General features: G+C 50.7%; 213 protein-coding genes, 1 other RNA gene and 1 riboswitch (2 of these 215 running past the window's edge). Of the genes, 151 read left to right on the top strand and 63 right to left on the bottom strand.

Going from position 1 to position 230,686, the window contains the following annotated elements:
- From BMY11_RS16550 to BMY11_RS16595, 10 genes are all read left to right on the top strand, one after another.
- On the top strand, positions 1-448 hold the 3' portion of the coding sequence (locus BMY11_RS16550; protein WP_090578330.1) for a Cof-type HAD-IIB family hydrolase. The gene continues 305 nt to the left of window position 1, outside the view; only the last 448 of its 753 coding nucleotides appear in the window; its start codon lies off the left edge, out of view; its stop codon occupies positions 446-448.
- 8 nt (positions 449-456) lie between these two features.
- Positions 457-942 carry a DUF456 domain-containing protein gene (locus BMY11_RS16555; protein WP_090578333.1) on the top strand — a complete coding sequence of 162 codons (486 nt, stop codon included), beginning with the start codon at positions 457-459 and terminating at the stop codon, positions 940-942.
- Between the two features lie 26 nt (positions 943-968).
- Positions 969-1,691, top strand: a complete 723-nt coding sequence (locus tag BMY11_RS16560) for a ThuA domain-containing protein (RefSeq protein ID WP_090578336.1) — start codon at positions 969-971, stop codon at positions 1,689-1,691.
- 27 nt (positions 1,692-1,718) lie between these two features.
- Entirely contained in the window at positions 1,719-3,362 is a 1,644-nt protein-coding gene (locus BMY11_RS16565; RefSeq protein ID WP_090578339.1) for a putative polysaccharide biosynthesis protein, read from the top strand.
- A 71-nt stretch (positions 3,363-3,433) separates the two neighbouring features.
- Positions 3,434-5,080: a copper amine oxidase N-terminal domain-containing protein gene (locus tag BMY11_RS16570; protein ID WP_090578342.1), complete on the top strand. Its 1,647-nt coding sequence runs from the start codon at positions 3,434-3,436 to the stop codon at positions 5,078-5,080.
- A gap of 31 nt (positions 5,081-5,111) precedes the next feature.
- The gene (locus BMY11_RS16575; RefSeq protein ID WP_090578345.1) at positions 5,112-5,456 is read left to right on the top strand and encodes a thioredoxin family protein; all 345 of its coding nucleotides are present in this window, start codon (positions 5,112-5,114) and stop codon (positions 5,454-5,456) included.
- A 164-nt stretch (positions 5,457-5,620) separates the two neighbouring features.
- Positions 5,621-6,562 (top strand): COX15/CtaA family protein, encoded by a 942-nt coding sequence (locus BMY11_RS16580; protein WP_090578348.1) that lies wholly within the window; start codon positions 5,621-5,623, stop codon positions 6,560-6,562.
- Entirely contained in the window at positions 6,559-8,325 is a 1,767-nt protein-coding gene (locus tag BMY11_RS16585; RefSeq protein WP_090578351.1) for a UbiD family decarboxylase, read from the top strand. The genes BMY11_RS16580 and BMY11_RS16585 overlap by 4 nt, the downstream gene beginning before the upstream one ends.
- A gap of 39 nt (positions 8,326-8,364) precedes the next feature.
- Positions 8,365-9,069 carry a Cthe_2314 family HEPN domain-containing protein gene (locus tag BMY11_RS16590; RefSeq protein WP_090578354.1) on the top strand — a complete coding sequence of 235 codons (705 nt, stop codon included), beginning with the start codon at positions 8,365-8,367 and terminating at the stop codon, positions 9,067-9,069.
- A 28-nt stretch (positions 9,070-9,097) separates the two neighbouring features.
- Positions 9,098-9,898, top strand: a complete 801-nt coding sequence (locus tag BMY11_RS16595) for an SDR family oxidoreductase (protein ID WP_090578959.1) — start codon at positions 9,098-9,100, stop codon at positions 9,896-9,898.
- A gap of 84 nt (positions 9,899-9,982) precedes the next feature.
- On the opposite strand, the gene BMY11_RS16600 is transcribed toward BMY11_RS16595, so the two are convergent.
- Complete coding sequence (locus tag BMY11_RS16600; protein WP_090578360.1) at positions 9,983-10,228, bottom strand: NifU family protein; 246 nt, start codon at positions 10,226-10,228, stop codon at positions 9,983-9,985.
- 90 nt (positions 10,229-10,318) lie between these two features.
- On the opposite strand from BMY11_RS16600, the gene BMY11_RS16605 reads away from it, so the two are divergent.
- The gene (locus tag BMY11_RS16605) at positions 10,319-10,591 is read left to right on the top strand and encodes a YuzB family protein (protein ID WP_090578962.1); all 273 of its coding nucleotides are present in this window, start codon (positions 10,319-10,321) and stop codon (positions 10,589-10,591) included.
- A gap of 61 nt (positions 10,592-10,652) precedes the next feature.
- Here BMY11_RS16605 and BMY11_RS16610 read toward each other — a convergent pair whose 3' ends face one another.
- Positions 10,653-11,720 (bottom strand): NAD(P)/FAD-dependent oxidoreductase, encoded by a 1,068-nt coding sequence (locus BMY11_RS16610; RefSeq protein ID WP_090578363.1) that lies wholly within the window; start codon positions 11,718-11,720, stop codon positions 10,653-10,655.
- Positions 11,721-11,848: 128 nt separating this feature from the next.
- Positions 11,849-12,952, bottom strand: coding sequence for an aminofutalosine synthase MqnE (gene mqnE / locus BMY11_RS16615; protein ID WP_090578366.1), 1,104 nt, complete (start codon positions 12,950-12,952; stop codon positions 11,849-11,851).
- A gap of 438 nt (positions 12,953-13,390) precedes the next feature.
- Here mqnE and BMY11_RS16620 point away from each other — a divergent pair, with 438 nt between their 5' ends.
- Positions 13,391-14,035: a PAQR family membrane homeostasis protein TrhA gene (locus BMY11_RS16620; protein ID WP_090578369.1), complete on the top strand. Its 645-nt coding sequence runs from the start codon at positions 13,391-13,393 to the stop codon at positions 14,033-14,035.
- Positions 14,036-14,161: 126 nt separating this feature from the next.
- A complete protein-coding gene (locus BMY11_RS16625) occupies positions 14,162-14,524 on the top strand; it encodes a HesB/IscA family protein (protein WP_090578373.1) in 363 nt (120 codons plus the stop codon).
- 73 nt (positions 14,525-14,597) lie between these two features.
- Here the strand turns inward: BMY11_RS16625 and BMY11_RS16630 are convergent, their stop codons facing one another.
- Positions 14,598-15,122 (bottom strand): ankyrin repeat domain-containing protein, encoded by a 525-nt coding sequence (locus BMY11_RS16630; protein WP_090578376.1) that lies wholly within the window; start codon positions 15,120-15,122, stop codon positions 14,598-14,600.
- A 192-nt stretch (positions 15,123-15,314) separates the two neighbouring features.
- On the opposite strand from BMY11_RS16630, the gene BMY11_RS16635 reads away from it, so the two are divergent.
- Positions 15,315-15,689 carry a Rid family detoxifying hydrolase gene (locus BMY11_RS16635; protein WP_090578379.1) on the top strand — a complete coding sequence of 125 codons (375 nt, stop codon included), beginning with the start codon at positions 15,315-15,317 and terminating at the stop codon, positions 15,687-15,689.
- A 65-nt stretch (positions 15,690-15,754) separates the two neighbouring features.
- Here BMY11_RS16635 and BMY11_RS16640 read toward each other — a convergent pair whose 3' ends face one another.
- Complete coding sequence (locus tag BMY11_RS16640) at positions 15,755-16,702, bottom strand: aldo/keto reductase (RefSeq protein ID WP_090578383.1); 948 nt, start codon at positions 16,700-16,702, stop codon at positions 15,755-15,757.
- A 146-nt stretch (positions 16,703-16,848) separates the two neighbouring features.
- Between BMY11_RS16640 and BMY11_RS16645 the strand changes: the two genes are divergently transcribed.
- The 3 genes from BMY11_RS16645 to BMY11_RS16655 all read left to right on the top strand — a co-directional run bounded on the left by BMY11_RS16645 (position 16,849) and on the right by BMY11_RS16655 (position 18,674).
- On the top strand, positions 16,849-17,376 hold the full coding sequence (locus BMY11_RS16645; protein ID WP_177182678.1) for an accessory gene regulator B family protein: 528 nt from the start codon (positions 16,849-16,851) through the stop codon (positions 17,374-17,376).
- A gap of 224 nt (positions 17,377-17,600) precedes the next feature.
- Positions 17,601-18,275, top strand: coding sequence for a YheC/YheD family protein (locus BMY11_RS16650; RefSeq protein WP_090578388.1), 675 nt, complete (start codon positions 17,601-17,603; stop codon positions 18,273-18,275).
- Between the two features lie 255 nt (positions 18,276-18,530).
- Complete coding sequence (locus BMY11_RS16655; protein ID WP_143069292.1) at positions 18,531-18,674, top strand: sporulation histidine kinase inhibitor Sda; 144 nt, start codon at positions 18,531-18,533, stop codon at positions 18,672-18,674.
- 379 nt (positions 18,675-19,053) lie between these two features.
- Here BMY11_RS16655 and BMY11_RS16660 read toward each other — a convergent pair whose 3' ends face one another.
- Positions 19,054-20,055 carry an NAD(P)/FAD-dependent oxidoreductase gene (locus BMY11_RS16660; protein ID WP_090578394.1) on the bottom strand — a complete coding sequence of 334 codons (1,002 nt, stop codon included), beginning with the start codon at positions 20,053-20,055 and terminating at the stop codon, positions 19,054-19,056.
- Positions 20,056-20,388: 333 nt separating this feature from the next.
- On the opposite strand from BMY11_RS16660, the gene BMY11_RS16665 reads away from it, so the two are divergent.
- The gene (locus BMY11_RS16665) at positions 20,389-21,582 is read left to right on the top strand and encodes an NAD(P)/FAD-dependent oxidoreductase (protein WP_090578397.1); all 1,194 of its coding nucleotides are present in this window, start codon (positions 20,389-20,391) and stop codon (positions 21,580-21,582) included.
- Entirely contained in the window at positions 21,582-21,836 is a 255-nt protein-coding gene (locus BMY11_RS16670; protein ID WP_090578400.1) for a hypothetical protein, read from the top strand. The genes BMY11_RS16665 and BMY11_RS16670 overlap by 1 nt, the downstream gene beginning before the upstream one ends.
- 54 nt (positions 21,837-21,890) lie before the next feature.
- Here BMY11_RS16670 and hemQ read toward each other — a convergent pair whose 3' ends face one another.
- Positions 21,891-22,637, bottom strand: coding sequence for a hydrogen peroxide-dependent heme synthase (gene hemQ, locus BMY11_RS16675; RefSeq protein ID WP_090578403.1), 747 nt, complete (start codon positions 22,635-22,637; stop codon positions 21,891-21,893).
- Positions 22,638-22,795: 158 nt separating this feature from the next.
- Between hemQ and BMY11_RS16680 the strand changes: the two genes are divergently transcribed.
- The 14 genes from BMY11_RS16680 to BMY11_RS16745 all read left to right on the top strand — a co-directional run bounded on the left by BMY11_RS16680 (position 22,796) and on the right by BMY11_RS16745 (position 40,932).
- On the top strand, positions 22,796-23,101 hold the full coding sequence (locus BMY11_RS16680; protein ID WP_090578965.1) for a YuiB family protein: 306 nt from the start codon (positions 22,796-22,798) through the stop codon (positions 23,099-23,101).
- 168 nt (positions 23,102-23,269) lie between these two features.
- Positions 23,270-24,079, top strand: coding sequence for an alpha/beta fold hydrolase (locus tag BMY11_RS16685; RefSeq protein ID WP_177182679.1), 810 nt, complete (start codon positions 23,270-23,272; stop codon positions 24,077-24,079).
- Positions 24,080-24,197: 118 nt separating this feature from the next.
- Positions 24,198-25,745 (top strand): replication initiation and membrane attachment family protein, encoded by a 1,548-nt coding sequence (locus tag BMY11_RS16690; protein WP_090578408.1) that lies wholly within the window; start codon positions 24,198-24,200, stop codon positions 25,743-25,745.
- Between the two features lie 24 nt (positions 25,746-25,769).
- Positions 25,770-26,723 carry an AFG1/ZapE family ATPase gene (gene zapE / locus BMY11_RS16695; RefSeq protein WP_090578968.1) on the top strand — a complete coding sequence of 318 codons (954 nt, stop codon included), beginning with the start codon at positions 25,770-25,772 and terminating at the stop codon, positions 26,721-26,723.
- A gap of 189 nt (positions 26,724-26,912) precedes the next feature.
- Positions 26,913-28,535, top strand: a complete 1,623-nt coding sequence (locus tag BMY11_RS16700; protein WP_090578411.1) for a response regulator transcription factor — start codon at positions 26,913-26,915, stop codon at positions 28,533-28,535.
- 27 nt (positions 28,536-28,562) lie between these two features.
- On the top strand, positions 28,563-30,356 hold the full coding sequence (locus tag BMY11_RS16705; RefSeq protein WP_090578415.1) for a sensor histidine kinase: 1,794 nt from the start codon (positions 28,563-28,565) through the stop codon (positions 30,354-30,356).
- 87 nt (positions 30,357-30,443) lie between these two features.
- Positions 30,444-31,793 (top strand): ABC transporter substrate-binding protein, encoded by a 1,350-nt coding sequence (locus BMY11_RS16710; RefSeq protein ID WP_177182680.1) that lies wholly within the window; start codon positions 30,444-30,446, stop codon positions 31,791-31,793.
- Between the two features lie 21 nt (positions 31,794-31,814).
- Positions 31,815-32,804, top strand: a complete 990-nt coding sequence (locus BMY11_RS16715) for a Gfo/Idh/MocA family protein (RefSeq protein WP_090578421.1) — start codon at positions 31,815-31,817, stop codon at positions 32,802-32,804.
- A gap of 338 nt (positions 32,805-33,142) precedes the next feature.
- The gene (locus BMY11_RS16720; protein WP_090578424.1) at positions 33,143-34,594 is read left to right on the top strand and encodes an ABC transporter substrate-binding protein; all 1,452 of its coding nucleotides are present in this window, start codon (positions 33,143-33,145) and stop codon (positions 34,592-34,594) included.
- Between the two features lie 99 nt (positions 34,595-34,693).
- Positions 34,694-35,644, top strand: a complete 951-nt coding sequence (locus BMY11_RS16725; RefSeq protein ID WP_256217563.1) for a carbohydrate ABC transporter permease — start codon at positions 34,694-34,696, stop codon at positions 35,642-35,644.
- 23 nt (positions 35,645-35,667) lie between these two features.
- A complete protein-coding gene (locus BMY11_RS16730) occupies positions 35,668-36,504 on the top strand; it encodes a carbohydrate ABC transporter permease (protein ID WP_090578427.1) in 837 nt (278 codons plus the stop codon).
- Positions 36,505-36,510: 6 nt separating this feature from the next.
- The gene (locus tag BMY11_RS16735) at positions 36,511-37,401 is read left to right on the top strand and encodes a sugar phosphate isomerase/epimerase family protein (protein WP_256217564.1); all 891 of its coding nucleotides are present in this window, start codon (positions 36,511-36,513) and stop codon (positions 37,399-37,401) included.
- A 28-nt stretch (positions 37,402-37,429) separates the two neighbouring features.
- A complete protein-coding gene (locus BMY11_RS16740) occupies positions 37,430-39,913 on the top strand; it encodes an alpha-mannosidase (protein WP_090578430.1) in 2,484 nt (827 codons plus the stop codon).
- A gap of 86 nt (positions 39,914-39,999) precedes the next feature.
- Entirely contained in the window at positions 40,000-40,932 is a 933-nt protein-coding gene (locus BMY11_RS16745; RefSeq protein ID WP_090578434.1) for a phosphotransferase enzyme family protein, read from the top strand.
- A 36-nt stretch (positions 40,933-40,968) separates the two neighbouring features.
- Here the strand turns inward: BMY11_RS16745 and BMY11_RS16750 are convergent, their stop codons facing one another.
- Positions 40,969-42,615 (bottom strand): bifunctional metallophosphatase/5'-nucleotidase, encoded by a 1,647-nt coding sequence (locus BMY11_RS16750; RefSeq protein WP_090578438.1) that lies wholly within the window; start codon positions 42,613-42,615, stop codon positions 40,969-40,971.
- 123 nt (positions 42,616-42,738) lie between these two features.
- Positions 42,739-43,755: a sulfate ABC transporter substrate-binding protein gene (locus BMY11_RS16755; protein WP_090578441.1), complete on the bottom strand. Its 1,017-nt coding sequence runs from the start codon at positions 43,753-43,755 to the stop codon at positions 42,739-42,741.
- 440 nt (positions 43,756-44,195) lie between these two features.
- Here BMY11_RS16755 and BMY11_RS16760 point away from each other — a divergent pair, with 440 nt between their 5' ends.
- From BMY11_RS16760 to BMY11_RS16780, 5 genes are all read left to right on the top strand, one after another.
- The gene (locus BMY11_RS16760) at positions 44,196-45,368 is read left to right on the top strand and encodes a sulfate ABC transporter substrate-binding protein (protein ID WP_371262864.1); all 1,173 of its coding nucleotides are present in this window, start codon (positions 44,196-44,198) and stop codon (positions 45,366-45,368) included.
- Between the two features lie 26 nt (positions 45,369-45,394).
- Positions 45,395-46,243, top strand: coding sequence for a sulfate ABC transporter permease subunit CysT (gene cysT, locus BMY11_RS16765; protein ID WP_090578442.1), 849 nt, complete (start codon positions 45,395-45,397; stop codon positions 46,241-46,243).
- Between the two features lie 16 nt (positions 46,244-46,259).
- A complete protein-coding gene (gene cysW / locus BMY11_RS16770; RefSeq protein ID WP_090578445.1) occupies positions 46,260-47,153 on the top strand; it encodes a sulfate ABC transporter permease subunit CysW in 894 nt (297 codons plus the stop codon).
- Positions 47,143-48,207 (top strand): ABC transporter ATP-binding protein, encoded by a 1,065-nt coding sequence (locus tag BMY11_RS16775; protein WP_090578448.1) that lies wholly within the window; start codon positions 47,143-47,145, stop codon positions 48,205-48,207. Before cysW ends, BMY11_RS16775 begins: the two co-directional genes overlap by 11 nt.
- 104 nt (positions 48,208-48,311) lie before the next feature.
- A complete protein-coding gene (locus BMY11_RS16780) occupies positions 48,312-48,545 on the top strand; it encodes a YezD family protein (RefSeq protein WP_090578451.1) in 234 nt (77 codons plus the stop codon).
- A 612-nt stretch (positions 48,546-49,157) separates the two neighbouring features.
- Here BMY11_RS16780 and rsgA read toward each other — a convergent pair.
- Both rsgA and BMY11_RS16790 read right to left on the bottom strand, forming a co-directional pair.
- The gene (gene rsgA, locus BMY11_RS16785) at positions 49,158-50,336 is read right to left on the bottom strand and encodes a ribosome small subunit-dependent GTPase A (protein ID WP_256217568.1); all 1,179 of its coding nucleotides are present in this window, start codon (positions 50,334-50,336) and stop codon (positions 49,158-49,160) included.
- A 499-nt stretch (positions 50,337-50,835) separates the two neighbouring features.
- Positions 50,836-50,982, bottom strand: a complete 147-nt coding sequence (locus BMY11_RS16790; RefSeq protein ID WP_090578454.1) for a YqzM family protein — start codon at positions 50,980-50,982, stop codon at positions 50,836-50,838.
- Positions 50,983-51,166: 184 nt separating this feature from the next.
- Here BMY11_RS16790 and uvrC point away from each other — a divergent pair, with 184 nt between their 5' ends.
- On the top strand, positions 51,167-53,170 hold the full coding sequence (uvrC, locus tag BMY11_RS16795) for an excinuclease ABC subunit UvrC (protein WP_090578458.1): 2,004 nt from the start codon (positions 51,167-51,169) through the stop codon (positions 53,168-53,170).
- Here uvrC and BMY11_RS16800 read toward each other — a convergent pair.
- Positions 53,142-54,773, bottom strand: coding sequence for a CPBP family glutamic-type intramembrane protease (locus BMY11_RS16800; RefSeq protein WP_090578461.1), 1,632 nt, complete (start codon positions 54,771-54,773; stop codon positions 53,142-53,144). The two genes, uvrC and BMY11_RS16800, sit on opposite strands and share 29 nt — an antisense overlap.
- Positions 54,774-55,395: 622 nt before the next feature.
- Complete coding sequence (locus BMY11_RS16805; RefSeq protein ID WP_090578464.1) at positions 55,396-56,289, bottom strand: LysR family transcriptional regulator; 894 nt, start codon at positions 56,287-56,289, stop codon at positions 55,396-55,398.
- A gap of 269 nt (positions 56,290-56,558) precedes the next feature.
- Here BMY11_RS16805 and BMY11_RS16810 point away from each other — a divergent pair, with 269 nt between their 5' ends.
- The 4 genes from BMY11_RS16810 to BMY11_RS16825 are packed head-to-tail and all read left to right on the top strand — an operon-like array spanning position 56,559 to position 60,276.
- A complete protein-coding gene (locus tag BMY11_RS16810) occupies positions 56,559-57,230 on the top strand; it encodes a succinate dehydrogenase cytochrome b558 subunit (protein WP_090578467.1) in 672 nt (223 codons plus the stop codon).
- A 24-nt stretch (positions 57,231-57,254) separates the two neighbouring features.
- Positions 57,255-59,000, top strand: a complete 1,746-nt coding sequence (gene sdhA / locus BMY11_RS16815) for a succinate dehydrogenase flavoprotein subunit (RefSeq protein WP_090578469.1) — start codon at positions 57,255-57,257, stop codon at positions 58,998-59,000.
- Positions 59,001-59,014: 14 nt separating this feature from the next.
- Positions 59,015-59,779, top strand: a complete 765-nt coding sequence (sdhB, locus tag BMY11_RS16820) for a succinate dehydrogenase iron-sulfur subunit (RefSeq protein ID WP_090578472.1) — start codon at positions 59,015-59,017, stop codon at positions 59,777-59,779.
- Positions 59,780-59,796: 17 nt separating this feature from the next.
- Positions 59,797-60,276, top strand: coding sequence for a hypothetical protein (locus tag BMY11_RS16825; protein WP_090578475.1), 480 nt, complete (start codon positions 59,797-59,799; stop codon positions 60,274-60,276).
- Here BMY11_RS16825 and BMY11_RS16830 read toward each other — a convergent pair.
- On the bottom strand, positions 60,273-60,581 hold the full coding sequence (locus tag BMY11_RS16830; protein ID WP_090578477.1) for a winged helix-turn-helix transcriptional regulator: 309 nt from the start codon (positions 60,579-60,581) through the stop codon (positions 60,273-60,275). The two genes, BMY11_RS16825 and BMY11_RS16830, sit on opposite strands and share 4 nt — an antisense overlap.
- Positions 60,582-60,845: 264 nt before the next feature.
- Between BMY11_RS16830 and BMY11_RS16835 the strand changes: the two genes are divergently transcribed.
- Entirely contained in the window at positions 60,846-61,682 is an 837-nt protein-coding gene (locus BMY11_RS16835) for a DUF695 domain-containing protein (protein ID WP_177182681.1), read from the top strand.
- A 15-nt stretch (positions 61,683-61,697) separates the two neighbouring features.
- On the opposite strand, the gene BMY11_RS16840 is transcribed toward BMY11_RS16835, so the two are convergent.
- From BMY11_RS16840 to BMY11_RS16850, 3 genes are all read right to left on the bottom strand, one after another.
- Positions 61,698-62,588, bottom strand: a complete 891-nt coding sequence (locus BMY11_RS16840; RefSeq protein ID WP_090578483.1) for an EamA family transporter — start codon at positions 62,586-62,588, stop codon at positions 61,698-61,700.
- 151 nt (positions 62,589-62,739) lie between these two features.
- On the bottom strand, positions 62,740-63,549 hold the full coding sequence (locus tag BMY11_RS16845; RefSeq protein ID WP_090578486.1) for a histidinol-phosphatase: 810 nt from the start codon (positions 63,547-63,549) through the stop codon (positions 62,740-62,742).
- A gap of 24 nt (positions 63,550-63,573) precedes the next feature.
- Positions 63,574-64,476, bottom strand: coding sequence for a LysR family transcriptional regulator (locus tag BMY11_RS16850; RefSeq protein ID WP_090578489.1), 903 nt, complete (start codon positions 64,474-64,476; stop codon positions 63,574-63,576).
- Positions 64,477-64,686: 210 nt separating this feature from the next.
- Here BMY11_RS16850 and BMY11_RS16855 point away from each other — a divergent pair, with 210 nt between their 5' ends.
- Complete coding sequence (locus tag BMY11_RS16855; protein ID WP_090578492.1) at positions 64,687-65,961, top strand: MFS transporter; 1,275 nt, start codon at positions 64,687-64,689, stop codon at positions 65,959-65,961.
- Between the two features lie 75 nt (positions 65,962-66,036).
- Complete coding sequence (locus BMY11_RS16860; RefSeq protein WP_090578495.1) at positions 66,037-66,684, top strand: metal-dependent hydrolase; 648 nt, start codon at positions 66,037-66,039, stop codon at positions 66,682-66,684.
- Between the two features lie 189 nt (positions 66,685-66,873).
- Here the strand turns inward: BMY11_RS16860 and corA are convergent, their stop codons facing one another.
- The gene (gene corA / locus BMY11_RS16865; RefSeq protein ID WP_090578498.1) at positions 66,874-67,815 is read right to left on the bottom strand and encodes a magnesium/cobalt transporter CorA; all 942 of its coding nucleotides are present in this window, start codon (positions 67,813-67,815) and stop codon (positions 66,874-66,876) included.
- Positions 67,816-68,345: 530 nt separating this feature from the next.
- A riboswitch (SAM riboswitch) is annotated at positions 68,346-68,454 on the top strand.
- Between the two features lie 103 nt (positions 68,455-68,557).
- Here corA and metA point away from each other — a divergent pair.
- From metA to mqnC, 4 genes are all read left to right on the top strand, one after another.
- Positions 68,558-69,475: a homoserine O-acetyltransferase MetA gene (gene metA / locus BMY11_RS16870; protein WP_090578501.1), complete on the top strand. Its 918-nt coding sequence runs from the start codon at positions 68,558-68,560 to the stop codon at positions 69,473-69,475.
- Between the two features lie 46 nt (positions 69,476-69,521).
- On the top strand, positions 69,522-70,682 hold the full coding sequence (locus tag BMY11_RS16875) for a PLP-dependent transferase (protein WP_090578503.1): 1,161 nt from the start codon (positions 69,522-69,524) through the stop codon (positions 70,680-70,682).
- Between the two features lie 7 nt (positions 70,683-70,689).
- The gene (locus tag BMY11_RS16880) at positions 70,690-71,847 is read left to right on the top strand and encodes an aminotransferase class V-fold PLP-dependent enzyme (protein WP_090578506.1); all 1,158 of its coding nucleotides are present in this window, start codon (positions 70,690-70,692) and stop codon (positions 71,845-71,847) included.
- 182 nt (positions 71,848-72,029) lie between these two features.
- Positions 72,030-73,166 carry a cyclic dehypoxanthinyl futalosine synthase gene (gene mqnC, locus BMY11_RS16885; protein WP_090578510.1) on the top strand — a complete coding sequence of 379 codons (1,137 nt, stop codon included), beginning with the start codon at positions 72,030-72,032 and terminating at the stop codon, positions 73,164-73,166.
- Positions 73,167-73,223: 57 nt separating this feature from the next.
- On the opposite strand, the gene BMY11_RS16890 is transcribed toward mqnC, so the two are convergent.
- A complete protein-coding gene (locus tag BMY11_RS16890) occupies positions 73,224-74,345 on the bottom strand; it encodes a GGDEF domain-containing protein (protein WP_090578513.1) in 1,122 nt (373 codons plus the stop codon).
- Between the two features lie 245 nt (positions 74,346-74,590).
- Between BMY11_RS16890 and BMY11_RS16895 the strand changes: the two genes are divergently transcribed.
- The 6 genes from BMY11_RS16895 to BMY11_RS16915 all read left to right on the top strand — a co-directional run bounded on the left by BMY11_RS16895 (position 74,591) and on the right by BMY11_RS16915 (position 80,826).
- Complete coding sequence (locus BMY11_RS16895; protein WP_177182682.1) at positions 74,591-75,583, top strand: putative sporulation protein YtxC; 993 nt, start codon at positions 74,591-74,593, stop codon at positions 75,581-75,583.
- A 441-nt stretch (positions 75,584-76,024) separates the two neighbouring features.
- Positions 76,025-77,962 carry a threonine--tRNA ligase gene (gene thrS, locus BMY11_RS16900; protein ID WP_090578519.1) on the top strand — a complete coding sequence of 646 codons (1,938 nt, stop codon included), beginning with the start codon at positions 76,025-76,027 and terminating at the stop codon, positions 77,960-77,962.
- Between the two features lie 96 nt (positions 77,963-78,058).
- Positions 78,059-78,604, top strand: a complete 546-nt coding sequence (locus BMY11_RS16905) for a 3D domain-containing protein (RefSeq protein ID WP_371262865.1) — start codon at positions 78,059-78,061, stop codon at positions 78,602-78,604.
- Between the two features lie 75 nt (positions 78,605-78,679).
- On the top strand, positions 78,680-78,808 hold the full coding sequence (locus BMY11_RS29330; RefSeq protein WP_256217572.1) for a hypothetical protein: 129 nt from the start codon (positions 78,680-78,682) through the stop codon (positions 78,806-78,808).
- Positions 78,809-78,958: 150 nt separating this feature from the next.
- Complete coding sequence (locus tag BMY11_RS16910) at positions 78,959-80,347, top strand: methyl-accepting chemotaxis protein (protein ID WP_090578524.1); 1,389 nt, start codon at positions 78,959-78,961, stop codon at positions 80,345-80,347.
- A gap of 101 nt (positions 80,348-80,448) precedes the next feature.
- Positions 80,449-80,826, top strand: a complete 378-nt coding sequence (locus tag BMY11_RS16915; RefSeq protein ID WP_177182683.1) for a hypothetical protein — start codon at positions 80,449-80,451, stop codon at positions 80,824-80,826.
- Positions 80,827-80,948: 122 nt separating this feature from the next.
- Here BMY11_RS16915 and BMY11_RS16920 read toward each other — a convergent pair whose 3' ends face one another.
- A complete protein-coding gene (locus BMY11_RS16920; protein WP_090578527.1) occupies positions 80,949-82,244 on the bottom strand; it encodes an ammonium transporter in 1,296 nt (431 codons plus the stop codon).
- A 288-nt stretch (positions 82,245-82,532) separates the two neighbouring features.
- Between BMY11_RS16920 and liaF the strand changes: the two genes are divergently transcribed.
- The 12 genes from liaF (at position 82,533) to serC (ending at position 95,745) form a co-directional block, all read left to right on the top strand.
- Positions 82,533-83,666 carry a cell wall-active antibiotics response protein LiaF gene (gene liaF, locus BMY11_RS29335; RefSeq protein ID WP_256217573.1) on the top strand — a complete coding sequence of 378 codons (1,134 nt, stop codon included), beginning with the start codon at positions 82,533-82,535 and terminating at the stop codon, positions 83,664-83,666.
- A 7-nt stretch (positions 83,667-83,673) separates the two neighbouring features.
- Positions 83,674-84,705 (top strand): sensor histidine kinase, encoded by a 1,032-nt coding sequence (locus BMY11_RS16930; protein ID WP_090578530.1) that lies wholly within the window; start codon positions 83,674-83,676, stop codon positions 84,703-84,705.
- On the top strand, positions 84,702-85,367 hold the full coding sequence (locus tag BMY11_RS16935; protein WP_090578533.1) for a response regulator transcription factor: 666 nt from the start codon (positions 84,702-84,704) through the stop codon (positions 85,365-85,367). Before BMY11_RS16930 ends, BMY11_RS16935 begins: the two co-directional genes overlap by 4 nt.
- A gap of 56 nt (positions 85,368-85,423) precedes the next feature.
- Positions 85,424-85,837, top strand: a complete 414-nt coding sequence (locus BMY11_RS16940) for a YugN family protein (RefSeq protein WP_090578537.1) — start codon at positions 85,424-85,426, stop codon at positions 85,835-85,837.
- Positions 85,838-86,031: 194 nt separating this feature from the next.
- Positions 86,032-87,648, top strand: coding sequence for a S1C family serine protease (locus BMY11_RS16945; protein WP_090578540.1), 1,617 nt, complete (start codon positions 86,032-86,034; stop codon positions 87,646-87,648).
- A gap of 172 nt (positions 87,649-87,820) precedes the next feature.
- Positions 87,821-88,513 (top strand): response regulator transcription factor, encoded by a 693-nt coding sequence (locus BMY11_RS16950; RefSeq protein ID WP_090578543.1) that lies wholly within the window; start codon positions 87,821-87,823, stop codon positions 88,511-88,513.
- Between the two features lie 7 nt (positions 88,514-88,520).
- Positions 88,521-90,014 carry a sensor histidine kinase gene (locus tag BMY11_RS16955; RefSeq protein ID WP_090578545.1) on the top strand — a complete coding sequence of 498 codons (1,494 nt, stop codon included), beginning with the start codon at positions 88,521-88,523 and terminating at the stop codon, positions 90,012-90,014.
- Between the two features lie 61 nt (positions 90,015-90,075).
- Positions 90,076-91,026: a 4-hydroxy-3-methylbut-2-enyl diphosphate reductase gene (locus BMY11_RS16960; protein WP_090578548.1), complete on the top strand. Its 951-nt coding sequence runs from the start codon at positions 90,076-90,078 to the stop codon at positions 91,024-91,026.
- 20 nt (positions 91,027-91,046) lie between these two features.
- Positions 91,047-91,556: a DUF2062 domain-containing protein gene (locus tag BMY11_RS16965; protein ID WP_256217574.1), complete on the top strand. Its 510-nt coding sequence runs from the start codon at positions 91,047-91,049 to the stop codon at positions 91,554-91,556.
- A gap of 149 nt (positions 91,557-91,705) precedes the next feature.
- Positions 91,706-92,767 (top strand): 3-deoxy-7-phosphoheptulonate synthase, encoded by a 1,062-nt coding sequence (gene aroF / locus BMY11_RS16970; RefSeq protein WP_090578551.1) that lies wholly within the window; start codon positions 91,706-91,708, stop codon positions 92,765-92,767.
- Positions 92,768-93,044: 277 nt separating this feature from the next.
- On the top strand, positions 93,045-94,469 hold the full coding sequence (glnA, locus tag BMY11_RS16975) for a type I glutamate--ammonia ligase (protein ID WP_090578553.1): 1,425 nt from the start codon (positions 93,045-93,047) through the stop codon (positions 94,467-94,469).
- A gap of 187 nt (positions 94,470-94,656) precedes the next feature.
- A complete protein-coding gene (gene serC, locus BMY11_RS16980; protein ID WP_090578556.1) occupies positions 94,657-95,745 on the top strand; it encodes a 3-phosphoserine/phosphohydroxythreonine transaminase in 1,089 nt (362 codons plus the stop codon).
- Positions 95,746-96,000: 255 nt separating this feature from the next.
- Here serC and BMY11_RS16985 read toward each other — a convergent pair whose 3' ends face one another.
- Positions 96,001-96,723, bottom strand: a complete 723-nt coding sequence (locus BMY11_RS16985) for a response regulator transcription factor (RefSeq protein ID WP_090578558.1) — start codon at positions 96,721-96,723, stop codon at positions 96,001-96,003.
- A gap of 111 nt (positions 96,724-96,834) precedes the next feature.
- Here BMY11_RS16985 and trmL point away from each other — a divergent pair, with 111 nt between their 5' ends.
- The 3 genes from trmL (at position 96,835) to BMY11_RS17000 (ending at position 99,358) form a co-directional block, all read left to right on the top strand.
- Positions 96,835-97,299 carry a tRNA (uridine(34)/cytosine(34)/5-carboxymethylaminomethyluridine(34)-2'-O)-methyltransferase TrmL gene (gene trmL, locus BMY11_RS16990; protein WP_090578561.1) on the top strand — a complete coding sequence of 155 codons (465 nt, stop codon included), beginning with the start codon at positions 96,835-96,837 and terminating at the stop codon, positions 97,297-97,299.
- Positions 97,300-97,462: 163 nt separating this feature from the next.
- On the top strand, positions 97,463-97,714 hold the full coding sequence (locus tag BMY11_RS16995) for an AbrB/MazE/SpoVT family DNA-binding domain-containing protein (RefSeq protein WP_090578564.1): 252 nt from the start codon (positions 97,463-97,465) through the stop codon (positions 97,712-97,714).
- A 453-nt stretch (positions 97,715-98,167) separates the two neighbouring features.
- Positions 98,168-99,358, top strand: a complete 1,191-nt coding sequence (locus tag BMY11_RS17000) for an aminotransferase-like domain-containing protein (protein WP_090578567.1) — start codon at positions 98,168-98,170, stop codon at positions 99,356-99,358.
- 294 nt (positions 99,359-99,652) lie between these two features.
- Here the strand turns inward: BMY11_RS17000 and BMY11_RS17005 are convergent, their stop codons facing one another.
- Both BMY11_RS17005 and BMY11_RS17010 read right to left on the bottom strand, forming a co-directional pair.
- Entirely contained in the window at positions 99,653-99,976 is a 324-nt protein-coding gene (locus BMY11_RS17005) for a Rieske 2Fe-2S domain-containing protein (protein WP_090578570.1), read from the bottom strand.
- A 33-nt stretch (positions 99,977-100,009) separates the two neighbouring features.
- On the bottom strand, positions 100,010-100,738 hold the full coding sequence (locus BMY11_RS17010) for a DUF2161 family putative PD-(D/E)XK-type phosphodiesterase (RefSeq protein WP_090578573.1): 729 nt from the start codon (positions 100,736-100,738) through the stop codon (positions 100,010-100,012).
- A 521-nt stretch (positions 100,739-101,259) separates the two neighbouring features.
- On the opposite strand from BMY11_RS17010, the gene BMY11_RS17015 reads away from it, so the two are divergent.
- From BMY11_RS17015 to BMY11_RS17040, 6 genes are all read left to right on the top strand, one after another.
- Positions 101,260-103,158 carry a PrkA family serine protein kinase gene (locus BMY11_RS17015; protein ID WP_090578576.1) on the top strand — a complete coding sequence of 633 codons (1,899 nt, stop codon included), beginning with the start codon at positions 101,260-101,262 and terminating at the stop codon, positions 103,156-103,158.
- 143 nt (positions 103,159-103,301) lie between these two features.
- Positions 103,302-103,679 (top strand): hypothetical protein, encoded by a 378-nt coding sequence (locus tag BMY11_RS17020; protein WP_090578579.1) that lies wholly within the window; start codon positions 103,302-103,304, stop codon positions 103,677-103,679.
- Positions 103,680-103,906: 227 nt separating this feature from the next.
- The gene (locus BMY11_RS17025; protein WP_090578581.1) at positions 103,907-105,364 is read left to right on the top strand and encodes a circularly permuted type 2 ATP-grasp protein; all 1,458 of its coding nucleotides are present in this window, start codon (positions 103,907-103,909) and stop codon (positions 105,362-105,364) included.
- 28 nt (positions 105,365-105,392) lie between these two features.
- Positions 105,393-106,397 carry an alpha-E domain-containing protein gene (locus BMY11_RS17030; protein ID WP_256217577.1) on the top strand — a complete coding sequence of 335 codons (1,005 nt, stop codon included), beginning with the start codon at positions 105,393-105,395 and terminating at the stop codon, positions 106,395-106,397.
- Positions 106,394-107,281 carry a transglutaminase family protein gene (locus BMY11_RS17035; RefSeq protein ID WP_090578587.1) on the top strand — a complete coding sequence of 296 codons (888 nt, stop codon included), beginning with the start codon at positions 106,394-106,396 and terminating at the stop codon, positions 107,279-107,281. Before BMY11_RS17030 ends, BMY11_RS17035 begins: the two co-directional genes overlap by 4 nt.
- A gap of 73 nt (positions 107,282-107,354) precedes the next feature.
- Positions 107,355-107,939 carry an NAD(P)H-dependent oxidoreductase gene (locus tag BMY11_RS17040; protein ID WP_090578590.1) on the top strand — a complete coding sequence of 195 codons (585 nt, stop codon included), beginning with the start codon at positions 107,355-107,357 and terminating at the stop codon, positions 107,937-107,939.
- Between the two features lie 428 nt (positions 107,940-108,367).
- Here the strand turns inward: BMY11_RS17040 and BMY11_RS17045 are convergent, their stop codons facing one another.
- Positions 108,368-109,813 (bottom strand): SpoVR family protein, encoded by a 1,446-nt coding sequence (locus BMY11_RS17045; RefSeq protein WP_090578595.1) that lies wholly within the window; start codon positions 109,811-109,813, stop codon positions 108,368-108,370.
- 161 nt (positions 109,814-109,974) lie between these two features.
- Here BMY11_RS17045 and BMY11_RS17050 point away from each other — a divergent pair, with 161 nt between their 5' ends.
- On the top strand, positions 109,975-110,370 hold the full coding sequence (locus BMY11_RS17050; protein ID WP_090578598.1) for a hypothetical protein: 396 nt from the start codon (positions 109,975-109,977) through the stop codon (positions 110,368-110,370).
- Here BMY11_RS17050 and BMY11_RS17055 read toward each other — a convergent pair.
- Positions 110,367-110,960: an ankyrin repeat domain-containing protein gene (locus BMY11_RS17055; RefSeq protein WP_090578601.1), complete on the bottom strand. Its 594-nt coding sequence runs from the start codon at positions 110,958-110,960 to the stop codon at positions 110,367-110,369. The genes BMY11_RS17050 and BMY11_RS17055 overlap by 4 nt on opposite strands.
- Before the next feature lie 161 nt (positions 110,961-111,121).
- On the opposite strand from BMY11_RS17055, the gene BMY11_RS28905 reads away from it, so the two are divergent.
- The 3 genes from BMY11_RS28905 to BMY11_RS17065 all read left to right on the top strand — a co-directional run bounded on the left by BMY11_RS28905 (position 111,122) and on the right by BMY11_RS17065 (position 114,698).
- Entirely contained in the window at positions 111,122-111,265 is a 144-nt protein-coding gene (locus tag BMY11_RS28905) for a hypothetical protein (RefSeq protein ID WP_177182684.1), read from the top strand.
- 124 nt (positions 111,266-111,389) lie between these two features.
- Complete coding sequence (gene abc-f, locus BMY11_RS17060; protein ID WP_090578604.1) at positions 111,390-113,321, top strand: ribosomal protection-like ABC-F family protein; 1,932 nt, start codon at positions 111,390-111,392, stop codon at positions 113,319-113,321.
- A 123-nt stretch (positions 113,322-113,444) separates the two neighbouring features.
- Positions 113,445-114,698 (top strand): sensor histidine kinase, encoded by a 1,254-nt coding sequence (locus tag BMY11_RS17065; RefSeq protein WP_090578607.1) that lies wholly within the window; start codon positions 113,445-113,447, stop codon positions 114,696-114,698.
- A gap of 74 nt (positions 114,699-114,772) precedes the next feature.
- Here the strand turns inward: BMY11_RS17065 and BMY11_RS17070 are convergent, their stop codons facing one another.
- Positions 114,773-116,638 (bottom strand): LTA synthase family protein, encoded by a 1,866-nt coding sequence (locus tag BMY11_RS17070; RefSeq protein WP_090578613.1) that lies wholly within the window; start codon positions 116,636-116,638, stop codon positions 114,773-114,775.
- 168 nt (positions 116,639-116,806) lie between these two features.
- Here BMY11_RS17070 and BMY11_RS17075 point away from each other — a divergent pair, with 168 nt between their 5' ends.
- The gene (locus tag BMY11_RS17075) at positions 116,807-118,048 is read left to right on the top strand and encodes an MFS transporter (RefSeq protein ID WP_090578616.1); all 1,242 of its coding nucleotides are present in this window, start codon (positions 116,807-116,809) and stop codon (positions 118,046-118,048) included.
- 414 nt (positions 118,049-118,462) lie between these two features.
- On the opposite strand, the gene yhbH is transcribed toward BMY11_RS17075, so the two are convergent.
- The 3 genes from yhbH to BMY11_RS17090 form a co-directional block, all read right to left on the bottom strand.
- Positions 118,463-119,623, bottom strand: a complete 1,161-nt coding sequence (yhbH, locus tag BMY11_RS17080) for a sporulation protein YhbH (protein ID WP_090578619.1) — start codon at positions 119,621-119,623, stop codon at positions 118,463-118,465.
- Positions 119,624-119,742: 119 nt separating this feature from the next.
- Positions 119,743-120,282 carry a GDYXXLXY domain-containing protein gene (locus BMY11_RS17085; RefSeq protein WP_090578622.1) on the bottom strand — a complete coding sequence of 180 codons (540 nt, stop codon included), beginning with the start codon at positions 120,280-120,282 and terminating at the stop codon, positions 119,743-119,745.
- Positions 120,269-121,510 carry a DUF2157 domain-containing protein gene (locus BMY11_RS17090; RefSeq protein ID WP_090578625.1) on the bottom strand — a complete coding sequence of 414 codons (1,242 nt, stop codon included), beginning with the start codon at positions 121,508-121,510 and terminating at the stop codon, positions 120,269-120,271. The genes BMY11_RS17085 and BMY11_RS17090 overlap by 14 nt, the downstream gene beginning before the upstream one ends.
- 187 nt (positions 121,511-121,697) lie before the next feature.
- Here BMY11_RS17090 and BMY11_RS17095 point away from each other — a divergent pair, with 187 nt between their 5' ends.
- The 6 genes from BMY11_RS17095 to BMY11_RS17115 all read left to right on the top strand — a co-directional run bounded on the left by BMY11_RS17095 (position 121,698) and on the right by BMY11_RS17115 (position 127,465).
- Complete coding sequence (locus BMY11_RS17095) at positions 121,698-122,867, top strand: GntR family transcriptional regulator (protein ID WP_090578628.1); 1,170 nt, start codon at positions 121,698-121,700, stop codon at positions 122,865-122,867.
- A 280-nt stretch (positions 122,868-123,147) separates the two neighbouring features.
- Entirely contained in the window at positions 123,148-124,569 is a 1,422-nt protein-coding gene (locus BMY11_RS17100) for an ABC transporter substrate-binding protein (protein ID WP_090578631.1), read from the top strand.
- Positions 124,566-125,528 carry a carbohydrate ABC transporter permease gene (locus tag BMY11_RS17105; RefSeq protein ID WP_090578634.1) on the top strand — a complete coding sequence of 321 codons (963 nt, stop codon included), beginning with the start codon at positions 124,566-124,568 and terminating at the stop codon, positions 125,526-125,528. Before BMY11_RS17100 ends, BMY11_RS17105 begins: the two co-directional genes overlap by 4 nt.
- Before the next feature lie 26 nt (positions 125,529-125,554).
- Entirely contained in the window at positions 125,555-126,445 is an 891-nt protein-coding gene (locus BMY11_RS17110; protein ID WP_090578637.1) for a carbohydrate ABC transporter permease, read from the top strand.
- Positions 126,446-126,479: 34 nt separating this feature from the next.
- On the top strand, positions 126,480-126,602 hold the full coding sequence (locus BMY11_RS29340; RefSeq protein ID WP_256217578.1) for a hypothetical protein: 123 nt from the start codon (positions 126,480-126,482) through the stop codon (positions 126,600-126,602).
- Positions 126,603-126,670: 68 nt separating this feature from the next.
- Positions 126,671-127,465 (top strand): phytanoyl-CoA dioxygenase family protein, encoded by a 795-nt coding sequence (locus tag BMY11_RS17115; RefSeq protein ID WP_090578640.1) that lies wholly within the window; start codon positions 126,671-126,673, stop codon positions 127,463-127,465.
- A gap of 62 nt (positions 127,466-127,527) precedes the next feature.
- Here BMY11_RS17115 and BMY11_RS17120 read toward each other — a convergent pair whose 3' ends face one another.
- A complete protein-coding gene (locus tag BMY11_RS17120; protein WP_090578643.1) occupies positions 127,528-127,980 on the bottom strand; it encodes a hypothetical protein in 453 nt (150 codons plus the stop codon).
- 93 nt (positions 127,981-128,073) lie between these two features.
- Here BMY11_RS17120 and BMY11_RS17125 point away from each other — a divergent pair, with 93 nt between their 5' ends.
- Positions 128,074-128,460, top strand: a complete 387-nt coding sequence (locus BMY11_RS17125) for a DUF423 domain-containing protein (protein ID WP_090578646.1) — start codon at positions 128,074-128,076, stop codon at positions 128,458-128,460.
- Here BMY11_RS17125 and BMY11_RS17130 read toward each other — a convergent pair.
- On the bottom strand, positions 128,451-130,454 hold the full coding sequence (locus BMY11_RS17130) for a methyl-accepting chemotaxis protein (RefSeq protein ID WP_090578649.1): 2,004 nt from the start codon (positions 130,452-130,454) through the stop codon (positions 128,451-128,453). The genes BMY11_RS17125 and BMY11_RS17130 overlap by 10 nt on opposite strands.
- A gap of 175 nt (positions 130,455-130,629) precedes the next feature.
- A complete protein-coding gene (locus BMY11_RS17135) occupies positions 130,630-131,109 on the bottom strand; it encodes a hypothetical protein (protein WP_090578651.1) in 480 nt (159 codons plus the stop codon).
- A gap of 209 nt (positions 131,110-131,318) precedes the next feature.
- On the opposite strand from BMY11_RS17135, the gene BMY11_RS17140 reads away from it, so the two are divergent.
- Complete coding sequence (locus BMY11_RS17140) at positions 131,319-131,624, top strand: YunC family protein (protein WP_090578654.1); 306 nt, start codon at positions 131,319-131,321, stop codon at positions 131,622-131,624.
- 86 nt (positions 131,625-131,710) lie between these two features.
- Here the strand turns inward: BMY11_RS17140 and mtnA are convergent, their stop codons facing one another.
- Together mtnA and mtnK are read right to left on the bottom strand one after the other, a co-directional pair.
- Entirely contained in the window at positions 131,711-132,775 is a 1,065-nt protein-coding gene (gene mtnA / locus BMY11_RS17145) for an S-methyl-5-thioribose-1-phosphate isomerase (RefSeq protein ID WP_090578657.1), read from the bottom strand.
- A gap of 24 nt (positions 132,776-132,799) precedes the next feature.
- Positions 132,800-134,020 (bottom strand): S-methyl-5-thioribose kinase, encoded by a 1,221-nt coding sequence (mtnK, locus tag BMY11_RS17150; RefSeq protein ID WP_090578660.1) that lies wholly within the window; start codon positions 134,018-134,020, stop codon positions 132,800-132,802.
- A 153-nt stretch (positions 134,021-134,173) separates the two neighbouring features.
- On the opposite strand from mtnK, the gene BMY11_RS17155 reads away from it, so the two are divergent.
- From BMY11_RS17155 to sufB, 6 genes are all read left to right on the top strand, one after another.
- Positions 134,174-134,761, top strand: coding sequence for a DUF1802 family protein (locus tag BMY11_RS17155; protein WP_090578663.1), 588 nt, complete (start codon positions 134,174-134,176; stop codon positions 134,759-134,761).
- A 220-nt stretch (positions 134,762-134,981) separates the two neighbouring features.
- Positions 134,982-135,761 carry a Fe-S cluster assembly ATPase SufC gene (sufC, locus tag BMY11_RS17160; protein ID WP_090578666.1) on the top strand — a complete coding sequence of 260 codons (780 nt, stop codon included), beginning with the start codon at positions 134,982-134,984 and terminating at the stop codon, positions 135,759-135,761.
- A 20-nt stretch (positions 135,762-135,781) separates the two neighbouring features.
- Positions 135,782-137,089: a Fe-S cluster assembly protein SufD gene (sufD, locus tag BMY11_RS17165; protein WP_090578668.1), complete on the top strand. Its 1,308-nt coding sequence runs from the start codon at positions 135,782-135,784 to the stop codon at positions 137,087-137,089.
- On the top strand, positions 137,086-138,312 hold the full coding sequence (locus BMY11_RS17170) for a cysteine desulfurase (protein ID WP_090578671.1): 1,227 nt from the start codon (positions 137,086-137,088) through the stop codon (positions 138,310-138,312). Before sufD ends, BMY11_RS17170 begins: the two co-directional genes overlap by 4 nt.
- Positions 138,299-138,724, top strand: a complete 426-nt coding sequence (sufU, locus tag BMY11_RS17175; RefSeq protein WP_090578674.1) for a Fe-S cluster assembly sulfur transfer protein SufU — start codon at positions 138,299-138,301, stop codon at positions 138,722-138,724. Before BMY11_RS17170 ends, sufU begins: the two co-directional genes overlap by 14 nt.
- Before the next feature lie 38 nt (positions 138,725-138,762).
- Positions 138,763-140,160: a Fe-S cluster assembly protein SufB gene (gene sufB / locus BMY11_RS17180; RefSeq protein ID WP_090578677.1), complete on the top strand. Its 1,398-nt coding sequence runs from the start codon at positions 138,763-138,765 to the stop codon at positions 140,158-140,160.
- A gap of 402 nt (positions 140,161-140,562) precedes the next feature.
- Here sufB and BMY11_RS17185 read toward each other — a convergent pair whose 3' ends face one another.
- Both BMY11_RS17185 and BMY11_RS29600 read right to left on the bottom strand, forming a co-directional pair.
- Positions 140,563-141,618 carry an HD-GYP domain-containing protein gene (locus BMY11_RS17185; RefSeq protein WP_090578680.1) on the bottom strand — a complete coding sequence of 352 codons (1,056 nt, stop codon included), beginning with the start codon at positions 141,616-141,618 and terminating at the stop codon, positions 140,563-140,565.
- A gap of 141 nt (positions 141,619-141,759) precedes the next feature.
- The gene (locus BMY11_RS29600) at positions 141,760-142,497 is read right to left on the bottom strand and encodes a molybdenum cofactor biosynthesis protein (protein WP_090578683.1); all 738 of its coding nucleotides are present in this window, start codon (positions 142,495-142,497) and stop codon (positions 141,760-141,762) included.
- A gap of 122 nt (positions 142,498-142,619) precedes the next feature.
- Here BMY11_RS29600 and moaA point away from each other — a divergent pair, with 122 nt between their 5' ends.
- The 12 genes from moaA to BMY11_RS17250 all read left to right on the top strand — a co-directional run bounded on the left by moaA (position 142,620) and on the right by BMY11_RS17250 (position 154,087).
- A complete protein-coding gene (moaA, locus tag BMY11_RS17195; RefSeq protein ID WP_090578686.1) occupies positions 142,620-143,621 on the top strand; it encodes a GTP 3',8-cyclase MoaA in 1,002 nt (333 codons plus the stop codon).
- Between the two features lie 39 nt (positions 143,622-143,660).
- The gene (locus tag BMY11_RS17200; protein ID WP_090578688.1) at positions 143,661-144,143 is read left to right on the top strand and encodes a molybdopterin-binding protein; all 483 of its coding nucleotides are present in this window, start codon (positions 143,661-143,663) and stop codon (positions 144,141-144,143) included.
- A gap of 23 nt (positions 144,144-144,166) precedes the next feature.
- Positions 144,167-145,609: a bifunctional metallophosphatase/5'-nucleotidase gene (locus tag BMY11_RS17205; protein WP_090578691.1), complete on the top strand. Its 1,443-nt coding sequence runs from the start codon at positions 144,167-144,169 to the stop codon at positions 145,607-145,609.
- Positions 145,610-145,660: 51 nt separating this feature from the next.
- Positions 145,661-146,512, top strand: a complete 852-nt coding sequence (locus BMY11_RS17210; protein WP_090578694.1) for an undecaprenyl-diphosphate phosphatase — start codon at positions 145,661-145,663, stop codon at positions 146,510-146,512.
- 130 nt (positions 146,513-146,642) lie between these two features.
- Positions 146,643-147,758 carry an HD-GYP domain-containing protein gene (locus tag BMY11_RS17215; protein ID WP_090578697.1) on the top strand — a complete coding sequence of 372 codons (1,116 nt, stop codon included), beginning with the start codon at positions 146,643-146,645 and terminating at the stop codon, positions 147,756-147,758.
- A 173-nt stretch (positions 147,759-147,931) separates the two neighbouring features.
- Positions 147,932-149,062, top strand: coding sequence for a radical SAM/CxCxxxxC motif protein YfkAB (yfkAB, locus tag BMY11_RS17220; RefSeq protein WP_090578700.1), 1,131 nt, complete (start codon positions 147,932-147,934; stop codon positions 149,060-149,062).
- A 62-nt stretch (positions 149,063-149,124) separates the two neighbouring features.
- Positions 149,125-150,477, top strand: coding sequence for a hemolysin family protein (locus BMY11_RS17225; protein WP_090578704.1), 1,353 nt, complete (start codon positions 149,125-149,127; stop codon positions 150,475-150,477).
- A 179-nt stretch (positions 150,478-150,656) separates the two neighbouring features.
- Positions 150,657-150,878: a spore coat associated protein CotJA gene (locus BMY11_RS17230; RefSeq protein ID WP_090578990.1), complete on the top strand. Its 222-nt coding sequence runs from the start codon at positions 150,657-150,659 to the stop codon at positions 150,876-150,878.
- A gap of 3 nt (positions 150,879-150,881) precedes the next feature.
- A complete protein-coding gene (locus BMY11_RS17235) occupies positions 150,882-151,145 on the top strand; it encodes a spore coat protein CotJB (protein ID WP_090578709.1) in 264 nt (87 codons plus the stop codon).
- Between the two features lie 27 nt (positions 151,146-151,172).
- Positions 151,173-151,742 carry a manganese catalase family protein gene (locus BMY11_RS17240; protein ID WP_090578712.1) on the top strand — a complete coding sequence of 190 codons (570 nt, stop codon included), beginning with the start codon at positions 151,173-151,175 and terminating at the stop codon, positions 151,740-151,742.
- A 318-nt stretch (positions 151,743-152,060) separates the two neighbouring features.
- Positions 152,061-153,086, top strand: a complete 1,026-nt coding sequence (locus BMY11_RS17245; RefSeq protein WP_256217619.1) for a phosphodiester glycosidase family protein — start codon at positions 152,061-152,063, stop codon at positions 153,084-153,086.
- Between the two features lie 320 nt (positions 153,087-153,406).
- A complete protein-coding gene (locus BMY11_RS17250) occupies positions 153,407-154,087 on the top strand; it encodes an HAD family hydrolase (RefSeq protein ID WP_256217582.1) in 681 nt (226 codons plus the stop codon).
- Positions 154,088-154,387: 300 nt separating this feature from the next.
- Here the strand turns inward: BMY11_RS17250 and BMY11_RS17255 are convergent, their stop codons facing one another.
- The 6 genes from BMY11_RS17255 to BMY11_RS17280 all read right to left on the bottom strand — a co-directional run bounded on the left by BMY11_RS17255 (position 154,388) and on the right by BMY11_RS17280 (position 161,397).
- Entirely contained in the window at positions 154,388-155,518 is a 1,131-nt protein-coding gene (locus tag BMY11_RS17255) for a YheC/YheD family endospore coat-associated protein (protein ID WP_090578721.1), read from the bottom strand.
- 176 nt (positions 155,519-155,694) lie between these two features.
- Positions 155,695-156,204, bottom strand: coding sequence for a GNAT family N-acetyltransferase (locus BMY11_RS17260; RefSeq protein WP_177182685.1), 510 nt, complete (start codon positions 156,202-156,204; stop codon positions 155,695-155,697).
- Between the two features lie 102 nt (positions 156,205-156,306).
- Positions 156,307-157,449, bottom strand: a complete 1,143-nt coding sequence (locus BMY11_RS17265) for a YheC/YheD family endospore coat-associated protein (RefSeq protein WP_090578726.1) — start codon at positions 157,447-157,449, stop codon at positions 156,307-156,309.
- Complete coding sequence (locus BMY11_RS17270; protein WP_090578729.1) at positions 157,449-158,825, bottom strand: YheC/YheD family endospore coat-associated protein; 1,377 nt, start codon at positions 158,823-158,825, stop codon at positions 157,449-157,451. Before BMY11_RS17270 ends, BMY11_RS17265 begins: the two co-directional genes overlap by 1 nt.
- Complete coding sequence (locus BMY11_RS17275) at positions 158,822-160,015, bottom strand: YheC/YheD family endospore coat-associated protein (RefSeq protein ID WP_090578731.1); 1,194 nt, start codon at positions 160,013-160,015, stop codon at positions 158,822-158,824. Before BMY11_RS17275 ends, BMY11_RS17270 begins: the two co-directional genes overlap by 4 nt.
- A gap of 20 nt (positions 160,016-160,035) precedes the next feature.
- Positions 160,036-161,397 (bottom strand): YheC/YheD family endospore coat-associated protein, encoded by a 1,362-nt coding sequence (locus BMY11_RS17280; RefSeq protein WP_090578734.1) that lies wholly within the window; start codon positions 161,395-161,397, stop codon positions 160,036-160,038.
- Positions 161,398-161,671: 274 nt separating this feature from the next.
- On the opposite strand from BMY11_RS17280, the gene BMY11_RS17285 reads away from it, so the two are divergent.
- Complete coding sequence (locus BMY11_RS17285; RefSeq protein WP_090578993.1) at positions 161,672-162,964, top strand: DRTGG domain-containing protein; 1,293 nt, start codon at positions 161,672-161,674, stop codon at positions 162,962-162,964.
- On the opposite strand, the gene BMY11_RS17290 is transcribed toward BMY11_RS17285, so the two are convergent.
- From BMY11_RS17290 to BMY11_RS17300, 3 genes are all read right to left on the bottom strand, one after another.
- Positions 162,961-163,257: a YtpI family protein gene (locus BMY11_RS17290; protein ID WP_090578737.1), complete on the bottom strand. Its 297-nt coding sequence runs from the start codon at positions 163,255-163,257 to the stop codon at positions 162,961-162,963. The two genes, BMY11_RS17285 and BMY11_RS17290, sit on opposite strands and share 4 nt — an antisense overlap.
- A gap of 106 nt (positions 163,258-163,363) precedes the next feature.
- A complete protein-coding gene (locus tag BMY11_RS17295; protein ID WP_090578740.1) occupies positions 163,364-163,876 on the bottom strand; it encodes a sporulation membrane protein YtrI in 513 nt (170 codons plus the stop codon).
- Positions 163,877-163,879: 3 nt separating this feature from the next.
- On the bottom strand, positions 163,880-164,206 hold the full coding sequence (locus BMY11_RS17300) for a YtrH family sporulation protein (RefSeq protein WP_090578996.1): 327 nt from the start codon (positions 164,204-164,206) through the stop codon (positions 163,880-163,882).
- Between the two features lie 144 nt (positions 164,207-164,350).
- Here BMY11_RS17300 and BMY11_RS17305 point away from each other — a divergent pair, with 144 nt between their 5' ends.
- From BMY11_RS17305 to BMY11_RS17340, 8 genes are all read left to right on the top strand, one after another.
- Positions 164,351-168,118, top strand: a complete 3,768-nt coding sequence (locus BMY11_RS17305) for a DNA polymerase III subunit alpha (RefSeq protein WP_090578743.1) — start codon at positions 164,351-164,353, stop codon at positions 168,116-168,118.
- Positions 168,119-168,344: 226 nt separating this feature from the next.
- Positions 168,345-168,827 carry a phosphatidylglycerophosphatase A family protein gene (locus tag BMY11_RS17310; protein WP_371262866.1) on the top strand — a complete coding sequence of 161 codons (483 nt, stop codon included), beginning with the start codon at positions 168,345-168,347 and terminating at the stop codon, positions 168,825-168,827.
- Positions 168,828-169,010: 183 nt separating this feature from the next.
- Positions 169,011-169,205 (top strand): glutamate decarboxylase, encoded by a 195-nt coding sequence (locus BMY11_RS17315; protein WP_090578748.1) that lies wholly within the window; start codon positions 169,011-169,013, stop codon positions 169,203-169,205.
- A 42-nt stretch (positions 169,206-169,247) separates the two neighbouring features.
- On the top strand, positions 169,248-170,120 hold the full coding sequence (gene accD, locus BMY11_RS17320; RefSeq protein WP_090578751.1) for an acetyl-CoA carboxylase, carboxyltransferase subunit beta: 873 nt from the start codon (positions 169,248-169,250) through the stop codon (positions 170,118-170,120).
- On the top strand, positions 170,110-171,117 hold the full coding sequence (locus tag BMY11_RS17325) for an acetyl-CoA carboxylase carboxyltransferase subunit alpha (protein ID WP_090578754.1): 1,008 nt from the start codon (positions 170,110-170,112) through the stop codon (positions 171,115-171,117). Before accD ends, BMY11_RS17325 begins: the two co-directional genes overlap by 11 nt.
- A 56-nt stretch (positions 171,118-171,173) precedes the next feature.
- Positions 171,174-172,928: a pyruvate kinase gene (pyk, locus tag BMY11_RS17330; protein WP_090578757.1), complete on the top strand. Its 1,755-nt coding sequence runs from the start codon at positions 171,174-171,176 to the stop codon at positions 172,926-172,928.
- Positions 172,929-173,002: 74 nt separating this feature from the next.
- On the top strand, positions 173,003-173,524 hold the full coding sequence (locus tag BMY11_RS17335; RefSeq protein WP_090578761.1) for an acyl-CoA thioesterase: 522 nt from the start codon (positions 173,003-173,005) through the stop codon (positions 173,522-173,524).
- Between the two features lie 3 nt (positions 173,525-173,527).
- A complete protein-coding gene (locus BMY11_RS17340; protein WP_090578764.1) occupies positions 173,528-173,920 on the top strand; it encodes an FxsA family protein in 393 nt (130 codons plus the stop codon).
- A gap of 393 nt (positions 173,921-174,313) precedes the next feature.
- On the opposite strand, the gene ytvI is transcribed toward BMY11_RS17340, so the two are convergent.
- A complete protein-coding gene (gene ytvI, locus BMY11_RS17345) occupies positions 174,314-175,432 on the bottom strand; it encodes a sporulation integral membrane protein YtvI (protein ID WP_090578768.1) in 1,119 nt (372 codons plus the stop codon).
- A 190-nt stretch (positions 175,433-175,622) separates the two neighbouring features.
- On the opposite strand from ytvI, the gene ppk1 reads away from it, so the two are divergent.
- Positions 175,623-177,683 (top strand): polyphosphate kinase 1, encoded by a 2,061-nt coding sequence (ppk1, locus tag BMY11_RS17350; protein WP_090578771.1) that lies wholly within the window; start codon positions 175,623-175,625, stop codon positions 177,681-177,683.
- On the opposite strand, the gene BMY11_RS17355 is transcribed toward ppk1, so the two are convergent.
- Positions 177,674-179,203, bottom strand: a complete 1,530-nt coding sequence (locus tag BMY11_RS17355; RefSeq protein ID WP_090578773.1) for a Ppx/GppA family phosphatase — start codon at positions 179,201-179,203, stop codon at positions 177,674-177,676. The genes ppk1 and BMY11_RS17355 overlap by 10 nt on opposite strands.
- 302 nt (positions 179,204-179,505) lie before the next feature.
- Between BMY11_RS17355 and citZ the strand changes: the two genes are divergently transcribed.
- The 8 genes from citZ (at position 179,506) to BMY11_RS17395 (ending at position 189,089) form a co-directional block, all read left to right on the top strand.
- Positions 179,506-180,618 (top strand): citrate synthase, encoded by a 1,113-nt coding sequence (gene citZ / locus BMY11_RS17360; RefSeq protein WP_090578775.1) that lies wholly within the window; start codon positions 179,506-179,508, stop codon positions 180,616-180,618.
- 126 nt (positions 180,619-180,744) lie between these two features.
- Complete coding sequence (icd, locus tag BMY11_RS17365) at positions 180,745-182,037, top strand: NADP-dependent isocitrate dehydrogenase (RefSeq protein ID WP_090578778.1); 1,293 nt, start codon at positions 180,745-180,747, stop codon at positions 182,035-182,037.
- 349 nt (positions 182,038-182,386) lie between these two features.
- Positions 182,387-183,340 (top strand): malate dehydrogenase, encoded by a 954-nt coding sequence (gene mdh, locus BMY11_RS17370; protein ID WP_090578781.1) that lies wholly within the window; start codon positions 182,387-182,389, stop codon positions 183,338-183,340.
- Between the two features lie 97 nt (positions 183,341-183,437).
- Complete coding sequence (recQ, locus tag BMY11_RS17375) at positions 183,438-185,684, top strand: DNA helicase RecQ (protein ID WP_090578783.1); 2,247 nt, start codon at positions 183,438-183,440, stop codon at positions 185,682-185,684.
- Positions 185,685-185,792: 108 nt separating this feature from the next.
- The gene (locus BMY11_RS17380; protein WP_090578785.1) at positions 185,793-186,224 is read left to right on the top strand and encodes a hypothetical protein; all 432 of its coding nucleotides are present in this window, start codon (positions 185,793-185,795) and stop codon (positions 186,222-186,224) included.
- 31 nt (positions 186,225-186,255) lie between these two features.
- Positions 186,256-187,212 carry a sugar kinase gene (locus BMY11_RS17385; RefSeq protein ID WP_090578788.1) on the top strand — a complete coding sequence of 319 codons (957 nt, stop codon included), beginning with the start codon at positions 186,256-186,258 and terminating at the stop codon, positions 187,210-187,212.
- Positions 187,213-188,016, top strand: a complete 804-nt coding sequence (locus tag BMY11_RS17390; RefSeq protein ID WP_090578791.1) for a DeoR/GlpR family DNA-binding transcription regulator — start codon at positions 187,213-187,215, stop codon at positions 188,014-188,016.
- Between the two features lie 140 nt (positions 188,017-188,156).
- Complete coding sequence (locus BMY11_RS17395; RefSeq protein ID WP_090578794.1) at positions 188,157-189,089, top strand: NHL repeat-containing protein; 933 nt, start codon at positions 188,157-188,159, stop codon at positions 189,087-189,089.
- An 827-nt stretch (positions 189,090-189,916) separates the two neighbouring features.
- On the opposite strand, the gene nagA is transcribed toward BMY11_RS17395, so the two are convergent.
- Complete coding sequence (nagA, locus tag BMY11_RS17405; protein ID WP_090578998.1) at positions 189,917-191,098, bottom strand: N-acetylglucosamine-6-phosphate deacetylase; 1,182 nt, start codon at positions 191,096-191,098, stop codon at positions 189,917-189,919.
- A gap of 3 nt (positions 191,099-191,101) precedes the next feature.
- Positions 191,102-191,824, bottom strand: coding sequence for a glucosamine-6-phosphate deaminase (gene nagB, locus BMY11_RS17410; RefSeq protein ID WP_090578800.1), 723 nt, complete (start codon positions 191,822-191,824; stop codon positions 191,102-191,104).
- Positions 191,825-192,036: 212 nt separating this feature from the next.
- On the opposite strand from nagB, the gene fni reads away from it, so the two are divergent.
- Positions 192,037-193,110 carry a type 2 isopentenyl-diphosphate Delta-isomerase gene (gene fni / locus BMY11_RS17415; RefSeq protein ID WP_090578803.1) on the top strand — a complete coding sequence of 358 codons (1,074 nt, stop codon included), beginning with the start codon at positions 192,037-192,039 and terminating at the stop codon, positions 193,108-193,110.
- Positions 193,111-193,161: 51 nt separating this feature from the next.
- On the opposite strand, the gene BMY11_RS17420 is transcribed toward fni, so the two are convergent.
- Genes BMY11_RS17420 through BMY11_RS17430 form a run of 3 tightly spaced genes read right to left on the bottom strand, consistent with a single transcriptional unit; the run spans position 193,162 to position 196,693 of the window.
- Positions 193,162-194,262 (bottom strand): Ger(x)C family spore germination protein, encoded by a 1,101-nt coding sequence (locus BMY11_RS17420; protein ID WP_090578805.1) that lies wholly within the window; start codon positions 194,260-194,262, stop codon positions 193,162-193,164.
- Complete coding sequence (locus BMY11_RS17425) at positions 194,259-195,368, bottom strand: SLC5/6 family protein (protein ID WP_090578808.1); 1,110 nt, start codon at positions 195,366-195,368, stop codon at positions 194,259-194,261. Before BMY11_RS17425 ends, BMY11_RS17420 begins: the two co-directional genes overlap by 4 nt.
- Entirely contained in the window at positions 195,365-196,693 is a 1,329-nt protein-coding gene (locus tag BMY11_RS17430) for a spore germination protein (RefSeq protein WP_090578811.1), read from the bottom strand. The genes BMY11_RS17425 and BMY11_RS17430 overlap by 4 nt, the downstream gene beginning before the upstream one ends.
- Positions 196,694-196,838: 145 nt before the next feature.
- Between BMY11_RS17430 and BMY11_RS17435 the strand changes: the two genes are divergently transcribed.
- The 4 genes from BMY11_RS17435 to BMY11_RS17450 all read left to right on the top strand — a co-directional run bounded on the left by BMY11_RS17435 (position 196,839) and on the right by BMY11_RS17450 (position 200,833).
- Positions 196,839-197,594 (top strand): class I SAM-dependent methyltransferase, encoded by a 756-nt coding sequence (locus BMY11_RS17435; RefSeq protein WP_090578814.1) that lies wholly within the window; start codon positions 196,839-196,841, stop codon positions 197,592-197,594.
- The gene (locus BMY11_RS17440; protein WP_090578817.1) at positions 197,591-198,613 is read left to right on the top strand and encodes an MBL fold metallo-hydrolase; all 1,023 of its coding nucleotides are present in this window, start codon (positions 197,591-197,593) and stop codon (positions 198,611-198,613) included. Before BMY11_RS17435 ends, BMY11_RS17440 begins: the two co-directional genes overlap by 4 nt.
- Before the next feature lie 76 nt (positions 198,614-198,689).
- Complete coding sequence (locus BMY11_RS17445) at positions 198,690-200,084, top strand: CapA family protein (protein ID WP_090578820.1); 1,395 nt, start codon at positions 198,690-198,692, stop codon at positions 200,082-200,084.
- Positions 200,085-200,092: 8 nt separating this feature from the next.
- Positions 200,093-200,833: a glycerophosphodiester phosphodiesterase gene (locus tag BMY11_RS17450; RefSeq protein WP_090578822.1), complete on the top strand. Its 741-nt coding sequence runs from the start codon at positions 200,093-200,095 to the stop codon at positions 200,831-200,833.
- 49 nt (positions 200,834-200,882) lie between these two features.
- Here BMY11_RS17450 and BMY11_RS17455 read toward each other — a convergent pair whose 3' ends face one another.
- Positions 200,883-202,019 (bottom strand): GAF and HD-GYP domain-containing protein, encoded by a 1,137-nt coding sequence (locus BMY11_RS17455; protein WP_090578825.1) that lies wholly within the window; start codon positions 202,017-202,019, stop codon positions 200,883-200,885.
- 141 nt (positions 202,020-202,160) lie between these two features.
- On the opposite strand from BMY11_RS17455, the gene BMY11_RS17460 reads away from it, so the two are divergent.
- The 6 genes from BMY11_RS17460 (at position 202,161) to ssuE (ending at position 210,395) form a co-directional block, all read left to right on the top strand.
- Positions 202,161-203,009 carry a DUF92 domain-containing protein gene (locus BMY11_RS17460; RefSeq protein ID WP_090578827.1) on the top strand — a complete coding sequence of 283 codons (849 nt, stop codon included), beginning with the start codon at positions 202,161-202,163 and terminating at the stop codon, positions 203,007-203,009.
- Positions 203,010-204,147: 1,138 nt separating this feature from the next.
- Positions 204,148-204,867, top strand: coding sequence for an ABC transporter ATP-binding protein (locus BMY11_RS17475; protein ID WP_218150194.1), 720 nt, complete (start codon positions 204,148-204,150; stop codon positions 204,865-204,867).
- Positions 204,848-205,900 (top strand): efflux RND transporter periplasmic adaptor subunit, encoded by a 1,053-nt coding sequence (locus tag BMY11_RS17480; protein ID WP_177182686.1) that lies wholly within the window; start codon positions 204,848-204,850, stop codon positions 205,898-205,900. Before BMY11_RS17475 ends, BMY11_RS17480 begins: the two co-directional genes overlap by 20 nt.
- A 36-nt stretch (positions 205,901-205,936) precedes the next feature.
- Positions 205,937-208,804 carry an ABC transporter permease gene (locus BMY11_RS17485; protein ID WP_090578838.1) on the top strand — a complete coding sequence of 956 codons (2,868 nt, stop codon included), beginning with the start codon at positions 205,937-205,939 and terminating at the stop codon, positions 208,802-208,804.
- A 3-nt stretch (positions 208,805-208,807) separates the two neighbouring features.
- On the top strand, positions 208,808-209,704 hold the full coding sequence (locus BMY11_RS17490; RefSeq protein WP_090578841.1) for an ABC transporter ATP-binding protein: 897 nt from the start codon (positions 208,808-208,810) through the stop codon (positions 209,702-209,704).
- A gap of 130 nt (positions 209,705-209,834) precedes the next feature.
- Positions 209,835-210,395 carry an NADPH-dependent FMN reductase gene (gene ssuE / locus BMY11_RS17495; protein WP_090578844.1) on the top strand — a complete coding sequence of 187 codons (561 nt, stop codon included), beginning with the start codon at positions 209,835-209,837 and terminating at the stop codon, positions 210,393-210,395.
- 75 nt (positions 210,396-210,470) lie between these two features.
- On the opposite strand, the gene pepF is transcribed toward ssuE, so the two are convergent.
- The 3 genes from pepF to BMY11_RS17510 all read right to left on the bottom strand — a co-directional run bounded on the left by pepF (position 210,471) and on the right by BMY11_RS17510 (position 212,953).
- The gene (pepF, locus tag BMY11_RS17500) at positions 210,471-212,261 is read right to left on the bottom strand and encodes an oligoendopeptidase F (RefSeq protein ID WP_090578847.1); all 1,791 of its coding nucleotides are present in this window, start codon (positions 212,259-212,261) and stop codon (positions 210,471-210,473) included.
- Positions 212,262-212,438: 177 nt separating this feature from the next.
- Positions 212,439-212,618: a hypothetical protein gene (locus BMY11_RS17505; protein WP_090578850.1), complete on the bottom strand. Its 180-nt coding sequence runs from the start codon at positions 212,616-212,618 to the stop codon at positions 212,439-212,441.
- A 101-nt stretch (positions 212,619-212,719) separates the two neighbouring features.
- Entirely contained in the window at positions 212,720-212,953 is a 234-nt protein-coding gene (locus BMY11_RS17510) for a hypothetical protein (RefSeq protein WP_090578853.1), read from the bottom strand.
- Between the two features lie 204 nt (positions 212,954-213,157).
- Between BMY11_RS17510 and BMY11_RS17515 the strand changes: the two genes are divergently transcribed.
- Both BMY11_RS17515 and BMY11_RS17520 read left to right on the top strand, forming a co-directional pair.
- A complete protein-coding gene (locus tag BMY11_RS17515; protein WP_256217592.1) occupies positions 213,158-213,865 on the top strand; it encodes a class I SAM-dependent methyltransferase in 708 nt (235 codons plus the stop codon).
- Positions 213,866-213,944: 79 nt separating this feature from the next.
- Positions 213,945-214,142, top strand: coding sequence for a cold shock domain-containing protein (locus BMY11_RS17520; RefSeq protein WP_090578856.1), 198 nt, complete (start codon positions 213,945-213,947; stop codon positions 214,140-214,142).
- 93 nt (positions 214,143-214,235) lie between these two features.
- Here the strand turns inward: BMY11_RS17520 and BMY11_RS17525 are convergent, their stop codons facing one another.
- Complete coding sequence (locus BMY11_RS17525; RefSeq protein WP_090578858.1) at positions 214,236-215,459, bottom strand: MFS transporter; 1,224 nt, start codon at positions 215,457-215,459, stop codon at positions 214,236-214,238.
- Positions 215,460-215,477: 18 nt separating this feature from the next.
- Complete coding sequence (locus tag BMY11_RS17530; protein ID WP_090578861.1) at positions 215,478-216,794, bottom strand: multi antimicrobial extrusion protein MatE; 1,317 nt, start codon at positions 216,792-216,794, stop codon at positions 215,478-215,480.
- 113 nt (positions 216,795-216,907) lie between these two features.
- On the opposite strand from BMY11_RS17530, the gene BMY11_RS17535 reads away from it, so the two are divergent.
- The 5 genes from BMY11_RS17535 (at position 216,908) to BMY11_RS17555 (ending at position 220,308) form a co-directional block, all read left to right on the top strand.
- A complete protein-coding gene (locus tag BMY11_RS17535; protein WP_090578864.1) occupies positions 216,908-217,222 on the top strand; it encodes a hypothetical protein in 315 nt (104 codons plus the stop codon).
- Positions 217,223-217,261: 39 nt separating this feature from the next.
- Entirely contained in the window at positions 217,262-218,341 is a 1,080-nt protein-coding gene (locus BMY11_RS17540) for a tetraprenyl-beta-curcumene synthase family protein (RefSeq protein ID WP_090578867.1), read from the top strand.
- Positions 218,342-218,403: 62 nt separating this feature from the next.
- Positions 218,404-219,372, top strand: coding sequence for a 6-phosphofructokinase (pfkA, locus tag BMY11_RS17545; RefSeq protein ID WP_090578870.1), 969 nt, complete (start codon positions 218,404-218,406; stop codon positions 219,370-219,372).
- 109 nt (positions 219,373-219,481) lie between these two features.
- Positions 219,482-219,685: a DUF3906 family protein gene (locus BMY11_RS17550; RefSeq protein WP_090578873.1), complete on the top strand. Its 204-nt coding sequence runs from the start codon at positions 219,482-219,484 to the stop codon at positions 219,683-219,685.
- 74 nt (positions 219,686-219,759) lie between these two features.
- Positions 219,760-220,308 carry an NADPH-dependent FMN reductase gene (locus BMY11_RS17555; RefSeq protein WP_090578876.1) on the top strand — a complete coding sequence of 183 codons (549 nt, stop codon included), beginning with the start codon at positions 219,760-219,762 and terminating at the stop codon, positions 220,306-220,308.
- 110 nt (positions 220,309-220,418) lie between these two features.
- On the opposite strand, the gene BMY11_RS17560 is transcribed toward BMY11_RS17555, so the two are convergent.
- The 3 genes from BMY11_RS17560 to BMY11_RS17570 all read right to left on the bottom strand — a co-directional run bounded on the left by BMY11_RS17560 (position 220,419) and on the right by BMY11_RS17570 (position 223,039).
- Positions 220,419-221,681: a putative glycoside hydrolase gene (locus BMY11_RS17560; RefSeq protein ID WP_090578878.1), complete on the bottom strand. Its 1,263-nt coding sequence runs from the start codon at positions 221,679-221,681 to the stop codon at positions 220,419-220,421.
- Between the two features lie 146 nt (positions 221,682-221,827).
- On the bottom strand, positions 221,828-222,022 hold the full coding sequence (locus BMY11_RS17565) for a hypothetical protein (protein WP_090578880.1): 195 nt from the start codon (positions 222,020-222,022) through the stop codon (positions 221,828-221,830).
- A gap of 183 nt (positions 222,023-222,205) precedes the next feature.
- The gene (locus tag BMY11_RS17570; protein WP_256217597.1) at positions 222,206-223,039 is read right to left on the bottom strand and encodes a YitT family protein; all 834 of its coding nucleotides are present in this window, start codon (positions 223,037-223,039) and stop codon (positions 222,206-222,208) included.
- A gap of 191 nt (positions 223,040-223,230) precedes the next feature.
- On the opposite strand from BMY11_RS17570, the gene BMY11_RS17575 reads away from it, so the two are divergent.
- The gene (locus BMY11_RS17575; protein ID WP_090579010.1) at positions 223,231-224,820 is read left to right on the top strand and encodes a degradosome RNA helicase CshA; all 1,590 of its coding nucleotides are present in this window, start codon (positions 223,231-223,233) and stop codon (positions 224,818-224,820) included.
- A 64-nt stretch (positions 224,821-224,884) separates the two neighbouring features.
- Here the strand turns inward: BMY11_RS17575 and BMY11_RS28525 are convergent, their stop codons facing one another.
- Positions 224,885-224,980: a YjcZ family sporulation protein gene (locus BMY11_RS28525; RefSeq protein ID WP_177182687.1), complete on the bottom strand. Its 96-nt coding sequence runs from the start codon at positions 224,978-224,980 to the stop codon at positions 224,885-224,887.
- Positions 224,981-225,162: 182 nt separating this feature from the next.
- Here BMY11_RS28525 and BMY11_RS17580 point away from each other — a divergent pair, with 182 nt between their 5' ends.
- From BMY11_RS17580 to BMY11_RS17590, 3 genes are all read left to right on the top strand, one after another.
- The gene (locus BMY11_RS17580; RefSeq protein ID WP_090578883.1) at positions 225,163-225,957 is read left to right on the top strand and encodes a YesL family protein; all 795 of its coding nucleotides are present in this window, start codon (positions 225,163-225,165) and stop codon (positions 225,955-225,957) included.
- Between the two features lie 48 nt (positions 225,958-226,005).
- A non-coding RNA gene (ssrS, locus tag BMY11_RS17585) (6S RNA) lies at positions 226,006-226,187 on the top strand.
- Positions 226,188-226,283: 96 nt separating this feature from the next.
- Positions 226,284-226,676: a DUF1499 domain-containing protein gene (locus BMY11_RS17590; RefSeq protein WP_090578886.1), complete on the top strand. Its 393-nt coding sequence runs from the start codon at positions 226,284-226,286 to the stop codon at positions 226,674-226,676.
- 163 nt (positions 226,677-226,839) lie between these two features.
- On the opposite strand, the gene tpx is transcribed toward BMY11_RS17590, so the two are convergent.
- Positions 226,840-227,358 carry a thiol peroxidase gene (gene tpx, locus BMY11_RS17595; protein WP_090578888.1) on the bottom strand — a complete coding sequence of 173 codons (519 nt, stop codon included), beginning with the start codon at positions 227,356-227,358 and terminating at the stop codon, positions 226,840-226,842.
- Between the two features lie 93 nt (positions 227,359-227,451).
- Here tpx and BMY11_RS17600 point away from each other — a divergent pair, with 93 nt between their 5' ends.
- The 3 genes from BMY11_RS17600 to BMY11_RS17610 form a co-directional block, all read left to right on the top strand.
- On the top strand, positions 227,452-228,060 hold the full coding sequence (locus tag BMY11_RS17600) for a rhomboid family intramembrane serine protease (RefSeq protein ID WP_090578891.1): 609 nt from the start codon (positions 227,452-227,454) through the stop codon (positions 228,058-228,060).
- Between the two features lie 47 nt (positions 228,061-228,107).
- Positions 228,108-229,016, top strand: a complete 909-nt coding sequence (locus BMY11_RS17605) for a glutamate biosynthesis transcriptional regulator GltC (RefSeq protein WP_090578894.1) — start codon at positions 228,108-228,110, stop codon at positions 229,014-229,016.
- A 170-nt stretch (positions 229,017-229,186) separates the two neighbouring features.
- Positions 229,187-230,686: the 5' portion of a peptidoglycan D,D-transpeptidase FtsI family protein gene (locus BMY11_RS17610; protein ID WP_090578897.1), read on the top strand. 324 nt of this gene lie beyond the right edge of the window; 1,500 of the gene's 1,824 nt are visible here — the first part of the coding sequence; the start codon lies at positions 229,187-229,189; the stop codon falls past the right edge of the window.

Raw genomic sequence — 230,686 nt, forward strand, 5'->3', positions numbered from 1 at the left:
ATGCTGGTACTGGGCATACACAACGATGGATATTTACAACAAAGAGAAATGGATAGAGCCCGCTTCTGATTTCGACGCGCATCACTGGCTCAAATTCGGCTATCATGTCGATGACACCGCGATACGTGACGCAATTTTGAAGGAAACGGCTTCATGGGGCGGGCTCGAAATTACGAACTCATCGCCGTGGAATTTGGAGATGAATCCGGTTGGCGTGTCTAAAGCATCGGCAATTCGCGAGCTGTGTACGCTGCTGGATATCGACATGTCGCAGGTTGCTGCTATGGGTGACAGCTTGAATGACATTGCAATGATCCGCGAGGTAGGGCTTGGCGTTGCAATGGGCAATGCACAGGAGGAAGTGAAGGCAGCTGCAGATGTCGTGACCGTCACCAATGAAGAACACGCCGTCATGCATCTGATAAGGGACTACGTGCTGAAAGGATGAGTGCGTGAATGGAGATTGCAGGCTGGATTATCGTCGTCATCCTGTTTGTTGTAGGCATGGGGGGCGCTATTTTTCCAATATTACCGGGCGCGCTCGCCATTTATGCAGCTTTCTTCGTTTACGGATTTTTTATTTCGTTCGAACCTTTCGGCTTCTGGTTCTGGCTGATTCAGACGCTGATCGTCGCGGGACTTTTCATCGCCGATTATGCGGTGAACGCATGGGGCGTCAAGAAGTTCGGGGGCTCGCGCGCATCCATTATAGGCAGCACAATCGGTATTCTGATTGGGCCATTCGTCATCCCGGCTTTCGGGTTGTTGCTTGGACCGCTCCTTGGCGCAATTATTGGCGAGCTAATTGTTGGCTCTAAGTTGGACGAGGCACTCAAGGCAGGCTTCGGCGCAGTAGTAGGCTTGTTCACCAGCATGGTTGCGAAGATAGTGCTTCAAGCAGCTATGATTATTATTTTCTTTATTTGGATTATTTGGATTTAAACTAATTTTTGGGAGGCTGTGCAAAAATGGTAAAAGTAACAGTATGGAATGAGTTCCAGCATGAGAAAAGCAATGCGGAGGTTATCGCGGTTTATCCAAACGGTATCCACGAAGCGATCAAAGCGGGTATCGGTACGGACGGCTTCGAGGTTCGCACAGCTACGCTTGACGAGGCGGAGCATGGTTTGACTGAAGAAGTGCTTGAGAACACAGACGTTCTGATCTGGTGGGGCCACATGGCACATGACAGAGTTGAAGATGTGATTGTAGAGCGTGTACATAAGCGCGTTATGAACGGCATGGGTCTTATCGTCCTTCACTCCGGCCATTTCTCCAAAATCTTCAAGAAGCTCATGGGTACAGGCTGCGACCTGAAATGGCGTGAAGCGAATGAGAGAGAGCGGATTTGGACTGTAAACCCAGCTCACCCGATTGCAGCTGGCATTCCTGAATACTTCAACCTTGAGCGCGAAGAAATGTACGGCGAGCACTTCGACATTCCTGCACCGGACGAGCTTGTATTCGTAAGCTGGTTCGAAGGCGGCGAAGTATTCCGCAGCGGCTGCACATGGCACCGCGGCCAAGGCAAAGTGTTCTACTTCCGCCCAGGCCACGAGACATTCCCGACTTACTACAACCCAAATGTGCTTCAAGTTATCAAGAACGGCATCCGCTGGGCAACTCCATCGGGTGTAGCAGCACCAGTTCGCGGTAACCACAAGCCGCTTGAGGAAATTAAAGCGAAGTAATTACAGCAAGGAGATTAGATAGGCACCATGGTGAAAAAGGACTCCTTGATTAAAGGTACGATCATTCTAGCAGCGGCAGCGCTGGTTGCCCGGTTCCTCGGGATCTTCCAGCGTATTCCGCTGGATTATATGACGGACAGTCATGGCGGCGGTTATTTTACCGTCGCTAATAATATTTATTTAATGCTTCTTATTGTTGCAACAGGCGGTATCCCGAGTGCGATCAGCAAAATGGTGTCCGAGCGCTATGCGCAAGGCCGTCCAGATGAAGCGAAGCGGATTTACAAAGCGGCGCTGCTGTTCGGCTCGGTAACCGGCGTGCTCATTACGGTGCTTCTGCTCGTATTCGCGCCGTTCTATGCGACGCATATCGCAGAGAAGCCAGGCGCTGATCTTGCGGTGCGGGCAATTGCGCCGGCGCTGCTGTTCTTCCCGATCATTGCGATGATGAGAGGCTACTTCCAAGGGCGCCAGCTCATGGCGGCAGGTGGTGTCTCCCAGATAATCGAGCAGATCCTCCGCGTCATAACCGCGGTTGGGCTTGCTTACATGGTGCTGGCATGGGGCTGGGGCCAGCGCTGGATTGCAGCCGCTGCAACGTTCGGCAGCGTATTCGGCAGCGTTGGGGCGTTCATCGTCATGCTGTCGTACGCAAGGAAGCTGCGCCGGCAGGATGCGCTGGACAAGTCGGCAGCAGCTCTTGAGAAATCGGCAGTATCCGAGAAGCGTTCCACGCTATCGTTCAAGTCGATTTACAGAGAGCTGTTCAAAATTTCAGTTCCGATCGTTATTACGTCGATGACGGTGCAATTTATTTATTTTTTCGATACGTCGTTCTTTATTAAGCTGACCCACGGCTACTACAGCGTGCCGGATGCAGACCAGATGCTTGACTGGCTAGGCGTGAAAGCGCAGGCGCTTGCAGGCATTCCGCCGATTCTGGCAATTGCGCTCAGCCAATCGATGATTCCGGTTATTTCATCCGCTTATTCGGTTCGGAACATGAAGGAAGTCGAGCGCCAAGCTTCGCTTGTTATGCGCATCGTTGTATTTACAGGCGTGCCGGTCTCGCTGATCATGACCGTAGCGGCTACCTCGATCACCGGTCTATTGTTTGCTAACACAGGCGGTAGTCTTGCAGTGGCGGCTCTGACGGCGGGTACGATCTTTCAAATTACGATGATGACAAGCAATACGATACTGACGAGCATGAACAAGCCTAGGATGCCGATGCGACACGCGTTGATTGGTATCGTGGTGAAAGTCGTGACGAGTCTTGCGCTTGCGCCGCTATTTGGCGTTTACGGCTTGATTCTGTCGTCGACGATATGCTTCATGACGATTGCGTCGCTTAACTTCCGGATGATTCGTAAGGAAATTACGCTGTCGATTCTCGGCACACGCTGGATCGGTTATGCGCTGACGATTGCGATCTCATCAGGAGCAGGCTGGGCCGTCGATTATGCTTGCCGGCATTACATTACCGGCATTCCGGTCAAGCTGACCTATGCCTTGTCGTGTATCTTAACCGGCGGCGTTTCGTTCGGACTGTACGTCGCGCTGCTCATTCTGCTTCGCGTCATTACCGCTGCCGATGCGGCAAGTTTCCCAGGACCGCTTCGCAAGCTGCTGAATCCGCTTATGAGAATAGCAGCGCGTCAAGCTAACTAATCTACCAAATATATCCTCTTCATGTTAGAATAGTCCTCAGGTCTAATCTATCATGAAGGGGTGTTTTTATTTTGACAGCACGAAGATTAAGCACCAAATGGGTAGGGTTACTGCTATTATCTCTCGTTCTTATTATTACAGCAGGTTGTCAGGCGCTTGGTGGCGTAGACTTCAATGCGATGTTGAAGCAATCGCTGAAGGTGACGTCGTTTGAGAGCAAGGAGACGATTGAACTGAAGCTGTTGCTGAAAGACGAGGCGTTAAAGCAGCTGACGAAGGAAGATCAGGAACTGATCAATCTCATTTCTCATCTTACATTGCAGCTTGACAACGTTAGGACTTCGAAAAGTGGTGACGTGTCGGCGGCAGGGAAGCTGCTTCTCGGTGATAAGGAGATCGGGTTCAACATTGCTATAGATCAGAAGCTCGTCGCTCTTAATCTCGAAGGGGCGAAGGAACCAATCATCATTCATTTGCCGGAAGTCGAAGAAGAGGCAGTTGCGACTGGTCCAGTTGGTGCAGCTGGTGCAGCTCCAGAGAACTTGGCGGAGACAGGCATGAAGATGATGGATTCACTCAGCGGCTTCACTATCAATAATTTGCCGAATCCGACTCATCTCTCGGTAGATGCTGGGCAGGATAATGTTAACGGCGAGTCCGTAATCGGGATGAAGATTCATGCTGAGCTGACGGGCAAAGAGCTGTGGGATTGGATCAAGTCGTATATCGACGCGTTGTTGAAAGACCAGGAAGGTCTGAAAGCGATGTTGACAGGCGTATACGAGGCGTTAGCTAGCCAGGAGGATGCGCTGCAATCGATGGGGGCAGAGAGCATCTTCGGATCCTTGCCTGAGAAGGAAGACTCGGCGGACCAAATCAAGCAAGCTGTGGACGAAATCACACAGATGTTGACGGAGACAAGCGACGAACTGAAGAAGGCGGAGCAAGAGAATAAGGATCTAATTGACGGTATCTTCAATGACGGTACTTATGTGTTAGGCGATGTCTTCATCGACAGCAAGCTTGATATCCGCAAATCGGTCATCGAGGCATCTATTAAGCCGAACTTGACTGAACTCGCAGCTCGTCCGGATGCTGCAGCCGATGAAGAGGATGAGGACGTTCTCGCGGTTCAAGACGAGCTGGATGAAATGCCTTTTGAAGGCGTTTGGGTTAAAATAACGACAGAGCGTTGGAACGTCAATGGTGATGTAGTACCCGTGAAGCCGACAGCGACAGCGGAGTCGTTCGATGTGGAGCAGCTGAACAAGATGCAGGGCTACGATGTGCTCCGTCAATTCGAACCGAATTCAGTCGTTTATGGACTGCTTCATAACCAATTGCATGTTAGCAAACAAGCAGTGAGCTTGGATATGAAGTATAGCAATTTAACTCCGATTGTTACACCGGCAGGAATAACAATCGTTCCACTGCGCGTCGTTGCGGAATCACTTGGCGCTAGTGTAATGAAGGACGCAAGCGGCAAGCTGGTTGTCGTTGATCCGGCTACGCACACAACGATTGCCCTGAAGGTAGGCAGCAGCAATGCGGTTGTGAACGGGAAGACAGTGAAGTGGAGCTTCCCGCCGACAATCGTGAACGGGACAACGTATGTGCCTGCAAGACCATTCGTTGCTGCACTCCATGGCAGCCTAAGCTGGGAGGACAGCTACTACGGAGATTGGCACACGCTTGTCATCTCGCGTGAGCCAGTGTAAACGGGGGAAGTGAGAGGAGAAGTATTTAGCGATGAACATGATAACGACAGATGAAGCCTTTCGTGAAGCAGTCGCAGGTGATGGCGTAACGATTGCGATCTTCAAGACCACCTGGTGCAAAGACTGCCATTATATCGAGCCTTTAATGCCAGAGCTCGAAGTGAATTATGCGGGACGTATTCATTTCGTGCAAATCGACCGCGATGATTTGCCAGATCTGTGCAGCGAGCTGAACATTCTCGGCATTCCAAGCTTTATCGCCTTCAAGCAAGGCCGTGAGCTGATTAGGTTTGTCAGCAAGCTTCGCAAGACAAGAGAGGAAATCGAGCAGTTTCTGGATCGCGCGATACAAGTGGGAGAAGCGCTGCCAAGCTAAAAGATTGGAACTGAGGGGGAAGCCCGCAAACGGCTGTAATATAGCCGTTTGCGGGCTTTCCGCCGCTTCATGTAAGGTTCGCTTCCTGTTCACAAGTTGAACATGGTATTTGCAACATCAGTTCGTTATAATTGGAGTTGATTCTTCTCGGAAGTTAGGTGATTATGTTGAATTTTAGCCGATATCGCGCGCTTGTGATTGCAACTTGCATCGGCATGTTATGCGTTCTTCTGGCTGGCGCACTCGTGACGAAGACCGGTTCAGGAGATGGCTGCGGCACCGATTGGCCGCTTTGCAACGGCAAATTTGTACCCGCTCATACGCTTGAATCTTTAATCGAATATAGCCACCGGTTTATTACCGGCATCGTCGGCATGCTTGTACTGGCATCTTTCATTGCGACGCTGATGATGTACCGTTCTTACAAAGAGCCGATTATTTACGCTTCCGGCTCAGGCTTCTTCACGCTGTTACAAGCACTGCTCGGTGCACTGGCGGTGAAATTTCCGACTTCGCCTGCAATAATGGCGCTACACTTTGGCTTCTCGATTATGGCGTTCACGTTTACACTGCTGCTCGTCATGTGGACAAGAAGGCTGAAGAATGACCAGCAAGCAGTTGATAAAACGGTGCGAGTCATCCCGGTTTCGGTGTATGCCTTCTCGCTCTCCATTCTGGTATACAGCTATTTCGTCATTTATCTCGGAGCTTATGTTCGCCATACTGTTTCATCTGGCGGATGCGTCGGCTGGCCGCTTTGTAACGGGGATTTGATCCCGACGATGGAAGGGGCGACTCGCATCGTCTTCATTCACCGCGTGGCTGCTGCCGTACTATGGCTGCTGATCTTGCTGTTCTTGATTCATGTGAACCGTGTCTGCAAAGGCGTGCAACACGCGAGTATGCGGAATACCGCGACGCTCGTGTTCATTCTTGTGTGCTGCCAAGTGCTGAGCGGTGCGCTGCTAACTATTACAATTCGCAATAATGACTGGTTTATTTTTACGAGCATTTTGCACAACCTAATAATATCCGGCTTGTTCGGCATCCTATGTGATTTTATGATTCGAGCTTGGAAATGGCGCGAAGGGCGGTTTAATGCATGAGTTTTACAGATTTGCGCGGATTGATCGACACGCTTCGGCGTGAAGGCGATCTGGCGGTTATTGATACTCCGGTTGATCCCTACTTGGAATTAGCCGAGATACATAGACGGGTCATCGATCAGGAGGGTCCAGCGCTTCTATTCACGAACGTGATTGGAAGCCCCTTCCCTGTAGTGACGAACCTGTTTGGCACGATAAGAAGGGTTGACCTGGCATTCGGACCGCGTCCGGAAGCGTTCATGAAGCAGGTCGTCGGTGCGATGGATCGATTGCTCCCGCCGACACCGAAAGCGATTTGGGGAGAGCGTTCGCTTATTTGGGATGCGTTAAAAGTAGGCATTAAAGAAGTACCGGCATCCTCGGCACCGGTACTTGGCGCTCTCAAAGCAGAGCGACCGCTCGAAGGGCTCCCTGCGATTACGAGCTGGCAGCTTGACGGTGGACCGTTCATTACACTCCCACTCGTCTACACGGAGCATCCGGAGCACCGCAAGCAGCATAACCTAGGGATGTACCGGATGCAGGTTTTTGACCATTCGACGACTGGGATGCATTGGCAGATCCATAAGGGTGGCGGCTTCCATTACCATGAAGCCGAGAAGCGGAATGAGGCTCTGCCCGTGTCCGTTTTCTTAGGTGGTCCTCCTGCGCTCATCGCCTCGGCGATTGCTCCAGTGCCAGAGCATCTGCCAGAGCTGCTGCTGTCTTCGTTAATAACGGGCGGCAAGTTGCCGGTTGTACAAGATCCGCGTGGCAGCCACCGGATTCCGGCACATGCCGAATTTGTCATGAGCGGTAGAGTAGCGCCTCATGTGCGCCGACCGGAAGGGCCGTTCGGCGATCACTATGGCTATTATTCGTGGACGCATGACTTCCCGGTTTTCAACGTTAACCATATGTGGCACCGCAAGGATGCGATTTATCCGGCGACGATTGTGGGCAAGCCGCGCCAAGAGGACTACTACCTCGGCGATTTCCTGCAGCGTTTGCTGTCGCCGGCTTTCCCGCTTGCGATGCCTGGCGTGAAGGACTTGTGGACCTATGCAGAGACAGGCTTCCACGCACTGGCTGCTGCGGTCGTCCGCGAGAGTTACTCGCGTGAAGCGCTCGGCACTGCGTTCCGAATTCTTGGCGAAGGTCAGCTAACGCTGACAAAATATTTGATGATCACGGACCAACCGGTTGAGCTGGCGAACTTCCCGCAGCTGATGGAAACGGTGCTGGAGCGTTTCAGACCGGAAACCGATTTGTTTGTCTTTGATAAGACATCTCATGATACACTAGATTATACAGGCGGTAAGCTGAACCACGGCAGTAAAGCCGTTATGCTTGGCGTCGGTGAGCCGGTGCGCGAGCTGCCAGCCGTCTACGACGAAGGGCTGATCGACGAGATCACCGGCATCCAGCCATACTGCCGCGGCTGTCTGGTCGTATCCGGAGCAGCCTTCGCCGATGAGCCGGAGCTGCCGCAGCGCCTGCTGCAACGATTGCGCGAGAAGGGAACACGTTGGCCGCTCGTAATTTTGGCAGATGATGCCGAGATTGCCAGCGCACAGACTCCGTTCCTGTGGACAGTCTTTACCCGCTTTAACCCTGCAGATGATATCTATGCAGAGACAACGCTCAAGCGCCATCACGTCGGCTATGAGCTGCCGCTTGTCATTGATGCGCGGATGAAACCGGGCTACCCGGATGAGCTAATTCCGCGTGAGGACATTGTAGAGCTGGTCGACCGCAAGTGGAAGACGTATTTTCAGGCATAACCGTCTACGTCATCACGAGGACATCAGGAGGGATCGGACATGCTCAGAGCATTGTTTGGCGAACCGCCGCGTAAGTTAGAGGGAAAGCTGCTTGAAGCGATGCAGGCGATGGAACGGTATGCGGCTCTGCTGAATAAACAGATTGCAGGTGGACGTGACCAGGATCATAAGCTGCGCAAGTACGAGATTTATACGCTTGGACTGATCGCTTCGCTTGATGAACTGGAGCAAAGCCACTATGTTGCAGGCAAGTATGCGGCTAGGATCAAGGCGGCGACGATTGAAGCGCTGACGCCTGAGGAGCGGATGGTCTACAACCGATACGTCTATTTTGACAAAAATGCGTTCATTCGGCTGTTCTCCTTGCTTGATAAACTCGGTACGCTCATGAATGAATACTTGGGGCTGCAGACCGAGCGGGTGAAGCCGCATTTCTCGTACTTCACCGTGATCCGCAGCATGCTGCACCGCAATCAATATCCCGAACTGAACTTGCCGCTTCAGGAGCTGAAGGAGCATGGCAAACCGGCGATGAATCGGCTTCGCAAACGGCGCAATACGGAGATCCACTTCATGAATTCCGAAATGCAGGATGATCTGCGGCAAAGCCATGATGCCTATTCTGAGCAGCATCATCTTGAGAATATCGCACAGCAGGTCGATGACATGAACCAAATGATGGACCTCGTGCTGGACACACTTAAGCTGACCTTTCATCATGCTTATCGCCAGATGAGAAAGTGACAGGAACTTAGGGGGAAAGCCCATGGAGCTGAAAGGCAAGACTGCTTTAGTGACAGGCAGCGCGAAAGGGTTAGGCAAAATGACAGCGCAAACGCTCGCCCAGATGGGCTGCGACATTGTGCTGAACTATAAGTCGAGCGAGCAGGAGGCCCTGCAGCTCGCCGCTGAGATTGAACAGCAGTACGGCGTCAGGGCGATTGCAATCGGCGCCGATATTGCTGTGCAGAGTGACGTAAAGCAGCTTGCAGAGCAGGCGCTTGCTTGGTCGCTAACGGGCAGCATTGATATTCTGATCAACAATGCTGGACCTTTCATTCGCGAGCGGCGGCTGTTCGCCGACTATTCCGCGGATGATATTATTGGACTTGTAAACGGCAATTTACTTGGCGTTATGCTGTTAGACCACCATCTGCTTCCAGGCATGCGGAATCAGCAATGGGGGAGAATCATTCATTTCGGCTTCGGTCATGCCGGAGAAGGTAGGGCTTGGCCGCATCGGGCGGTCTATGCCAGCGCGAAGACGGGGCTCGTCTCATTCACGAAGACGCTCGCCGTCGAAGAAGCTGCGAGCGGCATTACGGTGCATATGGTATGCCCAGGTGACATTCGCGGCGTGAACAAAGAGCGGACGATTGCAGAGGTCGCTGGCGAGCAGGATGAGGAATCGCCTCGTGGGCGGCCAGGAAGCGGCGAAGACGTTGCGCGCGTTATCTCGTTCTTGTGCTTGCCGCAGTCGGACTACTTGACTGGAAATATTGTTGACGTCACAGGCGGGTTCGACCCGATCAAGACGTCCATCAAATCTTCTAATAGTACATCCCGTACGTGATAAACAACAACAAAAGAGTCTTGCCCTCCATGCTGCTTAGGAAGCAACCGGATGGCAAGACTCTTATTTGTAAATAATAGAAGACTAGAATACTTGCATAACTTCTTGTACGCCTTCGACTTCCTCAAGCAGAGCACGTTCAATACCTGCTTTAAGTGTAATCGTCGAGCTTGGGCAGCTACCGCAAGCACCAACCAAACGCAGCTTAACGATGCCGTCCTCAACATCTACGAGTTCAACGTCGCCGCCATCGCGTTGCAAGAACGGGCGAAGCTTATCCAGTACGTCGAGAACCTCATCGTACATTGTGCTTTGTGCATTTTCACTCATTGCAATCCACTCCTTTCTCCCCTATTATAGTACAAAGTGAATCAATTGAAAATGGATATCAACCAACTAGGGCTGGGTGAAACAAACAAGATGTTAAAACCAATGATAGAATTTTGCGCGAGCAACATGCATCACGGCACTGACCGGCTGATGAAGAAGCTCGAAGCGAATCCAGACTTCGATGTCATCGAGTATGGCTGTTTAGGCAATTGTGGTGAATGTTACATGGTACCTTTCGGGATGGTCGATGGTACGATCATCGCTGCAGAAACGGTAGATGAACTGGAACAAGAGATAATGAAGGCCATTGAGAAGCAGAAGGCAGAACGTGAAGCGCTCGATCGGCTCATTGATGATATGTAAGGCGCAAGCCGCCTAGACGGCAGGGAGCCAGCACTTCACGAAAGAACATATACCTTTTAGTTTAGCCAAAATGATGCTTCGACATCCAGAGCACGCCGCTCTTCATTACACGCGGGATGCGGCCCATCATCGGTGTTTTGCCCATAAGGCCGAAGCCGGATTTCTTACCTAGAGAGCCGAGAACGCCTTTGAGCTTAATCTTGCCGAGCTTAGGTGTCTTGCCGGCCCAGATGGCTTGCATGACTTCAGCAACTTGTGCGCCTTGACCTTCCGCCGCTTGTGCGCTTGGCGAGAATGGCAGAGAAGCACAGTCACCGACGATGAACACTTCGTTATAATCAGGCAGCTGATGAAGCTCGTTGATAATAAGACGGCCTTGATTGTCCTTCGGAAGGTTCATGCGCTGCACAAGCGCTACAGGCTGAATGCCAGCCGTCCATACCGTAACATCCGACAGAATTGGCGAAGTATTGTTAAGATCATACAGAGCGCCTTCCTCCAGCTTATGCAGCGAAACATGTCCACGCATTTCCACTTCATGCTCGATAAACCACGAAGAAACAAATTCCTGCAGCTTGCCAGGGAATGCGGATAGAATGCTTGGACCGCGATCGATGATTCGAATGTTAAGGTCCGGACGGCTTTCACGCAGTTCCGAAGCCACTTCAACGCCGCTAAGACCGCCGCCGACAATGTTGATCTGTCCATATGGCTTCACATCGTTCAGCGCTAAGTAGGTTCTGCGCGAAGCGGAGAAGGTTTGAATGCTATGCGAGTACAATTCCGCGCCATCAATGCCATGGAACTTATCTGTACAACCTAGCGCAACAACGAGCCACTCGTAATCAAGCGAGTCTTGTCCAGCCATCTGTATCTGTCTCGCATCCAAATCCACATCTGTTACTTCACCGTACATAATAATGAGCCTCGGATCGGACGGGAAGGCAACACGCAGCTCAACATCACAGCTCGTTCCGGCAACAAGTGCATAATATTCCGTTTTTAAACCTTGATAAGGCATACGGTCGATCAGCACGACGACTGTATCGTCCGGCAGTTCGCCCTCAAGCAATTTGTGCGCAACAGTCAATCCTCCATAACCGCCGCCAAGGATGACAAAACGTTTCATAAGATAAATCCCAACTTTCTCTGTGCAATAAGTTCTACGCTGCTTGTGGATGATTATCCGTAGTATATGCCTAACTGACCCGGACCATCAGTGCTTGTCCGGGCCGAGGCCGTGGCAATACCTGCTTTCTATTCGTAAACTTTAACTTCGTTGTAAAATGTATCGCGCTCAACCGGAATACGGCCTGCGCCTTTAATAAGCCAGATCAAGTCCTCGCGTGTGATGCCTTCTGGTGTAAGTGCGCCGGCAGCATGGCTGATCCGTTCTTTTACCATCGTACCATGAACGTCGGAAGCGCCCATCGTAAGCGCGACTTGCGTAAGCTGCGTACCGATGTTGATAAAGTAAGCCTTGATGTGCTTAATGTTATCGAGCATCAGGCGGCTAATCGCAATGGCCTTTAAATCATCGAACGCCGAGTTACGGCGGCGAATGCTTGCTTTTGGGCTAATTGGCTGCATGGACAGCGGGATGAATACTTGGAAGCCGTTCGTTTCATCCTGTAGCTCGCGGATTTGGAGCATATGGTCGATCCGATCTTCCTTCTTCTCAACGGAGCCGTACAGCATCGTCGTATGCGTACGCAGACCGAGGTCATGCGCCGTGCGGTGCACTTCGAGATACTGTGAAACGTCGGCTTTGTCGACCTTCATCTTCTTGCGGTACTCGTCGGACAGAATTTCTGCTCCACCGCCAGTGAGCGATACCAAGCCGACTTTCATCAGCTCTTGAATCACTTCGCGGTAATTTAAGCCGCTGATGCGGGAGAAGAAGTCAATCTCTGCTGCGGTATATGCTTTAAGTGCGACTTCTGGGAAACGTTCGTGCAACGCTTTGAGCGAATCTACGTAGTACTGGAATGGTACATGCGGATTATGTCCGCCAACGATATGGAATTCGCGCACGTCCGGATGGATGTGCTGCTCAACGTAAGCGATCATTTCTTCGCCGCTCAGCGTATATGAACCATCTTGGCCTTGATCCTTACGGAAGTTGCAGAATGCGCAATGAGCTTCACAGACGTTTGTGAAGTAAAGGCTCATGTTCTCGATAAAATACACTTTACGTCCGTTTTTCTGCAAATTCACTTCATTGGCAAGCTGTCCGATTGTGAGTAGATCATCTGTGTGGTACAGAAACACGCCATCTTCACGGTTCAGGCGCTCGCCTGCACGAACTTTCTCGACGATGGACTGCATTTGTTTCGCTTCTGTCGGTATTGCAATATTCATAACGGCTTCCTCCTAGTCCGCCGGGCACGTACTTGACCATGCATAAAGGGATGAGCAGCAACGTAAGCTGTTCATCCTAAAGCGATGGCCTTCGTACAACAACGAATCCGCCCGCATATGCATGGTTGGCGAAGACGTCCAGTTTGAGTCCGGAGTATGATGTGAAATAGTTTTAAAAAAAGAAAATAAACAACATTGTGAAAAAAATTACTTGCGCCGACTCTAAAAAACCAATTGACAATGACTTAACTTATTATAAACCTCATTATGGTGAGCGGCAACTATTAAGTCATACCAACGTAACATGACATTGGAAGGTACCGGACTTAAGTCGGTTGGCACAAAGTGAAATGACATGGTACGCTATTCCAAAATGATAGGACTGGTTGCTGCATCAGGCTGCTGTCCAGCGGAAGAAAAGAGGTTTAAATAATAGATATGGCAAACACACATACGTATTCACGCAGGGAAGAAGTGGCGAACGCCATTACGCATGGACTTGGCGCGGCACTCAGCATTGCTGCGCTCGTGCTTCTGATTGTTTTTGCAGCGCTTAAAGGGAATGCTGAACATGTCGTCAGCTTCACGATTTACGGTTCGATGATGCTTCTGCTGTATGTCTCTTCAACACTCGTACACAGCTTTCCAGAGGGGAAAGCGAAGAAGTTTTTTGAAATTATGGATCACTCCTGCATTTATCTCTTTATCGCTGGAACGTATACGCCTATCGTGCTTCATATGGTACAAGGCGCGGCAGGGTGGACGTTATTCGGCATCGTCTGGGGGCTCGCGCTATGCGGTGTCGTGTTTAAGGCATTCTACGCGTCCAAATTTCTGTTCACTTCAACGGTGCTATACGTGCTTATGGGTTGGATTATCGTCTTTGCTTGGGGGCCCTTAAGGGAGAATCTTGCTCCGGCCGGACTTCAATTACTTATTGCCGGCGGCGTGCTCTACACGATAGGGACCATCTTCTACGTATGGCGCAGCTTTAAATATCACCATGCGGTATGGCATATGTTCGTGCTCGGAGGCTCGGCGCTTCATTTCTTTGCGATCTTATTGTACGTCTTGCCGCGATGAAGGGTAAGGTTAAATGCAGGTTGTTCGTGTATTGAGTCCACCTGCAAAGTGGAGTATAATTAACTTACGAATATAAAGTGAGTTCCAGCATTTTAGATGAGTTAAACAAGCCCAAGGAGGGATAGCATGATTACAATTAGCGATTCAGCGAACGAGAAGATAAAAGAAATGCTTGCAGCGGAGGAATCTCCTGAGCTGTTCTTGCGCATCGGCGTGAAGGAAGGCGGCTGCAGCGGATTCTCTTATGGCATGGGCTTCGACGATGAGCTTGCCGATACAGATAAAGAGATGGCATTTAGCGGCTTGAAGGTTGTCGTAGATAACGACAGCATCAAGTATTTGAATGGACTCATTATCGACTACAAAGAGTCCGCCATAGGCGGCGGCTTCACCATTGAGAACCCGAACGCATCGGCAACATGTGGCTGCGGCTCAAGCTTCCGCACAGCTTCGGATGCAGGCAAGCCGGCTGCGGCTGGCGAGTGCTAATTATTGAATTAGCGGGTAGGCGATAACCCCGTACACGAAAGCCCTGACAGTTACTGTCAGGGCTTTTTGCTGTTTATTCGATTCTAGCTCCATTGCGGCGAAGGAGTTCCTCTACATGGTGGTTACCTTGCTTCACTGCAAGAGCCAGCGCCGTTTCTCCACCCTCGATTGCTGCATTCACTTCGGCTCCATGTTCAATCAACAAGCGGATCATCTCGATGTTATCGTCGTGGAAAGCAGCGGTGTGCAGACAAGTATGACCATTGTTGTCAAAAATCGTTGTCTGGGCTTGCCCCGCCAGAAGTAAACGAATGACATCGATGCTGCGCTCTCCTGCAATTGCTGCGTGCAAAGCGGTATTCGAAGGTATGTAAGAAAGCTTGGAATGAGATACCGTATTAACATTCGCGCCATGTTCCAGCAATACCCGCACAGCATCTTTGTTTCCGAAGTGTGCTGCATACCCAAGTGGTGTCAGTCCTTGTTCATTTTCTGTATTTGCAAGCTCCGAATGGGCTTCCAAAAACACTCTTAAACGTTCAGCATCACCGGACTGCGCCGCTTGAAATACATCCTCAATCTGTTGTTTGAGCTCCATTCTCAGCTAACCCCCATCTTGAATGTGGTCATACTTCCGTTTTCCATTTTATCTGAACTCTCCAATTCCGGAGATCCTACTATATTTTTTCTGAATGGAGGATCGATTCTCCTGCTTTATTTTGCAGGAAATGGAAGTGGTGGTGTCGAATGGAGTGTTGGGAATTCCGTGAAGTGGGGGGACTGATAAGCGATGAAGGAACCGATACAAACGGCTAATGCGCAGCAGCCTGGATCTATGCCGTATTCACAAGCCATTCGAGTAGGCGACGTTATCTATGTGGCAGGGCAAGGGCCGATTGACCCTGTAACGGATGAACTGGTGGGAGATACGCTTGAGCATCAGGCAAGAAGGGCACTGGACAATGTTGCAGCGATACTTGAAGCAGCTGGCGCGAAGCTGTCGGACGTCGTGAAAGTGACTGTTTTGCTCGGTGAAGGGGTAGACTTCGGTGCATTCAATGTAATCTACAAAGAGTATTTCACAGAGCCTTACCCTGCACGGACGATTTCGCCTTCTCCAATGGGATTCATGGTGCAGATCGATGCAATTGCACATCTTACTTAAATAATAAGGGCTGCGAAAAGCACGAACGACGTACCTGTCGTTCACTCTTCGCAGCCCTTTATTCATTATTCCGCCGCAGCGATGGCGCGGATTTCCGCAAGCGTTGCTTCATCTAGCGTAAAATCAATGGCTGGTAGTACGCTAAGAATATGGCTCGGTTTTCGCACGCCAACGATGGCGCTCGTAATTGCTGGATGCGCGAGATCGTATGCGATTGCAAGCTGTGGCAGTGTAATGTCATAACGCGCAGCGATCAGCTTCAGCTTCTCGGCTCTGTCGACATTGCTGCGCAGCCCTTCGCCCGTGTGAGCCTTGTTGCGGGAGCGCCAGTCGTCCGGTCCGAATGTCGTATCGTATGTATAGTTGCCAGATAGTAGGCCGGAAGTAAGCGGGCTGTACGCAACGACGCCAATGCCGTTTGCTTGGCAGAACGGAAGCAGCTCCTTCTCCGCGGCAGGTCTTAGAATCGAATATGGCGGCTGCAACGAGTCGACATGTCTGACGGTGAGCGATTGCTGAAGCTGCTCCACATTGTAATTACTCACGCCGACATAGCGGACTTTGCCGTCCTGTACGAGCTTATCCATCGCACGCATCGTCTCTTCAGCTGGTAGTTCCGCATCCGGCCAGTGCATCTGGTACAGGTCGATGTAATCTGTGCCGAGCCGTTTAAGTGAAGCTTCCGCTTCGCGAAGGACGGATTCATATGCGCCGGTACGTGTAATGGCGCCATTCTCATCCCACACGAGACCGCATTTGGTCGCGATGACGACACGGTCACGATCTTTGCTCAGCGCCTTGCCGAGCACTTCCTCTGAATGTCCGAGCCCATAAACAGCTGCCGTATCATAGAAGGTAATGCCTGCATCCAGTGCGGCGCGCACGCTCTCCGCTGACATGTCATCGTCCTGGCCGCCCCAGGCGCTTGCCCAGCCTGCACCACCGATCGCCCAAGAGCCGAAGCCGATCACGGAAATCTCAGGACCGTTCTTGCCTAATTTGCGGTATTTCATCGAAAGTATCACTCCCTAAACGTTATACGAACTGGCATTTCCTATTCATTATAATCACGATGTGGCAGTGTAAACAACTTTGGTATACTATGGAGAAAATGCTAGATTCTCAAAGTGAGGAATCAAGAATAGAGAGGGTCGTCGATATGCTTCAGAGAGCTGCCGCAGCATTGCATGCCAGAATCAAGGAAAGCGGGGCAGAGGCGCCTTCTGTTCCGGTCATTGTTTATGCACTCGAAATTGTGTTTAATACGGTTTCCATCGCATTACTTGTTCTGCTGGTAGGGCTTGCGACAGGCGAGCTGCTTCGAACCGCCGAGCTGCTCATTCTATTCGCCGTCGTCCGATTCATATCAGGTGGATATCACCTGCCTTCTAATTCATACTGCATTATCGTATCAACGATTGTGCTGGCAACATTGCCGCACATCAACTTGCCTGATGCATTCATGTTCGGTCTCACTTGCGCATCTCTGCTCATGATGATCATCTTTGCCCCAGCCAATTACGACACTTATGCGCGTATTGCTCCTAAGTATTATCCGCTAATGAAGCTGCTCGCCTGCCTCATCGTCGCGGCTAACTTACTCCTTCAATCGGACATGCTCGCGCTTGCTTTTGCTGTCCAAGCGGTCCTGCTGCCATTCAAGAACAAACCCGCGTCAGCGGCTTAACTTTATACGATAAAACTGCTAGAACCTTGCTGCATGGATGAGAGAGACGCATCTGTCAGCAAGGCTATTTTGTGCTGTGAATCGGCTTATTGCCCGGGCAATAGCGTTCTATCGTTCTATCAGCCTATTAATTCAGGCGACTTGCCCCTAACAATCATCCAAGAGACTCCTGTCTTTGAGGCATATGCTGTCTCATATAACGGTACGAAAGTGAGGCTTGGCGCATGGGCGATGATCAAGGAAGGCAGTTGGCCAGCAAATGGGCGAAGACGGAGGCACTGCTGTCCCACTCGGGTATTGCTCCGCATATCCCGCCAACACGGATGTTTACGAAAGCGAATTTGAGCAGTATGCTGCAGGCGCATGGGATGGTTGTAGTGAAGCCAGTACGCGGAGCAGGCGGCCACGGTGTCATCAAAGTAACGAGAGACAACGGGAGCTATGCGTATACGTATTACTCCAAGACGAACCGCTTTGGGAGCTTTGATGCGATGTACCAATCGCTGAGTGGCAAGAAAGGGGCACGCCGCTATTTGATTCAAAAAGGGATTCGGCTTGCAACCATCGGCGGCAGACCAATCGACTATCGGGTGAAATATGTCAAACAAGCGGACGGTCATTGGGCGATTACGGCAATTGTCGGCAGGCTGGCGAAACCTGGCTTATTCGTGACGAATATTTGCCGCGGAGGCACGCTCCTGAGTGGATCGGAAGGTATTCGCAGATCGTTCTCAAGTAGTAGCGTCGTGCCGAAGAAACGGCTGATGCGCCAGTTGACACAGATGTCGACAGGTGTGCTGGAAGGGCGGTTTCCGGGTATTGGACAGCTGGGTTTTGACTTCGGAATTGATCGGAACGGGAAGATTTGGATCTTCGAAGTGAACACAAGACCCCAATAATTGTTTTACTGATTTGATAGCTTATGTTAATAGATTAATAGAGTGTCATTAAAGTTTTTTATCAAACGTGTATATTGTCGGGCTGTGTATAACCGTATCCACAGTATCCTCCGTGAATTTCCTCACTATTCGACGATTACTCACAAGTTGCACACACGCTGTCCACAAAGGGATGTGGATAATCGGAACGCTTGTTCCATCCTATTTGGACATGCTAAGATGAATTTGGAATTAAGAGGAAAGGAGTTGAGCGATATGGACCAGCTGTCTGACGAGCTGTTGCTTGATGCGTTCCAAACGGCGAACAAGTATAACTTGGATCAAGAATTTATCCAGCTATTGAACGCTGAAATCAACCGCAGACAAATTAACGCTGAAGGCTACCTCCACACAGCTTAAACCTACTCCTCGTCCTCGAACGATTATGGCCATTCCGAAATTTGTACCTCATACGTAGCCGAACAGCTAGGACAATAGACAACATGACTACAATTATTCCCTATAAACGACAATGATGGAATCGTCTCGCTATTGGTAATCGTGTCAGGCTGATAAGGTGCATATGGGCCGGTGAAATCGTCAAGCCGTCCACAATCTTCAGTTTGTAAGGAGCATACGGGGCAAAGCGCATAGAGCTGCTCCAAACCGTTGCAAATGGGACATAACATATAGAAAAGGGTACCCTCCTTTGCCACCTGTGAATGGTACATCTCAAGATCGGCTAAAGTTTAGGATACCCTTTTTATTTTGAAAATCATCCGCTGTTACGCTGTAATGGTTAGAGCTTCATGCTGCTGCTATGACCTGGCGAGAGCTTCGCGGTCGGATCTACATACACCTTCGCATTGTTAATCGCAGTCGGCGCTTCGCCGAACCCAACGGCAATCAGCTTCAGCTTACCTGGATAAGTCGTAATATCACCTGCGGCGAATATACCCGGCACACTTGTTTCCATTCGGGAATCTACTATGATTGATCCGTTGTCGATCTCTAGTCCCCATTCCGCTATTGGGCCAAGCGAGGATACGAATCCGAAATTAACGATGACGGCATCAACGGCAAGTTCCTTCTTCTCAGCAGTCTTTCCGTGCTGCAAGGTGACAGATTCAATCGCGTCTGAACCGTTCAATGAGATCAGCTCATACGGGGTAAGCACGTTCACTTTGGAATTCATCAGGTTCTCCACGCTATGCTCATGAGCTCGGAATTTATCCCGCCTATGCACGAGGCTGACACTTGCTGCAATCGGCTCCAGCATCAGTGACCAATCTACAGCCGAATCACCACCACCGCTTACCATCACATGCTTGCCCTGAAAATGACTGAGGTCATTAATGAAGTAATACAAATTTTGCTTCTCGAATTTGGCTGCCTCAGCAAGCTCCAGACGACGAGGCTCGAAAGCGCCAACGCCTGCCGTAATGATGACTGCTTTGGCATAATGTACGGTCTTGTCTGTCACAATCTCGAAATCGCGTTCGTCCCGCTTGTTCACGGAAATAACCTTTTCCTCCAAACGAATTTCCGGCTTAAACATATCCATTTGCTTCTTCAACTGCTCAACTAATTCTCCAGCGGTCACTTTCGGAAACCCAGCAACATCATAGATGTACTTTTCAGGATAGAGAGCGGCAAGCTGTCCGCCCAGCTCAGGCATGCTTTCGATAATTTTAACGGAAGCTTGGCGCATGCCGCCATAGAAAGCAGCGAACATACCGGCAGGACCTCCGCCAATGATCACGATATCGACGACTTGTGCAGGAGCAACAGAACTAGACATGAGTAACACCTCCGTAAAGAAATTCAAGAACCCTATGTTTCAGCGCTATACGACTGGATAAATCTTCTTGTACATTATATCGTTTCGACAAGCCTCGGGGAAATAAGAAAATTGGATGTTATTCTAAATATTTTCGTATATTTTACCCTTGAACTTTATTGAAAAAGTTTGTAAACTGTGAGGTATTAGTATTCGGTTTATCGAACTGGACACAGACTTTTCATAAAAGCTCGACTCGGGTTACACACTAACATTATTCATCGTCTGTGTTTGTGTAATTTTTCACAATGTTATGAAAAAGACAAAGAAATCACGAATGGATGGGATTCTGCGATGAGCAACATACCGAAAATTGTTATACTAGGGGCCGGTTACGGCGGTGTTTTGACAGCACTTCGTCTTCAGAAAGAACTGAATTACAACGAAGCTGACGTAACGCTCGTGAACAAGCATGATTACCACTACTTCACGACACATCTTCACATGCCGGCTGCGGGCACAGACAAGACAGAAAACGCACGCGTTAGCATCTCCAAGCTGATTGACGAATTCAAAATCGACTTCGTTAAATCGACTGTCGTACAAATCCGTACGCAAGATAAGAAAGTTATTCTTGAAGACGGTACTCTCTCGTACGATTATCTCGTAATCGGCCTTGGCGGTGAGCCTGAAACATTCGGTATCCCAGGTATGCTTGAATACGCAATGAACATTCGCTCGATTAACTCTGTTCGCTTGATCCGCGAACACATTGAGTACCAATTCGCACGCTTCAAGCGTGAACCACACCGTACAGATTACCTTACTTTCGTTGTCGGCGGCGCTGGCTTCACAGGTATCGAATTTGTCGGTGAGCTGGCAGATCGTCTTCCAGAGCTTTGTAAGCAGAATGACGTTGATCCTTCGCTTATTAAGCTTTACAATATCGAAGCTGCTCCAACTGCGCTTCCTGGCTTTGACCCAGAGCTCGTTGAGTATGCCATGCAAGTACTGACGAAGAAAGGCGTAACATTCCGCATCGGCACTCCGATCAAAGAATGTACTCCTGACGGCGTTATCGTTGGCGACAACGAAGAAATCAAAGCAGCTACAGTTATCTGGGCAGCTGGCGTTCGCGGTAACCGCCTGATCGAAGAAGCGGGTATCGAAGTTATGCGCGGCCGTGTTAAGGTTGACGAGTCGCTTCGCGCTCCAGGCCACGAGAACATCTACATTGTTGGCGACAACTCCCTGATGTTCAATCCGGAAGGCCGTCCGTACCCACCAACAGCTCAAATCGCTATGCAACAAGGCGTAGTTTGCGCGCACAACCTGGTTGCTTCGATCCGTAACCAACCGCTGAAGAAATTCGAATTCAAGAACAAAGGTACCGTTGCATCCCTTGGTAAAGGCGAAGCAGTCGGTCTTGCATTCGGCAAGAAATATAAAGGCAGCGTAGCGGCAATGCTGAAGAAAGCAATCGACATCCGTTACCTGTACATCATCGGTGGTATTCCACTCGTTGTTAAAAAAGGTAAGTTCCTATAATGAGACACTGCAGCGTGCAGGTTCGAGGGTTACTGACGCGTGAGGAGCTAGATCGCTACAATGCGCTGATGGAAGTGGGCTCTTACTTAGAGTCGCAGAACCGTTACGACTTGGTATATACGGTGCAGAAAGAAGTGGATATCCTTATTCTTCCGGGCATTGAACGGTTGAAGGAGAAGGGCCGCGAGCGTGACCGGCAGACGGAAGCGTACTTGGAAATGAAACGTCTACTCGAAGAGGACGACGAGGACTAAAATAATAAAGCGGATGGAACGTCAGTAGTGACGTTTCATCCGCTTTTTTAAAAACTAGATGCTGAACAACTGCTGAAGCTTCTCGTCTGTGATGCGATTGCCGACGTAGAATTCACCGAATTCGCCGAAGCGCGCGCTTACTTCATCGAAGCGCATTTCATAGACAAGCTTCTTGAATTGAAGCGCATCTTCCGCGAACAGCGTAACGCCCCACTCCCAGTTGTCGAAGCCAACGGAGCCTGTAATGATTTGTTTCACTTTGCCCGCATACCCGCGGCCGATCATGCCATGGCTGCGCATCATGGTGCGGCGCTCTTCCATGCTGAGCATGTACCAGTTGTCGTTGCCTTCGCGGCGCTTGTTCATCGGGTAGAAGCAGATGTGGTTCCATTTTGGCAGAATCGGCTTCAATCTTGCGAGAATTTCCGGGCTTTGCATTGGGTCTGTGCCCGGAGGCGCCATGTAGTTGCTCAGTTCCACGATGCTCACGTACGAGTGCGCCGGAATGGTGAACTGAGCGAATGTCGTCTTATTGAACGCATTCTCGATGGCATTCAGTTCTTCGAGCGTTTCGCGGAGGTGCATCAGGACGAAATCCGCCTTCTGGCCTACGATGGAATAGAAAGCGGTGCTGCCTTGTTTATTATCTTCAACGGACTGCCAGTCAGACAGGAAGGATTGAAGCTCGTCCAGTGCAATAGCACGCTCTCCTTCGTCTGCTAATTTCCAAGCCGTCCAGTCAATTGTGCGGAAATCATGCAAGGCGTACCAGCCTTCCAGCGTTTGAGCTGCTTCACTCATCGGTATCTCTCCTCTATAGGTGTAATTGTCGTCTACATTGTAACGTAATGGAACAAAGGAGAGCAAATGACGGACTTGTGACAACAGCTGTGAATGAATTGACTTCCTCGAAGCCATCTACTACACTTATTCGTAGCGAAAGGGGAATCAAGCACGGCATGAACGGTGACGTTAATATTCTACAGCTTATTATTGCAACGGTATTGTTTTTTGTAATGGTGTTCGGTATCGGATTTATATTGAACATGCTGCTAAAAACAACCTTTTTTCCGATTTATCTATATGTTCTGGTAGGAATTCCAATCTTCATCTGGCAAACTTGGGATAAAACGAAGACGTTTACAGACAACTTCTCCGCCTTCACGTTCGTCGACATTGTTCCAGCAATCGGAGCGCTCATTGGCGCATACGTAAGTGGTGTGACGATTCGGGCATTACGTCGTGGCGGATACAAAATGTTCTAAGATGAAATTACAGACGGCAAGGCCATACTAAGGATCAAACGTAGAAAGCTGGCTGACTTAAAGCTCCACAGCGCAGCTTTCGAAGAGCCGAGGTGATGTGCATTGCCGTTTTTTCTATTGGGCTTGCATTATGAACGTACAGGAAAGGATAATGGGGGACCGCCAATTTTGACGGTTCATCCGCCCTGTCTGACAAGCCGCCTATTCGTCCCACTTGGAGAGAAGCTGGCAGGCGATAGCGAGCTAATTAGATTCGATATTCGTGGACATGGTGCGAGTAACGCAGGAAATGGGAAGCTTACACTCGGCTTAATTGCTGAAGATATGCGGCAGCTGCTCGACGAGCTTGGTGAGAAGACCGCCTATCTATGCTCGTATGGCGCAGGGTCGTTCCCACTGTTGACGGCGTTACTGGCGTACCCGGAGAGATTCATCGGTGGCATTCTCATTAACGGAACTGCTGGTTATACCGACATTGTAACCCGCTCGAAGCTGCAGGCTTCCTACATTACAAGTAGGCTTGCGCCAAAGGATCCGATTGCGTACAATTCTGCACTTGGCGAAGCGGGGAGCAAAGCGGAGGTTCAGGCGCTCTATGAGGAAGCGAAGCAGGGAGATGCTTCCGAATGGCGGGAGTATACAGCAGCATGCCTGGACAGCTCGGTGCAGAAGCGGATTGGCCAGCTCCGGCAGCCGATGCTTCTTATCTATGGAGCGGATGATCAGGTCAGTCAGCATTATGCAGGTGCGCTGCGAAAGGGACTGCCGAATTGTGAGCTGTACGGTATTAAAGGTGCGAGTAAGCAGCTGCTGATGAAACATCCTTCTACTACCGCTTTTATCATATCGCAATGGATTGATAAGCAGGAGCATCCGGAGCTTGCCGATACGTTCGAGGAACGGTCTGCGCTTTTGGAAGAGCTTATGAGCCATGGCGCTATGGAAGGATTGCATGACGAGAATCATCCACAGCACTAGAGCACAGTTAGGACATTATAATAAGTTCCCTCGAGAGGGGGAATTTTCTTTTTTTTCTACGGCTTATCCTATGGTAAACTAGTAGAAAGAATAAAAGGCGGATGGAGTCGGTAGTGAGATGCGGATCGGAAGCTTACATCATTTTACTGAACATCATCGTTATTATACCTTTCGCGATTTTTCGTTAAGTGCAGTCGACCGCAAAATGATCGCGCTCATCTATCAATCTATGATTGGCGCGTTCGCAGCAGGTTTGTACCAGCTGCTCTATCAGCAGGCAGCCGATGACAAGGTCGGGTATTCGCCGCTTGCACCGCAGCGTAAGCTGCTGCTTGGCCTTGGGCTAGAGATGAGCGAGCGCAGCAGGCAGGAGCTTGTTCTTCATGCTTCACGGCTAGAAGCGGTTGGGCTGCTGCAAGTCTCGAAGCTCGGTGTACTCGATAATGATGATGTTGTTTATGAATATGAACTAATGAAGCCTTTATCGCCGGATGAGTTCTTCGGAAGCCCGCATCTGACGATGCTGCTGCGTGATAAAGTTGGCAAGCATTCCGTTATTGCGCTGCGGGAATGCTTTTATGCGAAGGAAGATGATGAGCTCGCAAGCGCTGAGCTGCAGCGGGAGAATATTACGGTGCCGTTCTACGAGCTATTCCGCTTGAACACGCAAGGTATCGATCTTGAGCTGGAGCAGGCGCTCACCGAAGTAGCGCCGGCAAGGCAGCCAGCGCCTAAGCCGCAAACGCTGGAGACAGCAGGAATCCAGTATGGCGATATTATTATGCGGTTCCCGCGCAACTCGGCGAACCGTCAATATGTGGAGCGTCTGCGCGGAGATCAGGAAGCGATTGCGCAGCTCAATTACATCGCGTACAAATATAACTTGGACGCGGCTGATCTTAGCCGATTGCTCGATGAAGATAACATCTTCACGAGCAAAGGCGAGCTGCTCATTGATGAGCTGCAGCTGCGGGCGAATCAGATGTACCGCCAGGACCGCAAGCGAACGGACGAGCGCCAGCGGATGTACGGTAGAATGTCTGCAGCGAAGGCGGAGAATGAGCAAACGGATGATGGCAGTGACGATATGCCGGATGAAGTGGCCGTTCAAGCTGAATATTATATGGACGTGCCTGCACAGCTGGCAGGCCGGTGCGATATCCACCAGTACAACATGCTGATGCGGAACGAGCCGCATACACGATTTATTGCACGTTTCTTCCCAGGAGCAGTGCCGGAGTGGCTCATTCGTGTATTTGAAGTAATCGATCATAATTATCGTTTGCAAGGTGCAGTCATAAACGTCCTTATCCATTATGTTCTTGGTTTTAACGACGCGCAGCGCGTGACGAAAGCTTTTATTGATACAGTAGCTTCAAACATGCTGATGAAAGGCATTGATTCCTTCGAGAAGGCCGTCGGCTATGTGCGCGACCAGGGGAAAGTCGAAGCGGATAAAGAACGCCGCCGCGATGGTGGTATCGGTGCGGCGAATGCTTCTTCAGGAGCGCCGCGGAGTCAGCGTGGCGCTTCGCAGCGAGGCGGCGGGGCTCGTAAGCCATCAATTCCGATTATGCCTGAAGCGCCAAGTGGATCGCCGCTGTCGGCGGAGGAGATGGAAGAGATTCGGCTGATGGCACGTAGGTTAGATGGTAAAACAACGTAAACAAGAGGTGAGGCCCACATGGCGATGGAATCGCTAGGCGACCTGTTAAAGCGAATGCCAGGCGGCAGCAATGCGCTGCGCCAGGCCGACAAGCTAATGGAAGATCTGCTGGCTGACCCATTGGTCGGCCTGCTTCGCAATAAATATCCGGAGCTGGATGATGACACCATCCGGCTTAATATGAACAAAATTTATCAATGTACGAAAGAATACCGCAGCTGCTCGAATTGTCCGGGACTTGACGCATGTCCGAATGATTTTGAAGGGCATTATACGGAGCTGTCCTGTGAACGCATTGGTACGCTTATTCAATTGAATGACCGCAAAGTATCCTGCAAGAAGCTGCTTGCAAAACAAGGTGAGAATAAAATTCGCAGCCGAATTCGCAGCTTCTATGTCGATGACCGCGCGCTGTCTCAAGGCTATTCCGCAGATGAAATTGTGTCTAAGGATGTTGAGCGAATGAAAGCGGTCGGTCAATTGATGCGCTATATCAACATCACGAAGGAGAAGGGCTTGCAGCAGGAAGGGCTGTTCATGACAGGCTCATTCGGCACAGGCAAAACCTTCCTCATGTGCTATATGCTTCATGAACTTGCGAAGGCAGGATTCACGGGGGCGATTGTGTATATGCCTGAGTTCGTGGAAGACTTGAAGTCGCTTATGATGGAGCCGCTCAAGTTGAAGGAAACCGTCGATCTGATGAAAGAGACCGATCTCCTCATATTCGATGATATCGGTGCGGAGAATTTGAACCCATGGGTGCGCGATCATGTGCTCGGCTCGATTCTTAATTACCGAATGAATCGCAAACCGACGTTCTATACGTCCAACTACGGACTCGATGCGCTGGAGCAGCATTTCAGCTTTACGAACAAGGATGGCGATGAGCTTCATAAAGGACAACGGCTTATGGACCGTGTTCGTCCTTATGTTGAGCTTGTCCATGTTACAGGTCATAATAAACGCGGGCGTTAACTGTACATCGAGAGCCGGAAGCAGCAGCTTCCGGCTCTTCGTACAGGTTGATTCATTCTTTTAATAAAAGGAAATCGTTTGATTGAGTGGCATTTTTCGACAAATCATTTACGGGATAAATAATATAATATAATATATTCAATAGATTTAGCGATAGGTTCCTTTCATTGTTTAGAGGAGGCGCAATTCATGTATTCAATGCTTATCGTTGACGACGAGAAATGGGTTCGGCAAGGGCTGAAACAGACGATCGATTGGCAAGCTTACGGGATTGAGCTTTGGGGCGAAGCGCAGAATGGCGAGGAAGCGTTTACATGGCTTTCTAGAAGCAGACCCGATATTCTTATCACCGATATTAAGATGCCAGGTATGGACGGCTTAACCTTACTTGAACACATTAACAAACAGAAGATGCACACGAAAGTAATCATCATGAGTGGTTACAGTGATTTCTCATATGCACAGAAAGCAGTAAGATGCGGAGCTTACGGATATGTGCTGAAGCCGGTCGAGGAGCGCGAGCTGCTTGAGATTGTTCATAAATGCGTGGAAGACTTGGAGAATGATTCTAAGCAAGCCAGCATTCTTGAGGAAATGCAAGGACAAATTCGTGAAAGTATGCCTCTGGCAAGACAGAGATATCTTGAGCAGCTATTGCGAGGGGAAAGCACGCCGAACATTGGTGATGCGGAGAATATTTGGCGCGCACTGAAGATGTCCATGAATCCTGAAGAAATACAAGTCGCGGTTGTTCGTATACACGACTGGGGAATTAAAGGTGAAGCGAGGAGCAGCCGGAGTTCTATGCTTTACGCCATTGGGAACATCGCCGAAGAGTTGTTAAAGGGCAAAGGATATCGCTCGTTCTTCTGCAAGCTAAGCGACGAGGATGGAGATGCCGCGCTTGTATTTTCACCGGAACTGGGAGCAGGCCTTGATAAGAAGACGATTGTTCCTTCCGTATTGCTGGAAGTGCTTGAGGAGAGCAGTCGATTATTGCAAGTGACCGCCAGCATTGGTCTTAGCCGAAATGTTGGATGGGATAAACTTTCAAATGCTTATACCGAAGCTGTCTATGCTTGCAGCTATTCGTTCTTTAAGGGTAAAGGCAGGATTTATGACAGCGAGCAGCTTCCACCGCTTCGAGCCGATAATGAAATTCCATCGGTAGTTCCGAGTCCAGAATGGGAAAACCGAGTAACGCATGCGATTAAAGTTGGTGACAACGAATTAATCAAACAAACAGCGTTAGAACTGCAGCAGCATATCGAGGGGATTATTCCCAAGTATGCGCCACTGCATATTATTCAGGGCTTGCGAATATTGCTGGCCAATATGTTCTTCAAGCTGAAAGGCTGCCTCAATAAAGAGGAGGCTGTCGAACGAAGCACACTCAAGGAATTGCTTCCGAACAGCTTCCAATTAGAAAGTTTGAGCACCCAACTGGTCGAGGAATTATTAAAGTGGAGCTCGAGAATCCGTGAGACGGGAAGTCGCTCCAGAATTGTCGAGTTGGGGCTTGAGTACATAGGCAAGCATTTCTCCCGACAATTCACTTTGCAGGATGTTTCCAATCACCTTTATGTGAACGCTTCCTACTTCAGTAGGCTGTTTCATGAGGAAGTAGGAGAGACGTTCGTTCGTTATGTAGCGGGCATGCGCATTACGAAAGCAAAGCAGCTTTTGAAAGGCACGACGATGAAGATCTATGAAATCGCTGATGAGGTCGGATACAATGATTTCCGGCATTTTGTAAAAACATTCAAAGAAATTGTAGGGCTAACACCTACGCAGTACCGGGATAGTGTCTAGCCAGAACAACAATGGGGCTGAGCGAACATGAGGTTTTTGCAGCGCGAAGTTTTTTGGAATTCAATTGGTTTTAAAGTTTTTGTGCTCTACTTTGTTTCGATGTCACTCACTGTTTCCATAATGGGTTTTCTGTCCTTTACGAAATCGACATCCGTTATTCAATCGAATGCAGGGTCCATTGCCCTTCAGACGATCGAACAAGCGGAGAAACGGCTGCAAATGATCTTGGATGAATACGATAACCGTTCGCAGATGATACTCGGTTATCAAGACCTTCAAAAGGGAATAACAGGGGGCTTCACCGATTATTACGATCGAGTTAGAAATACGACTACGATCTCAAACTTCATCACGAATTTGGTCAATTCCAAGAACGATACGGTCAGCATGAACATCATCGGCAATTACGATACCTCATATCGTTATTCCATCATTACATCTACAGGGTTCACGGTGCTGCCTAAAGCAGATCCGTCGTTGTGCCAGCAGGAGTGGTGTCGCCGAATTGTTGAGGCTGAAGGGAAGGTTGTCAGGTTTGGAATCGGATACTCCTTCATGCCGATCGACAGCCCGAATTATGAGAATACGCCCGTATATTCTTTCGGAAGAGCGCTTAAGAACCTTCAAGGACGAGGAGAAGTTATCGGCGTTCTACTGTACGAAATCAATCCGGAAGAGATTGAGAAGATACTCCGTGAGATTGATTTCAGTACGTCCGGCAATACATTCATTATGAAACGGTCTGGTGATATCATCGCGCAAGATCCGGGAACGACTCTGCCTAGGGAGTTGTCGGAGCTGTCGTTACCTAAGAACGCTCAAGGCACTTATAGTGCGCGCATCCAGGGTGAGGATAAGCTGATCGTATACCGGGAGATGGAAGGAACGGACTGGTTATTGGTCGGTATGGTTCCGATGAAGAATCTAGTCAAAGATACGCGGCAGATCAAGACGTTTACCGTTTATCTTGCACTCGCATTTGTCGTCGTAGCTATCATCTTGTCCTTTGTCGCGGGACGCTTCGTTCACAGGCCTGTTTATACGCTGATGTATTACATGAAGAAGGCTCGGGAAGGGGACTTTGATGTAAAGATCCCCCGTAGTCGTAATGATGAATTCGGCATCTTATTTGAAAGTTTTAATGTCATGCTGTTTCGCATCAAGCAGCTGATTGATGAATTGTACGTCCAGCGGCTGTTGAAGAAGGAAACGCAATTAAAAATGCTTGCCTCGCAGATCAACGCGCATTTTATTTATAACACGCTTGATTCGATTCACTGGATTTCGCGCATTTACAAGATTGATACGATCAGCACGATGATTTTTGGCTTATCGAAGTATTTGCGATTAAGTTTAAGTGATGGCAGAGAGTTTGTTACGGTAGATGAAGCTGTTGAACTGGTAGAGAGCTACTTATCCATTCAGAAAGCGAGATATGAGGATAAGTTTACAGTGGAAGTTGTTGTAGACCGTACAGTCAAGTACAACAAAGTATTAAAGTTTCTGTTCCAACCAATTGTCGAGAATGCGATCTATCATGGAATTGAGAACTTGACAGGAACAGGCGAGCTTCATATTTCTTGGGTGAAACAAGATTCCGGACTATTGTTTACGGTACGGGATAACGGGGTAGGAATACCAGAAGATCAACTGGAACAGATTAGAAGCACACTCGAGCAAACCGATATCAGAGAGAATTTCGCATTACGAAATATTAACGCGCAAATTAAATTAACTTATGGGACGGAATACGGACTTACGCTCGAAAGTGAAGTTGGCGTAGGCACTTGTGTTAGTATGTTTATCCCCCTTGTTGACTAAAGAAACAAAAAAAGCTACTAAATCTCAAATCCCGCCACTTTTTTCGGAGTGTTGGAAACGTATACAATATTGAGGGAGGTCCATAGTGTGGAGGTGAAGTTAAGCTCTCGCTTTATTCTCGTTTTCCTGCTAGTTTGGCCTTTGATTGCCGGGTGTACGGATAATGTATTGCAATCTCCTGGTGGAACGAGCTCGGGTGTTGATGCAGGAAGCGGGGGGAAAAGCCCCGTGAAGCCTGTAACGATCGACTTCTGGTTCCCCTGGGGTGGAGAATACAAGAAAGAATTTAAAGCGAATGTAGTTGACGAGTTCGAGAAGAAGTACCCAAACATTAAAGTAAACATGACATTCGTTGAGACAACGGGAAATACGCAAGCTTCGGATAAGCTGCTTACGGCAATCGCAGCCTCTAACCCGCCCGACGTAGCATTGTTCGACCGGTTTCTAATCGCTTCATGGGCTTTCAAAGGAGCGTTAACAGACCTGACAGGGTATGTTGATGCGTCCGGGATTTCCTCTAGCGACTATTATGATGCGATATGGAAGGAAGCCCAATACGAGAACAAAGTATACGGCCTTCCATGGGGTACGGATAACCGGGAAATGTATTACAACAAGTCGTTAATGAAAGCTGCTGGTCTAAATCCCGAAGTTCCGCCTTCCTCGAGAGAAGAGCTTGACGTAATGGCGGCCAAGATGTTTAAGAGGGGATTAAACAACAGGTACGAGCAAGTCGGGTTTATCCCATGGCTGAATCAAGGCTTCCTGTACACGCAAGGCTGGAACTGGGGCGGCAGTTGGGAAAAGAATGGAGAGCTGGTTCCTAACGACCCGCAAATCGTGAAGGCCGTGGATTGGATGACTTGGTATGCAAAGACGTACGATATTGAATCTTTGGACAGCTTCACCCACGAAATCGGACAAACCGGCATGAATGCTTTCTTGACGGGCAAGATTGGTTTTGTCTACGACGGCAACTGGCTCTTGAACGATCTAAAGAAGTATTCAGCTCAGTTTGACTGGGGCGTTGCTCCGATGCCTGCTCCTAGCGGCAAGAAGCCTGCAACTTGGGCCGGCGGCTGGTCCTTCGTAATCCCGAAGGGCGCGGTGCATGAGAAAGAAGCATGGGAATTCATTAAATTCGTCGCAGGCAAGGAAGGCACACTGCTCTGGGCGAAGCGCCAAATGGATAACAATGATATAACTGCAATGCCAGCTGTGAATGAGGAGCTAAACCTGAAAGGGAACCCTAACCTCAAAGTGTTTTTGGATCAGATGCCCAAAGCATACACGAGGCCTGTTACTCCGGTCGGATCGTTCTTGTGGAACGAGACGTTCAGAATCCAGGACCTTGCGATTAACGGCAGAGGTACCCCGCAGGAGCTGCTCGCACAGTTAAAAAAGAACGTGAATGCCGAATTGGCTAAATTGAAGTAATAACCTTAGGAGGGAAATAAAATGGGAAAAGTTCGTTTCTTAATGATTGGCGTCGGCGGAATGGGTAGAGAGCACATCAGAAGACTTCTGGAAGTGCCTGAAGCTGAAATCGTGGCATTGGCAGATCCTTCTGAAGGGGCTGTTAACCAAGTGAAGGAACGTTTCCCTCAGCTGAACGATTTGCCGGTTTATACGGACTATCGCGAAGCTATTGCTCAAGCAGGCGCGGATGCTGCAATCATCGTCTCGCCGCATAGCATGCATTTCGAGCAAGGTATGGCTTGTTTGGACGGCGGCTTGCATGTGTTGATGGAGAAACCGTTTGTTGACGGATCTGAGAGCGCTGAGAAGATTATTGCACGTGCGGCAGAAGTGAACAAACATCTCGCGGTTGCTTACCAGCGTCACCTTATGGGCCAGTTCATCTATATCCGTAACTTGATCCAGAGTGGTGAACTCGGAACTATCAACTACATTAATGCCTATCAGGCGCAAGCGTGGCTGAATGGTGCGAGAGGGACTTGGAGACAGAATCCGGCGCTATCCTGCGGCGGGCAATTGAATGATTCCGGCAGCCACCTTCTCGACGTAGTGCTTTGGGTAAGCGGCTTGGAGCCAGAGACCGTAACGGCTACAATTGACAACCGTGGAACTGAGGTCGATATCGATTCGTCCGTAACGGTTCGTTTCCACGGGGGAGCAATCGCTTCTTTCAACGTGGTCGGAAGTGCAAGCATCGGCTGGCAAGAAGATCTTTCCATCCATGGAGACAAGGGATCGGTGCTGTATCGCAACGGTAAAATTCTAGTCGCCAAGGAAGGTCAAAGAGAGTTGACCGAAGTGAACGAAGAACTGCCTGATTCCAGTGATCCGAATCGCGACTTCGTCGATCTGGTCCTTGGCAAGGTTAGCGAAGCGGCAGCGCCATCAAGCTGTGGCTTGCGTATTGCTCGTTTAACTGAGGGAGCTTGGAAAAGCGCTGCTAACGGCAGCCAAGTCATTCACTTATAATTTTACGGGAATCATTCATCCAATAGGCTCATGAACAGGCTGCCGCAGTTTTCATTGCGGCAGCTTGTTTTATTAAAATCAAGGGCCCGATTTCATTCATTCTTTGTCAGACAAGCCCGACATTCAGGGATTAGAAATGTCATATAATTGGGGCTAAGAAATGATTCGAAGAGGAATCATTTCTTTTTTTGTAGAAGTGAGGCGAATAGTGTAACCAAACAGATAGAAACAGTAAAAAATAACACACTAAAAGCAAAAGTAAACACATTATGCGAATAAATGAAAACGCATACAATAAGGTTGTACTCGGGAACGAGTAAAAATAGGGAGGTTACCAGATGGAGAATGTAAAGGTGCAGGCAACGAACAAAAACAAAAAGTTTGTAGCATTGTCATTAACTGCAATTACAGCACTGTCTTTAACACTGGCAGGTTGTGGTAGCAGTAATAACAGCAACACAGCATCCACCGATGGGAACGCAAACAAAGCAGCTAACAACACGGCAGCTGCAAACAACACAGCTGACAACACAGCAGCTGCAAACAACAAAGCTGACAACACAGCAGCATCCGATGAAAAAGTTACAATTGATTTCTGGTTCCCGTGGGGCGGAGACTTCCAAAAGGACTTTAAAAAGACAGTAGTGGATCCTTTTGAAGCAGCACATCCAAACATTAAAGTAAAAATGACTTTCGTGGAAACGACAGGTCAAACGCAAGCGTCTGATAAATTGCTAACTGCTATCGCAGGCGGCAACCCACCTGACGTTGCATTGTTCGACCGCTTCCTGATCGGTTCATGGGCTGCGAAAGGCTCTTTGGCGGATTTGAAAGGGTACTTGGACGCTTCTGACGACCTTAAAGCTGAAGATTACTACCCAGGTCTGTGGGCAGAAGTAGTTTATAAGGAAGGCGTATACGGCCTCCCGTGGGGTACAGATAACCGCGCGATGTACTACAACAAGACTTTGATGAAACAAGCCGGACTTGATCCTGAGAAGCCACCAACAACGCTTGAAGAATTGGATGCAATGGCTGAGAAGATCTTCAAGAAGGGCAAAAACGGTAAGTATGACACAATCGGCTTCATTCCTTGGATGAACCAAGGCTTCTTCTATACACAAGCTTGGAACTGGGGCGGTAAGTGGGAAGACGCTGACCACAACCTGACTCCAAACGATCCGCAAAACGTTAAAGCTCTTCAATGGATGGCGGATTATGCGAAGAAATATGACATTTCCAACCTGACAAGCTTCTCCGACGCTATGGGTCAAACTGGTATGAACCCGATCTGGTCCGGTAAAGTCGGCTTCGCGTTCGACGGTAACTGGGTACTCAACGATTTGGCGAAATACAAACCAAACTTTGAGTGGGGCGTAGCTCCAATGCCAGCAGCAGAAGGTCACCCATCAGTTACATGGGCAGGCGGCTGGTCGTACGTTGTTCCTAAAGGCTCCAAGCATGAAGCACAAGCATGGGAGTTCCTCAAATATGTAGCAGGTAAAGAAGGCACGCTCGGCTATGCAAAACGTCCTAACGCAGGTAACGACATTACGGCTATGCCTGCTGTCAACGATGAGCTTAAACTCGCTGACAATCCGAACCTGAAAGTATTCCTTGACTTGATGCCAACAGCATTCACAAGACCAGTTACGCCAGTAGGCTCCTTCCTATGGAACGAAACAATGCGCGTACAGGATTTGGCGATCCATGGTAAAGGCGATGCACAAGCGCTTCTTGACGAAGTTAAGAAGAACGTTGATGGCGAACTCGCTAAACTTGGTGGCTAAACCTAAGCATGCATGAATAAGGAGTAAGAGGACTGGGCGGATACATTCCGCCCCTTCTCTCTTTATAGAGAATTGAACCGATAGAGGGAGGTAATGGGAGTGGCAACAGTCGGAACTACCGCCAAAGATAATACGGCTGCCCTTATGCAGACGAAAAACAAGAAATCTACTAAGTTCGAGACTAAACTCGCGCTGTTCGGATTGCTTTTTGCATCACCCTGGATCCTGGGCTTGCTATTTTTTAATATTTATCCATTACTAGCATCAGCTTACTATAGCTTTACCACTTACAGCATCCTAGAGCCTGGAAAGTTTGTAGGATTCGAGAACTATACGACTTTGTTCAAAGATGATGTCTTCTGGAAAAGTATCTCTAACACGTTGTACTACACATTTATTTTTGTGCCCTTGAGTATTGTGCAAGGTGTAGCGCTCGCTATGCTTCTGAACTTGAAAATCAAAGGACAAGGCATTTATAGAACGCTGTTCTTCATTCCTAGCTTAGTTCCAGAAATCGCGACAGTTATCATCTGGCTGTGGCTGCTCAACCCGCAATTCGGGCTTGTGAACTTCTGGTTAGATAAAATTGGAATTTCTGGACCGCCGTGGATCGGCAGTGAAGTCTGGTCCAAGCCATCGTTGATTCTCATGAGTTTGTGGGGCACGGGGCAAGCGGTCGTTATATATTTGGCTGGTTTACAAGATGTGCCGCAAGATTATTATGATGCTGCACAAGTGGACGGAGCCAATGCTTGGCAACGTATGCGGACGATCACTTTGCCGCTGCTCACGCCAGTTATCTTCTTTAACATGATTATGGGAATGATCGGCGCGTTGCAGAACTTCGTTCTGCCATACACGCTTACAAACGGACAAGGAACTCCAGCCAATTCCATGATGTTCTACGTCATGTATTTGTACACGAATGGCTTCGCTTACTTGAAGATGGGATACGCTTCAGCGATGGCATGGATTCTGTTCATCATCGTTGTCGCGCTTACGGCGATCATCTTCGCAACGCAAAAACGCTGGGTCCACTATCAAAGATAAGAATAGAGGGGGAGAAGTCTTTCATGGAAACTAGTAGCAGACTTTCGTTCTTTCAGAAGGGATTTGCTCATTTTGTTCTTATTGTAATGGGTGCGTTTTTCTTATCTCCCTTTCTATGGATGGTATCCACATCGCTCAAATCGAACGCTGAATTGTTCCTTTGGCCGCCGAAGTGGATTCCAAGCTCTATGGTATGGAGAAATTATCCGGATGCCATTGATTACATTCCGTTCTTCAAATATCTATCCAATTCATTACTAATTTCTGGCCTCGCGACTGTAGCGGTACTCATATCTTGTCCGCTCGTAGCGTACAGCTTAGCCCGTATTCCGTGGAAAGGCGCAAAGCCGTTATTTGGTGCTACTTTGATTGTCATGATGATGCCTTATCAAGTGACAATGATTCCAATCTTTATCACATTCAAAAATATCGGTTGGGTAGGAACGAACATTCCATTGTGGCTTCCAGCGTTATTCGGCGCTCCATTCTATATTTTCTTGCTTCGCCAGTTTTTCATGGGCTTGCCTAAGGAGCTAGAGGATGCTGCTCGGATTGATGGCGCCTCTGAGCTGCGTATTTACTCGCAAATCATGCTTCCGCTTTGTAAGCCTGCTTTGCTGACGATCGCATTGTTCCAATTCATGGGCAGCTGGAAGGACTATCAAGGTCCGCTCATCTACTTGTCGGACGAGAGCCAGTATACGCTTATGCTTGGTATGCAAGCGTTCAAGTCTCAGCATGGTGCTGAGTGGCAGTTGATGATGGCTACTCTCGTAATGATTACAATGCCAATTATGATTCTTTATTTCTTGGTTCAAAAAGCGTTTATCCGCGGTATCACATTTACAGGTATTAAATAATAGCATTTGCCAAGGGAGAGGAATGTCATTAAGCTGCAAATCGGAACACGCATTCCACCGAAGATCGGTGCGCAAGGGTTAGAGCAGACGGCCGCATGGGCTGCTTCTGTAGGACTGGATACACTGGATGTCCCACGGTTAAATCCAGAAGTTAAGCAAATTCTCGATGCTGCCGGACTCGGCATTGGATCTGTTGATGCCTCCGGAACCGGAGCATTGCTTGGTAAAGACGACGCTCGCCGGGAAGCGGCAGCAGAGTCTGTTAAGAAGCAGATAACTGAGATGGCTGCACTAGGTGGCAAGGCAATGTTCATGTGCCTTGTGCCAGAGGATCGTACAGCACCTCGTAGCGAGAGCTTCGCGATCTGGAAAGATAGCTTCCCTGAACTTGTCCGTCATGCGGAAAAAGAAGGCGTTTATATCGCTATTGAAGGTTGGCCAGGACCTGCTCCGCACTATCCGACCATCGGATGTACACCGGAGATGTGGCGCGCGATGTTTGAAGCGATCCCTTCCAAGCACTACGGGCTCAACTACGACCCATCACACATGGTGCGCCTTGGAATCGATTATTTAAGAGCGCTTACAGAATTCGGTGAGCGAATCAATCATGTTCACGGTAAAGATACAGAAATTCTGACCGATGAGCTGTATGAGTGCGGCGTTCTGGAAGCAACGTTTGGCGCGAAGTACGGATTCTCAGAAGGCTCTTGGCGTTATACAATTCCAGGCCACGGCGCAGTGGAATGGAGTAAAGTAGCTGTAAGGCTGGATCGCCTCGGCTATCAAGGCGCCATCGGTATTGAGCTTGAGGATCACCGTTTCTGGGGAACGATCGAGAAGGAACAAGAAGGCATTATTAAGGCGAAAGAGCATTTGGCTCTTTATTTCAAATAGGTATCTGTTCGAAGGTGGGAAATAGATAATGTCTGAACGGACTCGCATCCATTTGATCGGTAATGCGCATTTGGATCCAGTATGGCTATGGCAGTGGCAAGAAGGTTATGCGGAAATCAAGGCGACATTCCGATCTGCGCTTGACCGGATGAAGGAATTTCCCGATTTTATCTTCACTTGTGCCGGTGCTGCTTACTACGAATGGGTGGAAGAGAATGCTCCAGAGATGTTCGAGGAAATCCGGGAGCGTGTCAAGGAAGGAAGATGGGTTATCGTCGGGGGCTGGTGGATCCAGCCCGACTGTAATCTCCCATCAGGAGAATCCTTCGCAAGACATAGCCTGTATTCCCAGAGATATTTTATGGAGAAATTCGGAGTAACCGCCAATGTCGGCTATAATGTCGATTCGTTCGGGCACCATGGCATGCTGCCGCAAATTCTCAAGAAGAGCGGTATGGATTATTATGTGTTCATGCGTCCAGGACAGCATGAGAAGGAAATGGATAGCGATTTGTTCTGGTGGCAAAGCGCTGACGGCAGCCGTGTGATGACATTCCGGATTCCTTTCAGTTACGGTAACTGGTGGAAGACGGGGGATGCCGTCGTAGAAAAGACGCGTGCTGTAGCGGCATTAGCTGATGAGCATGGGCTTGGGTATATGAATTTCTATGGCGTAGGCAACCATGGTGGCGGACCGACGATTGCTAATTTGCATTCGGTTCACCAGCTTCAGGAAGAGCTAGGGGCGGATCGCATAGTCCTCAGTTCGCCTAACCAGTATTTTGCTGAGATGAGCGAATTGTATAGCGATTCTATCCCGGTACATCGCGATGATCTGCAGCATCATGCAAGCGGATGCTATTCGACTCACTCTGAATCGAAAGCTGATAACCGGCGTGCTGAACACCGATTGCTGACGTCAGAGAAATTCTCAAGCCTAGCCCATCATTTGCTCTCGCTGCCATATCCTGACCAGAAGCTGCAGCAAGGCTGGAAGAATGTCATGTTCAATCATTTTCACGATATTATGGGAGGCTGCAGCATTAAGGAAGCTTACCGAGATGCCAGGGAAGCCTACGGCGAGTCGCTTCAGATCGCTGCGGTTACTCTCAATGCAGCTGTTCAAAAAATATCGTGGTCTATTGATACGATGAAAGAAGGCATTACTCCGCTAAGCAAAGATAAGGACTGGGTGCTATGGGAGCAAGACGACAAAGGCATTCCGCTAGTCGTGTTCAACCCGCACTCTTGGGATATTAAAGCGCCTGTTCAAGTGAATAAGAATGTGGCTGGTGTCACAGACGACAAGGGAACTCCGATCCTCACGCAGAGAGTGCGAGGCTCGAGAACCAATGGCTCCGATGACAAGTATGATACTTTGTTCATGGGTGATATTCCTGCGCTAGGGTACCGCGTCTACTGGTTATACAGAGATAAGCAGCAGGAAGCGGAAGCTTCCAATCTTGTGCTGCATACGGAAGACAATGTGCTGGAGAACGATTATATCCGGTTGGAATTGGAATCTCATACCGGCTATATCAAGAAGCTGACTGACAAACGGTCTGGTCTTGATGTGCTTTCAGGTAGTGGAGCAGTTCCGGTTGTCATCGATGAACATGACAGTGATACATGGAGTCACGGAATCTTCCAATTCCGGAACGAAATCGCCAAATTCGCTGATGCCGAGATCCGGCTAATGGAACGAGGGCCTCTTCGTGCAAGACTTCGGGTGACGAGTCGTTATAATCGCTCCGTACTGCGGCAAGATTTTATCCTCTACCATGACCGGCCAGAGATTGAAGTTCAAGTCAAATTGGACTGGCGTGAAGAGCATAAGATGCTTAAGCTTTCATTCCCTGTGAACGTGGAGCAACCTAAGGCAACCTATGAAATTCCATATGGACATATCGAGCGCCCTGTCAACGGTGAAGAAGAACCGGGGCAGCAGTGGATTGACGTAACTGGATTGGCGGCAGGAACATCGAAGTTGTATGGTCTGTCAGTAGTAAATGACAGTAAGTACAGCTCGGATGTACTTGATAACGATCTCAGGATGACAGTCGTTCGCAGTCCGATATTCGCAGATCACTTCGGCGTAAGAGACGAGTGGTGCGAATTCATGGATCAAGGCGTTCAGGAGTTCAAATACGGCTTGGTGCCTCATGTAGGTGGCTGGCAGGATGCTCAGGTGGTCAAGAAAGCCAATGAGCTCAATGTGCCGCTTGTGTCGATTGTGGAGACATACCATGAAGGTACGCTGCCGCAAAGCTTCGCTGGCATTCACGTTTCATCGGATCAGCTTATCGTGACTGCGTTTAAGAAAGCAGAGGACGGAGAGGGATATATACTCCGTTGTTACGAAACTTCAGGCCAAGAAGCGACTACTTCGATCGAGATTCCGATGCTCGGACGGAAGTGGGATGTGGTATTTGGAGCATGTGAGATTAAGACGTTCCGTATACCGCTATCCGCGAATGAAGAGGTAGTTGAGAACAATCTGATAGAATACTAGCAGTCTGCATCGAGCCCTGTATGAAGTTGAGATATACAGGGCTCTTTGTGTTTTATATAAAGCAGCAAATAGGAGATGATCGTAGTTTGAGCGAAGAACAAAAAGATGCAGGACACATTACAGCCGAAATCGCAACCGGTCATTCGACAGGCGGAAGTTCGATTCCAATGGATGATCAAACGACTGAGGATGCGGTTCGAGCGGCACTACTGAATTTGTGGGAGATCAATGATGAGCTTCACCCGCTTGCGGCAGGTACTACATCACGAGTGTGGAGAATTAATGATGCAATCGTCAAATTAGCTCGCGATGAAAGCGAACATTTCAACGCTGGATTACGTGCTAGCTTGGCAGTAGAGGAATCAGGTATTACGGCCGGATCTCCGATTGTTACGGGATCGGGGGAAGTCAGTGCAAGAATATACGTCGGATCTGATGAGTGGATAATGGCTGTTCAACGTCATGTGAGTGGTACGCCTGCATCTATGCATGATTTCGAGCCACATGTATTAGGTGAGATATTAGCGAAGATACATGTGAGTTTGCAACATACCGATACTTCTGGTGGATGGGCAGCAGAAGACGTATTGGGTGGATATATGGAACAAGGGATCTTGCCTGAACAGCCTGAAAGTACAAGGCAGATGATCGCTTCAGCTATCCAAGCCGTACGGGAATGGTATGGAGAGTCAAATTCGCGCAAGCAGCTTATTCGCGGTGATGGACCGGAGCTATTAGTCGAAGATAATGTTGTCACAGGCATGATCGATTGGGGCGGTGTTCGATTCGGCAGTGTTGCTGATGATATCGGCTGCTGGACGCTGCATGGCAATACCAAGGATATTAAGGAATATACTCGGGAATTCGTACGAGGGTACTCATCTGTCAGCACGCTGACTCAGCAAGAAGAGCTTGCGATACCGCTCTTCCAACAGCTTCGCCTTGCATCGCGTGCCTGCTTTGTCACCGATCTTGCTGCTTTGCAGACCATTGGACAATGGATGTCGAACATTCAATAGGCATACAGATAGCAAGGACCTCCAGAGATGGAGGTCCTATTTGACGTTCGTTACATTCAGGTTTGTAATACGTCCTTTCACAGACGCGGTAATCGTGCCGTGCTTAAACGTCTTCAGTACGTAATTGTACAAAGCGTCGATATCCGTAACTCCCGCAACTGGGTTGGCGCCTTGCATGATTACGGTAAAGTTGTCACCACCAGATGCCATAAAGTTGTTCACGACAGCCGAGTATTCTTCCGAATCGGAGATTGTTATCCCGTCCTCCTTCGTTAGAGAAATGACACGCTTTGTAATAGGCTTGCTGAAGTCCGCTGTATATTTGAGGCCGGAGATTTGCAGTGTCTTTATTTTGTTTGGCGTATCTCCCCACTGCTGCTGAAGCAGAGTCCTGATCTGAGCGCCTGTCAGCGTCAACTTCACAAGCTGGTTGCCGAATGGCTGGATGCGGTACAGATCGGAATAGAGTACATTTCCCCGCGGTAAATCAGCACGAATACCGCCTGGATTCATGAACGCAAAATCAGCATGCATAGAATCCTTCATCGCGTCGGCGATTAAGCTGCCTAATGCGATCTCCTCAGTATGAGCGTTTATATTCGAATAGACCTGATCCGCTGTACCTACTGGCTGGGATAGCTCAGGATGCCTGTCCAGAGCAGCTTGAACGAATGCAGCAACCTCTGTATCAGGTTTTATATTCACCTGCTTCACATCAACGATTGTTGCTTCTTTCTTGACGATGTCATGTGTTGCCGGATCGATCTCAAGATCTACATCTGCAAAAGCGATACCGTAAGAGTAGGCCTCGAAAATAAGCTTGTTGTCTACGTAACCGTTCACTTTCACATGGTTGTCTCCTGCAAAGATAATATCCACCTCATCATCTACAGCGTTCGCGAGGTCAGCCGCTTCGCCAGTAATCGACTTGCCGCTCTGCGATGCAGGATCATGAGCAAGGACAACAATTGCTTTGACGCCTTGTGCTTTCAATGCTACAACGGCCTTATTAACTACCGTCGCTTGCTCCACCATATGGACCGGTTCAAGTGCCGAAGGTGATACTTTGCTTGGTGTCAACATCGTCACGACGCCGATAAATCCGATTTTCTCCCCGCCAACCTGTTCCACGACATAAGGCGCTATGATCGTCTTACCCGTAGCCTTCTCAATGACATTGGCATTGACATAGTCGATATTCGTGTGCGAATGCGTAATGTCAGGATTGATGGGGTCCATGCCGCCATTCAACTGTGCCATCATTGCCGGTACCCCTTGGTCAAACTCGTGATTGCCCAGTGTTCCTACCTTGAAGCCGAGCATGTTTAAAAAGTCGAGTGTAGGCTTATCCCGCTCAAGCGAAGATATAGGCGAGCTTGCGCCAACCGCATCACCGTTATGTATGAGCAAGGTATTGTCCGGGTTCGTCATTTTATATCGTTTGAGGTACGCAGCCAAGTATGCGGCTCCGCCTACAACTGTGTCTCCGGCTATCGCCCTGAAGTCCAATTGTCCGTGAAAGTCATTAATACCGAGCAGCTGCACTTTGACATGGCCTGTTGGCGGAGGAGGAGGCGTGACCCGTGCATGAACAGGTGATGGGGCGTACGAAGATGACAGAAGTCCGAGAAGAAGGGAAGCAGTGACCGCTGCTCGTAACAGTTTCATTCGAATGGGAGACATTTTATAGCAAAACTCCTTTCACCTTATAAAGTGAGGAAGAAGCGCAGCTCCTATTCGGTAAACAAGACAAAAAAACCCGCACATCGAATGTCGAATGATGTGCGGGTTCTTGTAACTTGCTTATTATGGTTGGTAAATCTTATCGAAGACGCCGTTGTCACTGAAGAACTTCGTTTGTGCTTTTTGCCAGCCACCGAAGTTTTTAATATTCGTCAGCTCGAGAGTCTTGAAGTTCTTCGAGAACTCAGCTGCGATCTTCGGATTCGTTGGACGGTAGAAATTTTTACCGATAATGCGCTGACCTTCTGTCGTGTACAGATAGTCAAGGTATGCTTTGGCAATATCGCGTGTACCATGCTTGTCGACATTCTTGTTCACGACTGCGACAGGCGGTTCTGCCAGGATGCTGTAGGAAGGAGTTACGATTTCAAAGTCTTTCGGATGCTCTTTCAGCGCCAGGTAAGCCTCGTTCTCCCAAGCGAGCAGAACGTCGCCGATACCGCGCTCTACGAAAGTAGTTGTGGAGCCGCGTGCGCCAGAGTCGAGTACAGGCACGTTCTTGAACAGTTGTTTAACGAAAGTTGTCGCTTTCGCTTCGCTGTGGCCGTTATGTTTCAAGGCATAAGCCCAAGCTGCGAGGAAGTTCCAACGCGCGCCGCCGCTTGTCTTCGGATTCGGTGTAATAACGGAGATGTTCTTCTTGACCAAATCGTTCCAGTCCTTGATTTTCTTCGGATTGCCCTTGCGAACCAGGAAGACGATGGTCGATGTATACGGCGAGCTGTTGTTAGCGAAACGAGCTTGCCAGCCGTCCTTGATGTAGCCTGCTTTCTGAATAGCATCAATATCGTAGCCGAGTGCAAGTGTAACGACGTCTGCTTCCAAACCGTCGATTACCGAACGCGATTGTGCGCCGGAGCCGCCATGGGACTGCTTAACCGTTACAGTCTGACCGGTTTTCTTCTTCCAGTATGCGGAGAATGCTTGGTTGTACTGCGCATACAGCTCGCGGGTCGGATCGTAAGAGACATTGAGCAGCTCAACATTCGGCTTGCTCGGCTTCGTTGCAGCGAAGCCCGGTTGGGCTAGAGTAAGGATAAGTGCCAGAATCGTGATCGTAAGCAGCAGTTTTTTCTTCATGTTTGTTACGCTCCCCTGATTAAAGTTTGTCGTTGTTCCACCTGGCCAACTTTATGTACAAATAAAAAGGAGGCCCCGGCAAATAACAGTGCATGCGTCGAATAAACGAAACATGCTGCATGTTGCCAAGGCCTCCGGTGGTCCGGTGGGCTCGATGGATTTATCATAATCTGACAATTCCAACCTGTCAACTATGAATTGAAATTTTATTTTCGAGGCGAATTTCAGAGGTAGACCACTCTTTATATAAGAAAGGCTTATACGTTTCATAAAATATGTTAAAAAACTGATTGACAACAAAGCTTATCCGTTGCTATGATTCAAATATAAACCAACTAAACAGGTAGGATTAATTCTAATTTTACTACCGTACAACACGGCGTAAAGCGAAGGTTAGTTATCTGTATAAAGATGATGAGAGGTGCTTTTACATGACAAACATGAAAAAGAGAAATGCCAACCCGCTTCACGCCCTGTTAATCTTCATCGTATTCTCACTTGCATTGACCGCTTGCGGCTGGGATCAAAACCCGCCAAACAATGCGAATGCAAACAGCAATTCGAGCAACAAATCGAACACCAATTCAAGCTCCGGGAATACGACAACGGCAACGAATGATGTGAATTCGGAAACTAACACCGATAATTCAGCGAATGCAGCACCAGAAGCGGCAGGTCCAGTGGAGTTGCTGAACGTCTCCTATGACCCGACACGCGAGCTGTATGCAGCTTACAATAAACTTTTTGCAGAGTATTGGAAGCAAGAGCATAACCAAGAAGTTACGATCAAGCAGTCGCATGCTGGTTCAGGTGCTCAATCAAGAGCGGTAATTGACGGACTGCAAGCCGATGTCGTGACACTCGCACTCGGATATGATATTGATGCGATTTCCGATAAAGGATTCATTAATAAAGACTGGCAGCAGAAGTTCGACAACAACAGCTCGCCATATACATCGACCATCGTATTCCTCGTACGCAAAGGTAACCCGAAAGGCATTAAAGATTGGAACGATCTTATCAAGCCTGGCGTTCAGGTCATTACGCCGAATCCGAAGACGAGTGGCGGCGCACGGTGGAACTATCTCGCAGCATGGGGCTACGCCCTGAAGCAGAACAATGACGATGAAGATAAAGCGAAGGAATTCGTCTCCGCACTCTTCAAGAATGTGCCGGTGCTGGATTCCGGAGCACGCGGTTCGACAACGACATTCGTAGAGAAAGGGATCGGCGACGTGTTGCTCGCTTGGGAGAACGAAGCGCTGCTATCCGTCAAGGAGCTTGGCGAAGATAAATTCGATATCGTTTATCCGTCGATCAGTATACTCGCAGAGCCGCCGGTAGCGGTTGTCGATAAGAATGTCGATAAGAAAGGCACTCGTACAGTAGCAGAAGCTTACCTTGACTACTTGTATACCGAAGAGGCTCAGAAGCTCGTCGCTCAGAACTACTACCGTCCGCAGCTTGCATCCGTAGCAGAGCAATTCGCTGATCAATTCCCGGAAATTCCGATGCTGAATATCGATGACGATTTCGGCGGCTGGGCAGCAGCACAGAAGAAACATTTTGCAGATGGCGGCGTATTTGATCAAATCTATGCGCCTGGCTCATAAGCGATCGACAGGAGCTGATTCTACCTATGAAAAGTTCCACTACAAAGCGTACGAAGCCTCGCAGTGTGCTGCCTGGCTTCGGCCTCTCGCTAGGATTCACGATTTTCTACTTGAGTGTGCTTGTCATCATTCCATTAGCCGGCATATTCATCAAGACATCAGGCCTCACCCCAGAGCAGTTCTGGCATACGGTGTCTAACCCGCGTGTCATTGCTTCCTACAAAATCAGCTTTCTGACATCCTTCTACGCAGCGCTCGTGAATCTCGTGTTCGGTCTCATCATTGCATGGGTGCTCGTGCGGTACCGTTTCCCAGGCAAGAAGCTCATTGATAGCTTAATCGACATGCCGTTTGCGCTGCCAACTGCGGTTGCAGGCATCTCGCTCACAGCAATCTATGCGCCTAACGGCTGGGTTGGCAAGCTAGTTGAACCACTTGGCCTCAAGATCGCGTTCACGCCGCTCGGCATCACGCTAGCGCTAATATTCATCGGATTGCCCTTCGTCGTAAGGACTGTGCAGCCTGTACTGCAGGATCTCGACAATGAAATTGAGGAAGCGGCAGTCATGCTTGGCGCGTTCCGCTGGCGGACGTTCCGCCGGGTCATTCTGCCGGAGCTCATTCCCGCGCTGCTGACAGGATTTGCACTTGCTTTTGCCCGCGGGATCGGGGAGTACGGTTCAGTCGTCTTTATATCCGGCAACATGCCGATGAAGACGGAAATTGCGCCGCTTCTCATCATGACCAAGCTGGAGCAGTACGATTACAAAGGTGCAACAGCGATTGCGATGGTCATGCTTATCGTATCGTTCATCCTGCTGCTTCTGATCAACTACTTGCAATGGCGGAGCAATCGCCGCGTTGTAACGGCATAGGGGGGCACAAACACATATGGCAGGAGCTGTAACGGTTTCATTGACGGAGAAGGCCGCACAAAGGCCTAAACATATTAACGAGTCGGTAGCTGTACGAATTGTACTTATTTCAATTGCACTTCTATTTCTTGTAGCTGTTGTGCTGCTTCCACTGCTGTCGGTCTTCATCGAAGCGTTCAAGAGAGGCACAGACGTGTACTTCGCAGCACTTCGGGATCCCGATGCATTGTCGGCGCTGAAGTTGACGCTAACAACCGCATTAATCGCTGTTCCGCTTAATACGGTGTTTGGTGTAGCAGCAGGTTGGGCCATCAGTAAGTTCCGGTTTCGGGGCAAAAATTTTCTCATTACGCTGATCGACCTGCCTGTTGCTGTATCGCCGGTCATCTCGGGTCTCGTATTCGTGCTTCTGTTCGGAGCGCAAGGTTTCTTCGGACCGTGGCTGTCCGATCATAATATTCATCTTCTCTTCGCACTGCCGGGCATCGTGCTTGCTACAACATTCGTGACATTTCCTTTCGTCGCGAGGGAGCTGATCCCGCTCATGCAGGCTCAGGGCGTACAGGAAGAAGAGGCAGCGGCAAGCCTCGGGGCGAAGGGTTGGCAAATCTTCTGGCGCGTGACGCTGCCAAACATTAAGTGGGGCTTGCTCTACGGCGTTATTCTTTGTAACGCTCGTGCGATGGGCGAGTTCGGCGCTGTGTCGGTCGTATCGGGACATATTCGTGGAGAGACGAACACGCTGCCGCTTCACATTGAAATTCTGTACAACGAATATCAGTTCTCAGCGTCATTCGCGGTCGCTTCGCTGCTCGTTATGCTAGCGGTGCTGACGTTGATCATCAAGAGCTTTATCGAGTGGAGAACGAATGCGAAAAGTCCGGAAAGGAGTGCTGACGATGCACATTGAGGTACGGAATTTGAATAAGTCATTCGGCAGCCATGCTGCGGTTCAGGATGTGAGCTTCCAGATTGAGCGCGGGAAGCTGATCGGCTTGCTCGGGCCAAGCGGCGGTGGCAAGTCTACGCTGCTGCGGATGCTTGCTGGGCTGGAGACGCCAGATTCGGGCGACATCTTCATAAACGGGAAGCGCGTCAACGATGTCCAGCCGCAGCTGCGCGGCATCGGGTTCGTGTTTCAGAACTATGCATTGTTCAAGCATATGACGGTGTTTGATAATATCGCTTTTGGCTTAACGATTCGCAAGACGAGCAAAGCTGAGATTAAAGCACGCGTCGGCGAGCTGCTCGATCTGACCGGGCTTCGAGGCTTCGAACACCGCTATCCGCATCAGCTGTCGGGCGGTCAGCGGCAACGGGTTGCTTTTGCCAGAGCGCTGGCCCCGAGGCCAGACCTACTGCTGCTCGATGAGCCGTTCGCGGCGATCGACGCCAAGGTACGCAAAGAACTGCGCACATGGCTGAAGCAGCTAATCAGCACGCTCGGCATTACGTCGATCTTCGTAACCCATGACCAAGATGAAGCGGTTGAAGTGGCAGATGAGATGCTTATTGTCCAGCAGGGTAGATTGGAGCAGCAAGGCTCGCCAGTTCATATTTATACGGACCCGCAGACGGCTTTCGTTGCCGGCTTCATCGGTCACTCGAGCGTGGTGGAGCAGCCTACAAGCTTGCGCGGCTTCGAAGGAACTTCGATTGCTGCAGGTGCCAGAGCGCTGGTCCGTCCGGAGTTTGTCGAGGTTGGGCGCGAGCAGGAAATTCAGTTCCCATCTGCTGCTGAGAAGGGCCAGGTACGGCATATTTTCTTCCGCGGTGCACACTTGGAGCTGGATATTCAGGTCGGTCATAACCGGTTATCCGCGCATCGCTCGTTAGATCAAGAGCCGCTGCAGCCAGGTGAGGAAGTGTCGGTGCTCATTCACCGGCTATACGTCATCTCGGATAAGACGGCAACAATGGTTGAAAACCCGTTGAAGGTGGATCCACTGCCTGTTCATATTTGAGGGCAGATCATAGCGGATGGAGATAGGAAGTCCATAGCGGTATGCATGGGAAGAGGAGTATCGGAGATTTAGTATATAGGAAGCGACCTTAGGAGGGATTCGAGATGGCGAAACCAATAGTGCTCGATCAAGAATGGATTGAACGGATTGCGACGCAGGTGAACGGACTAGAATACGGATCGGTGCTAATTACCGTTCATGACGGGCGTGTCGTCCAAATCGACCGAACCGAACGCAAACGGTTCGAAGCTTCCGCGAAGCCGAGCCAAAATCAAGCGAAAGAGCAAGCCCACGGGCAAGCATCCGCAGCTGGAGATAAATTGAAAGCCATTAATTAGTTAGGAGTCCCAATTGCCGCGTCAGGATGCGGTGATTGGGGCTTTTTTTGTTTGAGGGGGAAGATGAAGGGAGGATACAAGTGAAAAAGTAGATAGGACAAAGACAGTTCCGCAGATGTAGCTGGTTGGAGCTATTCCTGCTAATGTAGCTGGTTTGGTGGACCTCTACTGCTGATTTCGAGCTATTTTTGCTGATGTAGCTGGTTTGGTGGACCTCTTATGCTGATTTCGAGCTATTTCTGCTAATGTAGCTGGTTATGTGGACCTCTACTGCTGATTTCGAGCTATTTCTGCTAATGTAGCTGGTATGGTGGACCATGGGTTGGAAAGTGGTGGAAGGAGGGGAAGAAGCTAGTTGATGGACTTCATTGCTAAGAGGTAAGTCAATGTAGATCCTCCAGAGACCCACATTGGCTGAAATCTGGGCTAATGAGTGAAAGAGAGTCCTCCAGGGATCTACATTGGCTGAGATCTGGTCAAACGAGCGGATGAGTGTCCTCCAGGGATCTACATTGGGCGAATTCTCGTCCGATGAGCAAAGGAGAGTCCTCCAAGGATCTACATTGGTTGAAAACTCATTAAACTACAGGCTTAAGGTGTGCTGAAGATGACTCAATCCGCGTTGATCATCAGCTTCGAGAACGAAGTGCGAGCTTCGCGACGCTTGTCTGCGCTCTTCTGTTGGCGCTTGCTGACCGATTGCTCTTTGCGCATTTGGTGCGCGAGCTCGCGGCCGGTTTTCTTATAACTCGTGAAGCGGCGCTCTTCAAGTGCGCCGCTTTGCAGCGCTTCCCTCACGGCGCAACCGAGCTCCCGCTCGTGGTGGCAGTCACGGAAGCGACAGTTCGCAGCGATCGCTTCGATGTCTGCGAATGCTTCTTGCCAGCCGCCATCGGACTCCCACAGCTGCAGCTCGCGCATGCCCGGCGTATCCATCATGATGAAGCCCCCGGGAAGCGGGAACAGCTCGCGGTGCGTCGTCGTATGGCGTCCGCGCGCATCATCCTCGCGGATACCTTGCACGCGCTGGAGCTCACCGCCGGCCAGCCAGTTAAGCAGCGTCGACTTGCCTACGCCGGAGGAACCGGTCACGGCGATCGTGCTGCCCGGCTGCAGATAAGGCGCGAGCGCTTCGCGGCCAATTCCAGTAACTGCGCTGACCGCATGGACCGGCACACCGGGAGCGGAAGCTTCGACCTCAGCGATGCTCAGCTCGATGTTGTCGCACAGATCCGCTTTGGTTAGCAAGACGACAGGTGTCGCGCCGCTTTCCCAGGCTGTGACGAGATAACGCTCAATCCGGCTCACGTTATAGTCGCCATTAAGCGCGCCAACGATGAACAGTGTATCAATGTTTGTGCCGATGACCTGCTCTTCAGGCACGCTGCCCGATGCTCGGCGGATCATCGCGGAGCGACGAGGAAGCACGCTATGAATGATGGCACGCTTCTCGCCATCCATTGGCGCAGCGGCGACCCAGTCGCCAACAGCCGGATACTCGCTCCGGGTATTCGCCTGAAACTGAAACTTGCCGCTCACTTCAGCGGACAGCTCACCAGCAGTTGTCATGATGCGATATTGATTCGTGAATTGAGCGATAACCCGTGCAGGCATGCAACCCTTCGGAAGTGCAGCGCTCGCAGCAGAGAAGCTCGCCTCCCAACCCGCGTTCCAGCCGAATTGCTGCAACAGTTCAGCCGAACTGAACTGTTCTTGTTTTTGTTTCTGTTTTTGGACTAGCCCTTGCTCATTCACTAGTTCATTCAAATGTTCATTCACCTGCTCATTCATTTTCATTTGCTCTTCAACTTGTTCTTGCTCATGGTTTTGATTCAGGTTGGTAATCCCCTTTTAATTAAATTGGTGGTGCCAGAATTTCTTGCTATTCACATAGACGACGACAAAAAGACCGCAGGAAATTATCTCCTGCGGTCTGCTCCGATGCTGCTGCCCAGCTAGGGGGCGCAGCACTTAAACGGAAATACAAAAAAACCGCAAGAAACCAGATTGGTCTCCTGCGGTTCTAATGACGCGATACAGCTAACAAGCCTGGCGGGGCAGCTATATACTAAACGCTCCCTAAACCAACTCATCACTATAAGTCACGTACTCAGTTCCGTTCGAAGACCGATGCGAATGCGACAACAACAGCGTTAACAATTGATTTTCTCATTCTACATCAGCCTCCCTTGGGTATCGTTAGTTGTCATTCTATGCTCTATTGGTAGCACTTGTCAACTGCTTATAATTAAAATGGCCCTGCTATGACAAACGAAGCAAGGCCACCATATTACGAAATGACGAATTTAATGATCACCGCAGCGGCGAAAATAACGAACATAACTCCGAAGAACCCGCCAAAGCCGATTGCGACATCGAATAAATCATCACGCGGTTCCTCATTCAAATGCTCGCGTGGATCTCTAACATTTTCCATTGATTAACTTCCTCCTTAGACACGACGATTGCTTCTCCTAGTATACCCAACTTCCAGAATAATTGTAAAGTCGCCGATCGTGACAATTGTGAGGCGAATTTGCTGTTCCATGAGGAGACCAGCCGCAAACGGTGAGTCGTTGTGGTACAATAAAATTTAGCATTAGGCTGGGGGGAGGACAAGTATGACCGAGCAAATAAGTCACGAATCAGCGGCTAGCAGGCGTCTCGCGCAGGAGCGAATTCGTAATAAATTAGCGCTACTGCCGGACCAGCCGGGCTGTTACCTGATGAAGGACCATAGCGGAAAAATCATTTATGTCGGCAAAGCGAAGGTGCTTAAGAATCGTGTGCGTTCGTATTTCAACGGCAGTCATAACGGCAAAACATTGCGGCTTGTCTCGCACATCCGCGATTTCGAATACATCGTCACATCGAGCAACATGGAAGCACTTATTCTTGAATGCAATTTGATCAAGCAGTACATGCCGCAATACAACGTTCTGTTGAAGGACGATAAAACATTTCCCTATATCAAAATCACAAGCGAAGCGCATCCGAAGCTTGAGGTGACGAGGCGGATTGTGAAGGATAAGGGAAAATATTTTGGCCCGTATCCGAATGCGTATGCGGCACAGCAAACCAAGAAGCTATTGGATCGCTTGTATCCGCTGCGCAAGTGTGGCGTACTGCCGGACAAAGTATGCCTTTATTATCATTTGGGACAGTGCGTTGCGCCATGTGAGTACGATGTTGAGCCCGGCACATATGAGAATATGGTGCAGGAGATTACACGGTTTCTAAACGGCGGACACGAAGAAGTGAAGAAGACGCTGCAGGGCAAAATGGAAGCAGCGGCGGAAGAACTCGAGTTCGAGCGTGCCAAGGAATACCGCGATCAGTTGATTGCGATTGATGCCGTCATGGAGAAGCAAAAGATTACGCTGAACGATGCGATGGACCGCGACGTGTTCGGCTATGCGACGGACAAAGGCTGGATGTGCGTGCAAATCATGTACATGCGGCAGGGCAAGCTCATCGAGCGCAGGGCGACGACGTTCCCGTATTACGGCGAAGCATACGATGATTTCATGACATTCGTTACGCAGTATTATTCGGAGAACCCGGCGTTGCCGAAGGAGATTTTCTTGCCGACACCACCGCAAGAGTCAGCGGTAGAAGATGAGGATTCGACGGATTCGGTGGAGGCGGCTGGAGCTGCGACAGAGAGCGCTCAGCCAAACTCAGGTTCAGGCTCGGAAGCGGAGCTGGCGAATCCGGTGCTAACCGTAGAAGACACCGATCAGAGCGACTCCGAGCCAGAAGCGGGATCGGCCGAAGCCGAACTGCGTAATTCGCTGCAGAAGTGGCTGAAAGTGAAGGTGTTCATGCCGCTTCGAGGACGCAAGCGTGACGTTGTAACAATGGCGGTGAAGAATGCGAAGGTGACGCTTGATGAGAAGTTCAAGCTCATCGAACGCGATGAGGAGCGAACCTTTAAGGCGGCTGAAGGACTGGCGGAGGCGATTGGCCTGCCGCAAGTGCGCCGAATCGAGGCTTTTGATAACTCGAACATTCAAGGGACCGATCCGGTATCTGCGATGGTTGTGTTCATCGACGGCAAGCCGGATAAGAAAGAATACCGCAAATATAAAGTGAAGACGGTCAAAGGACCGGACGATTACGGAACGATGCGCGAAGTCATTCGCCGCCGTTATGAGCGTGTGCTGAAGGAGGAGCTAGAACTCCCCGACCTCATCATTGTTGACGGAGGCAGAGGTCAAATTTCGGCAGCTCTTGATATTCTTGAGAACGAGCTGGGCTTAGGCATTCCAGTGTGCGGACTCGTGAAGGATGCGAAGCATAAGACGGCGCAGCTTATGACAGGAGATCCGCCGGAAGTTGTGCCGCTAGGGCGTGACAGCCAGGAATTCTATCTGCTGCAGCGTATACAGGACGAGGTGCATCGGTTCGCGATTACTTTCCACCGGGAGCAGCGTGGCAAGTCGATGGTCGTGTCGAAGCTTGATTCGATTCCGGGCATTGGGGAGAAACGGCGGAAGGCGCTCTTGAAACATTTTGGCTCCATCAAAAAAATAAAAGAAGCCGGAATTGAAGATTTCCGGCCTCTGTCGATCGGCGAGAAGCTCGCCGCACAAATTATTGAAGCATTGAGGGAGGAACCATAGGGTTCGCCCTCTTTTTTTTATCGAAATTACGAATGAGCCATGCGATCGGAATCGGCAGTACGATATAGACGAGGCCAATAAGCACGTTGCCGACAGAGCCCATGAACATGAGCGAGATTGCCATCATGAGGCTGTCGAATACCGCATGTGCGAATAGGACGGTAATGAAGCCGAAACGGAGGAACAGGAAGCTGAAAATCAAGCCAAGAATCGTCAGCTCAAGCAATCTCGTCGTCGATGGGAAGATCGGATAAGTGACGTGTCCAAGTGCCCAGATGATGGTCGGGATTAGGGACGCAACGAACGAATTTTTGAACCAACGTTTCATGATACCGATGCCGAAGAGGCGGAACACCGCTTCCTCCGAGATGGCGGCACACCAAGCGAGCAGCGGGAACAACCACGGTGCAGCAAGATTATATGGAGATTGCGTGACGTCGGTCGTCGACCAAGCGCCGTTCATGTTCATTAGGATGATGAAAATAATCGTTTGCAGTCCTAGCAGCATGAAAGCTGCAAGATATCCAAGCCACATGCTGCGCCATACATGCTCACCATAGCCAGGCTGGCCGAACCTTGGCCACAAATTGCGTCCGAGTGCGCGCCACAAGCCGTCGCCTCCGACGAGCGAGAAGTAGACGGACAACGCCATAATTACAGTAACTAAGCAAGTAACAATGACGGCCGCATACGCCATTGTATCGACATGCAGCATTTCGCCGTAGCCGGCGGCAAGACCGTCCTTCATGTTGAAGTCATTGACGAGATACATGCCCATGAACAGCAATGTAAGCGCAATACCCCGCAGGAAGGAAGTATGCTTCCGGTAGAGAGATGCATAGATGATGGCGAGAATGAATAACACAAACGACAGGAACAAGCTACCGAGCGTGGATAGGTAGTTCGCAAGCCGCTTCTGTTTATCAACGTACACGGTATAGTCGCTCGGAACCTTGAAAGTTGGTTTATAAGCAGCAATGAGAATGGAGCCGTTCGGTTGCTTCTCTGCGCGTATGCCGATGGTGAGCTTTGCATTGCCAATTACTTTACCCGCGGTATACCAGAGTTGCCCGGTGTCTTCGGACATCCGGCTTACTTTCAAGTTAGATTTCTCGAAGCCCTTCGATATCGCAAACTTGAGCGCGGTGTCGGTCAGTTCAGTGCCTTTGGCGGGAGTGACATGATCGCCGTTCAGACGATTCCAGGCGACGACAGTAGCTTTTTGCATATGGACATAGATGAAGATTTCGCTGCGGTCGGGCATTTTCGCTGTCACTTGGAAGGTGTCGGTCGGGAACTGTTTATCATAGAGATTCTCGTAGCTCTTCGTCAGCTTGTTCTTTTCCAAGTAGCCATACAGCAGACTGTCTGATTGATGGACGGCGTGCAGGCTGATTGGCGTGACATGGAACTGCTTTCTCACGAATGCGGCGGCAGTATCCTCGGCTTTGCTCTTCGAAATGACCGGTTCACTGTTCGTGTCGAAGAACGATTCTGCTGTTGACGGAACAATCTGGATAAGTAAATAAATAATAATGCCAATACCGGCGAGCCAGGAGAACAGCTTCCAATTCGGCTCTTGATGGGGGAAATTCGAATTCACCTTAACACCTCAGTTTCGCGTGGACTAGCCTTGTGTACTCACTACCATATCATAATTGAAATAAAATTATCCATGCGGATAGGCACAGCTGCTTGTTCCATCTATATTCAGACATGTCCAAAAATAATACGCTCTTATGCGGACCATGGTATTGGATACGAAAAATGGCAAACAATAAAGGACAGGGCCTGTTGGCGCTGTCCTTTTGTTCTCGCAAGCTTCGCCCCACGATCGGTGCGGCACGCAGCCTGATGTTGATTGGGGCGAAGCAGGATCCTTGTCTTTGTCTTTGGTTGTTCTTGTCTTTGGTTGTTCTTGTCTTCGTTTGTCCTTGCCTTTGTTTGTCGAGCCGCAGAGCTGGGAACAGCGATTGCGGCTCATCCAATGCTGCCAGCGGAGCATATAAGTCGCGCTGGTACTAGCCTTTGCGAAGCAGAGGGGGGAGGAAGATGGAGAGGCGTGGGGAAAGTGAACGAGCTGTAGAGCGCAAGCGATCGCCTTTGAACTCGGGAATACTCCGCTAGGAGTAAAGTTCAATATTCCCGAGTTCAACAGCGACGTAAGCCGTTCACTTGGACCAAAGCTTCGACACCTCTTCATCCACCAAATGCGCAGCATATCGCTACCCCCGCTTATAATGCGTAGCGATCTCGTCGATCCACAGCCTCACCGCCGGACTCAAGCTCTCCGACTCCGCATGAATCAGCGACGTCGTCCGTTTCGTCGCCTCCAGCTCGCGGATCGGGATAACGATGAGATCGTTATCCTTCAGCATCTCGGGGCGCAAGTAAGACTTCGGCAGCAACGTCGCTGCCCGGCAGGTGTGCAGTAGCCGCAGAATCGCCTCAAAGGAGTCGATTTCCATGCGGACATCGGGAAGTAGGCGGTATTTTTCGAACAGCTCGTCGGTTAAGATTCGGTACCACGTGCCTTTGGAGAAGAGGATCATCGGCAGGCCATTTAAATCTGTGATGACAGGCAAGCCTTTATCCATTACAAAATGATTTCGCGGCAGCACAAGTACGAGATGATCGTCGAACAGCGGAATACATTTCAAGTGCGGATCATCTATGCCTGAAGCGACGATGCCAAGATCGGCTTTGCGCTCGCGGACGAGCGTGACGATCTCATGTGTTTTGCCAGTAATCGCTTTGATGTCGAGCTCGGGACTGTTCGCTGTGAGCGTCTGGATGAGGTCCGGCAAGGACGTTTGCAGTGTCGTTAAGCTCGCGCCAATCGTCAGTACCTTCCGGCCAGCGGTCTTGTATTCCGCTACAAGCTTCAAATATCGGAGATGCTGCTGGCGGGTCTCGACGGCGTAATCGTAGGTTAGCTGGCCGATGCGAGTGAGCTCTAGCCTTTTGCCGATCCGGTTGAACAGCAGTACGCCGAGCTCTTGCTCGAGCTTGGCGATTTTGCGCGAGAGTGCGGGCTGCGACAGGTTTAGCTCAGCAGATGCCTTGTTTAGGCTCGCCTGCTCTACCACGACGGTGAACATATACAACTCATCTAACATGGGGACTGCTCCTATATGCAAAATAGTTATAACTTTTAATGAATAATCGGCAATTCCATTATAAGCGTAAAAGGAGTATTATTTGTAATGGATAGAAGTTTTATTATTTGCCATTTTTAAACAAGCTTCTACTTCGTTCGCGAAACGTCAGCTTTTGGCAGTCTATTATTTATTGACGGCTCTTTAGGCCCAGAGTTACAATGGAGAATGGTTTTGGCGAATTATGGCGAAATGTAACCTCACAGTTTGGAAAGGAGAACGTACAAGTTATGAAAGGAAATTCGTATTTATCGCGTAAGATCCACTCCTTACTTGGAGTAATACCGCTCGGTTTGTTTCTTATCGAGCATATGGTGACGAACTTTTCCGCATATGAGCGCGGGCCGCAAGGATTCGAGGATAGTGTCAAGTTTTTGAATGATCTTCCGCTCGTTTTCTTCCTGGAGCTGTTCGGCATTTGGCTGCCGTTGTTGTTCCACGGCGTGTACGGACTATATGTCGCTTATCAGTCCAACCTGAACACCGGGCGGTTCCAATATGGCCGCAACTGGGCTTTCGCACTTCAGCGGATTTCAGGTGTCATCACATTCATCTTCATCTTCTGGCATCTCTACCAGACGCGCTACCAAGTTATGATCGGCGCGGTAACCCATGAAGAGCTGGGTAATTTGATGCATGACGTCACGACGAACGGCTTCTACTTCGTGCTCTATGTGATCGGTATTCTTGCCGCTACATTCCATTTCAGCAATGGTATGTGGGCATTCCTCGTGAGCTGGGGTATTACGGTCGGGCCGCGTGCACAACGCATCTCCTCGTTCATTTGGATCGGCGTATTCGTTATTGTGGCAGTGATTTTCCTGCTGTCGCTTGGATCGTTCAAGGGCGATGAGTTCAAAGAAGCGGCTTCTGCTGCTCTACAATTGACGAATCTCGTTTAAGTTTGAGACAAGGAGCGAAATGATATGGCTAAGAATAAAATTATTGTCGTAGGCGGCGGTTTGGCTGGCCTTATGGCTACAATAAAAGCGGCTGAAGCAGGCGTGCACGTTGACCTGTTCTCGGTTGTGCCTGTTAAACGCTCGCACTCCGTATGTGCGCAAGGCGGTATTAACGGCGCGGTTAATACGAAGGGTGAAGGCGACTCCACATGGGAGCACTTCGATGACACGGTTTACGGGGGCGACTTCCTTGCGAACCAACCACCTGTAAAAGCGATGTGCGATGCAGCTCCAGGCATCATCCACTTGATGGACCGGATGGGCGTTATGTTCAACCGTACTCCTGAGGGTTTACTTGACTTCCGTCGTTTCGGCGGTACACAATATCACCGTACGGCGTTCGCAGGCGCGACAACTGGCCAGCAGCTGCTGTACGCGCTGGACGAGCAAGTTCGCCGCTGGGAATCAGAAGGTCTCGTAACGAAGTACGAGCACTGGGAATTCCTTGGCTCCATTCTTGATGATGACGGCGTCTGCCGCGGTGTATCGGCGCAGGATCTGCGTTCGATGGAAGTGCATACGTTTGCTGCGGATGCGGTTATCTTGGCATCAGGCGGCCCTGGTATTATTTTCGGCAAAACGACGAACTCGGTAATTAATACTGGTACAGCAGCAAGCGCGGTGTACCAACAAGGCGTTCATTATGCAAACGGTGAATTCATTCAAATCCACCCGACAGCGATTCCTGGCGATGACAAGCTGCGTCTCATGAGCGAATCCGCTCGTGGTGAAGGCGGACGGATCTGGACGTACAAAGACGGTAAGCCTTGGTACTTCCTTGAAGAGAAATACCCTGCGTACGGTAACCTTGTACCTCGTGATATTGCGACTCGTGAGATTTTCTCCGTGTGCGTGGACGACAAGCTCGGCATCAACGGCGAGAACATGGTTTATCTCGATCTGTCTCATAAAGATCCGAAGGTGCTTGACGTTAAACTCGGCGGCATCATTGAAATCTATGAGAAATTCATGGGCGATGACCCTCGTAAAATCCCGATGAAAATCTTCCCTGCGGTTCACTATTCGATGGGCGGCATATGGGTCGATTACAATCAAATGACGAACATTCCAGGCTTGTTCGCTTGCGGCGAATGTGAATATCAATACCACGGTGCGAACCGTCTCGGCGCGAACTCGCTGCTCTCCGCTATCTACGGCGGTATGATCACGGGCCCTAAAGCGGTTGAGTACATTAAAGGCCTTAAGAAATCGGCTGAAGATATCTCTTCCTCGGTGTATGACCGTGCGAAGAAACAGCAAACCGATAAGTATGAAGGTATCCTCGCAATGAACGGTACTGAGAATGCATATGTGCTTCACAAAGAGCTTGGCGAATGGATGACCAACAACATGACGGTTGTTCGTTTCAACAATAAGCTTGAAGAGACAATTGGGAAGATCAAAGAGCTGAAGCAGCGTTATGCGAACATTAACATTAACGACACTGCGCGCTGGAACAATGCAGGTGTAGCGTTCACGCGTCAGCTGTGGAACATGATGGAGCTTTCAGAAGCTATGACGCTTGGCGCGCTTATGCGTAACGAGAGCCGCGGTGCTCACTATAAGCCGGATTTCCCGGATCGTAACGACGAAGACTTCTTGAAAACAACGATTGCTGCATGGACGCCAGACGGCCCGCAAATTTCGTACCAAGAAGTTGATGTCTCGCTCATTACACCGCGTAAACGCGACTACTCCAAGGATAAATAGAAAGGAGAATAACGATGGCGGAAACAGCAGTAGCAGCCAAAAAAGTGAAGCTGATCATTACGCGTCAAGACGCTCCGAACAGTGGAACGTATACGGAAGAATTTGAAGTTCCTTATCGCCCGAACATGAATGTCATTAGTGCGCTCATGGAAATTCAGCGTAACCCGAAGAAATCCGACGGCAACGACACAGCTCCGGTATGTTGGGAATCCAACTGCTTGGAGGAAGTGTGCGGCGCTTGCTCCATGGTTATTAACGGCAAGCCGCGCCAAGCGTGCAGCGCGCTCGTTGACAAGCTTGAGCAGCCGATTCGTCTTCAGCCGATGAGCACATTCCCTGTTGTACGTGACCTTGTCATCAACCGTGAGCGCATGTTCAACGCGTTGAAACGTGTAAAAGCATGGATTCCGATCGACGGTACGTACGATCTCGGTCCTGGACCGCGTATGGCAGAGACGAAGCGTCAATGGGCATACGAATTGTCCAAATGTATGACTTGTGGCGTCTGCCTCGAGTCCTGCCCGAACGTCAATGACCGCAACAGCTTCATCGGTCCTGCGGCGATCTCCCAAGTTCGTTTGTTCAACGCGCATCCAACAGGCGAAATGAACAAGGAAGAACGTCTCGAGACGCTAATGGAAGACGGCGGTATCGAAGGCTGCGGTAACTCGCAGAACTGCGTACGCTCGTGTCCGAAGGGGATTCCGTTGACGACTTCGATCGCAGCGATCAACAAGGATACAACGAAGCATTTGTTCAAGCAATGGTTGGGTATGTAAAGGAAGGCTAGGCTCCCGTGGTGGGGCACTTCGCACAGGTATTCCGATTTGCGCTCCCGTGGTACTTCGTACCAAAGTCGCTCAAATTCGGAATACCTGTTGCTGCGTTTACCACCAAAGTCGCCGGCGCTTCTGCGCAGCGCGAGGGACAAGAGCAGGGCAGCTTCGCTATGCTCACGAGGGGCGCTGCGGCCAGTCGATCTGAGGTTATCGTTCCCGTGGTGTTCCACCAAAGTCACTTAACCCCAGATCGGCTGGAGCTGCCGCTCCCTGGCGCTTGCATGCGCTATAAAACACAAAAAGCACAAAAAGCACAAAAAGCACAAAAAGCACAAAAAGCACAAAAAGCACAAAACACACAAACAACACAAACAACACAAACAACACAAACAACACAAAAAGCAGTGACCTATGGTCACTGCTTTTTTATATTTCTAACGAATCGTAGCAGCCCCCTAAACAGCAAAAAAGCTGCCGTCAGTAACGGCAGCTTCTAACACCAAGTTTCTCCCCAATCCTGAATCGACTGGATAACGGGTTCTAGTCCCCGCCCTTTTTCGGTTAACTCATATTCAATCCGAACTGGCATCTCCGGATAGACATTTCGCTTAATAATATCGCAATGCTCGAGCTCTTTCATCCGGTCGGTCAGCATCTTGTCGCTCATCTCCGGGATTTGTTCTTTCATCTCTTTAAAACGCTTCGGCCCACCAAGTAGAACGCGTACAATCATGCCGGTCCATTTCTTGCCAAGTAACTCAGTTGCACATTCGTACTTTGGGCACATTTTGGAATAATCCACGTTATCACCCCTCTTTCTCTTACATCCATTGTAACACATGACCTTTTAAAAGGGCAGTGGTTAAACGACACGCCGGTCAAAATACTTGTTATTAAATATTTACTATACTTTAGTGAGTTATACACTTTAGTCAAATTTTATCATAATTCTCATGATCGAGTCGTATAAAGTCGAAATATAACCTAGTATGTTGTGGAGTTACCCGTTATAATACAGGATGGATTAGCTGCTTGTATGCATTTACGAACCTACCTGAGGTGCAAGATGACAGACAACTGGGGTTTTTATGAACGCCGATCGGTTTCGGAGCATATGCGTGTTCTGGTCAATATTGGCTACAAAGATGCATATCCGCTCGCGGATTATGACGAATTATTATCCATCACTATTAATTTGTATCCGGTTCGTGCCAATAACCGCACGAATCGGAATTTTGTTAAGCAGCTGGAACAGCTGGAATCGATGCTGGAGTATTGGCTCAAGCTTAGAACAGATGCAATTTACATCGGGCGAGTCAATGCTGCAAGACGGCTCGAGTTCTATTATTACTTGGACAGCAGTCGGTTGAACCGGCAGGAGCTTGACGAATGGCTGGAACAGAATTGGACTTATCGCGCCCAGGTGTATCGTAAGGCGGATCCGGAATGGACATTCTATACATTTATGCTGCCTGATGCGCTTGAGGAACTATTTATTCATAATGCTCAGATGATCTATGCACTTATTCATAAAGGCGACGATATCGGACAGCCGCGCAATGTGTACCACTGGCTGCTGTTTCGGGAGGATTTCGACAGGCGGGAAATTACACTGATGCTGGAGAAGCGAGGCTATGTGATTGAGAAGGATAGGGAGGGAAAGCCGGATCAAGGCTATCCCTATCCGCTTGTCATTAGCCGTTTCGAGGATGTGCGCCTGGATACGGTCAATGAGCGGGTGCGCGAGCTGCACAGCTTGATTGAAGAGAGCGGAGGCCGATACGAAGGCTGGGGCTCTGTCATGAAGCTGTCGGCGATTAATCGGCTGCGCCGTTCCATGAAGCGCTATCTAGAAGCAGCAGAAGCGACTGTAAGAAGGATGTTCCCAGGGCGTAACGCATAACCAACCGGCATCAACCTACAATCGAATGAGTACAAGGCCGGCAATCGTCATGGCAAAAGCAATCCATTGGTTCGTGCTAAGCCGCTCGCGATAGAGCACAATTGCGCCAACGGCGACGACGAGACTGTTCGCTGAGAAGATGGGTCCGGCAATGCTAGCCTGACCCGTCTCGAGCGAGATTGCATACAGCTGCAGGCCGCCATAAGAGAACAGGCCGGCAAGGATACCCCAGCGCATACCGATTGCTGCTGTAGAAGCAGAAGCAACAGCAGGGCGACGCCATTCTCGTGGAACAACCGACAGCCGTTCTTTCCAGATTGCCCAAGCGAACCATACGATCGACAAGCTGTAAGCAACCAACAGAATCGGCGCACTCTCGAGCTCAAGCTCATCCGTTACTTTAAGCCCGCCGTTACGGATGGCGAACAGCACAATGCTGAGGCTGACGTAGAGATACCATCGCGATTGAATCTGAGCTTCCTGCTGTTTGCCTCTAATCGACACGAGCACGACTGCGATTAGCAGCAGCAGAACGCCGCTCATCTCAGTGCCGCTAAGCGGTTCATTGTAGACGAGCATGCCCAGTCCGATGACGAGTACGATGTTCATATTCGTCAATGGAGAGGTGAGGCTGGCTGGCCCGCATTCCAGCGCTTTCATGAATAAGGCATTGCCAAGCGCAGATCCTGCGCCAATGAGCAAACCACCGAGCCAGACGCGCGGATCGCCGAGCGACGGCAGCAAAGTATGCTCCAAGGCGGCATGTACGCCAAACCCGCAAGTGCCTGAAATATATAGCCCCAGCAGTAGATAGGCGGACGAACCGCTCTGCATTTGGGACACTTTCATCCACCAGCCCGCCAGTCCGAACAGGACGGCGCTGCCGATAGCTGCTGCAAACCACATCGCTCGCCACCAACTTCACGCTTAAATAATTTTGTTACACAATTGAAATATTCCTGTTACGCGCCCATTACAATTAGGGGGTACTATAATAAACAAGACCCCCTTTTTAATCATATAAATTCGGACCTGCTCTTGCAGGTCCACTTTTTTTTTATAATGGCACGATGACCGGTTGCTTCTTCTTGTAATACACCCACTCTTTAAAGCCGATTTCCTTGAGTCGCTTCGCAACAAGCTCCCATTCATCGCCGACCCGGCTAGGGCGGTGCGCATCAGAGCCGAACGTTACGGATACGCCATAATGCAGAGCACGCTCCAATATCGCGTCGGAAGGGTACCAGCCGCCGACATCTTTCGTTGAGCCGGAGGTGTTGATCTCAATAGATACGCTGCTCTCAGCGATTGCTTGCAACGTAGCATCAATCACATCATCCGCATTAATAGCTGAGAAAGCCGGATAGTAGCCCTTCATCGCATCAATGTGACCGAGAATTTGGAACATACCGCTGCGGGCAGATTGCGCGATGAGATCGTAATACTCGCGCTTTTGCTCCACTTGCTGTTCACTCGATTTGCCTTTCCAACGGTTGCGGTTAAAGATGCTCACCCCGCCTGAACGATGAACAGACCCGATAATGTAATCGAATGGATATCCGGCAAAGATATCGCTATACAGCTTCGCATGCTCAGGGAAAAAGTCCGACTCAACGCCAAGCAGCACGTCAATCTTCCCTTCATACTTCTCTTTTAGTCGCAGTACCTCGTCTACATATTGCGCGAACTCGCTCTTCGCCATTGTAATGCCGGGATTCTCATGATCCAACTTGCTGCCAAAATAAGGGGAATGATCGGATATCCCAATAACGCCAAGGCCTTCACGAATGCCGGCCTTTATGTAATCCTCAATATTGCCGTCCGCATGTCCACATCTGAAATGATGGGTATGTAGATCGAATTTCAAATGAAATCCCTCCTTGGATAACAATCATTCACTGCTAATGAACTGATCCTCAGGCATCCCTTTCAAATCGCTAAGAAATTGCTTCATGGCAGAGTTGATGTACCGCCCTGACTTATAGACAAGGCCGACCGGATGACTCATGTTGAACTCATTCACTTTAATACGATTCAGCGTGCCTAGTCGGACTTCGTTGTCAATCGACAGCTTGGAAACAACGGCTGCGCCGAGATTGATTTCTACCATCCGTTTTACTTCTTCGCTGCTCGAGAGCTCCATAACGATGTTCGGCTGCAGGTTGAATTTACGGAAGATTTGATCGAGAAATCTTCGTCCTAATGTATCCGGTGACAGCATAATCATGGGAATGTCCTTCAATGATTCTACTGTAGTATGCTTCAAATGGGCCATCGGATGCTCAGGCGCTACGACGAGCTCATACGTGTCATAGTACAGAATTGCGGACTCCAGATGCGGATTACGCTCCGACAGATAGGTGATGCCGATGTCTACAGTGCCGTTTTCTACGCTAGTCATAACGCCGGAAGAGGGCATGGAGTGAATCGTTGTTTTGATCATCGGGAACTGGTTCTGGAAATACGACAGTACGCGCGGCAAAATCTGAATGGCGATGGAAGATGTTGTTCCGAGCACGATATGACCCTGCGGTGTTTGGCTCAGATCGGACAGCTTCTGCTTCAGGTCCTCAACGATGGCTAATATTTTTTCGGCATGTTCGAGAAAGACCTGACCACGGTCGGTTAAGGTGACAGGCTGATTCCGATCAATTAGCACCGTTTTAAACTCATCCTCGAGGCTTTTGACTTGTGCGGATACAGCCGGCTGCGTTAAATTAAGCAGTTCACCCGCTTTACGAAAGCTCATCGTTCGTGAGATCGTTAGCAAGGTTTCGAGCTGGTTAATGTTCACGGAATCGAATCCCTCCTTAGTGATTAAAGATTTTTATCAGACTGATATAAGTATATCGGAAAAATAGGCGGACAGCAAAATAGAACCAAAATACCAGTGTGATTTGCAGCTTTAAAGGAATAAAGCAGGATATACCTCTCCACTTGTCGAAAGGTGTTGTTGTCCAGAAGAAGCCCCATTTACGAGCCCTTAAAAAGGAGCGAATTGACGATGAATACGAAGGCCGTACGCAGTTGGATTATGTACGATTGGGCCAATTCGGCTTTTGCCACGACTGTGATGGCTGCGGTAATGCCCGTCTTCTACAAAACGGTGGCTGGTGCGAATCTGGAAGGGAATACAGCTGAGAACTACTGGGGTTATACACAGACAATCGCGATGATCTTCGTAGCACTGCTATGTCCGGTTCTGGGCGCAATTGCAGATTTTGCTGGTTCCAAAGTAAGGTTTCTATCCGTCTTCATGGTTATCGGTGCACTTGCGACGGCTGCGATGGGGCTGGTCGGCGAGGATGATTGGCTGTTCGCGTCCATTCTCGTTGTTATTGGGACAATCGGATTCGCAGCGTCCAACACCTTCTATGATGGGCTCATTACTGAAGTGTCCACGCCGGAGACGCTCAACACGGTAAGCAATAAAGGGTATGCGATGGGATACTTAGGCGGCGGGCTGCTGCTGCTCATTAATCTCGTGATGATAGAAGGCTGGGAGAAGCTCGGCTTTCCGAGTAAAACGGTCGCCACACAAATTGTGTTCGTCACAGTTGGCATCTGGTGGATTGTGTTTTCGCTACCGATTATGAGGAATGTCAAGGAAACACCTCAAGGAACAGCTGCTGGTGTCGGAGATGCGATTCAAAGAGGCATGCAGCGCATTGGTGCGACGATACGTACACTTAAGTCCTATCCGGAGCTGCTCAAATATATGGCTTCGTTCTGGTTCTTCAATGACGGTATCAATACGGTCATCGTCATGGCGACGATTTATGGAGCCGGCATTGGCATTGAGACAAGCGATCTAATCGCTGCGCTGCTCATTACCCAGTTTGTCGGATACCCGTGTACGCTGCTCTTTATAAAAGTTGCCGCTCGTCTGGGCATTAAGAAATCGCTCTATAGCTCCTTGTTTGTCTATGTCATTATCGTTATACTTGGATTTTTCATGGAAAGCGCGCTTCACTTCTACTTGCTCGCGGTATTGGTCGGTGTCGTCCAAGGCGGAAGCCAAGCAACGGCTAGATCGCTTTATGCGTCGCTTGTACCGCCATCGAAAACTGCGGAGTTTTTCGGATTCCTAAGCTTATCGAGCAAATTTGCTGCGGTGGCAGGTCCAGCCGTGTTCTCGATCGTTGGCAGCATTACCGGTTCGAGCCGGCTCGGCATTCTCGCGTTACTTGCGTTCTTCATCATCGGTATCATCCTACTCGCTTATGTGAATATCGAGAAGGGGCGCGAAGAAGCCGTTGCGCTGGAGCCTATCAAGTAGGAAGCGTCAAGCGCTGCTCTGCCAAAAGCACGGCGACAGCCGTTTCACCTCAGTCATACGATTCAGGAGGCAAGTATGAAAGGAACAACACATCTGGCGATCGGAATCGCCATCGGGGTAGTAGGTGCTGCAACTCATCCGATAACTCCGAAGAATGCGGCAGTCTTTCTGGTCGTTGCAGCATTCTCCGCGCTCGCCGCAGATCTCGACGGCACGAGCATGTTGAGCGGGAAGCTGAGCAAAGCGGCGAAGCTCATTCGGGAGCTGCTGCTATGGGGCGGCTTACTGCTGGCCGGAAGCGTGGTGTATATGTACGCGGCGCGAGGGATCTTCTATCCGCTATTCACGGCGGGAGCAGCAGCAGTCCTACTGCTCGGATTATTGTCTCGAACTGGAGCAATCCGCAATGCGCTTGTTAGCGCAATTGGCGGTATTCTGCTGTACACGGGTTTCACAACCCAGATGAACTGGCTGATGGGACTGGGCTTATTCATTGCGTGGGTGCCTTGGCTGAATCATCGTGGACTTACTCATACAGTGTGGGCCGTTATAGCATGGGGAGCGATCGGATGGAGCCTGGAGCAGCAGCTCGGCATTCCAGGGGTTGCCTACACGGCGATATGCGGGTATGTCTCGCATCTTGTTGCGGATACATTAACGCCGAGCGGCGTCAAATGGCTGTATCCGCTGACTAAGAAAACGTTCAAGGTGCCTTTTCTGTAAGCAGGGCAAATCGAAGGGGCGGCTATTAGAGCAAGGAATGATAGCCGTCGATGAATACCTTTATTGCAAGAATTAAGAAGATCAGTGCGGCGAGCAGCGATACGGTGCGAACGAAGCCTTATGTATAAGCGAAGAGGCTCCCCCAGGTGGCAATTGCGACCCGGGTGAGCCTCTTTGTTGCAATAGGTGTTACAGCCAATCCTTCTTGCGGAAAATATAGAACATGCCGAACCCAAGGAATAGCATGAACGATAGAAGCAAATAGGAGCCGCCATGCAGATGTAGACCGGGGATATAGTCAAAGTTCATCCCGTAAATGCCTGTAATGAAGGTCAGAGGCATGAATATCGTCGTCAGCGCCGTAAACACGCGCATGATTTCGTTCGCACGGTTCGCAACGGAGGACTGATATGCCTCTCGTAAGTTGCCCATCAGATCGCGATACGTATCGAAAGTCTCGGCGATCTTCACGGCGTTCTCGTAGATGTCGCTGAAGTACTTCTGCAGCTCGTCATCAATGAGTTTCAAATCCTTCTTATTGAGCTTCGCGATCAATTCCTTCTGCGGGCCAAGTACTTTCTTCAGCCACAGAATTTCGCTTCGGAGACCGATGATTTCATTCAGATGCGACTTCTTCGTGTGCACCAGAATGTCTTCCTCCAAGCTCTCGATACGCGCTTCAATTCGATCGCCTACGAGGAAGTAGTTGTCGACGACAAGATCGACAAGGTGATACAGGAACCGGTCAGGACGGCTAACTTGCTCCTCAAGCAGAATCGGCTTCAACGCACGGAGCTCGTTAATCTTCTGCTTCGTAACGGTAATAATATAATGACGCCCCAAGAAAATATTCAAGGCACGCAGGAAGATTTCTTCATCATCAAATCGGATGCTATTAATAACGATAAAATAATGGCCTTCTTGTTCATGAATTTCTATCTTCGGCCGTTGCTCCTCCTCGCTCAAACAGTCCTCAACGGCCAGTTCATGCAAGGCGAAGATCGGCTGAAGCACGGCAAGATCATCCACATCCGCGTCGATCCAATAGAATCCTTCGTTCGGCGGGTAGACAGCTTGCTCAATGTCTTCGATCGGTGTAAACACACCTTGGTTTACGAGACGAATTTTCATCCGCGTTCCTCCTCTCATCACGATGTTACACATTCCCGGATACCGGCAAGAGGAAATAGAACGGGCGTAACGCCAAGCAAACCAAGATCGCCAAAAGCCTGCTAGGATTAATGTATCGTGAATAACGGCAGGGGTGCGGGTGCGAATATGGCAGGCTTATTGTTCGGTCCGATGCGCTTATGTCCTCTATGCTGGTTATCAATGCGGTTGTCCGCAGGCCACGGGTCGCCTTCCATAATCGTAAACACCCCTTTAAACACGTTTAGTTGGTAAATGAGAAAAATACACGCGAATCCAAGTGAGCGAAAGCTCCAAAAACCTTGGAAATCAGCGCAATTCTTGTCTAGTATACTCCGACAATGTCTTTCCATACAAGCACAAAGTAATGTAGGGCTCCACGTAATACCATATGCCGGGAAAAGCCTGTGGTTACGCGGGTTTAGCCCATGATTTCAGGTGTGCTTCTTGACGCGGAAACGCGAATCATTTAAAGTATGAGTTAAGAATGACCATAACCGAATAAGCAAGCTTTCTTATCAAGAGCAGGCGGAGGGACTAGCCCGATGAAGCCCGGCAACCGGCGTGAAAACGCACGGTGCTAATTCTTGCGGAAACGATTCAGTTTCTGAGAGATGAGAGGCGCATGAACTTTACCAATTTATGCCCCTCTCTGCCAGAGAGGGGCTTTTTTCGATTAGCGCTCCTTCTTCGAGAGATACGACAACAGACAGGAGAGTGTAATATGCCAATTAAAGTGCCAGACCAGCTGCCGGCGAAAGATATTTTAACGAATGAGAACATCTTCCTTATGGATGAGTCGGTCGCTTACCATCAAGATATTCGTCCACTGCGCATCGCGATACTAAACCTCATGCCGACGAAGGAAACGACTGAGACGCAGCTGCTTCGCCTCATCGGGAATACGCCGCTTCAGGTGGAGGTTGTGCTGCTGCATCCGAAGACACATACATCGAAGAACACATCAAGCGAGCATCTTGAGTCGTTCTACAAGACGTTTGAAGATATCAAGCATGAATACTACGATGGAATGATCATCACGGGGGCACCGGTCGAGACACTTTCTTTTGAAGAAGTGAACTACTGGGAAGAGCTGAAGGACATTATGGACTGGTCCGCTCGCAAAGTGACGTCGACTTTCCATATCTGTTGGGGCGCTCAAGCAGGGCTGTACCACCATTACGGCATTCAGAAATATGATCTCGATGAGAAAATGTTCGGCGTCTTCCCGCACACGGTTGAGAAGCGGAATGTGCCGCTTGTTCGCGGATTTGACGAGATGTTCCTCGTTCCGCAATCCCGCCATACAGGGGTTCGCTATGACGACGTCGCGGCTGTGAACGATCTGGAGATTCTATCGGTTTCCGAGGAAGCGGGCATCTACCTTGCAGCATCCAAGAACGGGAAGCAGATTTTCGTCACGGGCCATTCGGAATATGATCCGTCCTCGCTGAAGTACGAATATGACCGGGATGTTGCAAGAGGGATGGACATTGCCTTGCCGAGAAACTATTACCCTAATAATGATCCTTCGCGCCAACCGCTTTCCACGTGGAGAGCGCACGCGAACCTGTTGTTCTCGAACTGGCTGAATTATTATGTCTATCAGCAAACTCCGTATGATCTTGGGGCAGGCATTTAATCAAGCGAATATTTAACAATAATCGGTGAGAGGAAGTCATGATCAGATGAAAATTGAAAGCCGTTTAGCGCAAATTGGATCCATTAAAGAACCTGTTACCGGAGCAGTCAGCTTCCCGGTGTATCAAGCGACGGCCTTCCGTCACCCGCGGCTTGGCGAAAGCACTGGCTTTGATTATGCACGTACGAAGAGCCCGACACGGACGGTGCTGGAAGAAGCGGCGGCTGAGCTCGAATCCGGCGACGCGGGCTTTGCCTGCAGCAGCGGCATGGCTGCGCTGACTACAGTATTCTCGTTATTTAGCCAAGGTGACCATCTATTGGTTTCCCTTGATCTATACGGCGGTACATACCGTCTGCTTGAGAAAATTATGAGCCGTTTCGGCGTGACAGCTTCTTATGTAGACACGAATGACATTGATGGACTTAGCGAGCTGTGTACGCCTGCGACAAAAGCGATTCTGATCGAGACACCGACGAATCCACTTATGATGATTACGGACCTTGAGCGTGTATGCGCGTGGGCGAAGTCGAAGGGATTGCTGTCGATCGTTGACAACACGCTTCTTACGCCGTTCTTCCAACGCCCAATCGAGCTTGGCGCAGACATTATCGTGCATAGCGCGACCAAATATCTTGGCGGCCATAACGATGTGTTGGCTGGTTTGATCGTGACGAAAGGCAAGGAGCTATCGACTCAGATGGCTTTCCTTCATAACTCGCTCGGCGCGGTGCTTGGTCCGCAGGATTCCTGGCTCTTAATGCGCGGCATGAAGACGCTCGCGCTGCGGATGGAGCGCCATCAAGCGAATGCGACGGCAATTGCGAACTGGCTGCTGACGCATGAAGCGATTGATGATGTCTATTATCCGGCGCTGCCGCATCACCCTGGCCATGAAGTACAGAACCGTCAATCCTCCGGCAATACAGGCATTTTCTCGTTCCGCCTGAAGAATGCTGCTTACGTGGAGCCGATTCTTCGCCACATTAAGCTGATCGCATTCGCAGAAAGCCTTGGCGGCGTTGAGTCACTGATGACTTATCCGGCGGTTCAGACGCATGCGGATATTCCGATCGAAATTCGCCAGAAGATCGGCGTAGACGACCGGCTGCTTCGTTTTTCAGTGGGCATCGAACATGCCGATGACATCATTGCGGATTTGGCGCAAGCATTCGAAGCAGCAAAAAGCGAGCTTGGGGAGGCATAAGAACACGATGGCAGATAACAACCAAGAGAAGAAATTTGCGACGAAGCTGATTCATTTTGGCTCTGAAATTGACGAAACGACAGGTGCCTCGAGCGTGCCGATTTATCAGGCATCGACGTTCCATCATCATGATATTCATAACCCGCCGACGCATGATTACAGCCGTTCCGGCAACCCGACACGTCAAGCGCTTGAGGATTATATCACGCTGCTCGAAGGCGGCGTACGCGGCTTTGCGTTCGCATCCGGTATGGCGGCAATCTCGACAGCGTTCTTGCTCTTCTCCACAGGCGATCACGTCATCGTGACAGAAGACGTATACGGTGGCACGTATCGCTTGCTGACGACGGTGTTGAACCGTCTCGGCATTGAATCGACATTCGTAGACATGACGAATGTCGAAGCGGTGAAGGCTGCGCTGCAGCCGAATACGAAGGCGGTCTTCATTGAGACGCCGTCGAATCCGACGCTTAAGATTACCGATATCACTACAATTGCAGCATGGGCAAAAGAAAATGAGCTCATTTCGCTGCTCGATAATACGTTCATGACACCGTACCATCAGCGTCCGATCGAGCTTGGCGTAGACATCGTGCTGCACAGCGCGACGAAGTTCCTAGGCGGCCACAGCGACGTGCTTGCAGGACTTGCCGTTGTCGCAACAGAAAGCCTTGGCAAGCGGCTGAAGCAGCTCCAGAACGGGCTTGGCACCGTCCTTGGCGCACAGGAATCATGGCTCTTGATGCGCGGCATGAAGACGCTGCAAGCACGTATGGAGCATAGCGAGAAGAGCGCGCGCAAGCTGGCGGAGTGGCTCGATAGCCGCTCGGATATTACTAGCGTTTTCTACCCTGGGCTCAAGGATCATCCAGGACGCGAAATTCATGAGAAGCAGTCCAAAGGCTATGGCGCTGTCGTTTCCTTCGATGTTGGTGACGGGGACCGTGCGAAAGCGGTATTGAACCGTGTGACGCTGCCGCTCGTTGCGGTAAGTCTTGGTGCTGTTGAAAGTATTTTGTCATACCCAGCGATGATGTCGCATGCGGCAATGCCGCGTGAAGTGCGTCATGAGCGCGGAATTACGGATGGCTTGCTGCGTTATTCGGTCGGTCTCGAGGATATTGACGATCTCATTGCAGATCTCGACCAAGCGCTCAAAGGTTAATTTAAGCGCAAATAAAGCGATACGCGGCAGTCCAAGCGGACTAGCCGCGTTTTTCGCCGTTTTGGCTTGACTTTACGCGGGCAGTCGCGAAATGACGTAAGTGAATCGTTTGTGGTAGTATAAGTTGAAACCTTACTGGGTACGGAAAAAGTGAAAAGTGGATAGAGAAGGAGGTCTCCCTCGTGCAACAAGTAGATCGTATTTTGGACAAAGCACTGCAAGGAGAACGACTCGGGCTCGAAGACGTAGTAACGCTATTTGAATCCGAGGAAATTGAGAAAATGGGCCATGTGGCCAATCAGCTGATGCTAAGACATCATCCTGATCCGATCACGACATTCGTAGTAGGACGCAACATTAACTATACAAACGTATGTGATGTGTATTGCCGTTTCTGCGCTTTCTATCGCGCTCCGGGATCGGCGGAAGGCTACGTGCTGTCGGATGAGGTGATCTTGCAGAAGATCAAAGAAACGATGGACGTTGGCGGTACCGAGATTCTGATGCAAGGCGGCGTGAACCCGAACCTGCCGTTCACGTACTACACGGATCTGCTGCGCAAGATCAAGCAGCATTATCCAGGCATTACGATGCATTCCTTCTCCCCTGCGGAGATTCATAAGATGGTTGCTGTATCTGATGGTTTGACACTGGAACAGGTCATGCGCGAACTGAACCAAGCAGGCCTTGACTCGCTTCCAGGCGGCGGCGGTGAAATTCTCGACGACCGGACAAGACGGAAGATCAGCCGTCTGAAGGGTTCTTGGACCGACTGGATGGATGTCATGAAGACGGCTCACCGTGTCGGCATGAACACAACGGCGACGATGGTTATCGGCTTCGGCGAGGAGATGGAGGAGCGAGCGCTTCACCTGCTCCGCGTACGTGACGCGCAGGATGAGTGCATTTCGAATGGTTACAACTCCAAGGGCTTCCTCGCGTTCATTCCGTGGACGTTCCAGCCGGAGAATACGAATATGAAGCGGGAGAAAGCGACGCCTGAGGAGTACTTGAAGACGCTCGCGATCAGCCGTATTACGCTCGATAATATTGATAACTTCCAATCGTCGTGGGTAACGATGGGACCAGAGGTCGGTAAGTTGTCGTTGTCTTACGGCTGCAATGACTTCGGCAGCACGATGATTGAAGAGAACGTCGTTTCGGCAGCGGGTACAACGCATAAAGTAAACATCGAATCCATCCTTCGCCTTATTCGTGAAACAGGCAAAATCCCTGCTCAGCGCAATACGAAGTATGACATTCTTAAAGTGTACAGCGAGTCCGAGCATGCAGCGAACGACTTCGTGATGCAGAACTAATTGAATAAACAAACAAAAGCTTCCCAGCTGGGAAGCTTTTTTTATGTTTGTTAGCGATTAAGCGAGCTGACTCTCTCCGCTCTCATGCGGCGGGTCTGCCCAGATGACCGTACAATTCTTACCGTTGTTCTTCGCTTTATAGAGTGCGGTATCGACTCGATTGAAGAAGTGCTCTTTGCCTTCGCCAGTCGAATATTCAGCGAAGCCGATGCTGACTGTAATCGGCTCACCGCCTAGCGATTGCTGCGGCAGCTTGGATAACGCTTCACGGATTAGCTCGACGACAGTTAGTGATTCATTGCTCGATTGATCCGTAAACAGGACGGCAAACTCTTCGCCTCCGTAACGTGCGATGAAGTCGTTCACACGTGACTTGCTCCGAAGCAGCTCCGATACGTTCCTTAGAATGGCATCGCCGGCACGATGGCCGTATCTGTCATTCACAAGCTTGAAGTTGTCGATATCGATAATAGCCAGCTGCAGTGAGAGGCCGTAGCGTTCGTGCTGATCAATAAGCTTCTCGAAAAACTCATGAAAAGTCATATGGTTGTACAGCCCGGTTAGCGCATCGGTCTTGGCGAGCTTGTCCATCCAGACCGTCTTGACGAGCAGCTCCTGATTCCGTTCGAAATTTGATTTCAAATGGCTGAGCAGCTCCATGCCACGGCTTAGAATTCCCCATGCGATGAGGGTGAAGGCGCAGAACATAACTGTAATCGTGATGAGACCGACAATTGAAATGTCATTATTGGCAAAGTAACTAGTGCCATACATGATGTATAGCGAAGCTAATGTATTGCCAAGAGCGAAGAGCAGCTTCTTGGTCTGAAAGTAGAAGATGGACACCATAATGGGTAAAAACAACGCCAGTATCAAGTAATTGATGGAGTTGTGGATATAAACAATTGTGAAGGCGATCAACGTTGAAGTTAGGATGACGATATAATCCTGATATCGCCCGTTATATAAACGAAGCCCGAGCTCGGCCATGAGCAGAAACCCAAGCAGCAGCGCGGATGGTCTGACCATATATTCAATGATGAATTGCGTTCTTGGTAATTCTGAGACGGTGGAGTACAAACTTTCAAGAATGATTGTAATGATGAGAATGGACCAGAAGCCATTCAGCAGCATACGATTCCAGCGGTATCTATTGTAATTAATTGACTCGTAATCCATAGGTTTCACTCCGGCTAGACAGCTTCATTTGGAAATAAATATACCACGATTCCCCTTTCATTCCAATCCCATTCCAGTGCAGGTAGAGCCTACATCGTATATATGCTTTTGCTGAGCCATATACTGTTAAGGAAGCTCGCAAAAGCTTACTCGCAGCCCTTCAAGCTCCAATATTGCCGTCAGTATGAGCGGCTCAATAGATGCGCTTTCGTCCCTTGCCCACTAAAAAAGTTAGGAGTGTGCTTATGGAACTCTTTACTGTTACTTTGCTTTCTGCTTCAAATGAAGCGATTGATCTGTTGCATCAATGTATGAGTGAACAATTCGCCGGCTTACATAGCAATAGCAAGTTAGATGCTGTGCGCCTTACAAGGCCAGAATATGAATCCATGGAGATCCAATGTCATGCACAGCTGCCATTGTTCAATTTGGCTGTAGACGGTCCGATAGTTTATCGCGAAGCAGCAGTCGCCATCGGACATTTCATTATGCGTGAGCTTGAGCCAATGCTCCTTAAGGCGATTATTCGCAAGCAGTTCCATTATGAAGAGAGCAAGGAGATCGAACTGCTTGAGCGGTATTGTCAAAATATACTGTATGGCGTTCAAGTACCTGCCGTTCAAGCCGATGATACCGATACGGCAATGCTGCGGACGGATCGAGAGCGGCGTTTAAACAAAGTTTCCGATGAGGTGGAGCAGTTCCTCGTTAGTAATACCCGGATGCATCTTGACGGCTTCGTCACCTTCCGCTTGGCTCCGTATTGGCAGGAGCTCAAGGAAGTCGTCGCTTATGCCGTCGATGAGTATGTAATGGATAAGCAATATCAGGAGTTTATTTCGCTGCTGAAATATTTTGTCCGGATGCAGGAAGTGAAGCTGCCGATCGTCCATGTGCTGCATAAGGGCGGCAGTGACTTTGTTCTTTATGATCACGAGTTCCAGCTTCTCGATACCGTTCCGGCGGACCGAATCGTAGCGGAGATGCTTGAGTCCGAGATGAACATGGAAGATATGATCGTGAGCACGCTAATTACGGTGTCACCGCAGCAGATCGTGATTCACACTCGCCAGCCAGAGCTCCCGGTGATGCGCACGCTGGAGACGATATTTGAACATAGAGTGAGACTGTGCTGCACCTGCGGACATTGCAACCTCTATTTTGACGAGCAAGGTCAACCTATTATCGGAATGCCTGAGAATGCCAAGGAGATACGCGTTCGGAATGTAATCCCGTGAGTTAGTAACACTTGACTGGGCTTGACGAAGGCTTAAGCGACGCATTATAATAATTCACATGTAAAAGCATTGACAAAGACATGTATCGCTTGCCGGCTCGTCCCAGAGAGAGGAAATATTGGCTGAAATTTCCTTATGATGCAGTAGCGATTTACCCCTTTGTAGCTGTGCTGTTGAACCCGCTCTCTTGTTACAAGGATGATCGGTAGTAAGCTGCGCCGGGCTGTTCCCGTTACAGAACATCTACAAGGATCGGCGGCTTGAGGCAATAATTAAGCGCTGATTGAACTAGGGTGGAACCACGGGTCTATGACAAGCACTCGTCCCTTCGCGGGATGTGTGCTTTTTTTATTGGGCTGCAACCGCATTGATTGGTTTACGTGTAAGGACAACCATGCGGTTTATAAGCATGCCGCGCAAAACAAGGAGGACATGAGTAAGATGGCCATTCAAGTTAAACTGCCAGACGGCGCAATTCGCGAGTACGAACAAGGCACTACAATTGAAGAGGTTGCAGGCTCGATCAGCACTGGACTTAGAAAGAATGCGATCGCAGGTAAAGTGGACGGTAAAGTTGTGGATATCTATTCGCAGCTTGAGAGCGACGCTGCTCTCGAAATCGTTACACTCGATTCCGCTGACGGACTTGAGGTATACCGCCACAGTACAGCCCATTTGATGGCGCAAGCAATTAAACGCTTGTTTGGCGGAAACGACGTGAAGCTTGGTATCGGTCCGGTTATCGAAGACGGCTTCTACTACGATATCGATATGGAGCAATCGCTCACACCAGAAGATCTTGTGAAGATTGAGAAGGAAATGGAGCGTATTGTCCAAGCGGACTTGCCGATTCGCCGCCGTGTTGTCAGCCGTGAGGAAGCGATCGCAACTTTCACAGAGATCAATGATCCACTCAAGCTGGAGCTCATCCGCGACCTGCCTGCAGAGGCGCAAATTACAATGTACGACCAAGGTGAGTTCTTCGACCTTTGCCGTGGACCGCATTTGCCGTCGACTGGCCGTATCAAAGCGTTCAAGCTGCTGAGCGTAGCCGGCGCATACTGGAGAGGCGATTCCAAGAATAAAATGCTGCAGCGCATCTACGGAACAGCGTTCCCGAAGAAAGCGCAGCTTGACGAGCATTTGCACTTCCTTGAGGAAGCGAAGAAGCGCGATCACCGTAAACTCGGCCGCGAGCTGAAGATGTTTACGTTCTCCCGCGAAGTGGGTCAAGGCTTGCCGCTCTGGCTGCCGAACGGCGCGCGTCTGCGTAGAACGATGGAACGTTATATCGTAGACCTCGAGGAGCGTCTGGGCTACCAGCACGTGTATACGCCGGTTCTTGCGAACGTTGAGCTATACAAAACCAGCGGTCACTGGGAGCACTACAGCGAGGACATGTTCCCTAAGATGACGCTCGACAACGAGGAGCTCGTTCTTCGTCCAATGAACTGCCCTCACCATATGATGGTGTTCAAGAGCGATATGCGTTCTTACCGCGACCTGCCGGTTCGAGTAGCGGAGCTTGGCACGATGCACCGTTATGAAATGTCCGGCGCGCTCACTGGCTTGCACCGTGTGCGTGCGATGACGCTGAACGATGCGCATATTTTCTGCCGTCCGGATCAAATCAAGGATGAGTTCGCGCGCGTAGTCAACTTGATCCGTCAGGTGTACGATGATTTCGGCATCAAGGATTACCGTTTCCGCTTGTCGTACCGCGATCCGAAGGATACAGAGAAGTACTTCCAGAACGACGAGATGTGGGAAATGTCCCAGCGCATGCTGCGTGAAGTTGTTGAAGAGCTGGGCTTGCCATTCTTCGAAGCAGAAGGCGAAGCGGCGTTCTACGGACCGAAGCTCGACGTGCAGATCAAGACAGCGCTTGGCAAAGAAGAGACGCTCTCGACTGCACAGCTCGACTTCCTGCTTCCAGAGCGCTTCGAGCTTGAATACATCGGTGACGACGGCAAGAAGCACCGTCCTGTCGTTATCCACCGTGGCATTATCTCCACAATGGAGCGTATGACTGCGTTCTTGCTCGAGAACTTCGCAGGCGCATTCCCGCTCTGGCTGTCGCCAGTGCAAGCGAAGATCATTCCAGTATCGACAGCGTACGAAGCTTATGCGCGTGAGCTGGAAGAGAAGCTGCAGCTTGCAGGCATTCGCGTGGAGACAGACCTTCGCAACGAGAAGCTCGGCTACAAGATTCGTGAGGCTCAGCTTGAGAAGGCGCCTTACATGCTTGTTATCGGCGAGAACGAGATGCAGTCTGAATCCGTATCGGTTCGTAAGCGCGGCGAAGGCGACCTTGGCTCGAAGCCGGTTGCTGAGCTGATTGCGCTGCTGCAAGCTGAGATTGCCAACAAAACCATCTAATACAGCTTTACGGACGGTCTGCTGAGCAGCTGTCAGCGCATAAAGCTTGTCTCGCTGGGGCATCCTTCGTGAATAAGGAGGATAACAAACCAGATGATGACAAGCTTTTTGTCGTTTCAGCGCTTCGCTACAGCGGTGACGGCCATGATACTGATCATGACGCTGCTAATTGCAGAATGCACTGCAGCAGGCAGTCGCGGAGAAGCTCCCAAGCATAAATTAAAGCACAAGAATGAGCTTTCCGTACAAGTTGTAGCTACTGGCTATACAGCGGGTGTGGAATCCACGGGCAAGAAGCCGGGACATCCGCAATACGGCATTACGTATTCAGGTGTGCGGGTGCGGAGGGCTTTTGTATCTACGATTGCAGCTGATCCGAAGGTGTTTCCGATTGGAACGGTGCTTTATATACCCGGTTACGGATACGGCGTTGTAGCAGATACCGGTTCAGCGATTAAAGGAAAGAAGATCGATTTATATTTTGAAACGAGGAAGCAAGTATTCAAGCAATGGGGCAAGAAGAAGGTGACGGTACGCATCCTGAAGCGAGGAAACGGCAAGCTGACGACAGCTCGGCTGAACGCATTAAATCAGGCGGTTACGGTCGACAAAACGATCCCGCGAGAGTTGCTTGAATCGTAATATTATTCGTAAACGACTAGCATAAACTCTTCTCTGCATTGCCATAATAAGTGATGTACCGGGAGGTGAGCTGCGATGGCGAAAAATAAAAACAACAAAATGAATGCTGCCCAAACGAAATATAATGCTGAGTTTGCTTCTGAGAATGCTGCAGGTGCAACTAGCGTAACAACAAAAGGAGCTTCTCAGAAAGCGGAGAAATAGGATATAAGCTATTCCTTAACTGAAGAAGCAGAAAAGAGATAGAGGACCTGATAAGGGTCCTCTTTTCTTTTGAGCGTTTACACTTGGAAAGATGTGGACTATACTATGGTATAATTCCTGACATCATTCAGCAAAAAAGGTGGTTTTTCGATGAAAGCACTGCAGCGTATTTGGTCCAGGGGGTCTAAACCTACCCAGACGAGCATTGATGAAGTGGGCGTATTGTCCCAGCTAATCAATGAATCGTTAGTTATTTCGGATCAGCTCACCGCCGCAGTGGAGGAAGTGAATCAGTCGATTAGCCAGCTTACAGACATCACAGATCAATCAGCAATTCGAGAAGGCGAGCTGCGTGGGTGCAGCGAGCGGGCCATGGAACGAATCGGTGAAACTTTCTCTACACTGCAAGAGGTTGCCGCATCCGCTGAGCAAATTAGCGATACGGCGCAGCTTCTGGACACGGAGAGCAAGGAAACGAAGGAAGTTGTAGTAGAAGTATGCCGTTCGCTCATGAACACGGACAAAGTGATGAATGAGCTGCAGCGGCAAAATGGCGAGATGGATCTACATATTCACGCACTCATTGAACAGACGTCACGCATTAATGAAATCAACAGCTTTATTCAAGAGATCGTCTCCCAAACCTCGTTGCTTGCTCTTAACGCTTCCATTGAAGCGGCTCATGCCGGCGAATACGGGCGTGGTTTCTCGGTCGTTGCGCAGCAGATCAAGAAGCTCGCGGAACAGAGCCATGAGGCGGTCAGACGGTCTAGCTCGCTAGTCGAGGAGATTGAGAATGGCGTGAAGCAGGTGGTATCTTCTGTATCGCTTGAGAAGTCCGCAGTTGAGGACGGCATCCAAGAGATGGCGCAGACGAAAGAGCGGATGGATGTGATCTTGGGTAGGATCCAAGAGGTTGACCGGCTTGTCAGCAAGAGTAGTTCGGCGAGCAAGCAGCAAACGGCGAGCATGACAGGTGCGACGGATATGCTGAAGGATGTTGTCGACGCGGTTTCGCAGACGCTTGTAAGCGTAGATGTAACTTTGGCGGACACACATAAGCAACGTAGGCAGATTAAGAAGCTGGACCGGATCAGCACGAATTTACATAAGTCATCGGATGAGCTGACCAAGGCGATTAACAAGGTTGGCGTCAAGAATGAAGTGAAGGACGCCAACATTAACGTTAGCGGCTCGATGCAGCAGCTGACGAGGCTGGCAACAGAAACAGCGATCAGTTCGCTGGACGATGTGGTGCATCAAGCGCTGCTAGGTCAGCTGCTCAGCCAATTGCCGGAGATCGAAGCCATCTGGTCCAACAGAGATGACGGCTCGTTTATCTACTCGCAACCGGAAGCGGGCTTGCTGAATGCGAAGGGGCGTCAGTGGTGGAGACAAGCGATGGAGGGCAAGTCCTTTACATCGGAAGTATACATCTCCGCGATTACGAAGAAGCCATGCTTAACGATCTCGGTACCGATTCGTGGTGCGAGCGGTCAGCTAATTGGTGTGCTCGGAGCGGACATTCGGGTCAAATAATGGTCACATTTTCACGCAAAAAAGATGTTTTCAAACGGGAACTGATCGTGTAAAATAAGTTATGTAACAATTTATAACACGGTGAAGGTAGGGGAACTAACATGACTGATCCGATTGCAAACATACCGACTTCACGTTTGAGACATCGTAAAGCAGCTGAAGTGATCCCGTTCCTGAACAGCTACATTGCTAAGCGTGAGCAGGAGATTACTGAGATCGAACAAATGGTGGAGCGCTATGAGAAGCGCCGCCTGCAAGAAGAGCGCGCTTATCTGTCTATGTCCACACTGCGCCGTATGCTCTCTGGGAAGAAGCCAGATCACCACTTGGCTGTTGAATACATCCACTATGTTAAACGTCCGATGGAGAAGGTTCGCGCACTTAGGGCTGAAGTCGAACAAGCGCGTGCCATCCTGGTTACAAATAACGATTCTGACATTATCGCAGTAACTAGCGAAATGGATGATGAATTGCAATAATACTTAACCGTCCGAATGGGGGCGGTTTTTTTGTTTTTTGGCTGAAAAAAACGTCCTCTCTTATATGCGGGGCACAATCTGCTTCCACACAAGAGAGGACGGAGCCTCTATTTATATAATGATTATCTGCCAGTCTTCAGCTGCTCCAAATCAAGGAAGTCATGATCCTGATTGTAGGCTGGAACGCCATGAATACCGACATCAAGTCCAACGAGCTCCTCATCCTTGGATACGCGAACTGGCATGATACGCTTGATTAATAAGAGTGCTCCCCACGTGAGCGTGAAGCCCCATACGCTGACGACAACAAGTCCAAGTGCTTGAATGCCGAGCAAATGCAGGCCGCCACCGTAGAACAAGCCGTAGTGGTCTTTGCCGGCGCCCTTAGTCAGCTCTGGCATTGCGAACAGGCCGACAGCGAGTGTGCCGAGGCTGCCACTTACGCCGTGTACCGCGAATGCGCCGACGGGATCGTCAATCCCTTTGCTCTCCATAAACTCAGTGGCGAGAACCATCGCGATGCCGCACACGATGCCGATTGTAATAGCTGCCGCGTCGGAGACGAATGCGCAGCCGGCTGTAATGCCGACGAGTCCAGCGAGCGAGCCGTTGATGACCATCGGCGGATCTGCTTTCTTATAGCGGAACATCGTGAACAGGATACACGTTGCGCCGCCTGCAGCCGCAGAGAGCATGGTCGTTACCGCGATATGGCCGATGGAGCCGTTCGTTGCGCTAAGCGTGCTGCCGGAGTTGAAGCCGAACCAGCCGAACCAGAGGATGAACGCGCCAACAGATGCAAGTGGTAGGTTGGATGGCGGTACGATATTGCTTTTTCCTTCTGGTGTGAATTTGCCAATACGCGGGCCGATGAAGATTGCTGCTGCTAATGCAGCAAAGCCGCCGAGTGCGTGTATGACTGCGGAGCCGGCGAAGTCGATCATGCCGAGCTTACCAATCCAGCCTCCGACGCCCCAAACCCAGTGACCGGCAATCGGATAGATAAGACCAGTCATTGCAATCGCGTATAAGATGTATGCTCTGAAATGGATTCGTTCTGCGACCGCGCCAGACACGATCGAGATGACCGCGATAACGAAGGCACATTGGAAGAGCCAATAGGTTTCATGGGAGATATTGACGACGATGTGGGAGAGATCTCCATTTAATAGGAAACCGGATGTGCCGATAAGCCCGCCGGCATCTTTGCCGTACATAAGGCCAAAGCCGATGAAATAGAAGATTAATGCGCCGAAAGCGATATCAACAAACACTTTCATAATTATGCTCACTGCGTTCTTCTGTCTGACGAAGCCTGCCTCTAGCAGAGCAAAGCCGCCTTCCATGAGCAGAATCATCGCGGCCGTCAAGACGACCCAGATTGTATCTAGCCCTTGGGACAGTGTGTTTACATCCATACTTCCTCATCTCCTGTTAAGATCGTCATGTTAGGTTTTGTCTCTTCATCCAATCCGAAACCCATTATATAAGGCTCGCGTCAGTGATGTCAACGAAGAGAGTTATAAGACCTAACATGAGATAGAATAGATTTCCAGATTTATCGCAGCGAGCTATGTAAGCGCATTATCGCGCTCAGTCTGCAGACGTAGTCTCGTTCAATCGACAGACCCTTTTATGTCCATATCTCCTTCGGGTATACTTGGAGTACAAACCTTGCAAAAGCGATTGGGAGCTGGTGTTCGAGCATGCATAACTTTATTACACGATTATTTTGGGGCCTCTTTATAATAGTAGTAGGCGTAGGGCTCATGCTAAGACAGGCCGGCGTCATTGACTTCGACATTGGTATGGTCGCAGCGACGTATTGGCCAGCTCTACTGCTTGTACTTGGTGTGCTTAACGTGCTCAGTAAGTCATCGTTCTTCGGCTCAGCGGTGCTGATCATTGTCGGCGTCTTGTTTCTTGGTCGTAATTTAGATTGGTTCGCTTGGTCCGTTCATGACCTATTGCAGTTCGGCGGGCCGCTTATCCTTATCCTTATCGGCTTGCGTGTGATTTTTAAACCTAAGAAGAAGCTCGTGGCTGATCAAGCTGCTCCTGAAGAGGATTGGAAGGCTTACAATTACAGCCAGCCCGAAGTATCGATCCCACCTGCTCCGCCGCTTCATCCGGATCCGACAAAGCAGATGAATCCAGATGAAATGAATGTCATTCCGCCAGTGCCACCTGCACCATCAATTCCGTTTGGCCCGAGCGAGCCGCCTTCGGATCATACGGGAGATGAAGCTGTGCAGCCTCCTGCAGAGCCTGCTTATGGCTATGGGCCCGTCTTCGAGAAGATGGATAAGCATCAGCGGAAGATGCTGAAGCATCAATATCAAGTAGAACGTTGGAACGAACGCGCGAACCGAATGAGGGCGCGCATGGAGCAGAATGCGCATCACCGAATGAAGCATCACCACCGCAATGAACGCGTAGAATGGTGGAATCACGATCCAGGCGTGCAGACGCGCTCGGGCTTTATCGGAGATATCTATCTTGGCCAGGATTATTGGGAGCTGAAGCCGATGAACATTTCGCATTTTATCGGCGACACGGTGCTTGATTTGACGAAGGCACAGATTCCGCCTGGCGAGACGATCGTTAATATCTCTTCCTTTATAGGCGATGTGAAAGTGTACTTGCCGAATGACTACGAGATTGGCGTACATGTCGTATCTAGTGCATTCGTCGGCGATGTTGCCGTGCTGGAGCATCGGGAGGGCGGCATCTTCAAGAACATGGACATTCAAACGCCTTATTTCCCGGATACGGACAAAAAAATAAAGCTGCACGTCAGCACCTTTATCGGCGATGTGCGTGTCACGAAAGTAGGTTGATGCGCGCATGATGGTGAGACTGTTTCGGAACAGCAAATGGGATATGATTCTGCTGTTCCTTGCATCCTCTACGATTTCGGTGCTCGCTTGGCAGCTAGGAGCGGAATGGACGAACGAAGGGCACAGCAAGCTGCTGTGGATCGGCGTAGCCGTCGTATTCCTGCTCATTAGCGCCGTGTTTGGCTACTGGGCGGCCCAGCGCATACAGCGCCAGATCGATCTGCTTGTGCTCGGACTCAAGCAAACCGCTCACGGCAACTACAGTACAAGGCTGCCAGAGGTTGGCCTTCTAACCCCGGCGTATCGCGAATTCAATGATATGCTTGAATCGCTCGATGAGAAGATGCAGTGGATTCAGAGCTCTGGCGAGGATCAGGTGATGCGCGAGACGGCTTCCAATGAAGCGGCTGTGCTGGAAGAGCGACGTCGCTTGGCCCGTGACCTGCATGACACGGTCAGTCAGCAACTGTTCGCGATTCATATGTCGGCTTCCTCGCTGCCGAAGCTGCTCGAGCTGAATGCGGAGCGCGCCGGCGATGTAATGAGTCAATTGATCTCGATGTCATCGCTAGCTCAGAAGCAGATGCGCGGCTTCATTGCGCAGCTGCGGCCAATGGAGCTGGAAGGCAGATCGCTGCAGGAGGCGCTTGATAAGTGGTTCCCGGATTACTGTCGCCAGAATGGCTTGCAAGGCGTGCTCGAATGGCGCGTGAAGGAAAAGCTGTCCGAAGCGAAGGAGCATCAGCTGTTCCTGATCGTGCAGGAAGCAATGGCGAACATCGTGAAGCACGCCGGCGCACAGACTGCGCTGCTGACGGTTGCCGAGACTGAGCGGCAAATTGTGATGACGTTGCAAGATGACGGCGCAGGCTTCCGAGCGGATCAAGTGAAGCGGGGGTCTTATGGATTGTCTACCATGAGGGAGCGGGCGAATAAGCTCGGCGGAGATACCTCCATCATTAGTAAACCGGGGAGCGGCACACGCGTGCGCGTGACGCTGCCAAACTATATAAATAAAGGAGACGGTCTTACGCAATGAGTCAAACGAGCAGCTACAAAATAATGATTGTCGATGATCATGATATGGTGCGTGCGGGCTTGCGGACATACTTAATGCTAGAGCCTAAATTCGAAGTGGTAGCAGAAGCGGCTAACGGTCAAGAAGCGCTTGATATGCTGCGTTCCGGTATTGACGGAGGACCTCCGCAGCTTGTTCTGATGGATCTGATGATGCCGGTCATGGATGGTGTTGAAGCGACTCGCCATCTTATGAAGGAATTTCCGGCGCTGAAAATCGTGATGCTGACTAGCTTCCTTGAAGACGAGAAGGTAGTCGCCGCAGTAGAAGCAGGCGCGGTCAGCTATGTGTTGAAGACCGTCTCGGCGGAAGAACTCATCTATGCGCTGAGCGGCGCCGCGAAAGGCATGCCGGTGATGACGCATGATGTCTCGCAGGCGCTGACGCGAGGCTTGCGCCAGCGCAGCACGCAAGGCGCGGATGAAGGCTTGACCGACCGTGAGAAGGAAGTGCTGCTCTTGATCGCAGAAGGGATGTCCAATAAGGAAATCGCCGAAGAGCTGCATATCAGCATCAAGACCGTGAAGACGCATGTGAGCAACTTGCTGATGAAGTGCGAGCTCGAGGACCGGACGCAGCTAGCTGTTTTCGCCCATCGCAAAGGCTGGGTAAAGACAGGATAATGGACCGCAATGGCGGGCATTCTAACGGTAAATAAGGCCAGAGGAGTTGCCCTACCATGATCCCTATAGACACAAAGCTGGAATCAAGTGAGAAGGAATTTGCGGAAGTAAGAGATATGCTGGAGGAGCATCAGTTCTCCGTCGGCGGCAATTGGGACTACGACCATGGATTTTTTGACCGCTTCCTGGATGAGGAGCATAAAGTATGGCTGCGGATGCCTTTTGACGTCATCAATGGCAATATCGACAGTGAAACGCAAGATTTGGATGCGAAGATCCGGATTGGTAAGCCTTTCGTGTTGAAGCATATTTACAATGAAGGACTCGATAAAGAAGCACATCCGCGAACATTAGGCAGCTTGGTCGATCAGTTCCAGGAGCCGCTTGATCCCGATGCCGAAGTCGAGTCAAAATGGGTGACCATTGCTAAAAAAGTGCTTGACCAGGTCGAAGAGAGGCTGCTCCATTAAGAGAATACGAGATTTGGAACCGGGTTAGGCTAAATTTATTAGCCAAGCCCGGTTTTTTTATGTTGCTTTATAACAATTTTAAGTTTGATTTAAGGTAGATTGTGCATGATAGAAACATGAAGAACAGCAAATAACATCCACCACAACCATGGGAAACGCAATAATAAGCGATACGCTTTAGGAGGAGAAACAAAATGGACGATCAAAACAAGAAAAATGGTTATGATGAATTCTTTCAAGACCGCAGCAACGAAGAGAATCGCGATCAGGACCATTCGTTTAAAGAGCAAGAGGTGAAGCCGGATCAAACCGCACCTTCTTCGGAAACCGAGAAATCATCGTACTACTATTCGTATGGGCCTTTTAAATCAACTGGTGATAGTGTCGCTGAACCGCATGATGGAGCGCAAGCTGATCCTTATGCAGCTGGTAGGCAAGACGGCGAGCATAGCTCAGTAGAAGTAACGCCGCCGCAACAGATTCGCCAGTTCGCGCCTTCGCAATCCGCATCAAGAAGCGGTTGGCAAGTGAAAGAAGCGCGCCGTTCTACCTTTAAAGCGATGTTCGCTTCATTCTTAGCTGGTGTCGTCGTCGTAGGATCGCTCATGTTTGTCTCTGACAAACAGAACTGGTTCACATCCGATCAGGCGACAGTAACGCAATCTTCACCTGATCAAGCGAAGACTGCAGTAGGCAGCGCAGGCGACAATGGTTCGGTATCTACTGCGGCAGACGTCGTAAGACCAAACAATATCGCACAGCTGTTTGAGAAAGCGAGCCCGGCGGTCGTGAAGATCGAGACGTTCACGAAGCAGCGTGCCAGCAGTCAGAGCGGCAGCGGCATGGATTTCTTCAGCCAATTCTTCGGTGATGACCTCGGCGGTGAAGGAGGCAGCCAAGATCAAGGCAATGGATCGAATAGCAATCAGAATCAGGGCAGCACAGAGCTGACACCTGAGGGCATCGGTACAGGCTTCTTCTTCGACTCGTCAGGTTATATTCTAACGAACCAGCACGTTGTCGGCGATGCAGATGAAATTCAAGTTACGGTTCAAGGCTACAACAAGCCGCTCGTAGCGAAGAAGCTTGGCACGAGCTACAGCTTGGATCTTGCTGTACTAAAAGTAGAAGGAACTAATTTCCCAACTTTGCCAATCGGCAGCTCGGAGAAAATCAATATTGGTGACTGGGTCGTTGCAATCGGCAACCCATATGGTTTTGATCACACGGTTACGGTAGGCGTACTGAGCTCCAAGGAGCGTCCAATTACGATTCCGGATGAGCAAGGCACACGTCAATACGAGCACTTGCTGCAAACAGATGCTTCCATTAACCCTGGTAACTCAGGAGGTCCTTTGCTGAACATGGCGGGCGAAGTTATCGGTATTAACACAGCGGTAAGCTCGCAGGCGCAAGGTATAGGCTTCGCTATTCCGACAAGCACCATTCAGGAAGTACTTCAGGACCTGAAGGCGAATAAAGAAATTCCGAAGAAACCTGTACCGTTCATCGGCGCGAACCTCGCTGAAATTACCGATGATATCGCTAAGGAGCTTGGTCTTACAAGCAAAGAAGGCTCCATCGTATCGAGCGTATTGTACAAATCGCCTGCATATATGGCTGATTTGAGACAGTATGATGTTATCATGGGTCTTGATGGTACGAAATATAACAGTCGAGAGGATCTAATCGCTGCCATTCAGAAGAAGAATGTCGACGATACGGTGACACTGAACATTGTCCGCAATGGCGAGAAGATGGATTTGAAAGTGAAGGTCGGCAATAAGAACGAGTTTGAGCAGCAGCAGTAATATATGAGGTAGATTGGTTCAACGTGGCGCATGCAGTCTTAATGACTGTCTGCGCCACTTTTTTGGACGATAGGCTTGAAGATAGGCTTGTGGACAAGCTGTTTCATGGCAGCGAAATGTTGCGTTATAATAAAATCAACAATATTTGGTTAATTGATGATGGGGGAACGGTATGAGACAGCATATATTGGTAGTGGACGACGATGACAAGATTACTTCGCTTCTACGCAGAAGCCTTGCTTTTGAAGGATATGAGGTGACAACAGCAAGCAATGGCCTTGAGGGATTGAAGCAAATGCTCTCAAGCGACCCGGATTTGCTCATTGTAGACGTGATGATGCCGCAAGTGGATGGCTGGGAAGTGGTAAGGCGGGTGCGTGAAGGCGGCAGCTCTGTGCCGGTCTTAATGCTGACGGCTAAGGACGAAATTCAAGACCGCGTTCGGGGACTCGACCTAGGGGCAGACGATTACTTGGTGAAGCCGTTTGCGCTGGAGGAACTGCTCGCTCGTACCCGCGCTCTGCTGCGGCGCAAGTCTGAGAAGCTTGAAGATGGCGGGGCTCGCCTGCAGTTTGAAGACTTGAAGCTGGATCTCGATTCACGGGAAGCGATCCGCAGCGGTCGTCGCTTTGAACTGACGGCTAAGGAATTCGATCTCCTTCAGCTCTTCATGCAGAATCCGCGCCGCGTGCTAACCCGTGATTCGATTATGGACAAAATCTGGGGCTTTGACTACAGTGGCGAATCCAATGTGCTAGAGGTCTATATTGCGATGCTTCGGCAGAAGACAGAAGACGGCACCGGCTCAAGGCTGATTCAGACGGTTCGCGGAACAGGATATGTGCTGCGAGGCGAAGGAGGCTGAGGGCATCATGTCGATCAGGCTGCGGCTTACATTATGGTACTCGGTCATTCTGGCTGTTACGCTTATCGCATTCGGCGTAGCGATCTATTTCTTCGTCGGTTACAACACGTATAAGGAAATGAAGGCGAAGATCGAGACGCAGGTGAATGCCATTAACATTACATCAACGCTGGATATGTTTGACAATTTCAAGGTGTCGCCTTCCTCGATCTTTGCAGATGATGAGATTTACATTCAAGTCATCAATTATAAGAAAGGCGTTGTGCAGACAACGCAAAATTTGCGCCGCCTCGATATGCTGCTTCCTTACCCGGAACAGAAGAAAGTGACCGAAAGCGATGAAGGATTTCAGGAGCTGCATGTCGACAAATATCCGTTTCTGACATATCAGCATCTGTTGAAGCAGAACGGTGAAGTGTTCGGCATGCTTCAGGTTGCGGCGTATTCCGGCCGAGAAGATAAGTTTCTCAACGAGCTTCGAACAACGCTCATCTTCTCGCTTATTGTTGTCGTGCTTATCGCCTTTACGCTTGGCTTATTTCTGGCGCGCCAAGCGCTGCGTCCAATCGAGAATGTTATTCGAGCCAGCAATCAGATCGATAACGGCTCTGATTTAAGTATGCGGATTCCGCATTCCGGTCCGAAGGATGAACTGGGCCGATTAACGGATACGCTGAACGGTATGCTCGGCCGGATCGAGACGACTTACAATGAGCTCGATGATGCGTACAAGGCGCAGCGCCGGTTCGTTTCCGATGCGTCGCATGAGCTGCGTACGCCCTTGACGACGATCCGCGGCAACATCGAGCTGCTGGAGCGGATGTGGCTGCCTGCGCTTGAAGCGGGAACGGAGCAGCAGGAGCAAGAAGGCAGCTCGCTGCCGCAGCTGAGCGATAAGGAACGTCAGCGTGTCATGCTGACAAGGGAAGCGATGGGCGACATTGCCGGCGAGGCGAAGCGGATGTCGAGTCTTGTGAACGACTTGCTAGCGCTTGCCCGCGCAGATGCAGGCTATGAAATGGAGAAAAGCGTGCAGCCCCTGCTGCCGCTCGTCGAGGATGTTGCCCGGAAGGCGCAGCTGCTTCCAAGAAATGTTGAATGGAGAATTGGGAACCTAAGCGCTATTGCAAACGTAGAAGTAGATGCACACGCTGATTTTTTGCGTCAGCTATTCTTTATTTTCGTTGAGAATGCTTTCAAATACACGCCAAGCGGCTATGTTGAGCTGCGCGCCGTCCGTTCCGGCAACCAGGCAGGCATTATTATTAAAGACACTGGCATCGGAATGGCGAGCAAAGAAGTGCCTCATATCTTTGAACGGTTCTATCGTGCGGATGAATCGCGCGGTCAGACGAGCGGTACCGGACTCGGGTTATCCATTGCCAAGTGGATTATTGATGAGCATGGAGGTTCCGTCGAGGTGTCGACACGCGAGGGAGAAGGGACCACGTTTATCGTCTGGCTCCCAGTTGCTTTCCACGAGAAGATCAATGAAGTATAATAGCCTGAGGCTAGTTCTTTAGAATCGTATGGTTTTACGTAGAAAGCAGGGGACGCAAGGTATGGAAATTGTAAAAATTTCTCCGCGCGGTTATTGCTATGGCGTAGTGGATGCAATGGTGCTGGCGCTGCAAACCGCAAAAAATTTAGAATTACCGCGGCCGATCTATATTTTGGGCATGATCGTTCATAATAGTCATGTAACGGAAGCGTTTAAGGAAGCTGGCGTCATTACGCTGGACGGTGAGAACCGGCTTGAAATTCTTGATCAGATTACAAGCGGCACAGTCATCTTCACGGCACATGGCGTGTCGCCTGAAGTGCGAAAGCGTGCTAAGGATAAAGGCCTTACGCTAGTCGATGCGACTTGTCCGGATGTAACGAAGACTCATGACCTTATTCGCGAGAAGGTAGCGGAAGGTTACGAAGTGATTTATATCGGGAAGAAAGCCCATCCGGAGCCGGAAGGCGCGATCGGCATTGCACCGGAGCACGTCCATTTGATTGAGCGTGCAGAGGAGATCGACCAGCTTCAGCTTAGCGCTGACCGCATCATTATTACGAATCAAACGACGATGTCGCAATGGGATATTAAACATTTGATCAGCAAGCTGCTTACGGCATTCCCATCGGCAGAAATTCATAATGAAATATGTTTGGCGACACAGGTGCGGCAGGAAGCGGTAGCTGAGCAGGCTGGTCAAGCCGAGCTTACCATTGTCGTTGGAGATCCGAGAAGCAACAACTCCAACCGGCTCGCGCAAGTATCGGAAGAAATAGCTGGTGTACCGGCTTACCGGGTTTCGGATGTCTCAGAAATCGACTTGGAGTGGCTGAAAGGCAAGAAACGTGTAGCTGTAACCTCAGGTGCATCTACGCCAACTCCGCTTACAAAGGAAGTTATCGCTTACCTGGAGCAATTTGACGAGGCGAAGCCTGAAACTTGGGTGGCACAGCGTACGGTTAACATGAATAAATTGCTACCTACAGTTCGAGTGAAATCGTCCTTGTAAGTGAAAGGAGCGCATCTAAATTGAAGACTGCAAGAAAACCGCGCTCGATTAAACGTTGGCTGAAACTGAAGTATACACAGCTGATGCGGGCGCCTGGCGGCCCATCCATCGTTGCTCTTGGATTTGCGATTGGTATCTTCGTAGAGATGTTTACGCTGCCGACATACGGTCTTGCGTTTTTCTTGATTTTCCCGCTCATCTACATGTTTAATGCGAGCCTTGCCGGCGCGCTAATCGGATTTGTTTTTGGCAAAATTATCTTTATTCCAATCGCTTTCGTGAATAGTATGGTCGGCGGCTGGGTGCTGCCTAAGCATATGAAAGTTTCGCTGCCGTTCGCGCCGCACTGGCTCGACCATTTACTGTATATGAATTTGAAGCTGATCGTGGGCGGTATCATTGATGGAGTTATCCTTGGCGCGCTGTTCTACTTCCCTGTTAAGCTAACGCTGCAATATATGGCGAACAAGCGTAAAGAGAAGCGGAAACTTCGCCGAAGTGCTATCGAAGTGAAGCCTGTGGCGGAATAAAGTCGAATGATCATGGAAACCGATCTCTTGACGAGGTCGGTTTTTTCTTGTATATTTGCTTTAGTGATTAAAAGCCTAAAAGCATAAAAGCGTCGAAGCTTAAAAGCGTACACGCGTCTAAGTATAAAAGTCGAAAGGGAGTTATTATAATGATCGTCATAACGAAGCACAATGCGCCAGAAGAGAGAATTGCAGAGATCGTACATCAGATCGAGAAGTCCGGCGTTCAAGCGCATGTATCGCGCGGAACTGACCGTACCGTCATCGGCATTATCGGCAAAGCGGAGCCATCGCTCGCAGAGCATCTGCGTTCAATGAAGGATGTCGAGAATGTCATCAAGATTTCGAAGTCTTACAAGCTCGCGAGCCGTGACTTCCACCCGGATGATACCGTTATTGAAATTAAAGGCGTGAAGATCGGTGGCGAGCACCTCGCTATTATGGGCGGACCTTGTGCCGTTGAGACGCCAGAGCAGATTGATGAGATCGCTAGGCTCGTGAAGGCAGCAGGCGGACAAGTGCTTCGCGGGGGCGCGTTCAAGCCGCGTACCGGGCCTTACAGCTTCCAAGGGGTCGGCGTAGAAGGACTGAAGATGATGGCGGACGCAGGGCGCAAGCATGGCCTGCTGACGATAACAGAGGTTATGACGCCGGAGTACGTTGATATCTGTGCAGAATATGCGGATATTTTGCAGGTCGGCACGCGGAACATGCAGAACTTTGACCTGCTTCGCAAGCTGGGCACGATTCAGACGCCAGTACTTCTGAAGCGAGGTTTCAGCGCTACTTACGATGAATTCCTGAATGCAGCAGAATACATCCTTGCAGGCGGAAATCCGAACGTTATGCTCTGTGAACGTGGAATTCGTACGTTTGAAACATACACGCGCAACACGCTTGATTTGGCAGCGATTCCGGTACTTCAGGGGCTGAGCCATTTGCCGGTTATCTCGGATCCGAGTCATGGCACAGGCCGTCGGGAACTCGTAGAGCCAATGGCGAAAGCGTCGGTGGCAGCAGGAGCGAACGGCCTCATAATCGAGATGCACACCGATCCCGACAACTCGATGACTGGCGATGGGGTACAATCACTGTTCCCTGACCAATTCGCGAACCTTCTGAAACAACTGGAACAGCTTGGTAACCTCGTAGGAAAGCGTTTTGACACACCGAAAGAGCCAGCTGAGTTCTTCAATACGTGGAAAATATAAGGTTTCCGTAGACGTTAATTCGCGGATAATAACAAGCTGCAGCCTTTGATTCTTGAGGGCTGCAGCTTGTTATTTATAGGTAAATTGCGGGTTTTTAGCTATTGCGTCAATAATGTGAAGTTATCTAACAATAGGTTTTAAAAATACCTGACATGACTATTGACGGGATTAGAGCAGGTATCTATAATAACAATCATAGTTTCAGATCAGAAGTTGAACAATAACTGTCCTAAACATCTCAAATGTTCGGAAATTCGGAAATGGAGGAAATACCCAAATGTCAGTTCAAAACGTATTGAACACAATCCAAGAGAACAGCATCATGTTTGTCGATTTCCGCTTCGTGGATCTTTCTGGCCACGCGCACCACATCACGCTTCCTGCTACGGAAGTGGATGCCGAAACGTTTGTTAACGGCGTAGCTTTCGACGGTTCCTCGATCGCTGGTTTCCGCGGCATCGAAGAATCCGACATGGTTATGATGCCGGACACTGAGGCTAGCTTCATCGATCCGTTCACGGATCACCCGACATTGAACATTATGTGTAACATCCATACACCTGACGGCGAACGTTATGAGCGCGATCCGCGCAGCATCGCTCAAAAAGCAGAAGAATATCTGCAAACGACGGGCATCGGTACTACAGCATTCTTCGCTCCTGAGTCCGAGTTCTTCATTTTTGACGACGTTCGTTTCGAAAGCAAAATGAACACGTCCTACTACTCCGTCGATTCCGACGAAGCGGCTTGGAACACGGGTCGTAAAGAAGAAGGCGGCAACCTTGGTTATAAAATCGGTGTTAAAGGCGGCTATGTGCCAGTTGCTCCAGTCGACGCGCAACAAGACATCCGCAGTGAAATGGTTCGCATCATGCAAGAAACAGGTCTTCGCGTTGAGCGTCACCATCACGAAGTTGCTACAGCTGGTCAAGCGGAAATCAACTTCCGTTTCGATACGCTGACGAAAACAGCTGATAATCTTTTGAAATATAAATACATCATCAACAACGTTGCTCGTCAATGGGGCAAAGTGGCAACGTTCATGCCAAAACCACTCTTCGGCGACAACGGTAGCGGTATGCACGTTCACAGCTCGATCTTCAACGGTGATTCCCCGTTGTTCTACGAGAAAGGCGCTTATGCAAACCTGAGCCAATTGGCGCTGCACTACATCGGTGGTATTCTGCATCACGCACCAGCGCTGATTGCAATCACGAACCCATCGACAAACTCGTTCAAACGTCTGGTACCAGGCTACGAAGCACCGGTTAACCTTGTGTTCTCCAAAGGCAACCGTTCTGCAGCAATCCGTATTCCGGTTGCAGCTGTAACGCCTAAAGGCTGCCGTATCGAGTTCCGTACACCGGACTCCACAGCTAACCCTTACCTTGCATTCGCAGCAATGCTGCTTGCAGGTCTGGACGGCATCAAACGTCAATTGGATCCAGTTGCTCTTGGATATGGTCCATTCGACAAAAACATCTACGATCTGTCTGATGAAGACAAAAAAGAAATCCGTTCGGTTCCAGGTACGCTGGACGAAGCGCTTGACGCTCTGGAAGCGGATTGCGAGTTCTTGACTGAAGGCGGCGTATTCTCGCAAGACTTCATCGAGAATTTCATTGCACTGAAACGTTCCGAAGCTAAAGCAGTAGCGATCCGTGTTCATCCACACGAGTTTAGCCTGTACTTCGACTGCTAATTCCGGACTTATTATTTCCATTCAAACGAGCTCTCTACCCAGAGAGCTCGTTTTTATATCTTCATTGCAAGCTAAATCCGAATATTCTTAATAGAACTGTTGGAATATGTTCGACTTTTTGACTTGATGCAAGCCTTTAAACTTGCTATCATACACATAAGCAAATTAGAAGAGTGGAGTGAGCTACATGACGAATCGCGCTTATAACTTTAATGCTGGTCCAGCAGCGCTGCCGCTTGAAGTGCTGCAGCAGGCTCAGCAGGAATTCATTGATTATGCCGGTGCTGGCATGTCAATTATGGAGATGTCCCATCGCAGCAGCATCTTTGAAGAAGTCAATGACGGTGCTCAATCCCTTCTTCGTGAATTGTTCGGAATTCCGAGCAATTATAAGGTGCTCTTCCTGCAGGGCGGAGCAAGCACGCAGTTTGCTATGATTCCGATGAATCTGCTCACGCCAGGCAAAACAGCGGCATTCGTAAACACGGGCAGTTGGGCGGATAAGGCGATTAAAGAAGCAAAGCTTTTCGGTGAAACTGCAATTGCGGCATCCTCGGAAGCGTACAAGTTCAACCGCATACCTGAGCTTGGTGAAATCGAGATTCCTGAGAATACAGCCTACCTGCACATCACTTCGAATGAAACGATTGAAGGCACGCAGTATGCTAAATATCCAGAAACAGGTGATGTGACGCTGATCGGCGACTTGTCGAGCGATATACTGAGCCGTCCGGTTGATGTAAGTAAATTCGGCATGATCTATGCCGGAGCGCAGAAGAACCTTGGCCCATCCGGTGTAACGATCGTGATCGTGCGTGAGGATCTCGTTGCAGAAAGCCCGAAATCGATTCCGACGATGCTTCGTTACGATACGCATGTGAAGAACAATTCCCTTTACAACACACCGCCTTCCTTCTCGATTTACTTGGTCGGTCTGATGTTGAAATGGGTGAAAGATAGAGGCGGCGTTGCCGCGGTTGAGCAATACAATCGCGATAAGACGAAGCTGATCTATGACACAATCGATCAAAGTGGCGGCTTCTACCGCGGCTTCGCAGAGGCAGGTAGCCGTTCACTTATGAACATTACGTTCCGCCTCGGAACTGAAGAGCTCGAGAAGCAGTTCGCGAAGGAATCGGAGCAGCATGGCTTCGTCGGCTTGAAGGGACATCGCAGTGTTGGTGGCTTGCGCGCATCGACGTACAATGCTGTGCCGCTGGAGAGCTGCAAGGCACTCGCCGAATTCATGGCGGATTTCCAGAAACAGAACGGATAACGAAGGTAGGGAGATGGCTCGCATAGGCTCCGCGGCCTGCGGTCGGTATGGGTCTGCATCGCTGTTGTAGTTTGGATATCTCGGATTATATAAGACATTTATAGGTTGATATCCAACTTCAAAGGCGAACGCTATCGCTTTCCGACTCCATACCGATCTCCGGCCGCTCTCTGCGCCGCACAACTACTTTTTTTAAACAAAAGAAGACCGCCGGGCCTTTGGGGACGGCGGTCTTCTAGTTGTGAGAGCAAAGGATTATGCCAAGGATGAATCGGCTGCGCTGCTGCCTGGGCCAGCTAGTTTATAGCCGACGTTACGAACGGTCATAATATACTCTGGCGTACGTGCGTTTTTCTCGATTTTGTCGCGAAGATGGCTGATATGGACGTCGACGATTCGCGTATCGCCGAGGAAGTGATAGTCCCACACGCCATGCAGCAGCTGTTGTCTGCTAAGCACTTTGCCGCGGTGGCGGCAGAGGAAGAGGAGCAGTTCGAATTCCTTCGGCGTAAGCTCGACTTGCTTGCCATTCACTTGCACTTCACGCTGCTCGGTGATGACTGTCAAATGACCGATCTCATGAACGGCTTCGTCACTCTTGCCTAGCAGCGACTGCGTACGGCGGAAGATCGCTTGAATACGTGAAAGCAGCTCTTGCGGAGAGAATGGCTTCGTCATATAATCATCGGCGCCATTATCAAGTCCGGCGATTTTGTCAGTGACATCCTGCAAAGCCGTTAACATAATAATCGGCACCGCATTATTTTGCTTTCGCAGCTCTCTGCATACTTGAATACCGTCCATCTTCGGGAGCATGAGATCGAGAACGATGAGGTCGGGACGAAACGGCTTTAAGAAGTCGAATACGGCTTCACCATCAGCAGCGCAGCGCACCTCGTAGCCGGCAAGCTTCAAATTAAATTCAAGCAACATGGAGATGGAAGGCTCGTCATCGACGATTAATATTTTCTTCTTCATCGTTTATGATCTCCTTTTCGTGCAATTATAATTGTATTATGACAGTCATTTTTTTGCAGGAGATTAAACAAACGTAAAAGCTATGTAAAAACTAGAAGGGGAAGGTTAACAATGGCATTCCATATCGTACTCGTCGAACCGGAAATTCCGGCTAATACAGGCAATATTGCGCGTACCTGCGCGGCAACAGGCACGATTCTCCATCTTGTAAGACCGCTAGGCTTCAATACCGATGACAAAACACTTAAACGCGCTGGTCTGGATTACTGGTATGCGGTCGAGATTCATTACCATGACTCTTTTCAGGAGTTGAGGGACCAGTACCCGGAGGGGCGGTTCTTCTGCGCAAGCACACGCAGCTCGCAAGTGTACACGAAGCACAGCTACCGGGACGGAGACTTCTTTGTTTTCGGCAAAGAGACGAAAGGGCTGCCGCAGGAAATTCTTGATGCTCATCTGGATACGTGCATTCGCGTGCCGATGACGGATAAGGTGAGATCGCTGAATTTGTCGAATTCTGCGGCGATTGTCGTGTTCGAGGCGCTGCGCCAGCTGGATTTTGCCGGTTTAGAATAGAACATTTATAAAATGTTAACTTTTAAAACATTAAATGTTGCACAATACTAAGAAATTTTAAAAAGTTGAAGGAATTACAGTTTCATTATCGAATCCTTGTAGAAAGCGAAAATTGTCATAACATGTTAGCTTTCAAAATGTAACTTACAGGAGATGTGGAATTGTGAAACCGGCTGGTGTTGTGCGTAAAGTGGATCAATTGGGTCGAATTGTTTTGCCCAAATCGCTGCGCAAAAGATATTCAATGAACGAGGGGGATCCTGTAGAGATATTAGTTCAAGGGGATCAAATTATTTTGGAGCGCTACCGTCCTCGCTGCGTGTTCTGCAATACGCTGGACGATGTGCGTGAATTTAAAGAACGTTACCTGTGTGCAGTTTGCATGACCGAGATGACTGGACTACGCCGGGTTTAAGGCGTGTCGTTCTTGTGGTAAATGGAATAAGAGCAAACAAAAAGAAGCTTCCGGCGAATGTTGAAGAACAATCGCTGAAGCTTCTTTTTTAAGCACAGAACTTACGCTGCCATCACACAGGCGAGAGCGGTCGTTCTTGCTGATGTCCATCTTACAAGCCACTAGTCTTATCGTCGTTGTAAGACGCAGTCAGCATTGCAATTATGAACAAGGCTGAAACGGTGAGGACAATGAGAAAATTAATGGTCATTCATCTTACCTCCTATACTGCATGTTTCATACTAATTATTATAACCAACGGTGTTCAAAAAGAAAACGATCTAAGTTGTGAACAAGTTGTTACAGGACCAAGCTATTTCATATACAAGGTTGTCGAACTTTGTCGTGGTTTGGAGTTGCCCCCTTCCCGCTTTGAGCGTAAAATGTTTGATAAAGGAAAGGGAGTGGACGATAGTGGAATATCGGTTCTCAAACAATGTGCAGCGGCTACAATCCTCGGCCGTTCGCGATATACTTAAGCTAACGCAAGGTAAAGAAATCATTTCGTTCGCCGGCGGACTTCCGGCGGAGGAGCTATTCCCACTTGAGGCGATTCAGGATGCGGCGGAGCGTGTGTTCCGTACAGGCAAGAACTCGCTTCAATATGGCCTTACAGAAGGCTTCCTGCCACTGCGCGAGCAGCTATGCGCCCGGATGGCACAGAAAAATATGCATGTTGCGCCTGACGAAATGATTGTTACGACTGGCTCGCAGCAAGCGATTGACCTCGTTACGCGTATTCTTATGAATCCCGGCGATGTAGTGCTCGTCGAGAACCCGACCTATCTGGCAAGCCTGCAAGTATTTAACCTTAGCGGCCTTACCGTTGTGCCTGTCGAGAGTGATAAGGATGGTATGATCATCGAGGAGGCTGAGCGTCTGATGAAACTGCATAAGCCTAAGATGGTTTATGTTGTTCCAACCTTCGGCAATCCAACAGGGAGAGTATGGAGTTTGGAACGCCGCAAAGGGCTGCTTGAACTGAGCCATCGCTTTGGCGTTGCTATTCTTGAGGATGATCCATATGGCGAAATTAAGTTCGATCCGAATGCAAATTATCCGACTCTGTTCTCCCTTGATGGCAAAGCAGGTCATGTTATTTATACAAGCACGTTCTCGAAGACAGTTGCACCGGCGCTGCGTACCGGCTGGGCGATTGGTAATCGGGAAGTAATCAGCAATATGGCAAAGGCGAAGCAGGCGGCGGATCTGCACTCCAGCACATTGGACCAGCAGACGCTGGATCAGCTGCTGCAGCATTTCCCGCTGGACGATCACATCCGTACCATTAGCAAAGCTTATGGCGAGAGGTTGCAGCAGATGCAAAGCTTGCTTAAGAAGCAGGGCTGGAGCGATGTGAAATGGGTGGAGCCGAAGGGTGGCATGTTCCTGTGGCTTGAGCTGCCGGAAGCACTTGACTCGGAAGCGCTGCTGCGTGCTGCGGTGCAGAAGAACGTGGCGTTCGTACCAGGCGCGTCGTTCTACGCGGCGGATCCACAGCGCAATAAGGCGCGTTTGAACTTCACGTATACGACTGGCGAGCGCATGGCGACGGGAATCACGCGATTCGCGGAGACGCTTAATGAGTTTCTGGCACGCTGCTAAACCCGAGAGAGCGTGAAGGGTAATAGCTGCGCTGTTGAATGTTCTTTCGATCGCTGTTGTATTCGGATTCCTTTGAACAATTTGAATAAGGTTGGAACCCGAATACGGAGGCGCAAATGATTTAGCGTTGGTTAGACCACGCAAATCATTTCGCCTAGGCGAACGCTACCGCTTCTCCAGAATCATTCAACTGCTCCACTATTACTGACATGCTCATCGTGTATTTTATAAGAACAAAAAAACCTCTAGCGACTTCATCGCGCTAGAGGTTTTCGTGTTTCACAGATCAATTGCTTAGGCCTCGACGAGAACGAACTTGCCGTCGCGGATTTCGAGTGGTGCGCATTCGAGTGTTTCGCCAGGTACGTTCGTTGATTCGCCTGTCTGTGCGTCGAAGCACCAGTAGTGAAGAGGACAGACGAGCTCGTTCAGATGAGGGCGGACGATGCCGCCTGCATGCGGGCAAATTGCCGAGATCAGGCTGTAGCGCTGCTCTTCTCCTTCTTTGCGCTTAGCCTCTACAATATAGTGAGGCTGCATATCGACTTTTACATGCGCCGGGAAAGCTGTGAAATCCTCAACACTTCCAATTACTTTCACTGCATTTGACTCGCTCATTCGTAAATTCGCTCCTTTTATAATATGTACTTATTATGGCTGTTTGGCCCCTTGTTTCTTCCGCCACGCCTCCACGATTTCTTCGTGTGCAGCAAGCGCTGCAATCCCCTCGGGCTTAAGCCCGTATAAGCCGCGCTCGATGCGCGTGAACCACTTGTAATAGTCATCCCGCACAATCTGTCCCGTATTCGTCACATCTGTCAGTTTCTTAATCGCGCTTGGAGACAGATGCCCGTGCTCTCTGATTGCCCATGCGACGCGGATCGCTTTCTCCTTATACGCGGTCATAAGCTTGCGTCCTGTGCTGCCCCCGATATTGTAATCGCCGGTTCGCTCACGGAATTCAGTCAGCAGCTTCGCCTGCCTAGTTCGCCGCTGCTCACGGACAGGGGGATCTCCAGGCTCGCAGAGCATCTCGAGCAACGGCTCCTTCGTCTTGAAGAAGGTGACCGTCATCAGCCCGATCCCAAGCATCCGGCATAGCTCTGCAAGATCGCCGAAGCGTTGGTTGTGCGAACCGCCCTTTTTACGATTGCGTTCTACTGCGAGAATAACGTTGCCGCCGAGTCGAAGCCGCTCAACCCCTTGCAGAAGCAGGGCGAGATTGAAAGTTTTCTTCATCTCGACCAGAATCGTTTCTTCCGTTTGCGGATGAATGGCGACGAGGTCGCAATGCATGATTTCGCCCTTCACCTCATAGCCTTGTCTTTCAAAATACGACTTGATTGGCTTGTACAGCTCAGTTTCATGTGTGATTGCCATGTACGCGAACGCCCCTTTCCTTGCCTGCGGTAGCGAGGCGCCACTTTCGCGCAAGACGTAAGTCTTTGGAGATTATAACATATTCCTGTCCGCTCCTTCAGCCTCATTTTTGGGCTTACAACGGATGTAATAACTTTATTGTGTCGGGTTAGAGCGGCATTCGTCGTTTCCTGCTGTATTCGACATTTTTCATGCTGGTGCGCTGAGTCACAAACAGGGAGGTATTTCCCAGTGTTTGCAATCGCCTAGCTGAGGTGAATAAGCTATCTGTGCAACCAGATGAGTTGTCAATCCATCGGGGAGAGGCGCGGAAATTGACGGAATCTTGTTTAAAAAATAGGGCAACTTCCCTTAAGAAAGCGCATAGGAATGTAATACTTCAATAAAAAATGCCGGGCAGCTTTAGATGGCTGGATGGTCAACGACCCGCATTCGACGTCTTGTAATTGAGCACCGGATGAACTGCGTATATGCTAACGAAGTGAGTTTTGCCTCTAGCAAAACTTATAGGAGGTTACGGCATGGATATTTTGAAACGAATATCGGCGTACAAGGCGGAAAGTGAGAAGCTAACTTGGAATGGTTCATTCAAGGACTATCTCGAGCTGCTAAGGCAAGATCCTACTCCAGCCATGACTGCGCATGCTCGTGTCTACGAAATGATTGAGTCATTCGGGGTGGTAGAGGAAGGCAGCGGTACGAAGAAATACAAGTTTTTTGAGCAGGAGATATTTGGGCTCGATCGTGCTGTAGAAAAGCTGGTTGAGGAGTACTTCCACTCATCGGCACGCCGACTTGATGTCCGCAAACGGATTTTGCTCCTGATGGGTCCAGTCAGTGGGGGTAAATCAACCATCGTTACGATGCTCAAGCGTGGGCTCGAACAGTTCTCGCGAACAGAGCGAGGCTCTGTCTATGCGATTAAAGGCTGCCCGATGCATGAAGAACCGCTTCATCTCATCCCACATGAGCTGCGCGCGGAAGCGGAGCGCGAGCTCGGTGTCCGGATTGAGGGTAGTCTGTGCCCTTCCTGCCAGATGCGCGTAAGAACTGAATACGGCGGTGAGATTGAAAATGTTCAGGTTGAGCGCGTAGTTATCTCAGAGGAGAGCCGAATTGGTATCGGAACATTCAGTCCGTCAGATCCGAAGTCTCAGGACATCGCGGATTTGACTGGCAGCATCGACTTCTCGACGATTACCGAGTTCGGTTCGGAATCGGATCCCCGTGCCTACCGTTTCGACGGTGAGCTGAATAAAGCGAACCGCGGTCTGATGGAGTTTCAAGAGATGTTGAAATGTGATGAGAAGTTCCTCTGGAATTTGCTCTCGCTTACCCAGGAAGGCAACTTCAAGGCCGGCAGGTTCGCCTTGATTTCAGCTGATGAGCTCATCGTGGCGCATACGAACGAAACCGAGTATAAGTCGTTCATCGCCAATAAGAAGAACGAAGCGCTGCAGTCCCGGATGATCGTCATGCCGATTCCGTATAACCTCAAGGTGTCGGAGGAAGAGAAAATCTATAAGAAGCTGATCGGGCAAAGTGATATGAAGCATATTCATATTGCGCCGCATGCACTCCGTTCGGCAGCGATCTTCTCGATTCTGACGCGTCTGAAAGAAACGAAGAAGCAAGGTATGGACCTCGTCAAAAAAATGCGGATGTACGACGGTGAGGAAGTGGAAGGCTATAAAGAAGCCGACCTCAAAGAAATGCAGTCGGAGTATATTGAAGAGGGTATGTCTGGAATTGATCCGCGGTATGTCATCAACCGGATTTCCAGTGCTCTCATTAAGCAGGATTTGCAATGTATCAACGCCCTTGATGTGCTTCGTGCGCTGAAGGAAGGGCTTGATCAGCACCCTTCGATTACGAAGGAAGAGCGCGAGCGGTACTTAAACTTCATCTCAACGGCAAGAAAAGAATACGACGGACTCGCCAAGAAAGAGATTCAGAAGGCGTTCGTCTACTCCTTCGAAGAGTCTGCTAGAACGCTGTTCGAGAACTATCTCGACAACATTGAGTCCTACTGCAACTGGTCGAAGATCAAAGATCCGCTGACCGGCGAAGAGATGGATCCAGATGAGCGGCTTATGAGATCCATCGAGGAACAAATCGGCGTCTCTGAGAATGCGAAGAAGGCGTTCCGTGAAGAAATTCTGATTCGCATCTCCTCCTATTCGCGCAAAGGCAAGAAGTTTGATTATTTCAGCCACGAACGACTGCGCGAAGCGATTGAGAAGAAGCTGTTTACCGATCTGAAGGATATCGTCAAAATTACCACCTCGACGAAGACGCCGGACGAGAAGCAGCTCAAACGGATTAATGAAGTGACTAAACGGCTAATCGACGAGCATGGCTATTGCCCAGTTTGCTCGAATGAATTACTGCGCTACGTAGGCAGCCTGTTGAACCGGTAAGTAAAGATGCCGCAGTACGCTGTCACAAGCGTGCTGCGGCATTCCTGTGCTAAGGGATTTATGGCACATACGTAATGTTAAGCAGCAGCAATTATGATAGAATGGGAACATGAGTTCCTATTTATTATAAAGGAGTGTTGAACATGCAGCTGCTGCTTCTGAATGAATACGATCAGCCGGTATGGCTCGGGCTGGATGAGATTTGCATGATCACTGCGTCGCCGAAAGGACCCGTATTTATTGCCAAAGACGGGACAAGCTGTCGATATCCACTCACGATGGAACAGCTCGTAGCGGCTCTTTGCAATTACGGATATGAGCGAATCGACCGGAATGTGATTGGCAATATAGCGGCAGCTACAAGCTATGACCCGACCAACCGGAAGCTGGCATTCCAGCAAGATGACTCTGATACAGAAGAGCTGTTGTATGCGACTGTCTCCACGACGAACATTTCCAAAGTAAAGCATCTAATTGTTCGTGAAGATGATTGTTGGAAAAGCGCCTATCTCGCTGCTTGAGCATAGTATGGATTAATGGCAGATGGGCGTCAGATCGGACATGTGATTATTGTAAAGGGCAGAAGGATCATCGATTATCGCCTATTATACATGTCATGTAAGTTGACACCAATGTTCGGATTTGATATCATTTAAGCTAATAACAGGTAATTATTCGTTTGAAGCTTGGACAATTTCGGACAAAATATGACATGAGGTTGACACTGAAGGTGTTGGAGGCGGTAACGATGTCGATGGCGATGAAATCCGGGTTTAATCAGTACGATTCGCAATCATTCTACGACGAAATGTTTGATCACGAGTCAAAGGTGCGAGACCATTATGAAGGTGTTCATCGAACGTTTGCCCGTATGAAGCCGCCTGAGCTTGCAGCGCGCCACACGAAGATCCAGCAGCGTATGTTGGAAGAAGGAATTACGTTCACGTTATATGCCCAAAATCAAAATGAACCGCTTGAGCGGACCATTCCATTCGACTATATTCCTCGCATCATCCCGCGGCACGAGTGGGAAGGAATCGAACGGGGCATGAAGCAGCGAGTACTGGCGCTTAACGCCTTCATCCGTGACATCTATCATGAACAGCGGATTGTGAAGGATGGTATTATTCCAAGGCAAATGATCATCAGCAACAAGTACTTTCGCCCGGAGATGGCCGGGCTTCATGTGCCGCAGAACGTCTATATGACCACTTCTGGCATAGATTTAATAAGAGACGAGATGGGCCGGTACTACGTGCTTGAGGACAATCTTCGCACCCCGTCTGGATTCTCGTACTTGTACAAAGGAAGAAGCCTCATGAGTGAGCTTTTCTCCGACTTGTACTTATCGTGTGCGGTATCGGACATCGAACGAAGCCTCAATGTTTTCCTCGGTTCGCTGCGCAGCTTGGCGCCTTCAGGGAAGCGGGATCCGCTCATTGTGCTGCTTACGCCAGGCGCGTACAACTCCGCTTATTTCGAACATGCTTTCCTCGCACAGCAGATGGGCATCCATCTTGTTGAAGGACGTGACCTCGTGTACAAGGATCACAAAATCTATTTGCGCGATCTTCGTGGTTTGCGGCAAGTAGATGTCATCTACAGGCGGCTTGACGATGATTACTTGGACCCGCTCGCTTTTCAAGCGGATTCGTTGCTAGGTGTTCCGGGGCTCATGAACGCATACAGGGCGGGCAATGTTGCGATTGCGAATGCGCCGGGAACGGGAGTTGCAGACGACAAGGCCGTCTATGCGTATGTGCCGGATATGGTTCGGTATTACCTTGGCGAAGAGCCGATTCTGAACAATGTGCCGACCTATATTTTGTCGCGCAAGGAAGACAGGGAATACGCGCTTGAGAATTTGAATCAGCTCGTCGTTAAAGAGACGTCGCTATCCGGCGGCTATGGAATGCTGATTGGACCAGCGGCAAGCGCGAAGGAAATCGGCGCTTTCGCCGATGCGATTCAGCGTGAACCGAGCCGCTACATCGCTCAGACGACGATGAATCTCTCGCGTGCACCGGTCATGCTTGGCGGCGCGATGCAGCCGCGGCATATTGATTTACGCGTGTTCGTGCTGATGGGGACGCAGACGCATGTCATCCCTGGCGGGCTTACACGTGTCGCGCTGCAGGAAGGCTCGCTTGTCGTCAACTCCTCACAAGGCGGAGGCGTGAAGGACACCTGGGTGCTGAGTCGCTAATGTCGGAAAGTATGAAGCGGAGGGATCTATGATGCTGAATCGTAATGCAGAGGCGCTGTTCTGGATCGGGAGGTACATGGAACGAGCGGAGAACCATGCCCGGCTAATAGATATACATTATCATTTGCAAGCCGATGATATGTCAGTTATTCCAAGAGGTGAGCCTGGCGAGAAGGCGCAGACCCTCTGCAAATGGGGACGCATCGTGGATGCGCTCGGAAGTCGTGATGCCTATGAGCTACAATATGACACTTATACAGAGCAAGATGTGATCCATTACATCACGCTTGATCGTGACAATAGTAATTCACTTGTTACGTGCGTCAACTATGCGCGCGACAATGTGCGGACGATGCGTGAGAAGCTGCCAAGCGAGCTGTGGGATGTGACGAATGGGTTCTACCTATGGCTGCGCGAGAAGCAGGACGGCGACTTTACAAAGGAATCGCCGCATCAGTTTTTTGGCCGGATAAAAGAGTGGACAGCACTGTTCTATGGGGTTACGCAGTCGGTCATGCCTCGTGAGAATGAGTGGCATTTCATTGAGTGCGGTCGTTATTTGGAGCGGACGGAGAATACGCTGCGCATCTTGCAGTCTGCGATTATGTCTCGGACGATGATCTATCCGGATGTGGAAGGAAGTAATGACCTCTATCCGTTCCTTCAAGCGGTGCTTCGTTCCGTGAGTGGATACCAGCCTTTCCGCCGCTATTATGCCGATGCGCTCTCTCCTGAGGCGATCATGGAATTCCTGATCTTAAGCGAGGTGTTTCCGCGCTCGGTTCATTACTCGCTGGATGCGCTCGATGAGCATCTGCGCGGCATTCAGCTGCAGGAGAAGCAGCTGCGCGTCGCTCATGACCGGATTATCCGCCAAGTCATGAAGCTGAAGGCGGAGCTCGCTTGCCTCGAACGGGATGATTTGCACATCCAGACCGAAGGTCAAGTGACGGGTGAATTGCTGCAGGCGGCAGGACAACTTGGCGCGTCATTCGCTTCTACCTTTTTTCGAATGGGGGAGGTCAGCGCATGAAGCTGTTCATAACGCATACGACACAATATTCGTACGGAGATCCGGTGATGGACAGTGTCAATGAGCTACGGCTGACGCCATTCACAAACGAGCAGCAATCCTGCTACCAGCATTCAATCTCAGTGGAGCCGAATTCTCCGCTCTTCAGTTACTATGATTATTTTGGCAATCGGGTCCATGTGTTCTCGGTGAATAATTCGCATAAAAGCCTCAAGATTCAGACGCAAATGACCGTGGTGACCAAAGAGGCAATCAAGCCGGAGCAGGGCGAAGAGGCGATGATCCCTCAGGAGGCATGGGGGTATTTAGCTTCTGATGGGGCGGTCAACCAGTTTGCGGAGTATTTGCTCCCGACCGAATATACCGGCATTACGCCTGAGGTGGCTGCTTTTGCGGAAACGCCAGTGGAAGGCGGTACGAATGAGTTGGAGCGGCTAGGCGTGTTTGTTTGGTTGTCCTGCGTCTCGAATCGCATCCGCAATGAATTCGTGTACGATCCGGAAGCGACGAACGTGCACACGATTGCAAGTGATATGCTTCACAGGCGGCGCGGCGTATGCCAGGACTTTGCACATCTCATGATTGCAACATGTCGGGCCAAAGGAGTGCCAGCACGCTATGTGAGCGGGTATCATTTTGTCGGAGATTTGCAAGGTGGCAGTGCTGACTTTGAACAGGCTTCGCATGCATGGGTAGAAGCTTATGTTCCAGGGCTCGGATGGTGTGGGTTCGATCCGACCAATGACGTGCTAGTCGGCGAGCGGTATGTGAAGCTTGGGCATGGACGTGATTACAAGGATATTGTGCCGGTCAAAGGCGTCTATCGCGGAACGAGCGAAGCGCTGTTGAACGTCGCAGTTGATGTGAAACGAATAAATGAATAAAACGAGGCGGCCAAGGGTAATATGAACTGATTTCAAAAAAACAGATTCAGAGACTCTTGGAGGTTTGCCGCCAATGAAACATCTTGTCGTTATTGCTCATCCGAATTCAGAAAGCTTCAATCATGCGATTGCGAAGCGGTTTACTAGCGCGCTGCAAGAGAAAGGGCACGAGGTAACCATCCGCGATCTCTATGGGATCGGATTCGAAGCCGTATTGAGTATGAAGGACTTTGGAGCGTTGCGCGCAGGTGATATTCCGTCAGATGTTCGTGCAGAGCAGCAGCTTATTACCAATGCCGATGTTCTGACGTGGATTTATCCGATCTGGTGGACAGGCTTGCCAGCGATTCTCAAAGGCTACGTTGATCGCGTCTTCGCGTACGGCTATGCGTACGAGTACGGTGATGACGGTAATATTGAGAAGCTGCTGACCGGTAAGAAAGGCTTCATCATCAATACGCATGGAACACCAACCGATATTTACGAGTCAATCGGTATGTTAGGTGCGCTTCAGAAGACGTCGGATACCGGCATCTTCGAGTTCTGCGGGATCGAAACAGCGGGCCATCTGTTCTTCGGCGGCGTGCCACAGGTAGACGATGCTGCGCGGGAAGCGATGCTGAAGCGGGTTGAGGATGAGGTAGGGCGTTTGTTTTAGCGAAGCTAGAGGGGATGCCCGCGGTATCTCGAATCCGGCCATTTGCTGAAGTGAGAGTGCCCAATTAGCACTCTCAGCAGCGAAATTGCCGATTTTCAAGCGTGAGAGAGCATATATGATCTCTCAGCATCGAAAGGAGCTCGAATCCGGCCATTTGCTGAAGTGAGAGTGCCCAATTAGCATGCTCAGCAGCGAAATTGCCGATTTTCAATCGCGAGAGAGCGTATATGATCTCTCAGTATTGAAAGGAGCTCGAATCCGGCCATTTGCTGAAGTGAGAGTGCCCAATTAGCACTCTCAGCAGCGAAATTGCCGATTTTCAATCGCGAGAGAGCATATATGATCTCTCAGCTCCAAACAAGAAGATCGCATCCCCCGGAGCCATCACCATGGCTGGCTCCCGGAGGATGCGATCTTTTCTTTTACCCTTATATAAACTTCCGGCTCGTCTTCTTGCCGTCACAGCTGAACACGATGCGTTTGTCCTCGACGATTGTTTCCAGGTGGACCGACTTGCCCCACAGCTGAACGACATGCGGGAGTGTGCGCTCCACATATTTCAGATCAAGCTCGACGCCCTCGTAATTGTGGAACAGGAACATCTCGCCGACGCGGTTGAAATCGCCGTCTATGACGACGATGCTCGGGAATCCGCCGTTGACACGTGAGAACACGAGCTGTTGGCGCACGGATTCCCATGCTTTCTCAGTAATTTTCCACTCAGCGCCTTTCTTCTCGAAGATATAGAGGTCGAGGTCGTCGACGAGCTTCTTCGTTAAATAATTGCGCAGGAATGAGATGTCGGAGTCGAACTCGCGCACCTCGAATATTTTCTCACGGCCCATGCCGGGCTTTCGTCCTTGGCGTTCCTGTTCTTCGCGAGTTGGATGATCCCAGCGGCGCTCGATATCCTCGAATATCTTCAACCCGAGATAGTAGGGGTTCAGTGAGTGTCTTGATGGCTGTACGACCGCCGAATTGAGCTTCGCGAACTCGATCGTTTCCTCGCTCGTTAGGTCGAGCTCCCTGAGGATACGCTGATGCCAGTAGGAAGCCCAGCCTTCGTTCATAATCTTCGTCTCGATCTGCGGCCAGAAGTAGAGCATCTCATCACGCAGCATGGACATGATGTCGCGCTGCCAATCCTGTAAATTCGGCGAATACTCCTCGATGAACCAGATGAGATCCTTCTCAGGCTGCGGCGGGAACTTCTTCGCGTCGGAGCCGCTCTTGGCTGCGCTGCTCGCTTGTTCCTTCTCCTCTTGGTCGAGATTCCATAGATCGTCGTATTGCGAAATGCGCGGCGACTTAATTAATTGGTTTTCCTTATTCAGCAGCTCAATATACTGTGTTTTGTCCAGCTTATATGGCCGGATTATCGTCGAATCGACGTGCTCCTGAATCGCCAGAACAGCATCTATGAACTTCTCGACCTCATCGGTGCCGTATTCCATCTCATATTGGCTGACCCGCTCAGCAGTAGCCGACATGCTCTCGACCATATTCCGGTTCGTAGCGCTAAATCGCGCATTGTTCTTGAAGAAGTCGCAGTGAGCAAGCACGTGAGCGACGATCAGTTTGTTCTGGATGAGGGAATTCCCGTCTAGCAGAAAGGCGTAGCAAGGATTCGAGTTGATAACAAGCTCATAAATTTTGCTAAGGCCAAAATCATACTGCATCTTCATCTTATTGAAAGTTTTCCCAAATGACCAATGGCTGAACCTCGTTGGCATGCCGTAAGCGCCGAATGTATAGATGATATCGGCAGGGCATATTTCATACCGCATCGGGTAGAAATCGAGGCCGAATCCTTGAGCAATCTCCGTTATCTCATCAATAGCTCGTTCGAGCGCTTTGACCTCATCCTGGTGCAAATTCGTTTCCCCCTTGTCGTGCAATTGTGCTTCATAGCTATATGTATGGGGACGAAAGTGGCGATATGTGCTTTTTTTGGGTAAGGGAAATGGTAGATGAATTTTTAACCAAGCCGTGATATGATTAGTTCAATAGAACTAGTAGATGTGGGGGTTGAGCTATGTCCAGAGAGCTATCTGTCGCCCACTGCCCAGGCTGTGGTAACGTATTTCAGAAAAATTTGCGCAATCTGTGTTCGGGCTGTTCAGCAGCGGAGGATGCGGTGCTGAATGCACTTGAACAAACACTCAGACGCAGCCGCCACCTGACGAACGAGCAGCTCTCCGAAGCCACCTCGATTGATGTTTCCCGAATTCGTTCGCTGATTCGCCGCGGAAAGTTGAAGCTGTACGATTATCCGAACTTGGCCGATGCATGTGACCTGTGCGAATCGCCTGTCCGTCAAGGCAAGCTATGTACGAAGTGCATGAGCCGACTCAAAGGAGATATTGCCAAAGATTTGGAGCAGAAGGGCCAGAAGAAAGAGCATGTGTTCTTATCAAAGTTTAGACGCTAGAGATGGGCTCCAGCCTGCTCCAACAATGCCGCGATCTCGTTGAACCGTCTGCGCTTCGCATGCCGGAGAGGGGTAACGCCTTCCTTATCGGGGATATTCACATCCGCGCCATGCTCGATAAGCAGCTTCGCGACTTCGATATGATTCTGGCTGTTATTCCCGAGGACGATGACTTCCATGAGCGCCATCCAGCCGAGATTGTTAATATGATTGACGTTAATATCGCTATTGGTCAGCAGTTCGCGTACGACATCGACATAGCCGTGCTCCGAGGCTGGGATGAGCGCAACGCCGCCGTAACGATTCCTAATCCGCGTGTTCGCACCAGCAGCGAGCAGAAGCTTGACGATTTCTAAGTGACCTTGAGCGCCAGCATACAAGAATGGGTTATCCAGAATATGATCCTGTTTGTGAATGTCAGCGCCAGCATCGATCAATATTTTGGCGATAGTCGGATTGTTCGCGTGGGTAGCCGCAAGCAGCGGTGTACGACCGCGCTCATCCGTAGCGTTAATATCAGCACGAGTATCAATTAATGCTTGAACGGCATCAGCATCGCGGCGAGCAACCGCTTGGAATAGATTGTTCATAATGGATTACAGCCTCCTTGTATGGATAAACCTGGATTCCATTATACGATGCTCTCTACAATTGGAACAATAGGCTGCAGAAATAGGCGGAGCCGCAGTTGCGTAACGACCGCAGCATATGGTAATGTAATCGTAACTAATGAGAAGAAGGTGAAGGTAGGATGAATGCAGAGAAGGTGAACGACCGTGTTAGCCAGCTTCCAATTGCGATGGCTGGCATCGTACATGTTTTTGGACCTAACGGGATCAGTCTGTCCAAGAACACGAATACGGTTTCACCACTCATGCGAAGACGCCTACCTTAGACCTCGATCGGACAATGACCGAAGAGTCGCGGGCAATTTGCCTGCGGCTCTTTTTCTTGTACGTATAATAAGGGATCGGGCTAAGGGGAGGCGGTGCTTCCGACTTAATTAGGAGGATTCCATTATGATCATTGTAAATGGCGGGCATATAAAAAAATATTACGGGGCGAACCTCGTCCTCGAAGACGTGACTTTTGAAGTGCAAGAGAAGGAGCGCATCGGGCTCGTCGGACGCAATGGAAGCGGCAAGTCAACGCTCATCTCACTGATCGCCAAGCTGTCGAAGCCGGACGAAGGCATGCTCACGCTACGTAAGGAGCTGCGAATCGGCTATTTGGCACAAATACCAGCCCATTGGGATGACGGTTCGGTATACGACGTGCTGGCGTCAAGCTGTAAAGAGCTGCTTGCGTGCAAGGATCGCATGACGGAGCTGGAGCAGCAGATGTCTGATCCGAGTTCGGTGGCTGGCGATTCGCAGCGCCTTGAGCGGCTGCTTGCCGATTATGCGAAGCTGCAGGAGCGGTTCCAGATCGAGGGCGGCTACGAGCTTGATGCGAGGATTGATACGGTGGCTAATGGGCTGCAAATTACGAAGGCGATGTACGAGCGCAGCTATGCGTCGCTGTCAGGCGGGGAGAAGACGAAGATCGGGCTTGCCGCATTGCTGATTAGCAAGCCGGAGCTGCTGCTGCTCGATGAGCCGACGAATCATCTGGATCTGCAGAGCGTCGCTTGGCTGGAGTCGTATCTGAACGGCTACGATGGCGCATGTGTAGTCGTCTCGCATGACCGGGCTTTTCTAGATCATGTCGTCAGCAAAATCATTGAGCTGGAGGATGGCGAAGCGCAGAGCTATCATGCTAATTACAGCGGTTATGTGAAGGAGAAGGAAGAACGGCTGCTGCAGCAGTTCGCCCAATATCAAGAGCAGCAGAAGCAGATCAAGAAGATGAAAGAGTCGATTAGGCAGCTGACGGAGTGGGGACGTAATGGCGGCGGCGAGAAGTTCTTCCGCCGGGCGGCTTCGATGCAGAAGGCGCTGGACCGAATGGAGAAGGTGAAGCGGCCGGTGCTTGATCCGAGGAGCGCAGAGTTCCAGCTGAAGCCGGAGGATCGTTCGGGTAAGCGAGTTGTAACGATGACGAGCGTGAGCAAGCGTTACGGCTCTAAAGAGCTGCTGAACGAAGCGAATGGCTTGCTGCTGTACGGCGACAAGATTATGCTTCTCGGGAGTAATGGCACAGGGAAGTCAACGCTGTTCAAAATGATTACGGGGGAAGAGTCGCCCGATGACGGTACGATTGAAGTAGGCGCGCGGGTCGAGATCGGCTACTTGGCGCAGCAGGAGTATCCGGCGGACGATAAGAAGAGCATGCTCGTTTATTTCCGTGAGCAAGCAGCAATGGAGGAAGGCGAAGCGCGGTCGCACTTGGCACGGTATCTTTTCTATGGCGCTGATGTGTTTAAGAGCGTTAGTCAGCTCTCTGGCGGAGAGTGGACGCGGCTTAGGCTTGCGCTTCTCATTCTGAGGAAACCGAACCTGCTCCTACTCGATGAGCCTACGAACCATATGGACATTGCGGCGAGGGAAGCGCTCGAAGAGGCGCTGGAGGATTTTCCAGGTACGATTCTTGCCATTTCACATGACCGCTATTTCATTAATAAGCTTGCGAGTCAAATCTGGGAGCTGCGGAGCGGCCGCATTCATGTTTACCAAGGCAGCTATGACGATTATGCTGCGAAGCGGGATCAGCTGCTTGCAGCAGAGAGCGCTTCAGCGGCCGTTATTAGTACAAAGCCGGCTGCGACATCGCAATCAGTCACGCCGCAGGCTTGCAACAAGCAGCCAACCAAGTCAGCAGTTTCACCTGCGGACGAGGCGAAGCTGGAAGCTCGCATTGAACAGGCGGAGAAGGAGCTCTCCTTCCTGGATGCCGAGCTCATGGAGCAGGCGATGCTGCTCCATGCGGAGGAGCTAACGAAACGTTGGGCGCATAGAGAAGAACTGCAGCAGCAGTTAAACGAGCTGTATGAGAGCTGGGCCAAGCAGTAATTTGTCGAATTATGCGAAATTACTGGTAGTATATAGACAACAATGTGATATAGTTAAAGGGGAAAATAACTATATTTACCTAACAGGTAACGAGCTCTAATCAGAGGAGTCGATATTGCTGCTATGCTGTCCATTATGGCGCATGAATTTCATGGATTGCTTTACATTTTAACAGCATGTATGATGATCCTCATTGTAAAGCCGATTGCGATGGTTACGGTTAAGCAGAGAGGCCTGCTGTTCATCGCGATATTCGTATTTTTAAGCGTCTGTTACATGCTGATGGAGACGACCGAGCCTTATGTGTTCGCTTTGTATCTGATTCCGATTCTGACTGCGCTTGGCGCGATAGTTGAAGGATGGTTGGCAGGAGTGGTTGCCTGGGCTGCTTTCCTTGTATGCGGTTATTGGATTGTGGGGACGGAGCCCGTCGCGACTGCTCTAGCTACTTCCGTACTTCTGCTGCTCGGCATTCTGTTTCATCACAGATGGCTTCGCACGTGTGAGCTCAGACAGTTGATGTACATGGCGCTGCTGCTTATCTCCATCTACGAAGCTGTTTATATTGGTATCTACTATGAGCGCGGGCATGAGGTCGAACTCGGTTCGCTTGCTGTTATATTGGCGGGGACGTTCGTGTCGACTGTGCTTGTCTTCTTCGCATACTATCAAGTGAGGAATCACGAACGGATGCAGGAAGAGCTGTTCAATGCTGAGAAATACCATATGATCGGCCAACTCGCTGCTTCCATCTCACACGAAATCCGCAATCCGTTAACAACGACGCGAGGATTTCTGCAGATGATGGGCAAGCCGAATATTAACAACGAGGCGCTGGAGCGCTACCGAGCGCATGCGATTGATGGCATCGAACATGCGAATTCCATCATTACCGACTATTTGAACTATGCGAAGCCGACGATTGAGGATGCACGTCCGATTGATGTGAAAGCAGAGATTAATGCGCTTATCCCGTGGATTTCTCCGCTATCTGTTATGTCGAGCATTGAGATAAAGATCATCCATGAGCAAGAAGCGAACTGCTACATTATGGGGGAGCCGAAGAAGTTTCAGCAGTGTTTGCTCAACCTGCTTAAGAACGCCATTGAGGCGATGCCAGGCGGCGGCGTGCTCACCATTACGACCAGGGTTGACCAATCGAACGTATATATCCAGATTGCGGATACAGGCATCGGCATGAATAAGCTGCAGCTGAAGCGGATCGGCATGCCATTTTTCACGACGAAGGAGAAAGGGACTGGGCTCGGCCTTATGGTCGTCGTCAGTCTGGTGAAGGTGATGGGCGGTCAGATCGTATTCAGCAGCAAAACAGGAAAAGGCACTATTTGCGAAATTCGTTATGTTCTCTATGGATGACACAATAAAAGCACCGCTTCTCTATCGGCCTGAAATGGCTATTAGGGAAGCGGTGCTTTTGTATGCAGGTAAGGCTAAGGCTGATCGACCGGCGGCAGCTGGCTCACATAACTGTCCGAGAGCTGGAGCAGCTTGAGTGCGCGCTTGTACTGGTCCTCCGAGGTGCTGAAGTTTGTCTGTACAGTCCCTTTCAGCGGGTAATGCGTACCGTCCTTATAGGCTGTGCCTGGGATGAATAGCTCATGATCCGTAATAACGGAACCAGATGGCAAGTAATAACGTTCCGGCAGTATATTCGAAGTCTGATTAAGCAAGTCTTGTCCGAAGTGAATATGATCGGCTAATGAGAAGCCAAGCAGATTCGAGACGGTCGGCATAATATCGGATTGCGCTCCGAGCTGCGGGAGCACTTGATGCGGCTCCTGGATGCCTGGGCTTGAAATAATAAGCGGGATGTTAATCATATCCGTCACACCATAATCACGACCATAAATTTCGTGCATAAGCGACTTATCATCGTTATCAAGCGAGTAGATTGGCAGACCGAGGTGGTCGCCGTAGATGACGAAGACACTGTTATCCCACAGACCGCGCTTCTTCAAGTCATCAATAAACAATCCCAATGAATAATCGGCGTAGTTCTGCGCACGAATATAATCACCGACGAAAGTGCCATCATAACGATCAGGCAGCTCCAGCTTATATTTACCCTTTGGAATCGTGAAAGGGTGATGGGAAGACATTGTTATAAGCTGTGAATAGAACGGCTTGCCCGATTTCTGCATCGAGTCCAGCTTCTCCGCTGTCTTCTTATACAGCACTTCATCGGAAGGACCGAAGAATACCATATCGTCCGTGCCGAAGAAGGATTGATCGTAATAGTTGTCCCAGCCTAGCGCGTTGTACAACTCTTTGCGATTCCAGAAGTCAACGACATTCGTATGGAAGGTTGCGGTTTGATAACCGTTCTCCTCGGCTAGACGAGGCAGGCTCGGAAGCTTACGGTCGCTGTAGATCATCGAAGCGGCTCCGGTTGGCGGCGTGTAAAATGACGTATTAACGACGAATTCAGCGTCGGATGTATTGCCTTGTCCGACTTGCTGATAGAAGTTCGTGAAGTACAGGTGCTCATGCGCCAATTTGTTCATATTCGGCGTAATTTCTTGACCGTCGATCTTCAGGTCAACCAAGAAGTTCTGGAATGCCTCCATTTGAACAATAATCAGGTTTTTACCGGATGCACTTTTCCAATACTTCGGCGATTGCGGCTCCGTAATGCTTTTCGCTTGGTCGATCGCTTGCTGGTTAATATCGGCCATTGGAATTTCCGGCATTTTGGAATCGGCGAAGATCGTGTAGAGCTCATAGTTGAGAATGCCCATATCCTCGGCCTTTACCAATTCATTCATACTCGCACGATTTGGCAGGATGTTGAACAAGCACAGCGCAAGTGAACATATGAACACAAGTGATACGACAGCTTTGTTCAGCGGCACTTGGCTGAATTTCTTCCAATTCTGCAGCTTCGACTTGCGAAGGAGCAGGAAGATAAAGACGATGATATCGAGGAAAATAAACAAATAATAAGGGTCGAGAAGCGAGAAGACGCTGCTCTTGACCGCAGTTACCTGATTCGCTTGCTCAAGTGCATGATACGTTACGATAATGCCGAAATATTTATAATACATGATGACGGCGAAAAGTATGGCCGTCACGAATAAGTTGGCCGTTACGTACAGGGCGAGCTTGCGTTTCGTAGCGAACCATTCGATTAAACAGAACAAGAGCCAGAAGAAAGGAAGCTCTGTAATGAATAACGTCAAGGATGGGCCTCCGTCGAAGATCACGAGGTAGGCTAGCATGCTTTTGACAACGAGAATGAGTGTGAAAAAAAGAAACGGCCTCATCTGCAGCAGCCGTTTAAGTTGCCTTATCGGCATGATGAAATCCTCCTACGAATTAATGTGCATCGTTCCATTATAAACTCTCATCGTACATTATGCGCCTGTGCTAGATAGTTTGTCAAAATGGTAAATGCACACAAAGGCCCAGCTTAAGTGTATACTACTTATATTATATGAATTTCCATGAAGGGTAACGATTCTACTATGAATAGCATTCGAGCGATGGTCTCATCGCTTCGGTTACAGCTCGGACCAAGAGCCTGGCATAATTTCAGCTATGATGTAACCGCTTCCCTATTATTTAGCTTCTTCAACGTGGTCTTTAACCAGTTCTATATCCCGATGGCAATCCAGCAAGGTGCATCGAACATTCAAGTCGGTCTGTTGTCAGCTGCACCGGCAATCGGGCTGCTATTCTCCCCGATGTGGGCGGGCCTGATCGAACGTTCGCAGTCGCCGAAGCCGTTTATCATCGTGCCGAACTTTATCGCCAGAGCGCTCATTCTGCTGCCTGCATTCTTCGGCGTGCCGCTTGTCTATGTATGTGCAGCGCTTATGTTTCACATGCTAATGGGAATTCAAGCGCCGGCCTATGCTTCGCTTGTTGTGCGGATGTACCCGCCAGAGCATCGCGGGAAGCTGATGGGGAATACGAGGGTGGCGATGGGACTGATTATGATTCCGACGGCGTTCTTCATTGGCAAGTGGACGGATGTTTCCGGGCCGTCTGGTCCGCTGCTCTTCGCTTCCGTGACAGGTGTCATCTCGATTCTGGTCTTCAATCAGGTCAAAGCCCGCAAAGTTCCACCGGCGAGTGGAGGGCAGGCGAAGAAAAGTGCATCGTTCCGCGAGCAGCTGCAGCTAATCAAGCAGAATCCGGAGATCGGCATCTTCTTCCTTGCATGTATGTTCAGCGGCTTCGGCAATCTCGTTGCGAATCCACTGTATCAGATTTTTCAAGTTAACCGACTAGAGCTGACGAATACCGAGATCGGCTTCGCGCGGATTGCGTATTTCTCGTGCCTGCTCGTGTCCTATATGATCGTCGGCAGCGTTATTGATAAACTGTCCGCCAAGCATACGGTCGTGTACGGTTTTGCTGCTTTTGCAACGGTCCCTCTGCTCTACGCCATACTCGGTAATTATCCGGCGGTGCTGATCGGCAGTGGCATGCAAGGAATTGGCGATGCGATCTGGGACATCGGCTTCCTCTCTTATATGCTGCGCCTTGCACCAGGACGCGAAGTGATCGTGTTCGGGCTGCATCTCATGCTATTCGGCATCCGCGGCACGATCGGACCGCTGCTCAGCACGACGCTGTCGGAGGTAATCCCGATCGCAGATATACTGTATGCGTCGGCGATCTTTGGCATTGCAGGGGTGTTGACGTTTGTGTTGTTTAGTCGGGGCTCGTCCGGGCGAAGGCAGCAGGCGGAGCGGGTATAAGTGAATTAACTTTAATAAGATGAGCAAGGGCTTCTATTGTCACGATGAATTCGTGGTGATAGGAGTTTTTTTGTTCTGAGCTGTAGAAGTGCCGAGAGTATCTACATTCGCCGAATCTGCCTCATTTACGCTGTTTGTTTTAAACCTGCGGTGCCTGCTCGATCATTCTAACGAATCGTACAGCCCTTATTTGTCCCAAATTCGCTTGTTTGGAATTTTAACGAACCCCAGCGGTGTAATTTCGTGGTTTATGGGCAGAGTGGCGAAGAAAGGTCCGATATATAAGCTTCGAAGGAGCGGGGGCGGCGGGTTAGACAAGTCAGTGCCGCAGGCACGAAACAACGAAAAGACCTCCGAACCACTAATGTGGAACGGAGGTCTTCATACATGGGACGGCGTCCACGTTTGATTCAACTAAACAACCAACTCCCGCTTGCGGAAGAACGACTTCAGCGCGTTGTACACTTCGCCTTTCTCGCGGATGACGTAGTGCATGAAATTTGGCAGGTTGATGTGCTTGTAGGCTGACATCAGTGTACTGGAGCGGTTGTATTGGTTCACCTCGCCGTAGCCGAAGAGGTTCGCGCGCTTGAGCAGCTCGCCGATCAGCTTCACGCAGCGCTCGTTGTCGCTCGTCAGGTTGTCGCCGTCGGAGAAGTGGAACGGATAGATGTTGTACACCGATGGAGGGAACCGGCTGTCAATAATATCGATTGCCTTAATATACGCCGATGAACAGATCGTACCGCCACTCTCACCGCGGGTGAAGAATTCCTCCTCGGTCACTTCCTTCGCCTCTGTGTGGTGCGCGATAAACACAATCTCGACATTCTCATATTGATGCCGCAGGAAGCGGGTCATCCAGAAGAAGAAGCTGCGCGCCACGTACTTCTCGAAGGAGCCCATCGATCCGCTCGTGTCCATCATGGCCAGAATGACAGCATTGGACTGAGGCTTAATAATTTCCTCCCACGTCTTATACCGCAGATCATCCGGCGAAATGCCGTGGATGCCAGGATCGCCATGCGTCGCATTGCGCTTCAGGTTCTCGAGGATCGTCCGTTTCTTGTCGATGTTGGACATAATCCCTTTTTTCCGTATATCGTTAAAACGAATCTCTTTCGTCTCCAACTGATCGCGGTCCTTCTGCTTCAGAAACGGCAGCTCCAGCTCCTCGAAGAGCATCGACTCCAGCTCCGCTAAGCTGATCTCTGCTTCGACAATATCGTCTCCTGGCTGATCGCCGGCATTCTCGCCCTTGCCGCCTTTCTGGGCGGAAGCGGGGTCGACGCCGAGCACGTCGCCGACTTGGCTGTCGCCGTCGCCTTGGCCGACATGCTTATTTTTGTTGAAATTATAGACGAAGCGGTATTCATCGAGACTGCGAATCGGTACTTTAATGACATGCTTCCCGTCGGACATGACAATGTTCTCTTCCGATACAAGATCGGGCAAGTTCTGTTTGATCGCCTCGCGAACCTTTTGTTGATGTCTCGCCTGATCCTGATGCCCTTTGCGATGAAGCGACCAATCCTCACGCGACACGGTGTACAGCGTTCCCTCATTATCTGCCATGCCTCCAGCACCTCCTCATACCGTTTAAGCTTGTTGTTATTCATTCTATTCAAGACTCGGACGGTTATGTGAACGAAAAAGCGCGGAGCTTCTAGCAATCTGCCAATCGGGACGGTAAACTAGGGCTCGATTCTTTCAATGGCGGCGCTTCCCCAAGGAGCGGCTTTCACATCGACGACGAGATCGCCTGAACGCGCGCGCTCCTCAAGTGATTTTCCCGTATTCTCCGAGACGTAATACTGCTCAAACCCGTAATGGATACGAATCGTTTCGTCGGTGACGTATTGTACACGGCCTTTCAAAACCGCCTCGTCTGCGTCGTGCGAAGGCTTGCTGCGATATACGCCCTGCATCTCGTACAAACCACTAGCACCAGATTCCTGCAAAAGCACATACACGTTATCGCCACGCTCCGCCTTCCGCCCCTCGGCCTTCCACTTCGACCAATCTGCATTATTAATTTTGTAATTGAGCTGTACATAATCTCCGTAGAGCTGATCTCGGGGATCGACGGGAGCGGTCTCTAGCCGGATTTCTTTGCCTACCCAGAGCGCCGAGTAGTGGTAGAGCACAATGCCGGTGAGGAAGAGAAGCTGCATCGCAACGACCACAATAAGCCAGAAGCTGCGGCCACGCTTAGAGCGGTTATTTGTCGTCATGGCGATGTTCCTCCTCCTCCTGCAATTCGGTCAAAAACTGTTTCTTCCGCCGGTTTAAGAACCAGCTAAGCACAAGCAGCAGCACGCCGCCGATGATGAAGAAGATTGATTTGTCCATAAAATCCCATGCTAGCTTGCCGTAAGCCGCCATCGTGCTCGTCAGGAACAGCAGCGTACCGAGATTGATTTTGACCGCCCATTCTTCCGCATAGCCCCGCCATAGCAAGTAGAGGGAGAAGAGGAACAGCGTAATCAAGTAAGCGCCATCCGCACCATGAGCGAGGTAGAAGAAGGGCAGCGCCAGAATCCAGTCGACTCCCGAGGATAGTCGGCCGCTACGGTACTTGCCTGCAAGTGACAACCCGAAGAGCAGAACGAGTGCAAGCACGAACCAAACGGGCTGTGCGGCTAAGTCCTTCAAGAACGAGGAATCGTTCGAATCATTCCAGAACAGGACGATAAACAGGTTGTGCAAGAATGCAGCGACGAGTGGAATCGCTTGGAACGGATAAACCGACTTGCGTTCTTTCGTCCAATCCATCACGGTATACAGCAGCCAGACCGGAATGAAGAACCAGGAGAAGGCCCAGTCATGTACGGTCACAAGCAGTAGGCTTTGAATCGTGAAGCTTGCGGCGAGCAGCCACGCGAGCAGCGTATTTGGTCTTTTCAGCCAATAGTAGCCAAGCCCCATGATCATGATCGCAAAAGCAACGAAGCTGAACTGGCTGAATTCCGTCCCGTTATACCATTGTAAGCAGGTGAAAATGAGCAGCGTGATGATGAAGAGGTAGCGGCTCTTAATGAGCCATGTTAACAGAAGCCCTGCAGTACCCCATGCGATAAATGACGTTACATCATACGCTTGCAAATGGAACATTTGACCGATGAGCACAATGCCCGCGCCGAAGGTCAGCAAGCCGAGCCCGATTAGCGCGACGCCGAGCTTCTCATGGCTTCTTCTGCGGAAAGCTTCGCCGGATGTATAGAAGCCAATCATCGTCAACGCTATGATGAGAAGCCGGATGAGCTGCGGGATCTGCTGCCAGTTCGCAGCGACAAAGCTGAGTATTCCGAGCCCGACAAGTATGCTGCCTAGCAGCGGAATAATGCCGATCGCACGATTCTGCTGAGGGTAGAGCGCCAGGATGCGCTGATATTGCTCTGTTGTAATAATGCCTTTCTGCGTCCATGATTGTCCTTCTTGCTGCAGCCACTTTCTATCCATGTGCGGCACCTCTTTCTTGCTTCTTACCTTCAGTATAGTCATCGTCCATGCAAAACATAGTACTAACTTTCCCTAGTACCGGCGATCAGTCCAACCTGCGCTTGCACAAAATGCTATATTCGTTATAATACAACTATACAAATATGGGTGAGAATTGGTGTAAAGACAAAAGGATAGGAGGGTTCGTATGCAGGATGGACGAATACCAATCTACCAGGTCATTCAGGAATATATAAAGAATCAGATTACGACCGGTTTCTGGAAGATCGGGGACAAAATTCTCACAGAGAAGGAATTGATGGAGAAGTTCGATGTAAGCCGAATAACGGTTTCAAACGCGTTAACGGGACTAGCGAAAGAAGGCTGGCTGCACCGGATTCAAGGCAAAGGCAGCTATGTACAGGAGATGAAGAAACCGCTAGAGAACTCGGCAGTCGGCAGCGGTTCATCGGCGCTATCAGGCGCTCAGCAACCGGACTCTCGTCGCATAATCGGCTTAATTATTCCGAAATTAAGCGACTTTTTCTCCATTCGGCTTAATAGTAGCATCACGAAGGCGTTGTCGCAGACGGGCTACAACCTCGTCCTCATGTTCTCGGAGAATTCAACGGAACGTGAGGCAGTAGCGATTCGTGAATTGCTTGGTATGGGTGCCGCAGGCCTTATTATTTTCCCAGCTGATGCGGAAACGTACAACGAAGAAATTCTTCGCCTGAAGCTGGATCGGTTTCCATTCGTTATTATTGACCGGTATTTGTCCGGCATTGATACACATTTCATTGGCTCAGACGGTGTAGAGGCATCGCGCCTTGCGGTTAACCATCTCTACGAGCTCGGCCATCGTGATATTGCCATCTGCTCGGATGTGCCGCTCTCAACGACAACGATCGAGCAGCGGGTTTCCGGCTATATGAAGGCGCTTAAGGAACTTGGCGAGCTGATTAATCCAGCCCTCATGCTGACGGAATTTCACATCAATCATGATGAGACTGAAATTGACCAGCAGCATCCGCTGTTCCGATATGTCAAGAACGGGCTTGCCACTGCCTATATCGCCTTAAATGGCTATATGGCGATGCATCTGTACAAGATTGTTCGTTTCCTCGGTCTAGAAGTGCCTAAGGATCTATCGATCGTTACGTTTGATAGCCAGTCGCCGAGTAAGGAGTTTAACTTCTTCACCTACATTGACCAGCACGAGCACGAAGTTGGACGAACGGCAGTCGAGCAATTGCTTGATTTGCTGCAACATCACGGTCATTCATCGAGCGAAACAAAGTACCGTAAAATCATTATGCAGCCGCATCTCGTCCCGAGCCTGTCCACGGCGCCGCTGCCTCTGCACACAAACAAATAACGTGCCGTATTTACGATAAAGAACCTTGTGAAAGGTTCTTTTTTATTGCCTCCGCACACGACAAATTACTTATTGCAAAGTGAGCATATTGTTGTTATCACTTCGACAAAAGCAGTCATTGACAGCAATTCGGCATTCGAAGTATTATGACGACATATCATATAATACAATTATATAGGAGGTGCCTTGAGGCGATTGACCATCGTCATTTTGATCCAGCTGTGATTTATAATGTGCAAGCGATATTGTGTTATTTACAAGATGAGAGGGGAATGGGTCAATGAAGGGGAGAAAGTGGTTTTCATCGATCTTATCAATCATCGTAGTGCTGACACTCGTACTTACAGCTTGTTCTAGCAATGATAAAAATGACAGCGGTTCCAACACCTCAAAGGCGTCCAATACAACAAACAACAGTACCACCAAAGATACGAATTCAACGGCTGCAACGACGAACGACAGCACGGACGATGGCAGCAACGATACGGTGGCTAAACCGGCAAGCGAGCCGTTCGAGCTGACAGTATGGAGCCATAACGTGGCGAATGCGATGCCAGAAGCGAAGGATGCGACAGCGGACAAAATTTACGCCTACATCCAGAAGAAGATGGAAGAGAAGTTCCCGGGTATTACGATTAAATATATCGACAAAGGCTGGGCGGATACGCTGCGCCAAGCGATCATGGTTTCCGTCATGGGAGGCAATCCGCCGGATGTCGCGGATGGCGAAGACTTCATTCCGGAGTTCGCCCGAATCGGTGCTCTGCTGGAAGTGCCTGAGGACGTAGCCTCGCAGCTGGCGCCAGGACCGATGAAAGCAGCGATGCATGATGGCACGCCATATGCGGTTGCTCAGATGACGGGCGTATTCAGCCTTATCTACAACAAGGATGTCATGGCCAAAGTCGGTCTTGATCCGAACACGCCGCCGAAGACATGGGATGAATGGCTCGACATGTCCAAGATAGCGACAGCAAACGGAAAAGGAAAGTACTATGGCACAATCGTACAAAATATGGGCCTCGGCGGCGCTTTCCGCCTAGCTCCATTTATGCGTCAGGTTGGCGGTGACTTCACGAGTTCCGACTGGTCACAAGTTACGTTCGACTCGCCTGAAAATGTGAAAGCACTTACCTTCCTCCGCGATTTGTCGAAGACAGCGCCTCCAGGCTCGACTTCGATGACAGACGAAGGGCAATTCTTCAACCTGCTGAACAGCGGTAAAGTTGCTTTTGCCGTTAACGGTCCTTGGCATATTGCATGGGGCAAAGCGAACGGCTGCGTCAATTGCGGATTCGCGCCGCTGCCTGTGCCTGAAGCAGGCCAAACTGGTAACGTTATCGTAGGCAACACGCTGTTCTACGGCCTCAAGCAATCCAAGCATCCTGAGGCAGCGGTTGAATTCCTCAAGATTATGGCAAGCCAGGAGTATCAAGAGATGGAAGCGAACGCAACAGGCCGTCTGCCGGCGAATATGGAAGCAGGCAAGAATGCGGATTTGCTCAAGACGTATCCAGAGCTGCAAGTGTTCAATGATATCGTATCGAATGAGCAAAGCTCGCCGCTGCCGGTTTACGCCAAGAACGGCCCGCAAATTTGGGAAGCGTGGTATAAGGCGCAAGATATTACGCTGACGACAGATAAGTCGATTGAAGCTGCGCTGAAGGATGCTCAGAAAACAGCAGAGGAACAACTGAAATGAGTACGGTCGCAGATAAGAACGAGGCTCCCCGGGCACAGCTCGGGGAGGCTTCCCTCCAATTGTCCATGAGGCAGCGCCTCCTCCCGTTCTATAACCGTCACCGCGACGGTTTTGTCGGGTATTCGCTGCTCGCGCCGATGTTCATCTTTTTTGCTGTATTTTCGCTATTTCCGGTTCTCTTCGTCATTTATCTGTCCTTTACAGAATGGAATGGCGTACTCGGATGGCCGAAATGGGTCGGTTTCGATAACTTCAATCGCTTCTTCACGACGGGCGACTATTTGCTCACTCTTCTCCATGCAGGGATGTATGGTCTGCTCATACTTGCAGGCTGTATGATAATCGGTTTCTTCGTGGCAATTCTGCTCAATCAGAAAGTGTCAGGCGTTGGCATCTATCGTACGCTATGGTATTTGCCGGTGCTTGTCTCGTTCGCGGTTGTTGCTCAAATCGCCAATGCATTGCTCGACCCGGTTACCGGCCTAATACGCAAAATTATGGAGCGGTTCGGGATGGAGCCGATTATTTTTCAGCAAAGTGTCTTCTGGATGACCTTCTGGCTTATTATCATTTCCATCTGGAAGGGGATTGGCGGAACCGTCATTATTTATTTGGCAGGGCTACAGGGTATCGACACCACGCTCTATGAAGCGGCAAAGGTCGATGGCGCAACGCGATTCAAAATTCTCCTCTACATCACGCTTCCGTCGCTCCGCCCGATTACGATGTACATCGCCATTATGGGCATTATCGGCAGCTTCCAGATCTTCGAGCCTGTTCAGCTACTTACACACGGCGGGCCCCAGGGGCATACCAATATTATTTTACATCGTATTTATCAGGATGCGTTTCAGTCTTTCAACATGGGGATGGCGAGTGCATCGTCGGTTATGGTGCTGATCTTCACTTTCGTGCTCACGATGATCCAATATCGCATTTCACAGCGTAACCAAACTTAAGTAGCGAGGGAGGAACGCATAAGGAAATGGTTAACCATCGAAGCAAACTCGAATCATTGGCCATTTACTTTCTGCTGATTGCAGGAAGCGTCATCATGTTCTATCCGTTTCTATTCCAGGTGCTCGCTTCCTTCGGCTCTAACGTAGACTATTACAATACGGTCGTCATTCCGATCCCGACGGAGATACACCTCGACCGGTATTTGAATCTCATTCATAACTCGCTGATCTATCACTACTTAATCAACACGCTTATCCGTTGTGTCTATTACATTGCAGTCACTTGTTTCGTGTCGCTTATCGCTTCTTACGTGTTTACGAAGCTGCGCTTCAAGGGGCGCGACACGGTATTCATCATCTTTCTCACTTCAATGATGGTGCCTGGACAAGTGACGCTTATTCCAACTTACTTGCTGTTCGCGCGGTTTCCTTTTATCGGCGGCAATGACTGGATGGGGCAGGGCGGACACGGCATGATCGACACTTGGGGCGCGCTGCTTCTTGGCAGCGGTATCGTCAACGTAGCGGCGATCTTTCTTGTAAAACAAACGATGGAGTCTATTCCATTTGAATATGAAGAAGCGGCTCGTATTGACGGGGCAGGCGTATTCCGGACGATATTCGGCATCTACTTCCCAATGACACGCGCTGTACTTGCCGTTATCGTCATTACGACGTTCATTGCGATCTGGAACGACTACTTATGGCCACTAGTCGCGATTAACAGCCCGGGCATTCAGGTCATCAATACAGGCGTTACGAGTTTGCTCTCAACGATGATGTCCAGCGGCCAAGTGCCGATGTATCCAGATTTCTTCGCGCTCACCGCCATTGTTATGCTGCCACCAATCCTCGTCTACTTATTGCTGCAGCGTAATTTCATTCAAGGCTATGCAATGGCTGGCGTTAAAGGCTAGCACACTAAACCAGTGGAAGGGATGACCTGCTCCAATGACCACAACAATGCCGATTAAAAAAGTCTGCTCATACGGCGATTTCTATTTCTTCATCCGATGGCCATTCGTCGACGAAGGAGACGATCCGGCTGTCGTTTGCTCCTTGAGCAAGTGGTGAATACCTGCCGATTGTCAGTCGTGAGTCGGCAGGCCATATCATGAACTTGAGTTAGGAGAGATGCTTCAATGCTTAACCCAGTAGTTGCACCAGGAGAGCTTACGGACACAGACCGATTTATTTTTGAATCATGGGGATACATCATTATTCCTGACGTATTGAGTGCAGAAGAAGTGCAGGCATGTCTGGAAGCTTCCAAGCGCATTCACGATGCGGCTGGAACCGATGGGTTCGGACAAGTTGGCCGAGGTTATGAAACGGAGCTCGCTCTGGAGAAGTTGATGGATCATCCGGCTGTGATGCCGAAAGTAAGAGGTATCTACGGCGACCGCTTTATTATGCAGTCCGGCTGGAATACGAAGCAGCCTGCTTTTGGCCCGGTGGGCGGCTGGCATCAGGACGGCTCCGGTGCGTACGACTTCAAGAAGCTGAGCTTTCATATACCGCTTCTTCAGCTTCGGGCGTCGTTCCTGCTGACCGATCAGACGATGCCGAGAATGGGCAATATGGAGCTGATCCCGGGTAGCCATCGCGCGCAAGTGCCAATGCCGGATTCGATTCGCAAAGAGAAGGGCGATATCTCCATCGGCCATGTCATCTGTGCCAAAGCCGGCGACGTCCTGCTGTTCCACAACGCCGTATGGCACCGGACTTATGCGCATGACGGAGACTATGACCGCTACACGATGCACTATATTTATAGCCCGCCATGGGTGAAGCCGTCTGATCGGCTGCAGAACTCGCAGTCGTTCCTCGACCGCACGACGCCGGTGCGCCGTGCGCTGATGGGCGAATTCCATCGCCCTGATGCTCCGTTTGGCGCCGGCTACGAGCCGCCTCCGTTTGACGCGCCGGGCGAATAGAGAGTGGTAGTCAAACAATAAAAAGTGCCTAGAAGTTTCGTAACTTCTAGGCACTTTTACTATTATTGCGAACCTCCGAGAATGATGCCGATGAAGAACAAGCCGATCAGGCCAACTGGCAGGATTGCATTCAATATGATGCCAAGAATGGAGAACGCCTTCCGCTTGTTCTTTGAAGCGACACCGACAATGCCGAGTATAAGTCCCACGATGCCGACGATGCCCGACAAAATGACCATAAGTCCGCCCATAATAACTGGTGCATATTCCGCAAGATCTTCCTCTTGCGCTTCTATTCTATTCTTGAAGGTGTTGATGTCGGGAAAGTTGTGGTTCATAATAAATGATGTTATAACTAGGATGGCGACGATGAAGCCGATAATGCTGATGAGTCCAAGTATAAATGACGCTATGCCAAGCTTGGATTGGGTTCTGACTGGTACGGCCGTGATTTCTGACCTCTCCGGATCGAAATGATCTGGCGCGTAATGCTGTCCATTGTCATGTTCATTCATCGAAAGGTATCTCCTTTATCCACGTTATCAATCGTTTGCTATCGTTCCAATCATACTTAGACATCATAGGATTCAGAAAGGAAGGAGAAGGACATGTTTAATAAATATGGCGCTTATGGAGCCATCCATGCCCTTGTTGCTGTTGTGCTTGGCGCATTCGCAGCACATGGCTTGAAGGATCGGCTGACAGCCGAAATGCTGAACGTATTCGAAACGGGCGTTCGCTATCATATGTACCACGGTATCGGACTTCTACTTATCGCGCTTGCTTCTGACCGGATCGGTCAACAGCGCGGCATTCGCTGGGCTGCCCGGCTGATGCATACCGGCATCTTCTTATTCTCGGGCAGCTTGTATGCGCTTAGCTTGTCTGGCATCAAACCGTTGGGAATCATTACGCCTTTTGGAGGCCTTGCCTTTATTGTGGCGTGGGGAATGGCTGCTTATGCAATTTGGAAAGCGAAGAGCAATCAGGAATAACGGGTTACGCTACTACCCAGCTCCTGAATCTGTTCGTTCAATTCACTCATGACAGAGGTGATTCGGTTCACGGAGGCTGCTCTAGCTTCCGCGATGCGGGACACCTCTTTTGTTAATTGCGCTGCATTGCGCGATACGGTTTCAGTCTGTTCGACCATCGCGGCCATCTCTTGGCTGCCGGCAGTCATTTCCTCTGTAGCCGCCGCCACTTCCTGCAACATTACATTCATGGAAGTGATCGAATCGGCGATGCGAGAGAAGGAATGCTCGGCGGTCTGAACGAGCTGTGTGCCTTCGCTAACCTCGATATGCCCCTGCTCAATGTGAGCGACAGTAACCTCGATCTGCTCGCGAATCGTCGTCACTTGCTCCTGCACTTGACTAGCTGCTTCACCTGCCTGCATGGCTAGCTTCCGCACTTCATCCGCTACAACCGCAAAGCCCTTCCCATGCTCGCCTGCTCGCGAAGCCTCGATGTTCGCGTTCAAAGCAAGAATATTCGTCTGCGACGCGATCTTGCCAATCCATTCGGCAATTTCTACGATGGACTCCGAATGCTTCTCCAGCTTCTGCATATCATTCACGACCTGTTGCACAGAACCGCTTGCATGGTTCATCTGTACGACAGCATTATTGATGCTAGTGCGGCCATCCTCAGCGAATCCGGTCGACTCCGTCGCGCTATGCGTAACCGAAATCGTACGCTCAAAGATTTGTTGAATGCCGTCTGCGATGCCGGACATCGCTTTCGTACCGCTTGCCGCGCCCACGAGCTGGGCTTCAGCGCCTTCGGTCAGCATGTGCATATGATCCACGATCTGTCCGATGCCTGCCCTAGTTTCCTCGGTCTCGCCTGACAAGACAGCTGCAGTTCCAGAGGCGGAGGTAGACGTCGTTTCGATGCCTTTCACAATGCCGTGCAGATCGGATACTGTCGTTTGCAGTGTACCGGTAATAAATCCGATTTCATCGCGGCGCTTCAATTCGCCTGCCGGAGCTTGAGCCGACAAGCGGCCTTCTGCGACTTGCTTCAAATAGGCATGGATCCGTTTGAGCGGTGTAATGATCCGGCGTTCGATGAAGAAGCCGATAATCGCGATCAGAATGAGAGCGGCAGCACCTGCTTGTAGACTCAGCTTACTTAAGCCCGATGCAACTTCCGAGCTGACACGCAGCTCTCTGGCTACCGATAAAACGCCGATCGGTTTGCCTGCATAGTCGGTTACCGATAACATTTTGACGCTATAAGGATGGTCAGCTTGATTCAAGCTCGCAATGATCGGGTGTCCCGGCGAATTCGATTTCATCTGATCGTCATAGAGCTTTTCAGCGGCAGCAGCTTCTTTAACTCCAGTCTTGTCCGAATCAATCCAGCCTGTATCGCCAAGCTTCGAGTAGAACGATACATCGACGCCGACTGTACTGGCAATGCCCGACAATGCGTCTGCATTAAGGAGTCGGCCAAAGATGAGTACGCCGGGAGAGGAGAGCTTGTTCTCTTCGTCAGTTATTTTTGATGCGGCAATGAACGCAATGCCTTTGTTTGTTACAAGCAGTCCAGAGAAATCCCCGTCTGCCTTCGCTTTCTGCACAATGCCGAGCTTGCTGATGTTCGGAACCATGAAATCCGCTACGTCGCCGCTCTGAAGCACGACGTTGCCGTCATAGTCAGCCGAAACGGTAAAATCCAAATTCGGAATAATATCGACCGCGCCGGCCACGTTGTCTGTAATCCATTCGAGATCATGCGTGAGCATCGCGGTTCGGTAGTCTCCCCAGTGGGAATTGGTAACGGTTACATCCATAACATGAGAAGAGAGAATCGTGAGCATTCCTTCTACGGATGCGGCAGATTCGTCGGTAGCCCCGCGGTCCATGACCTCAAGCTTCGATGTGATGGAATGATAATAGTAGAGGCCTATACCGGTAATTGGCGCCAACAGGACTACTGCGATGAGTAGTATGATTTGAGAACGGACAGAAAAAGAACGCATAATAGATGAAGTCTCCTTTGATCGCCAAAATGGATAGAAATGGCTCCTAAACTCTTCCACTTATTTTGACAGCAGACGACATGATTATCAATACCTATGTCGAAAGTCCTTGCATTGTGGCAAAAGAAAAAGCCAAGTGCGCTTATTCGGCGCAGGCTCGGCTTCAAGGATCGTCTTATACAAACTCTTCAATTTCGAGAAGCGTAAACGCATAGACCTGCTTCTCATCGACATGGTAGACGGTTATCATCTGTGACGCTTCATCCAGGTTAATGATGCGGCAAGGCATGCTTAGCTTCTTCCCGAAGCCTTTGTTCGCCGTTAGCCGGATTAAACGGTTCTCAGCGATACAAGCCTTAATTCGTTCCGTACTAAAGGTCAAATTAGATTCAGGAGCCGCTGCGGCAGCTTCAGCTTTCTGGCCTGCTTTCGATGCTTTAGTGTCCTTCGGCTTATTCGCAGCGCTTGTTTCAAGCGTCTCGATCAGGCGGCCAAGCTCAATGCCGGATTGAATGCGAAAATCCGCAAATCCCGCTTGGTTCAGCGCATGAAGCAGCCTTTCCATCGCAATCGCGTTGCTGTCACCTTGCACGAGAATGTCAACATTGAATAAATGAGCGGATGTTTGCTTTTGAAGTTTATCTGATTGATTCATTGTGCCACTCCATGACGTCATAAAGTATTCTAACTATATCATTATCGCTACCAATATTATAGTGTCCCGAATTGATTTTTTGCAGTAAAAAGCAGGCGCGTTGGTCAGGCTGACGCCAACACTCACTAGCAAGCGCGAGCATATAGTGAAAAGGAAAATATAACGATGAGCAAAAGTGCGGCTGGCGGTTAGAAGGAGGTGGTTTTCGTTTGATGCGGATGGTTCCAATTGTGCTCGCAGACAATACAACTGTTCTTGGCGTAGAAGTGCTTCTGCCCAAAACAACTTTGCTTGCGGTGACGACGGATAAAGGCTACATTATGTGCGGAGCACTCGATGTCTCGCTTCTGAATGAACGGTTGAAAGATAGAGGCATTATTGCGGGGCGTGCAGTCGGTGTCAAAACGCTGGAAGAGCTGATGGCTGCGCCGCTTGAGTCAGTGACAAGCGCAGCGGAGGCGCTTGGCATAAAGCCCGGCATGAAAGGCGCGGACGCGCTGCTGTTAATGATATAGAACGATCAACATTAATAAAGGGCCGCCTCATGCAACAGCATTTGCTGTTAGCTGGGCGACCCTTATTTATTTGCTTGAAGCGTGAATTAGCTGTTAAACAAATTTTTGAGGTTCACGTTATACGGAGGCTTTACAATGCCTTTCTCCGTAATAATTGCTGTTACATATTCGCTTGGCGTTACGTCGAAAGCTGGATTGAACACTTTGACGCCAACTGGCGCTGTCCGTTTGCCGAAACCTTCTGTAATTTCTTCTGCGTGGCGCTCTTCAATTGGGATCTCCGCGCCGGAAGGCGTGTTCAGATCGATCGTCGAGAGCGGACTAGCGACATAGAACGGAATGCCATGTGCTTTGGCAAGAACAGCAACGCTGTAAGTGCCGATCTTGTTCGCAACATCGCCGTTTGCGGCAACGCGGTCTGTACCGACGATAACGGCATCGATCCAGCCTTTGCTCATGACCATGCCGGCCATGTTGTCGCAGATAAGCGTAACGTCAACGCCTGCTTGCTGCAGTTCGAACGCTGTCAGTCTAGCGCCTTGCAAGACCGGACGCGTCTCGTCCGCAAACACGCGCAGATGGATGCCTTGCTCCAATGCGAGATAGAAAGGTGCGAGCGCTGTGCCATATTTCGCTGTTGCGAGTCCGCCAGCGTTGCAATGTGTCAGGACGCCCATACCGTCTTGGAATAGCGTAAGTGCATGCTCGCCGATGAGGCGGTTCGTCTCTTCGTCTTCGCTCTGAATATTAATCGCTTCTTGCAGGAGTGCTTCCTTGCATGCAGCGAGATCACTGTCGCCTGCGGCAAGAGCATTCGCGCGTGCAGTCATCCGATCAAGCGCCCAGAACAGGTTCACGGCTGTCGGGCGGGAAGTGGCAAGGTGCGCAGCTGCTTCTTTCACAGCTGTCAGCCAGGCACCAGCCTCGCTAGCATCTCGGCTACCGAGCACAACGCCATATGCAGCGGCAATGCCGATTGCTGGAGCTCCGCGTACTTTCAGATGGCGAATGGCCTCCCATACATCTTGTGTCGTTACAAGTGGAAGATAGACAATCTCTTCCGGCAGAAGACGCTGATCGAGCAAATCCAATTTCACGCCAGCCCAAATGACGGATTGTAAACCTTTATAGCTCGTTGTTTCTGTAGTCATAGTTAGTGGATTCCTACCTTTCTTTTATGCCTTAACAGCAGTCGAAGCCGAGAGAGCCGTATCGATAAGCTCATCGATAGTAGCGGCTTTGCGACTCTGCTTAATGAGTGATTTGCCGATGCTGAGCGCTAGTCGCTGTGCGCGCTCGCGAGCAGCTGCATCTTCGATCTTATCAATGTCCGCCACATGGGCAAGACCTACGATACGGCGAACCATTTTGCAGCCTGCGAAACCGATCGTGTCCTGCAGCAGGCGCTGCATGTAGTTCGCTTTGTAGCCTGGAGCAGCCGCAGCTAGGCGGTCAACGCCATGCGCATCCCACAGAGCAAGGAACTTACTGTGGAACTGGTTCCATACGTTCTTGATCGTCTCTAGCAAGTAGGCGCGGTACTTTTCACGCTGCGCCTCGTCGCTGTCGCGTCCTTCGCGTGCCGCATAGTTCAGCAGCAGGTTGGCGATAACGGCGCCGATGTCAAAGCCCATTGGGCCATAGTAGGCGAACTCTGGATCGATAACCTTCGTCGATTCCGGTGTGATGAAGATGCTGCCTGTATGCAAGTCACCGTGGAGCAGCGCCTGCGATTGTGTCAGGAATTTCTCGCGGAGCAGAGCTACTTCAAGATGGAGCTCGCCGTCATTCCAGAGAGCTTCCGCTGCATCGCGAATCGAATCTTCAAAGCTGTTCGTATCGGCATTCGTATAAGGGTCGTCGAAGATAAGATCTTCGGTGATTTTGCAAAGCTCTGGATTGATGAAGCTTGCCATGCGCAGCTTCTTCTCCTGTTGATTATGTCCAAGATCCGAGGTATAAAATAGCGTCTGCGCCATGAAGCTCGAGATATGATCGGCAAACAGCGGATAACGTCCGCCATTAATCAGTCCCTGCCTCATGATGACATGGTCACTGAGGTCTTCCATTATCGTTAGCGCAAGGTCCTTGTCGTATAGATATACGGATGGAACAAGTCCTGGAGCAAGCTTGCCTTCGAGAATAAGAGCTTCACTCTCAATACGCGCGCGGTCGAGCGTGAGCGGCCATGATTCTCCGACTACTTTGGCATAAGGGAGTGCCTGCTTCATAATAATGCTGCTGCCCGTTGCTGGATCGGAAATATGGAACACCAAATTCAAGTTACCATCGCCGATTTCACGGCATTTCAGCTCAGCGCCTGGGGCAAAAACACCATCAAGCGTACGAGCGATTTCGATCGCTTCTGCTTCGTTTAACGGATGATACGTAGACATCTATAGCACACCTCCGGGTCGTAATAATGATTCGAGCTAGACTGCCATGTGTAGGCTGATCCGCAAATATGTATAGTATAGCGAATTTTTTCGCTTTCGAACACCTGGATTTGCTATAATGGATGTTATTGCGATGAAACGGAGGGGAAATAAGTGAATAATGGATTCGATCAAGAGCAGCCGGTCGCGCTTAAAGAGTGGGCGGTCGCGGTGAAAGCGTTGACCGAGGGGAAACAAATTATCGTCCTACGCAAAGGCGGCATCGCGGAGGAAACGCGAGATTTTCAGCTAAAGGCACCTCGTTTCTATCTAATGCCCGCTTACGAGCATCAGCGGCCTGAGCTGCTCAAGGAGCCGTATCGGGACGATGTGCGTGAGCTGATGGCGTCATGGCAGCCGAATGCGGCAACGGTTGAGATTAACGCAGTCGCGGAAGCCGTGGACGACATCGAGATTCTCGATCAGGACACACTTCGTCTGTTAGATGAGTATCATATTTGGACAGATACTTTCGCAGATGAGAGGCTCAAATGGAAGAAGACGAAACCGCTGCATTTGTTGCTGCTTCGGGTAAGCAAGCTGGAGCGGCCAGTTCTACTGCCGATGCAAGACCATTTTAACGGATGCAAATCATGGGTGGATCTTGGCCATACTTTCGAAGGCGTGAAAGCGCAACCTGTCTTGAGTGACAAGGAGTTTGAGGCGCAGGTGGAGCAGATACGCAGCAAGATTGTGCGGTAATCTGTACAAGCTGGGCGTGATTGAAGGTGCAGGCTCATTGATTTCGAACGAAAACTATACTAATATATAATTGAGAATCACTGAGAATCAATTTAGAATAATTATAAAAGAGGAATTGTTTCAATAAATGCATTTCAGAAATTACCGCCTTTACTGAGGCGGGTTTCGTTCGTGCAGGGCAGAGACATTCGTCGTAACCATCTGGAGGGAGCAGTTTACCATGGCAACACATTTTAAGATCGATGGTCTCAAAGCGGCCATTGACGGTAAAGAAATTTTGAAAGGCCTTAGCCTAGAAATTAAAGGTGGCGAAGTTCATGCAATCATGGGACCAAACGGTACTGGTAAAAGTACGCTCGCGTCTTCGCTTATGGGTCATCCTAAATATGAAGTAACGAGCGGGGAAGTTTCGCTGAACGGTGAAGATGTGCTGGAGATGGCTGTAGATGAGCGCGCTCGCGCAGGCCTGTTCCTGGCTATGCAATACCCAAGCGAAATTAGCGGCGTAACGAACTCCGACTTCCTTCGCAGTGCAATTAACGCACGCCGTGAAGAAGGCAAGGAAATCTCGCTGATCAAATTCATCCGCCTAATGGAAGGCAAGATGAAAGAGCTTGAGATGAACCCAGAGTTCATGCACCGTTACTTGAACGAAGGCTTCTCCGGCGGCGAGAAGAAACGTAACGAAATTCTTCAAATGATGATGCTTGATCCGTCTATCGTTATTCTTGACGAGATTGACTCGGGTCTTGATATCGATGCTTTGAAAATCGTTGCGAACGGCGTTAACGCTATGCGTTCCGAAGATCGCGGCTTCTTGATCATCACGCACTATCAACGGTTGCTCGACTACATTAAACCAGACTTCGTTCACGTTATGATGCAAGGTCGCATCGTGAAGTCCGGCGGACCAGAGCTCGCTGAGCGTCTGGAAAGCGAAGGCTACGATTGGGTGAAAGAAGAACTCGGCATCGTAGACGAAACAGTCGGACAGGTTTAATCGGAGGAGGAGCAAGTGAAATGAGTACACAACTATCAACTCCGGTTAACCGCCAGACAGTTTCTGCTTTATCGCAAAGCAAAGGCGAGCCGGCATGGCTTGAAGAAGTAAGAACGAAGGGCGCCGAGCTGGCTGAAACGCTGGAATGGCCGACCCCGGAGAAGGTCCGTATCAGCCGCTGGAACTTGACGGCGATTGGTAATCATAAGGCAGAAGCTGCGATTGCATCCGTAGATGAGCTTCCTGAAACAGTTCGCGAATTGGCGGCACAGGATCAGGCTGGACTTGTTGTACAGCGCAATTCCTCATGCGTGCTTCGCAAACTATCCGCTGAGCTTGCAGCGAAGGGCGTTATCTTCACTGACTTGGAGACAGCTGCTCGTGAACACAGCGACCTTGTGAAAAAGTATCTGTTCAGTGTGGTACCTCAGGATGAGAACAAATTGACGGCACTCCACTCCGCGATCTGGAATGGCGGGGTGTTCCTATACGTACCAAAGAACGTGGAAGTTGAATTGCCGCTACAAGCGCTGTTCATCAGCGACGATGCTTCGGCTGCTTTCGCTCCACGCGTTCTGCTCGTTGCAGACAGTCACAGCCGTGTCACTTACGTTGACAATGTTGTGAGCACATACAGCGATGCTGCAGCTGCGATCACGAAGCCGACGATTGTGGAAGTCATCGTGAAGCCTGGTGCAACTGTACGTTATGCAACGGTGCACCATATGGCAGATAATGTAGTAGATCTAACTATTCGCCGTGCTGTCGTTGAGAATGACGGCCGTGTCGAGTGGGTTATCGGCGATCTGCATGACGGCCACACTTTGTCCGATACGCAATCCCTTATGAAGGGCAATGGCTCGAGCTCTGATGCGAAAGTCATCAGTATCGGATCAGGTAATCAGCAGATGAGTCTGACAACAGGCGCGGTTCACTTCGGACGCAGCACAGAGAGCAACATGGTAACTCGTGCCGTCATGAAAGAGCAAGCGACTGCGATCATCAATGGCATTACGAAGATCGAGAAAGGCGCTACGAAGGCGGGTGGGTTCCAGACAGAGAAAGTTCTCATGCTGAGCCCGAAAGCGCGCGGCGACGCGAATCCGATTCTGCTCATCGACGAAGATGATGTTAAAGCCGGACACGCAGCAAGCGTCGGTCAAGTGAACCCGGAGCAAGTGTACTACCTCATGTCCCGCGGTATTTCAAAAGCGGAAGCGGAGCGTTTAATTATATATGGTTTCTTGGCCCCAGTCGTTTCGGAAATTCCGGTTGATGCGGTCAGAGAACAGCTCCAGCGTCTGCTGGAAAGGAAGCTGGAAGGATGAATGTACAAGCGATCAGGGAGCAATTTCCGATCCTTCATCAAACGATAAACGGGCATCCGCTCGTTTACTTGGACAGCGCGGCGACTTCACAGAAGCCGCGTTCCGTCATTGATGCCGTTAACCGCTATTATGAGCATGACAATGCAAATGTGCACCGCGGCGTTCATACGCTCGGTTCGCGAGCAACGGATGCTTACGAAGGCGCGCGTGAGAAAGTAGCGAAGTTTCTGAATGCGGCAAGTCCGCAGGAGATTATTTTCACACGCGGTACTACAACAGCGCTAAACATTGTCGCTTCGAGTTATGCGAGAGCGGTTTGCGGCGAGGGTGATGAGATCGTCATTACGCAGATGGAGCATCACTCCAATCTCATCCCTTGGCAGCAAGTTGCCAAAGCAACCGGCGCGACGCTTAAATATATTCCGCTTGAGCAAGATGGTTCTATCAAGCTTGAGAACGTGGAAGCGACAATTACAGAACGTACGAAGGTCGTATCTGTGATGTATGTTTCGAACGTGCTTGGCGTTGTAAATCCGATTAAAGAAATTACAGAGATTGCACACAAGAACGGCGCTGTTATGGTTGTCGACGGGGCACAAAGCACACCGCATATGAAGGTGGACGTTCGTGATCTCAATTGTGATTTCTACGTATTCTCCGGCCACAAGATGTGTGCTCCTACCGGAATCGGTGCACTGTATGGCAAGAAAGCGCTGCTTGAAGCGATGGAGCCGATTGAGTTCGGCGGCGAAATGATTGATTTCGTTGATCTGCACGATTCGACCTGGAAAGAGCTTCCTTGGAAGTTCGAGGGCGGCACACCGATCATTGCAGGCGCAGTCGGCCTCGGCGCAGCGATTGACTTCCTGAACGAAATTGGCCTTGATGCAATCGAACAGCATGAGCACAAGCTTGCGTCTTACGCTTATGACCGTTTGAGCACGATAGATGGCATTTCGATCTTTGGACCTAAGCAGAACCGCGCTGGTCTTGTAACGTTCAACCTGAATGATGTTCATCCGCATGACGTTGCGACTGTGCTTGATACGAAGGGCATTGCCGTTCGTGCCGGACATCACTGCTGCCAGCCTCTCATGCGCTATCTGAATGTTTCTTCTACGGCTAGAGCAAGCTTTTATTTATACAATACCGAAGAGGACGTTGACCGTCTGGTCGATGGCCTTACGCAAACAAAGGAGTTCTTCGGTCATGGAATTGGATGATTTATACCGCCGCGTGATCATGGATCATTACAAAAATCCACGCAACCGCGGAACGCTGGATGAGGAATCGGTAACGGTCAACCTCAATAACCCGACCTGCGGCGATCGCATCAGCCTACAGCTTCAAGTGGAAGGAGGCATCGTCAAGCAGGCCAAATTTACAGGTGAAGGATGCTCGATCAGCATGTCTTCGGCATCCATGATGACCGAAGCAGTAACTGGTAAGACGACGGAGGAAGCGCTTGAGCTTGCTGAACGTTTCTCCACCTTCATCAAAGGCGAACCTGCTGAGTTTGAAGAGCTTGAGGATATCGAAGCTCTCTCTGGCGTCAGCAAGTTCCCGGCTAGAATCAAATGTGCAACACTCTCCTGGAACGCACTGCGCAAAGGAATTGAACATCAGAATCAATAATCACGCGGGTGACCGCGTACGATAGGAGGCTTTTACTTATGGCAAAGGAAATGCCTGATTTAGAAGATTATAAATATGGCTTTCGCGACGAGCATAAGGCGATTTTCCAGTCTGGTAAAGGGCTGACGCCTGAGATTGTTCGTACAATCTCGGAAATTAAAGGCGAGCCGGAATGGATGCTTGAGTTCCGTTTGAAATCGTTGGAGCAATTCTACAAGATGCCGATGCCGAAGTGGGGCGGCAACATGGATGATCTGGATTTCGATGATATCCAGTACTATGTTCGTCCTTCCGAGAAGCAAGGCAAGACTTGGGAAGAGGTTCCAACTGAAATTAAAGAAACGTTCGACAAGCTCGGTATTCCTGAAGCGGAGCAGAAGTTCCTCGCAGGTGTATCCGCTCAATACGAATCTGAAGTTGTTTACCACAGCATGCAAGAGGATCTCGAGAAGCAAGGCGTTATCTTCACGGATACGGACTCTGCGCTTCGCGATTATCCAGAGCTGTTCAGAGAATACTTCGGAACAATCATCCCGCCAGCGGACAACAAGTTCGCAGCGCTTAACAGTGCGGTATGGTCCGGGGGCAGCTTCATCTACGTGCCAAAAGGCGTGAAGTGTGAAATTCCGCTGCAAGCTTACTTCCGAATCAACTCCGAGAACATGGGTCAATTCGAGCGTACACTGATTATTGCGGACGAAGACAGCTTCGTTCACTATGTAGAAGGCTGTACAGCTCCGATCTATAGCACGAACTCGCTTCACAGCGCAGTCGTTGAAATTCTCGTACTGAAGAACGCTCGTTGCCGCTATACAACGATCCAGAACTGGGCGCCGAACATCTACAACCTCGTTACAAAGCGTGCGGTTGCAGATGAGAACGCGACGATGGAATGGGTTGATGGCAACATCGGTTCGAAGTTGACGATGAAATATCCAGCAGTTGTGCTCAGAGGCCGCGGCGCGAAAGGTATGGTTCTGTCGATCGCAGTAGCGGGCAAAGGCCAGCACCAAGACGCAGGCGCGAAGATGACGCACCTTGCACCGGATACAACTTCGACAATCATATCGAAGTCGATCAGTAAGCACGGTGGTAAAGTAACTTACCGTGGTTTGGCGTCGTTCGGCCGAAATTCCGAAGGCTCCAAAGCGAACATCAAGTGCGATACGCTCATTCTTGATAATGAGTCGACTTCGGACACAATTCCGTACAACGAAATTATGAACGACAACATTACGCTTGAGCACGAAGCGACCGTATCCAAGGTATCCGAGGATCAGCTCTTCTACCTGATGAGCCGCGGTCTGAGTGAAGCGGAAGCGACACAAATGATCGTTATGGGCTTCATCGAGCCATTCACGAAAGAATTGCCGATGGAATATGCGGTTGAGATGAACCGTCTCATCAAGTTCGAAATGGAAGGCTCGATTGGTTAAACATTTCCGCTGCGCATGTTGGATGTTCTTACGATCGCTGTTGTACTCGGATTCCTTGAACAAGTTTATAAAGTTGGAAACCGAGTACAAAGGCGTACGCTGACGCTTCTTCAGAATCATTCGACCTGCTCCGCTCTTGTTTAACCGTAGTGGTAAAAGCAAAAACAAATAACTCCGAACCACGCTGCTCGATGCAGCTTACGGTTCGGAGTTTTGTTTTTTTTATAACAAGCAGTTGCGCCAAAATGTGTAGCGTGTCCCGACAGGGACGAGAAAGCGAGCACAAGCACGACGTTGAAAAGGAGCTGCAATAAGCAGCTCCTTCCGCCAAACCTTCCGGGTATCCAGAGGGTTGGTAACCCTTGGGGTCCCCTCCTAGGGGGATTTAGGGGGTAGTGACTTCTATATCGTAATATGTTTTACTTCCAGATCGCGCTCGATAGACAGGTCGATGAATTGATCCTCGACGCGTATAAGAGGGCGGAAGTAATCCGTTGGATGCGTCATAACAATCGTTCCGGTCTCACCGGAGACAAGCTCGACTTGTTTGCCGATGAAATTTGGGATCATATGCTTGATGAATGTGTGCGCCGTGTGTGGATCAAGTTCACTGAAGCTCATTCGATGCAGCTCTCTCAAGACGATCAATAAGTCGCGTTTCTTTTGGTATACACGTGAAGAGATCATGGCGCTATACACATCGGCTACGGCAACGATTTTGGCTACCGGATCCATCTGCTCGCCTGCTAATCGATTCGGATAACCGGTTCCGTCTATTCGTTCGTGATGCTGCAACGCAACCGTTGAGGCTATCGATTCGCCAAACGATTCGATAATGATTTTGTGTCCGTACACGGTATGCTTCTTAATCATTTCGAATTCGTCATTGGACAGCTTGGATGGCTTGTTCAGGATATCGTCGGTAATTTGACATTTGCCGATATCATGAAGGAACCCGGCTTGTCCAATCTTCACCGTTTCTTTCTCATCATATCCAAGCCAACCCGCTAAGTAGTAGGATAACATGCCAACCTGCACGGAGTGCTGATACGTATAATCGTCCTTTGTATTAAGCAATAGCAGCATCGATACAACATCGCGTTCGAGCTTGAACGTATCGACCAAGGGCTGGAACATTTGATCGACGTCGTCTTCATTGATTACGCCATTCTGATAGGCGTCGAGAAACAGCTGTTCACATCCGTTAACCGCATCCTGATAGATCGGCGTTACGGTCGGCAGCCACTTCGGACTGAGCCCGCTTTCAATAGTTCGAATGGAAACTTCCGTAAATAACCTCGTATCAATATCAACATAATCTATGTGATGCTGAATTAGCTTGGAAATTTCTTTCATTTGCAGGCTTGTGCCGCTAGAAAGCACGTGAAGCCCATAAGAGTTGAAAATGTCGGTGCTTAGGATGTCTCCCTCTTTAAGCTCGGTCACATGAATTCTCATAATCCACCTCGAATGGCACATCAAATATGAAGGAAATGATAAGACCATGGTAGCAATAAAATGGAAAAATGGCAATAAGAGTGTAAAAGAAGCAGTGCTCCAGACGCAAAATCGCGACCATAGCACTGCTTTTTGATAAGACTAAAGTTGCGGTGTTGTCGGGTTCCAGGGGCCCTGCTGATGGCCTTTCCATTCGGAACCGTCTTCCCATATTTCTTTCTTCCAGATGGGGACGATCTGTTTAAGTCTCTCGATCGCATAGCGGCTTGCTTCATAACAGGCGTCACGATGAGGCGCTGATACTGCTATGACGACGCTGATCTCGGCAATATCGACAAGTCCAATCCGGTGCGCAATGGCACATAATGCACCAGGCCAGCGCTCCGTAATCTCAGAGCCGATCTGTTCGAGTGTTTTCACCGCCATCGGGACATAGGCTTCGTATTCAAGGCGTACGGTGCGGGCACCGTGTGTCCATTCGCGTGTCGTGCCGGTAAACGTTAGCGCCGCTCCATTGTTAGGTACAATGACGAGCGCAGTGACCGCATCGACAGACAATGGCTCGGCTGTAACCACATATTTGGGTTGTTCAGCAGTAGAAGCGGCTAGGTCGATTATCTGCTCTTCGCCCCCCGATACTGGAGGAAGCAATGCAAGCTCATCTTCTACTTGAATCGTTTGGTCATCTACCGCATAGGCTTGATTACACGCCATAAACGAGACGGATAGAAGTGAAGCGTGAGCAGGGTAGCGGCTCATAAACTCTTGCTTCAGCTCGAGTACCGTGAGTGTAGCTTTCTCAAGGGTTAAAGAAAGTGTAGCTTGGCCGAAACGCTCGGATAATCCAGCAAACAGATGTATATTCCAATTTACAGACATGTTGTTTATCCTCTCGGATCTTAATGTTAATGGTCTCCATAGCATACCATAATGGGTTTAAAAATGTTATGCTAGAGTATAGAGACTTTAGCACTTTGATGGCATGGAAAGGAGTGAGGGCTATGGCTGCATTAACGGATCGTTTTGGGCGTGTGCACGATTATTTGCGCATCTCAGTGACCGATCGGTGCAATTTGCGCTGTCTGTACTGTATGCCTGAGGAAGGCATGAAATTCGAGCCTGCGGAAAACTTACTCAGCTACGACCAAATTACAGAAATCGTTCGCGTTGGAGCTAAGCTAGGGATTGCCAAGCTGCGGATTACTGGAGGAGAGCCGCTTGTGCGTCCGGGCTTGGCGGAATTAATCGGCCAGCTCTCAAGCATTCCCGGCATTCGGGATATTTCACTAACAACAAACGGGGTACTGCTTGCGGACCAAGCGGAGGCATTGCGAGCTGCAGGCCTCAATCGAGTCAATATTAGCCTCGATACGCTGGATCCAGCACGTTTCAAGTTTATTGCGCGCCGTGGTGATCTGCACCGAGTGATGCAGGGCATTGAAGCGGCTGCAAAAGTTGGCTTCGCGCCGATCAAACTAAACTGTGTGCTGTTAAAAGGCGTCAACGAGGACGAAATCGCCTCATTCCTCAAGATGGCTGCCGAGCAGCCGCTTCATGTACGGTTTATCGAATACATGCCAATTGGTCATGCGGATGACAATTGGCGCAATCATTATTTGCCGCTGTCGCGAGTCCTTGAGATTGCAAGCGAGATTGGTCTCAGCGTAGAGCGAATCAGTGAGATCCTAGGCAACGGTCCTTCCGAGGACTATCGAATTGCAGGCGGTAAAGGGACTTTTGGTCTCATTCATCCAATCAGCGACCAGTTCTGCAAACGATGCAACAGGCTTCGCTTGACGGCTGACGGCAGCATCAAGCCATGTCTCTATTGGGTCGATGAGTTGAATGTAAAGCCGGCGCTAGGCAACCCTGATGAGCTTGAGAAGGTGTTCCTGCGTGCGATGGATATTAAGCCGCTCAATCATGAGATGGCGGAGAAGCTGGCAGGCGATGCTCAGAGCCATGAGCCAACGACGCGGCGCATGTCCCAGATCGGCGGCTAACTGCGAGTAATCGTATTTGAAAAGAAGCGAGGGATTGCCATGACGGAGCAAGCAGAGACGAAGAAGATTTCAATCGCATATATCGGGCAGGAAGCGATTGCTGTAACTCCGGAGGACATGGCCTCACTTGCAGGCCGTGTCTTCCCTTTGTCAGAGCGGGTTATAGGCGGTACTGGGGAAGCGTTTGACTTCGCGGAATGGCTCAGCGCGTTCCGCAGCGGGCAAGGCGTGGCTGAAGATGCACCATTGCCGACGCATCTGAAAGTGGAAGCCGTCGATACGTTCGAGGCGCTTATTCCATGGGAGCAGCTGAAGGATGCAGCGGTTCAGTTCGCAGTAGATGGCGCGCCGCTGCCAAAAGGCGGTCCAGTACGGCTGTATGTGCCGAATGGTTCCAGTGAATGCTTAAATGTAAAAAGCGTCATTGTCTTCCGATTGCTGCATGATGAAGGTAATCGTGGCGAAGCCTCATACGGCTTTAAATCTACATTTACACCAGATGAAATGCGAATGAAGCGATAGTCCCTTATAAGCGGGAGGCCAGCATGAACGAATTAGCAACGAATGCGCCAGACGTCGTGCTGCTTCATAGCAACGACATTCACAGCCGCTTGGAGCAGGCCGCCAGGATGGCCGCGTATATAGAAGAAATACGGAGCTCTCATGGAGCCGAGCATGTGCTCACCTTGGATATCGGGGATCACATGGACCGGATGCGGGTTGAAACGGAAGCAAGCGATGGTCTTGCGAATATTGCGTTATTGAATGATGCCGGCTACGATGCCGTTACAATTGGCAACAACGAAGGGCTAACGTTTACACAGGAGCAGTTGGATGAAGCGTTTGGCAAGCATGCCCGATTTCAAACGGTGTGCGCGAACTTCTTCAATGCGGATACGAAGCAGCGACCTTCGTGGATGAGGCCCTCTACCATAATCAACAAGGCAGGGATACGCTTCGGTTTAATTGGTGTGTCCGCAGCATTCGTAGATTTCTATGGTCTGCTCGGCTGGGTTGTTACTGATCCGCTTCATGAAGTCGCTGAGCAAGTGAAGCAGCTCCGCTCTCATGTAGATGTGCTAATTATCATGTCGCATCTCGGGATTACGCTTGACCGGCGGATGGCGCAGGAGATCCCCGGCATTGATTTAATATTAGGCGGTCACACGCATCATCTGCTTGAAGAGGCGGAAGTGATTGGATCTACGCATGTGTGTGCTGCCGGGAAGTTCGGCGAGTATATGGGACGTGTCGATATTTGGTTCGATTCTGCCCTGAAGCGGCCAAGGTTCAAAGCAGTTTGTACATCGATGGAAGCACGCGCCTTGCAGCTAGAGGCGACAGCTATTATTGGTGGTTTCAAGGCGGAAGGCGAACGCCGTCTTAGCCGGATCGTCGCCGTGCTGGACGCGCCGCTGGCGCTCACGCCAGAGCGGGAGTCGCCGCTTGGTAATTTGCTCGCTGCGGGCCTAAGGCGCTGGACGAAAGCCGATATCGGCATCGTCAACGCGGGGCAGCTGCTCCGCGGCCTCGCAGCAGGCGAAGTGACAGCAGGCGACTTGCACGCGCTGTGCCCGTCGCCGATTAATCCGTGCCGGATGCAGCTGAGTGGTACGATGATCCGCCTGTCGCTCGAAGAAGCGTTGCTGCCGGAGTATATCGACAAGCCGATTCGCGGCTTTGGCTTCCGCGGGCTTGTCCTCGGCACTCTTGCTGTAGACGGATTGACGATCGAGTATATGCCGGACAATCCGGCGTTTAATAAAATCGTTACGGTCCTCGTGAACGGAGAACCGTTACTGGAAGATAAGCTGTATGTCGTCGGAACGATCGACATGTTCACGTTCGGCATCGGCTATGAGAAGATGAAGAATGGGCTGGATATCGCCTATTACTTGCCGGAGTTTATTAGGGGCGTATTAGAGGAAGAGCTTCAAGATACAGAAGCAATTGCCGATAGCCGCCGTACACGCTGGCAATCAGTATAAATTTAAAGGGTTAACGTAAGATTGATATTGTTTCAGATGCAGGAGGATCTTATGGAAAACATTATTCATGCGGTTATTTTAGGAATTGTAGAAGGCTTGACAGAGTTTCTGCCGGTTTCTTCATCCGGGCATATGATCTTAACGAACAAGCTGCTTGACATTGCTTCGGACGATCAAGCGATCGTTACTTTCGAGATTGTCATTCAGCTCGGCGCGATACTAGCAATGGCTATCGTTTACTGGAACCGGATTCTTGATCTATTCGGCCTTTCGCGCAAGCAGCAGTCTCTTGGCACGCTGTCTGCTGGACGTAGCGCATTAAAGCGCCGCAAGTTGAATCTTATTCACGTAGCGCTCGGTATCGTTCCGGCAATGGGGCTCGCTCTATTACTGAAAGACATCATTAAAGGCGAAGGCTTTAACCAGGCGCCGGTGCTCTTCTCACTCGTAGTTGGCGGTATCTATATGATCGTAGCGGAATGGCTGAATCGAACACGCCGAGTGAAAGTCGTTGCTGAGACGATGGACGATATTTCCTATAAACAGGCATTCATGATCGGACTGCTGCAATGCTTGTCTCTCTGGCCGGGCTTCTCCCGTTCGGGTTCAACGATCGCAGGGGGGATGCTGACAGGAACAAGCTATAAAGCGGCTGCGGACTTCTCCTTCCTGATGGCGATACCTATTATGGTCGCTGCGACAGGATACGAAATGCTTGATAACTACAAATACATTGAAGGCGACAACCTAATGTTCTTCATCGTCGGCTTCCTCGTTTCGTTCGTAGTAGCATGGCTCGTCATTATATTGTTCCTGCGCTTCATTCAGAAGATCAAGCTCACTCATTTTGCTATCTATCGCTTCATTCTCGCGGCGTTGTTCTGGATTTTCGTCATGAGATGAGAAAAATAACAGGTATTGTCGATGTTTGACGAATCTGTTGTTGCTCTTTTCCCATAAATCCCTTACATTAAACTTACGAGGATTATGCTCGAAATTACCAATTAATGGATGCAAGGCAGGGGTCGATACGATGCGATTATTGCCCATACAGATGTGCCGACCAGGTATGCAATTAGCCAAAAAGATTTATTCAGATGAAGGAGTCGTTCTCTTAAGTGAGAATGTCGAACTATCAGCACGGCTGATTAACCGTCTTTCTGAATGCGGGGTTCATTTCGTTTATATTCAGGACCCTCGATTGGCTGACCTTGTTATACCTGATCTTATCAGCGAAGAGACCAGACAACGGGCGCTTAGTGAAATTCGCACAAATTTCCGTGATCTAATGGATCGGCCCAATCGAAAAAGCGGTGTTACCTATCCTTATATCGCCAAGTCATTCAAGCAGATCATGGGAATGGTCATTGATGATTTGACGGGTCAGAAGGATGCAATGATTATGCTCATGAACATGGGCATTGTTGATGATTATTTATTTCAGCATTCACTGAATGTAGCCGTGTACACGACACTGCTTGGCATTGCGAACGGATACAGTAAGGACGAGCTGATGACGCTTGGCCTTGGCGCGATGCTTCATGATATTGGCAAGACGCAGATTAGCCCGAATATTCTCAAGAAGCAAGGCTCGCTTACCATTGATGAATATGAAGAGATGAAGCGGCATGCCGAGCGCGGCTATTATTTGCTGAAGGATGAGCCAAACATTCCGCTCATTGCTGCACATTGTGCGTATCAACATCATGAACGGCTTGACGGCAGCGGTTATCCACGGGGTATTAAAGGCGACCAGATTCACGAATATGCAAAGTGGATCGGGCTTGTCGACTCTTATGATGCGATGACGACAACACGAATCTATCGCAGGCCGATGCTACCGCATGAGGCGGTCGAGTCGTTGTATGCAGGGACGGGCACGCTGTATGAACAGCGTATGCTTCAGCTGTTTCGGGATAAGGTTGCGATCTATCCGCTCGGCATAACCGTTAAGCTGCATACAGGGGAACTCGGCGTCGTTGTCGATATTAATTCCTCTTGTCCGCATCGCCCGGTTGTGCGCGTGCTGAATAATGAGAACGGCGAACAGTTGAATGCGCCATACGAGCTGGATCTGTCGACGCAGCTGACAACGATGATTGTCGGCGTGAACGATGATCCGCATTTGCCGGAAGCTTCCGGCACGTAAGGATTACGATTCCACTTTTTTATACGAGATGACAGAGGAGCCGATGAGGCTCCTTTTTTCTGGATCGCTCAATTGGAGAGGTCAACAGGTTTGCAACAAGCGAGCTTGAACATTACAATAAGAAGATATGAAGAACGAATGTTTATTTTAATAAAGTCAGGTGCTGAGAACAAATGCAAAATGCAATACGATTAACTGATGTAGATCCGAAATACTCGCCTTTCAACGATCATTGGGATCCGATTATCTCACTTAGCCAGCATGGCCGGCATGTGCTGACAAGCGTCGAGATGACTATGTCCAATCTATGCAATATGCGCTGCGAGCATTGTGCCGTTGGCGATACGCTCGTCATGGCTGAGCCAGCGAAGCTGCCGCTGGATCAGATGCTGCGCAGACTCGACGAAGTGGAGCATTTGAAGACGATTAGCATTACCGGTGGAGAGCCGACCTTCTCTTCGCGCACGGTGAAGGAATATATTATACCGCTATTGAAATACGCGCGCAGCCGCGGCTTAACCTCCCAGATCAACTCCAACATTACGCTTGATTACAGTCGTTATGAGGAGATTGCTCCATACCTCGACGTCATGCATATCTCGTTTAACTATACGAATAGCGATGATTTTCACGAAATCGGGTTCGCGAAGAGCGGCCATCCGGTTCCAAAAGAAACGGCTGCGCGGATGTACGAGCGGATGATCAACAATGCGCGTAGGCTCAGCGATGGCGGACTATTCGTCTCGGCGGAGTCCATGATTAACTATCGCACTTATAACAAAATGCCCGAGATTCACAAGCTTATCCTCGAGATGGGCTGCAAACGCCATGAGGTTCACCCGATGTATCCGAGTGCGTTCGCAGCAGATTTGCCGGTCATTACGCCTGCTCAAATGCGCGACGCGGTTAACGCCTTGCTCGATAGCCGGGACCCATCCATCTGGATGCTGTTCGGTACGCTACCGTTCTATCATTGCAATGAGAATGCGGAGGACCGCAAGCTGCTTCAGCGCCTTGTGACAGAGAAGCTTGTTACCGTTCGTAACGATCCAGATGGCCGCAACCGGTTGAACGTCAATTTGTTTACAGGCGATGTTTTCGTGACGGACTTCTCCGATGTTCCAGCTTTTGGTAATATTGGTGATGACCGACTGGACGAACTGTTCGGACGATGGCTTCAGCATCCGCTTGCCCGCAGTGTGGAGTGCCATTGTCCGGCTGCCGCTTGCTGCGGACCGAATCTGCTTGTGAAAGATATGTATTATCGGGATGTGGATTTCGGTACTCGACAAGCTATTCTGTAAAAGTGAAGGCGAAGTCGAGGCAAACACCGGTAGCATACCGATGAGAGGAGCGTTCAAACGCTGTGCATGAATTTGAATTCGGCAAAATCGTACTCTATATTTCTCTTGTCCTTTTTCTCGTATTGCTAAACGGTTTCTTCGTTGCGGCGGAATTTGCGCTTGTCAAGGTGCGGCAATCCCGCTTGACCCAACTGTCAAACGAAGGGCATACGCGTGCCAAATACGCACTGAAAGTTAACAAAAGGTTGGACTCTTATCTATCTGCTACCCAGTTCGGGATTACGCTCGCTTCGCTGGCGCTCGGTTGGGTGGGCGAGCCGGCGGTTACCGATCTTATCGTTGAGCCGATCTTTGCGGCTATCGGTTTGTCAGATGGTCCGGTCTTGCATACGATTTCGGTCGCGATCGGCTTCTTGGTCATTACTTTCCTTCATATTGTGCTTGGTGAGTTGGCTCCAAAGTCGCTTGCGATTCAGAAGTCTGAAGCGACTTCGCTCTGGCTGTCGATACCATTGCTGTACTTCTATCGGATGTTCCTTCCGTTTATTTGGGCTCTGAACGGCTCTGCGAATGCGCTGCTACGCTTCATTGGGGTCGAACCGGCAAGCGAGCATGATTCCGCTCATACGGAGGAAGAAATTCGGATTCTTATGGATGAGAGCGCGAAGAGCGGCATTATCAACAAAGAGGAGCTGCAGCTGTTCGATAACATATTCGAATTCTCTGATCGGCTTGCACGCGAGGTGATGTTACCGCGGACTGATATGGACTGCCTGTATGCAGACCAATCCTTTGCAGATAATATGAAGATCGTCTATTCGACGAAGCATACACGGTATCCGGTCTGCGTGGAAGATAAGGATCAATTGATCGGTTTCGTACATATTACCGATCTGCTGACGGCGGATCCGGATGAAGAACTGTCGCTGCGCCAATTCCTTCGCCCGATACTGAATGTGCCGGAATCGATGGAGATTAGTCACGTGCTGAAGCTGATGCAGCGTAAGCATTCGCAGCTTGCCATCGTAGTCGACGAATATGGTGGTACGGCAGGCATGCTGACCACCGAGTCGATTCTTGAAGAAATTGTCGGTGAAATTCATGACGAGTTTGATAATGAACAGCCGAACGTTGTCGTTAATGGCGACATCACTTCGGTAGATGGCCGGATGCTGATCGAAGAGATGAACGATTTGTTCAATCTGGATATTGAAGATGATGACGTTGATTCGATTGGCGGCTGGCTGTTCACGAAGCTCGAGGGCAACCCTGTCGTCGGCAAGAAGATCGAGACAGGCGGGTATGTGTTTGAAGTGGCGGAGAGTGAGCGGCTGCGCGTGCTGCGCGTACACATCTATGCTGCACCGAAGGGAACGGCTCGTGATAGCTCCTCTAAGGAGCAAGAGCAAGAATAATGTTGGGAGTCTGTGCCTGGTTATCGGGTACAGGCTTTTTTTTGTGCGCGTAGAGTTATGTATTGCCCGGGAAATCATTTAATAAGTCGAATAGGAACTAAAGCTAGGCGAGTGTCATATATTTGAAAAATGAAGCATTGTTTGAGATGCGCATTGTGAGGAGGAGTACACAGGTGAATGTGACGAAACAAACTCGCGAGTGGTATCCTTTTGTCGGCCCCTTCGACCCTTGTCCGCCTAAATATGTGAAATCCTATTCCGTTCCGCCCAATCAGTATATTCCGTATCAACCGATGAATTTGCCGCAGTTTCCGCTGGCGGATGCACTGAGGCTTGGCACGCTCTGGCCTGCATTGTTTAGCCCTTATGAGTCTAAATGCAAGCCAGGGGGAGGCACATAACGGATGAATAAGAAGCTGGATGAGAATTATTACCGCAAGCTTCTGGAGCTGCAGCAGCTGGATTTTGCGTTGGTTGAGCTAACCCTATACCTCGATACACATCCGAATGATCTGCAGGCGCTGCAGCAGTTTAATCAACTGGCCCAGCAGCGGCAGCAATGCGCGACACAGTTCGAGATGGAATATGGACCGCTTATGCAGTTTGGGCACAGCTTTTCCAAATATCCTTGGCAATGGGTCGAGAGCCCTTGGCCTTGGCAGGTATAAGCGCAGACGAAGGGAGGGCGATGCTGCATGTGGATTTATGAGAAGAAGCTGCAATACCCGGTTAGGGTCAGCAAATGCGATCCGCGGGTCGCGCGCTATCTTGTAGAGCAGTACGGCGGGGCAGATGGCGAGTTGTCGGCGGCGCTTCGTTACTTAAATCAACGATATTCGATACCGGATAAAGTAGTTGGCTTACTTACGGATATAGGCACAGAGGAGTTCGCTCATCTTGAGATGATTGCGACGATGATTTATAAGCTGACAAAGGATGCGACGCCGAAGCAGCTGGAAGAAGCGGGACTTGGCTCGAACTATGTCAATCATGATAACGGACTGTTCTATGCCAATTCTGCGGGTGTGCCGTGGACGGCAGCGTATATCGGTACGAAAGGCGATCCGCTCGCTGACCTCTACGAGGATATTGCAGCGGAGGAGAAGGCGCGTGCGACGTATCAATGGATTATTGATATGACGGACGACGTGGATTTGCAGGATGGATTGAAATTTCTGCGTGAGCGGGAAATTGTCCATGCGATGAGGTTCAAGGAAGCGGTCGAGATGATCAAGGCGGATCGAGATACAAAAAAAGTGTTTTAATGGCCTAGAAGGATGAGAGAAAGCTGGTGTGCCATTACGGTATGCTGGCTTTTTTGACGTGTGTTAGTCCCAGGAGAATTTGTAAATTTTCATTAGTGACTGAAACTTTTCGGGGGGAGGCGGCGTCTACATGTTACGGACATTACTCGTATTTTGGAAGTGAGGAAGCTTTAATAAATGGAAACGAATATACCAGCGGGCAGCAGAACGGGAGCGTCTTCTGTTCCGCCAAGAAGAACGACTCCTCCTCAGACGCCTTTTTCCAGACGTCTTAAGCGAATTGTAAGAGTTGTCGCAATTACCGCAATCGTGTTGTTTATGCTCGGCATAGGCGGTATCATCTGGATGTTTATTACGCCTTCAGGCAACAATTTTCGCTATTTGATCGCGGATACACTCATTACGACGCAGCATCGTTATTTGGCCAAATATATTATTGGGCAGCATGAGCTCGATTCACGAGTGAAGGAGTACCAGAACCGATTCGATGCAATGGGTGATGAGCGGGATACGCATGAGATCAGTCCTTCACCAGGTGAGCAGACGAGTGAGGACAGCGGTGCGGCAGAGCAGGAAAAGCCGCTTGTTCAGATCGAGAAAATTTCCGGGCATGGCTACAGCGGCTACGTCATGACCATCAATGATCCGAAGAAGATTCGCATCGCCGTGCCAGAGAAGGCGGGCCGAGGCGAACGGGTGCTGAGTATGGTTCAGCGTACAGGCGCGGTAGCAGGAGTGAACGGCGGCGGCTTCGCTGATCCGAATTGGCAGGGGAACGGGTTCCAGCCGATTGGCATCGTCATGTCGGGCGGCGAGCTGTTCTATAGCGACCTTGGCAAGTCGCGTTCGACGCAGGTCGTCGGGCTCGATAAGCAAGGCAAAATGATCGCTGGCCGCTATACGCTCGCAGAGCTGCAGCAGCTTGGCGTACAGGAAGCGGTGACATTCCAGCCGCGTATTATCGTCAATGGCAAAGGGCTCATTAAGAATGCTGCAGATGGCTGGGGCATTGCACCGAGAACGGCGATGGGGCAGCGAGAGGACGGGGCCATTCTGTTTGTCGTCATTGACGGGCGCCAGCCGGGCCATAGCATTGGAGCAAACCTATACGATGTGCAAAATATTATGCTCGCGCATGGCGCAGTGATCGCCGCAAACCTCGATGGCGGTTCTTCCACGATGCTCGTGAAGGACGGAGCGGTGCTGAACAAGCCATCAACGAAGAGCAGCGAGGGTCGATATTTGCCGTCGGCATGGCTCGTGTTTGAGCATCCGGAGCAGGCGGTTATCTCGAATGTGTGGGCGGGATTGAAACCGGGCGATATCGATCCGGGGAAATGGTAAGAGATTGAGGCGGGGAAAAGAAAAATGATCTAGAAAATTGAGGTGAGTCTTGCACCTCTTAGAGTGCCGGAGAAAGAAGTCCTGTCCTGGGGACTTCCTCTCGGGCACTTTCTTGTTCACGTTCTCTTTTCACGCTAGGCGCTCGTGGGCTCGTAGGTGGTTACGATCCGTTAGCCGGGCGCGGTGGTTGGCTGTCAGAGATCAGTCGAGGTAGGGAAACGAAAAAGCAGTGACAAATGGTTAGCACGGCGCGTCTTGCACCTCTGACTTCTTTTCCAGTATGATAAAAGGCAATAAATGGTGAAATGGGGTTTGTTCGCTTGAGTAGTTGGGTACAGTTAGCAAAACCTGAAGCAATAATTTTTGATATGGACGGTACGTTGTTCGAGACCGATACACTGCTTGTTCACGTGCATGAGCGGATCTTCGAGACGCTTCGCAAAGAGGGGCTGTACATGCAGCCTACCCCGCCGGTGGAGAGATTGCTCGAGTGTCTCGGCATGCTGCTTGAAGATATTTGGCGCAAAGTGATGCCAGAAGCCTCGGAAGCAGCGCAGCGCCGAGCGGACGAGCTCATGCTGCAATACGAGTTGGAGGGACTCGCAGCTGGCGAGGGACAGCTGTATCCATATGTGGAGGAGACGCTGCGTGTGTTGAACGAGCGCGGGTTTAAGCTGTTCGTCGCCAGCAACGGACTGGAGAAGTATGTGAAAGAGGTGGCGCGCTACAAGGGCATAGCGACGCTGTTCGATGGCTTGTACAGCGCAGGCGAGTACGGCACCGCCTCGAAGGTTCAGCTTGTCGCGCGGCTGATGGCCGATCACGGCGTTACGTCCGCGTGGATGGTTGGCGACCGCTCCTCGGATGTGGAGGCGGGCAAAGGCAACGGCTTGCAGGTCGTCGGCTGCGCCTACGCCGTCTACGGGCGCCAGGAGGAGCTGCAGGGCTCCGACGCGTTAATCAGCGACTTCCGGCAGCTGCTGGAGCTGGCGGGGGAATAAGCGGCACTTGGGAACCGCTGCGACGTGTAGCGTGTGACGCGTAAAGGGAAAGTGGCGTTCCGCCAGCTGGAGCAGCCGAGAGAGCAAATACGCTCTCTCGCATGGCGGAATCCCGCCAAAGCAAACTGAGAGAGCAAATACGCTCTCTCAGTTCTAATAAAAGCATCGTCCCGCTAGCTCAATCAGTCGAGAGAGCAATGTAGAAACATCCAATTAGTGATCGGCATGCGCCGGAACCGACCTCAACAGCAATAACAGAGAAACCCACCGTTTTCAAACAAAACGTGGGTTTCTCTGTGCTTAATCATATGACGACGGGGCGAGCTTCTCTTTCCGTCGTTTTTTTTGTTCGTGCAGCCAGATGGCGTATTCTAGCGGCCTAATGATAGCCGTCCGGTAGGTGTCGCGTTCGCCTGCTTGGATGAACACTTCGCGAGCTGGCTTCGGATTGACCTCGAGCAGCCAGATTTGGCCCTTGCGGTCAATTGCAAGGTCAAGAGCAAGCTCGCATAGCCGTCCGTAGGACTGCTCGAGGAATTCGGCGATCTCGACGCCGAGCAGCTCCGCTCGCTCAATGATGTCATGCGTCACTTTATCGTCTTTGATCCACTCGCTGAGCAGCTCTTTCATTTTGACCGCTTGCCCGCCGCCGTGCAGATTGGACGTGATGCTGCGAGAAGCGCCAATCCTGCCGGCACAGCCAGTTACGTCCCATTCGCCTTGCCCATTCTTTTGCACGAGCATCCGGTAATCATGGACACGCCCGTTCGGCAGCTTCAGCTGAATGCCCTGCTGGACGAGATAGTGGTTATCCTTCAAGTTCCATGAAGCCAGCCTGTTCTGAATGCTGGAAAGCGCGACCCGCTGCGGCGATACGATCCGGCGATCCTGGTCACGGCCTTGAATCGAGTAGCTGCTTCCCTGTTTCTCAATACGAAGAATGCCACGGCCGCCGGTGCCGTTGATCGGCTTTAAGTAGACGAGCGGGTACTTGCGGATCATCTCCATCAAGTCATTCGAGCTCTCATACATGCGCGTCAGAGGCAGATGCTCCTTGAAAACCTCTTCCTTGCGCATTGTTTTGTAAACCGTCCATTTGTTGCGCAGCACGCGGTTCAGGAAGGTGAGATGCCCATACTTCCTGCGGAAATTGCTCAGCTCCACGAATCGATGGCTCTTCTGAATCCGGCACCTGTCATAGATCATATGAGGAAAAGAACGCCACTTCCGCGTCCAGCTCTGCGTTGCAGCATCATACATATGTGCGTTAATCCGGTTCTGTGTATAGTTCACGTCTGAAGGTGTGAATACGAACACCTCAAGGCCAAGCTTCTTTCCTGCAATGATCATCTTTTGATAGACAGGCCTCTCCTCGAGCATGCCATTGTCATTGAGATAGAGGGTTAGGATGCCGAGAACCGGCTGACCCATAATAACTCCTCCTAAAATTTTTGCGTTAGTTACCGAAGGTGGAGCAGAAATTTGACTTCGGAAGCATAAGCTTTAATTTTTGCGTTCGTTACCGAAGATGATGTTGCAAAAGGTTCACATCGGAAGCGTCGACTAAAATCCGGCGGTTGATGCAGAATTGCATATTCCTGCAGCTGCTAGCTCTCAAACCGGAGCGTCGGCTTGCCCGTCGGACCGGTATGCAGGCTGACCGCCTTCATGCCAGCGCGGAAGCACATGCTCATGCTAGCTGGGTTATCGGCAGCAACCGTGCAAGCGAGGCGCCCGAGGCGCCGCTGCAACGCCGCAAGCAGCGAGCTTCCAGCGCCTTGGCCACGAAACTCCGGCGAGACGACGACGAAGCAGGCGCGTTCGCCGCCATCTTCCGCGAAGGCAACGGCGGCGAGCTTGCCGCCTACCACCGCAATCGCTATCGCCGCTTCGGGTCCAGCTCCAGCTTCGCCGCTCCTGACGCTCGCTCCGGCTCCAGCCCCGTCTTCTCCGCCACTGCCGCCCGCTCGGCTTGCCGAGAGCCGCGCGGGAGCAAGCTCCTGAAGCGCGGCAAGCGCTGCGGTTGTAATCCGTTTATCGCCATACCGATACAGAAAACGAGTGATCTTCTCTTTCGATGCCGGCCACTGGGACGGCGACAACAGCTTCACTTTCACAGGGGAGTTCACTCCTCGCGTGCACGTTACCCGCAGGCGCACTTCGCCACACGCTCCAGACGCCATGTTCTCCGCTCAACGTTCGACGTTCCATTTTCCCCGCTACAGCCCTCGCATCTTTAGCAAATATTGGCTGTATTGGAAGATCCGGTCGAGTGAACGTTTGCGGATATCCGGTTCATCGAACTTCATCGGCTTCGCATTCGCCTCGAAGAACCAGACATGGCCGTCTTGATCGACGCCGAGATCCATCGACATCTCCATCAGCTTGCGGCGGGAGCCGCGCTCGATCTGTCTCGCGATAATGAGCGCTGTATTGCGGGTCTTTATTAGCAGTTTACGTGCTTCATCTTGGCCAAATACGCTGACAAGCAGCTTCTCTGGGTCTTCGATGCTGCCGCCGCGCGGCACATGCGTCGTAATGCTATAGGAGCCGGCGACGCGCGCGCCGATGCCGCTAATATCCCATTGGCCGCGCCGGTTCTTCTGCACAAGCGTCCGCAGGTCGAAGGAGCGTTCATTGAATGCTGCGAGCTGAATGCCTTGCTGCGCAATATATCGCTCGCCGCCGCTTTCTTTGACAATCTTGGCCCAGAGCTTCGCAATCGAGCCGCAGTTATAGCTCGTGCTGCCCTTATCGCCTTGAATCTTCAGCGTATAGGGGAGCGTCTTCTCCGGCTGCAGCTGAATTGTCATAATGCCCTTGCCCGCTTTGCCACTGACTGGCTTCAAGTACAGGAAGCGATGCTTCAGCATCATTTTGCCGAGGCCTCCTGCCGTCAAGAGACGCCGCGTAGCGGGAATGAACGGCTGCGTCGTGCGTGATTGGCGAAGCCATTTGAATAAGCTCCACTTGTTGAAGAACGAAGGATTAAAGATTTGAATTTGCGGATGGTTGACACAGGCTGCAATCTTCCGCCTTGCTTCCGGCTGCAATTCATCCTCTCGCAGCGGAATCCGGTTATAGATCAAGTTCGGCACAGGGAACTTCTGCCCAATCCACGTATCGGTATCTCTGTCATAGGTGAAGCCGTCAAGCAGCTTCCGACGAAGCTTCAGCTGCTTGACAGTTACAACGTAAACGAGGAAGCCATGATCGGCGCCGGCTGCAATAATATCGGCGAAGTTGCTCCGGTTGCCGCGAAACAGCTGGATGTCATCTTCAATCGTCAATATTGCGAGAACGGACTGCTTGCTCTGAATGATGGCTTCTTCTGCTGAATCCTCGTGAAATACGAGTGCCATCAATCTTCGCCTCCTTGCCCCGTGAACTTGCTGAGGTACATACAGTGCTCCAGGATATGATTGACCGACTCCCGTCCTTGCGCGCGCAGTGCCGGGTGACTGAAGATCGAACGGCCAGGCTTCGCATTGGCTTCGAACATCCACACCTCGCCGTCTTTGTCGATGCCGATATCAAGACCGAGCTCGCCGAGCGTATGCGGGAAGTTGCGCTCGATCGCTTCCGAAAGCTTCACGGAAACCTCCTTCGCTTTCGTCAGCATCTCGTCGGAGCGATCTCCGAAGGCCTGCTTAAGCGCCTGCTCCGGTGTGAGCAGGGAGCCGCCATTCTTGATATGCGTAGTTACGCTACCGCGGCCCGCTTTCTTCGCGCCGATGCCAACCGGCACCCATTGATTGTTGCCGTTCTTATGCATATGAAACCGGAAGTCGAGCGGGCAACCGTCGATTTCGATGAGCCGTACGCCTTGCTGGCTCACGTACCTGCCGAGTCCGCTGCCGTGCCTTGTTTCCAGCATCCGCATCAAGCTGTTGAAGTTCGTAAAGCGCAGCAGGACGTTAGTGCCGCCTCTGCGGTAACGGGCGAAGTACCCGCGCTTCGGATGATACGTAAGTCGGTAAATACCGATGCCAAGACTGCCTGCAGTCGGCTTGTAATAGATGAATTGATGATTCTCGAGCATCTCTTTTATTTTATCTGAGCGAGGGTTCGTGACGGACTCCGGCAAGTGCTGGAGTGCCTCTACATCCTTATCGAGCAGCTTATACACATCCGATTTGTTGAAGAAGCTCCAGTTGAAGAACGGAACGCCTTTGCGGATGAATCGCTCCCGTAATGACATGATCGTAGAAGTCGTCTCAGCTACGCGGCTCGGCAGCCGGTTGTAGATCACATCGGGAAGCGGAACGACTTTGCGGAACCAGCCGCCAGTGCTGTTCAGGAAGTAGCCGTTGATTGTGTTTTGATTCCAGTTCACGTCTCGCGGCGTGAAAGCGAAGAAGTATGCCTTGCGTTCTCCCATTCGCAGCAGCTGACGAATATATCCGGAGCGGGAGCCGAATGGAGACTCACTGGAACGGCCGCCGTCTGTCAGGACCCCGATGAGAGGACCGAGCTGAACCTCATTGTCGTCCCCTTGAACAAAGGAGATGCTGCCGGCTTTCGGCACGCGGATAGATTGACGGACGCCTGCGGACAGATAGAGATGGTGGCCTTGGCGCTCAATTGTTTTGACCGCTGCGGTTATGACCTCGTGGCCGAGCTTTAATTGGATTGTCTTCTTGCCGGCGAGCTTCAGCGACTTGAGGAGTGAGCCCGACAGATAGACAATGCGATCGTTTGATGGTGAGAAGTGTACATGACAAGATGTCAAACTCATGGATGAACCTCCTGGATGTATCTCCCTTGATTTCGGTTTGAATGAAATATCGGTTTCTGGCGAGCAGCGAGATGCAGGGCATACTGTAGCGGCCGCATGACCGCAGCTTCATACGTTTGCTCATCATCCTCAAAAGACTGACGGCCTGGCCTGCTGTTTGCTTCCAGCAGCCATATCCGACCGTCTTGTTCAATGCCGAAGTCGATGCCGAGCTCGGCAAACCGCCCGAAATGCTGTTCCAGTACTTCGGCTGCGCAAACGCTGATCCGGCGGATGAGCTGCAGCATCCGAGCTGCGGCATCCTCGCCGAAACGCTCAGCAAGCGCATTTGCAGCACTTGCTGCTGTGCCTCCGCCGTGCAAATTCGAGGTAACGCTTCCGCTCTCGCCCGTGCGCATAGCAGCGCCGGTGAACGACCATCTGCCGAATCGGTCCTTCTGCACAAGTGCACGAACGTCGAAGGGGCAGCCGTTCTCGTCAACCAGCTTGAGGTAAGGCTGGATGACGTAAGGCGCTCCCGCGGTAAATCGGAAGATCCAACTGCCAACGCTCCGCCAACTGGAGAACGCATGTGAAAGAGGACGGTTCCTTCGGTCTCTGCCATCAATCTGCCAGCCGTCTCCCGCCCGAATGAGTCGAAATGCTCCTCTGCCTTGCGCGCCGGCAGATGGTTTCATGAAGATGCCTTCCTCGTACTGGCTCGCAGCAAGTTCGAGACTATGCGCGCCGGAATAACCGACAGAGCGCGGGACATGCGGCGCTAGCTTGGCATTGCCGCTCAGCACGCTGTAGACATATAGCTTGCCGGGAAGCGAGCCGTTCAGCAGCATATACGGCTTCAATCGTTTTAGTTCGTTCAGCGCTTCTATCGTGAGCGCGTAATGATCGGATGACTTAGGCAGCGCTCGGTCATAGACAAGGTCGGGAAGCGGGAAGCTCCCTGCATGCCATACGCCGTCTCGCATTTGATAACCGTTGAGCATCCGGTTCGCAGAGTATGGGACGCTGGTGGCGCAGAAGAAATAAACGAGCAGCCCAAGTGATGGCCCAAGCTGGCTCAGCAGACGGCAGAATGAGTCCTCCGGCAATGCGGAAGGCGTCTTGCTCTCGCCTTGCGCGCCTGACATGGACTTCGGACGAATTTCACTGATCATAACGCCAAGTACTGGGGATTGTTCAGAGATAGCCAAGCGTCGCTACCTCCTTTTCATTAAAATTCGGCAAGATGCCGGGCATAGCGAATCATATTGCGGACGGATGGGCGGATTTTGTTATCCTGCAGCGGTGTGTTATCGTTCTTGGACGGCTTCGAGTTGACCTCGAGCAGCCAGACCCGACCGCTCGTATCGAGCGCCAGATCGATTCCAAGCTCACCGAAGTGAGCAGGGATGTGCGTATCAATACCTTTCGCAATTTCAAGAGCGGCGCGAGCTAGCTTCCCCGGTGCATCATTGCTGTTCGAGAGGTTTGACTTTGCGACCGCCTCGCGAACGGTGCTGAGCGTACCGCCTCTAGCGAGATTGGAGACAAAGTGATTGCTTCCGGCTGTGCGTGCGACGATTGATGTAAGCATCCATTTGCCCATCTCATTCTTCTGCACAAGCGCCCGGAAATCGACAGGCCGCCCCAAAATATCAATCAGATGAAGCCCTTGCTGGATCTGGTAACGCACCGTTTTCATTTTTCCGGAGATGGAGGCGTACAGTTTGGCGATCCCGTTAAAATGCTGTCTCCGCGTTCCGAGCGTAGTCGCATATTGCGCTATATAAGAATCGGTATCAACTCTCGAGATGCGGATGATGCCTTTGCCCAGACTGCCGCGCACCGGCTTGAGAAAGACGGTGTTGTACTTACTGCACATCGCCTTGAGCATCGGTAAGCTGCGCAGCACATGCGACTCCGGCAAATATTTGATTAGGGAGCCGTCCTTCACCAGTGCTTCGAACACTTCGGATTTATCGAGAAACTTCTCGTTGAACACCGTACTGCCATGCCGCAGCTTCACTTCTTTAATAAACTGCTGTACATTCAGACGATTCTCCAGCTTGCGGCTCGTTAAACGGTTGTTGACGACATCGGGAACGGGCATCATCACTTTCCGCCAGCCATCGGAGTAGACCCATCCCTCAACATTATTGAAATTATCTGTCACATGATCCGGAGTGAAAAAATAAACGTGAGCGCCTTGGGCGGCGCAGGCATCGACGAGTTCCTTGCAGAACAAGGTGATGGAGCCGAACGGCCGATCTCTCGTTTCGGGATCGTCACGGCTGATAAGAACACCGATCAACGGGCCAAGCGAGAGAGTGGACGTATCGTAGTTGTAACGGATGCGAAGCGATGTACCAACGAATAAGCCCATCTTTCTTGCTAAGCTTTGACCGATGCGCATGCCGTCATATCGCTCAACTGGCACCACTTTGACATAATGGCGGAGCGCTCCAAACTTCAGGACGACCGGCTGTCCTTGCGGTATTTTCCATTGTCTTAAATAAGCATCGCCGAGCATTATGGCATCATCCGGCAAGATGCCTGGGCTGATGACCTGAACGGCGACTTTCGATTTGAGCATCGACGAAGCTCCTTCCAGGCTGGAGGATGACGAGGTGCAGCTTCTGAAGTCTTAGGCAGTTACACACGAATTAATTCATCATATGAGGACAGATATACCTTGGTGATTGGCGGACAGCGTCGGTACAGGGAAAAATAGGCATTTGCCCTACGTTTTTTCTGAAAACTTGACCTGCTTCTGCTACAATAAAACGTATCGAATACGAGAAAAGGAGTGACCGTCCGTGGCTTCCGGAGTAAATGGGATAGAAGCGCTAACGAAACACGAGCGTCTTATGCAATATATTAATGCGCTCGAAATCGGTACCAAACTATCGGTGCGCACGATGGCAGAGGATCTCGAAGTAAGCGAGGGCACGGCGTACAAGGCGATCAAGGAGGCGGAAGCAGCCGGGCTTGTCAGCACGAAGGAACGGATCGGCACGGTCCGCATTCAGCGCCGCAACCGGGAGACGCTCGATCGGCTGACGTTCGGCGAGGTAGTTGAAATTGTGCAAGGCGAGCTGTTCGGGGGTGCGGCGGGGCTCGATAATACGCTGCATAAGTTTGTCATAGGCGCGATGGAGCTCGATGCGATGGTGAGATACATCGACGCAGGGAGTCTTCTCATTGTCGGTAACCGGGAAGGGGCGCATAGATGCGCGCTCGAGCAAGGCGCGGGCGTGCTGATTACGGGGGGCTTCGGCACAAGCGAAGAGATCAAGCGGCTCGCCGATGAGAAGGGGCTGCCAATTCTCTCCTCCAAGTATGACACCTTTACCGTCGCTTCGATCATTAACCGGGCGATGTTCGATAGGCTAATCCGCCAGAAAATCATGCTCGTCGAAGACATCGTCACTTATAGCCGTCCGGTAGAGACGATGCGCCTTGGCGAGACGAAGAACGATTATATGCTGCTTGCAGCAAGGGTAGGAGGCTCGCGCTTCCCGGTGCTAGATGACCGTGGCCGAGTCGTCGGCATGATGACAGCCAAGGATGCCGATGGCGAGCCGGATACACAGCTTGTTGACAAGCTGATGACACGCAGCCCGATTACGGCGGCGCCGAACATTCCGATTGCATCCGCGGCGCATACGATGGCGGCTGAAGGCATTGATCTGCTGCCGATTGTCGATAAGAACCGCAAGCTGCTCGCTGCGCTAAGCCGAACGGAAGTGCTGGAAGCGATGCGTTATGCAGGAAAGCAGAAGGAGTCCGGTGAAACGTTCGATGAATTGATCGGTGCGGGATTCGCGAAGAAAGAGAGTGAACAGAGCGACTGGCTCTATGAGGGACGGATTACGCCGCAAATGTCCGGGACTTTCGGCACAATTTCAGAAGGGGTGCTGGTCACCTTAATGACGCAAGCTGCGCGGGGGCTAATACGCGAGATGGGGAAGCGGGACTATATCATCGAGAGTATGACGACGTATTTCGTAAGGCCGATTCAGCTGGAGAGTGAAGTAGTCATTCAGCCGAGCCTGCTGGAGATGAGCCGCAAGAGCGCCAAGCTCGAGATTGAGCTAAGGGACCCAAACGGCCTCGCTGCCAAAGCTATGCTCACGGCGCAATTAATGGATCCGTACTAACTTTTCATCGAGCGGTAAATGCTGTTATTACGCAAGCCCGCGAACAAGTTGAATAGGCCAAGCACGATAAACAGCGCGCCGATAATGACTTTGATTGTCGATCCGTTGTAAGCGAGCATGACGAACAGGGCGATGAAGACGAGCATGATGCCCATGTAGATGTTCATGCGTGCAGCATACATGCCTCTTTGCCGCGTATCGTTCGATCGGCGTGCTTTATAGCTGTTATAAACCGAGAATAGCGATGCGCCGATAATCACGATGACGATCAGCCAGTGAAGTGTACTTTCCATGAGGTTAATTGCAGCTCCTTTTTTGCTGTGCAGGTTAATAGTTTTGTCCTATTGTAGCATGAATTGCTGTCCTAGCGAAAATAAGGCTGCTGCCCACTTGTGTCGATTATTTGATCGGCCTCGTATACGGATTCGCTCTAAACCATACCTGCAGCACATTATCGACGACGAGCATCGTCCGAATTTCGACATTGAATTCTTTGCCGCTCGTAAGCAAATACACTTTGTTATCCATCAGCTCTCGGCCGAGCTCGCCATTGGCATTAATCTTATAAATGCTCGTGCCGACGAAGACGCTTAAGTCCTTCCTCAGCTTATCCTTCAGCTCCAGCTTCAATTGCTCGTCCGTCAGGGCAGGGCCATCCGATGATTTATTGTCCAGCAAGATCGGCTGTACAGTCTTAATGACTGTGTGCTGGTCTTTAAATTTATTCAGCTTCTCAATCCGATCCTCATATTCAATCAATTTATCCTCAAGTCCCGTATTGCTGTCGCGTAAAGCGTTGAAGCTCATAAAGAAGACCGCGTGATAGGCCACCGCGCCTAGTATGGCGCCAAGCACGACATAAGCGCATGCCTGAACTAGTCTCGTATACCGTTCAAAGGGCGGAACGCGCATGGGTCAGACCGCCCCTCTACATAGCCAACGAATCAGCTCTGTCCCCATATGCGCGCCGAGAAAAGCGCACAGAATGTAGGCGATCTGAAATGCGACTGGCGATAGATGACCCTCGATCATATTGCTTTCAATGACTCGCATCGGGTCGATTGTGCCGCCTACAGCGGCGACGAGCGCCCAAATCTTGAGCCGTGATGCGGTATCCAGCATGATGGCAGCAGGTGCCGAGAGTACGAATACCGAGCCGATTCCAGCTAGCATAGAGCCGCCGAACACGACGCCGAAGGCGATGAAGAAGTCAATCGTAGCTTTCGATAAGAAGGAGTCCATCTTGTTCATTACACCCTCCTGTGAAATACGTGGGGTACGGCTGCACAAGCGGCTCGTCCCCTAGTCCATTCTATGGGCGAGCAAGGCGGCAATATGATAAACTAGTATAAATGCTTTTTCTCTGAAAGAAAGAAGTGACGAACAATGAGCGGCGAACGCGATTTTGTCCATTTGCACGTGCATAGCGAATTCAGCCTGCTCGACGGGGCTGCTCGGATTAAAGATTTGGTGACCCAAGCTTCTGCGCTCGGCATGAAGTCGCTTGCCTTAACGGATCACGGCGTCTTATACGGCGCTGTACCTTTCTATAAAGCTTGTATCGCTAGAGGCATCAAGCCGATTATCGGCTGCGAGGTTTATTTCACAACGGGATCGCGCTTCGACAAAGGCGCGCGCAAGGATAATCCGATCTATCATTTGATTCTGCTTGCGAAGAACGAGACGGGCTACCGGAATTTGATGAAGCTAAGCTCAATTGGTCACTTGGAAGGGTTCCATTACAAGCCTCGGATTGACCTGGAAGTGCTGACTCAGTATTCGGAAGGGCTTATCTGCCTTAGCTCTTGTTTGGGCAGCGAGATTGCTCAGCATCTGTTGCATGACCGTTACGAGCATGCGCTGAAGTCTGCGGAGCGTTACCGCTCCATATTCGGCGAGGATTTCTATCTGGAGCTGCAAGACCATGGCATGCTGGAGCAGAAGAAGGTGCTGCAGGCAACCCTTCGGCTCTCGCAGGAGACAGGTATTCTGACGGTAGCAACGAACGATGTTCACTACTTGCAGCCAGCAGACGCCGCCGTTCAAGACGTTCTGATTTGTATTGGAACTGGCAAGACTGTTGAAGACGATGACCGGCTCAAAATGATGACGGATCAGATGTACCTCAAAAGCGCGGATGAGATGGCGATGCAGTTCCGCCAGGCGCCAGAGGCTGTGTCTCGAACGGTGGAAATTGCGGCAAAATGCCAGCTTGAGCTGACATTCGGTCGCGCGCTGCTGCCGAGGTTTAGCCCGATTCCGGCAGGGAGGAGCTCGGCGGACTACTTGTCCGCGCTCTGCCATGAAGGGCTTGAGACGCGTTATTCCGGGGAAACGGCATGGACTTCGGACGCGGGCTATAAGCAGAACATCACGGAACGTCTCGACTATGAGCTTGGCGTTATTGACAAAATGGGTTTCAGCGACTATTTCCTCATCGTGTGGGACTTCATCCGGTTTGCACATGAGCAGGGTATTCGGACAGGTCCCGGGCGGGGATCGTCGGCGGGCAGTCTCGTGGCGTATACGCTTAACATCACGGATGTTGATCCAATCAAATACAAGCTGCTGTTCGAGAGATTCCTCAATCCGGAGCGAGTTTCGATGCCGGATATTGATATTGACTTCAACGATGAGCGCCGCGACGAAGTCATCAGCTACGTGTCTGCGAAGTATGGCGAAGAGCATGTGGCGCAGATCATTACGTTCGGTACGATGGCAGCAAAAGCAGCCGTGCGCGACGTTGGCCGCGCGATGGCCGTTCCGTTCGGCGAGGTGGATCGGGCAGCGAAGCTGATCCCGAACCAGCTTGGTATAACGCTTGAGGAAGCGATGCGTGTCAGCGCTGAGCTCCGCGAGGCGGCAGAGCGCCAGCCGAAGACAGCCGATTTGCTTCGGATGGCGCTTAAGGTAGAAGGAATGCCGCGCCATGCCTCGACGCATGCGGCGGGCGTCGTTATTTCCGGCGAGCCACTCACGCACTATGTGCCGCTCCAGGCAGGAAGCGAGAAGACGGCGCTGACGCAATATTCGATGGAGCATCTGGAATCGGTCGGCCTGCTCAAGATGGACTTCCTCGGCCTGCGCACACTCTCCATTCTTGAACGTACGCTCGACTGGGTGAAGAAACAGCAGGGAATCACAGTTGATTTCCGCTTTATTCCTGACGATGATCCGGCAACCTATGCGATGCTCTCGCGCGGCGAGACGACGGGGATATTCCAGCTTGAGTCCACCGGAGTTCGGCGCGTGCTGAAGGAGCTAAAGCCGACTCAATTCGAAGATATCGTCTCTGTCACGGCATTGTACCGTCCGGGTCCGATGGAGTTTATCCCGAAATATATTGCTGGTAAGCATGGAGATGTTGCGGTGGAATACCCGCATCCGTCTCTTGAACCTATTCTCGCCGATACGTACGGCATTATCGTATATCAAGAGCAAATTATGCAGATCGCTTCGAAGATGGCGGGCTTCTCGCTTGGTGAAGCGGACTTGCTCCGCCGTGCTGTATCGAAGAAAAAGCGCGAGGTGCTCGATGAGCAGCGCGCTCACTTCGTAGAGGGCAGTCTGAGCCAAGGCTACGCAGAGAAGGACGCGAATGCCGTTTACGATATGATCGTCCGTTTCGCGGACTACGGCTTCCCACGTGCTCATGCGGCGGCGTATGGCGTGCTCGCGTTCCAGACAGCTTGGCTGAAGGCGAATCATCCCGTGCCGTTCATGGCTTCCATGCTGGCATCGGTCACAGGCAGCCAGCGGAAGACGGCGGAGTATGTAGACGAATGCCGCCGAATGGGCATCAACGTGATGCCGCCAGATGTGAACGAGAGCAATGTGACGTTTACTCCGCTCAACGACGCGGTTCGTTTCGGCCTCGCTTCGATCAAGAACGTGGGCACGCAAGCGATCGAGTCGCTCATGAAGGAGCGGGCGGATCGCCCGTTCGAGAGCTTGCTTGATCTGTGCCGTCGCGCTGACCTGCGCGTTGTGAACAAGCGCGTGCTTGAATCGCTTATTCAAGCAGGAGCTTGTGATTCGCTAGGCGGACATCGCGCGCAGCTTGTCGCCGTGCTCGATGAAACCGTCGAAGCGGCGCTGAAGTGGCGGAAGGAGCGCGAGGAGCTCCAGATCGAGCTGTTCGGCTTCGATGAAGTGCAGAACTGGGATGTTGAGCTTCCGGAGGTTCCGGCTTATACGACAGGCCAGAAGCTGTCGCTGGAGCGGGAGCTGCTCGGTATGTATTTGTCCGGGCATCCGCTCGACGCATATGAGGCGGAGCTTGCGGAGCTGCCGCTCGACCGGCTCGTTGATTTGACGGAAGTGCCGGATGGGGCTTTCGCCATCGTAAGTGCGATGGTGGTGTCCGCGAAGCATTTTACGACGAAGAAAGGACAGGCGATGGCCTTCCTTGAAATCGAGGATCGCATTATGCGCGTTGAGGCAGTCGCATTCCCGACGATCTGGAAGCGACATTCGGCTGCGCTCGATCCGGGCAGCCTCGTCATTGTGCTCGCCAGCGTGCAGCATCAAGATGAGGACTATAAGCTCCTCATCGAAGATGTCGTGCCGCTTGGCGGCGGCACTGGGATGGGCAGCGCGCCCGCCGATGTGGCCGCGCAAGTGCAGCGGCTGCAGCGGCAGGCCCGCAGCCGCAGCAACGAAGCAGCGGCGCGCGGCGGAGGCGGCGGCTCCGCGGCCGGCGGCGGCACGTCTGCGCGGCCGGCGCCAGCGGTGCAAGCTCGCGGCGCCGGAGCTTCGCAGCCGGGCAGCGCAGGCGCACCGCGGCAAGCAGCGCCCGCAGCGCCAGCTCGCGCGAATGCGCCAGCCCGCAGCGGCGGGGCTTCGCAGCAAGCGGCTCCGTCAGCGCAGCCGGCGGTCGCCCGCAGCGCTGGCGCTTCGCAGCAGCCAGCCGCAGCGGCTAAGCGGCCGCAGCGCCTCTACGTCAAGATCGTTGCTGGCAGCGAAGACTCCGCATCGCTCGCGAAGCTGAAGTCGCTGCTGACGGCAAGCCCGGGCATCTATGAAACTGTTCTGTTCTATGAGAGCGAAGGACGGACTGTCGCGCTAAGCGACGCCTTCCGTATCAAACCATCGGAGTTGTTGCTGTCGCAAATCGAGTCGATTTTTGGTAAAGGATCGGCGGTTGTGAAATAATAACGCTAATGGACTCGAATAATCGTTTTATTCAAGCAGGCACATGTGGATATGAAGCTGCATACATTTAGGAGACACAGAGCGAATAGCAACTCGAGTGGGTTGCTTGCAGCTTTGCATTCGCCGCTTGTATGAGCTGAAGAAGCCAGGGAACTTCGTCACGATTCTCCTGTCTCCACCCAATTCGTACAAGCCGGACAGTGGGGGATGAACAGTGTCGTCCGAGATGGAGAAATGGCTGAACAGACGCGGTGTATCGGTAAGTGATGTTGCAGATATTGTATTTTCGCTGCAGCGTCCGTATAATGCGGATTTGACTTATGAGGAATGCGAGGAGAGCGTGCTAGCCGTGCTTGGCAAGCGTGAGGTGCAGTATGTCCTATTTACAGGCATTGCACTCGATGAGCTGGCGGAGCAGAAGCTACTGCCGGCGCCGCTGCAAGCGATAATGGAAGCCGATGAATCGCTCTTCGGCGTTGACGAAACACTCGCGCTCGGCATTACAAATGTATATGGTATGATCGGACTTACCAGCTTCGGCTATCTGGACAAAGTGAAGCCGGGCATCATCCGTAAGCTTAATGAGAAGGGCACGCATGTGCATGTCTTTCTGGACGATCTCGTCGCGGGCCTTGCTGCCGCTGCATCCGCAAGGATTGCGCATCAGGATCCAAAAGCGAACCGGTATGAAATCGCAGACACGCCTTAATTCGCGTTAACGCCGCTTTTCGGGTCTGGAATATGCTCACAGCCCTTGCGCCGTTGCGATGAAAACCAAACATATGGTATCATGATGACATCATATGTCCAATTAACATGTGTTCATTTTGCGGCTAATGCCTATACAAGTGTGTTCAGATGTTCTTTTTATCATTGCAAGGAGGTACCTTTCATGTGGACGGTTATCTATATCGCGCCTACGGCAAAAATTGCGGAGAGCATCAAAAACCGGCTGACCCAAGAAGGGTTTCTCGTAAAAATCAGGCCAATTAACGTATCGAAACAGCAATACGAGATATTGGTCCCATCTGGCGAACTGGAAGAAGTGCAGGAAGTGCTGAACAATATTCTAAACTCGGGGCGGTAATAGCTTAAACTTACTGCGCTCCGCTCCAAAGAGGTGTCACTCGTGTTCAAGGACTTATTTCATAAAAAGAAGTATGCCACAATTCCATCGGGTCAGCCGCGTACGAAACCGGATATTCCGGAAGGCTTAATGTCTAAATGCCCGAAGTGCGGCAACATTCAATTTAGCAAAGAAGTCGAGAAGAATTTAAAGGTTTGTCCGGGCTGTGGGCATCACTTCCGGCTTAATGCTTGGGAGCGCATCGCCATTACGCTCGACGAAGGCAAACTGTCAGAGCTGGACGCGGATCTCGAATCCGTCGATCCGCTCGGTTTCCCAGGTTATGCGAGCAAGCTGGAAGCACAGAAGAAGAGCTCCGGTCTTAAAGATGCTGTTGTTACGGGAGTAGGGACGATCGGCGGTTTGCCGGTCGTCGCCGCTTTCATGAGCTTTGATTTCTTTGCAGGCAGCATGGGTTCCGTTGTCGGTGAGAAGATTACTCGAGCAATCGAGCATGCGCATGCGAACAAGCTTCCGCTGATCGTGTTCTCCACTTCGAGTGGCGCGCGTATGCAGGAGAGTATTCTCAGCCTTATGCAGATGGCGAAGACAAGCGCAGCACTCGCGAGGTTCCAAGGTGACGGCGGTCTGTATATTTCAATCATGACCGATCCTACAACAGGCGGCGTCTCCGCAAGCTTCGCATTGCTTGGCGACTTTAATTTGGCCGAGCCTGGCGCGCTTATCGGCTTTGCAGGCCGCATCGTAATCGAACAGACCATCCGCCAGAAGCTGCCGGACAACTTCCAAACCGCGGAGTTTAACCTGCAGCATGGACAGCTGGATAAAGTAGTGCACCGTAAAGAAATGAAAGCAACACTTGCAAAATTGCTTGATATGCATTCGGTAAAGGGGGAAATTATCAATGGCGGGTGAGCTGCCGTTTGAGAAGCCGCTTAACGAGCTGCAAAAGAAAGTCGAAGAGCTGAAGAAGTTCGGCCAAGATTCGGGTATTGATTTCAGCGATGAAATCGCCCGTTTGGAAGAACGCTGTAAGCAGCTGCAAGAAGATCTGTACAACGAGTTGACGCCTGCGCAGAAGATGCATCTGGCGCGTCATCATGGTCGCCCTACGACGCTTGACTACATAGGGACGATTTTTACAGACTTTATCGAGCTTCACGGCGATCGTCTGTTTGCCGACGACCTTGCAATTGTTGGGGGTCTAGCGAAGCTGAACGACGTGCCGGTGACCGTTATCGGTCATCAGCGCGGCAAAGATACGAAGGATAACATTGCCCGTTTCTTCGGCAGTCCGCATCCAGAAGGGTTCCGCAAGGCGCTCCGGTTGATGCAGCAGGCGAACAAATTTGGCCGTCCGATCGTAACGTTCATCGATACGAAGGGTGCTTATCCAGGTAATACAGCGGAAGAACGCGGTCAATCCGAAGCGATTGCCCGTAATTTGCGTGAGATGGCGATGTTCGGTGTACCGATTATTTGTGTCGTCATCGGCGAGGGCGGAAGCGGCGGTGCACTTGGCCTTGGCGTTGGCAACCGCGTCTTGATGCTCGAGAACGCAATCTATTCGGTTATTTCGCCGAATGGCGCGGCATCTATTCTATGGAAAGATGCGGCCCGCGCTGACGAGGCGGCTGCTGTCATGAAGATTACAGCTGCTGACTTGCAAGGGTTTGGCATCATCGAAGAAATTATCGCCGAGCCGCAAGGCGGAGCGCATCGTGACCTAGCCGAGCAATCGGAGACGATCAAAGAAGCGATCTGGCGTCACCTTGGCGAATTGTCGAAGCTTTCGTCCGAGGAATTGATCGAAGACAGGTACGAGAAATTCCGCCGCATCGGAGAGTTCCACTCGCCGGAGCCGGATGCTGATATCGAACAGATACAAGAGGCTGAATCTGCCGGAGTTTAAATAATGACTGTATAACGACAATGTGATCGATGCAGACGGAGGATGGAAAATTACTTATGCGTAAAACGAAAATTGTATGTACGATCGGACCTTCCAGCGAATCGCTCGAAAATACGAAAAAACTAATTAACGCGGGCATGAACGTTGCTCGTCTGAACTTCTCCCACGGCGACTTCGAGGAGCACGGCAACCGAATCAAGAACATTCGTCAAGCTTGCAAAGAGCTTGGCAAAACAGTTGCAATCCTGCTCGATACGAAAGGCCCTGAGATTCGTCTGGGCAAATTGAAGGAAGAGCCAATTGAGCTCGTTCAAGGCGATACGATTACTCTGACGACAGAAGAAATTCTCGGTGACCGTAACCGCATTCCGGTAACGTACTCGAATCTGCCTGCAGACGTTGAGGAAGGCTCCACGATTTTGATCGACGACGGTCTGATCGGCCTGACAGTTGAAGAAGTTGCAGGCACGGAGATCAAATGCCGCATCGTGAACAGCGGTCCAATTAAGAGCAAGAAGGGCGTTAACGTCCCTGGCGTACACATCTCCTTGCCTGGTATTACAGAGAAGGACGCAAACGATATCATCTTCGGTATCGAGCAAGGCGTCGACTTCATCGCAGCATCGTTCGTACGTAAAGCGACGGACGTGCTTGAGATTCGCGAGCTGCTTGAGAAGCATGGCGCGAACCACATTCAGATCATCTCGAAGATCGAGAACCAGCAGGGTGTTGACAACCTGGACGAGATCCTTGAAGTGTCCGACGGCCTTATGGTTGCGCGTGGCGACCTCGGCGTAGAAATCCCGGCTGAAGAAGTACCGCTCGTTCAGAAGAAGATGATCCAGAAGTGTAATGTAGCTGGCAAGCCGGTCATTACGGCTACACAAATGCTTGATTCCATGCAGCGTAACCCGCGTCCGACTCGTGCGGAAGCAAGTGACGTTGCGAATGCAGTCTTCGACGGCACCGACGCGATCATGCTCTCCGGCGAGACAGCTGCCGGCAAATATCCGGTAGAATCGGTTCAAACGATGTCCCGTATCGCAGTTCGTGCGGAAGAGACGCTGGACTACCGTGAAATCTTTACACGTCAAGCGAATGCACAGCAAACAACAGTAACAGAAGCAATCAGCCAAGCTGTTGCCAACTCTGCACTTGATTTAACCGCAAAAGCTATTATTACATCTACGGAGAGCGGCTACACAGCACGGATGATTTCCAAATACCGTCCGAAATCGCCGATCATCGCAGTAACGCCGGTTGAACAAGTCATGCGCCGTCTGGCTCTCATCTGGGGCATAACGCCAGTACTTGGCACACCTGCTGAGACAACGGACGAAATGTTCGACATCGCTGTTCAAGGCGGCATCAGCTCCGGCATGGTGAAGCTTGGCGATACGGTTATCATTACAGCGGGTGTACCGGTTGGCCGCTCGGGTTCGACGAACCTGATCAAGATCCACACGATTGGCGAGATGATCGCTAAAGGTCAAGGGATCGGCTCACAAAGCGCAACAGGTAAAGTTGTTGTAGCGCGCACTCCACAAGAGGCAATCGCGAAGACAACAGAAGGCTCGATTCTTGTGACTGTTTCGACGGACAAAGAATATATGCCAGCGATCTCCAAAGCAGCAGCAGTGATCACAGAGCAAGGCGGCATCACTAGCCATGCGGCAATCGTTGCACTGAACCTGGGCATCCCGGTTATCCTCGGCGTACAGAACGCGCTTGAGCTTCTGCACGACGGATCTGAAGTAACGGTCTATGCTGAAGTTGGCGTGATCTACTCCGGACAAGCTAAAGTCATGTAATGGATTGAAAGATAGATAAGAAGCGATGGTGCCTTGGGTGCCGTCGCTTTTTGTTCAAAGCGGGTGATTAGGTGATGAAGAAAGAAATCGGAGCTGGGGATAAGGCGCTCTGGCATATGCATCCACTTCGCGTCCGATATCAAGAGACGGACCAGATGGGCGTTGTGTTTCACGGGAACTACTTGACGTGGTTTGAGATTGGACGAACGGAGCTTGTCAGGTCGCTTGGTCTGTCCTATATTGAGATCGAGAAGTCAGGACTTCTACTGCCTGTCGTTGATGTGGACATCTCGTATGTATCGCCGACTCGTTATGACGATATCGTATTTATTTGTACGCGGATCGAGGAGCTTTCCCCGATTCGGATGGCATTCCACTCGGAGATCCGTCTGGCTGAGGATCAGGCTGCTATTCCACAGCCACAGTGGTGGCATGAAGCAGAGCCGCCTGGAAAGCTGCTTACGAAGGGCGGTACCCGCCATGTGTGGGTTAACCGGGATTGGCGCCCAGCGCGGCTGGATAAGATGTTTCCGGCCGTCTACGAGCGCCTGCAGGCAGCGGCCGCTGGCGTTGTACAAGAGGAAGGGAGCGAGTAACCGATGTTAAAATGGCTCGTCGCTGCAATTATTCTAATTCCGGCAATTGAGATGTGGGGCATCATTCGAGTAGGTCACGCCATCGGCGGCTGGGCTACGTTCGGTCTCATCCTGCTCACCGGCTTCGCAGGCGCACAGCTCGCACGCCTCGAAGGACGTAAAGCGATCGCGGAGGTGAAATTGCATCTCCAAAGCGGCAAGCCTCCGGGCCATGCGATGCTCAACGGTATCTGTGTCCTTGTCGGCGGCTTGCTTCTCCTCATGCCGGGCTTCTTCACGGACATTGTTGGCATAACGCTGTTGTTCCCACTAACTAGACCGTTCTATCGGATGATGATCTACCGCTGGCTTGAGAATAAGATGCGCAGTGGCTCGATCACGATTTGGAGAAGGTAACTATATGCAAGCAAAGCGGCCAGCGCGATTAGCAATCCGGCTCGTTGTTTTAGCCTAGTATGCAAATGAAAAAAACACGCTTAGCCACAGGCTAAGCGTGTTTTTTCGTGTGTGCGCTAAACGTAAAGCGTGTCCTGTAAGGGACGAAAGCGAGCACTAGCACGCAGCTTCATAAACGCATCTCTGTAGCAGTCTACGTTCCCATGGTCCCACAGGGACACCAGGTACCTAAGCAACTTCAAACGTAATGCGTGTCCCGCAAGGGACGAAAGCGAGGTTACGCACAACCGTACTCGCGAGCGCTTCTCTGTAACCCAAACGTTATCTATTCCGGGAGTCCAGAGGGTTGGTAAACCCTTGGGGTCCCCCTTCTAGGGGGATTTAGGGGGTGGTTCAAGGTTTCGGCCCCCGTACCACAAACAAATACAAATCTCGAAACACGTTTGCTCTATGTACGGTTGTAAGTATCACGAGTGAGACGGGACCGATTATGAGGCCGACGACGCCGAACAGCTTGAGCCCGACGAACATGGCGATTAGCGTCGGCAGCGCTTCGAGTCCGACACTGCTTGCGAGTACCTTCGGCTCGATCGTCTGTCTACATACAAGAATGACTACATAGAGAATTGACAAGCTGATGCCGAGAGAGACCTCGCCATAGATGAACGTATACGCGATCCAGGGGATCATTGCTGCTCCAACACCAAGATAAGGCAGAAGATCGACTAGACCGATCAGCATGCCGATCGTGATCGCGTAATTAACGCCTATGATAAGCAGGCCAATCGTCACAACGACCGCCGTAATGGAGATCATAATGAACTGGGCTCGCAAATAACCGAACAATGCTTTTTGCAGGTCAACCCAGACAACCGACGAGGACTGCCTCATTTGCTCAGGGAACCAGCCCGACAGCCGCTTGACATAGATGCTCCAATCCTTCGAGATGAAGAAAGCAGCGAGCAATACGACGATCATAATAGTGGCTACATTTGGTAAGGAAGTAATAATATTCACAATGCTATTTAAGAAATAGGTTATAATATTGGTACTTGTTTGTGCGAGTAAATTGGCCGTATCGGATATTCGAGCGTTAATCGTATCGTGATAGTTCGGGTTCGCATCATAGAAGGAATTGAGCTTACCGATGAGATTCTGAATTTCCGGTGAAGCCACGATAGATTCGAATTCATCGCGCCACCAATCAATCGAGCTGCTGACTGATTTCGATAGATGAATGATTTCAACCACAATTCGCGTCACAAGCGCGGATACAATGGTAAGCATCGCCACGACGAAAACAAGCAGCGTCAGAGTAACACCAATCCAGCGAGGCAGCTTCAGCTTCCGATTCAATAAGTTTACGATTGGATTAATGGCATAAGCGAGGAGCCAGCCGAGTAAGAATGGATACACAAGCGGCGTTACATAAATGACAGCGAGCACGGCGCCTACCAGTCCGAGAAGCAGTAGAAACGCGCGCCATATCCGTTTCCAAATGACACGATCCATATGAGCGATCACTCCTTTATATAGTGCAGGCGAGCATCAACTTTCACCTTACAGTGTAGCATAGCAGGCTCACAATTTACCAAAAAAGTACGTTCTCCCCCAAGTTTACGCCTTATTTACAAATCATTAACATGTGATAAACATTGACGCTTCATAATTGTATTATTCGACATGCAGGAGGACTACACAAATGAACAAACTAATGTCGCCGTATGTTAACCGCGACTTGAGCTGGGTCGAGTTTAATCGCAGAGTGCTGGAGGAAGCGCAGGACCAGGATAATCCTCTTCTTGAGCGGGCTAAATTTCTGGCAATCGTCGCAAGCAATCTCGATGAATTTATGAGCGTACGCGTAGCTGGTATTCAAGATCAGATAAAGGCTGGATACACGAAGCATGATTTTACCGGCTATTCGCCTGCGGGACTATGGAAGCGCCTAATGAAGCGCACGGGCCTAATGGTGGTTGAACAATATCGCACTTATCGTGAAGTGCTCCGAGGCTTAACGAAGGAAGGCATCTGCTTCCGCCAAATAGACGAGCTTAACGCTCAGCAGCTGAAAGCGGTCGATGATTATTTCCTCGAAATCGTCTTTCCCGTGCTGACGCCGATGGCGGTGGACCAGAGCCGACCGTTCCCGCTGCTTCATACTAAGGAGCTCTATTTATCTGTACTGCTCGGCCGTGAGAATATGCCCGAGGAAGAGGAGCCATTCTTTGCAATCGTACAAGTTCCGTCAATCTTATCCCGTTTTATACAGCTTCCTAACCGAGTGAACAGCAAGAAGAGCGAATATCTACTGCTTGAGCAATTGATTGAGCGGCATATTAACACGCTCTTTAACGGTTATACGACGATCTCGGTCGATCCGTTCCGTTTAACCCGTAATGCGGATCTCACATTGAACGAAGAAGGTGCAGAAGATCTGCTCGAGGAAATTGAGAAGGAGATTCGCCGCCGTCGCTGGGGGCTTCCAGTTCGTTTAGAATATGGCAAAGACATGCATCCGTATGCGCTGCAAATGCTCAAGGAAGAGCTTGAGCAAGGGGAGAATTTGTTTGAAATTGATGGGCCGCTGGACCTAAGCTTCTTAATGAAGTTTGCTTCTGCGCTGCCGGGCTATGATAATCTTCGTTTCGAGCGAATAGAACCGGTCTACCCGCATGAGTTTGACGCGGATGATATGTTCTCCGTCATTCGCCAGGAAGATGTGCTGCTCTATCATCCATATGAATCGTTCGAAGCCGTAACCGACTTCGTAACAGATGCGGCGCATGACCCCGATGTTCTCGCCATCAAAATGACCCTTTACCGCGTGAGCGGCCAATCCGCGCTCGTTCAAGCGCTTGCGATGGCTGCGGAATCCGGTAAGCAAGTGACCGTTGTACTTGAGCTGAAGGCGCGTTTCGACGAGGAACGGAACATCGCATGGGCGCGTCAGCTCGAGAAGGCGGGCTGTCACGTCGTGTACGGCCTCGTAGGCTTGAAGACGCATGCGAAGATAACGCTCGTCGTACGCAAGGAGCAAGGCATGCTGCGCCGATATGTTCATGTCGGCACAGGCAATTACAACGACAGTACGGCGAAGCTATATACCGATATCGGGTTGTTTACATCCCATCCGATAATCGGGGCGGATGCATCTGCTTTGTTCAACGAGATTACCGGATACTCTTCACCCTATGAGTGGAAGGCGTTTGGCGTTGCACCTACAGATTTGAAACAGAAGCTGTTCGATCTGATGGAGCGAGAGAAGCAGCATGCGGCTGAAGGGAAGCCGGCACATATTATTGCCAAGATGAACAGCCTGTCAAATCAGGAAATCATCGATAAGCTGTATGAAGCGTCGCAAGCGGGTGTACGCATCGAACTGATCGTACGTGGCGTATGCTGCCTTCGTCCGGGAGTACAAGGACAGAGTGAGAATATTCGGGTCATAAGCATCGTAGACCGATTTTTGGAACATTCGCGGATTATATATTTTCATAACGGAGGCGACGAAGAGGTTTACTTGTCGAGCGCGGATTGGATGACCCGTAACTTAACCCGCCGGATTGAGCTCATGTGCCCTGTATTCGATGCCAAATTGCGCAAGACGTTAATGAACGTGCTTAAGCTCAATTTGGAAGATAATAAGAAGGCGCGTGAGCTGCAATCCGACGGCAGTTATGAATCGGTGCAGAATGAACGACCAGCACTCAGAAGCCAATTCTATGCGAAAAATATTCGTAACTGGAAGAGCTACCGGTAGTCAGGTGTGTGTAGAAGAGGCGTTAAGTTCCACAGCTTCTTGAAGTCGCTCGCGAGTGAATCGACTTCCTTGCGTTCAACGGCGAGCATCCCTTCGGCACGCAGCGCGCGCAAGTGAAGCTTACCGCCTGACACTTCAATGCTCAGCTTGCCGATTGCCTGCGTCTCGCTGCGGTCGAGTGCGATTGCAAGCTGCAGTACGGCACCAAGCTTGCATACCGTTTCAATGTCTTCTTCGCTTAATAGCGGTTTGTACGCGGCAGCCGTCTGTTTTACCCGGCTCTTGCCTTTATACGATGCGATTAGAGAACAGATCAGCAGCTCTCGGTGGGATAGGCCGTTAATATGCGAATTGATCATGAGATAGAAAGTATGCTTCTTGTAATCATAGTAGTCGATGCTCGCTCCAATGCGGTGCAGAATCGAAGCAATGTCGAGATACTGCCGTACGAGGTCAAGCGCTGGCAGCTTCGAACCTAGCAGATCAATTAAGCTCAGTACAGTGCGATTTACCTGCGAGGTATGTTGCATCGGCGCCTCGGGGTGAAGCGCAGCGAGATTATTGACACTGTACGTAATGACATCATCAAGCCGCGGTCTCTCTGGGAAACGAGTTGCATAGAACAAACCGTCTCTGAGTCCGGCTGCGCAAACAATATAATGAGAAGCCGAGATGGCGCGATAGATTGTTCTCAGGATCGCGATCCCCGGTACAATAATATCGACCCGGTCCTTTGATAAACCAGGCACTTTGCTTCTCTTATCTAGTGGCTGCTTGCGCATAAGCTCGAATAATTCATCGGTTGAAGCCGCATCCAGTGAGTAATTGTTTGTACTTGGAAACGGATATTTGACATGTGATTGATGCACTTTGCCGAGCGCTCGCACCGTGCCGCCAATGCCGACGAGCGGGAGGTTTGGCGAGCTGCGGAGCCAGGTCTCATGTTCTATTTTATCTTCAATATGCTTCTCAAGCTCCTTGAGCTGCTGATCGGACAGCATCCCGCCTTTGGCATATCGTTTCGTCATGCTGACGCAGCCGAAAGGGAATGAGATGGCATGGACAAGCTTACGATTCTTGAATAGCGACACCTCCGTGCTTCCGCCTCCGATGTCGATCAGGAAGCCGTCCTCAATTGCCATGGAGTTAACCATACCGAGGTAGCCGTAATCGGCTTCTTGCTTGCCAGAGAGCAGCTCGATCGGCAGGCCTGACTCCGCTTCAATGCGGCGAAGGATATGACTCTGATTCGTTGCATTACGGATTGCAGCTGTGGCAACGGCGCGGATGTGTCCAGTGCGATGATGTGCACAAATAAGCCGGAAGTGATTCATCATATCGACAAGCTCATCAATGGATTGCTCAGGAAGCGCGCCATCATCATCGAGCTGCTCGCTAAGACGGGCGGAATGTTTGCTGCCGTCGATAACGCGGTTGGCACCGCCGACTGTACGTTCATAAACGACTAGCCGAATGGAGTTGGATCCGATATCAATGATGCCGATGCGCTGTTCTGTCATTCGCGAAATCCCCTTTAGAGGCGTAAAGCCAGTCATGTTATACTGCACATATTACCACTAGGGACAGTCGTAAGAAAGTGTTGTTTTGAACGGGTAAAAGTGAAATGTTTAGGGAAAAATCAATGCAGGTTAAGTAGAAGAAAAAACCTTTATGGTAGCGATAAAGCAATTTTATATCCGATTTTGTTCACTTCTTGGTCAAAATCCGATATGATTAGAACGACGATTGTGGAACTCGAATCCAATTATTGTTAACGTTACTCCATTTATTTTAAATAAAAGAGACTAAAGGAGAGAGAAACATGACAGTGACCAAAGGTCTGGAAGGAATAGTCGCAACGACATCCTCGATCAGCTCCATTATTGATGGCGTACTGACATATCGCGGGATCAACATCGATGATCTTGCTGAGCATGCTTCTTTTGAAGAAGTGGCTTACTTGCTCTGGTACGGTAAGCTTCCGAACCAATCTGAGCTTGATGAGCTAATTAAGAAGTTTGGCGAATATGCAGCAGTACCAACGCAGGTGCTGGATCAAATCAAGCTGTACCCAAGCAACACGAACTCGATGGCAGCACTTCGTACGGCAGTTTCGAGTCTGGCGCTTTATGATGAATCCGCTAACGAGATGTCGCAAGAAGCGAACATTAAGAAAGCCATTAAACTGCAAGCACAGATCCCGACAATCGTTGCTGCGTTTGCCCGCATTCGCGAAGGCAAAGAGCCGGTGGCTCCGAAGTCCGGTGTATCGATCGCTTACAACTTCCTGTACATGCTGACTGGCCAAGAGCCGGATCAAGTTGCCATTAAAGCGCTTGACCAAGCACTTGTGCTTCACGCAGACCATGAGCTGAACGCATCCACATTCGCAGCACGCGTTACAGTTGCTACGCTATCGGATATTTACTCCGGCGTAACTTCGGCTATCGGCGCGCTCAAAGGCCCGTTGCACGGCGGTGCGAACGAAGCAGTAATGGTTATGCTCGAAGAAATCGGTTCGTTCGGTAACGTTGAATCGTATATCAACGAGAAGCTTGCGAACAAAGAGAAAATTATGGGCTTCGGCCACCGTGTTTACAAAAACGGAGATCCACGTGCGAAGCATCTGCAGAAGATGTCCCGTGAGCTTGGCAAATTGACTGGCAACATGGAGCTGTACGAAATGTCTGTGAAGATTGAAGAGCTTGTAACAGGTCAGAAGGGTCTGAAGCCAAACGTTGACTTCTACTCCGCATCTGTTTACACAACGCTTCAAATTCCACGCGACCTGTTCACGCCGATCTTCGCGATCAGCCGTTGCACGGGTTGGACTGCACACATTCTTGAGCAATACGAGAACAACCGCTTGATCCGTCCGCGTGCTGAGTACACAGGACCGGTAGATCAAAAGGTAACTCCAATCGCTCAACGTTAAGCTGAAAGAAGCGCCTTGTCGTGACGGGGTGCCGACTGGCAGCGCCTTAAAAAGCGCGGTCAGCCGGCTCCCGTCATGTTATGTATAGCGATTATATGAACTTCAAATTATAGGAGGATTTCAACCATGAAACTCGAAAAATTCGCTCTACCAACTGAAGGACAACAAATTACAATCGATAACGGCGTGCTTACTGTGCCGAACAACCCAATCGTACCTTTCATCGAAGGCGACGGCACAGGCCGTGACATCTGGAAAGCGTCCAAGCGTGTTCTGGATGCAGCTGTTGAGAAAGCATACGGCGGCGAGAAGAAGATCGCTTGGTACGAAGTATTCGCCGGCGAAAAAGCATTCAATAATTACGGCGAATGGCTGCCAGCTGATACGCTGACTGCAATCCGCGAATATATCGTAGCAATCAAAGGTCCGTTGACTACGCCAATCGGCGGCGGTATCCGTTCCCTGAACGTAGCGCTTCGCCAAGAGCTTGACCTGTATGTATGCTTGCGTCCAGTTCGTTACTTCGACGGCGTACCTTCCCCAGTTAAACGTCCTGAGCTGGTAGACATGGTTATCTTCCGTGAGAACACTGAAGATATCTACGCTGGCATCGAGTACCAAGAAGGCTCTGCAGATGTTAAGAAAGTGATCTCGTTCCTGCAAAACGAAATGGGCGTTAACAAAATCCGCTTCCCAGAAACTTCGGGTATCGGCATTAAGCCAGTTTCCGCTGAAGGTTCGAAACGTCTTGCACGTGCTGCGATTGAATACGCGCTGAAGCATGGCCGTAAAACGTTGACACTTGTTCATAAAGGTAACATCATGAAGTTCACTGAAGGTGCATTCAAAACTTGGGGCTATGAAGTCGCTGAGCAAGAATTCGCTAACGAGACATTCACATGGGGTCAATACGACCGCATTAAAGAAGCAGAAGGCACTGACGCTGCAAACAAAGCACAAAAAGAAGCAGAAGCAGCTGGCAAGCTGATCGTGAAGGACGCAATTGCGGACATCGCGCTTCAACAAGTATTGACTCGTCCTACAGACTTCGACGTTATCGCTACGTTGAACCTGAACGGTGACTACCTGTCTGATGCACTGGCTGCACAAGTTGGCGGTATCGGTATCGCACCAGGCGCGAACATCAACTACTTGACTGGCCACGCGATCTTCGAAGCAACTCACGGTACTGCGCCTAAGTACGCTGACCTTGACGTTGTAAACCCAGGCTCGGTTATCCTCTCTGGCGTTATGCTGCTTGAGCACCTTGGCTGGCAAGAAGCGGCTGATTCCATCTACAAAGGTCTGGAAACAGCTATCAACAACAAGACCGTTACTTATGACTTCGCACGCCTGATGGAAGGCGCTACTGAAGTGAAATGTTCTGCATTCGCTGACGAAATCATCAAAAATCTGTAAGGAATAGGGAGCTCCCTATTTACCCCACACTTATACCTCCCCTAAATCCCCTCCAGAAGAGGGGACCCCAAGGGTTACCACCCTTTGGAAACCGGAAGGTATAACGTGGGAGTTACAGAGACTATATATAGAGTGGTACGTGCACCGCTTTCGCAAAAACCGCATAGCATTCGCTATTGCGGTTTTTGCACGCTATATGTGTGTTCGAGCAAGGCTGCCGCTTGAGGTGGCAGTCGCTAGCGCGACCAGTGCAATAGCCGCTTGAGGAGGCAGTCGCTGGCGCGACCAAAGCAATAAAGACGTTGCAATCGGGGAAACTAATCCTATGTCTATTAGGAGGTAGTGTACGATGGCGATTAAACGGAACAAAATTACGGTTGTAGGTGCAGGCTTTACCGGAGCGACAACGGCGTTAATGCTTGCCCAGAAAGAGCTTGGCGATGTCGTGCTCGTGGACATTCCGCAGCTTGAGAACCCGACGAAAGGCAAAGCGCTCGACATGATGGAGTCAACGCCTGTTCAAGGTATAGACTCCAAAATCATCGGGACCTCCAACTATGAAGATACGAAGGGTTCATCCGTAGTTATCATTACGGCAGGTATTGCCCGCAAGCCGGGAATGAGCCGCGACGACTTGGTAAACACCAACGCGGGTATCGTCAAATCGGTCTGCGAGAGCGTTAAAGCGACAAGCCCGGATGCCTACATCATCATCCTCTCTAATCCCGTGGATGCGATGACATACGTCGCATACCAAGCACTAGGATTTCCGAAGCACCGTGTCATTGGACAGTCAGGCGTTCTTGACACAGCCCGTTACTGCACTTTCATTGCCGAAGAGCTCAATGTCTCTACGGAAGACGTTCGCGGCTTCGTGCTCGGCGGTCACGGCGACGATATGGTACCGCTCGTTCGTTATTCGAACGTCGGCGGTATTCCAATTGAGAAGCTAATACCGGCAGATCGAATTGAAGCGATCGTGCAGAGGACGCGTGTCGGGGGCGGCGAGATTGTCAATTTGCTCGGCAACGGCAGCGCCTATTACGCGCCTGCCGCTTCGCTTGTGCAAATGACAGAAGCAATTTTGAAAGATAAGAAACGAATACTGCCCGTCATCGCACTATTGGAAGGGGAATACGGCTACAATAACTTGTTCATGGGCGTGCCTGTTATTCTTGGCGGCGACGGCATAGAGCGGATTTTTGAACTGGAGCTGACAGCCGAAGAGAAGGCGGCGCTTGAGAAGTCCGCGAATTCGGTTCGCGGCGTCATCGCAATCGTCGACAGCGGAAGCAGCAAATAGAAACCATATAGAGCACGATAACCTCATGAAGCACATGAGACCCTGACTGCATTCCCGTCAGGGTCTTCATTTTTGATGATGGAAGGAGGAGCAAGAGATGATTCAAGAAGAAGTACTGCGTACGCTAAAGCAGGTATATGGCTACGACAGCTTCCGTAAAGGCCAGAGTGACATCATTGCGGGTGTGCTGGAAGGGAAGGATACGCTTGCCATTCTGCCAACAGGCGGGGGTAAGTCAATCTGTTACCAGCTTCCCGCGCTGCTGCTGCCTGGCACGACAATTGTCGTTTCACCGCTCATTTCGCTTATGAAAGACCAAGTGGATGCACTTAATCGGCTTGGCGTGTCGGCTGCCTACCTGAACAGCTCGCTTAGTGCGGAATCGTACCGTGAAGTGGTGCGGCAGACTGCGCAAGGCGTGTACAAGCTGTTATATGTCGCACCAGAGCGTCTCGACAGCACAATGTTCGACTCGTTATCGAGCCAAATGCATATACCGCTTATCGCGATTGATGAAGCGCACTGCGTCTCACAGTGGGGACATGACTTCCGCCCGAGCTACCGACAGCTGGCAGGCTGGATTGGGAGGCTGGAGAACCGTCCGCCTGTAGCGGCATTTACGGCAACGGCAACACCTGAGGTATCGGAGGACATTGCAGCGATGCTCGGGCTGCGTAAGCCGAATATTTTCGTAACCGGATTTGCACGTACGAATCTCACCTTGTCCGTCGTGACAGGGACTGACAAACGGAAGTTTCTGCGCGACTTCGTGACGCAACGACCGGACCAATCTGGTATTGTGTACACCGCAACTCGCAAGGAAGCCGAAGAAGTGAGCGAAGACTTAATGAAACTTGGCATCGCCACAGGCAAGTACCATGGCGGCTTGAATGATGGGGAGCGGGGGGACGCGCAGGAGAAGTTCCGCTTTGACGAATACCGAGTGATGGTAGCGACGAATGCGTTTGGCATGGGGATTGATAAGCCGAACGTCCGCTATGTCATTCACTGGCAGATGCCAGGCGATGTGGAGTCGTATTACCAGGAGGCTGGACGTGCTGGGCGAGACGGGGAGGAGAGCGATTGCGTCCTTCTGTTTGAGCCCCAGGACGTGCAGGTGCAGCGCTTCCTGATCGACCGCAGCACGACAGACCCTGAGCGCAAGTCGATTCAGCTGAACAAGCTGTACACGATGATGCATTACAGCAGATCGGAGAAGTGCTTGCTGCAATATATTGTGCGGTATTTCGGAGAGGCAGATGTGCCTGAATGCGGTAAATGCAGCAACTGTCTCGATCAGAGCGCGATGATCGACACGACAGAGGATGCACGCAAGGCGCTCTCATGCGTTGGGCGGATGAAAGGACGCTTCGGCATTTCGTTGGCTGCGAAAGTGCTTAAGGGCTCGCGAGAGAAACGGATTCTCGAGTTTGGGCTCGACAGGCTATCGACGTATGGCCTCATGCGAAGCTGGGCGGAGAAAGAGATTACCGATCTGCTCTATTATCTTGTCGCAGAAGGATATCTACGGATCAGTGAAGGGGAGTATCCAACGGTGTCGCTGACGGCCGAGGCGCTTCCTGTATTGGAAGGCAAGCTGACCGTGCACCGCCGGCAGAGCTCTGCTGCGAAGCGGCGAGAAACGGCTGGAACGAATGTGTCTGCCGCGAACACGCCGCTGTTCGAAGCGCTGCGTGAGTGGCGACGTGTGACAGCTGCAAGAGAGAGTGTACCTCCGTTCATGCTGTTCTTTGATGCGGCACTGCGTGAAATTGCCGACAGGCAGCCGATTACGACCGAGCAACTGCTTGGCGTGAAAGGCGTCGGTGAGGCAAAAGCGCGAAAGTATGGCAGTGATGTCATTGCTATTGTGCGCGAATTCAAAGAGGGGGCGTCTTCAGGAGCGTCTTCATTTTCAAACGGTGACTCGTCGCCGCAGCCAACAGCTGTGGTACAAGTGAGCAAGGTGGCAGCTGAACCGAAAGTGCAGGTGCTGGTAAGTCATGAGGACGCCGCAGAGCTGGCGGAGCTTGAGAGCTTGCCGAGCCATATGCAGACGCTCACCTTGATTGGCAGAGGAAAGTCGCTTGCTGATATAGCAGGTATGCGCGGGATGAGCCGTGTGACGATCGAGAACCATCTGCTGCGCTGTGCACAGGAAGGCGAAGAGCTAGAATGGGCGATGTTCATCCCCGAACAATATGAGGCGCTTATTGTGGAGACGATTCAGCAGATCGGAAGCGATAAGCTGAAGCCGATCAAAGAGGCGCTTCCGGACGATGTCGATTATTTTGCTATAAAAGCGGTCATGGTTAAGCATCGTTTGACACCTTCATACGAATAAAGCTATTTTTTGTATTGGAGCGTGCGTTTTAGTATACTTGAAAGAATAATACATTATAGCGGATGCTGAATTGAGCTAATGTATCGAACCTTTAAGGAGGAAGTAAGTATGTTTGATTTTATGTTATTTTTGCACGTAATCGGTGCAGCCGGAATGGGATTCTATATCGTGTTGCCGCTAATGGCAGGCCGCGCTTCCAAGCTTGACGGCGCAGGACAAGCTGGACTTGCTGCAGGGCTTGTATCTGCCAATCGCGTTGCCCAATATTTTCTTGTGCTGCAGCTGCTGACTGGCGGCTACTTGATGTCGCAAGGCGAGTACAAAGTGATTTGGATGATTATTGTAACACTGCTCTTCCTAGCAATCGCAGCGCTTGGCGGCATCGTAACAAAGCCCCTGAAACGTATTGCTACCGCCATTCAAAGCGGTGAGAGCGCATCGGCTCATATTGCAAAAGCGCGTGTGCTGAGCCTTATCATTCTCGTGATTTATGTCGTCATTCTTTATTTCATGAAATATCCGATTCATAAAGACATCTAATTTGCCCGAAAGTCTATTTGGAGGGGAAACCATGGCGAAGACAGCGCCGGATTTATTAACATTTGGCGAGACAATGGCTTTATTCATGCCGCCGGATCATCGAGCGATTGAAGGGTCTGCGATGCTGGAGCAGAGCTACGGCGGCGCAGAGAGCAATGTCGCGATCGGTGTTGCAAGACTTGGCGAATCAGTTGGCTGGTTCGGCGCTCTCGGCGACGATCCGTTCGGCCGCTCCATTCTGAAACGGATTCGCGGTGAAGGCGTCGATGTGTCACGGGCGTCTCTGTCCGCGGATGCGCCGACAGGCATGATGTTCCGTGAGATGGTCGCAGGTAAGCTGACGGTACATTATTACCGTAAACATTCTGCCGCGAGCAAGATGAAGCTGAGTGATCTCGATCTGGAGTACATACGCAGCTGTAAGATTTTGCACATTACAGGCATTACCCCGGCGCTTAGCGACAACTGCCGTGAGACGATCTTCGCAGTAGTTGCTGCAGCAAAGGAAGCAGGCGTGAAGATTAGCTTCGATCCGAATTTGCGTCTGAAGCTATGGTCGATAGATGAAGCGCGTGAAGTAGTGCTGCCGCTCGCGGCGCAAGCGGATTACTTCTTGCCTGGCTGGGACGAGCTGAGACTTCTGTATGATACGGATGATTTCGAGGCCGTGAAAGAGAAGCTGGTTAACTTATCTGCCGTTAGCATCGTGAAAGGCGTTGGCGACACGAATGTGGTGCTGGAGAATGGGCAAGTGGTAGAGGTGCCATTCTATCCGATTGAACGCGTTATTGACACGGTTGGTGCAGGCGATGGCTTCTGCTCTGGTTTCCTTGGGGGTCTGCTCAAAGGGATGAGTGTGCTGGAAGCGGTTCGTCTTGGCAGCATTAGCGGCGCACTTGTCGTACAAAGCCGCGGTGACTGGGAAGCACTTCCTGACTGGTCAACCCTAGAGAGCCGATTATCGGATAAAGGCTGGGTGGAGCGATAGATGGCTGAAGCTGGTTCGTCAAAAGGACAGCGGAGGCGGGAACAGATTATGAATGTGCTGAAGCGCCAGGGCCGGATTACGATCCAGGAGCTCGTAGACCGCTTCGGTGTTTCGGAGGCGACGGCACGTCGCGACCTAGAGCTGATGGAGAAGTCAGAGCCAGTCATTCGTACGATTGGCGGCGCGATGTATGATGGGATGAACGCCGTGCGCGAGTTGCCTTTTGCCGAGAAGGAAGGGCTATCGTTTCTGGAGAAGGAACGGATTGCAGCTGCAGCTGCAAGTCTCATTCTTGAAGGGGACGTTGTCGGCTTGTCCGGCGGGACGACGAACTATTATCTCGCCAAGCTGCTCAAGACGCGCAGAGGCATTACCGTCGTAACGAATGCCGTGAACGTCGCGATGGAGCTGGCGGGCAGCGACATTAACGTTGTTGTGACAGGCGGCATGATGCGCCACAACAGCTTCGAGTTGTGCGGTCCGCTAGGTGAAGGCATGATCGGCCAGCTGCATATCGGCAAAATGTTCCTCGGCGTTGATGGTGTCTCCTCGACTGGCGGCATTACCACGTACTCGGAGCAGGAGGCGCATATTGCGAAGGCGATGATTCGCCGCTCGCAGGCGACTTACGCGATGTTCGACCATACGAAGATCGGCCGGACCTCCTTGTTCTCAATTGCGCCATTGTCGCAGCTGCAGGGCTTCATTACGGATGAAGCTCTGCCGCAGCAGCTTGCGTCCATCGCGCAGACACATGGCATTCAAACGGTCGTTGCCGATACGCAGTACGGGGCGAGTGTCTAAATGATTTTGAACGGAGAAGGTGATGGCTGCCACTGGCGGCTGTTGCCTTTTTTATATCATTTTCCCAAATCGTTCCTTGTGCCACTCTCCATTTTTGGTATACTTGGGAATGTATGAAACCTTGAAGGGAGAAATGTGATGTGTCAGAGAAATTAGTAATTGGTAGCGCCTCTCACTCCTATGAAGTTGCACAAGGCTGGGGCAAGCTTCCGGAAGGAATTGCTTACGGCTATACACATGGCATCGTTGTGGATGCGAATGATAACGTTTACGTACATAATACAGGCAAAGACTCCGTTATCAAATTTGATAAAGACGGCAACTTCATTACATCGTGGGGCCCTGAGTTCGAAGGCGGCGCACACGGCTTCTACCTCCAGCGCGATAATGACGGCATCGAATATCTCTACTTTGCAGATACGAACCGCGCGCTTGTTGTGAAGACGACGCTGGATGGCGAGACACTGCTTGAGATCGGTCGGCCTGACCGTCCGGATCTGTACGATGTTGAGCGTCGCTACGTTCCGACAGATGTGTGTGTGGCGCCTAACGGCGACATCTATGTCTCGGACGGCTACGGCCAGTTCCATATTCACCACTATGATGCTCGCGGCAATTATATCCGCTCGTGGGGCGGACGCGGCTCGGAGGCAGGCAAAGTAATTGAGCCGCACGGCATCTCAATTAACCTGCGTGGTGAAGAACCAGAAATCTATGTGGCTGACCGCCGCAACAGCCGTATTCAAGTGTTCACGCTCGAAGGGGAGCATAAGCGCTTCGTCGACCATAACCTCGACCTGCCTTGCAGCTTCTATTTCTTCGGAGACGAAGTGTACATTCCAGACCTCGACAGCCGTATTACGGTGCTCGACCGGAATGACCGTCTCATCACACACCTCGGCGAGGACCAGCAGGCGTACAAGCAACAGGGCTGGCCGAACCTGCCGAAATCATACTATCGTCCAGATAAATTCAGCTCCCCGCACGGTGTTTGCGTAGATTCGCAGGGCAATGTGTATGTGGCGGAATGGATCTTCGATGGTCGGATTACGAAGCTAGTTAGGCAGCAATAATTTATTTTTATAATATGGATGTTTATAGAGCAGGCCCGTTAGGGCCTGCTTTTTTTTGCACGCTTGAGTTTGGCGTGAAGTGAGGGGAGGGGAGCGGAGCGGAGCACTGATCACTTCGTCGACGGTGATATGGACAGTGAGACAATCATGGAGGAGCACGTTGCGTCGTGAGATTGCAGATAGTGAATATCTTGAGACACTTGCGCCGCGCATCCACGCAACGGAGCAGGAGCTGTTTCTGCAGGTCTAGCGGATCGCCGCTGGTGCGAGCAAACTGCGCCGTCGCCATGTGAGCACGGAAAGAACAAGCGAGATGAAGCTGGTCTGGTGGACTACATGGATGGAATATCGGCGGATCTAGCGAAAGAAGCTGGTCTGGTGGACTACATTGGAGAAAGAGACTCCTCAGGGTCACTACATCGGCGAGATTTCGCCGAAGAAGGCCAAAGAGAGTCCCTAGAGGCACTACTTTGTGGGAGATTCTTGAAGTTTCTATTTAGCCCCCTAATTGAATTGGAGAGTGCCTAGGGAAAGGGGCTCGGACCGGTTTGAGCTAAAGAGGAGTACCACGTACCCTACATGGGAGGAAAACAGGTAATTCGAGCCAAAGAGGAGTATCACGTACCCTACATGGGAGGAAATCAGGGTAGTTCGAACAAAAGAGGAGTACGACGTACCCTACATGAGAGGAAAACAGGGTAGTTCGAGCCAAAGAGGATTACCACGTACCCTACATTAGTGATCAACCGAAGGGTGTAAACGAAAAGCAGGCCCATCAGGCCTGCTTCGTTAACATGCAATCAATCACTATTAAGTTCGCTAATCGCTTATCCGTAAATCTGACGCCCGTTCACCCATGTGCGGCGCACGCTCGTGAACGAAGTGTCCGTCAGCACCAGGTCAGCGAGCTTGCCTTCGGCAATGCTGCCTGTAATATCGTCAATGCCGAGCTGCCTCGCCGGGTTGCCGCTCGCCATCTGGCTCACTTCAGAAACGCTAAGGCCTGTATGCGCTAGCATATAGCGGACTGCGTCGATCATCGTTAGAGTGCTGCCTGCAAGACTTCCGCCTTCGCGAAGGCGGGCGACGCCGTAGAGCACATCGACCACGAGACCGCCGAGGTCGTACTGACCATCTCCAAGTCCGGCTGCAGCCATCGCGTCCGTGATCAGAATGACCCGATCCTTCGGCTTCGCAGCGACCAGCAGACGAATAGCTGCCGGATGAACGTGATGGCCGTCTGCGATAAGCTCGGCATGGATACGGTGGTCGGTCATCACCGCGCCGACTGTTCCCGGCTCGCGGTGATGCAAGCCGCGCATCGCATTGAACGTATGCACCGCTTGCGTCAAGCCAGCTTCCGCTGCGTCGATCACTTGCGCATAAGTCGCATCTGTATGGCCGGCAGCGGCGACGATCCCGTTTGCAGCGAGATATTCCGTCAAGGCGAGTGCATTCTCTTTCTCAGGAGCGAATGTAACTTGCTTCATAAGTCCAGGGTACTGCTCGTTCCATGCTTGAATAAGATCAACCCGGGGCGAAATAATGAAAGCCGGGTTCTGTGCGCCAGGCCATTTCTCACTAATGAAAGGACCTTCCAAATGAACGCCTTCCAGCACCGTATTCGGCATGTCGCCGCCTTTACGGTAAGCCTCTGATGCTTCGAGCACGGCTGCAATCGCTTCTGGTGAAGCGGTCACCGTCGTTGCCAGCATTCTTGTTGTTCCTTTGGATGCGTGGAAGCGGGTGATCACATCATAGGCTTCGCGGCTCGCATCCATGAAGTCAGCGCCGCCGCCGCCGTGAACGTGCATATCGATGAAGCCTGGCAAGAGCCAGCCGCCAAGTCCATCTACCGTCTCGAGCTGCTCATATTCCGCTGGAATGGCGTCACCTTCAATGATTTTTGCAACTTTGCCGTTTACTACAACTACGCTGCCCTCGACTACCGTGTCCGAAACAATGGTTTGGACATGCTTGATGAGCCATGTGTCACCTGTAGTTTGCATCAATTATAACAGCCTCCCAGCCTCACGATCGACGAGTACAAGTACATTTTTGTGCGTTTGCAAGAGCGATGCCGGCACTTCCGTCGTAATCGGTCCTTGCAGCGCTTGCTTAACGATGTCTGCCTTGTCGGCGCCTTTTACTACGAGCAGAATGGAATCAGCCTTCAAAATCGATCCAACACCCATCGTAATCGCCTGCGTTGGCACTTCGTCCAGCTTGTCGAAGAATCTTGCGTTCGCTTCACGTGTCGATTCCTCCAGCTCTACTACATGAGTACCGCCTTGCAGTTCTTGATCGGGCTCGTTGAAGCCGATATGACCGTTCAGCCCAAGGCCTAGCAGCTGAATGTCGATTGGCTGCTCAGCAAGCATCCGATCGTATTCCGCACATTCCGATTTCAAGTCTGCTCCGATTCCTTTCGGCAAATGCGCATTGTGCTGAGGCAGGTCGATATGGTTGAACAGCTGTTCTTTCATGAAGTGCGCATAGCTCTGTTCATGCTCTGGATCCAGGCCGACATATTCATCTAGGTTAAACGTGGTTGCCTCTTTGAAGGAAATGCTGCCACTCTTGTACATCTCTATTATTTTTCCATAAATGCCGACAGGTGTCGAGCCTGTAGCGAGCCCTAGCGTCGCATTTGGTTTATTTTTCAGCTTATCCGCAAACAGTTGGGCAGCGAACAAATCGAGTTCAGTCGTGTTGTCAAATGTTTTTACATGCATTTATGAGCGCCTCCTGATAATGATCTACTGCTTTTATTATACGACCATATGTAGTAAACAACAATAAAAATGATTATTATAGTCAAAAATAAGATTAAAATAATCAAAAATGTGAAAGCGCAGACCGGATTTGCTCTAACCCTGCTCCTTGTGCAATGATAGCTTTATTACTATAGGAAGCTTTTTAGCGAAAAAGGAGATCGACGACTAGGATGACAGACAGGTTGAATGATGAGCATCTTGAGACCGCCAAACGAAAAGGCGAACATATCCGCATATGCCTTACGGAGGATGTACAAAGCGTAGGTACCGATCCGGGCTTCGCAAACTATCGGTTCCGTCACCTTGCGCTCCCGGAGCTGGCTTTTAATGATATTGATCTTTCCACTACATTTCTTAATCGCGCGATGGAAGTACCGTTATTGATCAGTTCCATGACCGGAGGTACATATGAGGCTGCTGCCATTAATGTAAGGCTGGCTGAAGCGGCCGAAGTGCGCGGCTGGGCGATGGGACTTGGCTCCATGCGGGCAGCAATCGAGAATGAGTCTCTAGCAGATACGTTTCAGGTACGGCAATATGCACCGACGATTCCGATTATCGCGAACCTTGGCGCGGTGCAGCTCAATTATGGCTACGGTGTCAACGATTGCCGCAGGGCAGTGGAGCTTGCCGAAGCGGATGCGCTCGTCCTGCATCTCAACAGCATGCAGGAAGTATTCCAGCCCGAAGGTGACACGAATTTCCGCGGCCTGCTCGGCCGCATCGGCGATGTGTGTCGCAGCATCGGCGTTCCTGTCGGCGTGAAGGAAGTCGGCTGGGGTATAGACGCAGAGACTGCGGACCGCCTCATTCAAGCAGGCGTATCCTTCATTGATGTAGCAGGCGCTGGCGGAACCTCTTGGAGCCAAGTTGAGAAATTCCGCGCCAGCACCGACCCGCTGCGCGCCGAAGCAGCCGAGGCATTCGCCGGCTGGGGCATTCCGACTGCGGCCTCGGTCCGCGAGGTCAGAGATGCTCTACCGCAAGCAACCATCATTGCGAGCGGCGGACTGCATAATGGCGTCGATGCCGCCAAAGCTATCGCGCTTGGCGCGGACTTGGTCGGCTTCGGCCGTTCGCTCCTTGCCGGAGCTGCGGAAGCAGCGGCGGGTGGGAGTGGGAGCGAGCGTGATCTGCACCGCCAGATGGAGCGCACGGAATTCGAGCTGCGCACCGCGATGTTCGGCATTGGCGCAGGCTCGCTACGTGAGCTGCAAAGCACGAAGCGGCTTATCCGAATCTAGGGAGCTAGCCTGGCAGCTCGCTTGTGTCTAGCTTTATATTTACCTGCAGTGCTACCGCACAATGCCGGAGCCTTCAATAGTGACATTTGCCTTCACGTCGAATTTCAGTCTTGGGTAGATCGACTGCCAGTCGCTCCAGGTCCTCTCACTGCCGGCATGTGTCGCCCGAAATTTAAGCCCAAAGCCAAAGGGATCAACGCCTGCTTGCTGTGCCTTCACAAGCAGGCGTTTGGCTTCTTGCTCAACCTGAACATTGAACGCTTGCTCCAGCTTCGTCCAGCTTTGATCATAGACACCGATCGGCGCTTCCTCAAAGATTCCCCTAATATTTAGCCTCAGCCTCAGTACCCATCCGTTACTTGATTTGACGATTTTGGTGTGCGACGAAATGCTTTCCACGGACATGACCATATTCTGCCCATCGAAAGTGGCGGCAACCGTCGATTTCTTATATTCGTTGCGTATTTGATTGTACATTTCGGTTTCCTGCGGATTCAGCACCGTGACGAGCTTCGATTTATTAAGCAGCCCAAGCCTGGTGACAACATAGCCATTCTTCTCCTGGCGCATGATCGGCAGAATCGGGTCCATCCCGCGTTCTCCGGTGCGCCGCACAAAGTCAAATAAATATTCGTAGATCGTATAAGACGACTCCGATCCGTCATTGCCGAACATCAGAAAGATCGCGTTGCCAGGCATCCGCTCATTCGGCGGCTCAATCTCGATGATCTTCTTCGCATTCGGCTTGCCTATCGCAACATAAGCAACGTTCTGAATATCGCGCCGACGAGACAGCCAGTTCAGCGGCCCTCTGAAATCCTTCTTCACTAGCTCTTCACCAAGCAGAAGCAGCTTGCAATGGCCGAAATCAAGTTCTTTATCAACATGGGATTTCAACAGCCGAACGGCTTCAGCGATGCTTGTTGCCTGAATCGTTTCCACCTGAGACTTTGCAGCCCCCGGCTCCACCTTCGGCGATGGCACGGCCATGCGCAGCGTGACCGTATAGCCCTTAGCGCCTTCCGTCGCCGGATCAATGCCGATTGCAACGACGAAGAACCGTTTATCGATGTCCTTAAAGCCGCATCCGCCCGTTAGTCCGGCGAGCGTCATCAACATAACAACCAGCAGCAGCAACCGTCTGTAGCTCATGTCGATTGCTTCCTTCCGCCCGCCCCAATGCTGAGCACGAAGAGGAAGAGCACCGCGATAACTTCCACAAATACGCGGAAGATGAGCCAATTCGTTGCGAGTGCCAAGTTCTGCTTCTCATTAAAGAAATAAGAGGTCATGACAGTGATAAGTCCCAGCGAGCAAGCGATAATCCAGTTCGTCAGCGGCGTACGCTCCGGATCAATCTGCGGCTTTGCTCCCGGAAGGCAGCTCTTGAACAGCTCCATCGAGATATGCCAGACGTTAGTCGCATACACGAGCGTCAAGTTCAAATAGAGCAGCAGGAAAATAAACACGACCCGTTCAAGAAACCCGTATTCCATCGTCATGGAATCGGCTGTCACACTCCACACATACAGGTAGGAAGCTACTGTCTCGGTACCATGAAAGCCAATCGGGACGAAAAAGGAGCTCGCCAGAATAAAGCAGCCGATAAGCGGTATGAGCCAGCGGAAGCGCAGCCTGAAGTTCGGCGGATTGAGCCGATTGAAGATCGCGTAGCCTGAATAGCCGGTAAAAAGAAAAATCGCAGCTGCGTAAGGAGTCAGCTTCGGCGGATTGCGCCAATATTGAGCAACGGTGCGCATGGCATCCCAATCGAGCGACGGACTGCGGTAAGATTTGAACAGAATCATTAAGATGAGCGGCACGCTTATAATTAAGCCCATCTCCAAGATGAAGATGTTGGACAAGGTGGAACGGGTCGCTCCATAGATACAAGCAATCGACAACAGGCTCAGCACGACAAACGAGCTGGAGTCCGGATTTAGAAAGCGATTAATAAGCACGGAGAACCCCGTCAGCACTATGGAACCGGACATGAAGTACATACAGCCTAGAAGAAACATAAGCGGTGCCGTTACCCATTTTGGGAAGAACATCCCAAATATCTCCGGAAGTCCTTTGCCGGGGAAGGTTTTCATGACATGGGTAAACAGAATCGCCAGCGTAGAACCAACGACTGCTGCGGTGATCATGGATGAAAGAGCCCCCGTATATCTGTCCTGAATGAGCAAATAGGGGACAAACAGCATCAAATTGAGCATGCTCACGAGCGTCACGCAATAATAGAAATAACGGTTCATCCTTGATCCACCTGTCCGATATCGCCTGCTTGCGAAGGCGTTTTGCTGAAGATGCGAAAATACGGCTTGCCAAAGCTGCGCAAGTCGGCTAGATATACAAAATAAATAAACAGGCCAATTGTCACGCCGGTTATGCCGAAGAAGATGGCCATAATGATGAGCGGATATTTCATAAACCGGATTGCAGTGGACATATTGTTGACCGGAATGACGAAGTTCGAAATGGCTACGACTGATGTGACGATAATCATGATGCTGCTGACGAGTCCAGCTTGTTGAGCGGCCTGTCCGAGAATGAGACCGCCAACGGTCGTGGCGGTTGAGCCGATATACTTTGGCAACCGTACGCTTGCCTCGATGAGTGATTCAATCATAAGCAGCATAATGAATACTTCGATGAAGGACGGGTACGGTACAGCCGATCTGCTTCCTGCGATCGAGAAAGTGAGTTGTACGCGAAACAACTCCGGATTATAGGAAACAATTGCGACATACAAGGCAGGCAGCGTAATCGTTAGCACGACGGCGATATAGCGAAGGACGAGCAGCAGGCGCGTCATCCAGAACGAATCATACTGATCGTCAACGGCGCTTAAGAAATCATAGAACGTAACTGGCAGCACGATGGCGAACATGGAGCCCTGCAGGAGCAATACGACTTTCCCATCCTGAATGCCGTTGCAGACACGGTCCGGCCGCTCTGTGATGATCATCGTCGGGAACAGCTTATACCGATCGCCAAGCGCACGGCTAAGCTGGCCGGAAGCGTTTATCATTGGAACCGTGATATGATCAAGCCTTTGTCTAACCATGTTCAACACATTCGCATCGACACTTCGCTTATCGTACAGCAGCAGCACACGAGTCCGCGAGATGGTGCCCACGGTTCGCTCTTCAGTCGCAAGCTCAGGGCTTGGATAACGGCTGCGGATGATATTGATCGAATCAATGACGTCCTCACTAAGGGCGATTTGCGGCCCGGTAATGACCGTTTCCACCATCGTTTGGGGATTCTCGTTACGGATGATTCGCGCGGCGTCGAGCTTATAGATCTTGCCATTCACCTGGATAAGGACGAAGCCGAGCAGAAGCGTATCCGTCCATTTGGCCGGGTCATCGAGCGGCTCGTAGACCGGATTGACCTTCACTATCTCGTCAAAAGGCTGCAGCTGCTTCGTGAAGGGGACGAGGATAAAGTCACTCACTTTACTTCCGTCGCAGAGCGACTCGATATAGGCGATCTCGATGGTCATTTCGTCATTTTGCAGCTGGTGCATCGTTAAATCTCTAGATTCGGCAAACAGTGTCTTGATCCGCTTTAGCACTTTGCTTCGACCTCCTTTCCATTCCATAGCTTTGGAATAGTATGGATAACAAGGAAGATAATTATGCCGTTTCATGCGTCTTTTGCCAGAATAGCGGACCGTGAAGTACAATAGGAAGCAGTAAAAAGAGAGAGGGGAATCGCTTATGTCGGCATGGTTTGAGCGGAGTTTTGGCTCTGATTATATGATTGTGTACAGGCACCGGAATTGGGAGCAGGCGAAGCGTGAGGTGCAGCGGATGGCAGGCTGGCTAGAGCTTGCGCCCGGCGCGGCGATTCTCGATGTTGGCTGCGGCATGGGCAGGCATGCGCTTGCGCTTGCGCAGCTGGGATACGAAGTGACTGGCATCGACCTATCGCATGCGTTGCTGCAGAAAGCACGCGAGAACAATGATGAGGGATTGATCAAAGAGCTCATCCAAGGCGATATGCGGGAGCTGCCGTTCGCAGACGTTACATTCGATGCGACGGTTAATTTGTTCACGTCATTCGGCTATTTCGAGGCGGAGGACGATAACAAGCGTGTGCTTGCTGAAATTCGCCGCGTGCTGAAACCCGATGGGGCATTTTTGATTGATTTTATGAATGCAGCATTTGTGACAGCTAATCTTGTTCCACGTTCGGAACGTTTGGACGCGGAATCCGGCTTACATATTGAAGAGGTACGGTCCATCACGGAAGAGGGCTGGGTCGTTAAGCAAATCGCAATCGGCACAGGAGGCGATGAAGCGAGCGTTCAGCGCTACGAAGAGCGTGTCCGTTTGTTTCCGCTGGCTTGGTTTGAGAAGGCGCTGTCCGAGGCGGGGCTTACGCTGACACATGTGTATGGCGACTATGAGGGACTGGCGTATGATGAGCTGCACTCGCCTCGGCTGATCTTGAAAGGGAGGGCAAGCCATTGAGTGAAACGAGCAAGTCTCTAGTCACTAAAAGATGGCCTGGAGGCATTATTCAAGTGAAGGTGCCGCTGCCTTTCTCCTTGAAATATGTAAACAGCTATCTACTACATGACGAGCGGGGCTATACAATTGTGGATCCGGGATTGCACACACCGGAAGCGGTGCAAGCTTGGCAGGAAGCGTTGGATGCGAACGGCATCGCAATCGGTTCTATTCATACAATTGTACTGACGCATCAGCATCCCGATCATTACGGGCTTGCTGGATGGTTCCAAGAACAGACAGGCGGCGCGCCGGTCTATATCTCCGAAGCCTCTTATGCGTATACGCAGAGGCTGTGGGGAAGCGATGCTGGAGCATCGTTTGCCGCAGATCTGACAGAGCTATACGAAGCGCATGGTATGCCGCAGCCAGTGCTGGATGAGATTGCGCCGCATCTGGACAGCTTTATTCCGAAGGTGTCGCCGCAGCCGAAGGTGACCTTCCTCGAAGCGGGGCAAACGATAGAGATGGGCGGTCTCTCCTGGCAGACCATCGATACGCCGGGCCATGCGAAGGGGCAGCTCTGCTTCTACGCATCCGATGTAAAGCGAATGCTAGTCGGTGATCAGGTACTGCCCGATATTACTCCCAATATCAGCGTCGTCCCAGGCGACGGTGAAGATCAGCTGGAACAGTTTCTGGATAGTTTAGAACAGATTCGCAAGCTTGAGGTGGAGCTTGCTTTTCCCGGTCATCGCGATCCGTTCACTAACTATAAGGAGCGGATCGAACAGCTCATCGCGCATCATGAGCGAAGGCTGACTCAAATGTATAGTTTGATTCAAGCCGGCGCGAATACGGGTTATACGTTATGTATGCAGCTGTTTGGCGAGAGAATTGCCGGAAATACGCATAATTTGAGGTTCGCGATGTCAGAGACGCTTGCTCATTTGTTCCATCTGGAGAAGTGCGGGCGCATCGAACGAAGTCTACAGGATGCCAAGGTTTACTTTACAATGAGAACGGATCAGCAGCAGTAAAAAGTTTCCTTTACTCGCTCGCAAATGCGGTATAATGGATGCGTCAATGTTCGAGAGAAAAGGAGCTTAGCCGACTATGCACGCATCAAGGTCTGAAACACATCAGCACCAGAAGAAGCAGCGCTCGCGCCGGTTGAAAAGGCTGCTCACAATCAATATCGTTATGCTGTTCATCATAGGCTCGCTTGCTGTTGTCTATTTCGTGCAGCGGCAGGATGGGACAGAGAAGCTGGACATCGCTTCGGGTAATGGAAGCGGAGCTAACACGAGTAATTCTGGCGACGGCAATAATGCTGCGACAGAGAATAGCAACTCATCGAATGCATCCGCAGACGGTGGAACGAATTCGAATTCGGATGCCGCTACAAATGAGGCTGCGAGTGATTCAGGGACTAATGCTGATAGCTCAGATGAAGCCAATCAGGGCGAGCAGAAGCCAGCAGCGGATCAAGAGTCGTCTGATGGGGCGGATGATTCAAACTCAGGTTCAGGATCGGCAGTTACGTCCACCGGTTCGACGCCTAGTGATTCTATCACTCTTTCTTTTGCAGGAGATGTATTGCTCGCAGCAACGGTCGAAAATTTAATGCTGAAGAACGGATACGATTATCCGTATACATACGTTCAGCCGTTTCTGCAAAAGCCGGACTTAATGGCGGTGAATCTCGAAACGCCGGTAACGACGAGAGGGACACCTGCTCAGAAGAAACAATATGTGTATAAATCCTCACCGGATGCGCTTCCAGCATTGAAGGCTTCGGGAATTGACGTCGTCAATCTGGCGAACAACCATACGATGGACCAAGGCGAAGAGGGGCTGCTCGATACGATTGGCCACCTCGATTCCGCTGCCATTCCGAATATGGGGGCGGGCCGCGACGATGCAGAGGCGTTCAAGCCGGTACTGCTTGAAGCCAAAGGCATCAGCGTTGCGTATATCGGACTATCGCGGGTTATTCCGGAAGGCTCGTGGAAAGCGGCTAAGGATCATCCGGGTCTAGCTGAGACGTATGATTCCACCCGAGCTGTGAAAGCGATCCAGGATGCGAAGAAACAAGCGGATCTTGTTGTCGTTATGGTGCATTGGGGCATTGAACGTGAAGATAACCCGAATGATGACCAAAAACGCTTGGCGCATGAATATATTGATGCAGGAGCCGATTTGGTCATTGGCAGTCATCCTCATACTTTACAAGGCTTCGAATCGTATAAAGGCAAGTGGATTGCGTACAGCTTAGGCAATTTTATATTCCCAGGCATGCCGCCGGATAAAACGAAAGATACCGGTGTTGTTGATGCGCGGTGCAGTGTAGATGGCAAGTGCTCGCTGCTCATGCATCCGATGCGCGCAAATCAGTCCCAGCCTGCACCACTTACAGGTGATGAGGCGGCTGCACTCCTTGCTCGCATCTCTGCGATTTCAATTCATGCGTCGATTGACGCTGCAGGTAACGTGAAGCCGAAGGAGTGAATGATCGAATGCTCAATCCTTGTGTTGCCCATAGGGGAGCATCCGGGCTTGCGCCGGAGAATACGATGGCTGCTTTTCGGGAGGCGATGCGCTTTCCTTTCGTGCAGTGGATTGAACTGGATGTTCAGCTGTCCAAAGACGGCATTCCCGTCGTGATACACGATGATACGCTCAGGAGGACGGCAAGAACATCCGGCAAGGTGAACGATTATACGGCGGAGCAGCTCGGGAAGCTTGATGCCGGAAGCTGGTTTGATAAAGCTTTTTCCGGGGAGGGCATTCCGACTCTGGAGCAGGTCATGCTTGAAACCATTGGCCGCTGCCGTCTTAATATCGAACTTAAAACGTACAGCGGACGTTATCCCGGCATCGAGAAGAAGGTCGTCGAACTGTTAAACAAGCACAGTCTCCAGCATGACTCGGTTATTACTTCATTCGATCGTGAGGCGCTGCGTATCGTGCGCTCGTTAACGGCAGATGTACGCACGGGGCTCATTTTGGATGCATCGCCATGGACGCTTGTGCAGGACTTGAAACAGCTAGGCGCGACGTTGTTGTCTATCGGCTACACGCATGTTTCAAATCAGCTGTTGGAACAGCTGCAAGGAGCGGGAGTTGCAGTTATGGCGTGGACGGTCAATGATGCGCCAATGATGAAACGGCTTGGCAGTATGGATCCAAATTTAATGATTTGTACGAATTATCCAGATCGCTTCCAGCAGGCTGCGACAGCAGGTAAGGAGCAATAGAAATAAAGAGAGACCGGCCATCACATCAAGTGATAGCCGGTCTCTTCGGTTATTGATCGCGATAACGGTTGCGGATATCAAGAATGGCGGGCAGCTGCTCGTTTAGCACATCAACGAGTCGGGCTTCGAAATGGCGATCGCGCTCCTCATTGAACAAGATGAGAATACGCTCAAGCTCCCACGCTTTCTTATAGACCCGTTCGCTGCCGAGCGCATCGAATACGTCAGCAATTGCAGTGATGCGGCCATACAGATGGATTTCTTCACCTTTCAGCCCTTGGGGGTAGCCGGTCCCGTTCCATTTCTCGTGATGCTCGTAGGCGACAATTGCGGCAGTCTTGAGCAGCTCACGGTCGGAGTTCTTGAGCAGATTGTAGCCAATCGTCGTATGGTTCTTCATCTGCTCGAATTCTTCCTCGGTCAGCTTGCCCGGCTTGTTCAGCACGGAATCAGGGATGGCGACCTTGCCGATATCATGCATTGGTGAAACAAGCTTGAGCAGTTCTGCTTCCTCTTGGGACAGGCCGTAGCCGAGCGCGAGTATGTAGGAGTATTCTGCAACGCGTTTAACGTGGTTGCCTGTTTCCTTGGAACGGCTCTCGCCGATTTCACCCATTGTAAAAATAATTTCGCGCTGCGTAGCGACGATCTCCTCGTGCAGCATGACGGATTCGAGCGATTTGCCCGCATAGGAAGCGGCCAGTTTCAGCTGCTCCAGATCCCGATCGGTGAAAACAGCTTGCGGCGTTAATTTATTAATAGCCTGGTAGGCGCCGATGATGCTGCCATCATTGCCGACGAACGGCACGGTGATGAGCGATTTGGTCACGTAGCCGGTTCTTAAGTCATTCGCATCGTTGTGGCGAGGGTCTTGGTATGCATCCTCAATCAACAAATTCTCGCCCGTCATGATAGAATGGCCGACGAAGCCCGATCCGAGCGGTTGGCGGATCTCGCTCACGCCGTGCGCAATGGTTGTGAATAACTCCCCGCGGTTGCGGTCAATAAGCCATACGGTGCACCTGTCAGCCAATATCATTTCACGGCCCATATCAGCCATTAGAAGAAGTACGCTCTTCAGGCTTCGCTGGCTGCCGATTTTAGCGGTATAATCAAAGATAATGCGAAGGAGTTCTTCCGGCGTTCTCTCATTTGCAACCGGTGATGAATCAATTTCTAGGTTCATTTGGGGTGAGCTCTCCTTATCTGCAATACTCTGGTTAGAGGTATATCGTACTAAAATGTGACAAAATTTTAGGTAGTTCGACATAAGACTTCAACGCGAAGTTGAAAAATCCTTCTTTTGGTATAGGAAAGGAAATTACGTATGACGGATATGTACTCTTCTTCTCTAGCAGGCCGTGTGCTCATTGGCCTTATCGGCAGCTTGATTCTCGCTGGCGGTGCCAATCGGCTGCGCTCATTGTCTGCTTCAGGCGCGTGGTCAGCCATTGTGATGGGGACCTGCTATGTAGCGCTTGGCGGTCCATTCTGGTTCGGCTCGCTGATTGCCTTCTTCGTCTCTTCTTCGCTGCTCTCAAAGTGGAAGAAGCGGCATAGAAAGAAGAGGAAGGCGGAAGCCAACTATGCTAAGAGCGGCAGGAGGGATTGGCTGCAGGTATGGGCTAACGGCGGGCTCGGCCTGCTGCTGTGCGGAGGGCATGCGCTGTGGCCGCATAGCAGCTGGGCTTTTGCGTTCGTCGGCGTCATGGCTGCCGTGAACGCGGATACATGGGCGACGGAGATCGGCGCCTTAAGCGCGGCTGCTCCGCGCTCCATCCTTAGCGGCCGGCGCGTCGCGGCCGGCACGAGCGGCGGCATCACGCCGCTCGGCAGCGGCGCCGCGCTCGCTGGCGCCGCATTCATTGGCGCTGTCGCGGCGCTGCTTGCGGCCGCGCCGCCAGCGCCTGCTGGCGCTTTGCCGGGCGGGGCGCTGCTCGCCGCCGCGGCGGTCGCCGGCACGGCCGGCGCTTTCGCCGATTCGCTGCTCGGCGCCACCGTGCAAGCGATGTACCGCTGCCGCGTGTGCGGCAGCGAGACGGAGCGCGCCGAGCACTGCGGCGCCGCTGCCGAGCGGGTGCGCGGCTTCGCCGCGATGACCAACGATGCGGTGAACCTCGCATCGTCCGCGCTCGCGGGCTTGCTCGCGTGGCTGATCGGCAGCTTGCTGACCTAGCGCAGCAAGCTGCCCGCGCTCAAGCCCCTGAGCCGCCAACCCACGGCTCCAACCCGAATCCGCGCCCCTGAGCCGTCACACCTCGGCTCCAACCCGAATCCGTGCCCCTGGAGCCGCCAACCCTCGGCTCCACCCGAATCCGCGCCTCTGAGGTGTCACACCTCGGCTCCAACCCGAATCCGCGCCCCTGAGTCGTCAACCCACGGCTCCAACCCGAATCCGCGCCCCTGAGCCCCCAACCCACGGCTCCAACCCGCATCCCGCCCCTGAGGTGTCACACCTCGGCTCCAACCCGAATCCGCGCCCCTGAGCCGTCACACCTCGGCTCCAGCCCGAATCCGCGCCCCTGAGCCGCCAACCCACGGCTCCAGCCCGAATCCGCGCCCCTGAGCCGCCAACCCACGGCTCCACCTGCATCCGCGCCTCTGAGCCGCCATCCCTCGGCTCGAACCCGAATCCGCGCCCCTGAGCCGTCACACCTCGGCTCGAACCCGCATCCGCGCCCCTGAGCCCCCAACCCACGGCTCCAACCCGAATCCGCGCCCCTGAGCCCCCAACCCACGGCTCGAACCCGCATCCGCGCCCCTGGAGCCGCCAACGCTCGGCTCCACCCGAATCCGCGCCTCTGAGCCGTCACCCCTCGGCTCGAACCCGCATCCGCGCCCCTGAGCCGCCAACCCACGGCTCCAGCCTGCATCCGCGCCCCTGAGCCGCCGCCCCTCGGCTCCAACCCGCATCCCGCCCCTGAGACGTCACACCTCGGCTCCATCGGCTCCAACCCGAATCCGCGCCCCTAAGCCGCCAACCCACGGCTCGAACCCGCATCCGCGCCCCTGAGCCGCCAACCCACGGCTCCAACCCGCATCCCGCCCCCCGCCCCCTGAGCCGCCTCGTTCTCAAGGCATCCTCCCCCAGCTTCGCTCTTCACTACTTCGACCGCAAACTTTGTAATATTTTCGCAATATTCACCCATTAGGCTTTGAAAACGGTTATAATCAACTCCATATTAGGTGGATTGCTTCTCGTTGCTGCCAAATTAGAAGGTTGACAGCATATAGCTGCCCTAGTATCCTAACTCTTATAGTAAAAATTTACAGATTATGAGAAGCAAAGGGAATAGGAAGGAGAATGGCTGCCTGTGATAATCACTACGGCGGAATCGTCAACACCTTTGAATCAGCCGCTGCTGAGAGCTGTTAATGTAAAGAAGGTGTTTGGTCGCGGCGACAATTCTGTAACCGCTGTCAATAATATTAATTTGACCATTAACAAGGGTTCCATGATCGCACTCAAGGGGCGTTCAGGATCAGGGAAGACTACGCTCCTCAACCTGCTTGCCGCTCTCGATCAGCCGACTGAAGGCGAAGTTTTCTTCAACGGGCAAGTTATTTCCAAGCTGCCAGAGAAGCAGCGCAGTCATTGGCGTCGCACTCATCTTGGACTCGTTTTCCAAGCATTCGGTCTCATTCCACTCATGTCAGCGTATGAGAATGTCGAGTTTGGCCTCCGCATTGCTGGCAATGACAGCAAGCTGAACAAAGCGCAAGCGGAACGCGCGCTCGAATGGGTAGGGATGAAGTCAAGGATGAAGCATCGTCCGCCTGAGTTATCCGGAGGCGAGCAGCAGCGCGTTGCAATAGCTAGGGCGATAGCCCATCAGCCGATTCTTCTGCTCGCGGATGAGCCAACGGCCGAGCTAGACAGCCGTATGGGATTGCAAGTCATTAAAGTGTTTCGCGACCTCGTAGAGAATCATGGCATGACAGTCGTTATGACGACACACGACCCAAGCATCATGGAAATCGTTGATCACGTTATAGCATTGGAGGATGGACAGATTGTCACTCAGTCGAACTAGTCTAACTCGTAATCGTCGCCGCACCATATTGAAGCAAACCGCGGCTTTGCTTGCGTGCGCATCTCTATTATCCGGCTGCTCGCTGCTGCCGCAGAAGGAGCTGAACATTCAGCCTCCGCTCGTGAAGCCAGTTGCAGAGAAGGTCGATGCAATTGAAGTGAAGAAAGCAGCGATTGAATCGAAATTTACCGGCGTTGCTACCGTAGCATCGAGCAATAATGTCCCGTTATTTTATAAGGAAAGCGGCAGATTGAAAGAGCTTTACGTTAAACAAGGCGATAAAGTAAAAGCAGGAGACTTGATCGCTGAGCTTGACATGGGTGACTTTGACCTGCGAATGAATCTAGAGAAGCTAAACCTGGAGCGTGCTCAGATTGAGCTGCACAGCGCTAGGGTGAACGGCGTAACCGGGACAAGCCTGCGTATGAAAGAAATTGATTTAGAACGCGAACAGTTGATGATGGACTCCCTGAAAGAGCAGTATGATTCGGCGAAGCTGATTTCTCCAATTAGCGGTGAAATTTCTTATGCAGATGTGAAGTCGCCTGGCGACGGATTAAACGGCTATACGCCGCTTGTAACGATAGCGGATCCGACTAAGATGTGGCTCGTTCATACTGCGGATGATGGGAAGACGCTCTCGGCCATTCAGAAAGACATGCAAGTAGCCGTGACGATCGACAATAATAAATACCAAGGTAAAGTCGTGCAGTCGCCATCAGATGCTCCGCTAACAGGCAATAAGGATGTTGATGAGCGGAATACGAGACTGCTCTATATTGAGATCACGACCAAAGGTGCAAAGCTTGAACTTGGCAAATCGGCCGAAATCACGATTAGTCTTCAGAAGCATGACAACGTAATCGTAATTCCGAAGAGCGGTCTCAGGACGTACCTTGGCCGTACGTATGTGCAAGTCATTGACGGTGACCGCCGCAAAGAAATTGATGTACAGCCTGGCATCACGACTTCGACTGAAGTCGAGATCGTCAAAGGGCTTGATCCCGGGAAGTTAGTTGTCTTAAATAACTAGTTCGATAGCGTACTAGAAGAGGGTGAACAGGAAACGATGGCGATTTGGACGATGATTTTTCGGAAAATGGCGAAAAATCGCTGGCTACAGCTTAATCTTTGGTTCGGGCTTACGATTTGTGTTGCGTTATTCAGCTCCATGCCGCTATACTCTCACGCTATTTTGCAGCGGACGTTATTTAAGCAGCTTCAGCAGCTTCAGAAGGATCAAGGGATATACCCGGGTTCACTCCGGGCCTCTACTTCCATCTCAGGCACACGTTCGTTCGAAGAGAACCGTTCGCTCATAGCGAAAGCAGACCGTTACATGAAGAATGCTCCTGCCCGGTTTGGGCTGGATGCGCAGTCTTTCGTCACATCGCGCGGTACGCAATCCATTAGGGTGTTTCCTGTCGATGCGTCAGACCGCGAGAAGAGGGAGCTTAACGTTTCGGGAAGCTTCCGCACGGTTACCGATTTGGAGAAGCGTGTGCACGTAATCGACGGCCGCTTGCCAGATCCAAACCGTAAAGACGGCGTATACGAGGTACTCGTAACCCCGAAATTTATTATCGATTTGAAGCGCGACCTGAACCATGAATTCGTTTATAAGAATAAGGACACAGGCAAGGAGCTGCACCTCATTCCGGTCGGCATCGTAGAGTCGAAGTCCGATAACATCTATGACCAATTTAATGTGGAATCTTATAATTCATCGTTCTATATTCCGTATGAGCAGTTTGATCATGATTTTGTCCAAAATCAAGGGCCTCTGAAGCTATCCGTTATTGCTTGGCAGTATGCCTTCAATTATGAGCAGATGAATATTGATCAAATCGACAATTATTTGGGCCAATTCGCAAGCATCAACAACTATTTCAACATGCGTCTTGGCATCGCTGCCGTTGATATGCCTGCGAAGAACTCGATTGCAACGTATACCGAGAAGCAAGAGAAGCTCGACGTAATGCTCTGGTCGCTCTATTCTCCGGTTATGCTGATGCTGGCGTTCTACCTTTACATGGCTGCTAACCTCATTATTGAGCGACAGAAGACGGAAATTTCCGTTCTCCGCAGCCGTGGGGCGAGCAGAATGCAAATTATGGTTGTCTTCCTCATAGAGAGCTTGTTGCTCGGCGCGCTTGCGCTTGCGGCAGGTCCGTATATTGGGGTGTTCTTCACGAAGATACTTGGTGCGTCGAGCGGCTTCCTCGAATTTGTACAGCGCTCCTCGCTTGAAGTAGTACTGAACAGCGCTTCATACAAGATTGCTGTTGCGGCTGTGTTTGGCTCAATCATTCTTATTCTGGTGCCGGCGTTACTCGCGACCCGCACAACGATTGTCGGTCATAAACAGCAAATGGCACGGTCGAACAAAATGTCGTTCTGGCACAAAACAGGAGCGGATATTATCCTGCTCGGCGTTGCTATCTATATGTTGCATAACTTCAATACACGTATGGAAGGGCTGAAAGCGCTCGCTCTCGATCCGACAGCTATTCAAGTCGAACCGCTCATGTTCTTCATGCCTGCGCTATTCTCGCTTGGCATCGGTCTGTTTGTACTGCGCCTCTATCCATGGCTAATCAAGCTTGTGTTCTGGATCGGCCGAAGATGGTGGACACCGGCGCTTTACTCGACGCTGCTGCAGATTAGCCGATCGTCTTCGCAGTATTTGACGATAAAGGTATTCCTCATCATGACGGTTGCAATGGGCCTATTCAGTGCGAATGCAGCACGGACAATAAACGGCAATATGGAGGACAAAATCCAATATACGACTGGCTCGGATATTCAGTTGTCCATCCATTGGGATAACGATAAGCCGCCTGCTCCGGCTGGTGGAGGGGGAGCGCCACCACAAGAGGATACGGCCGCTGCGCCGAAAGTTGTGACGTATACGGAGCCTTCCTTCATTACGATGCAGCAGCTCGCAGGCGTCGACACAGCTGCACGTGTATTCCGCAAGGATGATGCTAGCTTCTCGGTGAACGGTGCGAATGGCGCCACGACGCTGTATGGTATTGATACGTATGACTTCGGCAAAGTGGCATGGATGCGCGGTGGCTTGCTGGAGTATCCGCTCAACAGCTATCTAAACCTGCTGGCAACAAACCCGAAAGCGGTGCTTATATCCAGATCGCTTGCGGACAAATTTAAAGTGAAACCTGGCGATCCGCTCTCTGCCAAGTGGGCTGGACTCGATAGCGCCAACTTCATCGTCTATGGCATCATCGATTACTGGCCAGGCTGGAATCCACTTCCGGCAGCAGGTGACAGTGAGAATCCAGACGTACGTCTGCCAAACCTTGTGGTAGGGCATCTGTCGTATATTCAGAATCATTTGGCGCTAGAGCCATACGACGTATGGATCAAGCTCAAGAAGGACACAAGTAGCGCTGTCATTTACGATGATCTGATCAAGAAAGATGTTCCAGTTGAGAATCTGGTCGACGCTGGTCAGTTGCTCATTCGCTCCAAGAACGATCCGTTCCGCCTTGCGATTAACGGCGTTATGACACTTGGCTTCGTCATCTCTATGATGATCAGCTTCTTCGGATTCCTGTTGTTCTGGGTGCTTACTCTATCTGGACGTACGCTGCAATTCGGTATTTTGCGAGCGATGGGTATTTCGTTCTTGCAAATAATCGGCATGCTGCTGAGCGAGCAACTGCTCACCTCGGCGGCTGCAATTCTATTCGGTGTATTGATTGGGAACTCGGTCAGCAGCATGTTCGTTCCGCTATTTCAGCTGTCCTTCAGCGCTTCGGATCAGGTTCCACCGTTCGAGATCGTTCGTCAGCTTAGCGATTATGTCCAGCTGTACAGCGTAGTCGGCACGATGATTACGATCGGGCTGCTCGTGCTCGGCATCCGGATTTCGCGTATGAAGATTACGCAGGCGCTGAAGCTTGGGGAGGAATAACAGATGATTCATTGCGATGGGCTTGTAAAAATTTATAAAACAGATGATCTCGAGGTTGTCGCTCTGCAAGGTCTCGATCTGCATGTAGAGTCCGGCGAGCTAATGGCGATTATCGGCAACAGCGGCAGCGGCAAGTCAACGCTTCTCAATATGCTGGGCGGTCTCGACCGCCCTTCCGCTGGCAAGCTGCTTGTCGACGATAAAGACTTGCTCAAGTTTACGGAGCGCGATCTTGTGAAGTATAAGCGCGAGACGGTCGGCTTCGTCTGGCAGAACAACGCGCGCAACCTGATCCCGTATTTGACCGCGCTTGAGAACGTGGAGCTGCCGATCATGCTCAGGGGCGCACGCAAGCGTCTACGGGCGTTGGAGCTGCTCGATGCGGTTGGACTTAGCCACCGGACGAAGAACCGGTTAAGTGAGCTCTCCGGCGGTGAGCAGCAGCGTGTCGCCATCGCTATCGCGCTGGCGAATGAGCCGAAGCTGCTGCTTGCGGATGAGCCGACAGGCTCGCTCGACACGCGGATGTCCAATCAAATTCTTGATTTGTTCCGCGAATTGAACCGCAGCATCGGCATTACAATCGTCATCGTAACGCATGATCCGCTGCTCGCAAGGAAAGTAGACCGTGTCGTCGCAATCCGAGACGGCAAGACGTCATCCGAGATTATTCGCCGGCAGTCTTATGCGGAGGAGCTTGCAGCGATGGCGGAAGGCGGCAGTGGCTTCGTACCGGAAGAAAGCCATGTTGAATATGCCGTCATCGATAAAGCAGGACGGCTGCAAATTCCATCGTCGTACTTGCAGGCGGAGGAGTTTAAAGAGAAGAATAAGGTGCGCGTCGAGATGGAAGATGGGCGAATTATTCTTTATCCGCCGGAAGAAGTCAAAGCGAAGTAAAGCTACAAAGGTACCGGGAGCTATGCTGCATAACCAGCAGATGCTCCCGGATTATTTTTGTATTATTCATAGTTTACTTATCGGAATTATGGTAGTATAATATTTCCAGAATAGTAGGGAGGCCGACAATATGCCGAATGTAGTTATTGTATCGGGAAGTCCAAGTTCAATTTCACGTTTGAATGGATTGACGGGATATGCGGAGGAGAAGCTGCGCGAGCTCGGCTGGGAGATTAGCCATCTGCATGTGGCATCACTGCCAGCAGAGGATCTTGTTCTTGCTCGATGGGACAGCCCGGCGATTATTGAAGCGAATAAGCGAATCGAAGCAGCTGATGCCATCATCATTGCAAGCCCAGTGTACAAAGCTTCATTCACGGGCGTACTGAAGACATATCTCGATCTGCTACCGCAGAACGGGTTGGAAGGGAAAGTCGTTCTCCCGCTCTTCATCGGCGGAACCATCGCTCACCTGTTGACGATCGACTATGCACTGAAGCCGGTCTTGTCAGCTCTCTATGCGAAGCATATTACTGCAGGCGTATATGCGGTTGACTCGCAGGTGAAGAAGCTTGATGCAGGCGGCTATGAGCTTGATGAAGACTTGGTGAAACGGCTGGAACGTGCTGTTCTCGGCTTCGCGGAAGCGACGGAGTTGTTCAGAAACAGTAAGACGTCTATCGGTTCCTAAGGGAAAGGGGCTACCTTCGGACTTTGCCATAAGTGGCACTGACCGGGATAGCCCCTTTGTTATGCGTGAATTGAATTAAGAAGTAAGCTGTTCCATCTGTGCAATCAATTCCTCGAACACGCTCATCGCTTGCTCAATTGGTTCTGGCGTAGACATATCGACGCCAGCCTTCTTCAGAATATTGATGGAGTAGTCGCTGCCTCCGCTCTTCAAGAAGCTGAGGTAACGTTCTACAGCCGGAGCGCCTTCTTCAAGAATTTGTTTCGAGAAGCTCGTCGCAGCCGAGAAGCCTGTCGCGTACTTGTACACATAGAAGCTTGTGTAGAAATGAGGGATACGTGCCCATTCCATTTCGATATCTTTATCAATGACCATGCCTTCGCCGTAGTACAGCTTATTGAGGTCATAGTAGATTTTGCTGAATTCTTGCGGCGTAAGAGAGTCGCCTTCCTCCGCACGCTCGTGGATGATTTTCTCAAACTCCGCGAACATCGTCTGACGGAAAACAGTCGTCCGGAACTGGTCGGCATAGTACGTGAGCAGATACATTTTCTCCTTCGGATCCGTCGACTTCTTCAGCATATAATCCATAAGCAATGCCTCATTCAAAGTCGATGCAACCTCAGCCAAGAAGATCGTGTACTGCGCATCGCGGTACTCCTGCGTGGTGTCGGAGTAGTAGGAATGCAGCGCGTGACCCATCTCATGCGTAAGCGTGAACATGCTGTTCAGGTTGTCCTTATGGTTCAGCAGCACGTAAGGATGCGTGCCGTATGCTCCCCAGCTGTATGCACCGCTGCGCTTACCTTCATTCTCATAGACGTCGATCCAGCTCTTGTCGAAGCCATCCTGCAGCACCGTCAAGTAATCTTGACCGAGTGGCTTCAAGCTCTCGCTGACCGTTTTCTTCGCTTCTTCGTAGGTAATGTCCATTTTGAACTCATCGACGAGCGGAGCGAACAGGTCATACATATGCAGCTCATCAACCTTCAGCAGCTTCTTGCGCAGCTCCATATAACGGTGCATGAGCGGTAGATGCTTGTGAATGGTGCTGATCAGATTCGTATAAACCTCTTTCGGAATGTTGTCGCCGTAAAGCGACATTTCCAGAGTCGACGGGTACTTGCGAGCACGGGAGTAGAAAAGGTTCTTCGTCACATTGGCGGCGAGAGTCGATGCGATCGTGTTTTTTAGCTTGCCATACGTATCATACATCGCTTTGAAGGCGCCTTCGCGGACTTCACGGTTCTTGCTCTCGAGAAACTGTATGTAGCGGCCTTGCGTCAGCTCTACTTCATCGCCGTTCTCGTCCTTTACTTTCGGGAATTTGAGATCGGCGTTGTTCAGCATGCTGAAGATTGTGCCAGGCGCTTGCGAAATATTGCCCACTTGCGCGAGCAGCGCTTCTTCGGACTTGGAGAGGACATGCGCTTTTTGGCGACGCATCTCTTCCAAGGTTTGGCGATACTTGGCAAGGTCGGCATTCTCGATCATGGCGCCAAGCGCATCGTCGGAGAGGCTGAGCACTTCAGGTGTAATGAAGGACAGTGCTTCGCCCGTCTCAACGCTTAGTTTCTTGGACTTATCCGAGAGCGCCTGGAACGTTGGCTCCGCGGTATCTTCGTGATGCTTCATATTCGCATAAACATAGAGGCGCTCGACTTTAAGGGAAAGCTCGTCCTCAAGCTCAAAACAAGCTTTCAGCTGCTGCGCATCCGCGAGCTTGCCTTGGAAAGCTTCGACTTTCTTCATCTGCTCTTTCGCCTGTGCGTATTCCTTGTCCCACGCGGATTGATCCGCGAATATGTCCTCGAGCTTCCAGCGGTGCTCAGCGACAGTCTCGGAACGTTTCGGTACTTGGTTCATAGGAACCCTCCTCGCCTGATAGTTAGTCGGTAAAGCAGAATGGGGTTGATCCTCGTGCTGTAAGCTGACATTGCTGCCGGCAAGCAGAGAGAACGATAGCACTATTGGCAGCCATCTCACTAGCAGTCACGCTCCTAAGGCAGGTTGTGACAGTAGTTTAGCCCACTGAGCGTCTCGTTATGACCCCATCGTTGTCAAACTGTACACGATTAAGAAAAAGGCAAATGCGACAAACACGATCGTTGTGATGGCAAGCCCTCTGCGTAAGTTCGCAGGAATGTTGTTCCGCTGCATGATGACGATGAGTCCCAGCGAGAAAGCAGCAATAATGAAAATAATCGCAGCTGTTGTATCCACTTTTGCTCGATACTCCCCTTTTGCGATAACCTATGCAGCTTGGTACATGGTTATGTTCGATATGCAGGATGAATTTTCCTCCTGCTGTTATGAGGTTCTAATTAGACGGAACGGAAACGCTCCATAATTTCTGCGCGTTCTTCCTCACGACCAACAAAATCAGCCTCGCGGAAGCGGTTCTCTGCCCAGTGCAGCATCTCTGGACGACTGACGAAGGTGTGGCATTCTTCGCCCCATTGATCGTTAATTTCGCGTAAGACTAGCGTCTTACCTTGCACCTCTACGGAGAGCATATTGTATTTGTCTGTTTTATAAATTTGTACCTTTTTAAACATCAGGACCATCCCTTCGAAAAATTACATGTTGTATCCTTCAATCATAGCCATAAAAAGGGGTAGAAATCAAATGTTTGTCATGGTAGAATGTGGCAAACGCGGACAGCGTTTGATGTGAGAATGCCTTTAGCTTACGTGTCAGAGCAAGAAAATGTAAGACGAGATGAGTCGAGATGAGACGAGAAGAGACGAGGAGAGATGAGAATGAGTATGAGCAAAGGGTATCCGCAAGCAGGTGTCGCGGTGACATGCCGCAGTTTCAAAGAATATGTACTCTTGTTTGATCTTAATGAAGCGGACTTGCACAGTGGGAAGCTGCTCGATATTGCAGCAGGCGCTTCTTCGTTCACGGCGGATGCATGTGCGAGGGGAATCGACGCGTACGCAGTTGATCCGCGCTATGCCAAGCCTCATGAGCAGCTGGTATCCGAAGCGCGTGAGGAAATTGACGTTTCAACAACGAAGCTAATAAGCCTCGGCAACAAATATGATCTGAGCTATTACGGAAGTTTTGAACAGCATCGAGCGGGACGAATAGCGTCACTGGATGCTTTCGCAGAGCATCATGATCGCGAGGAGGAACGCACGAAACGTTACCAGGCAGGCAGCTTGCCGACTTTACCTTATGGGGACGGTGAATTTGGGCTCGTGCTGTGCAGCCACTTCCTGTTTCTGTACGAAGATCAGTTCGATTACGAGTTCCATCTACGTGCCGTAATGGAGATGCTCCGAGTCTGTAAGCCAGGGGGCATGGTGCGTATTTATCCAATGATCTCACTTCGGTGGGAGCCGTACTCAGAGCTTGAGCGGCTGCGGGCCGATTTAAGCAAGAATGGCGTAGTGACGGGCTTGTTCCGGTCCAAGCTGCCATTTATTCCTGGGTCAGAGCTCGGTCTTTTTGCCCACATTTAATTGCAAAATTATCCATTTGGGTATATAATAAATCAAGTCGCCCTGGTTTACAGGCGTTCATTTTTAGGAGGTTGTTACATTGAAAGGAACAGTTAAATGGTTTAACGCAGAGAAAGGCTATGGCTTCATTCAAGTGGATGGCGGAGAAGACGTGTTCGTTCACTATTCTGCAATTCAAGGCGATGGCTTCAAGTCGCTTGATGAAGGTCAATCCGTAGAATTCGATATCACGCAGGGCAACCGCGGTCCACAAGCTGCTAACGTTGTTAAACTGTAATCATCGTTGCTTCCTTAAGGAAGCTTCCAATACGTGAACTCATTCATGATAAAGACCCGACCATTCGTTGTCGGGTCTTTTTTTTCGTTTTGATCAATGTTCTCGGCTGAAGTAATGCTTCGTCATGAACGCAGTCGCGGCGAGAAGTGACAGCGCCGTTGCAGTTTGGAAGAAGGCTGAACTGCCGTAATGCTCGTAGATGACCCCGCCGACCGTACCGCTTATCACGCCGGCGAAGCCGCTCCAAACGATTGCATAGACGGCTTGTCCAGAAGAGCGGAATTCGTCAGGGATGATGGTCGTGAGATAGCGCAGCGCTGTTACCATGAAGATTCCGAAGGTAACGCTGTGGAGCGCTTGAATAGGTATAATCCAAATCGGTGACGGCATTTCGCTGATCAGGAAGAATCGTAAGGCGTACATCACGCCTGCAATGGCAAGCAACGGCAGCTCCTTGAATTTGTGGCCGTATTTGCCGAGTAAATACAGGATTGGAATTTCGCTGATTGCCGATGTCATCCAAGCGAGCCCTATAAGGGAGTCGCTTGCCCCCATCTCGCGCAGAGTCACGCCGAGAAAGCCTTCATTCATCCGATGTGCGACAGACAGCACAAGGATAATCGCGAAGTAGATCAGGATGTCGGGTTTGCTAAGTAGTTTCAGAAATCCACTAAAATCGACTTTGCGCCTTGCGCCTTGGTAATCTTTTAGCGTAAGGGAGACTAGGAACGTCAGGCCAATCGTGCACATCGCTAGCGGAACTGTGGCAGAGGAGCCAACTGATCTAAGCAGCTGCCCGCCGAGAAACGCCGACAATGCAAAGCCGAGGGAGCCGAATACGCGGATGAGCGCGAACGGCGTTCCGGTATACCGGCTGGACAGCAGAATGAGGCTGTCACTCAGCGGGTTGACAGGCATCTGGAAGAAGTAATAGGCCAGCATGATGACGCAGATCACGGCAAATGTATTTGTCATGAATAGCATAGAGATCATGACGAGCTGCCCGAACATCAGCAGTGTCATGATCTTCTGAATCGTTCTGAATTTATCGCTAGCCGTGCCGAATATAAGGTTAGCGAAGATCGAGATGAACGGACCGCACGAATAGATGACACCGATCTGGCTCGCGCTGAAGCCTTTGTCCAGGAAGTAAAGCGGCAAATAAGTAGCGACGACTGCTTGTGTCGTATAGACGAGATACAAGAATATGCGGAGCATCAGCACTTCCCGCTTTGGGGAAGAGGACGCAGACAACTCGGATTCGCCTGATGGGTTTGAGATTTTCGATGATGATGATGATGATGATGATGAACTCATGGTATTTCACTCCAAATCTTATGCTTGTTGAATCAAGGTGCGGCTAGTTCTAGTAAGCCTCCGAAGGATGAGGGCAACGAACAGGCATTCAGCGCCAATTCCGACTGACTGTGCCCATGCCCCGATCGAACCGTTCCAACCAGGCGTAATTACAACGAGCACTACGGATGTTGTTACAGTAAATACCAGGTTCGCAGATTGCGAGCCTAAGAAAATACGAGTGTAGCCTCGTACCATACTGATGCCATTCAATACATCAAGCCACGGCAGCACAAGCGCATACAGCACGAAAGGACGCATCGCATGAATCGTTTCGATCTTTAATTGGCCTTCCGCGCCCAAGATATGTCCGACGATGAATTCACCGATAGGAGAGAAAGCGAGCAAACTGACGAGCAGGGCAGGTAAGAAACCAAGCAACAGCGTAAAGTTACGGACTGCGCGCGGATCTGTCTTGTAGAAGTTCAGCACAATCTGATGAAAATACGAGAAGAAGCTGACCATCAGCTGGACCAGATTCGCAGCAAGCGCAAATGAAGCAATTGATAGAGCAGCATCGCCGGTTTTTCCGAGCAAGGCGTTGATGGACGGGCCGATTAATATGGTGACGAGTGTGGAGATAAGCATCGGTCGATAGAATGAGAAAATTTGGCGGGTCGAACCAATCTGATGCCCTGGGGCACGTTCGGGTAGTCGTCTTACGAGTGAGGAGCCTTCGAAGTAGCTCATGCCTGCCTCAATGATCATCCCCGACAGAAAAATGATCGCACCAACTGTGCCGCTGTTTACTCCCGTATGAATAAAATAACGCGACAATCCATACATCCCGAGCAACCGAATCACCATGCCGATGGTCAGCCATTTGGTTTGCATATTGAAAATGATTACCCCGTGGTACAGGCATCTGATTCCCGAAAAAATGCTGACGAACATGAGCACCTGATAGACATTGAGGACATGCGGAACGAGCGAATCGGATGCGCCGAGAGGTCCTCCGAAGATCCATTTGCCAAGCGGTGAATAGCTGATGGCGAGGCCAAGCACGAGAATGGCGGTGAACACCAGCTGGCCGACGCGCAGCATTGCGCGAAAGGATCTTTTGTCGCGCACAAGCGCGGAGCATGTTTGACGCAGCATGACAGCCGGTCGCTCCGTTATGGTAAGTAGGCTCATCGCGATCGCATAGCTTGCGATAACGGTCTTCTGATCAGCTGCTCGCGTCAGCGTGCTATTAATAATGACATGCGAGATCGTAACAAGGCTTGCCGAGATGCCGAGCGGCAGAAAGAACCGCCATAGTTGTCCCAGCGTCACCGTGCCAGATTGATTGCTCATTTGTCATTCTCCCCCAAGATAATATGTCCCAAAGTATAACATAGGGGGAACAAGTTTTCGCGCTGGATTTGTATTCTATGAAATGGTACATTAGTGGATGGAGGTTTTGAGACGTGAACCAATATTTTGCTTGGGATGACCGGCTTGGAATCTCGCTGCCGACACTTTATCAGGAGTGGGAGCTGTACAGCGAAGATGTACGGACTTTCATCGTAACGCAGTGGGAGATCATTCGCGGTACAATTCCTGACCGTGTATTTGCCTTCGAGCGTATCATTAATGTGAAGCAAGCGGAGCTTTTTGAAGAAGAAGATTTCGAACTTTCATGTACCATTAACTCGGACATTGCCGAACTGGCAAGCCGTATTAATGATTTACATATCTGGTACCGAACGAACCAAGAAATTGAGCATAAGCGCCATTCTTAAGTATAGCGGGTAGTGGAAGAAGGGGGGGCGCCGCCATCTATGAAAATATCTGAGCAGGCCCGCCAGCTGCCACAATCTCCGATTCGTCTTATGCATCGCGTGTACAAATATGTACTGCCTGAAGTAAGGGCTGAGTTGGGCCGGTTGCGTGCGATAGCTGATCGAATCCCGGATGACGAGCTGCGTACGCAGGCGATCGCAAGCATGATAAGCAAGCAGTTCCATTGTGAAGGCGGAGGCGTATACGCCGCAGCCAATCTGGAGAGCAGGGCGATACTTGTTCCACTTATCGTAGCCTTGCAAACGATCAGCGATTATTTGGATAATTTATGTGACCGCAGCACTTCGCTTGATCCGGATGATTTTCGGCTGTTGCATCAGTCGATGCTCGATGCTGTTGACCCGAACGCGCCGCTCGTCGATTACTATGCGCTGCGTGTAGAGCGTGAGGATGGCGGTTACTTGCATGAGCTTGTCCGAACCTGCCAGAACGCAATCAGGCAGCTCCCTTCTTACGCGGCGGTGCAGCCTTATGTAACAGAGCTCGTCGGCCTCTACGGCGACTTGCAGGTGTACAAGCATATCGCGAAGCCGAAGCGCGAACCAGCGCTACTCGCATGGTGGGAACTGCATAAACAGAAGGTGCCTCACCTGCATTGGAATGAATTTGGCGCTGCAACTGGCTCCACGCTTGGCATGTTCATGCTGTTTCTAGCTGCTTCCTTTGAGAATTGTAGCAAAGAAGATGCATTATTCATCCGAAATTCGTACTTCCCGCATGTTTGCGGCCTTCATATCATGTTGGATTATTTGATTGATCAGCATGAGGATCGCGAGGGCGGAGATTTGAATTTCTGCAATTATTATACGGATCAGCGTCAGCTCGTGGACCGAATCGGCTTTATCGTCGAGAATGCCCTCGAGGATGTAGGGCGCATGGCCGCGCCAAAGTTTCACCGGATGGTAATTGAAGGTCTGATGGCCTTGTATCTGTCTGATCCGAAGGTTCGGGGCCAAGAAGATGTGTTGCTGGTATCAAAGAGGCTTATGAAGAAAAGTCCGCTTATGAGGCTGTTTTTCTGGGGCAATAGTGTTTTAATTCGTATGCGTCAATCTTAATTGTTTATATAGGTTATCAGAAGTTAGAGAAAGACACAGATAAAATCAAGGAGTGGATAGGAATGACAGCTGTAAAAAGAATTGCCGTTCTAACTAGTGGTGGAGATTCACAAGGAATGAATGCCGCGGTACGCGCGGTCGTCCGCAGTGCTTTGTATCATGGATTGGAAGTTTACGGCGTTCAACGCGGTTACCAAGGTTTGCTTAACGACGATCTTCGTCAGATGGATCTTCGTAGCGTAGGCGATATCATTCAGCGCGGTGGTACTATTCTTCAAACGGCACGCTGTAAGGAGTTCTTGACACCTGAAGGCCAGCAGAAGGGCGCAGATGTGCTGCGTGCGCGCGGAATCGACGGTCTCGTCGTTATCGGCGGAGACGGTTCGTACCAAGGCGCGAACAAGCTGAGCAAGCTCGGCATCAAGACGATGGGTCTGCCTGGAACAATTGATAACGATATTCCGTTCACGGACTACACAATTGGATTTGATACAGCTGTCAGCATCGTTGTCGATGCGATCAACAAGCTGCGCGACACGATGACATCGCATGAGCGTTCGTCGGTCGTTGAAGTTATGGGTCGCCATTGCGGCGATATCGCGCTGTACGCAGGTCTTGCAAGCGGTGCGGAGACGATTATCGTACCGGAAGTGCCGTTCGACCTCGATCAAGTCTCGAACCGGATGCAAGAGAACTTCGGTTCCGGCAAGCGTCACAGTATTATCGTTGTAGCTGAGGGCGCAGCCTCCGGCGAGGAAATTGGCAAAGGCATTACGCAGCGCAGCGGCATGGAGCCGCGTGTTACGGTGCTTGGCCACATTCAGCGCGGCGGTTCACCGACGCACAATGACCGGGTTCTCGCGAGCCAGCTTGGCGACTTTGCGGTGCGTAAGCTGATGGAAGGAGATTCCGGCAAAGCTTGCGGTATCATCAACGGCGAGCTAGTCGTAACGGATATCGATAAAGTTGTAAATACGAAGAAACCGTTCAACATGGATCTCTACAACCTGGCGCTTCGGTTATCTCAATAATAAGCGAAAGCCTTACACGGCGCTTAGGCAGGGACAGATCCATTCATGGTCCCTTGGCTGCTTGCTCCTGTGTAAGGCTTTTTTGCATCTAAATGAAAGGTGTGGGGTCATGTTCTTGTATAAAATCGAAATCGAAATGGAAGATAGCTCGGCTCATCTCATTCTGCTGGCGGAGACAGACGAGAAAGCATTCTCGGTCGTAGACAGCCACGTAGAGCGTCATTATTTGAAGAAGCCGGTGCTGAAGCAAGTGGCGATCGTGGAGAAGAAGCGTACAGAAGCAGGAAACGGATATTTAATTCCTAATTCGTAATTGGTGATATTGACCAAACAAATAAAACATACTATTATGTATGTAAAGTAAGTTGTTTGGAAGGGGAATTATTGATGAGAATTGTAATGATAGCAGGCAGCAACCGAGCGAATGCCACGAGTACGAGCTTGTCCCTCTACATCAAGAAGGTAATGGAAGGTGAGGGGCATGAGGTTACATTGATTGATTTATATAAACAACCATTGCCTTTCTATGGCAGTGCAGGTGCAGATACGGATGCGAATGTTGTGGCAATGCGCCAAGCGGTGCTTCACAGCGAAGCTATTGTACTCAGCACGCCAGAATATCACGGCAGCATGTCAGGCGTGCTGAAGAATGCGCTTGACTTCATGGGCGGCGACCACTTCGACAGCAAGGCCGTCTTGTCGGTCAGCTCGGCCGGCGGCGCAGTTGGCGTAGCTTCACTGACGCAGATGCAAGCAATCGTACGTAACATGCACGGCGTGAACTGCCCGGAATGGATCTCGATTGGCGGCGCTCAGCGTGAATTCAATGAGGATGGCTCGCCGAAGTCGACGGATGTACAGACTCGCATCCATAAGACGGTGCCTTATTTCTTGCATTTGGCGGCTATGCTTAAGCGTTCACCGATCGTTAAGTAAACAAACAAAAACGCTTTGCATCCTACTCGGTCATTTGTTACCGGACAGGACTGCAAAGCGTTTTTTTTATATCATCATCTTATCGGCGAGTCGAGATTAGAATACGGAATTTAGAATTTCACATCTGATGTGTAGCGGTTGTTCGCGTTCCATAATAAGTATTCATGAATGCCGGTATCGTTGAGCGCTTTAATCTGAGCTTCAACTTCTGTTTTGCCATATGGAGTATAATGCCCTTTGCCTAGCCAGCTTGCGGTAAAGTCTTGAATCCAAGGCCGAATAATCGGTTTGTACGAGCCAATCGGGTCAAGCTTCTTATGCGTATCAAGCATGGATCCTTTGATCGTAGCATAAGGGCTCTTGTCAGGATCCTTCTGACCGAACCAGCCTGTCGAATAGTGGCTCGGATAGACCATTGGCGAGATGACGTCGACGTTCTTGGATATTTTCACAAAATCTTGACCGATGCCTTCAGCTGCCGGCACCGAAGCGGCATAGCCGAAGATATCGACCGATACGCGCACGCCGAGCGGTTCGAGCTGTGACTTGGCGTACTTCACGAACGAGGCGATCGTGTCGACGCGTGAATCCTTTGTTTTATCGAATACGAGGGAGTCGGCTTTCTTCTCGAACCCTTCAGGGAACCGCACGTAGTCGAATTGAATCTCTTTAAAACCGAGCTTCACCGCTTCTTTGGCGATGGCGATGTTGTAATCCCACACTTCTTTGCGGTAAGGGTTTACGAAGCTATCACCTTTGCCATTCTCCCAGACGGTGCCGTCTTTGCGGCGATACGACAGCTCAGGATGACTGTGCGCAAGCATTGTATCCTTGAACACGACGATACGTGCAATCGGATAGACGTCATGCTTCTTCAGCCGTTCCATCAATTTATTTACATCGCCTATGTAACGCTGCGTCTTCCCAAGCTTCAGCAGTTCTGGATTCGTAGTCGGATAAGTAATGTAGCCGACATCATCCTTTAAATCAATGACCATACTGTTCAGCTCTGTCGTATCGAGCAGGCCCAGCAGCTTCTCCATCCGTGAGCCTCCTGCGCTGTGAGCGGTTACATAAATGCCCTTCACAACAGGAGCATCTGGTTGAGGATCATGCTTCGTGAAGCTTGTCCCTGCATTCGGATCTGCTGTACCCGTACTCCCAGAGCCCGCCGGTTTACCTGTACCGGATCCCGGTTGCACGGAAGTTCCTGGCTGAGCATACTGCTGTGATGCTGTTAACAGCGTAGCAAGCAGCTGCTGGGTCGAGGCGGTTTGTGTCGCATTTGTTCCAACAGTTCCGGTTTCAGCCGCAGTGCTTCCACCTGATAAGACATGAAAAAGCAATAATAACGTTTGAATCAGTACATCCATCTCGGCTCTCTCCCCGCATGCGAAGTCAGTAAAGATTATAATTCAGATTCGTAGATGGGCGCGAGAGGTATTTTGTAGGATTTTGTACGTTGAAGACAAAAAAAGAACGAGCACCTAAGGAAGGTCTCGTTCCATGTTCAATCATTCTATTGCAGTAGCACTTCTTTCTGATGTTCGCAAATGCTATGCTGCACAATTTCAACCGCGTCTTCGGGCTCTAGAAATGCCAGTCCATCACGCAGCACGATATTAAGGTTCAGTTCCCGCTCCGTGAGAAAAGGCACCAACTCTGGTACTAGCTTCTCCACAATCTGTAATAGTCTGACTGTTTCCATATCCATGAAGCATCACCCTTTCATCGTAATGGAGGGTAAAAACGTATGGCACGAAACTTGAGGTATAGGTTTGGGATAGCTTTATTATAACAGCAGCATAATGAAAAACCTAGTGCTCTACCGGAAATTTCCATGAATGCCGCTGCCCGATATTTTGGAGCTTGGCTGTCCCTTAGCTTTTTTTCGCGCTTATAATGAAGGTTTGCGGAAATCACCGAGCACGCCGACTGTTTCTACAATATTAACGAACGCACCCGGATCAGTAGTTAAAATGATTTTGCGCAGCTGATTCAGCTCGTATCGTGTCGTTACCGTCATCAGCATGTCATTCTCTGTATTGGTGTAGGCACCGCGCGTCTTGATAACCGTTACGCCCCGGTAAAGCGGAATTAACGCTGCGCGAAGTTCCTCGGTCTTCGTCGTCACGATGAACGCTGTCACCTTTACATGCTTAATATGGATAAGATCGATAATCTTGCCTGCCGTGAAGATCGAGAGCAGCGAGAATAGTGCAATGTCCCAATCATTGGTCAGCATGCCAAGCGCGGCAATAACTGTACCATTCAGCAAGAAAATCAGCATGCCTACCGATATATCGCGTTTGCGCGTTACGATGGCGGCGATGATATCAAACCCGCCTGATGAAGCGCCTTCCCAGAGCGCAAGTCCGCTGCCGAAGCCAACAACGACACCGCCGAACACGGCGCCAAGTGTCAAATCCGCCACGAGCGGCTTAACTGGAATGAGCTGCATGAACAGCGTCGTTGCTGCGACTGAGACTGCGCTCCAGCCGACAAAACGGATGCCGAGCTCGCGCCAACCCCAGATTAAAATAGGCACGTTTAGAATAAAATAAAGCCAGCCGATGTTGAGGCCGGTTGCGTAACCCACAATCATCGTAATGCCGGATACGCCGCCGCTAATCATTTTGTGGGGGATGAGCAGCTGGTTGAAACCGAACGCAATGAGCATTGCGCTGAACAAAGTGATTGCTGCAGTTCGTGATGATCTCATGGTTTTCATGGGGAATTCACCTCAAGGAAGTTTAGAAAGCCAGTAAGCAGTTTAACAAAATAGCCTAAAGTTTGTCTATTGGTTCAAATAGGGCTAGTATGTGTCTGAAGTGTTAACTGGTATTCTGAAAGCCGTTTGTGCTATAATGAACTGAATATTTTCTGTAGGATGCAGATAGAAGGAGATTGAAACATTTGAGTTTGAAAACATTTGCTGAATTCGGCTTGGAACCTAAGGTTCTTCAAGCCATCACTGACCTTGGATTTGAGGAATCAACCCCAATCCAATCCATGTCCATTCCAATTGCGCTTTCCGGTACCGATATGATCGGCCAAGCACAAACAGGAACGGGTAAGACGGCTGCCTTCGGTATTCCGCTCGTTAACAAGATTCCGGTAACCGAAGAACGTATCGTCGCACTAATTATGACCCCGACTCGTGAGCTTGCGATCCAAGTTTCGGAAGAAATCGGAAAGCTTACACGTTACAAAGGTTTGCGTTCGCTTCCAATTTATGGCGGACAAGAGATCGGACGTCAGATCCGCGCACTGAAGAAGAAACCACAAATCATCATCGGTACACCAGGTCGTTTGCTTGATCATATCAACCGCAAAACGATCAGACTTGATGATGTACAAACGGTTATTTTGGATGAAGCGGACGAAATGCTCGACATGGGCTTCATGGAAGACATTACTTCCATCTTGTCCCTCGTACCAACAGATCGCCACACGATGTTGTTCTCGGCTACAATGCCGCCAAACATCCGCAAGCTGGCTGACCAGTTCCTGCGTAACCCTGAGCACGTGTCGGTTATCCCAACACAAATTAGTGCTCCGACAATTGATCAAGCTTACATCGAAGTGCATGAGCGCCAGAAGTTTGATGCGCTTAGCCGTTTGCTTGATATGGAATCGCCTGAGCTTGCCATTATCTTCGGTCGTACAAAGCGTCGCGTAGACGAATTGAGCGAAGCACTGCAGAAGCGCGGATATTCCGCTGACGGCTTGCATGGCGACTTGTCCCAAAATCAGCGTGACAACGTTATGCGTAAATTCCGTGACGGTAGCATCGATGTCCTTGTAGCGACAGACGTTGCAGCGCGTGGTCTAGACGTATCGGGCGTAACGCATGTAATTAACTTTGACTTGCCGCAAGATCCGGAGAGCTATGTACACCGTATCGGCCGTACAGGCCGTGCTGGTAAAGAAGGCGTCGCTTGGTCGTTCGTAACGCCGCGCGAGCTGGATCATATGCACTTCATCGAGCGCGTAACGCGCCACAAGATTGCGAAGAAGCCGTTGCCAAGCCTTGCAGAAGCAATCGAAGGCAAACAGCGCCTAACAGCAGAGCGTATTCTTGAATCGCTTGACTCGGAAGGCGTGAGTGAGTTCAAGGCAATTGCAATCCAATTGCTTGAGCAATACGATTCCGTAAATCTGCTGGCAGCAGCGATTAAACTGATTACTGGCGAGAAGAAAGATGTGAACATCGAGCTTACGCCGGAAGATCCTATTCGCGCGAAGAAGCGCAGACCGGATGTTCGTTCGAACGGACGCCGTTTCTCCGGCGGTCCATTCGGCGGCGGCAGTCGTTCTGGCAGCGGTCCACGCGGACGCGGTGAGAGCAGCGGACGCGGTGGCTACGGCAGCAATCGTAGTAGCAGCGGAAGCAGCAGCAGCAGTAGCAGTAGCAGCAGCTACGGTCGTGACCGTGATGCTGGTGGCAAAGGTCGCAGTGGCGAAGGCCGCAGCGAAACTCGTCGTCCACGTCCATCCTCTGCTGAATAAGCTGGAATAAACACCGGGGCTTCTGTTTAGCCGAGCAATCGGATAAATAGAAGCCCCTTTCCTTTTAACAGAAGCATGCTCCTACGATGATGATCAGCAAGATGAACAGAACGAGAATCATAGCTGGGGAAGTCATGGAACCGTGATGGGCGTTGCTCATGAGATGCGACCTCCTTTACCTGCTGGGATGGGCAATCGTAACACTATAATGTATGCGTATAGGTGATAGCCGTTTAGACATATGCCTACGTATTCCCGAAAATGGGCGTTGGCTTATGGGGAAGACTATATTATAGTTATCGTAGAAGAAAATGAAATCGCTTGCTAGGAGGATAAAGCAACATGGAAATGAGAGGCATGATGGGCGGGTTTTACAAAATCTCGGAATGGATAATGCGATTATCGGTGACGAACGTACTCTGGATTATTTGTTCGCTGCCGTTTATTATTCTGCTATTCCCTGTATTATTCGCGCAAAACGGTGATCAATTGCTCGGTTACTTTATCGTAGCAGGCGTTGTAGCTCCGTTCACGGTATTCCCTGCAACTGCGGCCATGTTCTCCGTAGCGCGCAAATGGGTCATGGGTGAAGTAGACGCGCCGCTGCTGAGTACTTACTTCCGGAATTACAAAGATAGCTACAAGCAAAGCATGATTGGCGGCGTCATCTACGTTATTCTGTTCTCGATTCTAATCGTTGACTTCCGCGTTTACTTGGTCAAGCTGGAATCGCTTAAGCTGCTATCTTACTTGTTTATTGCTTTATTCGCACTGCTTGCCGTATCGCTGTTCAACTTCTTCTCGATGGTCGTTCACTATCACATGAAGACGATGCAGCTGCTCAAGAATGCGGTGCTGCTCACCATCGGACGTCCTTTCCGTTCGCTGTCGACGGTCATCATGTCTGGTGCTGTCATTGGGATCAGCGTGAGCTCGGCGAAGCTGATGTTCCTGATACCGTTCTTTACCGGCAGCGTCGTGGCGTTGCTGGCATTCTGGAACTTCTACGCGGTCTATATAAAGCTGCAGGAGCAGATGCAGAAAGCGGCGGAAGCAGAGGCCGAAGAAGAGCGTAAACGGCTCGAAGAAGAGGGCATAGTCTTGAATGCAGAAGAAGGACAATCGTCCATTAAATAGCTCCTGTACTCAAGTTTACTTTTGCTGTTGATACGTCTATAATAGCAATACATCCTGCGATGTACGTTACGGCTTATCACTTGTTTTGAACCAATGGCTGTATTTAGGGAGACTCAATTGAAGCGCGGCTGACATGCCCTCGAAAAGGGATCTCAAAACCGCTTCTGCGGCCACCCACCTGCGAGAGCGGGTTCAGAAACAAGCAAGCTGGACGGCAGAGCGGGTTCATAGTTCCAATGAAAAAGGGGGAAACCCCTTTTTTTTGTATCATCATCTATGCTATGATATTTGTTAGTGTACATAGACATTGGAGGGGGAGATTACTTTTGTTGAAGCGGACCCTCATCGGGTTGCTGCGCAGTCATGAATTGACTGGCGATAAAGCGAAAGATCCGTTGCTTAAATCCCATTATTACAAATTATCCCGGGAGAAGGCGTGGGAAGAAGTCGTCTCCACACTCAAAAAAATGCAAGGCTATAAGGTGCTTCACGAAGTTCATTCTGTAGGCGAGATTGTTCTCGAGAAACGGACGGTTACCGGACGTACAATGGACATTACCATCTCGGTTATTAACGTAAATCCAGTAACTGCTGCTGTAGATATTTATTCCGCGTCGCGCGGTTCTTTCGGAGACCTTGGTTCCAACTATCGGATTATTCTTGATATTTACCGGACTCTCGATAAGAAGCTGGCTCAATATAAGACAACCAGCATTTAATAACGGAAGTGTAAACGGCTGTCGCCGTCCTTACTGCAAAGCTTGCGTTACGCGAAAGACATTATAGAAATTCATACAGGCGAAGCATATATAAGTTCTATAATGTAGAAAAAGCGAGGAAGGGAGCCCCTTACCTCGCTTTTATCATGTGTGGTTATGTAGCTTATACGAGTGCTTGGAGAGCGTTAAGTGCATTCTCGTAGTTCGGGTGCTCTGTCATTTCGCTAAGAACTTCCACGTATTGAATCGTGTCGTTAGCGTCGATAACGAAGATTGCGCGCATGTCGAGATTCAGATCCTTAATCAGTACGCCGTAAGCTTCGCCGAAGTTGTTGTTCTTGTAATCGGAGAGCATAACAACTTTGTCTACGCCAGCTGCGCCGCACCAACGAGCTTGTGCGAACGGAAGGTCAACGCTGACAGTCAGAATAGCAACGTTCTCGCCGAATTTGCCAGCTTCTTCGTTAAAGCGGCGTGTTTGCGCGTCGCAAACGCCTGTATCGATGGAAGGAACGACGCTGACAAGTTTAACTTTGCCTGCGAAATCCTTCAAGGAGACAACGTCAACTAGCGATTTGTTCAGTTGGAAATCTGGTGCTTGGTCACCAACCTTAAGTTCTGGGCCGATCAGTGTAAGCGGGTTTCCTTTAAGCGTTGCTACGCCAGTACGTTCTTGAGCCATTAAAAAACAGCCTCCTTGAAATAAATTAGGTTCATACCAAATAATTATAATCATAATGAAATACCATTGTCCAATAGGGAGTGTGTAAATGAAATGATTTTCCTCCGCTATGAAAGCTTCCGCAGCTATTTGCGGTATTACCCAGTTACGGCAGCGATTATCGCGATCAACATTCTTGTCTATGTGTTGGACCATCTTGTATTTAACGGTTCCTTGCTGGATCACGGATACTTCTACAGTGCAAGAGGGAACAATTTCTTCTCCCTTGAAGAGCCATGGCGCTATGTAACTGCAGAATTTCTTCATCTGGATATTTCACATATCTTCTTCAATATGTTCAGCATTCTTGTCTTCGCTCCGCCTTTAGAGCGGATGCTGGGCCATGTGCGGTATGCACTATTTTACTTGCTATGCGGTATCATCGGTAATTTGTTCATTGCAATCGCTGCTACGAATCCAGGTGCTGGTGCGTCAGGCTCCATTTACGGTGTGTTCGGTGCTTATCTGTATTTAGCGCTGATGAAACGATCGCTCGATGTGAATTCGCGTAAAACGGTCTATTCGATCCTTATATTCGGTGTGCTATACTCGTTGTTTGCTCCTAATATTGGTATTTGGGCTCATGTGGGCGGATTATTCGCGGGATTCATACTTGCTTACGCATACGACTGGTATGTTACATTGAGACAAAATCGCAGATAGTCAGATATAGGCGCGAGAGGTAGTTTTGGAATAGAAGAGGGGACGTCATGGAACTTCGTCAATTGTATTATTTTGTGAAAGTGGCCAAGAAAGAGCATGTTACGAAAGCAGCGGAGGAGCTGCACGTAGCCCAATCAGCAGTCAGCCGCCAGATTCACCAGCTTGAAGAAGAGCTTGGGGCAAAGCTGTTTCTCCAGAAGGGGCGGAATTTGCAGCTGACACCGGTCGGCTCGTTGTTTCTGAAGCGGGCTGAGGTTATATTGGCTGATCTTGAGCGCTCCGTGGTTGAGATTCAAGAATTTCTCGATCCAGAGAAAGGGGAAATTCGACTCGGCTTCCCACACAGCCTTGGAATCTCCCTTATTCCTGAGGTGGTGGCTGCGTTCCGCAAGCTGAATCCGAACGTGAAGTTCAGGTTCAAGCAAGGGATGTACCCGTCGCTCATTCAGGATGTGAGAAAGGGAGAAGTCGATCTCGCATTCGTCTCCCCATGTCCGGAGAGCCATCCGCATGTGACGGGACAAATTGTACTGACTGAGGAGCTCTTCGCAATCTTGCCGCCTACCCATCCTCTTGCAGGTGAAGATGCGATTGATTTGATTCAGCTGAAGGACGAAATGTTCGTGCTGTTCAGTGAAGGCTACTCACTGCGCCCGATTGTTTGGGAGGCGTGCAAAGAGGCGGGATTCACTCCTCGAATCGGATTTGAAGGTGAAGAGACCGATACGATTCGTGGTTTAGTAGCCGCAGGTATGGGTGTAAGTCTGCTGCCAGAGATGGCGCTTTATGCATCCGGGCCGCTGCAGCCGGCGAAGGTGCGTGTGAAGTCACCGCATGTGACGCGGACGATCGGCCTCATTTATCGGTCAAACGAGAAGCTGCCTCTGGTGGCGAAGGCGTTCCAGACCTATCTTCTTGATTTCTTTGAATGCGATCGGTTTAAGATGAGATCGTAATCCCTGCAGCAATGGTTATAAGTCTCCTGTTAGAAGTCTCCGGTGGAGTTCATCTCCGTCTGAGGCTTTTTTTGTTTGCCAGAGGGACGAAGGTTGTTTGTCTGTCTGTCACGATGGCGGGATGGGGATAATGAAGAAAAGATTAGAATATGAAGGGAATCGGTGCATGAATGAGTGTCGAACGGCGGAGAAAACGACAACGGCGTGTATTTACGGTGCTGCTCGGGATGAGCTTTCTGCTCGTGCTCTACATACTGCGAATTGCTTGGCTGCAGTTTGCTCCTGCTGCTCCAGTGATGACTAGCCGTGCAAGCACGCAATTGAAGGCGGAGTCTGTCGCGCAGCGTGAACGTGGGCTTGTACTTGATACCGGGCGCGGAGACTTCTACGACAAGAGCGGGCTTGCGATCACGGGAGAGACGTACAAGGCGCTAGCTGTGTTCCCGCTGCAGCAGAAAGCGAGAACAGGTGCTCCGAAGGAACTCACTAAGCTTGCTGATGCACTTGGTGTAAGCGAGAACGCGCTTGGCGGATGGATGCGCGGACTGAAGGAGGCGTCGTTTTGGCGAAGTGCAAATGAGCGACTGCCGCACAAGCTGACGGAACGACAGCTCGGAATGATTAATAAGCTTCATGTGAACGGAGTTAGAGTGCTGCCTTATCGAAACCGGTATCCGGAGGCATTCGATCCCAAGCATGTAATCGGTTATACAAGCCAGCATCCAGAGCTGCTGCGCTCGGATTATTCAGAGCGACTAGAAGCCAAGTCGATGAAGCTGACGGATCAGACGGGGGGCTCCGGGCTTGAGCGCTCCTTGGATCAGCTGCTGCAAGGTGTAGGCGCGACCTCGGTTTCGTATTTCACGAACGGAGCGGACGAGCCGCTTCATGGACTCGACCTGCGGCTTACAGGGCCCAATAATCCATATTATCCGCTGAAAATAACAACGACGCTCAACTTGCCCATTCAGAATAGGCTGGAGAAGTATATCGATAAGAATGGGTTGAAGGAAGGCGCTGTTGTTGTGCTGGATGCTGCGACAGGCGATATAGTCAGCATGATCTCACGACCAAAGCTTGTAGTGAGTCGGATCGGAGTGGAAGGAACGGACTCGGCGAATCATGCGATTCGAGCGGCAGTACCTGGCTCCATCTTCAAATTAGTGACGGAAGCGGCAGCTTTGGAAGCGGGGATGACGAATGAAGGGGAGTCGTTCTTCTGCGGAGGCAATTATGGCCGATATGGACTTCACTGCTGGAAGCGAGGCGGCCATGGCACTGTGACGCTGCAGGAAGCGCTCGCTGGCTCATGCAACGTAGCGTTTGCTACAATTGCGGAGCGTCTCAGCGCACGCCAGCTGACGATTGCAGCTGATCAGCTTGGACTTGCTCGCCAAGTAGGCTGGACGAGCGAGCATGCCTTCCAGCCGCTTGGTAAGCCGCTTAAACAGCTCCAGGATGAAGAAGCAGGCGCGGTCTTCGCAGTGGTTCCATCTATGCGAGACGGAGGGCAGCTGGCGCAGACGGGGATTGGTCAGCGGGACGTGCGTATGTCGCCGCTACAGGCTGCCAACTTGATGGTCACGTTGCTTCATCAAGGCGTCGTGCATGAACTGCGTCTCGTGAGCGAGATTCACTATGGCAATGGACAACTGCTAACGAAGCTGCCT

The organism is Paenibacillus sp. OV219, from assembly GCF_900110075.1.
Classification (GTDB): domain Bacteria; phylum Bacillota; class Bacilli; order Paenibacillales; family Paenibacillaceae; genus Paenibacillus_Z.

Coding starts and splice junctions, on each gene's coding strand:
- BMY11_RS16555 (WP_090578333.1), top strand. CDS start 457: ATGGAGATTGCAGGCTGGATTATCGTCGTCATCCTGTTTGTTGTAGGC.
- BMY11_RS16560 (WP_090578336.1), top strand. CDS start 969: ATGGTAAAAGTAACAGTATGGAATGAGTTCCAGCATGAGAAAAGCAAT.
- BMY11_RS16565 (WP_090578339.1), top strand. CDS start 1,719: ATGGTGAAAAAGGACTCCTTGATTAAAGGTACGATCATTCTAGCAGCG.
- BMY11_RS16575 (WP_090578345.1), top strand. CDS start 5,112: ATGAACATGATAACGACAGATGAAGCCTTTCGTGAAGCAGTCGCAGGT.
- BMY11_RS16580 (WP_090578348.1), top strand. CDS start 5,621: ATGTTGAATTTTAGCCGATATCGCGCGCTTGTGATTGCAACTTGCATC.
- BMY11_RS16585 (WP_090578351.1), top strand. CDS start 6,559: ATGAGTTTTACAGATTTGCGCGGATTGATCGACACGCTTCGGCGTGAA.
- BMY11_RS16590 (WP_090578354.1), top strand. CDS start 8,365: ATGCTCAGAGCATTGTTTGGCGAACCGCCGCGTAAGTTAGAGGGAAAG.
- BMY11_RS16600 (WP_090578360.1), bottom strand. CDS start 10,228: ATGAGTGAAAATGCACAAAGCACAATGTACGATGAGGTTCTCGACGTA.
- BMY11_RS16605 (WP_090578962.1), top strand. CDS start 10,319: ATGTTAAAACCAATGATAGAATTTTGCGCGAGCAACATGCATCACGGC.
- BMY11_RS16610 (WP_090578363.1), bottom strand. CDS start 11,720: ATGAAACGTTTTGTCATCCTTGGCGGCGGTTATGGAGGATTGACTGTT.
- mqnE (WP_090578366.1), bottom strand. CDS start 12,952: ATGAATATTGCAATACCGACAGAAGCGAAACAAATGCAGTCCATCGTC.
- BMY11_RS16620 (WP_090578369.1), top strand. CDS start 13,391: ATGGCAAACACACATACGTATTCACGCAGGGAAGAAGTGGCGAACGCC.
- BMY11_RS16625 (WP_090578373.1), top strand. CDS start 14,162: ATGATTACAATTAGCGATTCAGCGAACGAGAAGATAAAAGAAATGCTT.
- BMY11_RS16630 (WP_090578376.1), bottom strand. CDS start 15,122: ATGGAGCTCAAACAACAGATTGAGGATGTATTTCAAGCGGCGCAGTCC.
- BMY11_RS16635 (WP_090578379.1), top strand. CDS start 15,315: ATGAAGGAACCGATACAAACGGCTAATGCGCAGCAGCCTGGATCTATG.
- BMY11_RS16640 (WP_090578383.1), bottom strand. CDS start 16,702: ATGAAATACCGCAAATTAGGCAAGAACGGTCCTGAGATTTCCGTGATC.
- BMY11_RS16645 (WP_177182678.1), top strand. CDS start 16,849: ATGCTTCAGAGAGCTGCCGCAGCATTGCATGCCAGAATCAAGGAAAGC.
- BMY11_RS16650 (WP_090578388.1), top strand. CDS start 17,601: ATGGGCGATGATCAAGGAAGGCAGTTGGCCAGCAAATGGGCGAAGACG.
- BMY11_RS16655 (WP_143069292.1), top strand. CDS start 18,531: ATGGACCAGCTGTCTGACGAGCTGTTGCTTGATGCGTTCCAAACGGCG.
- BMY11_RS16660 (WP_090578394.1), bottom strand. CDS start 20,055: ATGTCTAGTTCTGTTGCTCCTGCACAAGTCGTCGATATCGTGATCATT.
- BMY11_RS16665 (WP_090578397.1), top strand. CDS start 20,389: ATGAGCAACATACCGAAAATTGTTATACTAGGGGCCGGTTACGGCGGT.
- BMY11_RS16670 (WP_090578400.1), top strand. CDS start 21,582: ATGAGACACTGCAGCGTGCAGGTTCGAGGGTTACTGACGCGTGAGGAG.
- hemQ (WP_090578403.1), bottom strand. CDS start 22,637: ATGAGTGAAGCAGCTCAAACGCTGGAAGGCTGGTACGCCTTGCATGAT.
- BMY11_RS16680 (WP_090578965.1), top strand. CDS start 22,796: ATGAACGGTGACGTTAATATTCTACAGCTTATTATTGCAACGGTATTG.
- BMY11_RS16690 (WP_090578408.1), top strand. CDS start 24,198: ATGCGGATCGGAAGCTTACATCATTTTACTGAACATCATCGTTATTAT.
- zapE (WP_090578968.1), top strand. CDS start 25,770: ATGGAATCGCTAGGCGACCTGTTAAAGCGAATGCCAGGCGGCAGCAAT.
- BMY11_RS16700 (WP_090578411.1), top strand. CDS start 26,913: ATGTATTCAATGCTTATCGTTGACGACGAGAAATGGGTTCGGCAAGGG.
- BMY11_RS16705 (WP_090578415.1), top strand. CDS start 28,563: ATGAGGTTTTTGCAGCGCGAAGTTTTTTGGAATTCAATTGGTTTTAAA.
- BMY11_RS16715 (WP_090578421.1), top strand. CDS start 31,815: ATGGGAAAAGTTCGTTTCTTAATGATTGGCGTCGGCGGAATGGGTAGA.
- BMY11_RS16720 (WP_090578424.1), top strand. CDS start 33,143: ATGGAGAATGTAAAGGTGCAGGCAACGAACAAAAACAAAAAGTTTGTA.
- BMY11_RS16730 (WP_090578427.1), top strand. CDS start 35,668: ATGGAAACTAGTAGCAGACTTTCGTTCTTTCAGAAGGGATTTGCTCAT.
- BMY11_RS16740 (WP_090578430.1), top strand. CDS start 37,430: ATGTCTGAACGGACTCGCATCCATTTGATCGGTAATGCGCATTTGGAT.
- BMY11_RS16750 (WP_090578438.1), bottom strand. CDS start 42,615: ATGTCTCCCATTCGAATGAAACTGTTACGAGCAGCGGTCACTGCTTCC.
- BMY11_RS16755 (WP_090578441.1), bottom strand. CDS start 43,755: ATGAAGAAAAAACTGCTGCTTACGATCACGATTCTGGCACTTATCCTT.
- BMY11_RS16760 (WP_371262864.1), top strand. CDS start 44,196: ATGAAAAAGAGAAATGCCAACCCGCTTCACGCCCTGTTAATCTTCATC.
- cysT (WP_090578442.1), top strand. CDS start 45,395: ATGAAAAGTTCCACTACAAAGCGTACGAAGCCTCGCAGTGTGCTGCCT.
- cysW (WP_090578445.1), top strand. CDS start 46,260: ATGGCAGGAGCTGTAACGGTTTCATTGACGGAGAAGGCCGCACAAAGG.
- BMY11_RS16775 (WP_090578448.1), top strand. CDS start 47,143: ATGCACATTGAGGTACGGAATTTGAATAAGTCATTCGGCAGCCATGCT.
- BMY11_RS16780 (WP_090578451.1), top strand. CDS start 48,312: ATGGCGAAACCAATAGTGCTCGATCAAGAATGGATTGAACGGATTGCG.
- rsgA (WP_256217568.1), bottom strand. CDS start 50,336: ATGAATGAGCAGGTGAATGAACATTTGAATGAACTAGTGAATGAGCAA.
- BMY11_RS16790 (WP_090578454.1), bottom strand. CDS start 50,982: ATGGAAAATGTTAGAGATCCACGCGAGCATTTGAATGAGGAACCGCGT.
- uvrC (WP_090578458.1), top strand. CDS start 51,167: ATGACCGAGCAAATAAGTCACGAATCAGCGGCTAGCAGGCGTCTCGCG.
- BMY11_RS16805 (WP_090578464.1), bottom strand. CDS start 56,289: ATGTTAGATGAGTTGTATATGTTCACCGTCGTGGTAGAGCAGGCGAGC.
- BMY11_RS16810 (WP_090578467.1), top strand. CDS start 56,559: ATGAAAGGAAATTCGTATTTATCGCGTAAGATCCACTCCTTACTTGGA.
- sdhA (WP_090578469.1), top strand. CDS start 57,255: ATGGCTAAGAATAAAATTATTGTCGTAGGCGGCGGTTTGGCTGGCCTT.
- sdhB (WP_090578472.1), top strand. CDS start 59,015: ATGGCGGAAACAGCAGTAGCAGCCAAAAAAGTGAAGCTGATCATTACG.
- BMY11_RS16835 (WP_177182681.1), top strand. CDS start 60,846: ATGACAGACAACTGGGGTTTTTATGAACGCCGATCGGTTTCGGAGCAT.
- BMY11_RS16840 (WP_090578483.1), bottom strand. CDS start 62,588: ATGTGGTTTGCAGCAGCTATCGGCAGCGCCGTCCTGTTCGGACTGGCG.
- BMY11_RS16855 (WP_090578492.1), top strand. CDS start 64,687: ATGAATACGAAGGCCGTACGCAGTTGGATTATGTACGATTGGGCCAAT.
- BMY11_RS16860 (WP_090578495.1), top strand. CDS start 66,037: ATGAAAGGAACAACACATCTGGCGATCGGAATCGCCATCGGGGTAGTA.
- corA (WP_090578498.1), bottom strand. CDS start 67,815: ATGAAAATTCGTCTCGTAAACCAAGGTGTGTTTACACCGATCGAAGAC.
- metA (WP_090578501.1), top strand. CDS start 68,558: ATGCCAATTAAAGTGCCAGACCAGCTGCCGGCGAAAGATATTTTAACG.
- BMY11_RS16875 (WP_090578503.1), top strand. CDS start 69,522: ATGAAAATTGAAAGCCGTTTAGCGCAAATTGGATCCATTAAAGAACCT.
- BMY11_RS16880 (WP_090578506.1), top strand. CDS start 70,690: ATGGCAGATAACAACCAAGAGAAGAAATTTGCGACGAAGCTGATTCAT.
- BMY11_RS16890 (WP_090578513.1), bottom strand. CDS start 74,345: ATGGATTACGAGTCAATTAATTACAATAGATACCGCTGGAATCGTATG.
- BMY11_RS16895 (WP_177182682.1), top strand. CDS start 74,591: ATGGAACTCTTTACTGTTACTTTGCTTTCTGCTTCAAATGAAGCGATT.
- thrS (WP_090578519.1), top strand. CDS start 76,025: ATGGCCATTCAAGTTAAACTGCCAGACGGCGCAATTCGCGAGTACGAA.
- BMY11_RS16905 (WP_371262865.1), top strand. CDS start 78,059: ATGACAAGCTTTTTGTCGTTTCAGCGCTTCGCTACAGCGGTGACGGCC.
- BMY11_RS29330 (WP_256217572.1), top strand. CDS start 78,680: ATGGCGAAAAATAAAAACAACAAAATGAATGCTGCCCAAACGAAATAT.
- BMY11_RS16910 (WP_090578524.1), top strand. CDS start 78,959: ATGAAAGCACTGCAGCGTATTTGGTCCAGGGGGTCTAAACCTACCCAG.
- BMY11_RS16915 (WP_177182683.1), top strand. CDS start 80,449: ATGACTGATCCGATTGCAAACATACCGACTTCACGTTTGAGACATCGT.
- BMY11_RS16920 (WP_090578527.1), bottom strand. CDS start 82,244: ATGGATGTAAACACACTGTCCCAAGGGCTAGATACAATCTGGGTCGTC.
- liaF (WP_256217573.1), top strand. CDS start 82,533: ATGCATAACTTTATTACACGATTATTTTGGGGCCTCTTTATAATAGTA.
- BMY11_RS16930 (WP_090578530.1), top strand. CDS start 83,674: ATGATGGTGAGACTGTTTCGGAACAGCAAATGGGATATGATTCTGCTG.
- BMY11_RS16935 (WP_090578533.1), top strand. CDS start 84,702: ATGAGTCAAACGAGCAGCTACAAAATAATGATTGTCGATGATCATGAT.
- BMY11_RS16940 (WP_090578537.1), top strand. CDS start 85,424: ATGATCCCTATAGACACAAAGCTGGAATCAAGTGAGAAGGAATTTGCG.
- BMY11_RS16945 (WP_090578540.1), top strand. CDS start 86,032: ATGGACGATCAAAACAAGAAAAATGGTTATGATGAATTCTTTCAAGAC.
- BMY11_RS16950 (WP_090578543.1), top strand. CDS start 87,821: ATGAGACAGCATATATTGGTAGTGGACGACGATGACAAGATTACTTCG.
- BMY11_RS16955 (WP_090578545.1), top strand. CDS start 88,521: ATGTCGATCAGGCTGCGGCTTACATTATGGTACTCGGTCATTCTGGCT.
- BMY11_RS16960 (WP_090578548.1), top strand. CDS start 90,076: ATGGAAATTGTAAAAATTTCTCCGCGCGGTTATTGCTATGGCGTAGTG.
- aroF (WP_090578551.1), top strand. CDS start 91,706: ATGATCGTCATAACGAAGCACAATGCGCCAGAAGAGAGAATTGCAGAG.
- glnA (WP_090578553.1), top strand. CDS start 93,045: ATGTCAGTTCAAAACGTATTGAACACAATCCAAGAGAACAGCATCATG.
- serC (WP_090578556.1), top strand. CDS start 94,657: ATGACGAATCGCGCTTATAACTTTAATGCTGGTCCAGCAGCGCTGCCG.
- BMY11_RS16985 (WP_090578558.1), bottom strand. CDS start 96,723: ATGAAGAAGAAAATATTAATCGTCGATGACGAGCCTTCCATCTCCATG.
- trmL (WP_090578561.1), top strand. CDS start 96,835: ATGGCATTCCATATCGTACTCGTCGAACCGGAAATTCCGGCTAATACA.
- BMY11_RS17005 (WP_090578570.1), bottom strand. CDS start 99,976: ATGAGCGAGTCAAATGCAGTGAAAGTAATTGGAAGTGTTGAGGATTTC.
- BMY11_RS17010 (WP_090578573.1), bottom strand. CDS start 100,738: ATGGCAATCACACATGAAACTGAGCTGTACAAGCCAATCAAGTCGTAT.
- BMY11_RS17015 (WP_090578576.1), top strand. CDS start 101,260: ATGGATATTTTGAAACGAATATCGGCGTACAAGGCGGAAAGTGAGAAG.
- BMY11_RS17020 (WP_090578579.1), top strand. CDS start 103,302: ATGCAGCTGCTGCTTCTGAATGAATACGATCAGCCGGTATGGCTCGGG.
- BMY11_RS17025 (WP_090578581.1), top strand. CDS start 103,907: ATGTCGATGGCGATGAAATCCGGGTTTAATCAGTACGATTCGCAATCA.
- BMY11_RS17030 (WP_256217577.1), top strand. CDS start 105,393: ATGATGCTGAATCGTAATGCAGAGGCGCTGTTCTGGATCGGGAGGTAC.
- BMY11_RS17035 (WP_090578587.1), top strand. CDS start 106,394: ATGAAGCTGTTCATAACGCATACGACACAATATTCGTACGGAGATCCG.
- BMY11_RS17040 (WP_090578590.1), top strand. CDS start 107,355: ATGAAACATCTTGTCGTTATTGCTCATCCGAATTCAGAAAGCTTCAAT.
- BMY11_RS17050 (WP_090578598.1), top strand. CDS start 109,975: ATGTCCAGAGAGCTATCTGTCGCCCACTGCCCAGGCTGTGGTAACGTA.
- BMY11_RS17055 (WP_090578601.1), bottom strand. CDS start 110,960: ATGAACAATCTATTCCAAGCGGTTGCTCGCCGCGATGCTGATGCCGTT.
- BMY11_RS28905 (WP_177182684.1), top strand. CDS start 111,122: ATGAATGCAGAGAAGGTGAACGACCGTGTTAGCCAGCTTCCAATTGCG.
- abc-f (WP_090578604.1), top strand. CDS start 111,390: ATGATCATTGTAAATGGCGGGCATATAAAAAAATATTACGGGGCGAAC.
- BMY11_RS17065 (WP_090578607.1), top strand. CDS start 113,445: ATGCTGTCCATTATGGCGCATGAATTTCATGGATTGCTTTACATTTTA.
- BMY11_RS17070 (WP_090578613.1), bottom strand. CDS start 116,638: ATGCCGATAAGGCAACTTAAACGGCTGCTGCAGATGAGGCCGTTTCTT.
- BMY11_RS17075 (WP_090578616.1), top strand. CDS start 116,807: ATGAATAGCATTCGAGCGATGGTCTCATCGCTTCGGTTACAGCTCGGA.
- yhbH (WP_090578619.1), bottom strand. CDS start 119,623: ATGGCAGATAATGAGGGAACGCTGTACACCGTGTCGCGTGAGGATTGG.
- BMY11_RS17085 (WP_090578622.1), bottom strand. CDS start 120,282: ATGACGACAAATAACCGCTCTAAGCGTGGCCGCAGCTTCTGGCTTATT.
- BMY11_RS17090 (WP_090578625.1), bottom strand. CDS start 121,510: ATGGATAGAAAGTGGCTGCAGCAAGAAGGACAATCATGGACGCAGAAA.
- BMY11_RS17095 (WP_090578628.1), top strand. CDS start 121,698: ATGCAGGATGGACGAATACCAATCTACCAGGTCATTCAGGAATATATA.
- BMY11_RS17100 (WP_090578631.1), top strand. CDS start 123,148: ATGAAGGGGAGAAAGTGGTTTTCATCGATCTTATCAATCATCGTAGTG.
- BMY11_RS17105 (WP_090578634.1), top strand. CDS start 124,566: ATGAGTACGGTCGCAGATAAGAACGAGGCTCCCCGGGCACAGCTCGGG.
- BMY11_RS17110 (WP_090578637.1), top strand. CDS start 125,555: ATGGTTAACCATCGAAGCAAACTCGAATCATTGGCCATTTACTTTCTG.
- BMY11_RS29340 (WP_256217578.1), top strand. CDS start 126,480: ATGACCACAACAATGCCGATTAAAAAAGTCTGCTCATACGGCGATTTC.
- BMY11_RS17115 (WP_090578640.1), top strand. CDS start 126,671: ATGCTTAACCCAGTAGTTGCACCAGGAGAGCTTACGGACACAGACCGA.
- BMY11_RS17120 (WP_090578643.1), bottom strand. CDS start 127,980: ATGAATGAACATGACAATGGACAGCATTACGCGCCAGATCATTTCGAT.
- BMY11_RS17125 (WP_090578646.1), top strand. CDS start 128,074: ATGTTTAATAAATATGGCGCTTATGGAGCCATCCATGCCCTTGTTGCT.
- BMY11_RS17130 (WP_090578649.1), bottom strand. CDS start 130,454: ATGCGTTCTTTTTCTGTCCGTTCTCAAATCATACTACTCATCGCAGTA.
- BMY11_RS17135 (WP_090578651.1), bottom strand. CDS start 131,109: ATGAATCAATCAGATAAACTTCAAAAGCAAACATCCGCTCATTTATTC.
- mtnA (WP_090578657.1), bottom strand. CDS start 132,775: ATGACTACAGAAACAACGAGCTATAAAGGTTTACAATCCGTCATTTGG.
- mtnK (WP_090578660.1), bottom strand. CDS start 134,020: ATGTCTACGTATCATCCGTTAAACGAAGCAGAAGCGATCGAAATCGCT.
- sufC (WP_090578666.1), top strand. CDS start 134,982: ATGGCAACACATTTTAAGATCGATGGTCTCAAAGCGGCCATTGACGGT.
- sufD (WP_090578668.1), top strand. CDS start 135,782: ATGAGTACACAACTATCAACTCCGGTTAACCGCCAGACAGTTTCTGCT.
- BMY11_RS17170 (WP_090578671.1), top strand. CDS start 137,086: ATGAATGTACAAGCGATCAGGGAGCAATTTCCGATCCTTCATCAAACG.
- sufU (WP_090578674.1), top strand. CDS start 138,299: ATGGAATTGGATGATTTATACCGCCGCGTGATCATGGATCATTACAAA.
- sufB (WP_090578677.1), top strand. CDS start 138,763: ATGGCAAAGGAAATGCCTGATTTAGAAGATTATAAATATGGCTTTCGC.
- BMY11_RS17185 (WP_090578680.1), bottom strand. CDS start 141,618: ATGAGAATTCATGTGACCGAGCTTAAAGAGGGAGACATCCTAAGCACC.
- BMY11_RS29600 (WP_090578683.1), bottom strand. CDS start 142,497: ATGTCTGTAAATTGGAATATACATCTGTTTGCTGGATTATCCGAGCGT.
- moaA (WP_090578686.1), top strand. CDS start 142,620: ATGGCTGCATTAACGGATCGTTTTGGGCGTGTGCACGATTATTTGCGC.
- BMY11_RS17200 (WP_090578688.1), top strand. CDS start 143,661: ATGACGGAGCAAGCAGAGACGAAGAAGATTTCAATCGCATATATCGGG.
- BMY11_RS17205 (WP_090578691.1), top strand. CDS start 144,167: ATGAACGAATTAGCAACGAATGCGCCAGACGTCGTGCTGCTTCATAGC.
- BMY11_RS17210 (WP_090578694.1), top strand. CDS start 145,661: ATGGAAAACATTATTCATGCGGTTATTTTAGGAATTGTAGAAGGCTTG.
- BMY11_RS17215 (WP_090578697.1), top strand. CDS start 146,643: ATGCGATTATTGCCCATACAGATGTGCCGACCAGGTATGCAATTAGCC.
- yfkAB (WP_090578700.1), top strand. CDS start 147,932: ATGCAAAATGCAATACGATTAACTGATGTAGATCCGAAATACTCGCCT.
- BMY11_RS17235 (WP_090578709.1), top strand. CDS start 150,882: ATGAATAAGAAGCTGGATGAGAATTATTACCGCAAGCTTCTGGAGCTG.
- BMY11_RS17240 (WP_090578712.1), top strand. CDS start 151,173: ATGTGGATTTATGAGAAGAAGCTGCAATACCCGGTTAGGGTCAGCAAA.
- BMY11_RS17245 (WP_256217619.1), top strand. CDS start 152,061: ATGCTCGGCATAGGCGGTATCATCTGGATGTTTATTACGCCTTCAGGC.
- BMY11_RS17255 (WP_090578721.1), bottom strand. CDS start 155,518: ATGGGTCAGCCGGTTCTCGGCATCCTAACCCTCTATCTCAATGACAAT.
- BMY11_RS17265 (WP_090578726.1), bottom strand. CDS start 157,449: ATGGCACTCGTATTTCACGAGGATTCAGCAGAAGAAGCCATCATTCAG.
- BMY11_RS17270 (WP_090578729.1), bottom strand. CDS start 158,825: ATGAGTTTGACATCTTGTCATGTACACTTCTCACCATCAAACGATCGC.
- BMY11_RS17280 (WP_090578734.1), bottom strand. CDS start 161,397: ATGCTCAAATCGAAAGTCGCCGTTCAGGTCATCAGCCCAGGCATCTTG.
- BMY11_RS17285 (WP_090578993.1), top strand. CDS start 161,672: ATGCAATATATTAATGCGCTCGAAATCGGTACCAAACTATCGGTGCGC.
- BMY11_RS17290 (WP_090578737.1), bottom strand. CDS start 163,257: ATGGAAAGTACACTTCACTGGCTGATCGTCATCGTGATTATCGGCGCA.
- BMY11_RS17295 (WP_090578740.1), bottom strand. CDS start 163,876: ATGCGCGTTCCGCCCTTTGAACGGTATACGAGACTAGTTCAGGCATGC.
- BMY11_RS17300 (WP_090578996.1), bottom strand. CDS start 164,206: ATGGACTCCTTCTTATCGAAAGCTACGATTGACTTCTTCATCGCCTTC.
- BMY11_RS17305 (WP_090578743.1), top strand. CDS start 164,351: ATGAGCGGCGAACGCGATTTTGTCCATTTGCACGTGCATAGCGAATTC.
- BMY11_RS17310 (WP_371262866.1), top strand. CDS start 168,345: ATGGAGAAATGGCTGAACAGACGCGGTGTATCGGTAAGTGATGTTGCA.
- BMY11_RS17315 (WP_090578748.1), top strand. CDS start 169,011: ATGTGGACGGTTATCTATATCGCGCCTACGGCAAAAATTGCGGAGAGC.
- BMY11_RS17325 (WP_090578754.1), top strand. CDS start 170,110: ATGGCGGGTGAGCTGCCGTTTGAGAAGCCGCTTAACGAGCTGCAAAAG.
- pyk (WP_090578757.1), top strand. CDS start 171,174: ATGCGTAAAACGAAAATTGTATGTACGATCGGACCTTCCAGCGAATCG.
- BMY11_RS17335 (WP_090578761.1), top strand. CDS start 173,003: ATGAAGAAAGAAATCGGAGCTGGGGATAAGGCGCTCTGGCATATGCAT.
- BMY11_RS17340 (WP_090578764.1), top strand. CDS start 173,528: ATGTTAAAATGGCTCGTCGCTGCAATTATTCTAATTCCGGCAATTGAG.
- ytvI (WP_090578768.1), bottom strand. CDS start 175,432: ATGGATCGTGTCATTTGGAAACGGATATGGCGCGCGTTTCTACTGCTT.
- ppk1 (WP_090578771.1), top strand. CDS start 175,623: ATGAACAAACTAATGTCGCCGTATGTTAACCGCGACTTGAGCTGGGTC.
- BMY11_RS17355 (WP_090578773.1), bottom strand. CDS start 179,203: ATGACAGAACAGCGCATCGGCATCATTGATATCGGATCCAACTCCATT.
- citZ (WP_090578775.1), top strand. CDS start 179,506: ATGACAGTGACCAAAGGTCTGGAAGGAATAGTCGCAACGACATCCTCG.
- icd (WP_090578778.1), top strand. CDS start 180,745: ATGAAACTCGAAAAATTCGCTCTACCAACTGAAGGACAACAAATTACA.
- mdh (WP_090578781.1), top strand. CDS start 182,387: ATGGCGATTAAACGGAACAAAATTACGGTTGTAGGTGCAGGCTTTACC.
- recQ (WP_090578783.1), top strand. CDS start 183,438: ATGATTCAAGAAGAAGTACTGCGTACGCTAAAGCAGGTATATGGCTAC.
- BMY11_RS17380 (WP_090578785.1), top strand. CDS start 185,793: ATGTTTGATTTTATGTTATTTTTGCACGTAATCGGTGCAGCCGGAATG.
- BMY11_RS17385 (WP_090578788.1), top strand. CDS start 186,256: ATGGCGAAGACAGCGCCGGATTTATTAACATTTGGCGAGACAATGGCT.
- BMY11_RS17390 (WP_090578791.1), top strand. CDS start 187,213: ATGGCTGAAGCTGGTTCGTCAAAAGGACAGCGGAGGCGGGAACAGATT.
- nagA (WP_090578998.1), bottom strand. CDS start 191,098: ATGCAAACTACAGGTGACACATGGCTCATCAAGCATGTCCAAACCATT.
- nagB (WP_090578800.1), bottom strand. CDS start 191,824: ATGCATGTAAAAACATTTGACAACACGACTGAACTCGATTTGTTCGCT.
- fni (WP_090578803.1), top strand. CDS start 192,037: ATGACAGACAGGTTGAATGATGAGCATCTTGAGACCGCCAAACGAAAA.
- BMY11_RS17420 (WP_090578805.1), bottom strand. CDS start 194,262: ATGAGCTACAGACGGTTGCTGCTGCTGGTTGTTATGTTGATGACGCTC.
- BMY11_RS17425 (WP_090578808.1), bottom strand. CDS start 195,368: ATGAACCGTTATTTCTATTATTGCGTGACGCTCGTGAGCATGCTCAAT.
- BMY11_RS17435 (WP_090578814.1), top strand. CDS start 196,839: ATGTCGGCATGGTTTGAGCGGAGTTTTGGCTCTGATTATATGATTGTG.
- BMY11_RS17445 (WP_090578820.1), top strand. CDS start 198,690: ATGCACGCATCAAGGTCTGAAACACATCAGCACCAGAAGAAGCAGCGC.
- BMY11_RS17450 (WP_090578822.1), top strand. CDS start 200,093: ATGCTCAATCCTTGTGTTGCCCATAGGGGAGCATCCGGGCTTGCGCCG.
- BMY11_RS17455 (WP_090578825.1), bottom strand. CDS start 202,019: ATGAACCTAGAAATTGATTCATCACCGGTTGCAAATGAGAGAACGCCG.
- BMY11_RS17460 (WP_090578827.1), top strand. CDS start 202,161: ATGACGGATATGTACTCTTCTTCTCTAGCAGGCCGTGTGCTCATTGGC.
- BMY11_RS17485 (WP_090578838.1), top strand. CDS start 205,937: ATGGCGATTTGGACGATGATTTTTCGGAAAATGGCGAAAAATCGCTGG.
- BMY11_RS17490 (WP_090578841.1), top strand. CDS start 208,808: ATGATTCATTGCGATGGGCTTGTAAAAATTTATAAAACAGATGATCTC.
- ssuE (WP_090578844.1), top strand. CDS start 209,835: ATGCCGAATGTAGTTATTGTATCGGGAAGTCCAAGTTCAATTTCACGT.
- pepF (WP_090578847.1), bottom strand. CDS start 212,261: ATGAACCAAGTACCGAAACGTTCCGAGACTGTCGCTGAGCACCGCTGG.
- BMY11_RS17510 (WP_090578853.1), bottom strand. CDS start 212,953: ATGTTTAAAAAGGTACAAATTTATAAAACAGACAAATACAATATGCTC.
- BMY11_RS17515 (WP_256217592.1), top strand. CDS start 213,158: ATGAGTATGAGCAAAGGGTATCCGCAAGCAGGTGTCGCGGTGACATGC.
- BMY11_RS17525 (WP_090578858.1), bottom strand. CDS start 215,459: ATGAGTTCATCATCATCATCATCATCATCATCGAAAATCTCAAACCCA.
- BMY11_RS17530 (WP_090578861.1), bottom strand. CDS start 216,794: ATGAGCAATCAATCTGGCACGGTGACGCTGGGACAACTATGGCGGTTC.
- BMY11_RS17540 (WP_090578867.1), top strand. CDS start 217,262: ATGAAAATATCTGAGCAGGCCCGCCAGCTGCCACAATCTCCGATTCGT.
- pfkA (WP_090578870.1), top strand. CDS start 218,404: ATGACAGCTGTAAAAAGAATTGCCGTTCTAACTAGTGGTGGAGATTCA.
- BMY11_RS17550 (WP_090578873.1), top strand. CDS start 219,482: ATGTTCTTGTATAAAATCGAAATCGAAATGGAAGATAGCTCGGCTCAT.
- BMY11_RS17555 (WP_090578876.1), top strand. CDS start 219,760: ATGAGAATTGTAATGATAGCAGGCAGCAACCGAGCGAATGCCACGAGT.
- BMY11_RS17560 (WP_090578878.1), bottom strand. CDS start 221,681: ATGGATGTACTGATTCAAACGTTATTATTGCTTTTTCATGTCTTATCA.
- BMY11_RS17565 (WP_090578880.1), bottom strand. CDS start 222,022: ATGGATATGGAAACAGTCAGACTATTACAGATTGTGGAGAAGCTAGTA.
- BMY11_RS17570 (WP_256217597.1), bottom strand. CDS start 223,039: ATGAAAACCATGAGATCATCACGAACTGCAGCAATCACTTTGTTCAGC.
- BMY11_RS28525 (WP_177182687.1), bottom strand. CDS start 224,980: ATGAGCAACGCCCATCACGGTTCCATGACTTCCCCAGCTATGATTCTC.
- BMY11_RS17580 (WP_090578883.1), top strand. CDS start 225,163: ATGGAAATGAGAGGCATGATGGGCGGGTTTTACAAAATCTCGGAATGG.
- tpx (WP_090578888.1), bottom strand. CDS start 227,358: ATGGCTCAAGAACGTACTGGCGTAGCAACGCTTAAAGGAAACCCGCTT.
- BMY11_RS17600 (WP_090578891.1), top strand. CDS start 227,452: ATGATTTTCCTCCGCTATGAAAGCTTCCGCAGCTATTTGCGGTATTAC.
- BMY11_RS17605 (WP_090578894.1), top strand. CDS start 228,108: ATGGAACTTCGTCAATTGTATTATTTTGTGAAAGTGGCCAAGAAAGAG.